This window comes from Rhizobium sp. O111 (genome assembly GCF_055616315.1).
On record NZ_JBSHXL010000005.1, the window covers coordinates 1 to 207,246 of the forward strand.

Genomic DNA, 207,246 nt, shown 5'->3' on the forward strand with positions numbered 1-207,246 from the left:
AACTGAACATAGCCAGCCCAGTCATCCAATGGCTTTGGCCCGCGATTAAAGCCGCTTCAGCGGCCTGGATAAATGTGTCTCCGTGGCAATGGAGATCCGACGTCGAGAGGACGACGGTGTTTGAGCAAGGGAGGAAATCTCGTGAACGGCTATGTGAAATCTATCCTCGGGGCTACGCTTTTGATGGCGTCGACCGCGGGCCCGCTATGGGCGGATGAAGTCAAGTTTATGGACGGCATCACGCCGAAGGCTGGCGACAATCCGCAGACGGAAGCCGGGAAGTACAAGAAGGACTGCGGCTGGGTTATCGGCATGAGCGATTTTGGCGTCAACGCCAACACTTGGACCGTTCAGGTTGCTCACGAATCGGAAGCGGCGGCCGCAGCCAACAAGTGCATCAAGAAGTTCATCCTGCTCGACGCCGGCTTTGACCAGAAGAAGCAGGTTGCCGACATCGAAGACCTGATCGCCCAGAAGGTCGACGCGATCATCGTGCAGCCGGTCACCTCCACCTCCGCAAACGCCTCCATGAAGAAGGCGATTGCCGCCGGCATCCCGGTCATCGTTCATACCGGTCGCGTCGAAACAGAAGACTACACGACCGAGATCCAGGGCGGCGCCGAGCACTTCGGCAAGGTCATGGGCGACTGGCTCGTCAAGACCGTCGGCGATAACGGCAAGATCTGGGTTCTGCGCGGTCTCGCCGGTCATCCGGAAGACACCAACCGCTATAATGGCCTTCTGGAATCCCTCAAGGGCACGAACGTGAAGATCGTCGCCGAAGAGCACGGTGACTGGCAGTACGACAAGGGCAAGAGCGTTTGCGAAACGCTTTACCTGAACAGCCCCGATGTCGATGGCATCTGGTCGTCGGGTGCCGACATGACGCGCGCCTGCGTCGACGTCTTCAAGCAGTTCGGCGCCAAGATCCCGCCGATCTCCGGAGAAGGCAACAACGGCTTCTTCGGCCAGTGGATCCATGACGGCTTCCAGTCGATCTCGGCTGAATATTCGCCGGCCCAGGGCGCCGAAGGCGTGCATGCCGCTGTCGCACTGCTGGAGGGCAAGCAGCTCTACAAGCACTACGACTACAATCCTCCGGGCTGGGACCTGGAGAAGGTCAAGAAGTATTACCGCGACGATCTCTCGGCGAACGTCTGGTGGCCTTCCCAGCTCTCCGAGGACGACCTGAAGAAGTATTATACCAAGAACTAAAATAGCCTCCCAAGGCGCATCCGCCGGTTTCATTCCGGAACCGGCGGATGGTGACCGAGCGGAGCTGCATGGATTGGGAGGAACGAATGGCCAACCTTATAGAAATGTCGAACATTTCAAAGTCGTTTGGCGGAAGTCTGGCACTGGATAGAGTGTCGCTGGAGCTCTTGCCGGGTTCCGTCCATGCCCTGATGGGCGAGAATGGCGCTGGCAAATCGACGCTCATGAAGATCCTCGCGGGCGTTCACCAGCCTGATAGCGGCGAGATCTTCAAGAACGGACACAAGATCGCCTTCCTCAATCCGAAAGAGGCGCTCGACTTCGGCATATCGACGGTCTTCCAGGAGATGACGCTTCTGGCGAACCTGACGATCGCCGAAAACATGTTTCTCGGGCGCGAGCCCGTAACGCGCTTCGGCACCGTCGACTACAAACGGATGAATGCCGAAACCGGAAAGGCGCTGAAAGAGCTGTCGCTCGATCTTGATCCGCGGACGCTGGTTTCGAACCTCACGATTGCCGAACGGCAATTCGTCGAAATCGCCCATGGCATCAAAGCCGATGCCTCGATCTTCATTCTCGACGAGCCGACCGCCGCACTCAACGCCGCTGACGTCGAGATCCTCAACAAGCATATCCGCCGACTGCGCGATGCGGGCAAGGCCCTCGTCTACATCTCGCACCGCATGGATGAAATTTTCCAGATATGCGACACGGTCACGGTTCTGAAAGACGGCAAGCTGATCGGCACGCGCCCGCTTTCGGAAATGACGCCGACATCGCTGATCGCAATGATGGTCGGCCGGGAATTGAAGGACCTTTTCCCGGCAAGGAACGCCTCGGCAGCCTGCGAACCGATGCTCGACATCAAGCACTTCAAGATCGGCGCTTCGTCAAAGCCGTTCTCACTGCATGTTTGCAAGGGTGAGATCGTCGCACTTGCCGGGCTCGAAGGACAGGGTCAGCAAAAACTCCTCCGCTCGCTGGTCGGCAAATTCCAGCCGTTTTCCGGCACGATCACACTGAACGGAAAATCGCTGGCCTTGCCCGTGCCGAACGAGAACGGTGTGCGCAAGCTGCAGCAGATGGGCGTGGGCTTCATTCCTGAGGACCGCAAGGAGGAAGGCTTGTTCCTCAACCTCCCGATCGCGCACAATATCGAGATCGCGCTCCATTCGGCACGAGCAGGATTTTCCCCCGCGAAGAACTATCGCAAGCTCGTTGCCGACACGATCAAGCGGCTCAACGTTCGCACGATCAATGCGTCCGCGCCCGTCGGCGCGCTCTCCGGCGGCAATCAGCAGAAGGTCCTGCTTGGCCGCTATATCGCCGCCAATCTCGACATCCTCCTGATCGAGGAGCCGACGCGCGGTGTCGATATCGGCGCCAAGTCTGAAATCTACAAGCTGCTTCGCGACTTCACGCAGAACGGTGGGGCCGTGCTGGTCCTGTCGAGAGAAACTGTCGAGCTCATCGGCCTTTGCGATCGCATCTATGTCGTCCATGGCGACACGGTCGTTGCCGACATGCCCGCCGCCAAGGCGACCGAGCACGACATCCTCGACGCCGCCTTGAGCGCGTGAACGCCAACAGAGAACCAATCCGATGACCAAGACCCTCACAAGACTATTCAAGGGAAATCAGAGCCGCCAAGGTCTCTGGATCGTTCCCCTGCTGATCACGATCGTTCTCAGCATCGCTCTGATCATTCAGACGGACCAGTTCCTGAACCGGGAAAATCTGTTCAACCTGGTCGCGCAGGCAATGCCGCTCGTCATCACCGCGGTCGGTCAGCTGTTCGTCATCCTCGTCGGCGGCCTCGACCTGTCCGTCGGCTCGCTGATCAGCTTCACGACGGCCATCCTCGCGCTGGACGCTCCGGGCTACATCACGATCCCGGCAGTCTTCCTGCTGGCGGCCCTGCTCGGCCTGACCAACGGCATCGTGATCACTCGTCTCAACGTCCATCCGATCATCGCGACACTGGCGATGCAGTACATCGTCCTCGGCGCTGCGCGCATCTTGCGTCCGGTCTCCGGCGGGACCATTCCGGATGTCGTCATCAGCTCGGTCTCGGGGTCGTTCCTCGGCATCCCCATGCCGATATTCTGGGGCATTTGTGTCGCCCTGGTCGCCTGGAAACTGCTCTACGGCTCGCGGTTCGGCCTGCATCTCTTCGCGATCGGCGGCGGTATTGCCAGCGGCGTCGAAGACGCGACGCGCAACTTCGGTGTTGCCGACAAGCGCAACGTCATCCTCGCCTATGTTGCCTGCTCGTGCTTCGCAGCCCTTGCTGGCGTGTTCCTGGCCGGCCGCATCGTTTCCGGCGATCCAAATGTCGGGCTTCTCTTCGAACTCGACGCGATCACCGCCGTCGCCATTGGCGGCACGCAACTCTCCGGCGGCGTCGGCAGCCTGCAGGGAACGATTATCGGAGCCCTGGTACTGGCGCTCCTCTCCAACGGCATGAACCTGGTCAACGTTTCGCCGTTCATTCAGACGGCGATCAAGGGCGGCATCCTGCTCCTTGTCGTCGGTTTCCAGACACGCAAGAAGATGGGGCTCTAAGATGTCAGCCTTCGCAAAAAATCCCGCAATTCAGCGAATGCTTAAGATTGCGCCCGCCTATTATGTCTTTGCATTGCTGCTGATCGTCCTGTGGGTCTCGCGCCCGCAGATGCTGAACGCAAATGTCATGGGCATCTTCATTCGCCAGGTCGCCCCGCTCGGCGTCCTCGTTCTCGGGCAGTTGCTCGTCATGCGGGTCAAAAGTATCGACCTCGCCGGCGGCGGCGTCATCCTGCTCGTCAACTACTTCATCTCGTCCGGCCAGTTTCCCGGAATGTCGGCGACCGGTTTCGTGCTGCTCGCGCTCTTCACGGGCACCGCGATCGGGCTGTTCAACGGTTTCATGGTGGGCAAGCGCCGCGTCTCGGCTGTTATCGTGACGCTTGCGGTCAGCATCATCCTCGTTGGTGCCGTGCAGTTCCTGTCGAGCGGCAAGCCGCCGGGTAACGTGCCGAGCTACTTCAACGATATCTATAACGTCAAACTCGGCCCGCTGCCCCTCCCGGTCCTGTTCTGGGTGGTGCTGACCACGCTGCTGTCCCTGCTTCTGTCGAGAACGGTGTTCGGCCGTTACGTGACCTCGGTCGGCGCAAACGCGGAAGCAGCGCATTTCTCAGGCGTACCCGTCGAACGCACCGTCGTCGTGGCGCATACGCTGGCAGGCCTGATCGCCGGCATCGCGGCTCTCGTTCAAACGGCTTCGATCGCAGTCGGAAGCGTTCGCGTCGGCCTGGATCTGCCGATCCTTTCTGTTGCCGCAACCATTCTCGGCGGCGTGGTCTTCGGCCGCGGCGAAGGCGGCGTCTGGGGACCGTTCTTTGGTGTCCTTTCGTTCGCGCTCCTCTTTGTCGTGATGACGTCGTTCGGCGTCAGCGACTCCGGGAAGCTCATCGCGCAAGGCCTCATCATTCTCCTTGCGGCCATTTTCTACGGCCTCAAGGCGCGTACCAACTAGTCGTCATCGGAGGAGTAATGACATGGCAGAAAGCCGCTCGATATTGTGTTTTGGGGACTCACTGACATGGGGATGGATTCCGGTACCCGAGTCGTCGCCGACACTCAGATACCCCTTTGAACAACGCTGGACCGGCGCAATGGCCGCAGCACTCGGTGACGGCTATACGATCATCGAGGAAGGCTTAAGCGCCCGCACCACGAGCGTCGAGGATCCGAACGATCCCAGGCTGAACGGCAGCGCCTATCTGCCGATGGCGCTCGCCAGCCACCTGCCGCTCGATCTCGTCATCATCCTGCTCGGCACCAACGACACCAAGTCGTATTTCCGCCGCACGCCTTACGAGATCGCCAACGGCATGGGCAAGCTTGCGGGACAGGTTCTGACTTCGGCCGGCGGCATCGGCACGCCCTATCCTGCCCCGAAGCTTCTGATCGTCTCGCCGCCGCCGCTCGCTCCCATGCCTGACCCATGGTTCGAAGGCATGTTCGGCGGTGGCTACGAAAAGTCCGTCGAACTTTCAAAGCAGTACAAGGCGCTCGCCAACTTCCTGAAGGTCGACTTTCTCGACGCCGGCGAGTTCGTCAAGACCGATGGCTGCGATGGCATCCATTTCTCGGCTGACACGAATATCACGCTCGGCCAGGCAATCGCAGAAAAGGTCAAGGCGATTTTCTCTCAAGAGGCGAAGAAAGCTGTGGCCTAGCAGCGTTCCGTCGCCGGCCGCCAGGCGCCATCCTCCCAGGCGGCTGGCGGTCCTTTTCCGCAAACAAGATTTGAGGCTCCCATGACCGGCTATGTTCTGGCGATCGACCAGGGGACGACGTCCTCCCGAGCCATCGTTTACGGCCCCGATGCCCAGCCGATCGCGATCGATCAAAAAGAGATATCACAGTCGTTTCCGAAGTCGGGTTGGGTCGAGCACGACGCCACCGAAATCTGGGATTCTGTTGTTGAGACCTCCCGTACCGCTCTCGCGCGAGCCGGCATCGAGGCGCGCGACGTTGCGGCGATCGGCATCACCAATCAGCGCGAAACCTGCCTCATCTGGGAGCGGTCGACGGGCAAGCCGATCCATCCGGCGATCGTCTGGCAGGATCGCCGCACCTTCGGCGCATGCGAGGTCCTTCGCGCAGACGGGTTTGGCCCGCTGATACAGGAAAAGACCGGCCTTCTGCTCGATCCCTATTTCTCCGCCACCAAGATCGCCTGGATCCTCGACAATGTCGACGGCGCGCGGCGTGCGGCCGAGAATGGCCAGCTGCTGTGCGGCACGATCGACACTTATCTCACCTGGATGCTCACCGGCGGCGCCGTGCACGCGACGGACGCCACCAACGCGTCGCGCACCTCGCTGTTCGATATTCGTCAGAATCGCTGGGACGACGAATTGCTGGGCGCCTTCAGAGTCCCGCGGGCTCTCTTGCCCGAGGTCAAGGATTGTGCCGACGATTTCGGCCAGACGGTTGCCGCCCATTTCGGCGCTCAAATTCCAATCCGGGCGCTCGCGGGCGACCAGCAGGCGGCTCTGCTTGGTCAGGCCTGCCTGAAGCCCGGAATGCTCAAATCGACCTATGGCACGGGCTGCTTCGTGGTCCTGAACACCGGCGATCAGATCGTCAGATCGTCCAATCGTCTGCTGTCGACCATTGGCTATCGCCTCAATGGCAAAACGACTTATGCACTTGAGGGTTCGATCTTCATGGCGGGTGCCGCGGTTCAATGGCTGCGCGACTCCCTGAAGCTCATCAAGGCGGCCGACGAGACGGGCCGTCTCGCGCATCTGGCCGACGAACAGGAAGACGTTTACCTGGTGCCGGCATTCACCGGGCTCGGCGCGCCGCACTGGAATTCGCAAGCCCGTGGCGCGATTTTCGGCCTAACGAGAGGCACGGGGATCGCCGAGCTTTCGCGGGCGACGCTGGAATCCGTCTGCTACCAGACGCGCGATCTCCTCGAGGCGATGGCCTCCGATTACCCGATGGACGTCAGGGGTGCGACCCTGCGCGTCGATGGCGGCCTGTCGGGCAGCGATTGGGCCATGCAGGCGCTGGCCGATTGCCTCGGAAGCGTCATCGAGCGGTCGCAAAGCCAGGAAGCGACAGCTTACGGAGTTGCGGCACTCGCCGGCGCGCAAGCGGGCGTCTGGCCCGATCTTCAGACCTTTGCCGCGAACTGGAAGGCAAAGCGCAGCTTCACCCCCAACCTCAACACTGACGAGCGGGCGCGACGCTATCGGAAATGGCGCGCCGCCGTTGCAAGCACGCTTTCCTATGCGGCAACGGCGTGACGTTACGGGAGACCGACATGGCAGATAAGATCCACGACCTGTTCGTAATCGGCGGCGGCATCAACGGTTGCGGGATCGCGCGCGACGCGGTCGGTCGCGGCTATTCGGTCGCGTTGGCGGAGATGAACGACTTTGCATCCGGCACATCATCGGGTGCCACCAAGCTCATCCATGGGGGCCTGCGTTATCTCGAACATTACGAGTTCCGGCTGGTGCGTGAATCGCTGATGGAGCGCGAAGTGCTCTGGGCGATGGCGCCGCACATCATCTGGCCGATGCGCTTCGTGCTGCCCTACCAGAAAGGCGGCATCCGCCCCGCGTGGCTGATCCGGCTCGGGCTCTTCCTTTACGACCATCTCGGCGGCCGCAAGCTGCTGCCGCCGACGGCGGTACTCGACATGCGCCGCGACGAGGCGGCCAAACCGCTGAAGGCGCTCTTCTCCAAGGCGTTTGAATATTCCGACGGCTGGGTCGACGATGCCCGCCTCGTGGTGCTCAATGCCCGCGACGCCAGCGACAAGGGCGCGCTGATCATGCCGCGCACCAAGGTTGTCTCGGCGCGGCGCGAGAACGGGCTCTGGACGATCGAGACGGTGGATACGGTCTCCGGGATCGCGGCGGTTCACCGCGCACGCATGCTCGTCAATGCGGCCGGTCCCTGGGTCGACCATGTGATCCGCGGCGCCTTCGGCAAGAATGAGGCGCGCAACGTCCGTCTCGTCCAAGGCAGCCATATCGTGGTCAAGAAGAAGTTCGAGGGGCCGCGGGCCTATTTCTTCCAGAACCCCGACAATCGCATCATCTTTGCCATTCCCTATGAGGACGAGTTCACGCTGATCGGCACCACCGATCGCGACTTCAGCGGCGATCCGAAGGACGTCAGGATCTCGCAGGAGGAGACGGAATACCTCTGCAAGGCGGCGAGCGAATATTTCAAGGAGCCGGTCAGGCAGGACGATATCGTCTGGACCTATGCAGGGATCCGCCCGCTTTTCGACGACGGCGCCACCAAGGCGCAGGAGGCAACCCGCGACTATGTGCTGAAGCTTGACGGCTTCGTCGGCAGCGAGGTCAACAGGGCTCCGCTCCTCAACGTCTTCGGCGGCAAGCTCACCACCTACCGGCGTCTGGCAGAGCACGCGTTGGAGAAGATCGGTGAGGCGATCGGCACCAAGGGGGCTCCCTGGACGGCCAAGAGCCATCTGCCGGGCGGCGACTTTCCGGTTCAAGGCTACGAGGCGGAGGTCACCAAGCTTCACAAGGCCTATCCATTCCTCGCCGCTTCGCATGCGCGCCGGCTTGTCCGCCGCTATGGCACAAGAGCATCCGTCCTTCTCGGCACTGCCGGGAAAATCGAGGATCTCGGCCGGTTGTTCGGGTCCGATCTCTACGAAGCCGAAGTGCTCTACCTGATGGCGCACGAATGGGCGCGCACGACGAATGACATTCTCTGGAGACGCTCGAAGAAGGGACTGCATCTCAGCCACAGCGAAGTGGCCCTTCTCGACCAATTCATTTCTGAGATCATCCAGCGGCAGGTTGCCGCGCAGTGAGATTTTTCGGCGGGCCGTAGCGCATCGATCATGCCGGCCGGCCGCCTGACATTTGAGGAGTTTTGATGTCGGACAAGATTTATCCGGTCACCAAACCGGTGGAGAGCCATGCGCTGATCAATAAGGCCGAGTACCAGGAATGGTACGAGGAGAGTGTCGCTAGCCCCGAGCAGTTCTGGGGCAAACACGGCAAGCGCATCGACTGGTTCAAGCCTTACACCCGCGTAAAGGACACCTCTTTTACCGGGGATGTCTCGATCAAATGGTTCGAGGACGGTGAGACCAATGTCTCCTACAACTGCATCGACCGGCACCTCGCAACAAACGGTGATCAGGTCGCCATCATATGGGAAGGTGACGATCCATCGCTCGACAGGAAGGTCACCTACCGCGAGCTTTACGAGCACGTCTGTCGTATGGCGAACGTCTTGAAGAAGCACGGGGTCAAGAAGGGCGATCGTGTCACTATCTACATGCCGATGGTGCCGGAAGCGGCCTATGCGATGCTCGCCTGCGCCCGCATCGGCGCAATCCATTCCGTGGTGTTTGGCGGCTTCAGTCCCGAGGCGCTGGGTGGCCGCATCGTCGATTGTGAATCGACCTTCGTCATCACCTGCGATGAGGGCCTGCGCGGCGGCAAGCCGGTTCCGTTGAAAGCCAATGTCGACAAGGCGATCGACATCGCCGCGCGCGGTCATGTCATGGTCAAGAACGTGCTCGTCATCCGCCGCACCGGCAGCCCGCTCAGTTGGGCGCCGGGCCGCGACCTCTGGCATCACGAGGAAGCAGCCACTGTTTCGGCCGACTGCCCGCCCGAGCCAATGAACGCCGAGGATCCACTGTTCATCCTCTATACTTCAGGCTCGACCGGCAAACCGAAGGGCGTTCTCCACACCACCGGCGGCTATCTCGTCTACGCCTCGATGACCCACGAATATGTCTTCGATTACCAGCACGGCGATATCTACTGGTGCACTGCCGACGTCGGCTGGGTCACGGGACACTCCTATATCGTCTACGGACCGCTCGCCAACTGCGCAACGACGCTGATGTTCGAGGGGATCCCGACATTCCCCGATGCCGGCCGGTTCTGGGATGTGATCGATAAGCACAAGGTCAACATCTTCTATACCGCCCCGACCGCAATCCGTTCGCTGATGGGCGCCGGCGATGATTTCGTCAAACGATCCAGCCGATCCAGCCTGTGGTTGCTTGGCTCGGTCGGCGAGCCGATCAACCCCGAAGCCTGGGAATGGTACTATCACACGGTCGGCGACGGGCGCTGCCCTGTTGTCGATACCTGGTGGCAGACGGAAACCGGCGGCATCATGATCACGCCGCTGCCGGGTGCGACCGACCTGAAGCCAGGCTCGGCCACTCGGCCCTTCTTCGGCATCAGGCCGGAGCTCGTCGATGCCGAAGGCAAGCTCATCGAAGGGGCCGCCGACGGCAATCTCTGCATCGCCGACAGCTGGCCAGGTCAGGCGCGTTCCGTCTATGGCGATCACAAGCGCTTCATCCAGACCTACTTCTCCACCTACGAGGGCAAGTATTTCACCGGCGACGGCTGTCGCCGTGATGCCGACGGCTATTATTGGATCACAGGTCGCGTCGACGACGTCCTCAATGTCTCCGGCCACCGGCTGGGGACGGCGGAAGTCGAGTCCGCCCTGGTTTCGCATCACCTCGTGTCCGAAGCCGCTGTCGTCGGCTATCCACACAACATCAAGGGCCAGGGCATCTATTGCTATGTCACGCTGATGGCGGGCAGCGAAGGGTCCGAGGAGTTGCGCCAGCAGCTGGTCAAGCATGTCCGCGCGGAAATCGGCCCGATCGCGTCGCCTGATAAGATCCAGTTCGCGCCGGGCCTGCCGAAGACCCGCTCGGGAAAGATCATGCGCCGCATTCTGCGCAAGATCGCCGAGGACGATTTCGGGTCGCTCGGCGACACCTCGACGCTTGCCGATCCCGCTGTCGTCGACGATCTGATCGTCAACCGCCAGAACAGGGCCGAGGCGGCCTAGACCGAAGGAAAGGACTATCCCATGAGACTGATCCTGATGGGCCCGCCCGGGTCCGGCAAGGGGACCCAAGCCAAGCGCATCTGCGAAAAGCTCGGCATCCCGCATCTATCGACCGGCGATATCCTCCGGGCCGAGGTCAAGGCGGGAACGCCCCTCGGTTTGGCGGTCGCGGCCACCATGGCAGCCGGCGGGCTCGTTTCCGACGATACCGTCTCGGCGATCGTCGCCAACCGGATTGCCAGTCCGGAAGCTCAGCGCGGATTCGTACTCGACGGGTTTCCGCGCACGATTTCGCAGGCGGCGTCGTTGGATCAATCGCTCGGGGAGCATTCCCTGACTGCTGTCATCGAGCTCGTCGTCCCGGAGGAAGAACTTTACGACCGCATCTGCCGAAGGGCGGCAGAGTCTGCCGGCGCACAACGCGCCGATGACAATGCGGCGACATTGGAACTGCGCCTCAAGGCGTATCGGGCCGAGACCCTTTCGGTGAGCGAGTTCTACAAGGGTCGGTCGCCCTACTTTCAGGTCGACGGCCTCGCCGTTCCCGAGGAAGTGACCGCCCGGATTCTGGAGATCCTGGAGTCGGCCGCGGCCGAATATTCCTGAGACATTACTAATTCGAGATCAATTTTACCGGATATTCATTCACTCAGAATAATTATTATGGGACCTCGTTATCTTGGGTGGAGAATCATGAGCATTCATTTTGACTTCCTGCTGTTGCGCGGACCGATCCGGACTAAAATCTTTTGTCTGCTGACGCCGATACTGATCGGCATCGCAGGCTTGAGCCTCGTCAACTATCTCTCAGGCAACATGCTGAATACCCAGCTCGCGAGCAGTTCGAGCGGGATGGTCACGCTGTCTGCGATCAAACAAGCCCAGGACGGGATGAACTCCTTCCTGCTCGAGGCGACCGAGGCCAAGCGCGATGCGCTGAAGGCGCTGCTCGCAGACCAGAGCGCTAAGATATCGACGAGCCTGTCCTTCGCTCAAGAGCAGGATGAACGGCAGAGCCTGGTTGCCGCCGGGACGATTGCCGAAGAGGTCTCCAGGACGATCGACGGCCTCTGGGACATGCACAGCGACGAGAGGAAACTGCGGGAAGGGATTTCCAGCGATCTCGCAACCCTGTCGGATGTGCAGTCCAAACTGCAGACCTATCTGAACATTCCCGCCGATCAGGCGGCAGCACAAGCGGCGACCGCCGAAACGCTGAACAAGATCAATTCCATGAACTACGAACTTCGGATCGCCGCTTCCGACTTTCTGGGTGGAATGAACGACGATACCCTCAAGAAGGTGAAGGGCCGTCTCAAGGGCCTGGGCTTCTATCTGGGCAAGGTCAAGGAACAGCATGCCGCCAACGGTCCTATCCAGGAACTGGCCAGCAAAGCCATCGACGTGATCGGCGGGACCTCGGAGAGGTTCGACCAGCTCCTCGTCAAGGTCGGAGAACGTGACGCCGCCTTCAAGGCTGCGAGCGCCAGCATGAATGACGCCTGGAACAAGATCCTTCTATTCGCCGACATCCAGCGCGGCCATGCCTCCGCGGCCCAAGACCAGGCGCAAACCATATCCTTAGTGACGACCGTGATCGCCCTGCTCTTCGGCTGCGTCGCCGGCTATCTGCTGCTCAGAACCATCAAGTCTCCGATCGAAGCGCTCACGGCCTCCATGAAGGCGGTTGCATCAGGCAAGCTCGATGAAAAGATCGGCAGCGTCGAAACGCGCGACGAGATCGGCGAGATGGCAAGGGCGCTTGATGTCTTTCGCCACAACGCGCTCGAAAAGATCCGCGTGGAAAATGAGGCGGAACAGTCGAGGTCACTCGCGCGCCAACAGCGCCAGGAAGACGACCTCCGCAAGACCCGCGATGCGGCTGCCATCAGTAACGCTGTCGAGGCGGTTGCATCCGGCCTGCACAAGCTGGCGAGCGGCGATCTGACCGTGACCATCGGCCGTCCCCTCGATGGTGAGCTCGATCAGCTTCGGCAGGACTTCAATGCCTCGATGCTGCACCTGCAGGCGACGATGCGCCAGATCCGCGACAATGTCGAAATGATCCAGGGCAACGGCAACCAGATGGCCGAGGCGGCCGAGGATCTTGCCAAACGGACTGAGCAGCAGGCTGCTTCGCTCGAAGAAACGGCAGCCGCCGTCGACGAGATCACCGTCACGGTTCGCTCGTCGGCGGAACGTGCCAAGGATGCCGACCAGATCGTCCGCCAGGCCAAGCAGAGCGCCGACGATTCAGCCATCGTCGTCAACAATGCGATCGATGCGATGGGCCGGATCGAAGAAGCCTCCCGCCAGATCGAGCAGATCACCGGCGTCATCGACGAGATCGCCTTCCAGACCAATCTGCTGGCGTTGAATGCCGGCGTCGAGGCGGCACGCGCCGGCGATGCGGGCAAAGGCTTTGCCGTCGTTGCCCAGGAGGTGCGTGAACTGGCGCAGCGCTCCGCCAAGGCGGCCAAGGAGATCAAGGTCCTCATCAACAAGTCGACGGCCGAGGTCAATACCGGCTCGCATCTGGTCCAGGAAACCGGTTCGGTCCTTGCGAAGATCAGCTCGCAGATCGTCACGATCAGTCAGCATGTCGAGACGATCGCCCGCGGCAGCCACGATCAGTCGAGTGCGCTGCAGGGGGTCAACTCGACCGTCAATCAGATGGACCAGATGACACAGCACAATGCGGCTATGGTCGAGGAAACGACGGCCGCGAGCCGCGAACTCGCCTCTCAGGCCGACAGCCTGCTGGCCCTGGTTCAGCAATTCAGGATCGAAGGAAATGCACGAGAATTTGGGTTCTCAAACGCCGAGGAGTTGTCGCACCAAAGACCGGCCAGCCAGAGCGCGGCGTGAGGTCGCCACCGAATTACATTGGCCGGACAGAACTGCGTCTGAAGCGGAGTAACGAAATCGGATCTCACTGGATTTACGAGACAGGTTGAAACATCGACATGACAATCACACCGGACATAGAACTTGGCGCTTATCTCCACGAGACGAAAGTCGATCCTGCCCTGGCAAGCTTGGTTGAAAGCATAGCAGCCTCAGCGATCGTTGTTGCCGATCACCTGAAGGAAGCAGCCTTTCAGAACCATATAGGCAGCTCCGGCACGACGAATGTCCAGGGTGAAGATCAGAAGCTCCTCGATGTCCTGGCCGATCGTGTGTTTCGCGAAACATGCGGCGAGGCGGTCTCGCTTGCTGCCTATGTTTCCGAGGAGGCGGAGGAGGTCACGTGGTTGAAACCTCCAGCCGCTGGCGACCTCATCCTTTACGTCGATCCGCTGGACGGCTCATCGAACCTTGAAGTCAACCTTTCCGTCGGTTCGATCTTTGCGGTGAGTCAGGTCCAGGCGGACGGCGACACCAATGTTCTACGCAAGGGGCGAGAGTATCTCTGCGCCGGCTATGCCATCTATGGCCCCTCGACGCTCTTCGTTATCACATTCGGCCTCGGCGTGGTCGGCTTCACGCTGGATCCGTCTGACGGGCAATTCAAACTGACCAACGCGCGCATGCGCGTGCCGACGGAAACGACCGAGTTTGCCGTGAATTCGTCGCGCCAGCGTTTCTGGGATGAGCCGATCCGACGCTATGTCGACGAATGCCTTGCGGGATCGGCAGGGCCGCGCGGACAGGACTTCAACATGCGCTGGACCGCCTCGATGGTGGCCGACGTCCATCGCATTCTGACCCGCGGAGGGGTGTTTCTCTATCCGGCGGACGAGTCCAATCGCCGCGCCGGCGGCAAGCTGCGCCTGATGTATGAAGCCAATCCCATGGCGTTCCTCGTCGAGGCGGCCGGCGGTGCAGCATCCACCGGAACCGAAGACATCCTTCGCATCCAACCACAGGCTCATCATCAGCGCGTGTCGGTGTTGCTCGGCTCGAGCAACGAAATCCAACGCCTGGTGCAATTTCACCAAATCCATCACTCGCAAGAGGAGATCGGCTCTTAAATGGCTCTCGTCACCCTTCGTCAATTGCTCGACCACGCCGCCGAGAACGGCTACGCCATCCCGGCTTTCAACGTGAACAACATGGAGCAGATGCTCGCCATCATGAAGGCTGCTGATCGTACCGACAGCCCGGTCATCATGCAGGCAAGCCGCGGCGCCCGAGCTTTTGCAGGCGACGCGACGCTGTCGCATCTGATCCGTGCGGCGATCGAGATGTATCCGCATATCCCGGTGTGCATGCATCAGGACCACGGCAATTCGGCGTCGACCTGCATGTCGGCAATTCTTGCCGGCTTCTCCTCGGTGATGATGGACGGTTCCCTCTCTGAAGATGGGCGCACGCCTCTCAGCTTCGAAAATAATGTCGCCGTCACGGCCAAGGTTTCGGAGATGGCGCATCTGGTCGGCGTCTCCGTCGAAGGAGAAATCGGCCATCTCGGCTCGTTGGAAAGCGGCCGCGGCGAAGCAGAAGATGGGCACGGCTTTGACGGCGAGCTCAGCCGCGACATGCTTTTGACCGATCCGGAAGAGGCTGCCGAGTTCGTGCGCTTGACGAAGGTGGATGCGCTCGCCATCGCCATCGGCACGTCTCATGGCGCTTACAAATTCTCCCGGAAGCCGGACGGCGACATCCTTTCCATCAAGCGCCTGAAGGAGATCCACGCCCGCCTGCCCGATACCCATCTCGTCATGCATGGGTCGTCGTCCGTGCCCCAGGAATTGCAGGAACTGATCAACGCGCATGGCGGCGAGGTCAAACCGACCTATGGTGTTCCGGTCGAGGAAATCCAGGAAGGCATCCGCCACGGCGTTCGCAAGGTGAATGTCGACACCGACCTTCGATTGGCGTTCACGGGGGCGATCCGCCGCGTCTTTGCCCTTCATCCCGGGGAGTTCGATCCACGCAAATACCTCGCCCCGGGCATCGAGGCGATGGCAGCGGTCTGCGGCGACCGATACGAGCAGTTCGGCGCCGCCGGACATGCCTCCGCCATCAAGCCCTTGCCGCTTGCCGAGATGGCGAAGCGATATAGCCACTAACCGGGGGCAAGAACTTGAGTAACACTCCCCGCCGGCTCATCGTCGGCAACTGGAAAATGAACGGGCTTACGGCCGATCTCGCCGAGATCGAAAAGGTCGCCTGGAACATCGGCGAGCTGAATGCGGATGTGGCTATATGTCCTCCGGCAACGCTCCTGCAATCCGCCGTGAGGATAATCGCCGGAAGCCGGCTTCTTCTCGGTGCCCAGGATTGCAGCGCTCAGGAAGCTGGCGCCCATACCGGCGACATATCCGCCAGGATGATCGCCGATTCCCGCGCCCGCGTCGTCATACTCGGTCATTCCGAGAGGCGGCAATATCAGGGCGAGACGGACGCGATGGTCAGGCGCAAGGCCGAGATTGCGGTGAGCGCCGGCTTGATGCCAGTAATTTGCGTCGGTGAGACAGAAGCGGAGCATCTCCGCCAGGAGACGCTTACTGTCCTCAAAAACCAGCTGCAGGGTTGCCTGCCCGCCGAAATGAACGAGCTCGCCTTGGTCATAGCTTATGAGCCGGTCTGGTCGATTGGGACCGGTCGGCTGCCCGAACAAAGCGAAATTCTCGCCGCCCATGCCTGCATCCGATCCAGTCTGATCGATGCCTATGGATCGATCGGTGCACAGCTCAGGATCCTCTATGGTGGATCCGTCAAACCTGAGAATTCGGCCGAGATTCTTGCTCTTGAAAATGTCGACGGTGTTCTGGTCGGCGGCGCCAGTCTGCGCGCGGAAAGCTTTCTTCGGATCTGCGAGGCAACCGGGAGGTAGGTCACCAGTCGTTCCGCTGCGGAAGTCAGGGGCAAACCCATCGGGCGGATCGTTCGCCCTGTTGCTCGAGGATGAAAATAAACACCAACGAAAGCAGGTTGGTCATGGAACATTGGATGCTTTCGCCCATCGAAAAGACCTGCCTTCGATGGGTGTCGATGGGAAAGACTGTTGATGAAATCGCCCTGCTCCAAGGCAGAAGCGTCATTGAAATCGAAAGCTATCTCGAGCAAGCGCTTGCTGCACTCGAGGCGAGTTCGATGCAGGAGGCTCTCGAGAAGGCAAGCCTTTCGGAGCCCGACTGATGTTGGCCGCAGGGCGGCGAGCAGCAAACCCACGACCTTTCAACGACAGGGATGGCGATGAAATGACCAATCATGTGAACAATCAGAGCAAGGCCAAAGCGCCGAGCCCGATCGATGTCGAGGTGGGAGCAAGCGTGCGCGGAATGAGCCAAAGCACACTCGCCGAGGCTTTGGGCGTGACGTTCCAGCAAGTCCAGAAATACGAGAAGGGCACGAACCGCGTCGGCGCGAGCCGTTTGCTCAATGTCGCCACTCTGCTCGGTGTGCCGGTGTCGTATTTCTTCGACAGCCAGAGCCGTGATGGAAAACCCGATGGGCTGACAGGCACCGGCGCCGAGATGGAGCTCAGCGCCTTCCTCGATACCGACGAGGGGCGAGACCTCAACGTCGCCTTCGCCAGGATAGCAAGGCCGGCACTGCGCCGTCAGGTCCTATCCCTCGTCAAGGCCATGGCCGCGACGGATGTAAAGGGTTCCCGCGGGAACGCCTAGTTTGGTGCCGCTCCGGTTATGCGGCGAAACTCAACTCCTGGAGATGCCCATTGCAGCATGCTGCACTCCGACATGGCAACATCGCGCAGGCCGGCCCGGTTGGTCAGCTGGATCGCGATCACGTGTCTTGCGTCGGGGACAGCCATTACATCGTCGGCCGGTTCCACGCCTGGAAAGGAAAGTGCCATTCAGCCCTGAAGCTGGCGTTCGATGGCGCGCCAGACGCTTATTTGCTTTACCTGCCCCTATCCACCACGCCTGGGACACGTTCGGGGGCACTGCGCCTTTCGACGGCACAGGCAGTTGGTTTTCTGGAGGATCTCGCTCAGTTCGATGAGCTGACCCCTCATGAACATTCCAGCTATATCGGCCTCTCCTTCGCAAAGTCGGCGATGGTGCAACAGGTCAGTGAACTCTTGGATGGGCCTGTCACGGCAGACCTTCATTTCGACCGCATCGTCGATCTGACCACCGAGAAGGGTCTGCGGCTGGCCGCACTCGGCCATCTCGTATGGAGCTGTCTTAATCTTTCCGACGCGGATCGATTGGCGCCGGCTGCCATCGAGCGGCTGTTTGAGTCGACGATGATCGCACTTCTGGAGGTTGTTCCCAATAGCTACATGCCGCGGCTCGAGCGGCCGGTCTCGCCGGCGGTGCCCCGGCAGGTGAAACGGGCGATCGAGTATATGCATGCCAACCTGTCGCAACCTCTCACTGTTGCGTCGATAGCCAGCGAGACCGGTACGAGCGTCAGAGCATTGCAGGTCGCCTTCCAGCGGTTCAAGGGCACAACGCCTTTGGGCTATCTCAAAACGATCCGCCTCGAAGCAGCGCGCCGAGCGCTGGTCGACGATACCGGCTCGCGGTCGATCGCCGACGCGGCACGCAGTGCAGGGTTCACCCATATGGGGCGGTTTGCGGCCGTCTACTATCAGGCTTTTGGCGAAACGCCGTCGGAAACGATCCGGACGAGATAGATTGCCAGTCAACGGCAATGTCGAAAGCGGAAACCATCTTCGTGTTGCGGAAGTCAGCCGCGAAACTGGCATGGTATGAAATGCGTGCGCGAACCGTTCATCTCCCCCGGAAGCAGCCCAATCCCGCTCTTTTGTGATGGCGTCCTGGCCCGGCGCCGGATCTTCCACGATCAACCCGTTAAGGGTCCGCTAGCAAGCTGCGGCCGCTTCGGCTTCGCCTCGCGGTGATCGCGCCCGTCGCCGGGCCTTTTGAGGAGCCATCGAGCGGGATTGGCCCGCTCCCGCAGGAGCCTCTTATATGTCGCACGATCTTTCCCTCGCTCAGTCCCACGCCTTCCAGCTTTCCCGCGACCTGATGGTCCCGGTCACCGTCTTCGAAGTCGACGGCGAATATGGCGTCCTCCCTTCTGACGAGATCGACGCCGGTGACGCCCTTGAGATCGTCAATGAGTTCTTCCCCTGGCCGGCTCATTGAGCCGGCCGCCAGTGCCTTCGGCGTGCCGCTTGCGCGCGGCAGGCCGCAAGGGAGGCTGCGCCGCGGCCGGGTATTGCATGATCCGACAATTGTCAGCCGCGCCCTTGCGGCCTTTGCTCTTCGCGGCGGGTGGAGCGCGCCTGCGAAGCGACGGGCAAGAAAGGCAATGAGGAAAAGCATGGACAGAAAGGAAATAGAGGCGCTGCGCGACCAGGTGAGCTGCGCGGCTGTTCTTGAGCAGGCGGGCTTCGCCATCGATCTAAAGGAGAGTACCCGGCGGGCGGTGAAGTTCCGCCGGTCGGGCGAAATTATCATCGTCACCCATGACGGTCGCGGATGGTTCGATCCGCTCGGCGATGCGAAAGGCGATGTGTTCGGACTTGTCGAACATCTCGATCATGTTGGCTTTCTCGAAGGCGCCGGAAGGGTCGCCGGCCTTGTTGGTTTTGCGATCACGGAGCCGGAATGGCAGGCGCCGAGGCCTGACCGAGACCTCGATCTTTCTTTACCCGAGCGTTGGCAGGCACGCCGCCGGCCGTGGCCCAGCTCGTCGACATGGGCTTATCTGAACGGTGAGCGCTTCCTTCCTGCCACTCTGCTCCGAGCCACGATCGGGCAAGACCGTCTGCGGGAAGGCCCGCAAGGCAGCATGTGGGCAGCGCACACCGACAATGCCGGAGTTGTGACCGGCTGGGAGGCGCGCGGTCCTGAATATCGGGGATTTGCCTCCGGTGGAACGAAGGTCCTCTTCCGTCTGGGACCGGACCCAGCGTTGCGCCTGGCCGTGACGGAAGCTGCGATCGACGCCATGAGCCTTGCCGCCATCGAGGGGCTGCGCGATGGAACCGTGTATCTCAGTACCGGGGGCGGATGGTCGCCGTCGACGGAGGCGGCGCTTCGGCAGATGGCCTCGCGAGCAGATAGTCTCCTCGTCGCCGCGACAGACGGCAATCCGCAAGGAGAGATGTTTGCCGAGCGCTTGCGGGCGCTCGCGGATACCGTCGGCTGCGACTGGTCGCGGCTCCGCCCGCCCGAGGAGGATTGGAACGAAACCCTGAAAATCAGGGAGAAAGAAAAGAGGGAAAGGAAGGAAGGCGGCGTGCCGCATTCGCGCCGCCCGCGTCAAGGGAAGCTTCGCCCGGGCGAGCCGGCCCTTGACCCGGCCGGTCGCGATGCCGGCGGCCCGGGAGGTGTCATGAAGGACTGAAGAGGATGGCAAGGTCGGAAGGACAGTGCCGCACTTCGGTCCGGAACCATCTCCAAGGAGCCGCAGATGTATCCCTCTCCCGCAATCCGCAAGGTCTTCCACGGCGTTGCCTCACGCCAGCAAATGTTCCGGATGTTCGATCGGCACGCTCAACGTCCGAACCGTTGGGACGGTGACGCCTCGCTCCTCTATTCCGGCGAATGGTTCGAGATCGCCGAGACCGAGCACGACTATATGTTCGAGATCCTGCCACCGCTCTGGATCCGCGGGTCGATGTTCGCCATGCGCGAGTATCTGACGGGTTCGGTGACATCAGTGTTCTTCGCATTGCGCATCGATGGTGTCATCCGACATTTCCACGGCTATTGCGATCTATCGGACAAAGGCGCCGTCGAGCGCATGCGCGTGGCAATCATCGAGCGTGAGAGCCGGCCGGTGCGCGCCATGACGCGCGAGGAACGCCTGGAGCATATCTGGAGCATCACGGCGGACGACTATCGTGGCTATGCCGGCGATCGCTGGGACGAAGCTGCGCGCGGCAAGCGCACGATCATGCTCTACGGCGGCGCAGTGGGCAGCACTCTGAAACTGCTCGACGAGCTGACCGACGACGAGATCGCGGCGAAGCTGCCGGTGCAGCTGCGCCACCTCCCCTCGCCGATTGCCGCATGAGGGAGGCACACTATGCTTTCCTTCCCGCTTACATCCGTCCGCGAGGTCGTCGCCCGCAGTCGTGCCGACGCCGAAGCCAATGGCGGCTTTCGTAACCCCTACTACGGCCTGCGCCCTGGCAAGGACGAGAAGCCCGGCCTCTGGCTCGTCGGCGACCAAGGAGTCTACCTCCTGTCGAACGGCAAGCTGCCCGATGGCGCCAAGCCTTTGGTCGTTTATGCCGAGGAATGCGATCCCCGCACCAATGACGACTGGTTCGCAGTCAAACGCCGGACATTCGGCGGCGATGACGGAGTCGATTTCGTCGATGCGGAACAGCTCGAAGCGATGATGGCGGCCGCGCCGGAGGCGACGCACCTGCGTATCGCATTCCTTCAGGACTCGATGCAGCTCTTCCTGGTCGCGAAGCCCTAGGCAATTCGCGACCAGTCCGGCCCGTTTGGCCACCTATCCCAAACCCTTGAGCTCCCTTTAATCCCCGCAAGTGCTTCCCGCGGGGTGATGACGCTCGCCATTTTCCGAGGAAACCTCCATGAGCAACGATCCCTTCACTCTCGACATGTTCGGCAGCAGCGCGCTGTCATCAGGCCTCGGCCTGGGCGTCACACCGTTCGGCGGCTTCGATACGGTCGCGGCCAACGACGATGACCCGGAACCGACGCCGCCCTCTCCCTCCCCGGCCTTGCCGGCCGCGGCGATAGAACGTCCGGCGCCCCGGCGCCAGGGCAACCGGTGCAACTTCTACCTCGACGATGCGGATCGGGGCTTGGCCGGATCCTGGAAGGATCGCGCTCGCGCCAATGTTGCGGCGATCCTGATCGCGAACAACATCGAGAAGCAGGATCGGCCAGCCAACGCGAAGGAGCAGGCGCAACTCATCCGCTTCACCGGCTTCGGCGCCAGCGAACTGGCGAACGGTATGTTCCGCCGCCCCGGCGAAGTCGATTTCCGGGCCGGGTGGGGCGAGCTCGGTGGCTCGCTCGAAAGTGCCGTTTCAGATGCCGACTACGCGTCGCTCGCCCGCTGCACGCAATATGCCCATTTCACGCCGGAGTTCATCATCCGGGCAATCTGGTCGGGCTTGCAGCGCCTGGGCTGGTGTGGCGGCCGCATGCTCGAGCCGGGTATCGGTACGGGCCTGTTTCCGGCTCTGATGCCGGCGGCCTTTCGCGACAGGACCTTCGTCACCGGCGTCGAACTCGATCCCGTCACGGCCCGGATCGTCAAGCTGCTGCAGCCTAAGGCCCGCATCATCAATGGCGATTTTGCGCGCGCCGATCTGGCGCCGATCTACGATCTCGCCATTGGCAATCCACCCTTCTCCGATCGCACCGTCCGGTCTGACCGGACCTATCGCTCACTCGGTCTCAGGCTGCACGACTACTTCATCACCCGTTCGATCGACCTGCTGAAGCCCGGCGCGCTCGCCGCGTTCGTCACCAGTTCCGGCACGATGGACAAGGCCGACGCGACCGCGCGTGAGTACATCGCCAAAACCGCCGACCTGATTGCCGCGATCCGATTGCCGGAGGGGAGTTTCCGCCGCGATGCTGGCACGGATGTCGTGGTCGACCTTCTGTTCTTCCGCAAGCGCAAGGTCGGCGAACCGACAAGCGATCTGTCATGGCTCGATCTCGAGGAGGTGCGGCCCGAAAGCCAAGACGAGGGCGCAGTTCGCGTGAACCGCTGGTTTGCAGAGCATCCTAATTTCGTCCTCGGCGATCATGCCCTGACCTCCGGACCGTTCGGCGAGACCTATACATGCCAGCCACGCGCTGGCGAGGACCTGCAGGCGGCTCTAAAGAACGTCGTTCGCCTGCTGCCTGAAGGCCGCTATGACGGTGAGCCGACCGCAATCGACGTCGACCTCGAGGACGAGCTCGGCGAGATCATCGATCTTCGCCCCGGTGACGCCAAGGTCCGTGAGGGTAGCTTCTTCATCGATAACAGGCACGGCCTGATGCAGATGGTGGACGGCGCACCCGTGGAGGTCAAAGTCCGCAAGGGGCGCACCGGGGACGGCATCCCGGAAAAGCACGTCGGGATCATCAAGAAGCTGATCCCAATCCGCGACGCGGTGCGTGAGGTGCTGAGGGCCCAGGAGCAGGATCGGCCGTGGCGTGATCTGCAGGTTCGCTTGCGCATCGCCTGGTCGAGCTTCGTGCGTGATTTCGGTCCGATCAACCACACCACCGTCTCGATCAGCGAGGACGAGGAATCCGGCGAGGTGCGCGAAACGCACCGCCGTCCAAACCTGCAGCCTTTCCTCGACGATCCCGATTGCTGGCTGGTCGCCTCGATCGAGGACTACGACCTCGACACCGATACCGCAAAACCGCGCCCGATCTTTTCCGAACGGGTCATCGCGCCGCCTGCGCCGCCCGAAATCACCAGTGCGGCGGATGCGTTGGCCGTGGTGCTCAACGAACGTGGCCGCGTCGATGTCGAGCATATCGCCGAACTGCTGCACAGACATGCCGATGCCGTCGTCGACGAGCTCGGCGATGCGATTTTCCAGGATCCCGCCGATGGCTCCTGGCAGACGTCGGATGCCTACCTCTCCGGTGCGGTCCGCACCAAGCTTGGTGTCGCCGAAGCTGCCGCGGCACTCGATCCAGCCTACGAGCGTAACGTCCGCGCGCTTCAGGCAGTCCAACCCGCCGATCTTCGCCCGTCCGACATCACCGCACGTCTCGGTGCGCCCTGGATTCCGGCCAGCGACGTCGTCGCCTTCGTGAAGGAGATGATGGGTGCCGAGATCAGGATCCACCATATGCCGGAATTGGGCAGCTGGACGGTGGAAGCACGGCAGCTTGGCTACTGCGCCGCCGGCACATCGGAGTGGGGCACCAGCCGCCGTGATGCCGGCGAGTTGCTCGGCGACGCGCTGAACAGCCGTGTTCCCCAGATTTTCGATATCTACAAGGATGCCGGTGGCGAGCGGAGGGTCCTGAACGTCGTCGATACCGAGGCGGCGCGCGACAAGCTGCAGAAAATCAAGGAAGCCTTCCAAAACTGGGTTTGGACCGATCCGGATCGCACCGACCGGCTGGCGCGGGTCTATAACGACCGGTTCAACAACATCGCGCCTCGAAAATTCGACGGATCGCATCTGAAACTTCCCGGCGCCTCTGGCGCCTTTGTTCTTTATGGGCACCAGAAACGCGGCATCTGGCGGATCATCTCCTCCGGATCGACCTATCTCGCCCACGCCGTCGGCGCGGGCAAGACGATGACGATGGCGGCCGCGATCATGGAACAACGACGTCTCGGCCTGATCGCCAAGGCGATGCTGGTCGTCCCTGGTCATTGCCTGGCGCAGGCGGCGCGGGAATTTCTGGCACTCTATCCCAATGCCCGGATCCTCGTCGCCGACGAGACCAACTTCACCAAGGACAAACGGCTTCGCTTTTTGAGCCGGGCAGCGACCGCGACCTGGGATGCGATCATTATCACGCACTCGGCCTTCAGGTTCATCGCCGTGCCGTCCGCCTTCGAACAACAGATGATCCACGATGAGTTGGAGCTCTACGAGGATCTGCTGACCAAGGTGGACAGCGAGGACCGCGTGTCGCGCAAGCGCCTCGAGCGACTGAAGGAAAGCTTGCAGGAACGGCTGGAAGGGCTCGCGACCCGCAAGGACGATCTGCTCACAATCTCCGAGATCGGTGTCGACCAGATCATCGTCGACGAGGCGCAAGAGTTCCGCAAGCTTTCCTTCGCGACCAACATGTCGACGCTGAAGGGTATCGACCCGAACGGCTCGCAGCGCGCCTGGGACCTCTATGTGAAGTCCCGGTTCCTCGAAACGAAGAACCCGGGCCGCGCGCTGGTGCTCGCCTCCGGCACGCCGATCACCAACACACTCGGTGAGATGTTCTCGATCCAGCGCCTGCTCGGCCACGAGGCTCTCGCCGAGCGCGGCTTACACGAATTCGATGCCTGGGCGTCCTGCTTCGGCGATACGACGACCGAGCTGGAGATCCAGCCGTCCGGCAAATACAAGCCGGTCAGCCGCTTCGCGAGCTTCGTCAATGTGCCCGAACTGATCGCCATGTTCCGGGCTTTCGCCGACGTCGTCATGCCGGCGGATCTCCGCGAATACGTCAAGGTGCCTGATATCTCCACCGGCCGACGGCAGATCCTGACCGTCAAGCCGACGCCGGCGTTCAAGGCCTATCAGCAGATCCTCGATGCCCGCATCAAGGCGATCGAGATGCGCGAGGGACCGGCTGAGCCCGGCGACGATATCCTGCTCTCGGTCATTACCGACGGTCGCCATGCGGCGATCGATCTCCGCCTCGTGATACCGGCCAACGACAATGAGGAGGACAACAAGCTCAACCTCCTCGTCCGCAATGCCTTCCGCATCTGGCAAGAGACGAGCGACGATACCTACGTCCGGCCGGACGGCAAACCCTTTGACCTGCCCGGCGCCGCGCAGATGATCTTCAGCGATCTCGGCACGATCAACGTCGAGAAGACCCGCGGCTTTTCCGCCTACCGCTGGATTCGCGACGAGTTTGTGCGGCTGGGCGTTCCCCCGTCCGAAATCGCCTTCATGCAGGACTACAAGAAGACCGAGGCCAAGCAACGGCTCTTCGCCGACGTGCGCGCCGGCCGAATTCGGTTCCTGATCGGATCGTCGGAGACGATGGGAACGGGCGTGAACGCTCAAGCGCGGCTGAAAGCGCTGCATCACCTCGATGTGCCGTGGCTGCCGTCGCACATCGAGCAGCGCGAAGGCCGCATCGTCCGGCAGGGTAATCAGCACGATGTCGTCGACATTTTCGCCTATGCGACCGAGGGCAGCCTCGACGCTTCCATGTGGCAGAACAACGAGCGCAAGGCCCGCTTCATCGCCGCCGCGCTCAGCGGAGATACTTCGATCCGCCGGCTCGAAGACTTCGGTGAAGGGCAGGCGAACCAGTTCGCCATGGCCAAGGCAATCGCCTCCGGCGACGAGCGGCTGATGCAGAAAGCGGGTCTCGAAGCCGATATCGCGCGACTGGAACGGTTGCGCGCCGCCCATGACGATGACCAGTATGCGGTGCGCCGGCAGATGCGCGATGCCGAGCGTGACATCGAGACGTCGACCCGCCGCATCGGCGAGATCGGCCAGGATATCGGTCGGCTCGTTCCGACCGCCGGCGATGCCTTCGCGATGACCGTGCTGGGCAAGCTTCACCATGAGCGCAAGGAAGCCGGTCGCGCGCTGATGAAGGAGGTTCTCACGCTCCTCCAGCTCCAACAGGAGGGCGAGGTTCACCTCGCATCTATCGGCGGTTTCGATCTTGTCTATGAGGGAGAGCGCTTCGGAAAGGGCGACGGCTATCGCTACGCCACCACGCTCCAGCGCACAGGCGCCGCCTACGAGATTGACCTTGCGGTCACAGTGACACCGCTCGGCGCCATCTCCCGCCTCGAGCATGCGCTCGACGGGTTCGAGGAGGAACGCGAGCGTTATCGCCATCGCCTCGATGATGCGCACCGGCGGCTCGTCTCCTATCGCTCGCGCGAAGGCGGCACTTTCGCCTTCGCCGACGAACTTGCCGAAAAGCGCCGACAGCTTCGTGACGTCGAGGACGCTCTTGCCGCCGCGTCAGTTCAGAACGACGCCGCCTCGGCGGAGTCTGCTTGAATGGAATCGCGGTTTTGATGCGACGCAGCATTTGCATAGCTGCATTGCACAATATTTGCTTTCCTTCCGACCGAAATTTGAGCATAGTGCTCACAGCTGATGCACATGGCGGTTTTCCTCCCAGTGCCGCCGCAGCAGCTGTTCCCCTCTGGAGGTTTAAATTACCTTCATACCTATAGGGCCCGAGTTTTCTCGTGGCCCTCTTTTTTTGTCCTGATTTCCGTTCATCGAAGCGACCCCTACGACGGTCATCCTCGTCGCGGTTTTCCCCCGCTCAGGTAATCACCTCGACGCGCTCCATCTTTTCGATCAGCCGCCCGCTCATATCCTCCGGGTCGTTCAGGACGGTCACGAAGTCGGAGAGGCTCGGATTCTTCAAACCGACTTTGTAGATCGCAACCCCGCTTCGACATTCTCGTCCATGGCCTTCAGCCCCTCGAAATGTCGGGAGGCCTCCTGCCAGGCGAGCCCCAAAGTCTCGGTGAACGCAAGGATCTCGTCTGTTCCCGGAACGACCTGATAGGCAAATATCTCTTTTGTATCGTGCATCGAAACCTCCTTGAGCTGCGACAGCCTAAGGCGCGTTTCCGGTTGCTGTGAACTATCAAAAGTGTGAGCGGCAGTTTCCGGAAGGAGGGAGGACAAAAAGAAGGAAGAGGGAAAAGAAACCGGTCGCAGATCGGTCTTCCAGTCGCCGCTTGCGCTCAACCGCCGCCTGCGCATCCCGGCCACTCGTCCCGCGCAGGGCTGTTAGCCCCGCTCGGACATCGCAGCAGGGACGCTCGGCCGCAGTTGCGCCGGGCCGCCCGCCCCGCGGTCCGGGAGGTGTCTTCGAAAGAAACGAAGACAGGAAGGACCGGCAAGCGAGCCGTGTCCCGCATCTCGGAAGAGGAAAATCCCATGCACATCATGAAGGTCGATCCGCGCTCGTTGAAGGACAACCCGGACAATACTCGTCAGTCGAAATCCACCCCGCAGGCTGATGCGCTGCTGCTCGCGACCATCAAAGCCGTCGGCATCATCCAGCCGCCCGTCATCTTTCCGCAAAGCGATGGCGGAAACGGCTACGTCATCGAAGCCGGCCATCGGCGGACCCGCATGGCGATCGCCGCGGGCCTTGAGGAAATCGAGGTTCTCGTGGTCGAAGCCGCTAACGATAATGGCGCCATGCGGTCCATGGTCGAGAACATCGCCAGGGAGCCGCTCAACCCCGTCGACCAGTGGCGCGGCATCGAACGCCTGATCGCACTCGACTGGACCGAGGAAGCGATTGCGGTCGCACTTGCCCTCCCCGTCCGGCAGATTCGCAAGTTGCGGCTGCTCGCCAATGTCTTTCCGGCGATGCTCGACCAAATGGCGCTCGGCGACATGCCGAACGAGCAGCAGCTTCGAACGATCGCGGCGGCACACCTCGATGAGCAGAAGGAAGTCTGGAAGGCGCAGAAGCCGAAGAAGGGCCAGCCTGCCACGTGGTTCCAGATCGCCAACGCGCTGAGCAAGACCCGCATGTACGCAAAGGATGCGAGCTTCGGCGACGATCTCAGGGAAGCCTATGGCATCGAATGGATCGAGGATCTGTTTGCCCCTGCCGATGAGGACAGCCGCTACACCACCAACGTCGAAGCCTATCTCGGCGCCCAGCAGGAGTGGATGACCAACAATCTGCCGAAGAAGGGCGTGATCGCCGAGGTCACGCAATGGGGTGACGTAAAGCTGCCGCAGAAGGCCAGCCGCGTTTATGGCAAGCCAGGCAAGGGCGACCACACCGCAATGTACCTGGATCGGAACGGCAAGGTTCAGACCGTGCATTACCGGATGCCGGAGGAGAAGAAGACGGCGGGCAAGAGAGCGGTCGTTGGAGGTGGTGCCACCGCTGGCGACGATGTGATCGACGCGCCGAAACAGCGTCCGGATGTCACGCAAAAGGGCCACGACATGATCGGTGACCTCAGGACCGACGCGCTGCACGAAGCGCTCGCTCGCGCGCCGATCGAGGACGACACGCTGACGGCGCTCCTCGTGCTCGCCTTCGCCGGCTTGAATGTACGGGTCGACTCCGGGGCAAACGACACCGTCTTCGGCACGAAGCGGTTCGCTCGCCATGCGGTTCGGTTGCTCGACTCTGACGGTAAGCTGTCCTTCGAGATCGACACGTTGCGGGTTGCCGCCCGCTCGATGCTGGTCGATGTGCTCTCTTGCCGCCGCGGCATGTCGAACAGCGGGATCGTGTCACGTATCGCCGGCGAGGCCATCGGCGCCGATGGATATCTCCCGAACATGGGCACCGAAGATTTCCTGCTTTGCCTGTCGCGGGCGGCGCTTGAGGCGTCGTGCAAGGACACCCCGGTTCTGCCGCGCCCGAAGGTCCGCGAGACCCGCGCAGCACTCGTCGAGCACTTCAAGGAAGGGCACTTCGTCCACCCGGCAGCCCTGTTCGCGCCCGATCCGAAGGAACTTGCCGACCTGATCAAGAAAGGCGAGATCGTCGAAGAGGAGGACAGCGTCACCACTGAAGAAACGAGCGATGGTCTTGGCGAACTCGCGGACGACAGCGCCGCCGGCGAGGCCGCCGAACTTGACGCCCCCGATCCGGAGGCCGACGACGGGGCTCCTGACGAGGACGAAACCGCCTACGGCATTGCGGCCGAATAGCCTCCCTTCCCTTCTCATCCGATCGACAACCGCCGCCGGCCATCACCGGCGGCGGCTTCGTTTCCATGAACCGCAGAATTCCAAGGAGATGTCTTATGTCTGCGTCCCTGATCTACGACCTCGCCCCGATCGGCTCCATCGTCGCCTGGTCCGACGGCAGCCCTCGGCCGCCCGAGCGTTTCAAGAAGAAGCTGGCGGCCTGGCAAACCCGCAACAGCAAAGGCCGCCTGATCCGCAAGGAGGGTCCGCGCCAATCCGGAAATTACGCCTCGCCCGGGCATTTCACGCTGCATGAGGCTGATTTCGGCGGAAAGAATACCGTCGTCATGCGCATTCACCGAACCTTCGGTCTCGATTCCGATCTCGCCTTCAAGGTTCTCGAACGCCCCGCACTCGGTTCTATCCGCCTCTTCGATCGCGCCGGTGCGAACGCGGAGCTTGTCCATCTCGCCGGCAATCACGAGGCGGCGGTGGCCTGGCTGAAAGAGCATGGATACCCGAATGCCATCCTCGAAGAGGTGACCGCCGACGAGGTCGCGGCGGCTCATGTCGAAGGGAGGGTTGCCGCATGAGCACGCCCGATCTTCAACACGACAGGGTTCCTACCGCCGACGACTCCGCGGTGAAATTCGGCGTCAGCGCGGACGGCTTTCCGGTCGCCCGGATCGCCGATACCTTCCTGGCAATGGTGCCGGCGCGCGATGGCGCCAGCTTCCTCGCGAGCGCCTGGCGCCTCACTCGCCCGCTGTCAGAGCTGACGCGGGAGGATTTCCACGGTCACGAAGGGCGCCTCGAAGATGAGACAGCGTTCCGCGCGCGCGTGTTCGAGACCGCGCGGCACAGCCATGAACTATCCGCGCTCGGGCGGATCCAGAGCCGCATGGCAGCGACTACGCCATGGGGTCTGTCGCAGCTCGCGACGATCTACGCCGAGGGGATCGTCTCCCATATGACCGCCGGTCATGGCGGGTTTCATCTGTCGGCCGAACGGAATGCCCGCGTCCTTCCGATGCTGCGAAAGTCCTTGCCCTGGTACGAGGAGGACGCAGAATGGGCGATTGTCGCCCTCACCTTCCCAGATCTCTTCACGTCCTACGAGCGCAAATGTGCCGATGAGACGATCCGCAATAGCTGGCCGTCCGCCTGGGAGGCGATCCACGGCCGCGAACTCCAGCCCGGCCAATCCTGGACAAAGGACCGGGAAGCCTTCGAGCGCAAGCATGCCGGCGACTGGATCGTGATCTCCGCGATCTTTTCCAGCCGCCATGCCGACATGACGGAGGTCATCGCCACGCGAGGCGGCCGGCGCGATGGGCGGGTGGAGGAGATGCGCTTTCTCGTGCCCCGCGCCGAGTATGCCGCGCGCGACCGCTTCGGTTTCGTCATCGATCCTGACCGTCATAATCCCTGTGACGGTCCTTCCAGTTTTGTGGGGTGGCAAGGGAGGGATGCGTGATGGCTGCAATGCCAATCCACCATGCGCAACTGGCGCGTATGGAAGAAGCGCGGCGGCAGACGCAGCGCCAGCTCGAACTGATCGATCGCCAGGTCTTGCGCCGGATAACATCGATCCTGCCACAGCTCGCGCGCCGGCAAACCGGATATCGGCGCGGAAAGGCGCCGGATACGGGCTTCTTCCTCGAACGTTATCGCAACAATCTCGCCGCCCTGACAGCGGAGCGTCAGCCGGAAGTTGACGCGCTGACACGAAAGTTGGCTCGGCAGGATGCAGCGATAGCCGCCTTTCGCAAACGGTTCGAACCCGTTGGCGACGCGGCTCAGCCACGAGCGGAGGTCTAGCGACATGGGTACGATCGGAGACCTCGAACGGAGCGCCGGCATTGGGCCATCGTCCGCGGAACGCACCGCGTTCTGGCAGCAGTTCCACCACCTCAACGGAAAGGCGTGCCTCGACGCGGGCGTTGCGGAGCTTAAACGAATGATCGCCGCGAGGGAGGAACAGGCTGACGTTGCCTCGAGTAAGCAGCGCGCTGTTCCGAAGCGCGAAAGACTTCCTCCTTTGAGCGGTGAACAGGAAGCCGCGCTCCAGGCCTATGCCGCAAGACACGGGCGTCGCTGGAAGAGCATCCTGAACAACGTCTGGATGGGTGGCGCGCCCTATGACGATGGCGGGACACTCCGCGGTCTTCGAAACACGCACGGTCCGAGCTGGCTGCAATATTATCGGCTGCCCAAGCCGAAACCCTCGGCCGAGACCATCATCGCGCCAATTGAGCGTGCGGCGAGTTCGGGAAGTGACGACGTATAGCGTCCCGGCAGCCATCTTCCTTTCAGTACCTGGTTGGACCAGACCCCGTGCCGATTTGCCCTTCGGTTTTGCTGCGGTCTGAACCAGCGGCCGTTCGCTTCAAGGCCGCTATCCGCGCCGCCCGGCGGCCGGAGGCGCCGTCCCTCACGGAGCAGGCTTGCGGGCCTCGCAGGGCAGGATGCCCCGCTTGCCCGCAAACCGGCTCCGCTCAGCCTGTCGTCTCCGGACCTTGAAGCGCCCGTCTTCCGCCGGTTCGGGGCGACCGCACCGAAGGGCAAATCGGCACGGGGCCGGAGCCGCTTCGAGGTTGAAAGGAAGAAATCATGGCAAAGCCCGCTACCTCCCCTCGTCAATCCGCTCGCGTCGTGGCTCTGCGCAAAGGCGCAACCGTCGAAATGGTCCGGCTCACATGCCCCGACAGTGCCCAGGCGCTGAAGATCGCCGAGAGCTTCGGAACCGCGATCGTCGACAGCGACGGAATCCGCGATCTCCATGAGCGTCTGATCTCCGAGACGGCCGATGCTCTGAGCGATGGTCTCGGCGAAAAGGCCATGCAGATCCATCTGCAGCGGATCGTCGGCGCCTTCGTCGGCTCGGCGCACGGCGCAGGCCAATTCTATAGCCGCGCCGTCACCGAGGCACGCGATGCCACGGCCAAGGCTGCCAACGACGCCCGCGACGAGGACCTCGACGGCCCTGTCGGCTACGACAGTGCTGCCCAGCGCAGACGCGAGTTTGCCGCCGACATGGGCGTGCAGGCTCATGCGCTTCGGGTGGCCGCGGAGGGCGCCGTTGCAGCCTACAAGCAAATCGTCGGTGAGGCCTGGAAACCCTTCGATCGGCCCGTCGAAAACCCAGGTCACTCTCTTGATCGCAAGGCGGCCGAAGCACAGATGTCGGCCTTCGACTGAGCGCTTTCGGGCGGGGCTCCGGCCCCGCCTTTTTCCATGTCGGGAAGCAAGCGTGCCTACGGCCTTGGAAAAGGTCGCCCGATGATCTACATTATTTTCGAGATTTATCTACATGGAGACGACCCATGCCGATCAACGTCAACAATCCGGAAGCGGACGCGCTGACGCGCAAGTTCGCCGAAATGGCCGGCGTCGGCATTACCGACGCCATCGTCATTGCCATGCGGGAGGCGATCGAGCGTCGCAATCGCGCGGAGACGCCACTGCAGACTGCTGCGCGGCTGCGGGAAAAGCATGGGGTCGCGATGAGCGACGACGTCCGCAAGCCTCTTCCTCCTGAAGCCTTCGACGAAATGTGGGATGACGCCTGATGTTCGTCGATGCCTGCGCCATCATCGCGCTTCTCTCTGATGAGCCGGAAGCGGCGCGCGTCTCCGACGCCGTTGCTTCTGCCAGACATCCCTTCACATCTCCGGTCGCCATTCTCGAAACAGTCCTCGGCCTTGCACGGCCCGACAAGTTCAATCTTCCAGTGCCCGCGGTCGAAACGATCGTGATGGAATTCCTCGAAGCGCGGGAAATCGAGATTCGCGATCTTCCGCCCGCATCCGAGACGACGAGGCTCGCCCTTGTCGCTGCTCACCGCTATCGCAGCGGCCGCCATGGCCTGAACCTCGGCGATTGCCTGCATTATGCCTGTGCCAAATTCCATGGCGTGCCGATCCTCGCCACTGCGGATGAGTTCAGGTCGACCGACCTCGAAACAATTCCTTGAATCTCCTGAAGCAGTGACGCCGAGATCGGCCCGTCGCGAACCCGTCCGGCTTTTGGTCCTGGCGGAGCGAGGCGTTCGGGCAACGGCTTCGCCGTCCTCCACGTCCGTTCCGGCCTTTCGGTGCCCTCACCCCTTTCCGCTCCGCACTTTGGACCGCCGTGACGGGGTCGCGATCGGCGCGACCTCCTTGAATTGGAGGTTTGAAATGAGCAGGAAGGACGAAGGCCAGCGGGCCGACATCTACACGCGGATCACTGACAAGATCATCGAGGATCTGGAGAAAGGAGTTCGCCCATGGATGAAGCCATGGAACGCCGCGAACACGAACGGTCGTATCACCCGGCCGCTTCGCCACAACGGTCAGCCCTATTCCGGCATGAATGTGCTGCTGCTTTGGTCGGAGGGCCTGGCCCGTGGATATTCCTCGCCGATGTGGATGACATTCAAGCAGGCGGTGCGACGTGAAAGTCGCATGAAAGGAGTGACCCCATGGGTCCATGAGTAGTGTTCAACTCTGTCGCCACATTCCCCATGCGACGTCGGTAACGGCGTGGTGTGAAGCGGGAATGAAAGCCCAAGATGGAAATGCAGCCAACGCATTTTGTCGGGCGAGGCGAAGGTCGGAAGGGCGAACGCGAGTGAATTCTCATCGAAACGCGCCGTGAGGTAGTAAGGCCGTAACCGTTGGTTGACACGGCCGAGCTGGGCAAATGCGAACTGGGGTGAGCTTGGCCCCACCGCGAACACCGCGCCCCGGCGTACTGAGAGCGCCCGCCCCGACCGCATCTCCTTCATGTGGAACACGGAAACCCCGATGGGAACCGGTGGCAACGCCGGTAGGCCGACCGCAAGGGAAGCTGAATGCCCAGCGGGAACAGGAAGACCCAAGAAGCGAATGCCGGCAGATCGAAAGATCAAGGGAATCCATAACCTGCCGGATAGAGCAATGCTCAAGCCGAAAGGCTGCTGACGTGGGTTTGGTGAACCGCCCGAAGACGTTGTGATGATTGCTAACCGAGGGAAAAGTTAGGTGCGGAATTCTTCTGCAAACGGAACCAAGGGACAGACCGACTGGAATGCCGTCAACTGGCGGCAAGTCAATCGGCGCGTCCGCAATCTGAGACAGCGCATCTTCCGGGCGTCCCGTGAGAACGACCTTGCCAAGGTGCGTTCTTTACAGAACCTGATGCTTCGGAGTTACTCAAACACGCTGAAAAGCGTGCGACAGGTCACTCAGGAGAACAAGGGAAAATACACTGCTGGCGTAGACGGCATCGTCACGACGACCGTCGAGGCTCGCAACGAGTTGGCCGACAGCCTCATGTCGGTTCAGCCGTGGCGAGCAGCGCCAGCGCGTAGGGTGTATATTCCGAAGGCAGGCGGGAAACTGCGCCCCCTTGGAATCCCAACCATCCGTGACCGAGCTTTGCAGGCGCGGGTGAAAAACGCGCTCGAACCCTTCTGGGAGGCACGCTTCGAGCCTTGCAGCTATGGGTTCAGGCCGGGACGGGGATGCCACGATGCCATAGCGAGAATCTACAATGTCGCCGCACCAGTGCGCCGCCGCCGATGGGTTCTCGATGCTGACATCAAAGGGGCGTTCGATAACATCGACCATGAATTCCTGCTCAACGCCATCGAAGGGTTCCCTGCAAAGGAGCTCATTCGTCAGTGGCTGAAAGCGGGGTACATGGAGCGCGGGGTCTTTCACGACAGCGATAGTGGTACGCCGCAAGGTGGCGTGATCAGTCCTCTGCTCGCCAACATCGCCCTGCACGGCATGGAGGCCGCGGTTGGTGTGAAATACATCACCCGCGGCGACAATGTCGGCAAGCGGTGTTTGATCCGCTACGCAGACGATTTTGTCGTCTTCTGCGATAGCGAAGAAGATGCGTGTCAGGCTCGGGTGGAACTATCCGCCTGGCTGGCAGCGCGGGGCCTTGTCCTCTCAGACGAGAAGACGCGGATAGTGCATCTATCCGATGGGTTCGACTTCCTCGGCTTCAACATCCGCCAATATCGGAGTCCGGAAACCCGATGGGGCTGGAAGCTGTTGATCAAGCCTTCCCGGAAATCGGTGAAATCGCTGAAAGCCAGGATGATACGGGAATGGCGAGGACTGGACGGTCAGAACATAGTCACCGTCCTTACTCGGCTAAACCCGATCATTCGAGGCTGGAGCAATTATTACCGGAGCGTGGTATCGAAACGGCTATTCGCCCAACTCGACAGCTGGATCTTTGGCAAAGAGGTCCGTTGGGCGCGGAAGACACATCCGCAAAAGCCATGGTACTGGGTCACGCGCAAATACTGGGGTAAGTTACACCCCAAGAGAATGGACTACTGGGTCTTCGGCGATGCTGCCGGAGACGGCGGTCGTCTCATCAAGTTTGCGTGGACCCCGATCGTTCGACATATCCTTGTGAAAGGGGGCGCATCGCCAGATGATCCAGCCCTCCGAGACTATTGGGTGCGGCGAAGATCGCGTCAGCATGCCGAGCTTTCCGGTCGGCAACAGGCTCTCGCCAAAGAACAAGGAGGCATGTGCTTCCGCTGCGGTGAGACCCTGCACAACGACGAGGCCCTGTGCGTTCACCACATCACGGCACCTCGCCTTGGTGGGAAACGCACGCTCGATAATCAGCGCCTCATGCACCTCTACTGCCATCTCCAGGCTCTTGCTGCGGAGAGGAGTGTACGGGATCGCAAGCGGTTTGCTTGAGCCGTGTGCGGGGAAACTCGCAAGCACGGTTCTGAGGGGGCGGGGCAGCGGCGACGCTGCCCCGCTACCCGACCTTGAACTGGGATCGGCCGTGCGGAAGGGCGAGACCGGCTCGACCGTCGTGTTCGCGAGCCGCTTCACGAAGTCGGAGACCGACCGCAACGGCAACGATGTCGATCGGGAAATTCCCTTTCTGAAGGCGTACTTCGTCTTCAACGTTGACCAGATCGACGGTCTGCCGGACCACTATTACCATCGGCCGACACCGGTCCTCGATCCGATTGAGCGGATCGAGATTGCCGATCGCTTCTTCCGCGACACTGGCGCCGTCATCCGGCATGGCGGATCGCAGGCATATTATTCGCCGGTGACCGACCACATCCAGATGCCGCCGTTCGAGACCTTCCGGGATGTGGAGTCCTACTACGCGACCCTTGGACATGAGGAAATTCATTGGGTTGGAGCCAAAGATCGTCTTGATCGCGATCTGTCGCGCTACGCGAAGGACCGGACGGAGCGCGCCCGCGAGGAATTGATTGCCGAACTCGGCAGCTGCTTTCTCTGCGCGGACCTCGGGATTGCTCCAGAGCTGGAGCCGCGACCGGATCACGCCTCTTACCTTCAGTCGTGGCTCACCGTTCTCTCAAATGACAAGTGGGCGATCTTTCAGGCGGCAGCGCATGCGCAGCGTGCAGTCAGCTATCTTCACGGTCTGCAGCCGTCCGCGGAAGGTGCCGACAAGGCGGCGGCATAGGCGTGCTTTGAATCAGGGACGGTCGCCAGTACCGACGGCCGTCTCTCTGATTGGCTCTGGTTCGGTTTGCGGATGCTGGTTCAGGGTGAGGTCCAACGTGCCCCAGATCGATGACTTCGTGGCATCGGACTTGGGTTTGCGAGACGGCTTCCTCTCGACGATGAACGGTTTTGTCTGCTGACGCATAAATCCTCCTGGGCGACGAATCGCGCCTGAACGATATCGCGCACGCCACCGAACACAACAGGCTGTCATTCCAAGTTTCATACCGACGGTTTCGACGGCATGCCGTCGCCATTCGCGACAAAAGGATTCCCACCCTCCCCCGCCTGTCCAGGTTGTTTGTAAGGAAAACACTTCGCCACATGGGTTGTTGCGGAATGCTGCGTCGCACAAATATAGGATGCGAGGATATCAACTGGAAGGGGCAGGCTGTGGAAAAATACGTGGGCGCGAAGCTGCATGGCATTCGAGTGACCGACGCAAAGCTGAACTACCACGGCTCGATCACGATCGATGCGGACTTCTGCCGGGAGGTCGGTCTGAAACCGCTGGAATATGTGGAAATCTGGAACAAGATGTCCGGAGCAAGGATCAGCACTTACGTGCTCTACGGTGATCCGGGCTCCAGGTGCTGCATTCTTAACGGTGCGGCCGCTCGCACGTGCCAGCAAGGCGATGAGATTATCATCGCGTCCAGCGTCTTTTGCGAAATCGATGACATCATCAAGCTCAAGCCACGCGTGCTGGTCTTCGGAGAAAACAATGAAATCGTCGACAGGATCACCTACGAGGTCTTTCGCCGTGCAGACAATTCTCTCGACATGGCCGTGAGCTCCGAGCTGCCCGACAACAGCTACGGATTTCCGGCCTCCATTTCCGGATAGCCTGATGCAGTCGGACGGCGTCCCTGGACGTTTGCCGATGTGGATTGCCACGACACCGTTTTCGCCTATTGCCGTTGCCCTTCAGGGGAGCCATTGTCCCGTCCCTTTACCTGACGTTAGCGGCGCTCCATTTGCGGGCTCGATGAGGCATGTCTGACCGGAGAGCGGCGTCGCCTCGATCGTCCTCCCGCAACGGCCATTCGAAACTTTCTTCCCCTGCCGACTTCGTCGCCATTCCTCGCGCGACAACAAAGTTGCTCCCGGCCGCCCTCCATTTCATTTCGGCCCTCTGGGTGCGGTCCGATCGTCCCCGGTCCTTGCGACAGCCATCGAGGCCGCAATGGAGCGGCCCGAAACAGCAAAAGGAACTTGGACAATGGCTACCATCGGCACCTTCACCTCCACCGAAAACGGCTTCTCCGGCTCGATCCGCACCCTCGCCCTCAACGTCAAGGCCCGCATCGCCCGCGTCGAAAACCCCTCCGACAAGGGGCCGCACTTCCGCATCTACGCCGGCAACGTCGAGCTCGGCGCCGCCTGGCAGAAGACCTCCGAGCAGGGCCGCGACTATCTCTCGGTCAAGCTCGACGACCCGAGCTTCCCCGCCCCGATCTACGCAACGCTGGCCGAAGTCGAAGGCGAAGATGGCCTGCAGCTGATCTGGTCACGCCCCAACCGCGACTGAGGTTCTCGAGGCTCCGCCGATCCGGCGGAGCCTCTCCCGCCAAAGTGAGAAGCCGGCACCAGGCATCGAGCCAGGTTCCGGCTTTTTGGTGCCATGCGGAAACGGGGATAGCCGCTCAGATTTCCTGATGGTGCCGGGCCGGGCCGACGGCATCAAGGACGAGCGGTTAACCCCCAAATTTCAGGCCCGGTCCTGCGGCCCGATCCAGAAATTCGGCTCCCCCACTCGCCGCCTCCGGCGGTCGCTATCGCGATCCCTGACCCCGCCATCCCGTCCCGCCCTGCGAGCTCGTCTTTCACGAACTCAAGGAGATGAGATCATGACGATCGAACAGCACATCGAAGAACTGCGGGCCGAGCTGAACAACGCATGCGACGCGGCCGAGCGCCGCCAGATCGAGGGCGAGCTTGAACTTGCACGGGCCGAGCTCGCCGTGCAACTGGCCGAGCAGGTCGGCACCATCAAGGCCGAGCCGCCCTTCTGAGGCGGCTTCTCTTCTCATTTCAGAGCCGAGCTTCGTCGGCGATCACCGTCTCCGATTCCAGCGCTTTCCGCCCGAGGAACAACCGCGCCATCGCATCTCTCCTTTCGACACAGCTGTCATCTACGTCAGGGGATGTTGCAGTCCTCGCGTCACGCCGCAACCTTGCGCCACCAGAATTTTCCCCACCGCATGCGGCTCCTCGCCCAGTCAAAATTCAGGCGGCTCCAGGTTCTCCGCTCGCGCTTCGACCGTTCCGGTGCGGCCCTCCTCCGAGGTCTGCTTTCGATCCCCGCGATATCAGCAATTCGAAAGGAGAACCTACCATGCAACAACTCGCAAAGTTCCTTGCAGCCACCGGCCGCCGGCTCGGTAATCTCGGGAGAGTGATCTGTCACTTCTTCCGCAAGGGAAAGCTCGGGCTGAAGCTCGCGATCAAGATTCCGTTCTTCGTCGAGATCGAGCTCAACTTCGAGACCGACTGGAATAGGCGCGAATGACGCGCCATGGCCGCCCTCGGCGGCCCTTTTCCTTCGTTCCGGCTCGGGCGTCATCGTTGGTCAGCTGAGAGGACGCTGGGCAAAAGTCCTCGGTCGATAGCCGCGAGCTCGCTTCTGCCGCGTCAGGTCGAGGAACAGTCTGACCGCTTCTTCCTCCCGCCCGAAATGGTGCACCATCATTTGTCCAGAGGTCCCGATCCGCCCCCAGCGTCGCGTCAGGCAGGTTTCCCCGAAAAGCGATATGGAAATCTGCATGGCGTAAAAGCGGGCCATGTTCTTCGCCGTGTCGGTTCGCTCGATGTAGAGCTGGTAAGGTTGCGTGACCATGTTCGCAGAGTCGCCGATCCGTGCCCGAGCGTCCAACGACAGTTTTGAATCGTTCGAGGCCAACCGATTCATTGCGGTGATGTTTCTCAAAACCTGAGCGATTGTCTGGGCGAGTCGGCGCAGCCGCACGGCTCTAGTCGCTGTGGCTCCCGGAGCCCAGTCGGTCTCCGCGCATTCGCGTGACGATCCTCTCGCGGATGGCACAGGGCCAACCTCGCGCGATCAGTTGCAGTATCCCGAGCGCTCCGGACATGGCCGTGCAAGTCATCCGAGAGTGGATCCGACGACTTCATTCAAACTTTAATTTAATTTTCATTCTCTCTGAATAATTATTATTGCAATCAGGTTCAACTAGGCAAAGCACCTGCGGATCAGGCACTGCAGCGCAATGAGAGAAAGTCAGAGACATGGCAGAAATTATCGACTTCCCCTTGGAGCGCAGCCTCAGCACCGAACAACGTGCACTGATCGACCAGATGGAAGAAGAAGGCGGCCGCTTTCTCAAGGCGACGGAGAGCCTGCTTGGCGTCCTGCGGCAAGCTGAACGTACGCAGAAGGCAATTCTCGCCTACCAAGCCGAGATCAAAGGCCGGAGCGGAGGAACGGCGCAGGTAGCCAGTCGCGAAGCGGGCGACGGTTCCGCAGCTGGCGACTATCGCGGCAGCACTATCCGATATGCATCCGATGACTGAAGTTTTTCGAGTGGGTGACGATCGTCGCCATCGTGGCCATACGTGAGGGGACAGACCGTGCTTGGGTTCGCAAAACAAAAACAATATGCTCTCCTCTTGGGAGCAGCACTCCTCCTTGGCCACAGCGCAAGAGCGCAAGACATAGACTTGATGAACGGGGTGGTAGCCCGCCCTGGTGACAAGGACACAATACCCGCAGAAAAATTCAAGAAGGCGAGCCCCTGGAAAATCGGGATGAGCCACTTTGGCGTCAACGCCAACACATGGGCTGCCCAAATGGCCGCTGAATCGCAAGCCGCTGCCAAGAGTGATCCGCGCATTTCTCAGTTCGTGCTGCTCGACGCCAATCTCAGCCAGGCCAAGCAGATCGCCGATATCGATGAGCTGATCGCCCAGAAGGTCGATGCCATCATCGTGACACCGGTCTCTCCGACCTCCGCAGATGCTGGTATCGAAAAAGCGGTCAATGCCGGCATTCCCGTCATCGTCCATACGGGCCTTACCAAAACCGACAAATTCACCGTCGATATTCAAGGCGGCGGCGAGAACTTCGGAAAGGTCTCGGGAGAGTTCCTGGTCAAGGAACTCGGAGGCAAGGGCAATATCTGGGTCCTGCGCGGACTGCCGACTCATCCCGAAGACATCAACCGCTACAAGGGCCTGCTCGAAGCCATCAAGGGCACCGATATCAAGATCGTGGCCGAAGATGCCGGTCTCTGGTCGTATGATTACGGCCACAAGGTTTGCGAGACCTTCTATCTCGAAAACCCGAAGGTCGACGGCATCTGGTCATCGGGCGCCGACATGAGCCGCGCCTGCATGGATGTCTTCCAGCAATATGGCGCGAAGGTTCCGCCGATCACCGGTGAGGTGAACAACGGATTTCTCCAGAAATGGATCGACAGCGGGGTTGATGCCATCGCCACCGAATACGGGCCGGAACAAGGGGCCGCAGCTGTTCGCGCTGCCGTCGCGCTGCTCGATGGCAAAGCCATTCACAAACGCTATGTCTATGAGCCCGACGGCTGGGACATCCAGAAGGCAAAGGCGAATTACCGCGCTGACCTGTCGGAGAAGTTCTGGATGCCAAGCAGCCTGACCGACACCGATCTTAAGGCCCTGTACGGCAAGTAAGACAAATGCCTGCCCCGCGTTACCGCGGCTCGATGAACGTCAGAAGTCGATGTCATCACGAAACTATTCGAACCACCCCAGCGAGCGTGGCGTGATCAAAGCGCCCACTGTCGCCCCGAATCCAAGGAGCCGTCTTCGATGACACCAGCAACAGCGAAATCCAACGACCGACGTAATTTCGGGATCGCCGGACGCTTGACGGCGGCATTTGTCGGCATTGCTGCCCTCGCCGCCATCGCCGGCGCCTCCTCGTCCTGGTATTCGATGAAAAGTTCCGGCATCGTCAAGGAACTCGGCGATCGAACCCTCCCAACCGTCACCGAATCCCTCGCCTTCGCGCAAGAAAGCGCCATCCTTCTCGCAGAGGCGCCCAATCTCGTCTATGAGCCGGATCTCGCTTCGCTCGACGCAAGTTCGAAGCGCCTGGAAGCCATCCTCGCCGGTCAAAGCGGTCGACTGACGGCTTTGCGCGACCTTGGCGTGGCGCCGGAACTGCTCGATTCGGTCGAGAAGACGAGCCAAAGCCTCGAACCAAAGCTCAATCAGCTGACAGCCATATCTTCCGACCGGATCAAGGCGAAATTCCGCATGCAGGAGGGCGTGGCTCGCGCTCTGTCCCGTTACAAGTCCCTGGCGTCAATGCTCCGCAACGCGCAGGTCGGAGCGGTGGACAGCAGTATCGAGCGATCGCGTGCCCTGACCGATCTCCAGATGGCGGCCGCCGAGATATCGACACTGATATCGGCGATACCGGATGCGTCAGACACCGAACTGGCCGCAGTCAAGGATCAATATGATGCGACTGGCAAGGAGATTGACAGCATCCTCGCGCGGCTGAAAGCTTCAGGCGGTAGTGCTGCGATGCAACAGCTTGTCACGGCTCTCCAGAATGAGGGTGGAGGTCCTGAAGGCCTGTTTGCGCTTCGATCCGCCCAGGCCAAGGTCAACGGTCAGATCGCAGATATGCTGAATGATCTGACGGTGACCTCCATCATCCTTGGCGTCGACGTCAAATTGATCGCGGCGAAGGAAAAGCAGGCCGCCCGAAATGCTGCGGAATTGTCTCGGGGGATGACCCAGCAGACTGTCGCCGTCAATGCGGCAACGAGCTTTCTGGTGATTGCAGCCGCGCTTGCCGCCCTGTTCTACGTCCGGCGTTTCGTGACGCGGCGGCTGATCAGGCTTGCGACGGTCATGGGCCGTATCGCCTCCGGTGATCATTCCACTCAGGTTCCCATGTCCGGTCGCGACGAGATAACGGACATGGCCGGCGCTGTCGAAGTGTTCCGCGCCAATGCGGTCGCCAATATTCGCCTCGAGCAGGAAGCGGAAGAACAGCGAAACCTGACGGAAGACGATCGTCGCCGTAAGGCTGAAAGCGATCGCCTCCGGGCAGAAGCCATGGCCCAAGCCACCCAAGGTCTCGGCAAAGGGCTCAAGCACCTTTCTGCGGGTGATTTGACGTTCCGTCTCTCCGAGCCCTTCGCGGATGAATTCGAGACGCTGCGCGCCGATTTCAATGGCGCGGCCGGCCAGCTTGCCGAGACGCTGCGCTCCGTCGCCGACGCGGCCAACGCCATCGATAGCGGCAGCCGCGAGGTTAGCATCAGCGCCGATGATCTCTCCAAGCGCACCGAGCAGCAGGCCGCGTCGCTGGAAGAAACGGCGGCGGCGCTCGACCAGATCACCGTGAATGTCGCCAATTCTTCCAAGCGGGCCGACGAAGCCCGCAGGATCGCCGCCCAGGCCAATACCAGTGCCTCCCAATCCGGCCAAGTGGTGGCGAGTGCTGTCGACGCCATGGAGAAGATCGAGCAATCGTCGAAGCAGGTCTCCAACATCATCGGCGTCATCGACGAAATCGCGTTCCAGACCAATCTACTTGCGCTCAATGCCGGCGTCGAAGCGGCCCGTGCCGGCGAGGCCGGCAAAGGCTTCGCGGTTGTTGCACAGGAAGTGCGTGAACTCGCGCAACGCTCCGCCAAGGCCGCCAGAGAGATCAAGGAGCTGATCCGCAACTCCTCCGTCGAGGTGGAGAATGGCGTGAAGCTCGTCAGCGAGACCGGGACTGCCCTGAAAACCATCGAGGGCTACATCGTCACCGTCAACCAGCATATGGACTCGATCGCGACATCGGCCCGGGAACAATCGGTCGGTCTCGCGGAGGTGAATACCGCCGTCAACCAGATGGATCAGGTCACGCAGCAGAATGCGGCCATGGTCGAGGAGAGCAATGCGGCGAGCGCGACCCTTGCCGGTGAAGCAGGACGGCTTCGCGACCTGATCAGCCAGTTCCAGTTTGGCGAAGCCATGCGCCGGCCGGCGTCCCTCACCGAGGCGAGCCCATCCAGCCGGCCGGTCGCATCGCCCGCGCGCCGGATCGTCGGCGCCGTCGCCAAGGCCTTTTCCGGCAACGCCGCCGTCAAGCAGACCTGGGAAGAGTTCTGAGCGGAGCTGAAGGTGCACTGACTGAAGGTCTTTTGGCCATCAGAGCTGGCAAGCGGTCGCGTCCTTTTCAGGACGCGGTCCTATCTCTCTCTGACGTCCTATCTTGCACCCGCCGTTCCGGCGTCAATGACATCGCGGCCCCTCCAATTTTCCCCGCACCGCAAGCGGCACAGAGAAAGTCGGTTCCTCCGCTCGCCGCACGGCGGCCGCGTTCAGCGGTCCCTGACCCCTCACGGACTTCGGTGCGGACACTTTTCGCCAGAAAACGAAAAGGAGACCCTGATGACACAGCATCACATCACACAGCCGGTTAGCGAAGAGCGGAAACTTGCGGATCAGCAGCCGACCGGGCTTGAACATCTGCGCAGCAGTTTCGATGCTGAAGTGCACCTTCCCGCCGATATCTCGCGCGAGTTTCTGTCTGCGGCGCTGCTTTGGGCCATCGACAACAAGGTCGATTTCGGTTTGTTCCACGAGCCCGGAAAGATCATCATCGCGCACTTCGGTGGTGATGAGATCTACCTCCCCTCCCGGTGGTCCGACAAACGATGGCACATCGGCCTTGAGGACAAGGAGCCTTTCGACCCGGGCGATTGAAGCCCAGACCAGAGGCGGCTTACCGCCTCTGGTCTTTGCCTTTCGCTTGAGCCGTTCCTGCCGGATCGACCAGCCGAGCCGGCTATGATCCCAAGCCCCATCTCTCTCTCCTGACAGCGGACGATGATGATGGTTGTCATTTCCCCTGGCACCAGCCATGTCGCGCGCCATCCCATGGCCGGGCAAGGCCTTCCTTGATCAAAACATCGCCCAGAGAATTGCCCGCACGCGATACGGTTCGAAGTTTACGTCCATACTTGTCCTCGTCGCGGAAGCCGGCCGACAGCGAAAACTTTCCGGCGTTGAGCAGCGTTAGTAGTCGCGACTTTGCCGCTTCACCTTTGATCCGTTCAGCTTCGCAGCGGGGCGGGCTGAGTTCGGGCGTATCGATGTCGGCGATGCGGATTTTCTTGCCCTCGAACCAGAAGGTGTCGCCGTCGACGACGCAGTTCGTGCGATGGCTGTCGCCGCAGATCACGAACGACGCCGATTGGCTGTCTTGCGCAGGCGCTTTGACGAAAGCCGCAGCGATGTCGAGATGGCCATTGCGATCAAGATAGAGCCAGCCCGCGGCGCCGATCACCACGGCCCAGACAATCGCGGTCGGAAAGCCTCGGCCGCGATCGTGACCATGACGACGCGGCGTCGATCGCGAGTCATTAATGCCGGGACGGTCGTTGGCGACCTTCCGATTTTTCCTGAACGGGATGACGTTCTTTTGCGCCAAGCTTTTCATTCCTCTTCGGCGGCAGAGGTTACAGCCGGTTTGGTTTCATAGGCGTTTACCGCAGACGCCGAATTCGAACCTTCCTTCTCCCTTCCGCCCATCGAATGAAACCGGTTCTCGCCGACGCAGGCTCTCATATCGTTGCGCCGGAACCAGATGGCGCGCCCGCATCTGAGCGGTGCATTGCCGGCCGTGAACACGATCTGCTCGTCGGCCCGCATGCGCAGAACCTCATGCGGCTGGATAAGCGGTCTGGCGGCAAGCTGCTTCGAGCGTGTTCGCGATGATCCCCTTGCCTGGGAACTGCGGCTGACCTGGTCGATCTCGACCGTGGTCATGCCGCAACGTTTCGAGATGTAGTCGGCGGTCTCGGGATCGTTAATTGCGGCGAACGAGATCCAGCTGGCACTCTCGAACCACTTGCTTGCCGCGTCGCGGCCGCCATAGGTTTCGCGCATCTGGCCGATCGACTGATAGATCATCGTCAGCGTGATTCCGTATTTGCGGCCGGCGTCGCGCGCAGTCTCGAGGATCCGCATGTAACCGAGGCGGGCGACCTCATCGAGAAGAAACAGCGCGCGCCCTTCAAGCTTTCCGTCGCGATTATAGATCGCGTTGAGAAGCGAGCCGATGACGACACGCGCAAGACCGGAATGAGTCTCCAACGTCTTGAGGTCGATGTTGATGAAGACGTCGGTATTTCCCGCGGCGATGTCGCTGGTCGAGAATTTCCGTCCGGACACCAGGGCGGCATAATTCGGATAGGAAAGCCAATGCGTTTCCTTGACCGCATTGGCATAGACGCCGGAGAAGGTTTCCGGCGTCATATTGACGAAGGCAGCGACGTTCTCCTTCACGAAATCCGAACCCGAATTGTCGTAGATGTCCTGCAGGCGCTTGCGCAAGGTCGGTTCCGGCTCCGACAGGTTCATGCGCACCCGGCGAAGCGTCTGGTCCTTCTCGTCCATGTGACCGGACAGGCAGACATCGGCGATGAGCGCGGTGAGCAACTGCAGGGCTGACGCGCGAAAGAAGTCGTCACGGACACCGCGCGCGCCGCCGCTGTCGCTCATGATCCACGATGCGACAGAGGCAATATCCTCTTCCTTCGTTCCGCCGAAACGGCCGACCCAGTCCAGCACGTTGAAGCCCATGTCCGACTTCCTCGGGTCGAGGACGAACACGTCCCTTCCCGCTCCGCCGCGATGCGCGGAGACCATCGGGGCGACCTCGTTCGACGGATCGAGCACGATCAGCGTGCCGCCCCATTTGAGTGCCGTCGGGATGGTCACCGACGTCGTCTTGAAACCACCGGACCCCGCAAAGACGATCCCGTGCGACGAGCCGAATGAGCCATCGAAGCACAGCAACGGCGACTTGCCGCCGGCGCCCCAGGTCTCCGCGCTATCGGCTCGAAATGCCAATGCCGCGACGCTGTCCTTGTCGACCCGATAGCGCTCGCCGATGACGATGCCGCCGGAATCGGAAAACAGCTTCGCCGCCTCTGGCGGCTTCATCCAGTCGGCTTCGCCATGCAGTGCCCTCTTGCCCTGAATGCGCTTTGGCTCGGCCCTTGCGAATGCCGCATTGCCGATGAACGCAACGCGGAGTGCGAAGCAGGCACACATGAACGCTGCGCCTACTCCAATCGACGTTGCCGGATCGAGATAGGCGAAGACCGTCTTGCCGGTTGGCAGCGTCTTCGTGAAAGCGGCAAGGCGTATGGTTTCGCGGGTAGCCGCGATCAGGATCGTTCCACTGCATCCCGCAACGACGCCCCAGCCTGCCTGCTTGATGCTGATCGCGCCGGCACTTGCGAACAAGAACACGATACCGATCGCCGCGCTGGCGACATAGGGCAGCGCGATGCCCGCACGCCCCCATGCCAAGCGTGCGGCCTCGGTCTTCCCGAAGCCGGAAATCCACTGCTCGATCCCCGTCATCCCGATGACGACCAGGATCATCAGCGCCGCCGGCCCGACGACGAGCGCAATCCTATTGATCGTCATTGCCAAAGGCCTCCGCGCCGATTGCCGTGAGCCTGGATCGCTCGCCCTCATCACCCTTGATTCGGCGGGCGACATCGATCAGCGCGCCCAGCAACAGCGCGCGCTTCTCGTAACGCAGCCCGGCCTTGACGATCAGGCCGCCGAGCTCGATCTTTTCCCGCGTTTCCTTCTTGCGGGCGTCGGATGTCATCGTCCTCGCCATACGCTCAAGCCTCGCCAGTGCTGCCCGCGCCCGCACCAGAGGAGTCCGCCGGCGTCGACGTTGCGCCGCTGCTATCGCCGGCACCCTTTTTCCCTCCGTTCGTAGCGCCCTTCCCTCCCCCTTGGCCTCCGCGAAACCGCGTCGCCACTTCCTCGAAAGCGGCCTGCAGCTCCCCTTCCTCAATCTCGATCTCGCCAAGGCCGGCCTTGAGCGCGATCCGGCCGATCCGCTCGGCTTCTCTTGTCTCGGCGACCTTGAGCTGCTCCTGCAACTTGGCGATTTCGTCGCGGATTTTCGAGGCAGGTTTTTTCATGTCCGATCGTCTCCATGGCTGAGAAAGCTTGTCTTTCGAAGCCAGTCTTTCCGAACGGAGTGCGGAACGCACTACTGTGAATCCTACAATCGCCAAGGGCGATTCTTTGGTGAATGATCCCGGCCGTTCCGAAGGAGCGGCTTCCAAGGGCGCAATTATACGTCGCTCACGCGACGCCCTTGCTTGGTCCGGCCTCCCGCTCCCGACGAACCCGTTGATTTCGTTTGCAACCGGGAAAGAACTCCGCCGTGGCCGTCCCCCATTTCTCCGTCAGCGTCGTCGCCCGCGGCTCCGGCCGCAGCGCTGTCCTGTCGGCGGCCTACCGGCACTGCGCGAAAATGGAATACGAGCGGGAAGCGCGAACGATCGATTACACCCGCAAGCTGGGGCTGTTGCACGAAGAGTTTGTGATTCCGGCAGACTCGCCCGAATGGGTGCGCAGCATGATTGCAGATCGCTCAGTCGCGGGAGCATCCGAAGCCTTCTGGAACAAGGTGGAGGCATTCGAGAAGCGATCCGATGCGCAGCTCGCCAAGGATGTCACCATTGCCCTGCCGCTCGAGCTGACATCCGAGCAGAATATCGCTCTCATGCGCGACTTTGTGGAGAGGCACATCACGGCGAAGGGGATGGTCGCCGACTGGGTCTATCACGACGCCCCCGGCAATCCGCATGTCCACCTGATGACGACATTGCGGCCGCTCACCGAAGATGGGTTCGGTTCGAAGAAGGTCGCTGTGCTCGGTCGGGACGGCAAACCGATCCGCAATGATGCAGGCAAGATCGTCTATGACCTGTGGGCCGGTAGCACTGAGGACTTCAACGCTTTCCGCGACGGCTGGTTTGCCTGCCAGAACAAACATCTGGCGCTCGCCGGCCTCGATATTCGCATCGATGGCCGCTCCTTCGAAAAGCAGGGTATCGACCTCGAGCCGACCATTCACCTCGGCGTCGGCGCCAAAGCCATCGAGCGCAAGGCCGAGCAATCCGACGGGAAGCAGGAGACCGCGCCTCCCAAACTCGAACGCATCGAGCTTCAGGAAGCTCGTCGTAGCGAGAATGCACGCCGCATCCAGCGCCGCCCCGAGATCGTGCTTGAGCTGATCACGCGGGAGAAGAGCGTCTTCGACGAACGTGATGTTGCGAAGGTGTTGTATCGCTATATCGACGATGCCCGTCTCTTCCAAAGCCTGATGGTGAGGATTCTGCAGAGCCCGGAAGCGCTCAGGCTCGAGCGCGAGCGAATGAATCTTGCGACCGGGGTCCGAGAGCTGGCGAAATACACGACCCGGGAGATGATCCGGCTTGAAGCCGAGATGGCCAACCGCGCTATCTGGCTTTCCGCTCGCGCCTCCCATGGTGTCCGTGAGGCGGTGCTGCAGGCGACCTTTGCACGCCATTCTCGTCTATCGGATGAGCAGCGGACGGCGATCGAACATGTCGCCGGCGGAGAGAGGATCGCCGCCGTGATTGGTCGTGCCGGCGCCGGCAAGACGACGATGATGAAGGCTGCCCGTGAGGCGTGGGAAGCAGCCGGCTATCGTGTGGTCGGCATAGCACTGGCCGGCAAAGCAGCCGAGGGATTGGAGAAGGAAGCGGGCATCCCATCGCGCACGCTGTCGTCGTGGGAGCTTCGCTGGAACCAGGGTCGCAACCAGCTCGACAACAAGACTGTCATCGTACTCGACGAGGCCGGCATGGTGTCGTCACGGCAGATGGCGCTGTTGGTCGAGACGGTGACCAAGGCCGGCGCCAAACTTGTCCTCGTCGGCGATCCCGAACAACTCCAGCCGATCGAAGCGGGTGCCGCCTTTCGCGCCATTGCCGCTCGCATCGGCTATGCCGAACTCGAAACGATCTACCGTCAGCGCCAGCAATGGATGCGCGATGCCTCGCTCGATCTCGCTCGTGGCAATATCCGCAAGGCTGTCGACGCCTATACCGCTCATGGTCGAATGATTGGCTTGAGACTGAAGGACGAGGCGGTCGAGAGCCTGATCGCAGCGTGGGACCGCGACTACGACCCCTCGAAGACCAGCCTGATCCTCGCGCACCTTCGCCGTGATGTGCGAATGCTCAACGATATGGCGCGCGCCAAGTTGGTCGAACGCGGTGTCGTCGCAGAAGGATTTGCATTCAAGACGGAGGACGGACACCGCAAATTTGCGCCGGGAGATCAGATCGTGTTCCTCAAGAACGAGGGCAGCCTCGGCGTTAAGAACGGCATGCTCGCAAAGGTGCTCAAAGCCGCTCCTGGCCGGGTCGTCGCCGAGGTTGGTGAAGGAGAGCACCGCCGTCAGGTTACTATCGAGCAGCGCTTCTACAACAATCTCGATCACGGTTATGCCACGACGATCCACAAGAGCCAGGGGGCGACCGTCGACCGGGTGAAGGTGCTTGCGTCACTGTCGCTCGACCGGCATCTGACCTACGTCGCGATGACCCGCCATCGTGAAGATCTCGCCGTCTACTACGGCAGTCGCTCCTTCGCGAAATCCGGCGGCCTCATCCCGATCCTATCGCGCCGAAACGCCAAGGAGACGACCCTCGATTACGAGCAGGCGTCGTTCTATCGCCAGGCGCTGCGCTTCGCGGAAGCCCGGGGCCTGCACCTCATGAATGTCGCCCGGGCGGTCGCGCGCGATCGCCTGGAATGGACCATTCGGCAGAAACAGAAGCTGGTCGGCCTCGGCGCCCGTCTTGCCGCAATTGCAACGAAACTCGGTTTCGTCGGCAACTTCAAAAACTCCCCAATCCAGAACCCGATCAAGGAGGCCAAGCCCATGGTGTCAGGCATCACCACCTTCCCTAAATCGTTCGAGCAGGCTGTCGAGGACAAGCTCGCCGCCGACCCCGGCCTCAAGAAACAATGGGAGGACGTCTCGACCCGCTTCCACCTCGTCTACGCGCAGCCGGAGGCTGCCTTCAAGGCAATCAATGTCGACGCGATGGTCAAGGACCAATCGGTCGCGAAGTCCACTCTCGCGAAGGTCGCCGACGCCCCCGAAAGTTTCGGTACGCTAAAGGGCAAGCCCGGTCTTCTTGCCAGCCGTGCCGAGAAGCAGGACCGGGAAAAAGCCATCGCCAATGTCCCGGCACTTGGCCGCAATCTTGAACGCTATCTTCGTGAGCGGGCCGAGGCCGAATTGAAGCATGAGACGGAGGAGCGCGCGGTCCGGCTCAAGGTTTCGGTCGACATCCCTGCGCTCTCGCCAGCGGCCAAGCAGATGCTCGAACGCGTCCGCGATGCCATCGATCGCAACGATCTCCCTGCCGGCCTTGAATATGCGTTGGCCGACAAAATGGTGAAAGCTGAACTCGAAGGTTTCGCGAAGGCTGTGTCCGAGCGTTTCGGAGAACGGACCTTCCTGCCTCTCGCCGCGAAAGACACCAACGGCAAGGCCTTCGAGACCGTTACAGCGGGCATGACGGCTGGCCAGAAGGCTGAGGTCCAGTCTGCGTGGAATTCCATGCGGACGGTCCAGCAGCTTGCCGCTCATGAACGAACGACGGAGGCGCTTAAGCAGGCTGAGACACTGCGCCAGACGAAGAGCCAAGGGCTCTCCCTGAAATGACGGCGGCAGCTAGAGCGCGCCAGGCGATAACCGCGCAACAACGACGAGCGGCCGTGATCCTCTCGGCCACGACGTTGGCCGCTATCGTGCTGGTGGCGACTGCCCTCGCCGGCGGTTATCGCATCAATCTGACCCCGAGCGAGCCACTCGGCCTGTGGCGTATCGTTCCGCTCGGTCGCCCCGTTGCTGTCAGTGACCTAGTGTTCGTTTGCCCACCGGCAACCGCGGAAATGCGGGAGGCGCGAGCGCGCGACTATCTCCGTTCCGGTTCCTGCCCGGGTGGCGTCGCCCCGTTGATCAAGACGGTGATCGCCGTCGCAGGCCAGCATGTCGAAATCGGCGCCAGCGTGATTGTCGATGGGCGGGTGGTTGCCTCTTCCAGCCTCGCGCCACGAGACGGAAAGGGGCGGCCGCTGGCGCCGTTTCCGAGTGGCATCGTTCCGCCAGGACATCTCTTCCTGCATTCGGCGTTCCCGGGCTCCTTCGACTCCCGGTACTTCGGTCCGGTGCCCGCTTCAGGCATTCTCGGCCTAGCGCAGGAGATCCTCACCTATGCGCCGTGAGTTTCTTCGGGCGACGCAGCTGATAGTCGCTTCGATCGCGATCGGCGTGGTGGGCTGGAGCGGCCACGCGTTGCTTCTGCCCGTCGCCCTGGCGTTTCCCGTTCTTTGGTCGATGGCGCAAACGAGGGCGGTCGCGGCCCTTGTCTCGGCCAGCTATTTTCTGGCCGCATCTCGTGGCCTGCCGCAAGGCGTCGCTGCCTTCTATTCGTCTGATATCTGGCCGGGGCTGCTCCTCTGGCTGTGCGCGTCCTCGAGCTTCGTCGCCGTGCATACGGTCCTGTGGACCGGGATCGCCGGCATTCGTCCGTTCCGCTATCTCCTTGCGGCCGTCATCATGGCCGTCCCGCCGTTCGGCATCACGGGCTGGGCGCATCCTGTCACGGCCGCTGGAGTTTTGTTTCCGGGATGGGGATGGTGGGGACTGGGCTGGATGACAGCTGGCCTTGCGGGCCTCGTAACCCGCATATGGCCAGCTGTCGCCATCGCCTTGACCGGCTTTTGGCTATGGTCCGCCGCAATCTGGACCGACCCGAGACTACCGGAAGCCTGGCGCGGCGTCGATCTGGAAATGGGCGCTTCGCTTGGCCGCGACACCGGTCTTCGACGCCAGCATGACCTGATCGCAACGGTGCGCGACGCTGCCGGCGATGGCACCCGCTTTGTGGTGTTGCCAGAAAGTGCGCTCGGCTTCTGGACGCCGACCGTGGAGCGTCTATGGACGGGCGCACTTGCCGATGGCGATGCCACCGTCATCGCCGGCGCCGTGGTAGTCGACGCAGACGGCTACGACAATGTCCTCGTCTCGATCGACGGCAAGGGTCGCCGCATCCTTTATCGCGAACGCATGCCGGTTCCCGGCTCGATGTGGCAGCCATGGCGATCCTGGTTTGGGGAGAGCGGCGGCGCCCGGGCGGATTTCTTCGCGAACCCAATCGTCACTATCGGTGCCGGCCGGGCCGCACCACTGATCTGCTACGAGCAACTGATCGTTTGGCCGGTCCTGCAGTCGATGCTGCACGATCCGGACGCCATCCTCGCCGTCGGAAACGGCTGGTGGACCGAAGGCACGTCGATCATTGCCATACAGCGCGCCGCGACTACCGCCTGGGTAAAACTCTTCGCAAAGCCGCTCGTCATTGCCTTTAACACCTGAAAGGAGACACTATGCTGGACGCCGCCCTGATCAAAGAATGCGCCGACCCTTCCCTAAAACCCGCGATCGTCGAACGGTTCGTGGTATCAGCAGGCTCGGCTGATCCCCTCGCCGTCACCGTCAAATCCGGTGGCCGTTTGATCCTCGTGCCAAAAGCTGCGTCGGCTGACGAGGCGATGGTGATCGTGCGGCAATATGCTGGTCAGGCGGTGGTCCGCGTCGGTCTCACGCAGTTTCCCGCCGGCGTTGGCGTCAAGGAAGCGAGTGATCTCAAACCGGACCTCGTCGATGCCTGCCAGAACCTCCGCAAAGGCACGGCGATGTTCGCCAAGGTGCTCCGGATCGTCGCGAAATGGTATGGCAACCCGACGAGCAAAGATGTCTTCCCGCAGATCTTCGAGGATGCGGTCTACGCATGGAAGACCGGCGAGTTCGAGGGCGTCAGTGTGTTTCAGGCGGAGGATCCGGGAACGGCAGTTGAAGTGCCGCAGCAAAGCGAGGAGAAGATCCCCGACGAGGAAGAGAGCGCCGAACCGAAACCAGGAGAGCAAGAGCCTGAGACGGTGCAGGATGTTGGCCGAGCGGGGATGCGGATCGACCTCTCACACATTGGAGGCCAAAAATAGATTGACTTCGTTTCGCCGGGGGCAGCGAGGCGAGTATTGAGGTTCAAAGCAGAAAATTAGTGTAACTCAAATGCATGATATTAGTGTTTGTCGGAACGCCCCGCACGAACGTGGTGTTCGAGTTGATCAAAGCACCAGCACAGCCATCCACGAAAGAACGGCCGCGCGGAAATACGATTAGAGCAGATTCATGCCCGGCTGCGTCATAACGGGGCCTCAAGGGCAGCAACTAGCAGTCAGCACGCGCGCGTCTACTCATCTCGTCACAAGCACGGCAGGTTCGACGCCCAGTGCCTCTGCGATTTGGCCAAGGACGGTGACGGTCGCCGACATCTCGGCACGCTCGATTGCTCCGACATGGCGGACACTGAGGCCCGTACGGTGGGCCACTTCCTCCTGCGTCAATTGTTTGCCATGACGGATTCGACGCATATTGATCGCCATGACCTCCTTGAGATCCATGACGCGAGCGGAACCTGAATCGGAACTATTATTCCAGGAACTATAGTTCCGATTCGTCACGGCGCGTGATATTGCTCGTCCAGGCCGTCACAAGTTACCTTGGGATATAGGGTATATGAACTTCTGAAAGACAGGCCGTGCAGTTATGGCCTATGCGGTATAATGCTCACCAGGATTTGGCTTTCGAGCGGCAAATGAAGAAATTAAGGGGAAGCGGATGAAGGACGTGAACTTATCCGAGACAAAACACGAAACCAAACCGATGGGATCCTGTTTACGTTCAATGGAAAAATCAGAACTAGAGGCGCTTGCTATATCTGCAATCCGAGAGCACCGCCGGCTTATAGTCGCCGACGAAGCTGTTTATGAGGAATGGACCCGCGCGTCCGCCGACCCCTCGGTTTCGAGCGCCGTGCTCGAAAGCTTGCAGCAAGAGTATGCCGCGCGGCAAAGGAAATCCGAAGCCCAGCAGGAAGAGCTTTCGGAGATCATCGATGTGCTCGGCTACATCCCCGAGGTTCCGCTCGATGGCGATGAATGACCCCTCAAACCAAGCCGTGATCTTTAGCGATCGCGACTAGATGTGGAACGGTCGCCGCGTCAAGTTTCTCGCGCGCTTTATCGAGGTAGTGCTGCACCGTCCTCGCGTTGATCCCCGTCAACATTGCGGTTTCCGGGGCACTTTTGCCCTTTGCTGCCCACATGAGGCACATCGCTTCCCTTGGCGAGAGTAGCCGCTTCGGAGCGATTATCGTCGTCGAAGCGATAATCTTCAGGCGGTAATGGATTGCAAGGACCGTCCGGACGGCTTTCTGGGCGTCCAGCAGTTTGGCTTTCTCGACTTTCTTCTCCGACGAGGCAAAGGTCAGCATCATCGTCGACCCGAAACTCCCTTCGACCGGAATCGTCAGCCCACTGCGAATGCCGTGCTCGATCGCCTGGTCGCGAAACCGTCTCAGCTCCGAGGTGCCACGAGCCGGCCAATCATCGGCCGTCCAGTAGAACATCTCCATGCGACGCTTGGCTTCCGTGATGACGGGGTCGATGCGCGAATATTGGCCGCCAAGATAGATATCCTGCCATTCCTCCGGATAGGAGTTGAATGTGCGGATTTCCAGGCCCTCGGTCTGAAGATACGCAAAACGTTCGAAGCCATGGGAGTTTGCGAAGCTTTTCAGGGCGCCCTTGATCATGCGTTCATCGTGCGCAGCTTCCGTCATATCGATTAAAGAGCGAAGGTCTCCGTCCACGGACTTGTCTCCTCTTGCGCAGCTGCGAGCCTCCCACCCGTCGCGCCTACCACGCGCCGCGAGTTACCTGGTGCCACCGTTCGGCCAGCCGGAGCCATACGGAACATCGGACCGTGGCTGCGAATTCCGTGTCCCCATTCGTTTCCGATGAAAACGCAGTTGCCTTCTGCCGAAGCATATCCACGGCCGTTGCAACTGGTTTTCTACTCACCTCTACCGAGTATTCAAGGCCTCTTCATCTAAAATATGACAATTTGAGAGAAGATTTTGGCGAGCGCTGATTTCTGAGCGCGGATGGATCGCTCCACCCGACGAAACGACGGGCGGAGCAGCGTTCGAGATGGGTTAGCGCCCGCTATAAATGGATGGAAAGATGATATCCTGGTCCGCGAGAACGTTGAACTTATAGCCAGGACGGATGCGAATCGTCGGCTGAACGTTGAGGTTCTTCGAGATTGTCTGTTCTGTGACGCGACCGAAGCTTTCGGCAAAATTCCGCCGTGCTGCATCCGATGCCGTGTCCTGGGTGGCCAATGTTGAACTCTCCGGCATCGACATGTCGATCCCCGTCCCGATGATTGCCACCAGAGCTGCGGAACCGAACGTCCTCCAGAGATGGCGGTCAACCTTGTCCTGGAAGCCGCCATACCCCTCGGCGTCCGTGCCGGCCATGCCGCCGATCTGCAGGGTGGATCCATTGGGAAAAATAAGGTCAGTCCAGACGACGAGAACACGCTCCTGGCCGAATGAGACCTTGGAATCATAGCGACCGAACAGCTTTGCGCCCTGCGGGATAAGGAGGCGATAGCCGCTCGCGCTGTCGTAGACATTCTGGCTGACCTGCGCGGTAATCCGCCCTGGCAGGTCGGAATTGAGGCCGGTGATCAAGGTGGCGGGAATGACCGAGCCGCGCTTCAGTTCGTAGGGTGACATCTGCGGCACGACCTGGTTTGGCAGGTAGCCGAGATCCTTGATGTCCTGATTGAAAAAATCCTCCTTCGACGGCTGTCCGTTCTGATCGACGTTTTGGCCCATCAGGCCGGATTTCATGGCGGCGGCATAAAGGTCCGACGCACTGTTGACGGCTGCATTTGTCGGCTGGCGGCCGCTGTCATTGGTGGAGGTTGCCTTCTCGAAGTCTCCGATGTCTACCTTCAGCGGCGAATCGAGCGCCGTAGCGCGAGCCTGGAGGCGAGCCATCCGCTGGCGCTGCGCTTCCCGGATATACTGCTCGTCCTGCTCCCGCTTCAGGCGAGCCTTCCACTCCTCCTCGGATTCGAGCGAGCGTCTCTCCTGTCGGTCATTCGGCCGGCGTTCAACGGCGGTCTCCTGTTTCTCGACCTTCTGCTCGACGACAGGGGTCGGTTGAAACACTTCCTGCTTCTCCGGCTCGCCGATGATGCCGTCGGTGACACCCCGTTTGAGCTGGTCGCCGAAGCTGGTCGCCGGGGTGTTGGAAGCCCCCTCGATGTCGCCTCGATGGAAGGACAGCCCCCGCAGCGACAGGCCGATCACGACGACGCCAACGAAGAGCGCGACGACGATGATGGCGATGATGATCGGCAGGCGGTTGAGCCGGCGCATGCCATTCTGATCGTCGGACTGGGCTGGCGCGCCAAGTTGGAGCGACTGGACCATATTGCTCTCCGTCAGTTGCGCTGCATGATCGAAAGTGGACTGGTCGGCGTGGCGCCGGCCGCCGTCGGCGTATAGGCGCGGCCAAGAGCGATGGAAGGCGTCGAAACGCGCGCAAAAACCTGCCCGTCGAAGCCCTCGACGGCAAAAGCAAGCTCGACCGGCTTGATGTCTTTGGCGACCTTGCCGTCCGTGACGACCGTATAACCCCAGCCCTTCAGGGCCGCCTCGAGGGCGGTCGCGAATTCCGACTGGTCCTTTTCCATTTTGATGGTCGTCGCAGCGCTGGCCGGACCGATTTGTTCGGCGAGACGACTTGCCATGTCACCGGCGATCGCGCTTGCGGCCGGTCCGGTGACGGCAACCGGGGTTGCATTGGTGGTCATCGCGTCGTCGGCCGTTTGGCAACCGGAGAGTAGTTTGGCCGCGATGAAGAGTGCGAGGAGCTTGCGCATGGTTCAGCCTCCCCGCCGGATGGTGATCTTCTGCTGCCGCCACCCGACCCCTGATACGAGGATCGCCTTGTCGATCGCATAGTCGACGGTCATCATGTTGTTCTTCATCCGGTAGTTGACGATGCGGTTCTGACCGCCGGAGACGACGAAGAGCACCGGCGCATCCTGACCTGAGATCGACTTCGGGAATTGGATGTAGGTCTTGACCCCGTCCGAATAGACCCGCTTCGGTTTCCACGAAGCCCCGCCGCTGATCGAATAGGAGAAGTTCAGCTTATCCGGCGCCGTGCCCGGAATGCCGCCGGTTTCGAGACGGGCATTGATGTCGGCGAGCTTGGTGGAGGTGTCCTCGGGGTACTCGAAACCAACGCGCGCCATGTACTGGCTGGGATGGGACTTGAGCTGGATATGATAGGTTCGCCGTGAGGTGGTGACGACCATCGAGGTGAGAAGACCTGGCTCCGACGGTTTGACAATCAGATGGATGGCCTGCCCGCCTGTCGCCCCCGAGGTGGCCGGCTCCACTTTCCACCGCACCGTATCGCCGACGAGCACGTCGCGAACGATCTCACCGCCCTGAAGCTCGATGTCGCAGACCTGCAGCGGCGAGCAGACGACGGACGGCTGGGTCTCGCCGAACAGAAAAATCACTTTGCCGTCCGGTCCCGTTGTGACCAGGCCCGGTGTGCCGCGCCATTTGCGGGAGATATTCGTACCCTTGACCTCGTTGCTCGTCATGCTTTGCGCCTGCGCGCCCACCACAAAGGCGAGTCCGGCCATGCAGCCGGCGGCTGCGATCAATCCTGTCTTTTGCATTGAGAAATCCCTGCCCTTAAAGCTGTGCCGTCCAGTCGAAATCCCGGACATAGAGGCCGATCGGATTGAGGCGGATCGTCGCCTCATCCTGTGGCGCGGTGAGCGCCACCGTTGCGATGCCGCGGAAGCGGCGTGTGCCGGTTTCCTTGCCCTTGCGGTCTCGCTCGTATTCCGTCCAGTCGATCTGATAGGTCTGGTTCGAGAGCGCCACGATGTTGTTGACCTCGATGGCGACGGTCGAGGACTTCGCTTTCTCGAAAGGTGAATTGCCTCGGAACCAGGCGTTGACCTTCTCCGTCGACGGATCGGAGGTGCGAAGAAGAGCGTATGTGCGGTCGATATATTGCTTCTGCACCACGGCATCCGGCGTGATCGAGCGAAAGCTTGTCACGAAGTTGCCGAGTGTGGCGCGAACCACGCGGACATCGGCATATTCGATCTGCTCCGGGAAGCCTGCCGTGACTGCCGTCCCCAGCTTGTCGACCTCAACGATATAAGGCACGAGCTTGACCTGGGTACTGAGATACATCGCGTAGCTGAAGCCGATGACGGCCATCGTCAGGCCGAGAATGCCGACGATCCGCCATGCGGAAGCAGCCTTCACATATGTGCCGTAGCGCTCGTTCCATTCCTGGCGGGCGGCAAGATACGGATTATCAGGGGCGCGGTTCGCTGCCATTTATTCTTCCCTTGTCTCGATTATGGTTTGTCGTTGCGTTCGGGAGGAGGCGTCGGGCCGCTGTGACCGCTGCGCTGTTCATCGAGCTTGGCGTTGGCTAGTCCGAGGATGGACCCCGCATAAGCACCGGGAGATCCGATTGCCTTTTCCTTCGCGGCCGAGCCTGCGGCTTGTGCCCCGGAACTGAAGCTTGCGCCTATCCCCCGCAGGGCAGCACCAGCGACGGATGAACCGCCAGCTCGTGCGGCTTGGGCCGCCGCAAAACCCGCGCCGGCAGCGCCGGCGGCCAAGAATCCAGCGCCCGCGGCGAAGGACGCCGCTTGCCCGCCGTGGCGGATTGTCTCCATACCGCCGGTGACGGAGGCTCCCTGGACGACACCCTGGATGATGTTCGGCACGTACATGGCGATGATGAAGACCACGACGGAAATACCGGCGATCGCCAGGGTGGTGACAAACTGGTCGGAGGATGCGGTCGGGGCATTGGCCAGACCCAAGAGGACCTGTGACCCAATCTTTGCGATCATCACCAGCGCCATCAGTTTCATGCCAACGCCGAAGGCGTAGACAAGATAGCGAACAGCAAAGTCTTTGGTGAAGGAGGAACCGCCCAGGCCAAGCATGATCATGCCGGCGAGCAGGCCGACATACATCTCAACCATCACCGAAACAAAAATCGCGGCAACCAGCGAAAAGCAGATGACGACGACACCCATTGCCAGCACCGCGGCAATCGCCAGCGCATTGTCCTCGAATACGCCGAACTGCGCCTGTTGCGACATTTGCGAGGCGACGCGAATGCCGGCATCGAACACTTCAGCGGGCGAGGCTGAACCGCCGCCGGCACCAATTTGGAAAAGACTGTCAACCACCGCCCGGGCAAAGGTCGGACCTTGGGTCAGAACGAATGCGAAGAACCCGACGAACATGATCCGGCGCACCAGCTCCGCAAACCAGCTATCCAGCGAGGCTGACTGGATCGCCAGCCAGACGGCGGCAATGCCGATCTCGATCGTTGCGAGGATCCAGAACAGCGATTTCGCCGCATCCATGATGGTGGTCTCCCAGCCCTTCGCGGCAGAGGAGACCTGGTTTTCCAGTTCCGTGAGGACCTGCCCCTCCTGCGCAAATGCGGGAGCAGCATAGGCGAGGAAGAACAGACCAGTTATCAGGAGTGAACGTGTGACAGCGGGCTTCACCATCTCGGCCGTATCTCCTGACCATCCTTGATCGGCGGCAGCTCCTTATTCGAGCCGAAGAACTTCTCCCGGGCTGAGCGCTGCTCCTCGGTAAGCGCAGGTCTTCCGCCGTCGCTGGATTTTACGATCAGCACTGTGGCCGCGGCGGATGCAGCGGCGACAGCAAGCACCAAAGCAATTAGGACGGATCGGCTCACCAGCGTGGCTCCATTCTCTGACCTTCCGGAATGCTCTTGACCTCAGCGTTGAAGAACTTTTCCCGCCGGGCCTGCGCCAGGTCCTTGTCGGTCTGCTCCGTCTGTAGCCAGGTTCCCATCATCGTCATCTGTTGCGAGACGAGACCGCGAAGCTTCTGCATCTGGGCAACCTGCTGAGCGGCGATCTCGTGGCCGACCTGCAACGCTTTCATCTGCCCGTCCGCCGTTTCGGACATCGACCGCAGCGAGGACATCGTATCTTCCTCGCTATCGAACTGGTCGGCCGTTAGGCTCGCAGCCTTCAGCGAGCTGGCGATCGTGTCGCGGTTGGTCGTCGACCAGGACTGATAAGTCGAGGAGAACGTCGCGTTATCCGGCAGGTTGGTTTTGAGGTCGGCGTAGCTCTGAAAGCGCTGCTGAAGAACGTCGTCGGCGTTGCCCATGGAGAATGAGATACTCTGACCCTGGTCGACAATACTGCGGAGCTGATTGAGATCGCTTTCGACCTGCCCCCAGACATGGTCAGGCAGCTGCGCGGTGTTTTGCAGCATGTTTTGGTAGATCTTAAGCTGGTTCTGGATCTGCTCCGCAAGCTGGCTGATCTGCGTCAGCTGATTGTCGACCTGGAGGCCCGAGCTCTTGAGAAGGTCCACCAATTGCGCATTGTTGGCGAGCTGCGTCCACTCCGTCGCAGCACCGGTGGCGGTCCCCGCCCGTGCTGAAGGTACGGCTCCGATCGTCAGGGCCGCGGCCGCCAGGCAGGCTAACCATCTATTCGAACTTGAGTAGCGATGCGGCATCGTGAACTCCTCTCGTTTCAAGCCAGCGGATTGGCCACTCGCGGCCATGTCCGGATTTCAGTGCGCGGATGCGCTTGAGGTCGTCCTTGCCCGACGCGCCGACAAAGCTCAGCGCAACCGGCCCCAGCGACATGTCGAAGAGCCGCCGGCCTTCCGGCGTGGCGACGTAGTATTCGCGTTTGGGGACTGCGTTCGAGACGATCTCAATCTGGCGCTCGTTGAAACCGATACGCTCGTAAAATTCACGTGTTCCTGGCTCTCTGGCGGCGCCATTCGGAAGGCAAATCTTGGTTGGGCAAGACTCCTTCAGCACATCGATAATCCCGGACCGTTCGGCATCCGAGATCGATTGGGTCGCAAGGACAACGGCGCAGTTCGCCTTGCGCAAGACCTTGAGCCATTCCCTGATCTTGCTGCGGAAAACTGGGTGGCCAAGCATCAGCCACGCCTCATCGAGCACGATCAGGCTCGGCGATCCATCCAGACGCTTCTCAATCCGCCGGAACAAGTAGGTCAGCACCGGCACGAGATTGCGCTCGCCCATGTTCATCAGCTGCTCGATTTCGAAGGTCTGGAAGGCCCCGAGTGTCAGGCCGTCCTCCTCCGCATCGAGGAGCTGGCCCATCGGCCCGTCAACGGTGTAGTGATGCAGCGCATCCTTGATCTCGCGCAGCTGCACGCCGCTGACGAAATCCGAGAGTGAGCGACCGGATGCGCTCGCCATCAGTCCGACCTGCCGAGAAATGGCGTTACGATGATCGGGGGTGATTGTGACGCCCTGCAGACCGACCAGCATCTCGATCCACTCGGTCGCCCAGGCCCGGTTGGCATCACTTTCGAGATCAGAAAGCGGGCAGAAGGCCAAGGCCCTCCCCTCTTCCGCATTGTCGCCGCCGATCTCATAGTGATCACCACCGGCAGCGAGCGTCAGGGGAAGAAGTGAACTGCCTTTGTCAAAGGCGAAGATCTGCGCATTTTCGTACCGGCGAAACTGTGCGGCGATCAGAGCAAGCAGCGTCGACTTACCAGAACCTGTCGGACCGAAGATCAACGTGTGGCCGACATCATCGACATGCAGGTTCAGACGGAACGCTGTCGAGCCGGTCGCAACCTGCATCAAGGGAGGGGAATTCGGTGGGTAAAAGGGGCATGGCGCGATCGGGTTTCCGGCCCAGACCGAATTCAGCGGAATCAAGTCGGCGAGATTGCTGGTGTTGATCAGTGGCTCACGGATGTTGCAGTACCAGTTGCCCGGCAGGCTGCCGAGATAGGCATCGGTGGCGTTCAGCGTTTCGATCCGCGCCCCAAACCCTTCCGCCTGGATCAGCCGCCGGATCGCTTCGGCCTTCTCCTGCAGGGCTTCGCGATCGTTGTCGAATAGCACGACGACCGGTGTGTAATATCCATAGGCAACCAGCTGCGATGAGGCCTGCGCGATGGCGTCCTCGGTCTCGGCGACCATGGTCATCGCGTCTTGGTCGACGGATCGACTTTGTGTCTGAAATATCTGGTCGAAGAACGGCCGGACCTTCTGCTGCCATTTCCTGCGTGTGCGTTCGAGCTTCTGTCGGGCCTCCTCGGCATCAAGGAAGATGAAACGTGATGACCACCGATAGGTGAGCGGCATCAGGTCAAGACTATTCAGAATGCCCGGCCAGCTTTCAGCCGGCAGACCGTCGATCGCGACGACGCCGAGAAAGCGATTTTCGACCTTCGGCGTCAGTCCGTGTTCAAGCTCCGCCGTGGCGATCCAGTCGAGATACATCGGAACATCGGGAAGCCTGATTGGATGGTTCTCGCCGGTAATGCAGAAGCGGGCGAACTGAAGCAGTTCGTCATATCGGGCAATTCGCTCCCCTCCCCTTCCGACCGTTTCTCGGGTTTCCATTCGCCGGATCGAAAGTGTGTTGGCAAAATACTGCTCAAGCTCTCGCACCGCGTTCTTGAACACGAAGAGCACCGTGTCCGCGTAGGATTTCTTCCGGCTCTCCTCGTCCGAATAGATGTACTTGCTGAGAGCTGTTTTCTTGGACTCGAGCGGCCGGTAAGTCAGGATCAGCGCATGCTTGCTCTCGAAATGCCCCTGCTCGCGCGCGAAATGCGCCCGGCGCTCCCCGTCGATTGCGCGGGTTACCGGATCGGGGAAATGGCAACGGTCTTCTGTGGGATAGTCGACCGTCGGAATGCGAATGGCGTCGACCTGGATCATCCAGCCGCTTCCAAGCCGCGACAGAACGGCGTTGATCTGCCTCGACAGGTCGTTGCGTTCGAGGTCAGTCGCACTTTCGGAATCTGGTCCCGCGAAATACCAGCCGGCCATCAGGCTTCCGTCCTTCAAGAGGAGGACACCATTGTCGACCAGGCCGGCATAGGGAACGAGATCAGCAAAGGAAGGGCCGGTCGCCCGGAAGCGTTTGAGAGCTACCATGGCCGCCTCCTCAATACCGGCGCCAAGGCGATGTCGTCGCCTTGTAGGTGGGCTTGTAGGAAATGTGCCTGATATAGACTTGCCGCATGAACGGGTCGGACTTCGCCATCATTCTGAGGAGCCCGACGATCACGACCCAGACGGCGATTCCGAAGAGCGCCGAATAAACCGTCAGCACCACGAAGATCAGGATGACGGCGGCGAGACCGGTCAGCAACACAAGCTCCCTGTCGGCGCCCATCAGCAGGTTTGGACGCGACAGTGCACGGTGGATGCGGTTGCGCTGCAGGCCGGATGGGGAATTAGCCATGAGTTCCCTCCCCGCCTCCGGCCGATCCAATCGTGGTGAGCTGTTCGCTCGTCAGTCCTATCGAGGCGCCGGTTGCGCCAAACAGGCCGACGATGTTGGTGGCGCCGAGGAGGATGCCGGCGACGAGAACGACGTATACAAGTCGCCGCGCGAAATCATTCAGTTCGCCGCCGAAGATGAGCATGCCGCCGGCGATGGCGACTGCTGCAAGCGCGATCGCACCCGCGACCGGGCCGGTGATCGACTCCTGGATCTGCTGCAGCGGCCCTTCCCACGGGAGACTGCCGCCGGAGCTGGCAAGGGTCGGCGCGACCGAGGCGAGAACGATGGGCGCCGCCAAGAGCGCGACGGCGATGAATGATTTCCTATGCGACATGGCGCGCTTCCTGTTCTTCTGTGAGCTGATCGGATTCGACCTCGTATTGACCGTTGACGAACCGCTCGACCTGGATGACGTCGCGAACGCGCCGTCCGCGCGGCGTCCGCTCAATGGAGATCACGAGATCGACGGCTTCCCCGATCACCTCTTGCATCGGCTGCTGGCTTGCCTCGGCCGTCAGCTGTTCAAGACGGCGCAGCGCCGACATGGCGGTGTTCGAGTGGATGGTCGCCACGCCGCCCGGATGACCGGTGTTCCAAGCCTTGAGCAGGGTCAGGGCAGCGCCGTCGCGGACCTCGCCCACAACTATCCGATCAGGACGCAGGCGCATCGTGCTCTTTAGAAGCCGTGCCATGTCGATCGTATCGCTGGTATGGAGCAGAACTGCGTTCTCGGCAGTGCATTGAATTTCGGCGGTGTCTTCCAGAATGACGAGCCGATCTTCTGGCGCGCTTTTCACGATCTCGTCGATCACAGCATTCGCAAGCGTCGTCTTGCCCGAGCCCGTTCCCCCGGAAATGATGATGTTGAGCCTCGCGGAAATCGCGCTGCGGATCGTCGCGGCCTGGTATTCGGTCATCACTCCGGTCCGGACGTAATCTTCGAGCGGGATGAGGCGCGATGCCCTGCGCCGGATCGTGAAAGCAGGCCTGGCGACCACGGGAGGCAACAGTCCCTCGAAGCGGTGACCGCCGATCGGCAGCTCTCCGGAGATGATCGGCTGTTCGGTATCGACCTCCGACTGCAGTGCATGCGCGACAGTACCGATCACCATTTCGGCCGCGGCCGGGGACATTTCGCCGGCGGGCGCAACGCCATGTCCGAGGCGTTCGATAAACAGCTTTCCATCCGGATTGAGCATGATCTCGACGACTGTTGCATCGTCCAGCGCCACGCAGAGCTGGTCACCGAGTGCTTCCTGAAGTTTACGCACAAGCCGAGGGTGAGAGCGAAGCTGGTTCACGGATTTCTCCTACGCTGCCTTGCTGAGGGAGGTGAATTCAGAGCGATAGTTGGCGGGACGGAGCTTTTGAAATGTACTGGCGTCGGCGAGTAGGATTCCCGCGACCGCCATCGTCACCCCGAACTTCCTGGGCTCGCCCAAGCGCTGAAGGGGCCACCCGACGCGCGCGAGGATCCGCTCGAAACGCAGGTCAGTGACGGTGACGATTTCGGTGAAACCGTTCGACATGCACCATTCGATGATGCCGGCGAACATGGTCAGCGTCGCCTCATGGACGGATCCGTCTCCCCTGCCCTCGCCGAGCGCCGTATCGACGCAAAAACGGGAGCTCTCGATCATCGCGGAATGGGCGTTCAACCGGCCATTCGGAAGGAGTGAGTGAAAGACGTCGGCCACCATTGTGGGGCCAGGCGCCGGAAGCAGCCGCGCGCATCCTGCTACCTGGCGACTGTCGGAAATTGCGAGGATGTAAGTCGGTATCAGAGTGTCGAAAGCATCCAATTCCACGCCGTCGATAACTTCGACATCCCAGCCTAGCCGGTCGGCGAAGACCCGCGCGCGTAGCTCGTGATGGCGGTGGATAAGCTCAGCTTCCTGAATATTTTTCGGTGTTGAGATCGCGAGAACCTGCATGAATTTCTCCGTCGTCGTTGTTCGGCGGAGAACTCAGCACGGTTTGGACACGGTGAGTAGTTGTAGGATTCTACAAGGTAAGATCCAGCTGAGTCGCGGTGGTGAGTCTGCTTTAGCTGGACGACAATGCGGATTCCGTGTCGTCTCCTTTGGGTTACGATTGTAGGATTCACAGTAAGACAAATCATGAACATAGCTGACGGTCTGGTATGCTAACAGGTTGTATTAGATAATAAATCCGGATTTTGTGTGTTAGGTGGATCTGCGGTCGTTAACCTTCTGTTAACGCTATTTCCCTTGCGGCATTGCCAGAATCATGCGTTATCTTGAGACGGCAATAACGCGTCTGACGCTAATAAACCGTCTGAAACCTGAGGCCCAAGTGAACGTGATCGACCGGCACATTAATCGAGCATCAACTTCCGCACACATCACCCAGCGCGCGGAAGCGTTGTCTGCGAGACTCAGGGCGGTTGGTGAGCGCGCGTTTCCCCCTACCGCACAAAAGTCGCTTCGATCTTTCACTTCCGGCGAGGTCGCCGAAATTGTCGGCGTGTCAGACGGCTATCTTCGCCAGCTTTCGCTCGATGGACTCGGCCCTTCGCCAGATTTGGGAAGCGCCGGTCGCCGCTCTTACACTTTGGAGCAAATCAATCAACTCCGTGAGTATCTTGCCGGAGCTCGACCTAAGGAAGCAAGTAGATTTTGGCCACGTCGGCGCAGTGGCGAAAAACTTCAGGTGATCACGGTCGCAAATTTCAAAGGCGGCTCCGCGAAGACAACAACTGCTGTTTATCTCGCACAAGGACTTGCGTTGCAGGGCTACCGTGTCTTGGCGGTTGATCTTGATCCTCAGGCTTCCCTCTCCGCAATGTTCGGTTATCAGCCAGAGTTCGACGTTGCCGAAAACACGACCCTTTATGGTGCGATCCGCTACGACGACCAGAGGGTGACGATGAAGGACGTTATCCGGCGCACCTACTTTACCGGGATAAGCATTGTCCCGGGTAATCTCGAACTGATGGAGTTTGAACATCAGACCCCTCGATTCATGCTGCAGAATCGAGGGCGTCCGGAGGATCTATTTTTCAGACGTGTCGCAGGCGCAATCAATCAGGTCGAACAGGACTTCGACGTCGTTGTCGTCGATTGCCCCCCACAACTGGGCTTTTTGACCATGGGCGCCCTTAACGCAGCGAGTGGCATGATTGTGACTGTCCATCCCCAAATGGTCGATGTCGCATCCATGAGCCAGTTCCTCTTGATGACGTCCGATCTCGTGTCGGTAATTGAAGAAGCCGGCGGACGGCTCGACTACGACTTTCTACGGTTTCTTATTACGAGGCATGATCCGCGCGACGTCCCCGAGCAGGAAATCGTGGCGCTGCTTCGTGACGTCTTCGGAATCGACGTCATGGCGGCATCCGCATGGAAGTCGACGGCAATCGCCAATGCCGGTCTTACCAAGCAGTCGCTCTATGAACTCTCGCGCGGCGCGGTAGGACGGACGACGTATGATCGAGCAATGGAATCCATCAATGCCGTGAATCTGGAAATTATCGACCAGATAAACAAGGTCTGGGGTCGATGATGGCGGCTCAATCGCTGATAAATCAAAACCTTAGTGTGTTGTCAGCTGACTACACGGTCTTACTAGAACTGTTGTTTGGATAGGGTCGGAACGATGAGCAAACGTACACAATCCATTCGCTCAATGTTTGCCGGGGGCAACGATCAGACCGCTTCTAATGACGCACAGCAGCCTGTGCAGCGAGTTGCCTCGGGTGCGGTCCGGTCGTTGAAAGACACGTTCTCAGAGGTGGAAAGACATTACGAAGAGCTCAAGCAGCAAGTTGCTGACGGAGCTGTTCCAGTCGAAATAGACCCAGAATTGGTCGACCCCTCGCCCTTCGCGGACCGGTTTGAGGACCAAGACATGGCTGTCTTGGAGGTCCTTAAGACTTCGATCAAAGATCATGGACAAGAAATTCCGATCCTTGTTCGACCGCATCCAGCTGAGATCGGACGATATCAGGTTGCCTACGGCCACCGCAGACTACGTGCGACTGCCGAACTCGGCTTGAAAGTCAAAGCCTATGTCCGCGAACTGGATGACGATCGTCTTGTCGTCGCGCAGGGCATTGAGAATTCCGCTCGTGAAGACCTGACTTTCATCGAACGGGCGGCGTTTGCACTCAAACTGGACGAGGGTGGTTTTCAACGGTCGCTAATACAAATGGCTTTGTCTGTTGACCGACACGAAGCTCAAAAGCTGGTAACAGTTGCTCGGGCAGTTCCGCAGTGGTTGATTGATTCCATTGGCCGTGCGCCGAAGATCGGTCGACCGAGGTGGCAGGAGCTCGCAGAACTTTTGAAAGTCCCGGGCGCAGAGAAGAAGGCCCGCAAAGCCACCCAGGACAAATCCTTCTCACATAGGGATTCTGACAATCGTTTCCTGGTCGTCCTAAGAGCGTCCAAGATAGATGATGTGACGGCGCCGTCTGTAGCCCCCACCCGCTTGGTCGCAAAATCTGCTGACGGGCTTCAAATCGCGACGCTCGCCATCGGCGGCAAGCAGTGCAAAATCGAAATGAACCGAGATAGAGACGAGACTTTTGCAAAGTTTGTTATGGAGCAGCTTCCTGCGCTCTACGCGAACTTCAGAAAGGAAAATCCGTCATCTGAAGGATAAATAAGGATAGGAACAGCAAAAGAAAGGCCCCCAAACGTCGCCGTCGTGGAAGCCTCTCTCAATGGTCTAAGCAGCCTGAGAATCGCATTTCCATGAATCGCAGTCAAGAGTCTTTGGCACCGTTTTTGGTGAGCAGATTTCTTTTGCCTATTGAAGGGTGAAAGACATGCAGAGTGGAAATGTGACGACGCCGTTTGGGCGGCGGCCGATGACGCTTGCCTTAGTGGCGGCACAGTTCAAATCCGCCGACATCAGGCAGGGTAAATCGGCCGACAAGTGGAAGATCTATCGCGATGCTTGTGACGCGCGATCATTGTTGGGTTTGCGCGATCGGGCACTTGCAGTGCTCAACGCGCTTCTATCATTCTACCCTGAGGCTGAACTCAAGGAGGAAGCGAATCTTATCGTGTTTCCGTCCAATGCCCAACTCGCGGCACGGGCAAACGGTATCGCCGGCACGACGCTACGCGAGAACTTGGCCCTCTTGGTCGATGCAGGTCTCATCCAACGGAATGATAGCCCGAACGGGAAACGCTATGCGCGCAAGAGCTCAGATGGGTCCATCGAGACAGCCTTTGGCTTCAGTCTTGCGCCGCTTCTGGCCCGATCAGAAGAACTTGCGGTTATGGCCCAGCAGGTCGCAGAGGGTAATCGCAAGCTCAAAATCGTCAAAGAGCGCATCACAATTGCCCGACGGGATGTCCGGAAATTGATCTCTGCGGCAATGGAAGATCACGTTCCCGGGGATTGGGCCAAGGTCGAGGAGCTTTATGTTGAAGCCATGGCACGGCTGCGGCGGGCAAAAGGGGCGGACGAATTAATCGGAATTCTCGACGAAGTCGAGATGCTGAAGGAAGAAGTAGTCAATCTATTGGAACGGCACGTCAATCTTGGAAAATCCGACGCCAATGATGACGGATTCCGTCAGCACATACAGAATTCAAATACCGAATCCAGCAATGAACTTGAACCTTGCTCTGAAAACGAGCAGGGCGCGAAGCAGAGTAAAAACGTTGAACTAAGAGCCGAATCGATAAAATCATTCCCGCTTGGTATGGTCCTTCGGGCATGCCCGGAGATTTCCATGTATGGTCCGGGCGGAGCAATCGGCAGCTGGCGGGACCTTATGATGGCCGCCGTGGTCGTGCGATCAATGCTGGGGGTAAGCCCGTCGGCCTACCAGGACGCCTGCGAAGTAATAGGGGCTGAAAACGCGGCCGCAATGATGGCTGCAATCCTGGAGCGGGCGGGGCACATCACATCGGCCGGTGGATATCTTCGCGATTTGACGTCGAGGGCGAAACGCGGCGAGTTTTCTCTCGGACCAATGTTGATGGCGTTGCTGCGGGCCAATGGCGGCGAACAAAGGCGGGCTTAATCGCGGTTCCAAATTATATCCCTTGAAAAACATTAGTGCCCTTTGAACCGCCGCTTTGTTTTGTTGTCAGCTGACCACAAGCTAAATTGTTGTTTTTGCTACTTGGTTGCAATAATAGCATTCTAAGGTGCGATTTTACTTCGCAGATCCATTCAGAATGGCGGCCCGTTCAGGTGCGTGAGCGAATGCGAGACCTTATATCCATGCGGACGCTCCGCGACCACATATTTGGATGCGTTGCACAGTGGGGAGTCATATGTTGGCGAAGCTTGGATGCGATCGCCGAAAGCAGCCTTCTGCATGCAGCCATCCCAGCCAGTACCTTATGGCGTTTTTCCCGGAGACCGGTGTTGCCAGGCGGTGGGCCTTTTGCTTGCGCAGCTTTGATGCCTGGTTTCGTTCGCACGGAGATCGGTACGCGCTCAACTTGTGCTGTGGCGGCTAGTACCTAGAGAGAAAGACGCTCCGCTGCGTCGATATCCCGATCGGACCTCGCAGCGAATGAAATAGAACCTCTTCAAGTCGATCCTTCGATCACTCGGAAGATGGCTGACGGAGTGGCGAGTTCTCGCTTAGACCAATATTGATGGCTTTGATGCGTTCTCATGTCCAGCAGCGTCGTGTTGGCTAGCAAAACCACCGAACCCGGGCACTACAGGATTCGAACACATGAGAACTGGTTTCTAGATTGGAGAAGCCCGACGACTATGTGTTCAGATCGATTGTATTATCACGGGTCGTGCCATCTGATTCATGGAATTAGTCCGTACAGGTGGCAAGAACAATTGACTCTTGGATCGCGCTGGCAAACAAAGCAGCGATGTACAGAGGATGAATAATTGCTGACCAAGAAATCCAGACCCAGGATGGCGCCGTAGCGGCAGAAGCTGAGCCCGCTGCTCCGAAAAAGACTTCAAAAAGGAAATAACACGAAGGCTGAAAAAATTCGTGCGAATGCGTCGAAACTGGCGAAGCAGAAGGTCCGCGGCCTTACCGGGGAGGAAAAGCTGGAAAAGATTGGTCAGATTGAAGCTACGGTCGCTGGCGGCGCAACCTTGAAGATGCCGTGAAAAGCGCTGGTATTTCGGATCAGACTCATTATCAGTGGAAGAAGGCTTTGGCTCAACCGGCGCCACCCGTTTCCGCAGCATCTCTTTCGGTGGATGACGAACTCGCCGAATTCATCCAGCTCGAGGAAGAAAATCGGCGCCTCAGAAAGCTGCTCTCAGAGAAGCTGCGCGCCGAAAACGCTGATCTGCGCAAGAGACATGGTATGAGTTAGCGGTCTTTCGGTGTCCATCCCTCGATCACCTTGACGTGCAATCCTCGGGATTGGCCGGTTTCAAAAATTCCCGTGCATCCTGATCATTCTGCGCCCTCACTCATTCCATTTCTTAGGAACATGCGAACACCACGATCCAATTTCATCGTCGAATATAAGACGAACAGGCGCCAGACACTTCGCCGAACCTCAATCTGGGGCGATCTGGATTTGCAGGCTGTTGCCCGCGCGGTAGAGGCTGACGATGTGATGCCAAAGCTTGATCTGCCTCAAGCAGCATCAGTTCAGGAGGACGTTGTCGCGGTGAAGTTCGAGGTGGTAGACTACTCGGATGTTCCGATTGACGGCGAAGTCCCTCCGGATAGTCCTGCCGCAACGTCGTCGTCGAAAGAGTTTTCCATCGAGTCTGAAGCTGTGGAAGACGATGCGTCCGACCCCACGCGCTCGGTGCATCAGCAGCGTAGCCCGGGTTCAGGATGGACTCCGAAGTCTGGAGCGAAAGCACGGAGTAAGAAGACGCCGTCAGCGAGCCCCGCAAGTGCACCAATTCTCAATCTTCGCCGCGATCCCCCGCTGCTGTGCGGCTTGGATGAAGAGCTCGCCGCTCTCGAGGCTGAAAACCGCCATCTGAGAAGCCTCATGGTCGTGAAGCTCCGGAAGGAGAACGAAAGGCTGAAGTTCATGCTTCGGCGATTTGGTCAAAGTCGCTAAGTTTGATTACTAGCACGAACGAGTATGCGCATCGGTCGGCGACCGCTGAACCCGCAGTAGCAGGCGTCTAAGGCGGGAATCTCGTAAATTCGGTGGTTGATGGTGTCGTTTGGCATTTAATCGTAAGAACGCGGCCGTTCCGGCAGGTGGTGGCATTTAATTTGAGATTTTCGGTGCGATTTTCGGCGTCTGGCACCTTCCGATTTGGCAATAACCGTTTGTGACGGTTTAGCATTTTCTGAGGACGATTGGCCGACGGCATTCATCTTTTCCATGGCGACGAATCTCACCTTAAGTGCCAATCGAAGCCTGAATCTCAAAATTAACTGCTCAATCTCAATTTAAGTGCCACGCTATCTTGTTGAAATTATCGCATGCGGAGTCTTGCGATTAAATGCAAAACGACACAAGACTCCCATTATGTTGTCGTCCATTCGGGCGCCTCCCCGGCCATCTTTCCTACGCTGCGACCGCTCTGTCGACACGATCGCCTTGACTTGGTCTTGGCCACTGTGCTCGTAAGCAATGACGACGTGGCGAGCCCTGGACACGACTTAGCCGTTGTAACGCTCGATGAGGTCCCCGGTGGACGGCCCGAACATTCTATCGAATGTCCTGCTGCTGTCGATAGGCCATTCACTGCAGCCAAGGTCGGAACACGTTGAAAGGTGGGGGGGATCGTACTACTATATAGTTGGAACGAAAGGCGATCAGCTTCGATGCAGATAGTGTGGACATTTACAGCGCGGTCATACCTCGACCAACTCGCATCGGAAGAGAAAGCAAAGGTGGTCAACGCTGTTGAACGTCTGTCGCGCGGCGGACGATCCTCAGCTCTGGAGCAAACAAAGCTATTGCTCGGGACGAAAGATCTCTTTTCCCTTAGGGTGGGAGCCGAGTTGCGAGTCCTCGTTCGCTTCGAGGGCGAAAATCTAAAAATTGAGGACGTCGTTAGGCGTAGCCAGCTCGATGGATTGCGGAGAGTTGAGAGGTTGGCACAGGCCCACTCTGTATGAAATCCTTTGTTTCCTTAAATCTTGATACTTCGATCTTACGACAAAACCTGGACGAACTTGACGAGCTCCTTAAATCCGAGAGCCATCTCAAGGAACGGGATCAGATAGCGCCATTTTTTAAAGAGCGCCCGCATCTCTGCGCTGCTATTGGCTACGGAAACAATGCTGTCGAACTACCCAACTGCTGGGCAAGCGAACTCGACTTGTTTGGCGATTTCGTGTGCGACGCGGCTTCTGGCGATACTGAGGCGAATGCATTCACATTGATCGAGGTCGAGGACGCGCGAGAATACAGCATCTTTACAAAGCTCGAAGCCGGAAAATCAATGAAACACTGGTCCAACCGATTTGAGCACGGCTCGTCGCAGTTGGTTGATTGGGCGTGGCGGCTGTCGGAAGAAAAAAACTCTTCCGCATTCAGACGGATTTTCGGTACGAATAGCCCGACAATTCACCTGCTTCTGATTGTAGGGCGTGATGCGGATCTCGTGCCAGATGATCTTGATCGACTTCGCTGGCGTGCTAACAATGTTGCCTTTGGTGGTTATCGGATGTCGTGCTTCACCTTTGACGGAATACTAGCCTCAATCCGTCGTCGTCTTCTTCTGGCAAGCCAGCCGTCAGAGGTAACCTGAAACGTTTGCGAGATCCGGCTGAAGGCGCCAAGCCCGCGATCTTACAACGGCCCCGGCGTAACAATGAAAACGGTCATCATCTAAATTACAGAAGTGCTCACAAGCCCGAGCTAAGTTAGGCTGCTTCTCCTGAGTAGTGCCGTTTGAGATAGACTTCCATCCCCAACTGAATTTGCGCGAACCAAGGTCCTGACAGACTCATAACAAGCGCGCCGCGCGTCCACACCGTCTGGTGGCATTGCTGGATGCCTGTTGAATCGAGCGATGACGTGACTGCTCCATCGCCTCGGGTAGGGGAATGCCTCGGTTCGCCGCCTCGGCCAGATACCTGACCGCAACCCATGGGCCGAAAACTCCCCGCTCTCCAACCCGGCCATCTCCACCCTCTGCTTGATAACGGCGTTGACCGACTGCGGATCGAGCGCCCGCCGCGAAATTGTCCCCCAGCGCCCGCCCCCCCCCCCGAAACACGCTGCCCTTGTCGATCTTCCCCCGCCGCCAGCCAGGCATTCAACGCCTCGACAGGCCGGCCGGTGAGATAGACGACTCGTCCTCCTCGCCTGACGTCGTTTTGGTACGGCCAAGATGAATGGCGAGAGAGGGGAGGGGAGTGCCGCCTTCGGTCTCGATCGGAGCTTCCACGGTCAGTTGTTCCAGGCGAAGGCCTGCGATCTCGCTGCGCCGGCGGCCGCCGGAGGCAAAGGCGACCATCAGGATCGCCCGGTCGCGGAGATCACGCGGGCTTTCGGTCGCGCACGTCACCAACAGCTTGGCCAGCACGTCGCCGGTGACCGCCTTTGCGCTTTTGCGGCGGCGTTGCCGCAGGACGGCGCGCACATCCAGACGAACGGCGGATTCGAGGGCAGGGGAGCCGAAGGCGTCGGTAAGCCCGCGCCATCTGGTCAGTGTCGACCAGTTCGCCAGCCGACGGAGCACGGTCGCCGGCGCATGTGGGCCGGCGGACTTGAGGAATCCCTGGTGCCGGAGGTTTTCGGCCACGTCTGCCGGGATGCCGTGATCTGAATCGGCAGTACGTTTCTCCGGATCCCACAGGTGATGGGTGACGAATTTCAGGAGCAGCGCTTCGGGCGCCGGCCAGGGTAGAGATTTTCCGGAGGCCGCCAGACCCCAGGCTTCGAAATAGGCGAGATCGGAGGTCAGCGCCCGGAGCGTATTGTCGCCCATGCGCTGTGTGGCTTTTAGCTAACAATTTCAATTGAAGCGGAAAGCTAAAAATCCGACACGCAATTTGCCCCAACGAGTTCATAGTGAGCAGGGGAGGGGCCTCAAAGCCCTGTGGCTTTGGTGAGATTGACGCGAAAGCGGTCACGCCGGCGCTGGTATTTCCGCGTCATTTCCGCACTGGCATGGCCGAGCTGCTTCTGGACATAGCGCTCGTCGACCTCCGCGGAGGAGGCCAGACCGGCGCGCAGCGAGTGACCGGAGAATTTTGCCGCGCGTTCGGCCTCGTTGAGGTCGCCCCTGACGCCGGCGGCCAGTGCCGCCTTTTTGACGAGACGGGCGACCTCGCGATCGTTCAGCCGGTCCGGTCCGACATCCTTGCCCTGGCCGCGGACGCGGCGGAACAGCGGACCCTTGGCAATCCGGGCGAACTTGATCCAGGTTTCGATAGCGAGAACCGGACAGGTCGCATCGGACGAGCCGCGGCCGACTTCCACCTCCCGCCATCCGGTCTTGCCGCGCAGGGTGACGAGCAGGCCCTTCTCGAGGATCTCGATCCAGCCGCGCGCGTCCTCGCTCTGGTCGCGGCCGATATCGAGCCCAACGATCTCGGAACGGCGCAGACCGCCGGCAAAGCCGATCAGCAGCATGGCGCGATCGCGCAGGCCGCGCAGGGTTCCCCTGTCGAGCGTTTCCAGCATGCCGATCAGGTCTTCGGGCAGGAGGGCTTCCTTCTGCCGCGGCGGGGCGGCGTGCGTGTTGCAAATGCCAGCCATTACGGTGGCGATATGACGGTCCTTGCGGTCGAGCGGCGTGCCGCGCTGGGCGTAGCTCCAGGTCAGCGCCGAAAGGCGGCGCTCGATCGTCGTGACGGAGCTGGGCTTGCGATCGGCCGCAGCAGTGCCGGACGCGAGCGCCGTAATGTACAGGCCGACGGTGTGCGGATCGGGCGGTAGGGGCGCGAGACCCTGGCGGCGGCACCAAGCGGAAAAGTGCTTCCAGTCGGAGGCGTAGGCCTTGCGGGTGTTGGCGGCGCTCGCCGCCTCGACATAGGTACGGGCGCGTTCGGCGAGCTGCTCGAGGTGCGCCGGCAAGGTCCGCGCCTCCGGAAGAGGGGAGGGGAGGCCAGCGCTGGCCGTCGAGATGCCGACCGCCATCTGCGGCGCGGCAATAGCGTCGCGAGCGGTCGTGCTCTCAGACGGAGAGGAGGTCTCTGTGGCGTGATTTTCGTCGTTTTGCTCGATGATATGGGCCATTCTTTATATAAAGAGCAAAACGTCCGATAATGCAAGATTATCGGACGTTATATATCCGCGACAAGCGGTGCGGTTTAGGCGGATAATGCTGGACTAAACCGCTCACCTAATCTACACTCCGTCGCATGGATTCGTTCGACCCCTCCGCTCCAACCGCCCCCGCCTGGTCGCCCCGCATGCCGGGATGGGCACTGCCGCGTGGTCGCGACATCACTGAATCCGACGCCGCCTTCGCCGCCGGTATCGCCCTGAAATCGCTCGATGATCTGATCCGCGCCGATCCGCCGTGGCTCGGCTGCTGGCGCGATCGCCTTGCTCTCAAATCAGCTGCCGTCGCCGCCAGAATGCTTGGCCGCAATGAAGAGGAAACCGCCATTCGCGACGCGATTTTGCTCACCGCGCCCGGCAACGATCCCGGGCCGGCCGGAAAGCTGTTTCTTGCCATACGAATGCTGACGCGCCAATCCGGGACGATTGCCACGCCATTCGTTAAGGAGCTCTGCGCGCTGCTGGGGATTGGCTGGGAGGATGCTCTTGTCTCCGTCCCGGATTTTGTCGATACGGCGATCCAGTCCGGGCGCGCGGCACCCCTCGCAGTTGCCGAGCTTGTATCGGCGATTACGACCATTCGCCCGGACACCGAGGTGCTGTCGCTTGGGCTCGCCGAGATCGTTCTGGCGCTAATGCTGAACTGGCCGAAACCCGTACCGCTGCTAATCCCCGAGCGGTTTGGCGAGGCGTTCCGCACCATCGGCGGCCGTGGTCGCGTCCGGTCTGGCGAAGCGGCTTATCCGAGGGCGATCTGCCTGGCTTTGATGGATGGTGTGGCGGCGGCGCTGCGATCTGCCGTGGAGATCGATCGAAGGGCAGCGCGGTTGCTGGCTGTGGCACCAAAGCTCCGTACCAGGGGCGCCGAGCCGGTGATCCGGCGTTTGCTGTCCGACGACGCTATTCTGGCGTCGGTCCCAGGAAGCGAGCTGTCGCGCTGGGCAGCGAACCGGCTGTTCGATCGGCTCGAGAGTTTTGAAGCGGTGCGCGAGCTGTCCGGCCGCTCCTCCTTCCGCATCTTTGGATTATGATGATGAGGGGAGCGAGCGCGACAAAAACCACACTGCGTCGGGCAAAAGACCGACAGCAAGATGTCCTGTATGATCGCGAGCTCGAGGACTTACCGCAAGAACTTCGTTGGCGGGAATGGATGCTGCGGATTGAGGCGGTGATCTTTGCCTCGGCTGAGCCGGTCAGCCGCGAGACGCTGGCGCGTGTGGTGGGAAAGGATTGTAGCATTGATCTGTTGATCGACGATCTCGTCGAGGAGTTGCGGGATCGGCCTTACGAGCTGGTGTCGGTCGCCGGCGGCTGGCAGCATCGCACCCGGCCGCGGTTTGCCGAGACGATTCGCGCGTCTTCGGCCCCGACAAGGGGAGGGGCGGCGGCACTCTCCGAGTTCGAGGCGATGGTGCTGATGGCGGTGGGATATTTACAGCCGATTACCCGCGGCGAGCTGTCAAAGATCTTTGGGAAGGAGGTCAGCCGTGACGTCGTTGGTAATCTGCGCGGGGCGGGTTTTATCGGCTCCGGGCCACGCAGTCCGACGCCAGGCGCGCCCTATACTTACATAACGACCTCACACTTTCTTTCGGTCTTTGGTATGGAGACGTTGCGTGACCTTCCCAATATCGAAGCGCTCGAGGACGCCGGCTTGCTGAGCAGACGTGCCGTTCAAGATGATGTCGCCTTCGATCCAACTGAAGGGGAGGCAATGTTCATTGAATGAATGAGGGCAGCGTACTTCTGCATTTGCGACCCGGACGAAGGCGCTGTGACGGGAGCAAACTGCAGAATTTCGTCTTGGACAACCGTGCTGTCTTCCAATGGTCCGTCCGAGAGACCTTCTAAGGCGAAGTCCGAATGGGAAACAGGTCCCCGCCGTAGTGGTGAAGCCTGGTGTGATGGCGACGGCATAGCCATCGGACGTTCAATGGCTCGTCGTATTGATCGTGATGAGCATCGACGTCTTCATCACCACAGACCTCACACGTGTTCTTTCTCAGCTCGCCCGCCTTCACGGCACGCTGCACCAAGAGGTGAGCCTCATATTTTGCAGGATTAGCACGCCGCCAATTCGCTTGGCGGGTATCTGTCTTTAGCATCTATCTAGTCTTCCCGATCAGTTCAGGGTGTAGCGCTTCCAGGGTATCGCCTGCATTGGCACCCGCGACAGAAAATTAACAAGATCACGTCGGCCACGATATGTCGGTACGCCCCTGCTGTTTTGTGCCATGAGAACAATCGGCACGCCCGGGAATGCTGGCTGGAAGCTATATGCAACGTCGTCGGCCTGATGGCCGCTGTTCAAAACGTGCGGCTTGACGATGACTATGGCGAAGGTGACGCCCTGCTCGCGAACTAATGCGCCTTCAAACTGCATTTCTTCTCTCCTTTGATGAAGAGGCCGCCTCACTCCAGGCGGCCTCAGGTTTTAGCCACGCGGCGGGAACGGGTCGCGACCGTAGGAATCCTTGTCCCGGATTTGTCCGTTGGGACGGTGGATGACGACTTCGCTCTGCTGGTTGATCGCAATTTTGCGAGCAGCGGCAGCCGCGTCGGCCTGCGTTCCATGGGTGGAGGTCACTCGCTGATTTCCAGCGCCCCGCACGGCCCATTCGCCGTTATGGGGAACCACATGCTGATTCTTCCTTGTCATTGCATCAGAATCTTTTTTCTTGAGTGCCGTAAGAGTTTACATTAAGGAAAATTTAATTGTCAATATGGCTATTGTGGTTTACGAATGGATGACGAATTTTTACGCATGGAGTGATCATGACCATTGAGATGAAAAATGTGCTGGAGTTGGCCGACGCGGCACTTTCCGCTGACTACACGCGCGTACGCAGAGCTGCGAATGCGCTTGCGCGAGATCTCGACAAGAATGGTGAGACTTCCATTGCCAAGGAGCTGAAGGCCCTGGTGCGCAAGAGGGGGGTGCCTTTGAAGGCGTCTGGCTACGTGGAATCGCTGCCCGTGGACTCGAAATCCCGCTTGCCGCTTGTCGAGGAGCAGACCTGGCCCGATACGCCTATTTTTCTCAACGAAGGCGGGTGGCATGTGTTCAGCGATTTCATCGCGGATGCTCGGCGCATTGATGACTTGAGCGCCAAAGGATTGGCCTCACGTCTTGGGCTTCTGCTCTCTGGCCCGCCAGGAACAGGCAAGTCTCTCCTTGCCGGCCATATCGCTGCGCAACTGTCTCGTCCGCTATATGTCGTCCGGCTCGACTCGGTCATCTCCTCTTTGCTCGGGGACACCGCCAAAAATATCCGCTCGGTGTTTGATTTCGTGCCGGCGCGAAACGCCGTTCTTTTTCTCGATGAGATGGATGCAGTCGCAAAGCTGCGTGACGATCGTCACGAGTTGGGCGAGCTCAAACGCGTTGTCAATACCGTCATTCAAGCGTTGGACGGGCTAGACCCGAGCTCGATCGTGGTTGCTGCAACCAATCATGCGCATCTTCTTGATCCTGCAATATGGAGGCGGTTTCCTTATAAAATTGAACTCGGTCTTCCGGATGAAAGCGTTCGCGCTGACCTTTGGCGCCATTTTCTCTTCGAGGACAAAGATGAGGAGAGGCGCGCCGAGCTATTCGCCGTCGTGTCCGAAGGGTTGTCGGGGGCCGATATCGAAACGATGAGTCTGTCGGCGCGGCGTCATGCCGTTCATGAGTCGCGTGATATTGATTTTGGAGCCGTCGTTGTGGCTCTGCTGGAGCCGCGGTCAGGCCGTACTGTCCCTGTACAGCGGCAGCCATTGGATGCGGAGCAGAAACGCCAGGTTGCAATAGCCCTCAAGGAGAAGTACGCCATTGGGGGCGCGGATACCGCCCGCATTCTCGGAGTGTCGCGGCAAGCCATTTACGCTTACCTGAAGCAACAGGAAGGGGAGGTGTAGTATGGTGGAGCCTAGAGACCAACCTCTTCTCTATCCCGTTCTGAGCCTTCAGATGGATCCGGCGCTGCGGAGTCCGACGGGGCGTGGCAAAGGCATCGACAGCATCGTCAAGGAGCGGCTCGGCCGGCAGCAGGACGTGCTCGCGAGCGAAACACGCGACATTTATGAACACCGTACAGAGTTGCCCACATACTCGGGTTTGACGCACCTAGTCGTTCGGATGTTCAGTGAGGATTCCCTTGCTCCAACGCACACCCCCGATGACTTGTTCTCGCAGCGTCATGGATGCAGGCTAGTTGCTCCTCTTCCTGGCGGCTATTTGATCGAGGCTGAAGTCAAAGAATTGCCTCGCCTCCTTCGCGCAATCGAACATCCAATCGGCTATGCGGTGCAAGCCGACATATCCCGTGTTTCGTCTCTCGGACAATTTGATGCGAAAAGTCGTCTGCGCGGTCGATCGTTCAATGAGCTCTGGAATTCCGCACCGGAAGATGATGACGGACGCTTGTTCGTTGTTTGGCTTGCGCCGTTCCGCGATCGAGATGCCAAGGCCGAAGTCCTCGAGCGTATCCAGCGCTTTGCCAATGAGAGGCTGGTCATGCCGACATTTACCAGCGTGCGGCTCACGCTCGGAACATCTGAGGAATCGGAAGAACCGCGTTCTCTCACGACACCACGACAATCCAGCATTGCAAGGGCAATGCGAGATTATCGAAACACCGGCGTCGGACGCGCTGCAGTTCGAATTCCGAATAAAGAAGGGTTGAGACAGCTCATTGCGTCAGGCGCTTCTTATCGCATTGATCCTGTGCGGCCGATCAGAGTGGCAGCACCTGGCGAAGGAGCGGAGCCTCCTGCACCAGTAATCGATGAGAATGCTCCAATCGTTGCCGTCGTCGATGGCGGTCTGCATGCGCGAAGCTACACCGCAGCTGAAGCTTTCAGGGCGACACCTTTCGTCACGAACGCCCAAGCCGACAAGCCTCACGGAAATAGCGTTAGCTCCCTCGTTATCCATGGGCACGCCTGGAACAAAAATCGCTCGCTGCCTCAACTAAACTGCCGTATCGGAACTGTTCAGGCCGTCCCCCATCGGAACGCCAATCGGCGCTTTGATGAGCGGGAGTTGGTCGACTATCTGGCGGAGGTTGCGCGTCTTTATCCAGAAGCGCGCGTCTGGAACATCTCTGCCAATCAGGACGGCGCCGGTTTGGATCCCACCGAGGTCAGCGTTCTCGGCCATGAAATCAGCCTTCTCGCGAGATCGGCGGGCTTCCTCCCCGTCATCTCTGTCGGAAATGTCACCCCAGATAACAATTCAAGACCTAATCCCCCAGCAGATTGCGAGGCGGCGATTGTCGTGGGGGGCCGTCAGGCGCTTGCTGACGGTACGCCGGGTGACAGTTGCCCCGCATGCCTGCCAGGTCCCGGTCCTGACGGGATGATGAAACCGGACCTGTCGTGGTTTTCGAATCTCAGGATGCTGGGTGGGGTCGTGGATACGGGAAGCAGTTACGCAACGCCGTTGGTATCGTCTTTGGCAGCCCACACCTTCGATAGCTTACGGGAACCAACGCCGGATCTGGTTAAGGCTCTCCTCATCAATTCAGCCGAGCGAAGTGAGCACGATCCCAACCTCGGTTGGGGAACCCCGTATCAAGGGCACCTCCCTTGGACCTGCGCGCCCGGCAGTGTCACGCTTGCGTGGCGGGCACAACTCGAGCCAGGAACCGCATACTACTGGAACGATATTCCCATCCCTCCCGAGCTGGTGCGTGACGGAAAATTGTTCGGACGCGCCAGCTTGACCGCTGTTTTGCGGCCTCTCGTGTCGCCGTTTGGCGGCGCTAACTACTTCGCTTCCCGCTTGGAGACATCTCTGGCGTATCAGTCGGGAGCGGATAGGTGGCCGTCGCTACTTGGCTCAATGAAAGAGTCGACGCTTCCGGAAAACGACGCTCGCGATGAACTTCGCAAATGGCAGCCTATCAGACGGCACTGCAGAGACTTTTCAAAAGGGAGCGGACTTGGCTTTTCCGGACCATACCTGCGGCTTTACGCCCGCGTGTTCATGCGTGACCTCTACCAATTTGGGTGGACGCATCACAGCCAAGCGGGCGCGCAAGAAGTTGCGTTCGTGCTCACCCTTTCAAGCGCGGACGGAGAGAAGTCGATTTATGATTCAACAGCTCGTGCGCTCGGAAACTTCGTTGAAAGCGCCGTCTTGAACCAAGACATCGAGGTCTCGAATGAGATCTAGCTGGTCGGTGTCCTCCGGATTTGCGATTGGGCCCTTGCAAGCGAGGCAGATGCGTGAGGCGTAGCCGCATTTCCATCGGTTTTTCCGAGAAGGAATTTGCCGAAGCGTTGGCACCCAGGGTCGCTACCGTGGGCACGAGGCCGGTGGATGCCGTTGAACAACTGCTCACACAAATTCTCGTCGAAAATCTTCGGCAGCAAACAGCTTTGGCGCTCCGGAAGATCCCCTCGGTGAAGCTTCACTCGATGTATTTCAAGGAGCGCTGTGCATCCTTAGCGCGGCTTGCGGACATCGGGTACGACACCTGGTATGCCGAACTGGCCTTTTCCACAACCAGAGAGAACATGGTTGACGGCGTTGAGATTGACACACAGGGTTTGCACCTAAGTCCCATAAATTGTGGCCCTGCAGGGCTGATCACACACCGACTTTGGTCGAAGCAGCTAAAAACGCAAACCAATCACATCCTGCGTTTGAACCACGTGACGATTCCGCCCAGCACGTTTCTTGAAACCAAGAAAATGATGGAGGCGATTTGCCTTGAGCAGCCGCTGGTCGCGAACCCTCGACCTGGTCCGCGTACGCAAGGCTATGAGTTTGGGATCGAGGGCTTTGAGTTTGTTGCATTCGATCATTTAGTTACCGGGAAGCGTTGTTTCTGTTCATGCGCTCGCCTAGCTCATGAAAAGATGATGTCAGAGGCTATAAGGATTGCATCTCATTCAGGCGCATGGACCCATCAGGTTGTTCGATTGTTGTCGGATGCGACCTACATCGACGAAATATGCCACCTGTGTATCGCCCGTCGCTCGGGACCGGAGGCTGCTGCCAGCTTCTACGGTGATGATATTGGGGAATTTATCACGCCGTATATCGATCAGCTGATGTTGATGTCTGGAATGGACAAGTCCACTGCGCGTTCCGAAGTCCAGTACACTCTTGGTGTTCGCCGATGGATGAGGGAGGCAGAAATGTACAGTCTGGTGAAAAAGCTATTTCCCGACCAAGTTATCCTGAGGGAGGCGTCGCCCCCATGGCTGGGGCGCCAACGATTTGACGTGTATCTGCCCGCCATCGGCCTTGCTCTGGAACACCATGGTGAGCAGCACTACAGAGCCATTACTGCATTTGGAGGAGAAGTGGCGCTAAAACGTAACATGGAACGCGACGCCTTAAAGAGAAGTCTCTGTGAACAAAATGCCGTCCAACTTGTCGAGATTCGATTTGATGAGCAAATGACACTACCGCTTCTTCGCCGAAAGCTGCGGCGTTTCATTATGGCCTAAATGTATCAATGACGGCCGCCTTCACGGCGATAATGTGAGATATTGATTTCAGTCGCAGCCTGGGGTGTAAAATGTTCTACGAACGCGGATGTAACAGAATATCTCGATTATCATCTTGCTTCGGAACTGGAGACCGATTTCGCGATTATGTTGATCGGCCCTTGGGGAGCTGTAACGATGCCAGTCACGAGAGTTGAGCGAATTGTCGGCGGCCTGGTCATCGGACGTGTCGAACGCGGCTCCGACGGCTACTACGCCTGTCATCATTTCGGATCAAACGTGGATCCCTTACCCCTTAATACCTTGGACGATGTTGCGGACTTCCTTCGAGCTCATCCTCGCGGCGGCGTGCGAATGTATCCAGGTCGGAAGAAGATTTCTCGCAACATCTATATCGATGGAATTTTCCTTCGGTGACAGGTGCGCGACCGCCGTTGTCCTGATAGTTTTGGAGGTCGCTACTCCCGATGCTGACGCATTGAATGTATCAGGCTTTCATGCATTACGGATCTCCTAGGAACGGTGGGCATTATGCGAAGAGACGAGGTTGGGGAGGACCTAGTGTCTCTCGCCTTTGACTTTCTCTATTTTTTTGCGCGTTTCGAATATGCGCTCAAGGCCAACGGTTACCTAAAGAAAACAGAGCCAGGTCAGCCCGCGGAGGCTGGGTGGAGACAATTTCGAGAGCGCTGGGAAGGAGATTATAAAAGCAGCGAAGCCGCTGTGGCGTTGATCGCGGCTAACCCGAAAAAGCAGATCATTGGCGACGATGGAATGCTGGCGTTTAGAGCTGTGGGTTTTCCCGCCAGTACTTGTGAGCTTGGGCAGGTTATCGGCTATTGCCAGACCGTCCGTAACAACCTCTTTCATGGTGGGAAGAGCAGTACCGACGGCTTCGATAGCCCGGAGCGTACGAAATGCTGCTTTCCATCGTTCTCGTCGTGCTCGAGGAACTGGCCAGCGCTTTCGATCTTGGTGCTGACTATACCGGCTACTACTAAAACGCTCATCGATGAAGAGTAGACGCAGGCGCTTGATAGGCAGAGGCGTGAACGTGGAATGTCGTTCAAGAACGCAGCAGGCGTGATTTTTTACTAGCCAACCTTGATGTGCATCAAAATGTGCATATATTGTGCATAAGATTGAGCGGAGATTAGGCATGGCGCAGGCTCAGACAGTACATTCATACACAGTTGTTTCCGGCTTTGTTGATAGCCTTCAGGAACCGCGGACGCCCTATATTTCGCCGTCTCGCTTGTCAAAGGCGCTCGGCGTCAAAGTCGCAAACCTTGCAGAATTGACCGGTGTCCATCGCAATACCCTGCGCAATCCCTCCTCCGAACGCTTGCAGGGCAGGATGCGGGAAATGATCAAGGCGATCTCTGCGGCCGCCGAGCTGACTGGTGATCTTGCGAAGGCAATCTACTGGTATCGAAATGAACCGATTGCCGATTATGGCCATCGCACGGCCGCGGAGCTTGTTGCCGATGGTGAGATAGAGGCTGTTCTTGCCTATATTCGGGACCTGGAGAATGGAGCGCGCGGGTGAAGATTACCCGCATCGGCCCGAACGCAGTCTTTCATCGGTATCTAACACCTAAATGGGCGTTTCTTCCAACCAGCGGCGCCGGGGCCGCTATTGACGGCGGTCGCTTCAATCGACCCGGCGTCGAGGCTCTCTATCTTTCCGAGGCCCCCCAAACCGCGCTCGAAGAATATCGACAGGGCGCGAGCATCACACCGCCGGCGACGCTTGCAGCGTACAAGATCACGCTCAGCGAAGTAGCCGATCTGTCGCAAGGTTTCGATCCGCTTCTTTGGGATGCAGCTTGGTCTCAATGGGATTGTGCATGGCGAAAAATCGCTCGCATCGACAAAAAGGTCCCTCCCTCCTGGAAGTTGGCAGACAAAGTCATTTCATCCGGCCTTCGGGGGCTGCTCTTTCCGTCACTAAGGCACGCTGGCGGAACTAATCTTGTAATTTTTTCTGCCAATCTCATCCCAGATGATGACGTGCATGTTCACGATCCAGACAATCGTTTGCCGCGCGATCAATTGTCCTGGCCGCACTAGCAGCAATAGATGCCGGCCGGCTTCGGGGGAGGGGAATGAAGCGCATTAGTATCAAAAGTGTTCAGCCTGGAGATATTCTCCTCACAGCTCGACCGGGAAAGATAAGCAAATCGATCCGCTTCAGCACGGGGGGCATCGTTTCACACGCGATGATCTGCGTGCAGCATGGTTCGTTTATCGATTCCACCGCGGACGGGGTACAGGCGCGCAACCTGCAGCGGGAGTTGTTCGAGGATGACGAGCAGGTTTTCCATTTCCGCCTGAAGGAAGCTCTCCCCCGCGAGGTACTTTCAAATGTAATCGATTTCGCGCGGGCCGAGATCGGTGCGCGTTATTCTGTGCCGGAGGCCATGCGGTCGGTCGCTGCTGTCCGAAAGCCGAGATCGAAGCGGCAATATTGCTCTCGTTTAGTGGCCCGCGTCTACAGAAACGCGGGCATCAATCTTGTGCCGGACGCAGACTATTGCTCGCCGGAGGATTTACGACGTAGTCGCTTGCTGGTGGAAATCCCGATAGAGACCGAAGCCGTGTCCGAGGAAGAATGGCGTTGGCTCGAAACCAATCGTAACCCGATCCGAGATACACATCAGGCCCACAAAGCCATTCTTGACGTCGCTCGTACGTTCGTTCCGGACTTGGAGAGCCTAAACGAACTCCATGCTTTACTCGTGGTTCGCCCTGAGGCTGATCCGGAGATTGCAGAGGTTCTGCGCGAGAGCGGCTACCTTGATCTGTGGCGCGGTGAAATAGCGGCTCACCCTTGGCGCTACGACCAGAGCCTAATCGCAACGATGTCCGCGCCCGAGCAGATGGCCGACATACGTGAATACTGCATAGGTACAGTGAGCGAGGCTTACAGCGGAGGCGTGCGGTTTTCCATTAACCTCATACAGTTGCAGATGCTAGAGACCCAGCACGGCGGTCAATCCCTCCGGCTGTTGGTGGACCTGTACGAAACTCTTGTGCTTAACGATCAGATCCGCAGGGAGGTCGCGTGTGCGTGGCTGTTGAAGCACTATCCTGACGACCTGAAGAAACAGTTGGAGCAGATCGAGCCGCACAGCGCCTATTGGTATTCGGTCGTTGATCGCGTCGAACCGAAGCTGGCCGCGTTGTCGCGCATGGTCGTCACGGCGGAAGGAAGTTCGGAAGTCTGCTCGTCATGCGGCGACCGGCCAGCCATGTCCTACCGTCTTGCGAATGGCGCTCAGACGATGCCGGGCGTACCCTCCCTGCGCCTGTGCAGCGACTGCATCGAGATACGGCGCGGTATGGGCAACATCCTGATGCCGTTCCTGCATTGACTTGGAAAGAGAATGGGACCGCAAACGAAGGCTGTGATAAAAGAGGATGCGCTGCTTTGGGTGAGTTAGGCCGTTCAGGAAACAGTGTTCTGGACCCAGCGCAACTGCGTCGGATCGAAGCCGTGCATCGCGGCTACTTATTCCAGCACCTCTATGCAGTTCAATGTTTGTTGTCAGCCGCAACCATCGCTGCGCGGGAGATCGCTGTCGAAAGCGACGAAGATGTAGAAATCCAACTCGATGGCATCCGTATCTATGTGCAGGTGAAACATCGGAAAGATGCCCTTGCGTGGGATGATATCGAGGGCGCGATGTCACGTTTTGCGGACCTTGCCGCTGATTCGACGTTAGCCTAAGACCTATCGACCGGCTATAGCCGAAGAAAAATAGCGGGATATATGCGCCGACTCGCCGGCTGTGTTGATGAAGGCTAGCTCGCGCGATCGTGGCCGTACATGCGGAGCCTTTTAACTAGCATCGTTGAGAAGGTGGCGCGTTTGTGATCCTTAATCCCGCCTGCCGTGTTCATGAGCAGATCCGTCAACAGCGCATTCGTTTTTCTGCAATGCACTTGAAGAAGCCGATTGCCGTGATATGGCGCCGTGTCCAGTAAGATTGCCAATCTCTGCGCCGGCGGGAGGGGCCTATTCCCTCGACCATCAGCGACATTTAGATCGCGACAAGTAGCGTCACCTCGCAAAGTTGGAGAAAAAGAGGGTGGCTGTATTTGATCCGCTGGGCTGGCAGGGGCGCTAGCGTTGGCGCTCGTTCATGCAGCCAACCTGCATTTCAAGTGTTGCAAAAGTAATAGATTAGCAGTGGAGACGCCCTTTTCATCTGAGTAAGGTTAGCGTGATTGAAGAAAAATGGAGCTTCTCATGCCGTCCAGCAGCCAACGAACACCTCCCCGAGAATCTGAGTCTGCTCGGGTGAAGAGTGATCCTGCGTCACCAAACCGAAACCTACCTTCCGATGTACTTGCAAAAGTTGCTACCTACGTTCCAACCCAGGATGTGGTCGAAACCGCACGAGATCTCGGAAATCTAGAGCGAACTGGCTCCGCAGGTCGCGAAGCTTTACGTCGAGGCCCTATCGGAATTTATCACGCTCGCGTGAAAAGGATTGGTACATCGGCAAAAGCAGTCTTCGATACAATCATCCCTGGGGAGCAATTGCCTGATTGGCAGGTGAACCGGCCATCTGAAACGGCAAGAACGCGGGCGGTAGGACCACTTCTGAAGTTTCAATCTGAGGCTGGAAAAGCACGATTCACAACCAACATCCTGAACCTCCCTCAGCCTGATCAGTGCGACGCAATTCTGAGCGTGATAAAGCATCTGGACGATCTTGGGGAAGTCAATAAGACGCGCTTAATCGAACGTTCGATCGAAATCTTGCAGCTTGATCCCCCTCTTACTTGGAACCAGGGTCAGAAATGCCCCGCCGCAGACGTATTGGTCCAGGGCGAGAAGCACTTAAACGACGACCAAAAAACTCGGGTACAACACGAGAGGAACAATCGCCCGGAGCTGCTGCGCCTGTTCCGCCGGGCTGTCGCAGACTTTGAGATTGAAAAAAACATGGCGGCGCATCCCCGCAGGTATCAAGACGCGAAAGAACCGGAGGTGAAACCTATCGACGAGGTGATTGACATAATCGAAAGATATAGTCGATCGGTCGTGACGAGAGGGCCAAATGCTATCGGCCTTCTGACGGCACACGAGAGTTTCGTCAAGAACGTCGGTGATGCCTACACCCGTACGCGCGCCGAATTCGATTCATCCTCCCGCGATCGGGACAGATCGGCATTGTCACGGTAACTCTCGGCAGCCGTTCCGTGTTGGCGTGAGTGGAGGGATTACAAGGTGACTTGTCCCCGCTGTGCTCCAGGTTTCATTCGTGTTTGGTGCAGTCAATCGGCATCGGCCTCGTTGCAAGCTGTGCTGGTCCGAGGAATGAGGATTGATTGGCACCCGGAACGGCTTTTCCAAGGGGAAAACGCCAGCCGCAATCCGCAGTAGGGGCTTTCATCGTGAGATTGACATAGGACAAGGCTCGACCGGAGATGTAGAACAGGAGCGCGTGGGCGTGCTGCCCGACGCTCGGGTCGTGCGTCCCAATAGCCAGCCTTGGATTGCTATCGGAGCCGGAAAATCCAACACTTTGTTTGTGTACTTTTCTACCACAGCACTGAATGGTGTGCCGTCCTGCAGCTTCAACACGGCACGATGTTCGAGAAGAAACGGTGGCAGGACCAGTGGTCCTCTCCGGTTCGCAGTTAATTCATTTCCCATGTCCCAGCCTTCTGGTAGAGGAGACCAAAGCAGATTGGAAGATAGGTTGGTGCGGGTGAAGTTAAGAGACTGAACGGCCCTGCCGAACGCTATATCACTGGTGCTCAACGCGTTATTCATTTCCATTGTCAGTCTCGCCGGAACATACCAGTTGTCGGCTTCTGATAGTACGCGATTTCCGCAAACCAGGCGAACGCGGCGATAAGCGATAGGCTCCTCTGATCCCACGGCAAGAAGTTCTCGGATACTGCTATCGGCGGGCGTGTCTTGTACGCGCACGCGCTGGGCAACGATCTTGGAGTCTTCCGGGGCGAGTTTGTGCGCGGCACACCAGCGATCGAGCGTCAAGGTGGCGCTAGGATTTCCCAGGAGATTTGCATTCAAGGTCTGGAGAACTGCGAGCGCCTCGATCCGAGCGGTTGGTGTGTCCGGCCATGGAGAGGCGGTGGAAGATTCTTGTGCCAAGGTATTCGCGGCCAGCACGAGCGCTATAGTCGATGCGATTGCTGTTACCTGCACAGACTTTAAGCAAAAATTCGACATACTGAATTACTCCCTGGATGTGCGTGGGCGAGTTGAATGTTGATCTTGGGGAGGACTGGAAGCATCGCTGTTCGCGGAGTGGCCAGCGGGGCAGTTTGTTCCGGCTTTCGTGTCTGCTCATGCATCTTCCGCCGGCCGCCCAATCGTTCTGATTGTCCACCGTTGAGTTCAGCTCGTTTGGTGTACTGGAACTTCTAGCGTTCCTTCGAGGTTGGTTAAATGTCAATCGTGTTACAAATGTAAAGCATTGCCTTCGGACGCGTTGCCGTTGGATGTCATACCGAAAAAACTACGTTGGCTTCTCATTACTTCAGGAAATTCGAGTGCACTTTGTTTCGGATTAAGACGTAGATGTATGTACCAAACGGCTTTCCCCCGGTCAGTCGCCCACTCCCACCGCATTGACATGGCAATTTCTGCAGTCGGTTATTGTATCACGACAAGCCATACCGCTTTGAGGCGCCAAGGCGTCGTTGGAAGTCGTCATCTCTCGACATTGGCAATGGGGTGCGGGTAGCTTTGGAACATTTGATCTGAATCCGCGTCAGGCGCGGCGCATTCGTAAACGAGAACCGATTCAAGCGTCGCCGCCTTGAACTCCTTCGGCGAGTGGCCGCCATCAGTTCTCATCATCGTCTTTTGCTTTCGAAGTGAAAGCTTCATATTGCTGTAGTGGATAAAAAAATTCACATCCGTAGGCAAAGTCCAAGAGCAACTGTTGAAAAAATGATCTTTGTAGCGCAACGGTTGGTCCCTCGATCTCTGAAGCGGTTGGCAATCTTGTCGATTGCGTGCCGTCGACACCAGCCGGCTCCAGATCCGAGCGGCTGTTTGCAGTACCTGGTTTTTCGTTCAGGCTCATGGTTCAGTCTCCTTGTACAGCTTTCACCCCCTATGCAATCTGAATGTGCTAAAATGATTTGCCGTGGGAGAAGGTCAGTTTCAGCTGTAATCCAACGGGGCTGGATGAATGCGGCTCGCTCTGCATTAGAGGCAGATATTGGTCCGAACCTGCTCGCAAAGTCGGGACAATCCCTTGTTTGCCAAACACTGTCGAGAGTGGTCCTCGCCGGTCGCCGTCAGGGGCCGCGTCTAAACGATAATCTGCGATCCCAGTTCAACAACCCGGTTGGCAGGAAGGTGAAAATAGTCTGATGGGAGTGAGGCCGCATTCGCAAGGAGGATGTAGAACCGGTCCTGCCAGTAGGGCATGCCTGAATTGGCGTCCGGCACCAGCTTGCGCCGGCCGAGATAGAATGAGGTCGACATGATGTCGAACTTCAGTCCGGCCTTGCGCAGCGTCGCGAGCGCCTGTGAGACGTTCTGCGATTCCATGAAGCCGAACAGCAGTTCGACGCGCGAGAAACGCTCGGAAATCTGCTCGACCTTGTAACGGTCCTGACTCGGCACACGCGGCTTGTTGACCGTGCGGATCGTCAGGATGACGTTGCGGTCGTGCAGCACGTGATTGTGCTTGAGATTGTGCAGCAGGGCGGCGGGTGCGGATTCCGGATCGCTGGTCAGGAAGATCGCCGTGCCGGGAACCTGGGCCGGCGAATGTTCGCTCTTGCGCTCGATCGAGCTGACGAAGGAGGCGAGCGGAATATCGGTGTGGCGGGTCTTTTCCATCAGGATCGCAGTGCCGCGGCGCCAGGTCCACATGATGACGGTAAAGGCCGTGGCGATCAGGATCGGGATATAGCCGCCGTCGTGGATCTTCAAAAGATTGGCGCCGAGGAAGATCAATTCGAGTATGACCAGCGGCGCCAGCGCGATCACCGCAACCGGCAGCGACCAGTTCCAACGGGCGCGAACGAATTCGAAGGCCATGATCGAGGTGACGACCATGGCGCCGGTGACGGAGATGCCATAGGCGGTCGCCAGCGCGTCCGAGGTTTTGAAACTCAGGACCAGGAAGATGACGCCGATGAACAGCACGGCATTGACCGAGGGCACGAAAATCTGCCCGGTATTGGTTTCCGAGGTGAAGAGGATTTCCCTGCGCGGCAGGAAGCCAAGGTTGATGCCCTGGCGCACCATCGAGAAAGCGCCTGTTATAACAGCCTGGCTGGCGATGATCGTCGCCGCGGTCGCCAGGATGACAACCGGCAGCAGCGCCCATTGCGGATACATCAGGTAGAAGGGATCCGACATCGTCTCCGGCTTGCCGAGCACGAGTGCGCCCTGCCCGAGATAGTTCAGCGTCAGCGACGGGAAGACCAGCAGGAACCAGGCCCACTGGATCGGGCGACGGCCGAAATGGCCGAGATCGGCATAAAGCGCCTCCGCACCCGTCACCGTCAGGAAGACGGCGCCGAGCACGACGACGCCGTAGAAGCCCTCATGCAGCAGGAAGCTGACGGCATAGTAAGGATTGAAGGCGGCAAGAATGCCGAAATCGTCCGAGATATGCGAAATGCCGGCGGCGGCCATGACGAGGAACCAGACGGCGGTGATCGGGCCGAAGAATTTGGCGACGGCGCCGGTGCCGCGCGATTGCACGACGAAGAGCAGCGCCAGGATCACCACCGAGATCGGCACGATATATTCCGAGAGCCTGGGCGTGACGAGCTTCAGGCCTTCGACCGCCGACAGCACCGACAGCGCCGGCGTGATCATCGCGTCGCCGAGGAAAAGCGCAGCCCCCAAGAGGCCGAGCAGCATCAGGATGGCGGTATGGCCGTTGGCGGTCTTCATCAAAAGAGCAAGCAGCGACAGCGTGCCGCCCTCGCCTTCGTTGTCGGCGCGCAGCAGGAAGAGCACATATTTGATGGTGACGATGATCGTCAGCGCCCAGATCATCAGCGAGATCAGGCTGATGACCTCGAAACGGGTGAGCCCGTCATGGGCCACCGGCTTCAACGCCTCGCGAAAGGCGTAGAGCGGGCTGGTCCCGATATCGCCGTAAACGACGCCGATGGAACCCAGCGTCAGATAGAACAGCTTTTTCGGCGTCATCTGGGATTCGGTCGGATGGCTTTCTGCGGACATGATTTCAACAGGCTCTTCGGAGCCCCAGCCTCCTTTTCCCGCATCGTTTAAAACGCAACAAAGGCTTTCGCAACGGCGTTGGAAAATTGACCGGTCGAAGAATTCTTTGATGATGCAGGCGTTTCTTTGAGGCCTTATCTCATGATCTCAACAGAGCTGAAACGTCGGATCGAGCTTCATCTGTAACGCTCACAAAGTTGCAAATCCGTTCGGCAAACTGATGCGCTGATCGAGGACCACTCGGGCTCTTAAAGCGACGAGTTTCGCAGGGGCGGCTTTCAGAATTGCCGATCGCAGACGCGGCGGCATACCAAGCCGCTTTGAACGACTTCAAATCGCGCGCTTCGCTGAGGACGTCAAATTTGATTTCATTTGTAACAGGGGACCACGCGTCGATTGAAATCCGAAGCGCGTTCAACATAAAAACATCGGGAAGACTTCCTTTTGAAACGTTTGGGTCAGCCTGTCATGTTCGTGCGTTCCGATGCTCTCTCCCGTATAAAGCCTTCTGCCACTATCGTTGTCTCGCAGAAGTTTCGCGAGCTTAAAGCTGAGGGCAGGGACGTGGTCCGCCTCAATATAGGAGAGCCGGATTTCGATACGCCCGACAATATCAAGACGGCCGCCATCGACGCGATCAACCGCGGCGAAACGAAGTACACGCCGGTGTCCGGTATCCCCGAGCTGCGCAAGGCGATCGCCTCCAAGTTCAAGCGCGAAAACGGTCTGGAATATTCCTGGGAGCAGACGATCGTTGGCACCGGCGGCAAGCAGATCCTGTTCAACGCCTTCATGGCGACGCTGAACCCGGGCGATGAAGTCGTCATCCCGGCGCCTTACTGGGTGTCTTATCCCGAGATGGTGGCGCTTTGCGGCGGCACGCCGGTTTTCGTTTCGGCCACCCAGGAGCATGACTTCAAGCTTCAGCCGGCGGATCTCGAAAAGGCGATCACGCCGAAGACCAAGTGGTTCATCTTCAACTCGCCGTCCAACCCGACGGGTGCGGCCTATACGCATGCGGAGCTGAAGGCGCTGACCAACGTGCTGATGCAGCATCCCCATGTCTGGGTGCTGACCGACGACATGTACGAGCACCTGACCTATAGCGACTTCAAGTTCGTCACGCCCGTTGAAGTCGAGCCCAGCCTCTACGACCGGACGCTGACGATGAACGGCGTCTCCAAGGCCTATGCAATGACCGGCTGGCGTCGGCTATGCCGCCGGCCCGCTCCAGCTCATCAAGGCCATGGACATGATCCAGGGGCAGCAGACCTCGGGTGCGACGTCGATCGCCCAGTGGGCGGCTGTCGAAGCGCTGAACGGCACCCAGGACTTCATCCCGGCGAACAAGAAGATCTTCGAAGGCCGCCGCGACCTCGTCGTCTCCATGCTGAACCAGGCCAAGGGCATCGTCTGCCCGGTGCCGGAAGGCGCCTTCTACGTCTATCCGTCCTGCGCCGGCCTGATCGGCAAGACGGCGCCGTCGGGCAAGGTCATCGAGACGGACGAGGATTTCGTTTCCGAGCTTCTGGAATCGGAAGGCGTTGACGTCGTTCACGGCTCGGCCTTCGGCCTCGGCGCGAACTTCCGCATCTCCTATGCGACGTCGGAAGCGCTTATCGAGGAAGCCTGCCGCCGCATTCAGCAGTTTTGCTCGAATTGCTCGTAAGAGCGTATCCTCCAGAGGTTATTTTATGAATGGTAGAGTTTCTCAAAAAGTGTCGGAAGAGTCCGGGCCAATGATATCGGCGTCGATCGACCCAGACAACGTTAGTATCGCGGACTTAGATCGGTTCGGCCACGCTATTTTTAAAGAATGGCGGCCGAAGCGGCCCTTCCTCCGCAGGCAGGACGGCGTATACCTCGTACTTAGGGCGGACGATGTATTGGGCTTAAGTAGTGACCCTCGGACCCGTCAGATAGAGACGGAACTGATGCTCAATCGGGGGGTCAACGAAGGAGCGGTCTTCGACTTCGTTCGCTACAGCATGCTTTTTTCAAACAAGGAAACCCACAGCAGGCGTCGCTCTCCTTTTACTCGGACTTTCGCATTCCGGATGATTGAAAATCTACGTCCGCAAATAAGGCAATTGACGGAGATCCTTTTTCGAGATTTGAAGGAGCTTGGTTCCTTCAATTTCGTGGGGGAATATGCTTCAAAGCTCCCAGCCGTTACGATAGCCAGCCTGTTAGGCCTCCCGCCAAGCGACATTCCCTATTTTACTCAACTCGTCTATCGCGTTGCTCGCTGCCTGAGCCCTTCATGGCGGGATGCCGACTTTCCGGACATCGAAAAATCAGCGGTCGAGTTTAAGAACTACGTGCAAGCGGTAATTGACGATCGCCGAACGGATCCGCGTGATGACTTCCTCTCATCCTACATAAACGCAACGCGAGAAGCGGAGGATCTCTCGCCCGTCGAAGGCCTAACCCAGCTGATGCTTATCATCTTGGCTGGAACTGACACGACCAAAACCGGCCTCACTGCACTGACCGGACAGCTTTTGCAACATCGACAGGCATGGGACGCACTGTTGAACGATGGTACTCTCGTGGCCGCCGCCGTCGAGGAGGGACTGCGCTTTGAGCCTCCAGTCGGATCCTATCCCCGTTCAACACTGGCAGATATTGATCTTGACGGGTTCATACTACCCAAAAATAGTCTTCTCGCACTTTGCACCATGTCCGCGCTAAGAGACGAGAAACACTATGTCCACCCTCAACTTTTCGATATTCATCGCAAGCAGATGCGCTGGCATATGGTATTTGGCACCGGTGAACATCGATGCCTTGGGGAAGCGTTGGCTCGTTTGGAATTGCAAGAAGGACTTGCTACGGTGCTTAGACATGCTCCCAATCTCTCGATTGAAGGTGAATGGCAGGCGGTACAGGGTCATGGAGGTGTGCGCCGAATTGCGGAGATGAGAGTTGGCTTCAATCGAGAAAATTGAAGCGAGTTGCTTTCTCTCGTTGGCTGATGGGAAGAAAGCGCATAGGAGTCGCCGCCAAATTCTTGTCGGACCAGCTTGGTTTGTTCGGTCGGTGTTTTTCACCGTGGATGCGGAGTAATGAGAAACTGGGTCAGACCACTGGGCTCCGTTGATTCCGCGAAATCTGCTTAGTTGGATTGGCTGTCAGAAGGAGAGGTGACCGCATGATTTGGGATCATTTATCACCTTCCCGAAGGGTTCTGCTTGATATCAAATCGTGGTCTGTATTGGTACTGGTAATTGCCTCGATATCTTTTGCGGTTCTGGCCATAGGATCTTGGCAAGACAACGAAAGCAACGAAGCGATCCTGACAGAGCTGCAATCGATCGACGTGGATTGCGCGATGCTGCAGCGGAATGTGTTGCGTGCTCACGCCGGCCTTCTTCGGAATTACCATCCTCTTATCGTCCCTCTGGGGCGACTGCGCACGAGCGTCGCAGATTTACAGCAGCTTTTTAGGCGGGCGGGCCTCGACGGGGCCGGTGAATTTTCTGAATTGCTGGCGCGGGTGAAGAGCTCAGTAGATGCGACCGACGCAGCCGTTGCAGCGTTCGGTACGCAAAATGTAATGTTCCAGGATTCGTTGGCGACCTTTAACCAGTCGATAGCTTCGCTTCCGAGGTCTTTGGATACGAGGGATTTGAACTCGCTAGAAGTCGCTGAGTTGGGCTATCTGATGCTCCAGTTTTCGTCTCAGCCAAATTTCGAGTTTGCACGGGAAATCAACCAACGTCTCGACCGGCTTCAGGTTTCGGCGAACGGGGATAAGGCAGGCGTCAAGGAGATCGTTCGCAGTGGGAGGATTATCCTGACTCTACTGCCGCGATTGAAAGACACCGTTGGAGTGATCCAAACTTCTGAAACCATCGACAACACGAAGAAGTTGCAGCGAGCATACCTTGAAGCTTATAGCTTGGCCAGCGCGGGTGAACAGCGGGTACGGGTCTTCCTCGGCGCAGTTTCGGTTTTCTTTTGCTTTTGCATAATTTCCCTAGTCCATAGGTTACATCTGCGAACCAAGGTGTTGACGAGACGACTGGACTTCGAAGAAGTGATCAAAAAGATTGGGCTTTGCTTCGAAGATGCTTCAGAAGCAAAACCGTCGTTGGAATCCTCAACGAATGCCGCGTTGGGAATTATCCAATTATTCTTTGAAGCTCATCAATGCGCGCTGGGACTGGTCAACATCAATGAGAATGACGTTGGCGTCACCTTTTTTGGAAGCACTCCTGCGCCAGAGTGGAACGAACAACGGGTGCGCGAAATTGTTTCCACGGTAGGGGCCGAGGACGGCGGGCGGATTTTCCGAGCCTATCCTCAACGAAAAGCGAGCTGCTTCGGTGAGGACTCTCCATTTCTGTGGGTGCTGCTTGCGTTCAAGGTATCCGATCGAATAGTCGCTGTCTTTGGCCTGGGATTTGATCGAGAGCATCTACAGACGCCGACCGCACGTGAAATGCAGCTGATGGAACTAGCGGCTGCATGTGTTAGCCACTATGCGGTCATTCGGCGCAAGCAGTCCCAGCGAGATATTCTGGAACGTCGTTTGAAACATGCGGAACGGCTTGAAGCAGTTGGTACGCTTGCCGGCGGCATTGCGCATGAATTTAACAACATTTTGGGTGCAGTTCTGGGTTACGCGGAAATGGCACACAACGTTCTGCGCCGTCGTACTCATGCTCGAGACTACATCGATCACATCATTTCTGAAGGCAATCGAGCGCGGTTGATTGTCAACCAGATCCTTGCCCTTAGTCGAAAGCGGGATCGAACAACAAAACCATTCGATCTTTCGGAGTTAGTGACCGTGATCGCGCCGTCGTTACGTGTTGCGTTGCCTCCGGGCGTCGAGCTCGATTTCAAATATCAGAGCGCTCCAATGGTTATCGAAGGAAACTCACTTGAGGTCGAGCAAATACTGATGAATTTGTGCAAAAACTCTGCTGAAGCATGCCGAGAGTTAGGGCGTGTGGAGGTCAGCGTTAGGAGGTCTGTCGTACGGAAACACAAGGTTCTTACAAACGGTACTATTCCCACCGGCGAGTATATCCTTCTTTCAGTTGAGGATAACGGCGCAGGCATAACAGAGGCGGTATTATCGCACATTTTCGAGCCTTTTTTTACTACCCGCGCCCGCAGCGGTGGCACGGGCCTGGGATTATCCACGGTTCACGGTCACGTTAGCGCGATGGCTGGTTACATCGACGTGGTATCAACTGTCGGCAGAGGTACGCGCTTCGACGTCTACTTGCCACCTTCGTCGAAGCAGCCGGTAAATTCAGAGAGTTTTTTTGACCCTGGAAGAATCCCGCTTGGGAACGGCGAGATTGTCGCGGTGGTCGAACCCGACTTAGCCACGCTGGAAATGTACGAGGAAAAGATCGCGGCGCTGGGCTATGAGCCAGTCGGCTTTAACACGTTGGATGGTTTAATCGACTGGGTGTTGGAAGGAAAAGAACCTGATCTTGTTCTAATTGATCAACCGTCTTTGCTGGATGGAGACGGTGCAGGGTCCTTAATCTCAAAGCTGGCAAAAGCGCCCATCATCATTATTGGCGAAAACCAGAAAAATGTTCCCCTTTCTGCGGATCGCGAGGGATCTGCCCGTTTTTTGGAAAAGCCGATTTCAGCAAAGACTCTCGCCTATGTCGTTCGTGCGAATATCAGAACTGAACGAATGGTCGGCTCGAATAGCAGCGGAATCGTGATTGCGTCATAAACCGATACGCCCTCTGAACAGAAGCCGGCCGCACAACGCGATTGCTTATTAATTTAATCCCCAGTCGCGGAATCAGCCGGTCAGTCCCGACATCCGCAACAACGCAACTCCGGTTGCGGCTGCAATCACCGCCAGTGATATACAGGCAAAAAACCGGTAAACCTGCTCTTTTGATGTTAAGAGGAGATGGATCGAAGCGATCATCAGAAGGAAAATCGTCGCAAGTGCGCCATACGCCCAATACTCGTTCGAATAAAGCCATGTTCCCAAAGCCAACAGACCGCAAACAAAAAAAACGAGTTCGAGCTTTTGCAAGACAACACCTCAAAAAGATCTCGTTGTGATCCTAGGACATCGGTCTCGCAGGTCAATACTGCGATCGCGTTTCATGCAACGGACTTGATGTATCTGCCGCGCGGCACTAGGAGACGTGAGGAACGGCCCCCTGTCTAGGGTGCAGTCGGTGCCGATCTCCGCTTCGGGGGCGCTTTGCGAAATCTCCTGCGGCTGCACCATCCTCCGCGCCAGCCTGCGAAAATTTTCGAAAACCGCCGCTATGGTGAATTCGCTCTCATGGCCTAGGGATCACCGCTTGGGCCGCCGATTCCCTCGATTCAAGAAATCAAACGGCTTCGCTTCGATGCTTCAAATGAAACCGAGAGGTAAGATAATAAAATCAGAAAGTAACAGACACCTCCCATAGTCGCGACTGTTAGCGATCGAGTCATTTCATGCTGACCAAGATCATTGCGATACAGTGGGGAATAAACAATGCGGAAGACGGCAGGATCTTTCGGGATCATTTTTCTGATGGTCCAGCCAAGCAAAGCTGCGCCGCTCTCGTTCGCTGAATTTAACCAACTCGCTCGCGAATGCGCACCTTCAGTCGCTCCATCGACGCTTGGAGCGATTGCGAAGGTTGAAAGTCAGTTTGATCCGCTCGTGCTGCATGACAATACCACCGGCGAAACTTTACATGGCAAGAATCCGGCGGATGCTACGCAAAGCGTAAACAATCGCGTCGCAGCAGGGCATTCAGTCGATGTAGGCCTAATGCAAGTGAACTCGAAAAATTTCGCGAACTTGGGCTTGACTGCCGGCAATGCAATCAACCCTTGCGTGTCCCTGTCGGCGGCGGCGGACCTGCTCGTACGGCATTATAGTGGCGGCGACACGGTAGAGTCAGAACAACTTGCCATCCGGCGAGCAATTTCGGCTTACAATACCGGCAACCCGACACGCGGCTTCGCGAACGGCTATGTGCGGAGGGTCGAAGTGGCGGCTCAGCTACTCGTCCCCCCGCTGGCTCAGTCGGGGAAAAAAGGCGACCGTGATGAGCGGAGTCCAGAAGAACCCTGGAACGTCTGGGGTTCATACGACCGCTCCCACTCAGCAGTCGGTTCGTCCGCGCCGCCAGAGGCGCAGCAGCCGAATGAGCGCAAATCCCCCGAACAAGATCAAGTTTTCGAACCGAATGATGGAGATGCACCATAATGGCATGGCTTGAAGGATACCGCGCACCGTCGAAATTCCGTGGCCTCTGGCACAGAGCTGTGCGCCTGCTGGCTCCGCACGTGCCGAGCGTCACCGGCGCGATCGGCTGGAGCTTGTTTTTCTGCGAGCCAGCTGCCGCGCAGGCCGCTGGGGGCACTGACCCCGCCACCATGGTCAACAATATCTGCACGTTTATTCTCGGTCCGTTTGGTCAATCGCTCGCCGTTCTTGGTATCGTAGCCATCGGGGTATCGTGGATGTTCGGCCGAGCTTCCCTTGGTCTGGTAGCAGGTGTTGTTGGCGGGATCGTTATCATGTTTGGAGCCAGCTTTCTCGGCCAAACACTGACAGGGGGCGGGGGATGAATGCCGATCTTGAAGAAGCCACACTCTACTTGGCGGCAACGAGACCTGCATTGTTCTTTGGGGTACCGCTGACGCTTGCTGGAGTTTTCATGATGTTGGCGGGGTTTCTCATCGTTGTTGTGCAGAACCCCCTCTATGAAATTGTTCTCTTGCCGCTGTGGCTTGGAGCGCGGCTCATCGTAGAGCGGGACTATAACGCGGCAAGCGTGGTCTTGCTGTTTCTCCAGACGGCAGGGAGAAGCGTTGACGGCCATGCGTGGGGCGGCGCGAGCGTCAGTCCCAACCCCATCAGAGTGGCGTCGCGAGGAAGAGGAATGACGTAATGTTCGGAGCAAGCGGACGGACCGAGAGATCTGGGGAAATCTACCTGCCTTACGTAGGGCACCTCAGCGACCATGTCGTTCTTCTAGAGGACGGTTCCATCTTGACCATGGCGCATATCAGTGGCCTTCCCTTCGAACTGGAGGAAGTAGAGGTCCGAAATGCGCGCTGCCGTGCCTTTAACACGCTCTTTCGCAATATTGCCGATGATAACGTCTCAGTATATGCCCATCTCGTCCGTCACAACGATGTGCCAGTACCGCCGGTACGCCATTTTCGCAGCACCTTCGCGTCAAGCCTAAGCGAAACGTTCGAGCGGCGTGTTCTGTCTGGTAAACTGTTTCGAAACGACCACTTCCTCACGCTCATTGTCTCTCCTCGCACCGCTCTCGGTAAAGTGGGAAGCAGATTCACCAGGCGCTATGGGAAGAACCCAGGCGATCTTGCGCATCAGATCCGACATCTGGAGGATCTTTGGAACGTTGTCGCTGGCGCGCTTGATGGGTATGGACTTCGTCGACTTGGCATCCGAGAAAAAAATCAGGTGCTTTTCACGGAAATTGGTGAAGCCCTTCGCCTGATAATGACTTGTCGTTTTTTACCGGTGCCGGTCGTTAGCGGATCCCTCGGCGCCTCAGTTTATACCGACCGGGTCATCTGCGGCAAGCGTGCCCTCGAGATTAGAGCGCCGAAAGATCGTTACGTTGGATCTATCTTTTCATTCCGCGAGTACCCGGCAAAGACGCGGCCCGGAATGCTTAACACACTCCTGTCATCAAGTTTTCCGCTCGTTTTGAGCCAGAGTTTCTCTTTCCTCACACGTGCACAGGCTCACGCCAAGCTCAGCCTCAAATCGAACCAGATGACTAGCTCCGGTGACAAGGCGGTCACCCAGATCGGTGAACTCGCCCAAGCAGAAGATTCATTGGCCAGTAGCGAATTCGTCATGGGTTCGCATCATCTCAGCCTTTGTGTCTATGGCGATGATCTCGATACCCTTGCCGACTATGGTGCGCGAGCCCGCACGAGCTTGTCGGACGCGGGCGCGGTTATCGTGCAGGAAAGCATTGGAATGGAGGCTGCATACTGGTCTCAGCTTCCAGGAAACCACAGATGGCGTACCCGTCCCGGAGCGATCACTTCACGCAACTTTGCCGGCTTGGTTTCATTCGAGAACTTCCCTATCGGAAGGAAGTCGGGCCATTGGGGAGGTGCGGTTGCTCGTTTCCGTACAAACGGCGGGACGCCCTTCGATTATATTCCGCACGAAAACGACGTGGGCATGACCGCGATCTTCGGGCCGATTGGCAGGGGAAAAACGACACTTATGACCTTCATCCTGGCGATGCTTGAGCAGAGCGTGGTTGACCGCAGCGGGACGATCGTTTTTTTCGATAAGGATCGTGGCGGTGAACTGCTTGTGCGCGCCACCGGGGGCACGTACCTCACGTTACGACGAGGTGTCCCAAGCGGCCTTGCACCTTTGCGCGGCCTAGAGGATACGGCAGCGGCGCGGGACTTTCTCCGCGAGTGGATCGTGGCGCTGATTGAAAGCGACGGCAGGGGGGGAATTTCGCCGGAGGAAAATCGCCGCTTAGAGCGCGGTATCCAACGGCAACTTTCGTTTGAGCCTAACATGAGATCCCTTGCGGGCTTAAGGGAGTTCTTATTGCACGGGCCCTCCGAAGGTGCGGGAGCTAGATTGCAGCGGTGGTGCCGAGGCAACGCTCTTGGCTGGGCGTTTGACGGCGAATCGGACGAAGTGAAGTTAGATCCTTCGATTACGGGCTTCGATATGACCCATCTCCTCGAATATGAGGAGGTATGCGCGCCGGCCGCAGCATACCTTTTGCATCGAATAGGAGCGATGGTAGATGGCCGACGCTTCGTCATGAGCTGCGATGAGTTTCGTTCCTACCTGCTTAATCAGAAATTCGCAGCAGTCGTCGACAAGTTCCTGCTGACCGTCCGGAAGAACAACGGAATGTTAGTTCTTGCGACGCAGCAACCCGAGCACGTACTTGATTCACCATTGGGCGCAAGCCTCGTAGCACAATGTATGACCAAAATCTTCTACCCATCACCCACTGCAGACCGCTCTGCTTACATAGACGGGTTGAAGTGCACCGAGCGAGAATTTCAGGCTATTCGCGAGGAGATGGCGATTGGCAGCCGCAAATTTCTGCTGAAGCGCGAGAGCGGAAGTGTTGTGTGCGAATTCGATCTGCGCGACATGCCGGAATACGTCGCCGTACTATCCGGGCGTGCCAATACGGTGCGTTTTGCCCAGCAGTTGCGCGAGACGCATGGAGAGGAACCCTCTGCCTGGCTGGAAAAATTCATGACGCGCTACCATGAGGCACAGGATTGATCTGGAGTTCGAAGTCATGAATATTACGAAGCTCGTAATAAACGCACTTTTCATATGCCTTGTTCTGTCGGGGACTGCCAAGGCGCAGTTTGTTGTCAGCGACCCTGCAACGGAGGCCGAAACGCTGACGACAGCGATCAATACTGCGGCGAACCTCGAGCAATTGATCACGATGGTGACAATGTTGACCTCGCCCTTTGGCGTCACCGGCATGTTATCAGCGATCGACCAGAAAAACCAATATCCCTCTGCCGGCCAACTCGACAAGGAAATGTTTTCGCCGCAGATGCCTGCTTCGACAACTGCGCGTGCAATTACCTTAGATGCCGATCGCGCAGTCGTGGGCGACGACGCTGAAGGAAATCTTTTGCGACAGCAGATTGCAGGCGCCGCAAATGCTGCCGGTGTCGCGGCTGACAATCTGGATGCAATGGACAAGCGCCTTGCGGCAAATTCTGAGACATCGGGCCAGCTCTCCCGCTCACGCAATATCATGCAGGCCACCGTCACCAACGGTTTGCTTCTCAAACAGATCCATGACGCAATTATTCAAAACATTCAGGCGACCAGCCTGTTGACGATGACCACCGCACAGGCGGGGCTGCACGAGGCGGAGGAGGCGGCGACCCAACGAAAGGAACATCAGGCAACTGCGCTTATATTTGGCGCCGCTCAACTGCACTGATCCGCTACTGTTCATTCAGGGCCCTCTTTCTCCGTAGAAAATCGAAGCTAAATCCAGGTAAGGGCAATGAATTTTAGCATTCCTGCGCCTTTTACGGCGATACATACGATATTCGACCTCGCCTTCACCGTCGGGCTGGACACGTTGCTTGGGGACATTCAACGGGCAGTCAGCGCTCCTCTCGTGGCCTGCGTGACGCTATGGATCATTGTCCAGGGCATCCTCGTAATGCGTGGGGAAATGGACGCACGGGGCGGAATCACCCGGGTAATCATGGTATCGGTAGTTGTTGCTCTTATCGTTGAGCAGGCGGAATATCATGATTACGTTGTCTCGGTTTTCGAGGATACGATTCCGAATTTCATTCAACAGTTCGGTATCAGTGGGCTTCCTTTGCAGACGATTCCTGCTCAGCTCGACACGATGTTTTCACTCACGCAAGTAGCCTTTCAGAAGATTGCTTCTGAAATTGGGCCGATGAACGATCAAGACATCCTCGCCTTTCAAGGCGCACAATGGATTTTCTATGGAACGCTTTGGACTGCGTTTGGAATCTACGATGCCGTCGGAATCCTCACCAAGGTGCTATTGGCGATCGGTCCATTGATGCTCGTTGGCTATCTCTTCGATCGCACTAGAGACATGGCCGCGAAATGGATCGGCCAGCTCGTCACTTATGGCATACTTCTGCTTCTTCTAAACATAGTGGCAACTATCGTGGTTCTGACGGAAGCGACGGCACTCGTGCTAATGCTCGGGGTTATCACTTCTGCTGGCACAACGGCGGCCAAGATAATAGGCCTCTATGAACTCGACATGTTCTTTCTGACCGGCGACGCCTTGATCGTCGCTCTTCCGGCAATCGCCGGGAATATTGGAGGGAGCTATTGGAGCGGTGCGACGCAAACGGCCGGTAGCTTAAATCGCCATTTCGCCCGGACAATCCGCCGTTAGTCCCAGCTTCACAAATGGAGGATTTCCTTGAAGTACTTTCTATTGTTTTTGATCATCGGCTTGGCGTCTTGTCAGACAAGCGATCAGTTGGCGACTTGTAAGGGGCCTATTTTTCCGCTGAACGTCGGGCGATGGCAGCCTGCTCAGTCGGACCTTCAGCCTACCAACGCAGGAGAGGCTAATGAACGGCTCTGAATACGCGCTGTTAGTAGAGCGGGAAGCATTGGCGGACCACTATAAGGAAGTAGAAGCATTTCAGTCTGCACGTGCTAGATCAGCTCGGCGAATCTCTAGAGCCTTGGCTGCTTTGGCTGTCATTGCAGTCGCAGGAAACGTGGCGCAGGCCTTCGCTATCGCCGTCATGCTTCCGCTGAACAAACTTGTTCCAGTATATCTGCGGGTGCGCCCAGACGGTACAGTTGACAGTGAGGTATCTATTTCGCGGTTGCCGGCGACGCAGGAGCAAGCGGTCGTGAATGCGTCTCTATGGGAGTATGTTCGTCTGCGGGAGAGCTACTCGGCGGATACAGCCCAATACGCCTATGATCTGGTCTCGAGCTTCAGTGCCCCAACGGTGCGTCAAGATTATCAGCAGTTCTTCAATTACCCCAGTCCTAGCTCCCCCCAAACCATCATTGGTAAGCGCGGAAAGCTGGAAGCCGAGCACATCGGCTCAAACGAACTTATGACTGGCGTCCAGCAGATCCGCTACAAACGCACTCTCATCATGGAAGGGCAAGCTCCAATAGTAACCACCTGGACCGCAACGGTACATTATGAAACGGTAACTAACTTGCCCGGCCGATTGAGGCTGACAAATCCAGGCGGCTTAATCGTTACCTCCTATCAAACTTCGGAAGATACCGTTTCGAACACGACGCGGAGCCAGCAATGATCAAGAATTTGTTTCTGGGCCTGGTTTGTATCCTCTTTGTAACCAGCGGCGCGAACGCGGAAGACACGCCAGCGGCAGGCAAACTGGATCCACGTATGCGCTATCTCGCCTACAATCCCGATGAGGTTGTGCACCTTTCAACCGCTGTTGGAGCCACATTGGTCGTAACATTTGGGTCCAATGAAGCGGTGACAGCCGTCGCCGTTTCCAACAGCAAAGATCTCGCTGCGCTCCCACGCGGCAATTATCTGTTTTTCAAGGCCAGCAAAGTGCTGCAGCCGCAGCCTGTGATCGTCCTTACCGCAAGCGACGCAGGAATGCGGCGCTATGTTTTCAGCCTCGCGACCAGAACGATGTCTCGGCTCGATAAAGAGCAGCCTGACCTCTACTACAGCGTACAGTTCACTTATCCTGCCGACGTTGCCGCTGCTCGCCGAAAAGAAGCGGAGCAGAGAGATCTTGCGGATCGGATGCGGGCGCAAGCACAATATCAGCGTCGAGCCGAGGACTTGCTCGAGCGTCCGCCAGCAGGTGGCAGCACAGATGCGAAAAATTGGAGCTATGTCGCGCAAGGAGACCGCTCGCTATTACCGCTCGAGGTTTTCGACAACGGGTATTCCACGACATTTCGCTTTCCCGGAAACGTGCGTGTACCTTCAATCTACGTGATTAACCCAGATGGCAAGGAAGCCACGGCCAACTATTCAGTTAAGGGAGATTACGTTGAAGTAGCATCAGTTTCCAGGGAATGGCGTCTGCGGGACGGCCATACAGTACTTTGCATCTGGAATAAGGCATATGACGCCGTCGGACGGAAGCCGGGCACTGGCACAGTCAGACCCGATGTAGTGCGCGTGCTGAAGGAGACGAGGTGATGGAGGACGTGAATGCCCAATCCAGAGAAGGTATCGACGCGCCCGGATCCCTCGTCACCGATCCTCATGGCCGGCGCCTCTCGGGGTCGCAAAAGCTCCTTGTTGCGGGTTTAGTCCTGGTACTGTCGTTGAGCCTCATTTGGCTCGGGGCGCGTTCAAAGAAAAGGACCGAGCCGTCTCCACCAAACACAATGATCGATGCCAACACGAAGCCCTTTCGGCCGGCCCCGATTGATATTCCCGCCAAACCGGCAATGACACCGCCAGCTGCGGAAGCAACGGTTTTGCCGTCGGATCAACATCAGCGAGAACACAACGAACTGAGGCCCGAAGAAACACCGATCTTTGCCTACAGCGGAGGTGATCAGAATGGTGTCAAATCCGCCCCACACGCTGATATTCAGAACGGTGGCCAAGACAATAGAAACGCCAACTCCCTAGCCGCGTCGGAGGATTCTGCTGAGAACGATCTCTCTGTGCGCTTGAAACCGACAGTGTTGCAGCCTAGCCTCGCTATACTTTTGCCGCACCCAGATTTCACTGTTACGCAAGGAACGATCATTCCCTGCATACTGCAAACCGCCATTGATACAAATCTGGCAGGGTATGTGAAATGTGTACTTCCTCAAGACATACGCGGAGCAACCGGAAATGTTGTGCTTCTGGATCGCGGAACGACAGTTGTCGGCGAAATCCAGCGTGGACTGCAGCAGGGAGACGCCCGCGTTTTCGTTCTCTGGAATCGCGCGGAGACGCCCTCACACGCCGTCGTCTCTCTTTCCTCCCCGGGGGCCGACGAACTCGGCCGTTCCGGACTGCCGGGTACGGTCGACAATCATTTCTGGAAACGCTTTAGCGGGGCCATGCTCCTGAGTGTCGTCCAGGGCGCAGTCCAGGCGGCAAGTAGCTACGCAGGGAATTCGACCGGCGGGACCAGCTTCAATAGTTTCCAAAACAATGGCGAACAAGCGGCCGATACGGCCCTAAGGGCGGCCATAAACATTCCCCCAACCTTGAAAAAAAATCAGGGTGACACGGTCTCGATCTTCGTCGCGCGGGATTTGGATTTCTCAGGAATCTACCAGCTTCATATGACTGGTGGATCGGTGAAACGTCGGCATCTGCGCTAATGCACAGATAGCCAAAGCTGCGAGATGCATCCAATGGAAGTAAATCCGCAATTGCGCGCCCTTCTTAACCCAGTCTTGCAATGGCTCGATGACCCGAGGACTGAAGAAGTTGCCATAAACGGACCGGGAGAAGCCTTTGTACGCCAAAGTGGCGTCTTCACGAGGTTCGCCGCACCGTTCTCTTATGATGATCTCGAAGACATCGCCATTCTAGCAGGGGCATTGCGAAAACAAGATGTCGGCCCCCGCAACCCTCTTTGCGCTACCGAGCTCCCAGGTGGCGAGCGGATGCAAATCTGCTTGCCGCCAACGGTACCCTCTGGCACCGTGAGCTTGACAATTCGACGACCGAGCAATCGTGTCTCTGAATTGGGGGAAGTCTCGGCTCGCTACGATGTTCGTCGATGGAATCAGTGGCAAATCCGGACGCAGCGACGAGATCAACTAGACGAAGCGATTCTGCGCGACTACGACAATGGCGATCTGGAATCATTTTTACGTGCATGTGTTATCGGTAAGCGGACGATGTTGCTTTGTGGGCCGACCGGAAGCGGCAAGACCACGATGAGCAAGACCTTGATCAGTGCTATTCCGCGGGAAGAAAGGCTGATAACCATTGAAGATACGCTCGAACTCGTCATTCCACATGAGAACCACGTCAGACTGCTCTACTCCAAGAGTGGGGCAGGGCTAGGTGCAGTGACTGCGGAACAGCTGCTCCAGGCAAGCCTTCGGATGCGGCCTGACCGAATATTGCTCGGTGAGATGCGCGACGACGCGGCGTGGGCGTACCTGAGTGAGGTGGTCTCAGGCCACCCCGGATCGATTTCAACCATACATGGGGCGAATCCCGTCCAAGGCTTCAAAAAGCTGTTCTCACTTGTGAAGAGCAGTGTGCAGGGGGCATGCTTGGAAGATCGCACACTGATTGACATGTTGGCAACGGCAATCGATGTCATTGTTCCCTTCCGTGCTTACGGCGATGTTTACGAAGTGGGCGAAGTATGGCTCGCCGCCGATGCCCGCCGACGCGGTGAGACGATAGGGGATCTTCTAAACCAGCAATAGAGCCGCACGGAGGTCTGCTCGCGCAGATTTTAAAGCGTTACAAGTGTAGCGCGCTGCAGCAACTCCTGTCATCAATCTGAAACCTTCCGTTAGCATTTTTGTCATGCACGGCTTGGCCGAAATTTTGCCGAACTACCCTCATAGTGAGAGAAAATGATCAGGTTGAGGCTGAGACGTACATCCTCTGCTTGCACGAATCTATCGATTCTGCAGAATCCCATACGGAGGCGAACTGGTGAAACATGTTCTTGTCATCGATGACGATGCCGCGATGCGCCATCTTATTACCGAGTATTTAACGATTCATGCCTTAAGGGTCACCGCGGTATCAGATAGCCAGCAATTCAACCGGGTACTTGCATCAGAGACGGTCGATGTCGTCGTCGTGGATCTCAATTTAGGGCGTGAAGACGGACTTGAGATCGTTCGCAGTCTCGCCACAAAATCCGATGTTCCAATTATAATCATCAGCGGTGATCGCCTTGAGGAGGCGGATAAAGTGGTGGCGCTCGAGCTGGGAGCAACGGATTTTATCGCGAAACCTTTCGGAACGCGCGAGTTCCTAGCACGCATCCGTGTCGCATTACGCGTGCGACCGAATGTCATGCGAACCAAAGACCGGCGTTCATTTTGTTTCGCCGGCTGGACACTTAGTCTCAGACAGCGGCGATTGGTATCCGCACAAAATGGCGAGGTGAAGCTTACGGCAGGGGAATTCAATCTGCTCGTCGCTTTCCTGGAAAAGCCACGCGACGTGCTTTCCCGAGAACAGCTCCTCATCGCGAGCCGAGTGCGTGAGGAGGAAGTATATGACAGAAGCATTGATGTTCTCATTTTGAGGCTCCGCCGAAAGCTTGAGCAGGATGCAGCGAGCCCAAACTTGATCAAAACTGCCAGGGGTGCCGGCTATTTCTTCGACGCTGATGTGGATGTTTCCTATGGAGGTCTGATGGCGGCCTGAAGCAGCGACGCATATGCCTTTTTCGATCTGATCCTAGGACGCGGACTCGTTAATTGAAGCGATCCAGATTCTCGTCGCGGCAAGTTTGAGCCCGGCAAGGTAGTTGTCAGCACGTCTGTCGTATCGTGTTGCCAGACCACGCATCTGTTTGATGGTTGAAGAAACGCTCGATCAGATTGCGCTGGCGATAGACCCAACGGCTGAAACTGAAGGTCTGTTTTCGGTTGGCCTTGGCGGGGATGTTTGCCCAGCATTTGCGTTGCTTGGCGAAGTTACGGATCGCGTCGGTGTCATAGGCCTTGTCGGCAAGCAGTGTCGTTCCGGGCCGAATGTCACTCAGCAGCTTTTCGGCCATAGGAGCATCGGCGGCCTGACCGGCGGTCAATGCCAGTCGAACCGGCAAACCATCAGCATCGACGAGCGCGTGGATCTTTGTCGTCAGGCCGCCACGCGAACGTCCCATGCAAGGATCGGCAGATCCCCCTTTTTTTCGTTTGCACCATGCTGGTGAACGCGGACGCAGGAAGAATCGATCATGACGATCTCTCCGGCATAATGCCTTGAAACAGCGCCGGGAAGGCGATCCCAGACGCCTGCCTTGCGCCAGTGTGGATTCCGATGATTTACCGGACGGCATTCCGATCAAAAACCGGACACGATTCCGAGAATTAACCGGACGCGATTCCGATTTGATACCGGACAGCTTTTCAACGTAGGCAGTGTCCCTGGGTCAGCAACCTTGGCATGTATTTCCTTTCGAACGTGAGGAGATGGCATGTCGAAGAGACGAAGGCTGACCATGAGACAAATCCGACATTTACTTCGACTGCGATCGGACGGTGTGAGCGTTCGCGACATTGCCGATCTGCTCGGTATCGCCCGCAGCACTGTACAGGACGGGATCGGGCGAGCTGCGACGGCAGGGCTGTCCTGGCCTTTGCCTGCCGATCTGACTGACGACGTCTTGGAAGGCAAACTTTTCGCCAGGCAAGGCACCAAGCAAGGGGTGCGGCGACTACCAGAGCCGGATTGGAGCGTCATTGCGATCGAGCTGAAGAAGCCCGGCGTGACCCTGACGATCCTGTGGGAGGAGTATCGGGCCGTCTATCCGGATGGCTACGGCTTCAGTCGGTTCTGCGACCTGTTCCGCGGCTTTGAACGGCGTCTGACGCCCACGATGCGGCAGGTCCACATTGCTGGCGACAAGGTGTTTGTCGATTATTCCGGCAAGAAGCTGCCTATCGTCGATCGTAAGACCGGCGAGATCCGCGAGGCGGAGATCTTTGTCGGCGTGCTTGGCGCATCGAGTTATGCCTTTGCAGAAGCCACCTGGACCCAGACCCTGCCGGACTGGATCGGCTCGCACGTTCGCATGTTCGCCTTCTTTGGTGGCGTGCCGCGCCTTATCGTTCCGGATAATTTGAAGTCCGGCGTCAACAAGGCGAGCTTCTACGATCCAGAGATCAACCAGAGCTTCGGCAGGATGGCGGCCCATTACGGCGTCGGCGTGCTTCCGGCGCGACCGAAGCGGCCGAAAGACAAGCCAAAAGTCGAGGCCGGCGTACGTTTCGCTCAGAGCTGCATCCTCGGCCGGCTGCGCAATCATACCTTTTTCTCACTGGAGGAAGCTAACGCCGCCATCCGGGATGCCGTCGAGCGGATCAACACGCACGTCATGAAGCGGTTGGGCCAAACCCGCCAGGAGATATTCGAGACCATGGAACGCCCAGCACTCGCGGCTCTCCCGGCAGAGGACTACGAGTACGCCGAATGGAAGCTGGCGCGGGTCTTGACCGACTACCACGTCGAGTTCGAGCGCTATTTCTACTCCGTACCTCATACGCTCATCCGCCAGCAGGTTGATGTCCGGGCCACGAGCCGTACGATCGAGGTCTTTTTCAAGGGCAAGAGGATTGCGACCCACCAACGCCGGTACGGCGGTTCTCGCTACGGAACCAATCCTGACCATATGCCTAGCTCGCACCGGCGCTATGCCGAATGGTCACCTGCAAGGTTCCAGCGCTGGGGTGCTTCCATTGGGCCTCAGACCGAGGGGCTGATCATAGCTATACTGGCCAGCCGTCCTCATCCCGAACAAGGCTTTCGAACCTGCCTTGGCGTGCTGAAGCTCTACCAGGCCATTCCTACGATGCAGGCCGAAGCAGTGTCCGCCCGTGCCGTCGAGATCGGCGGACTGACTTGCAAGAGCATCAGCGCGCTCATCAGCACCTATAAGGCACCACGATATTCCGCCGAACCTGCCGCTGTCGGCGAGCACGCCAATCTTCGCGGCAAAGCCTACTTTCATTAAGGAGACAATCAAGAATGCTGACCAATCCCACTTTAGACACGCTGCGGCAACTCGGCCTTTCCGGGATGGCTTCCGCCTTCCAGGAACTGGAGATTCAACCGGAGGCGAGAAGCCTCGAGCACGGCGAATGGCTCGCGATCCTGCTCGAACGGGAACAGACCTCGCGTCGCCAGAAGCGCTTCGAAGCCAGAGCCCGTGCCGCCAGGCTGCGCCATGACGCCCAGATCGAGAATACCGATTTCCGCGCAGCCCGTGGTCTCGATCGCAACCTCTTTCTCAAGCTTTCCAACTGCGACTGGATCAGACAGCGGCACTCCTTGCTACTGATCGGGCCGGCCGGCGTCGGCAAAAGTTGGTTGGCTTGCGCCCTCGGCCACAAGGCGTGCCGAGAAGATCTTGCCGTCGCCTATCACCGTGTACCACGGCTCTTTGGCGCGCTCGCCCTGGCACGAGGCGACGGTCGTTACGCAAAGATGCTCAAGAGCCTGGCCAAAACCGATCTTCTCATCCTGGACGATTGGGGGCCGGAGAAGCTCAGCGACGAGCAACGACGCGATCTTCTTGAGATTGTCGAGGATCGCTACGAGAAGCGCTCGACCATTGTTACCAGCCAAATCCCCGTGGACCACTGGTACGATATGATTGGAAATCCCACGATCGCAGACGCTGTTTTGGATCGCCTCGTTCACAACGCCTATCGCATCGAACTTTCTGGCGAAAGCCTCCGCAAACATCGAACACTGCATGCCGATGACACAACTCAGGCTTGACCATTCCAATATTCGCCGACAATGATCAACTCAGACCCAGGGACGCTCGGCGCATCCGGCTTCGCTTCACAGACGCGTCCGGTATAATGCTGGAATGAGCGTCCGGTTAAAGATCGGAATTCCTGTCCGGTTTCATTGGAATACGCACGCCAGCGAGAGAAGCGATTGTAGAGCGTCGTGCGCGGACCATAGCGCTCCGGTACATCACGCCAGGATGAACCTGTCCGGAAACGCCATAGGATACCATTGATCACCCGGCGGTCATCCACGCGCTCAACTCCACGGCTGTTGGTCGGCAGCAAAGGGGCGATAACCGCCCATTCCTCGTCGGTCAGTTCGTGACGGCGCATAACAATCTCCTTTCCAGGAAATTGAATCACACAACGTCATCAACATGAACCCCGTTATGGGGACACAGCCTAGAGTGAGCTGGCTGTGTTGTAGCTGGGTAGGGGCTGCCTCATTGCCTGCTGTCGAATACAATACCGCCGTCAAGTGACCGGCCTCATCATATTAGCGTTCTTTTCTTATCTTCTCTTCGGCAAAGAAAGATGCAAGTGCGGCCGTAGCCAGTTTGTGGCCAAAAGCCCTGGCGGTCTCCAATCTCAATGGATCAAAGTGATTGCGTGCGACTTCTAACAGCGATACCGGGAACATGCGAGAAGTCAGGACAACGATAGGTTTTTCGACTACTTTTGAGATCGGGTAGCTTTGAGGCCCCGTGCTAAATGATCCGTCCGCCAACATGTTCTCAAAATCGGCGAGCGCACGGCGCAAGATCATCTGCAGCGCCTTGGTAGCGCTGTACTGCAGAATCAAGTTGTCATATATCTTCGATACCTCAGGAGCGGGGGGGCGTGCCGAAAGAAAGACCTGGACTTTTTCCGGCGGCGCAGTCGAACTCAAGGCGTCCGCCGTTAGCATTGATTGCCGATCGAAGTTGTCACGACGTTTGGCGGCGATAGGAGGCGCTGGTCGTTTTTCCTTTCCGGCTCTTTCAGGTAATTGCGAAGGCGCCAAGTTTTGCGAGGAAAGAGCTGGGATTGGGTGAACGATCGGTCGCGCGGCAGCAAGCCGTCTTGCTTCACCGACAGACAAAGCAGGTTTGCGGATCCCCATCTTCAATTCCCCAAGGTATCGCCAATCAATTCTGAAATTGTTACGAGTTCCTCCATCGCAATTCTGAGGTTCCGCTCAAGGAGGCGCATCGTCGGATCATTTGTCGTGTTCAGCAATGTGAGATGCAACATGCCACGCTCTTTCATTGCAGCGAACGCGTCTCGTTCATGCATTGGAGATTGTACGACAGGCAGATTCACCAGCATGTCTGACATCGCGCGTTGTGACGTGGTTAATCGGCCAACCGGGACTCGCTGGCGTAACACGGCGGTCGGAATCACTAAGTTCTCGCTCAGCAGCAGCTCGACAACATAACGATATGTCGAAAGTGCCTCATCGATATCCAGCGGCGTTAACATTGTCGGGATCAGAAGCAGGTTTGAGCTAGCGATGATTGTGTTATTGAGCTCGCTCGAACCACCATGCGTATCGGCCAGCGCATAATCAAATTCCTGAAGCTCGGCGTCCTCATAAGCCGCTTCAAGAAGCGACATTTCTTCTGCAGCGTACACCTCGCAGGATGTATCCCAGGTGTTGCTACGCATCGCGTTTTCTTTCCATCGCGTTAACGGCCGGTTCTCGTCCGCATCGAAGAGAGCCACTCTTTTGCCGTCTCTTGCAAACGCAGCGCAAAGGCCCATGAGCGCCGTGGTTTTGCCGGCGCCTCCTTTAAATGAGCAAAATGTCAGAAGTTTCATAAGTTTATCCTGGCGACGTTGTGAACGAAAGTGCGTCTGTATCATTGTTTGTATGTGTGACTGTCTGTATAGCGAAATTATCAGGAGTATATTTCAATTGCATTGAAGGATAGTTGCAAATGTAACTATATAGATCCGAATATGAACAGTATATTCTTGAATTTATTCTGTTGGCGGCTAGGCTCCCTCAGTCTCAACTGGAGAATTTCACTCCGGAACAAATCCAGATCATTCCGTTTTCTATGGAGCAAGCCATGTCGCAAAGCGAAAAATCCACTTCAAGTGACATTGTCGACCGGCGTGAAGGCCCGAAGATTGAAGGTTTCAAGGTCGTTAGCACTCGTTTGCGATCGTCGGAATATGAGAGCTTCTCTCGCCAAGCCCGTCTGCTGGGGCTCTCCGACAGCATGGCCATAAGAGTTGCGGTTCGCCGCATTGCCGGCTTTCTCGAAATCGATGCAGAGACTCGTCAGATGATGGAAGCCATTCTTCATTCAATAGGAGCACTCTCAAACAACATTGCCGCGCTGCTGTGTGCCTATGCTGAAAATCCGACAACGGATTTGGGCGCTCTGCAAGCTGAACGAAACGCTTTCGGTAAATCGTTCGCTGATCTCGACGGTTTGCTCCGTTCCATTTTGTCCGTATCACGGCGACGGATCGACGGTTGCTCCATGCTGGCGGACGCCTTGCAGCATTAACGTAGCACTTGGGGGAATCTGTTGGATGCCCGATCGGTCTCAAGTCATCATCCGCATTGTGCCGGGAGGTGGGACGAAGACCCTCCAACAGATTATCAACCAGTTGGAGTATCTATCTCGGAAGGGCAAGTTGGAGCTGCAGCGTTCGGCCCGACATCTCGATACTTTCGTACCACCGGATGAAATCCGCGAACTCGCCCTAAGCTGGGTTCAAGAAACCGGGACTTATCACGAAAGTCGGCCAGACGAGGAAAGGCAACAGGAGTTGACGACCCACATTATTGTAAGCTTCCCTGCCGGTACAAGTCAGGTAGCAGCTTATGCAGCGAGCCGGGAGTGGGCAGCCGAGATGTTTGGGTCAGGCGCAGGGGGAGGCCGATACAACTATCTTACAGCCTTTCACATCGATCGCGATCACCCACATCTGCATGTGGTCGTTAATCGTCGCGAACTTTTGGGGCACGGCTGGCTGAAAATATCCCGGCGCCACCCCCAACTGAATTATGACGCCTTGCGCATTACAATGGCCGAGATTTCACTTCGTCATGGCGTCGTCCTCGAGGCGACGAGCCGAGCTGAGCGCGGCATCTCGGAGCGGCCGATGACTTTTGCCCAGTATCGACGCCTGGAGCGGCAGCAGGCCAATCAAATTCGTTTCGAGGATATTGATTTCGAAGAATTCTCGCCTGGGGGAAACGACGGAGAACCGGATCAATCTTTTAATTCTTCGTACGGTTCGCTGCCTCAAAACGTGTCAGAAAACTTGCGACGAAACGGCGGTCTGCAATCGGTGTCTGAAGTACGTTCCCGGGCACTGATCGGATCGAACGGCAACGGTGTCACGCCCGATCGTGTATCATCTGGAAACGATTCCCGTTCTCAATCCGGCAGCGATAAAGCCTTTGTGGACGATGGCAACTTGAGGAACGGCCCTCTCACCATCGCCGGAGACGGCCAGGATCTTGAAGGCCGTTCTGGCATGCATCGTTTGGCAACCGAACCCGTCACGCACACAACAAGCGAAGATGATGTTCGGCAACGGCCTCATCGAAAACGGCCTCGCGGTGATGAGGAAGAGCAGAGCGGCGCAAAACTGACCAGGGTAGACGGAATTCGGACGGGAGTGACAATCAGCGCCGTACCGGTTGCCCAGGACGATCCGATTACATCGCCGATCCAGCCCCCTGGATCAAATCCGTTGGATGACCCGGGGCAGACCAACATCGCTACGGACGCATTGCCTCCGACAGCCGATCGCCGGCAGCAGGGAGAGCCAAATTCTAAGCGTCCTCGTGATGATGACGCCGAGCCGAGCATTCGTAAGCGGTCAAGGGACGGGCGCAGCCAAGGGGATGAGGGAAACAGAAGGTAGAAAAGGATCGATCATGGCAGATGAAGAATTTCGTCGAGACTTCAGCCGCTCCGCTACGTTGAACTCGAATAACGAAGGCGCTACAGGCGCACCAATCCCGGATACATCGGTGTCGACTGCCTTCCGACAAAACCGCAGAGAACACTTAACGACCAGTTCCTTACGGCCATTAATTACTGGTGGGGCCGGCGACCTTCCAGGCACTTCCCCCGAAAATCAACGGCCGACAACCCATGCCCCGAATACAGCAGAAATACTCCCGGTGAGATCAGCCGAAGCTCCGGCTGGCCAATCAGCGGTCTTTCCGAGGAGCAAGGGGTATTTTCGTACGGCCATGCAATACCTGCGGGAGATTGAAATGCAGTCCACTGCCAGGGCGGACCACGAGGCGACGTCGTCGTCACGTTTTGGCAAGGGGGAAAGAAAGCAGCTGCGCGAACACGAGCAAACCGGTGATCAAAGTGAATCAATGGCGAAGCGGAGTACCAGCTCGGGAATGCAGGTGGGAACTATTGCCGCGTCTTTGGCTATGAAAGATAGCTCGACCGCGACGCCGGCTTCGCAAGGGCCGCACCGGTCTGGGATGGAGCTGGATAATATCGAAGGGACTGGAGAGAGCCGTACGCAATCTCAGCACGAAATTGCGACACAACCTATTGCCACAAGCGCTTTTGGTTCAGGTCATGATGTGATCATTCCTGGAGAGGGCCAGCCTGAAGAAACATTCGACGGCGCACCATATTGGATGGTAGAAAGCGGGGATAGCGAGACCAATAGCCTTCCGTCGATCCAACAAGGCTTATCTTGGCCAGGGTTAGATGACCTTGATTTGCTCGCCGACAGCAGTTCACCGCTCAGTACTCAGGTTGTTCCTCCTGACGTAGCCGCTACGAATTTAAGCACTGAGGCAGGGTCCGCCAGCGTCGAAAGCACCCAAATCCTCGCCGACAGTGCCTATTCCGACGACGCGACCGAAACCGGTGGCCAAACAGCTTCAGGATCGATCCATGAAGGTTCAGTTCGTTCGCTTGGCTCACCGGAGGAACGCTTCGACGCCTTTCCCGAGTTGACCGACGAGGACTTGGCGCAGATTGACGCATTCTCGCGAGCCCGCTCTCCTTCGAGGCGAGATGCTGCGCACGCTATTCATGCGGTCAGCTTGGATGATGCCTTCTCACGCAAGGATCTTGCCGCGGGCCACGACGGCCGGCTTACGAATCCTGCGTTCCGTCAGGAGGCTTCTCTGCAGGAATCGAGCCCATCAGAAACGAAGTCCGACGACTTCCCGGAATTAACCGACGAGGACCTGGCACGGATCGACGCACTCTCCGAAGCCCGCTCAACTTCGAGGCTGGATGTTGCACGCACTATTCATGCGGTCAGGTTGGAGGCCTCTCGGCAGGACCCGAGCCCATCAGAAATGAAGTCCGACGACTTCCCCGAATTGACCAAAGAGGACTTAGCCCGGATCGACGCACTCTCTGGACCCCGCCCGACTACGGGGCGGGAAGGTGCGAACACTATTCAGCCAGTCAGGTTGGACGATGCTTTCTCAGCCGAAGATTATACCGTGGGCCGCGGCGGCCGGCATACGAATCCTGCGTTCCATGAGGAAGCTTCTCGGCAGGACCCGAGCCCATCAGAGATGAAGTTCGATGGCTTGCCGGAGTTGACCGACGAGGATCTGGTAAGGATTGACGCAATCTCTGAACCGCGCTCGAAGAGATCTCGCTCCGAGCAGGTTGTCGGGGGAAAATCTCATAGGCTCAAACTGAACGAGGCTATCGAGGAGGCGGGCTCGCCCACTACCGTTTCGGGAACAAGCGCCGCCAGGGCGGCACCTATCACGCTCGAAAGCGGAGTACCTAGGTTGCCGCAGGCTACCCATACGGAACTTCCTGGCTCGGACGTTGCGGGTCCACTGCGGATCGGGAAGGCGTCGTGTGCCGATATACGGCGAGATGTTTCGGATAAAGGGAAACGAAAAGTCTCGTCAGATTATCAGATTCAGCAAGGTCCTGGCGCGTCCTATGCTTACCAGCCGCGACGCATGCCGACGGAAGCGATTTTCGATGCTGAACGGCTTGGTGACGAAGTGCTCATCGGGAATGAGCCAGTTCCGCGGTGGCCTTACCCCTGGGAGCACGTTGTTCGTTTTGAAACAGGCAAGCAGCTCTTCGAAAGATTGCAGAAGTGGCCGACTGCGGAGGAGTTGGAAAACAGTGTGATCCTCGTCAAAGCGGATAGCGCGCAACGATCCTATATGCCCCGAAATCAGCTGCTCTTGCATCTCGGATCCGAAAAGTATTACGAACGAATGAAAGCGCTCGGTCTATCCGATAATACCTTCAGCGGATTGAAGTCCGATAGCAAATATTTTTATGATACACCTGCTGGACCACGGGTAAGTGAACATGATTATGAGTTCCCGCGGCAGGCAGGCGTGCATAATCCAGAGGTGATGGTTCAGCATCATAGCGGAACCTTCTTCGCGTTTTGGCCAAAACTTCTCAGGCTGGAAAAGCTTGCGACAGTAACGAATACGTATGGCGCGGAAAATGTTTGGCTCAAATCGCCAGCCAATGCTTACATGACGCCGGAAACCTATAATTCCAAGGTTGCGAACGGCGCCGAAAACCTTTTCATCGAGTTCCTACGTCCCGCTCCTGTCCACGACCACCTGCGGGAACCTGGAACTTCAAACGCAAAAACTGTTGACGGACGAAACGAAGATCGCGCGCAACAGGCCGACCGGTTAGCAGATCAGTCGATGGGCCGGAACGGGGACGGCCGTGACGCGCAGGGTGGTAAGAGAACCTTGGAACCGCGCGTGCGCGAAAGGTATGGGCTGTAGATCCAGCTGCCCGTAAAGCAAACAGCCGTCCAATAGGATAAACGGAGCGTGGTCACGTGATGAATTCAGGCAAGTACACGCCAATAGGCCTGGCTGCGAGCATAGCATGTTCATTGGCCGTGGGGTTTTGTGCGGCCAGTCTCTATGTCACATTTCGCCATGGCTTTACGGGCGAAACGATGATGACTTTCAACGTTTTTGCGTTCCTGTACGAGACACCGCCTTATTTGGGATACGCAAGTCCTACGTTCTATCGCGGACTAGCCATCATCGTTGCGACGTCAACGCTCGTGTTGCTATGCCAACTACTGTTATCGATGCGCGAGCGCGAACATCACGGCACTGCTCGCTGGGCCGGCTCCGGCGAGATGCGGCACGCCAGGTACCTCCGGCGCTACAGTCACGTCACGGGTCCCATCTTCGGCAAGACATGTGGACCACGTTGGTTTGGCAGCTACCTAAGTAACGGAGAACAACCTCACAGCCTTGTTGTCGCGCCAACTCGCGCTGGTAAGGGTGTCGGCGTCGTTATCCCGACGTTGCTAACCTTCAAGGGCTCAGTAATTGCCTTGGATGTGAAAGGCGAGCTATTTGAACTCACATCGAGGGCGCGTAAATCAAGTGGCGACGCGGTTTTCAAGTTCTCGCCCTTAGATCCAGAGCGGCGAACGCATTGTTACAATCCCGTGCTGGATATTGCCGCGTTGCCGCCCGAACGGCGCTTTACAGAAACGCGCCGCCTCGCTGCGAATCTCATCACAGCCAAAGGCAAGGGAGCCGAAGGTTTCATCGACGGGGCACGGGATCTTTTCGTAGCAGGCATATTGAGTTGCATTGAGCGCGGCACACCAACGATCGGTGCCGTTTACGATCTGTTTGCTCAGCCGGGTGAAAAGTACAAACTATTTGCGCAACTCGCGGAGGAAACACAAAACAAAGAGGCTCAGCGTATCTTCGACAATATGGCGGGGAATGACACCAAAATCCTGACATCCTACACATCGGTGCTCGGCGACGGCGGACTCAATCTTTGGGCCGATCCACTCGTTAAAGCGGCTACAAGCACCTCGGATTTTTCCGTCTACGATCTGCGGCGGAAGAGGACTTGTATTTATCTTTGTGTCAGCCCGAACGATCTCGAAGTCATAGCGCCCTTGATGCGTCTTCTCTTCCAGCAGGTTGTATCAATCCTGCAGCGATCGCTGCCACTTGGAGATGAACGGCACGAAGTTCTGTTTCTCCTCGATGAGTTCAAGCACTTGGGCAAGCTGGAAGCTGTGGAGACGGCAATTACGACGATCGCCGGCTACAAGGGCCGCTTCATGTTTATTATTCAGAGTCTTTCGGCTTTGACAGGAACTTATGATGAAGCTGGTAAGCAAAATTTTCTCAGCAATACGGGTGTGCAGGTATTCATGGCGACTGCTGATGACGAGACGCCCAACTACATTTCCAAAGCTATCGGCGACTACACATTCCAGGCTCGCTCAACGTCGTACAGCCAAGCGCGCATGTTTGATCATAACATCCAAATCTCCGACCAAGGAGCACCGCTTTTGCGCGCCGAACAAGTCCGCCTACTCGACGACGATTATGAAATAGTCCTTATCAAAGGCCAACCTCCCCTCAAACTGAGAAAAGTGCGATATTATTCGGATTTCATATTGAAGCGAATTTTCGAAAGCCAACACGGTTCCCTTCCCGAGCCCGCATCTTTGATGTTGCCGGGAGACACAAACCTCGTTGAAGGCAAGCTCGACCAGGGAACAGCCGATACAACTTCGCAAAAACCGGTGCAGATTGAAGAGAACGACCATGGGGAAGTCGTTTCCCCCCAAAACAGAACTGTGGCTGATGGAGTAATGCCAATAGAAGTTCGCCCCCGTTCAAACGAAGTTGATGACGAGCGGGAATACCAAGGCGCGGACGCCGCAACCTCTGAGAAGCTTCCGGAAATTGCTCCGGCTCTTTTGGCGCAGCGCGAACTCCTCGACCAGATCATTTCGCTCCAGCTACGAGGTAGAACAGCCTCCGGCACTTGAAGCTCGATGTGATACCGCTTCGGATCGAGTCTTGTTAGCGCCGTCAGATGTCCCGTTTCGGGAATGCATTACCAACGTTGAAGGTTGCCAATTGATGAGACATCGCCATGAAACCGTCGGGAAGCTCAAAAACTGGATACGCCGGGTCGGCTAGATCCTCGCCCCAGGTTCGCGCAGGGGTTACGCCTGTCCTTCATCCCAAAGAGCCTTGGAACCGTTTTGCTTGCTCCCCATCTGACGGCCAAATGGATCACCGGGAAAATTTATCTGCGCAATTCGCTTACGATGGAATGAGACTGGGCGCAGCCGAGCGGTCCGCGTACGAGACATGGGATAGAGCGGACCGGCCGAGTTGGAAAGACCTGATACTGAGCGCTCGCCTGAACGCGATTGACAGTTTCGCTTGGAATGTCGATGTCGGAGAAAGTACCTCTTCAACTTTTGTTTATGATGGTGTTCCTCTGGCGGAAGGGGAACGGCATGCCTACGAGGAATGGGTGGAGCCGGGACAGCCCAGTTGGCAACAACTCGTTGTGAACGCGCGTATTGAAGAGCTAAACACCTCTGCTGCAATTCCGAATGAGTGTAGTCCCCTTCAAGAGGAATTCCGATCGGAGGCGCCTAAGCGTAAGCGGACAAGCTCCATTGGTCAAAAGAACGGTTTCCCTGAACCATTCGAATTTGATGGGATGAGACTCGGCTCGCCTGAGCGCGAAGCATATGAGAATTGGAGTAAACCGCAACCGCCATCCTGGAAAGACCTGATAGTTGACGCCCGTCTTGACGCAATCGACACCTCCACCTGGCTCAACGAATCAAATGACACCTCGGTCTTCGAGTACGAAGGCGTCCCGCTTGGGGAGGGGGAACGCCTAGCATATGAAAAATGGCTCGAGCCCGCGCAACCAGGATGGGAAGACCTGGTTGTGGACGCACGCGTTGCGGAATTGCACCAGTCTGCTCCGACGTGGTGCGAACACCAACCAGGCAACGACGTTTCTTCCAACGAGTCCGGGCGCATCTCGGGCGTCCCAATTAACGCCGAGCAGGTGTCGCGTGCGTTCTTCGTGTACGATGGAGTGGCGCTCGGAGCAGCCGAGCGCGCTGCGCATGATCGTTGGAGCAGGCCGGACCGGCCCACCTGGGAAGATCTTATCATAGTCGCGCGCCAAGCTGCTATCGAAGGCGGTGCCGTTTCGAATGGGATGATCGGGAAGACATCTTCCTCAGTCTTTTTATACGAGGGAATGTTGCTTGGGGATGCGGAGCGTCAGGCGTACGGACGGTGGAGGCAGCTAGCCCAGCCGCGGTGGCAAAATCTGGTGGTGAACGCGCGCCTGGCAGAGCTCGACCCGGCGGCCTGGATTCCCGATGAACATGATCCGTCTGAGGATGGCGGGGCGACTGGTCTTCTGTCGCAAGCAAGCACGACCAATAAGTCCCGCCTCAGTTTAGGTGATCAACCGGAAGCGCGCTCGCCTAGTCTCGCACGTGAGCCAGCACAACAGCCGACTCACGTGCAAAACCTGACGTGCGCACAATTGGAAGCAAGACGTGCTCTATATTTCGGGCCCTCTGGGAGGGATGCAGACCAAACCGCCAGCATCGCCGACAGTAATCGCCTCGACGAGGTAAGCAAAGTTAAACGGCTGGGTGCCAAGAGCCGTCGAGGCGCTAAAGCAACGGCCTATGACGTAATTTCAAGTGCGGAAAGACTGTCGTCTCACGAGGGTTGTTTGACGGTTCAGTCCACTCAGCCAGAAAAAGCCGCTTGCTCGAGAAGCGACAATATCGGCACTTATGGAAGTCGAAAAAACGAACGAGCTCGGCTTGCGACCGAGACCGGGAAATACGAGTCGGAGCATATTTTCGGGTTCAAGGTTGTCCACGATACCCTGCGCTCGACCAAAGAGGGCCGGCGGCTGGAAAGGCCTATGCCCGCCTATCTCGAATGCAAGGAACTTCATCGACAACATGTTGGTACGGGAAGGGGGCGGACCCGACTGGTGGGGCGCGGCTGGCCAGATGACGCAAGTTACCGCTCGGATCAAAGGGCAACTCTATCGGACCCTGTTGCGTCCACGGAAGGTGCAACGGCGTCAAACGGGTATCAATTAAACCAGCTAGGCTACGCACACCAGCTCGCTAACGACGGGCTGCAGAGCGAAACGCCAGATGGGGTTATCATGCCGCTTCAGGTCGCGACTACTAGCTACAACTATACGGTAAGCCGCGATCCGGTACTTTCTCCGCCCAGTAAAGAGCAAGCTCCGGAATTGTTGCACCTTGGGCCACGTGGCCAGACAGAAGCTGTACTCGCTCGCGAAACAGCATTGACAGGAAGATGGCCAACACGCGAGCGTGAGCAGCAAGTCTATCGAGAGTTTTTAGCCCTTTATGACGTCAAGAAGGACCTGGAGGCCAAGACACTTGGGTTGCGGAAGAAAAAAGCTGCGCTTGTTTCCGCGTTGAACCGGACTGCCGCCTCAATAGGCACTTCACCCTTGAAAGCCCAATCGTCGAGCGCAGAAGTTGAAAAAGCAACTCACGAGTTTGATGAACGACGGGTTTATGATCCGCGCGATCGCGGTCGGGACAAAGCATTACAACGGTGACAAAGCTGGAGATGACCATCGTTAGCGGACTTTGTATCGATGCTTAAAAATGATGGTTCAGCATTTGAACCGCAGGCTGTACTGCTACTCTTTGAAATCCCCCGCAAAAAACGCGCCGTAGTGCAATCGATCGCCAGGGCCTGAATTTCAGTTGAAACACGATGTCCATTCAACGCCTTAAGCGCAGGTGTTAGACTTCGCATATCCTTGATCCGCGTTGGAGTGTGAGTTATGCTCGAAGACGGCCAGAAAATGCAGGAACGCGAGCTTTCGGTCCTCGGTGGTGATAAGACCGAAAGTGCAGCCACCTTACCGAATGACATTTTGGTGGAAGTTGCCAAACATCTGCCGACCGACGATCCAGTCGAAACGGCAGCCAACCTCACAAGCTTTAAACTTGCGAGCCCGTCGGTTCGGGCATCGGTCGATCAGAGCGATGTCGGAACGTTCCACCGAAGCGTAAATCGACTGGGTGCCTCAAGCAAGGCATTGTATGACCTGGCTGTACCCCGGAACGGCTTTGCCGAGTATCCGAACTATCCGGAACCGGACCCTGCTGGCGAGTTTGCGCTGGCGAGCCAGCGCATCAGGACAATTGGTCCAACTTTGAAGTTCCAATCGCCCGCCAGGAAAACAGCGATCGTCAATCACATTCTCAATATGTCGGAAGGCGGTGAGCAGGCGGAGGCGATTATGTCGATGACGTCCCATTTGAGTGACCTCGAGAGGGCCGACAAGAGACGCCTTATCGACAGAGCAATTGAATACTTCAAGGTAGACGGGCCTATCAACTACGACAGTCGCCATTATGCAGCCTACGCGATTGCAGCGGCGCACAACCAGTTGGAACTCGAACACAAGTCACAAATCTTCGATGCAATGGCGAAGAGACCCCAGCTTGCGAGACTCTACGCCGACGAACGCATCCATGCGCAGGAGCATTTGGGGCTTGCGTCGACATCCGAAGGTCCGCACGAGCGGAGCAATAAACAACTGGCCACGGACATTCTTCAGATCGAACAAAAAATCCGCACTGAGCTCCTTCCCGAAACTCTCAGTGCTCACGACCAGATGGTAAAAGCGGAAGGAATCGCTGGATCGATTGAGAAGGCTTACCGCGATGCTCGCGCGAACTTAACCCGGGCACCGCGAGGGAGGTCAAATTCTGATCTCAGCCGGTAGAACTTGGTCTGAATATTCGATTATTTCTCCGACGAAAGCACTTGGTTGACGAGCGAATTTTTAAACGAGCATCGATAAAGCGTGCACAGGGAAGGCCCACCTAATGGTCAGTATAAATAAAAAAGCCCCGCAGAAATCTTCTACAGCGACCACGCGCAATTCTGATGAACGCCTGGTTGATCAGTTAGGGCAGGCGTACCTTGTGGAACGCGAGGCGCAGGAAAGGCGCGCGCGACTTGAAGCGCCGCCGGCGTTGAAAAAATATGCCTCGAAACTGCAACTCCTCAATAAGCTCGATGCAGATTTCCGTGGTGTGATCGCCCACAAGCCGTTTCGCAGCGAGCAACTGCGGGTCGATAGCAATGGAGAATTGACCCATAGTCGGGGTCTCATAAAAAAGAAGAAGAAGGTTTTCATTCGAGATCAAACAACTGGCTCCCTTCGGCTTATTCACTACGAGAGGTCTGACTGGAATAGTGTCCGTCGCTATGACTACGACCAGAACGGCGTGTTGAGCGAGAAACATATCAAAAGCAAAGCCGGTGCCTTCGAAGAAAAATGGGAGCGGGACGAAAACGGTGAACTGATGCGCACCCGATACATCGATCGGCGCAGACTTACTGGACGGGCGTTGCATCCCATTTCCGAGGAAATCGGACGTCCTTATGAGAGTGGCCTGGAGAAGAGGCTTTATCGCGTTTTAACGCGTCGGGAGGGCTCCCAACAAAAGACTTTCGAACGCGATGACAAGGGTAATCTGGAGCTCATTGCAAGCAAACGGATGGGCTATTCGATGTCTTCACAAAAGGCACCGGATCGACAAACATCTAGAACAAGTATCCGCAAGCTTGGCGGAGCTTTCAGTGAATCATATAGATCCCGGCTGGATAAGGACGGCCACGAGTTAGGTCGGGATGTCTCCGCACATCGAAGCCTCCTCAACAAGCGTTCAGCCGTCTACGATGACGCTACAGGGGAGCTAAAGAGCAGCAAGCACACGTTTGGGAAGATATACAAAGCGGAAGCGACATACCTGAACGCCGAAATCAAAGAGGTCTCCAAAAAAATCCTCGGAGTTACGGTCGGTAAAGAATTGAAGACATTAAGTGGACGCGAACTCGAGGCTCAAGTATTACGTGCCGCGGAACGTGCCCTCCATAAACAGGCCTGGCAGCACCCTTCAGCTAACCCCTCGCGGTCGCAGCGGGAAAATACCAACAGTCATCTTGGAAACGAACTTGATGGGCCGCTCGAATCGGATATGACCGTCGTCCATCAAGCCGGATCCGGGTTCGTCGGCGACGATCGCCACGTTCATGATGGCGGTGGATCCAGGTTGAATGAATTGCACGAATCGCGATCGTCGAATGATAGGGAAAAGCTTAGTTCGCCGAGAGCCGAAATTTGCGACCGCTCGATGAATCGGGATCGCACCGGCTCAGGTACTTTGTCGCGATGATAGCTAAACTAGGGGGGCACACACCGAGTTGTCAAGTCGCCCCCCGGCAAATGAGCTCATCCCTGCTGCCATATTCCCAAACTACCAACGTTTCGCGTCAAAATGATCACTGAGAAATCCGTGCCATCCCCGAAAATAACTGCCACGAGTGTCTCATCGAAGCCCACCTGCCGTGTCGTGCGGCCCGGCAGCACCTATGCCGGAAAACAGGGTCTCAATTATTTCGAAGGGATTGCGGCCGAGACAGTGGGCTCGACGGGGATCTGCATGCATCTTTTAACCATACCGCCGGGCGCCCGCGCCAAGGCGCATTTGCACGCCTCGCATGAGACAGCGATCTATGCGATTTCCGGAGAGACGCATTGCTGGTTCGGCGACCAGCTGGAAGAACACGTCATCGTTCGCGAAGATGAGATGTTCTATATTCCGGCTGGCGTTCCGCATCTTCCCGCCAATCTCAGCGACCGGCCGGCGACAGCGGTCATCGCCCGCACCGACCCGAAGGAGCAGGAAAGCGTCGTCCTGTTGCCGGATTTGGAGGGGTATGTGCCGCGTTGAACGCCACCCGGCGGACCCAACCTGGTGCAATGCTACGAGTCAGTTTACTGTAGGGTAAGCATCCGGTGAAGGCCGCAGGTTAGGCTGCTTTAGCTTTCAATCCGTGCGGCTGCCAATTCCACGGAAGCAATTGCTCGAGCTTACTGATTGGCGTGTCGGCGATGCGGGCCAGGAGGTCAGCAAGCCAAGCCTGCGGATCGACGTCGTTGAGCTTGGCACTTTATGCCGACCGGCGAACTATGCCTATTAATCAAGTTTTTTCCAACGTTTCCGGCAGCATAGCGGTCGCCCAGTCGGCATAGCTTAGGGTCTCTCCGTCGCAATTGACGCGAAGGAGAGGACACATGAACACAACTGACTATTTGAATCGCAGCGCCCTATATCGGAAGCTGCTCCACGGTCCGTATCGGGAGTTTGCGCGTGTTTACGCCGCCAGCATGTCGAAAGAAGGCTTGGGTCGGCAATGCACGTGGCGCTCGCTGAGCCTGTTTCGAGACCTGATGGACTGGCATGTTGGCAATGGATATGCCCCGCAGGATTTGAGCGAAGCTTATGTCGATCGTTTTCTTGAGCATCGCTTCAAACACTGGAGTCCCGATACGGGCGACCGATCGGCACTCCGACGCGTGCTTTCAGCGTTACGGGAAGAGGGCTTAATACCAGGTGCGCTTCCGGTTGAGCGCACTGAGCACGAGCAGATCGTCGATGTATTCGGGGCATATCTCTCGAATGAGAGAGGGCTCGCCGCCTCGACGGTGGGGAGCTACAAGCTTCTGTCACTTCGATTTCTGCGGGAGGTCTGTCCTGCCGGCGCGAATGGGTTTGCAGCGCTCACCCCGGAGATTGTCATCGGGTATGTCGAACGACATGCGCTCGATGGCTCCGCCGACAGCGGCAAGGCAATGTGCGGAGTCGTGCGTGCCTTACTGCGCTACTTGCATTTGAAGGGCTTCATTTCGACGGCGTTGGCCGATTGCGTGCCATCCATCCGCCGCTGGCGACTTGCCGGCCTTCCAACCTTCCTGCCGCCAGAGAAGGTCCAGAAGGTTCTCGATGCCTGTGACCGGACGACGGCAATGGGACATCGGGACTATGCGGTTCTGATGATCTTGGCCAAGCTCGGTTTGCGCGCTAGCGAAGTTGCTACCCTCAATCTCGATGATATCGACTGGCAGTCGGGCACGATTCTCGTACACGGAAAGGGACGGCGGCAAGCGACTATGCCGCTGCGTCACGACGTCGGAACAGCTATCGTGGCTTATATCCGGCATGGGCGTCCCGCTTCGGCGTGTCGGCGAGTTTTCTTGCGAACACTTGCGCCGCACGTGGGCTTTGCCTCCGGCTGCGCCATCACGATGATCGCGAAGCAGGCACTCGAGCGGGCAGGCATTGATGGCTATGCCCATCACGGCGCCCATCTTTTCCGCCACAGCCTCGCGACCGACCTTTTACGGTCGGGTGCCAGCTTTGCCGAGATCGGCCAACTGCTCCGTCATCGAAGCATCGACAGCACAAGGATCTATGCCAAGCTCGATGTTGACAAGCTGCGTGGACTGAGCCTGCCCTGGCCGGGAGGTGTCCAATGAGCCGGCTTCGCACTGCCCTCAACCGCTATGTCGGCATGCGCCAAGGGCTGGGATACAAATATGATGGGCCGGCACGACGGTTGTCGGCATTCGTCACCTTCATGGAAGCCCGCGGCGCCGAGACCATCACGTCGGACCTGGCAATGCAGTGGGTGACGTCGATGGGCCGACAGCCGAGTTGGTCCATCCGCCTGGCTGATGTGCGCTGCTTTGCCCAGCACCTCAGTCATTTCGATCTTCTGACGGAAGTGCCACCGAGCGACGCAGTGCCGCCGGCACGGCGGACAAAGCCCTACATCTATAGCGACATTGAGATTCAGGCGCTGCTGGCGGCAGCACTGTCGCTGCCGCCAGCCAACGCCCTTCGACGCTGGACGTATCACTGCCTGTTCGGACTGATAGCGGTCGCCGGACTGCGCCATTCTGAAGCGCTCGGCCTGCTCCGGGCCGACGTCGATCTCGAGCAGGGCGTCCTCACTATCCGAGAGACAAAGTTCGGCAAGTCACGGCTGGTGCCGCTGCATGCCACGACAATCGCTGTCCTTACAAACTATGCTGCCCGACGCGATGCACACCTTGGCACGCCGCGCAGTCCCTATTTCTTCGTCGCCGAACAGGGCGGCAGATTGCTGCATCAATACGTGCACCGGGTGTTCTGGCGACTATCCCGGCAAATTGGTTTACGGCAGGAGGGGGATCGCGGTGGCCCGCGGGTTCACGATCTTCGTCACCGTTTCGCCGTCCAAACCCTGATCAACTGGCATCGCGCTGGCGAAGATGTGGAACGCGAGCTGCCGGTACTCTCGACCTTCCTCGGCCATGCCAATGTTCGCGACACCTACTGGTATCTGTCCGCCGCGCCGGAGCTGATGAATCATGCCGTTCGGCGATTGGATAAGCGGTGGGAGGTTCGGTCATGAGACGAACGAACGACTTAGCCGTGCTGATCGAGCGGTGGTTCACAGATCGGCTCATGAAGCATCGAGGTGTAAGTTCCAACACCATTGCCTCCTATCGAGACACGTTCAGGCTCCTGTTTGCGTTCGCGCAGGCGCGCCTTGGGAGGTCCCCATCTCAATTGACACTGCGGGATTTGGACGCTCCGTTCATCGGCGCATTCCTGGAAGTCCTCGAGACGCAGAGAGCCGCCTCGGTGAGGACCCGGAATCTCCGCCTCACAGCCATTCGATCTTTCTTCCGATATGCGGCGTTCGAGGAGCCGGCACATAGCGCCCACATCCAGCGCGTGCTCGCGATCCCCAGCAAGCGATGCGACAAGCGGCAGCTTCAGTTCCTAACCAGGCCCGAGATTGAATCGATCCTGGACTGCACGGATCGAAGCACGTGGCTGGGACGCCGCGATTACACTCTGCTATTGCTGGCCGCGCAAACGGGGCTGCGGGTTTCGGAAGTCATCGACCTCGACCGAGACTCGGTAATGCTCGGCCGCGGTGCGCATGTGCAATGCGTCGGTAAGGGCCGCAAAGAGCGAAGTACGCCGCTCACAAAGGTTGCACAGGAAGCCCTCCGGCGTTGGCTCAAGGAACCAGGGAAGCGAGGCGCAACGGCTCTCTTTCCGAATATGCACGGTGGCAGGCTCAGCGCCGACGGCGTGCAGGCACTGCTGAACAAATATGTCGCCAAAGCGCGCGAGCACTGCGTCTCCCTCCGCTCGAAGCGGGTGTCGCCCCACGTCTTGCGGCACAGCGCTGCCATGGAGCTACTACAGGCGGGCGTCGACTGCTCGGTCATTGCCCTGTGGCTGGGCCATGAGGCGATGGAAACGACGCTGACCTATCTTCATGCACATCTTGAACTGAAGGAATCGACACTCGCAAAGCTGAAGCCGTACGAACGCGCCAAGGCCGAGCGATTTCGACCAAACGACCGGCTTCTGGAATTCCTGAACGCCCTCTGAGCATGAGAACTATGCCGAGTGCCAACGACGGGTCTTCGACCAAAACGGCAAGAGAAGCGCGTTTCAACTGGTAAGTTGGAAGAGGTGCTCGGCATAGTTCGCCGGTCGGCATAAACCGCCTTATGCCGCGCGCGGCATAATGCTGTCATGATCAGTGTCGCCATGAAGGCGGCGCGATCGGCACCTCGATCCGATCCGGCGAAGAGCCATGACTTCCTCCCGAGAGCAAAGCCTCTCAGCGCTCGTTCGGCCGCGTTGTTCGTGAGACAAATCCTGCCCTCGTCGAGGAAAGACGTGAAGCCGTTCCAGCGCTTCAGCATGTAGTCGATCGGCTCGGCGACTGGAGAACTGCGCGACAGTTTTGCCCGTTCGGTTTGAAGCCAGCAGTGCAGTTCGCCGACAAGCGGCAGGCTGTCCTTGCGACGGCGCTCCAGGCGTTCCGCTGCGGCAAGCCCGTTGATCTGCCGCTCGATGTCGAACAGGGCATCGATCCGTTTGACGGCCTCCAACGCCATAGGCGAGATCGGTGCGGCGCGGCTGCCGCGTTTGGCATTCGTGGCGATGTCGGCCAGCACGAAGAACTTGCGCCTCGCGTGCGACCAGCAGAGCGCCTGCGTCAGCGGCCCCGGATCGCGGTCTACCTTGAACAGCGGATTGTAGCCGCCAATATGTTCTGCCGAACATATCGGGGGCTATGTTGCGGCCGTCCATATGTGGCCCTGCTGACCTATACCCTTTGTCAACTGAGTATTTGGGCCCGATTTGACGCAACATAAATCGCAAGTTTGGCAGCCGGACCTTTTCTCGTTTGGAGGTTCGACATGGATCACCCTTCCTTTTCCGACCAAGCCGCTGATGCCCTATTTACCGAAGTGCCATTTGCTGACGAGCGGAACCGCTATTTGCATCACTGCGCCACACTCGGAGCGAGACCCGAAGTTCTCAGGGTCAAACGCAACGAACTCCTGTGGATCGCGCGACATCTCGGTCCAGAGGCTGCGGCCGGCGTCGGCATGGCGGAGTTGTTGCCGATCGCGCAGGCTCGGCAGAATGTTCACGGTGCGGCTACCGCTGCACGTCGGGTCGTCGATATCGGGCGCCCCTGGCTGAAGTTCCTTGGCTGGTGGCGTGAGCCCACTGTCATATTGTCGTACCAGGCGCAACTCGACCGGTATGTTGGCTGGATGCGCGACGAACGCGGATTGACACCGTCGACGGTGGAACAATGGGGGCGCATAGCCGGCAGATTCTTGCTGTGGTGCGAACAGTCGAGCCACCGGCTCAAGGATTTGAAGGCAGAAGACATCGACAACTATATAGCGACCCAAGGGGCCGGACGCTGGGGTCGTGTCTCGATTGCATACATCGTCTCAGCCTTGCGCGGATTTCTTCGATATGCGGCAAAAGAGGCTTGGTGCTCAGACCGCCTGGTGTCGTCAATATCGCGGCCTCGGCTCTATCGACAAGAATCTCTGCCATATGCCCCAGACTGGTCGGACGTCCAAAAGATGTTGGCTGATGTCGATACCGACCGGCCCCGCGATATCCGAGACCGCGCGATCCTAATGTTGCTGGCGGTATATGGTATGCGGCGCGGCGAAGTAGCCGCGCTGCGGCTCGACCAAATCGACTGGGCGGGGCGAACGCTTCGGCTTTTCCGCTTAAAGCGCCGACAAGCCCAGATCTATCCGCTGGTGCCCTCCGTTGCGGAAGCATTGGCACGCTACGTGGACAGAGTCCGCCCGCCGTCGTCGTGCCGAGAGGTTTTCCTCCGGATGCAGGCGCCTCGACATCCCTTAGGGGCCTCCAGCATTTATAGCGTCGCCAATCGGCGATTTGTTGCGCTCAACTTTATGGACCGCCTCTTAAGGGCGGTGGAGCGTCGTGACCGGAAGAAGTTGACCGACGTGCAAGCCGTCAGCGGTTGCGCAAACGACGATGATATCCGTCTCCAGCGCAGTGTCTTGGCCCAATGCCTGATTTTATACAGCCGAGTTCAATAAGCGAAGTGGCGCACACTGTCATCAGAACTTTCCTGCCAACCGCCCGAGGTCTCCAAACGAACAAAACCGCCTTACAACGGGCCTTGCTTCAAGATATTACCGAAACGTGCTCCCTCATGAAAAGGTCGCGAATAGGTTGCGGCTATCATCGCTCTTGATCATGGCGCACCTCATAAGCGACCCAAGGCAAAGCACGATGTCGCCTTATGTGGGGTGGCAGGATATATTGTGGTGTAAACGAGCTAAGTACAAGAGCTTTGAAGCGATTTTTGAGCACGTTTTTGCTATATTACCAGATGGTGTCCGGGTATGTTTAAAAGTGATTAATACAGCCTATCTAATTACAATTTTTATTTAAGATATTAAAATAATAATAATATCCGCGCCTTTAAATAATAAAGGTGAAAATTTTATCGCCAATCGTCGTCGTGCAACAATACGTGAGCCTGCACTTATTTTCCAAATTATATAAATAGGAAATACAAGCAGATTGGAGCAATTAGAAAGGGCGCCAATAATATTCACTACTAACATTTTATAAAAAGAACAAATACATCTGTCGACTATGCCGTACGAGTTGGTCGGGCAAAGCGGAGACTCGCCACAAGTTGAAGTCGTGAGAGGCGATGGGCACATCGTCAGAGCTGAGTGCGGCATCGAGCTCGGAAAGATTGCGCCTGCCTATCTCTCCGAGAGCAGCGAGCAACGACGTTTCAGTGCATTCCTGTACTCGCTTTCCGAGATTGTACATGCCTCTGTGTTCGATGACTTGAAGAGGCAGAGTCTCTTCAAGACGTTCAAGGAGGTTCGGTACCGAGTGCCGGGCGAGACCTCATCCGCCGTGACACCATTTGGGAGATCCCATTCGAGCTTCCACTCGGGCCAACATGTGCCTTTCACGGGGAACGGTTTGCGCTGGCAAAGGATATCGTTTTCCATCGGTTTCGGAAGGCTGCCAGATAAATATGAGCTTTTCTAAAAAGGATTCTTGTAATAATTAATCCTTATCCGGCGGGAGTCTTAAGTACTTAATGATGTTGAAAGAATTTATATTAAAAATATTCTATTCTGAATTATTGATTAATTAAATAAAGTATATAAAATATAAATAATTTTCGGTGAAAAAGATTCCATAGTTATTTATTCAATAATGCAGTGGCTCATGGAGATATTATATTATTTCTGGCGTTGTGTATTGAAATAGTCGCCGGAGTGGCGGATCATAGACACTAAAATAGAAAAAACTAAGTAACAACTGAAGCAATTATGACTTCTTTCCCTTCCTACGGTGACTATGGATGTAATAGAACAGCGGCAGATCGGAGCGATCACTTGCTCAGATCGGGCAACAACACGCCGAGATCGCCAAGAATTGCAGAGAGAGCATCCTCATTCGGTATGGCGAAGACGTTGGTTCCAGTGGGCTTCGTCTCACGGGTACCGACCCAGAACGCGATACCATTCTCCTTGTTGCCAACAGCGGTCAGCATATCTTTATCGTTTTCGCCGTTGCCGCACGCTATATGTAGGCCGATCTCACGAGGGAGTAGATTGACATAAGCAAAATAGCCTTTGCGCTTGCCTGGCGTTTCCTCGGGCATAACGCAATGACCCTCGGGTACTGCGGTCGCCCGGAAAGTGCGTCCCCAGGAATGATCTACACGCGGAAGAAGCGATGAAAGCAGATCTCCGGCCGATTGGTAACGTGGATGAGAGTCCCACATCTGACAGCCATAGAAATGCTCCATCGGAATGTTGCGGATTTCTGGGTTGCCGCCAAATTCGCTCTCCATAACCGCATGAATGCGGCTCCAGTTGGGCAGGGGAACGGATTCAAAACGTTGACCTTTGAAGATTGTGACCGTTCCGTCATTCCCTTGAAAATCAATACCTGGAATGTCTTTGAAGGGCGAAGCAGCGATTTCGCCGCAGTGGCGAGCGGACGTCAGCAGTAGGTAATGTCCCTTCCGGGCGATCTTGGTCAAATTGTCGATGATATCGATGGCAGGATTAATTTCCCAGCACTGACGGTTTCGATCTTGCTTAAAGGCGGTGCCATCACCATCGAAGGCGAGCAGAACCCGGAGAGAGGGATCCGTAAGACCGCGTGCTACCCGTTCCGCGATATCCGGAATGACCTCAACAAGAGACATATTCAAAGCTGGTGTAAATACGATCTGAATGAAGCCTTAAATGTAACGCAGCGCGGCAAGCATTAGTTGACTTTTTGGTGAGAGAAATAACTCTTAGCAGGGATTAGTTGGCCAGCCATTATCAATGTGGGGCCAGGCTGACAATGTTTGCGTGCAAGGCCGGATTATGTCGATGTAGACCTGCAGACCCGTTGACTTCCTATAAACACCGCCAATCATCCACCTCTCCCTTTCCAAGGTCTTGCCTTTTTTGCCTTGCTACCATGCCAGCCAGCGACGCGATGTGCGCTGCCGCGGTCGCCTTCCCGGAGGGTAACTGGAAGAGAGAACTCGCTGCGCTGCAGATTTTGCATGATCCTGTAGATGTGATTACGGCCGCTGTCGCCAGAGGTCTTAGCGGCATATGTAATGTCGTTGCTGCAATGGATGCCGAAAAAGTGACAGGCCTCGGCGACGTCATTCGGCGGATGCCTGCTCTAAATCACCGAATTGCCGTCGCCGCCGGTGAAACTCCAGTGCGAGACCTCGGAATAGGGTACCAGTGCGCAATCTGCCACCCCGACATAGCAAGTGCTATGTTAGCCACTTCCGACGGGATCAGCCATGCTGTCCGTGAAAAGATCGAGAAAGAAGTTGCTCAGGATATTGGAGAAGGTGCCATCGTATACATCTTCATTCAGCCGAGGATGAGTTCCAGCAACTCTCCGGTTTCTGTCCATTTCACCCTCCAGTTTGCGAGTTCTGGAGCTCTCGTCGAAGCCAGAATGATAGAGAGTTACAATTTTATGAAAGGCGATGGCACAGTGACTGCAGAGAAATTGAAAAGTCATTGGAAGCAGCACGGTATTCGCAGACCAAGTCCACGTCCGCCCAGGTCCAAATTTGAACTTCTTTTCGCTCCGGTCCCCGACAACAGTAAACTTGCCGCCGCCGATTTCACCCATCTCGGCTTGGTCGAGCGGGATAGAGAATTGCTTGGCAGTACGGTCTTCGGAATTGCCGCCAATAAACCTGGGACGGTAGTTTATCAGTGTGACAAGGTTCTGTGTCTGGAAGTGGATGTCGAGTCACACCGCGCGTTGGAGGTGCTTCACCGCCTTGGGGAGCAGGTATATAGGGCTGGTTGGGGCACGAGTTTCGGTCTTCACACAGGCCCTTCATCTTGTCTTAATCTTTCCGCTGCTGCACTCGCCACCTTTTTCAAACGGACTGATCTTTGTTCCGTCCCGCTGAGTGATGTTTTTTGTCTCTTCTGCGACCATGCCAGCCGTTGCTACGCCGCCAAAGAAGACGGACTTCCACTCACCGCCTTCTCCCTCGAAAATGAAAGTCAGTTTGAACTCGTCGACCCCCAGGTTGTCAGAAAATACGTTCTCGGTCTTTTCGACGCCCCGACAATGGTTGAGCCCCGCGATATCAGCAGAGCGAGCTTCTGCAGCCAATATATAACTTTCCGGGAACCACATCCCTGTAAGGAGTTCAATGAAATTGGTGTTCTGATCCTCGATGCTGCTGCTAAAATGCTCGAAAGTTATGCCGAATTCCTGGAAGACGATGGAAGCGATGATAATGAAATTGCGAGCGTTAAAGATGTATTTGGCTTAATTGATAGGACATTATGAGCACGATACAAAACAGAAGCAGTAACGGAAGTTTCCAATGTGTTTGATATTTGTGTTGCCATTGTATGTTGAATTCCTTTTGTCAATCTTATTGCATGTTCGAAATTGCATAAATTTGGGCCGTAATTTTCCGACTTTTTTGAATTTTCGTTCATCTCTTTAATTGTTGATGTTGTCTAGGGAGACAGCTTTATTGAATTTCAATGACATGTCGCCATTTACGTGTACATCAGAATAAAAAGATAATTCCGGCAAATAGTTTCAATTTATATATATTACATCCAGATTTACATTAACAAAGCATGCCTTCTATAAACAAAAGGAAATTCTATATTCTCTCAATACTCCATATCTACATGATGGATCTTCCCTATAACCGCCCCCGTTTCCCCCCGTTTGCTATCACCGGTCTACCTAGTGCGGCCAAACTGAAACGAGCAATTTCTCGGGCCTTTGTCTGCTATGACCAGTTTTGCGATGAACTCCTACAATATCAGCAAAGGTGGACGGATTGGGTGTTCGACCACGGATTTGCAGAAGCCATAGAAGACATGGCTCTGGTGTTCCAGATTGAACCTTGCCTTCATGGTCCCCGAACAGGCACACTGGAAGTGCTGAGATCTTGTCGCACGAAGGTCTTCATTTATACGTCGTACCGCAGGTTGCGCCACTTTGTTGAGAACCAGTGCATTGCTCAACCTGGCGACGCCGTCCTTGCTTGCATGATCCCGCCCTACGTGAGTGACCTCTCACTGCAGGAAATGTCTCGAGCCCACAATAGTTTTTGTCCAGGCAGTCACACGAGCATTGCAGACGTGCAGTGCTTTATTGCCATCCAACTCAGCAGCCTATTTGTTGAGGAGGGTACATGTGATGTGCATGGGCGAAATGGATTAAAAACAACCTGCCGCTTCTTTCGTCGTCCCGCTGAGTGCTTCAGCCGTTACGACATAGTTGCAATAGGGTCTGTGCTCTTTCACAACGCATTGCATCAGCCAGCGAACTACAATGAGGATCTTTCTTGCTTCGATCTGCGGTACGACTATCAGGTTTTCCTCCATGAGCGCGATGCCAATGATGGTGTGGGGCATTATCCGGAAGGCACACCACTACCTAGTGTCGCCATCGTAGGTGGTGGGCTCTCTGGCCTTGTTGCTGCTGCAGAACTACTTGACGCTGGCGTCAGGGAAATAGCCCTTTTTACCCCAGTAGATGAGGTTCGGAGTTTGGGTGTATCGCCGATGTCAAACGGCGACGCTCGCCAGGTCTTGACGTCATTCGGTGTCATGCCCATCTCCGGCAACCAAGTTTGTCTGTCATACTATCTGGATAAGTTTAGAATTCCGTCCAGCCTTCGTTTTCCTTGTGCCGGCAACGATCACACAGCACTCTACTTCCGGAAAAAACGTTACGAATGGCCGGCTGGACAAGCTCCACCAGGTGAATTCCAGCGGATATCTGCAGGGTGGGAGAAACTACTATACCACGGGTGTGAACGGAACGGCAGGAGGCTGATCGCTCCGATGGATATCTTTTCCATGCTGAGAGGTCGGCGTTATGAAGAAGCCTCGGAAGCAAGGCGGGCTTGGCTCAGGGAGTTTGATAATTTCACTTTCCATGCCGCTCTGGTCGAGATCTTCAGCTGCGGTGTCGAGAGTCCTGGTGGGGCGGCATGGCAAACAACTGATTTTGCTGCTTTCGGGATGATGAGATTGGGCGGCGGCCGAGTTTCTTCCTGTTACACCCTACTGTTTTCGACAGTCCTGGACTGGATAATCAATGGGTACGAGGAGGACCAGTATATCTCTGTTGGAGGGGTTCATCTTTTGCAGGCTCTGATGCGCATTGAGATATTCAAGAGAAAAGTAGGATTCCATTTTGACCCCCTGCGTGGACTAGCCAAGGAGGGCGGGAAAGTGAAGGTATGCATGAAAGATGGCCGTTCGCGCGTTTTTGACCAGGTCATCATTGGCGGGCGAGGTGGGCCCGATGCAACTAATATCACTCCGGTTAGCCATGTGACCTGTGTCGGCTATGATATCGAAGCCCCCGCTGGAAACTCGTCTGCTACTGTTAACGCAGCACTTTTCATGATCACAAAGCAAAAATTCTGGCTTGATGACGATATCCCAGCTTTGATCTGGACGGATGGGCTCGTCCGTGAGCTCTGTTGTATTGACATCGAATCGCCATCGGGAGAGGGGCTTGTTATTTTTCATTATGAAATGAACGACTATCTATCCCGCCCGTTCCAGTCCGATGAGAAGAAGAGAAGGTGCTTGGATTTAGTCAGAGAACTTGCTGCTGTCTTTCCTGAATTGGCTTGTCATTTGGTTCCAGTCAACGAAGATTACGAAGAATATGTCTTCGACGGCCACTTGAAGGATGGTTTCAGGGCCTCTTTATGGAGGGAAAATTCTCTTAAAAAATGTCAGTACAGCCAAGATCCGCATATGTATGATTCTCCGTTAATGGAGCATGGGGCAGTTTGCCAGATTGACAGTAAGGACTGCGTAAACGGAGCTTTGTTCGAAGAGCAGGTTAAGACGGGCATCATAACGGCCTGCACCGTCATTCGCAGCACCGGCGGGACACTATCTTCACTCCATCCCCTGGATTGGAATAAAATATATTTTCCTGCTTAAGTATATTAATGTATTAGTGCGTATTAATCCCGTAAGCCTGTAAGCTGCAGTAGCGGCGCTCAACTTAGCTTTCCATGAATAATAATGTTTTTCCTTTATTTTTGATTGAATCCTGCTTAAAAAATATTCTTTGAGTGGGCTTAAAATGACATTAATCAGATTCCAAAAATTTCCATCTGTGACCATTAGCGCCTTGATCGATGACATTAAAGTCTTCACATCTCCAGAGAAATGCCTTCGTGATTGCTTGTCTCCACGTGCTTTCGCATCTTGACAGCTAATAGCGGGCCCCTTGACACACTAGCCGGCCACGCAATTCGAGATATTCCCACTAACCCCAATGAGGTCACTGCATTCGTCATTGGCAGCCGCCCCACTTGCATTCGCCACTGTGCCGTTTGGGGTCCACTAGCCGCTAATTAGGACTGCATATATTTTGGACGAGCTAAGGGGTCACTATCACCTTCGGTTTGAATTTCCTTTTCACAAGACTTTAATGTTGCCAATTGAGCAGGCTGAAAGAAAATCCGCAATCAACGGAGAAAGGTTAACAGCCAAACAAAAAAAGAATGCTTCATCATTGCATAGGGTCTACAACGACCATTACTTTCGGCGGTGGGCCTTCTACTATTTTTTTCTTAGTCTTCGGCCAGCCATTTGTTAACTTCCTATATAAATCGCTTCACCAGAAGAATGAATTATTTAGATCATGCTGTAATGCTTCAATGCTGTAAGTTCTAAATGTTTGTTTCGTTTTGCAAGAAATCTATTTTGCTAACAGCACTTCTTTTATTCTCAGGATGGAACTAGCCGGAATAAACGTTGTCGGAATGGCCCAGACCTTTGGAGAGGCCTCGCTCGTTGTCTCCGACCTATTTCGGCGGGCTAAGGTCAAGAAGAAGAAGGCCAAACGTGTGTCGCCGGGCGATTTCCTCCCTGACCAAATTGCAGAGCTTGATGATCTGAGCGTCACTCCTCTGGCTATAACTTCTCCTGGGCCTCCCGTGATGGTCAATGATCACGGAATTGCCACGAGGGGACGCTTTGTCGCTGGACCGGAATATTCAGACCTACGGGGTTAATACGCAGTTCTAAACAAACCTACGGGATTAATACGCACGTGGCTCTATAATTTCGATTCATCTCGCCGCCGGAGATGATGTCGGCTATTTTCTCGTTGGTACAATAAGTTGCGAGCCACCGTGCGATTGTTTTTAATTTTCTATATAGTACTTTAACGTCTCTCTATGGCGATTTGTAATGTTTGGAATATTATTGTCTGTTAAGGCGCCTTTGTAACAATATCAATGTAAAAGCATTATCAGTATTGTGTGAGATCTCTATAAATATCGAAATGATTTGCCTATTTTCTGAAAATTGGCGGCAGAAATAATGCTGTAATAATTTATTTCAACACAAGTAAAATACATCGTGGCGTACGCTACACAACTCCTAACAGGAGCATAGGGGCTACGCCGGAAAACATAGAAATCCTACCAAACTTATAGTTAAAGGTGGCCTGCAGGGGACCTCAAGTCGCCGAGGTTTCTTTCTTCAGATTTACTATAGCAGGCTTCATATCACCCTCTTCACGTTTCTGGTTGGGTCCCGAGAGCCGCAGGGTGAGGTCTGGCTCCGGTGACGGTACCGCCGGTCGTGGCATCACGCCAGCATTTTTGGTGAACTGTGTGATGCCGCAAGCAATGACGTCATAGGAGCGGTTTCCAGTGCCTTGCCGCACGAAGAAGGTGCAGGCTACCTCCCTGCCGTACACATTTGTCACTTTTAACTCCAGCAGGTGAATGAACAAGGTACTTGCAAAAATGGCGATAAAACCTTCCAGATCAGGTTCTTCCACGCGGCGGTGCGGCCAAGCAATGTTGTGAGCACGGACCATCTCCTGGAGGGCGAGGTCGCTACGATAGGGTTGCATCGTGGTCGCCAGCACGGCCTCTAATCCAAACGTGATGGATTTTTCCTCCAGTACTTTCTGCATCTTCTCGCGAGATAGATAGACAAATACATGTCGGTCGTTTTCTCTGGCCAAATCCGGTTGATCGACAAGCATGGGGGGATGATAACATACTTTGTTTTTTAGAAGATGGGCCAGTTGTTTAAGTATGACCACCGGCGGACGGTTTTCCTCCAAATCAAGCACGCCTTGGGCCCACCTTTTCTGGAAATCCATGAGAGTTTTGCTATAGACTTGGCTATAGATTAAAAATGCAAATTGGATCTCATTGAACAAGTTAAGCTGGTTCCAGGCTTTTGTGAGATCTCGTGGTTGAAAGCGTTGAAGGAATAGTAATCGAGGAGGCATTGTGATGTGAGGTTGGGGATAACTGTGGAATAACGGCAAGTTCAGTGCCATTTAAAGTACGCCGCCGGCAAGTGGCATCAATCAGCCACAGTTTCCGGTCGGGAAAGCCAGAGGCAATCTGGCAATAATCACCATCGCATCAAAATCGATGCTCGGACATGGCGGCCTTAAAACCTGGATCAAGCGAAAAATAATGCCTGCTTGATTGGTCACGAGGTCATAGTAGTGGGCTAGCATTTTTGTCTTTTTTGTTTGGCTTTAGTGAAAGTGTATCTAAAAGATACCTGAAATGGGGAGGGGTGGGGTAGAGCTTAAAGTTTGCCGAATATTGGGTTTCGTGAAAGCTGCACGGGCAACTTGTTGATGGTTGCACTCTCGATGCTATTTATAATTAAGATGTAATTATTGCCGCTACGTGTAGTTATTGCCGATAATATCATAAATTCTATTGATGTATGTGGTATATTTTGAAATTGCATATGTCTGCTCATACAAATAATTTATTTCAATTACGCAATTACTCTTATGCCAATAAAATGTGGATTATATAGCAAGTGTAATCTTAAATACAATTTGGACCTATACGACTTAATATTGCCACGCCAGGCAACCAGTCCATTCGGATCTTGCTATAAGTGCCATACTGATACAAGTTTTAGATTTGAAGCCCATCAATCGTTTTAGAGCCCAAAAATCAAAATGGGCCGAAATAGCATTTATCTAAAAGAAGGAATCGTGGCTAGTTAAGTGCTTTGAATGAGATCCCATGGAAAAGCGACACCTGTGTGGTGCAGACAGGCCTAACGTGGTGCACAGGTTGAAAAAGTAGTGCCTTTTCGCAGCATAAATAAAGGTAGGCGCGTGCGACCATAATTAAAGGAAAAAGAAAGATGCTATTGACGATGTGACACCATTATTGGACAGCAGAACCTATTCCCACTCGTGCTTTTGCAAAGATGCAAAACCCTTAAAGGCCATTTTAAGTACAGACACGTGCCGGTCTATAATTATTTTACAAATGTGAGACGTGGAACATCGATAGTCGTATAATTTATGAATATTGGGTTTTGCAGCTATACCTAACTGATATTCAACTCATATAAGCAAAAGCATCTATAAAGGGAATGGTGCTTCCAGTTCTGGGTGCACGCCACTATTGTTTCCTACTTTGCTAACATGGCGGAATTTGACCTATGTGCTCTCTTTTCCAGTCTTAAGGTAGGCGACGTATCGTCCAGCGATGAGCTAAAGAAACACATCCAGAGCGCCTCAAAGGAGCGGACCCCCCTGACGGAGCCGGGTGAGGGCCAGTCGATGGATGTTGACGAAGAGGGCGGTCGCCAAGACCCTGGGATACTGTACCTCTACGTCGATTGCCCGACGATGATGCGATGCTTTTATGGAGGGTCTTTGCCCTACAATTCCACGCACGGCGCGCTCATCACCAATCTTCCACCATACCAGAAAGATGTAAGTCTCGGTGAGGTGTGCAGGGGGCTTAGGCAGGCATCAGGATTCTTTGGATACGAGGATGTTATCCGGAGCGCCTACTTCGCCGCACTTTCTGTCCCCGGGTACTTCGTCAAGCTGGATGGGCAGATGGAACTAACTTCAACAAAGGGAAAGTCTCTGACCTTCGACCTTTATGCCAGCAACCAGCTCAGGCTCGAACCTGGTGCGTTGGTGAGGCATGGCGAATGCAAATTTGGAATGGAGTGATGGCAGTAGCTGTTCTGACGGTGCCCAGAGGCTGGAGGTGGTACCTGTTTCACGCTAGAAATATAAATGTAATAAACTCATGGATCTGGTTGATGTAACCTGCGCCATGGATGCACTTGTTCTTTTTTGGTTCCGATGGATGGGTTGTTTGCTTGAAATGAAACCTGCCTGTTCGAAATTTGGTTATCACTTTTTCCATTTATGTTTTTAATTATTTGTGTATTAAAGAAAATAGTTCACATAGCCGCAATATATGACCGAAGCTGGCCCGCAATGCCGCAATAGATGATTAATTTGTCAAACTTAGCTATCAATATCTCGATAGAAGTGCCCACATGTTTAAACTAGGCAAACTCGTTCTCCTTGAAAACTGATAATAAAGACAAGAAAATTAGCCCACTCTAAAAAGTCACATAGCAAATTCAACATAAAGAAACCAGAAGTCAGAGGAAAGACTTTTAATCCTTGATTATTTGAACGAAATAGCCGCAATACGCCAAAGTGTCGCCTTCATGATTGTTCAATAATTTCTGTAGCAAATGGAAAACGTTTTACAAACAATGTGGCCTTGGAGTAATAATCGGAAGAAAAGTTCATAAGTCAGATAATTTGCGTTGCTGACACTAGTGACCAAGCACCTTTAAATACCTCTGCTTCCCATGCATTTTTCCAAGTTAACCTAAAGTGGCAGTTGAATGGCTCGTTATTTCGGTGGTAGCTCTCAACGGCTTCATGTCGATGATTTTCGTTTGATCAAGGAGCCCACTCGACTGAAGGCTCAGCTTGTTAATGTGGTGGAAACCTACAAGGCTGCACAAACAGAGACGTTAAAGTACTATATACCATCTGCAACTGAGCGTGTGGCTCATATGGAGGCAGTCCATGTCAACAATGCAGAAATGGGGCTGCATCCGGCCGGGTTCAAGTATCCTCTGTCCTTCGTCTTTACCTCCCTGGCCGTGGCTAAAGCCTGCAAGGAGAACAAGCATCTCGTGTGCGAGGAGCATTTGGAGGGAGATCTGATATCGTGCGTCGTTCCTCCCTATCAGACAAATGTCTCACTCGCTGCTTTAAGGGAGATCCACAATTCCATTTCGGGAGGAGGGTACCGGAATCCAACAGACATGGATTATTTTGTGGCGATCTTGCCAGATGAAAATTTCGACTATCAGAGCTGTGAAATTGTCACCAAAAATGGCGGCGAAGGCCTTTGCAAGATTTATAGCAGACAACTGGAGGGGCCCTTAGCTTATGAGGCCATACTGGCAATTGGCAAGGTCCTGTTGGAATAGGCAGTGCACCGCTGATCCAACGGGAGTTTCGATTATATTTCGTATTATCTTACATGACTTAAGATCATGCATGTTTCGCTTGTTCTCCCGTGTGTCGGTTACGTTATTGTGTTAAAATAACGGGATGATGATATCAAGTGCTATTGTAAAATATGTTATATTTTGAATATCTATAATATAAGCGCTGTGTGCGCTCGATGGGTAGTTAAATGATCATGATATATATTTTTGGGTAATCAATCGCATTGCAGTGCCGTGTGCTTATTGAAGTAATATAGTGTTAAAATTATTTATTTAATATCTGATAACATATCAAAGGGTACAACGTGATAACAAAGACGGTGGATACAGCGTTTATTGGGATATCCGCTGGCCAGTTATACGTAAATAATACAGACAGAGTTTGAGAGAGCACGCAGATTGTAGCCAAGTTGAGTGACTTGCCGGTAGCACCGAAGCTAAGCTCAGGTGTTCCAAATTGACTGGCGTCGAGGTGACGAGCACGACGACCTTGCCGGACAATGCGGTCGCAGGGGGCTCAAGGCGGGTGGCTTGTAACGGACCTTGTGCTTCTTGTTGTAGCTTTCGTTGAGCATAACCATTGGGAAGGTTGCTGAACAACGGTAGCGCACCTTTTTCAAGCGAGGGTGGCAGAAGAACATATTTGCCCGTCGGCAGACGGCGGTGAGCATGACAGCTGCTAAGGGAGTTACTGGAATCGCGTGAGCGGTGAGCATGCCGTCCTGACTATCGGCGCCCAATCAACAGGACATCCTCAACATGTTTTCCAATTCCTTGAAACCTATCTTTATAGCATTGATCTCCAACCGATCTCGATTGAGGCCAAATTTAATATTCAAAAGAGAGTTTAGTGGAAATGGAATATAATCCCGTGGCGGAAGAAGAGCCTTCAAAAATGGCAGTCCACTAGGACAGTCAATAATATCCAAAAAGCATTGAAATTGGGTTGGGCACGAGAGGCTGACGCGGATGCCACTCGATTGCTAATGGAGTGGTTCCTTTTCTAGCATATCGAATCCATCGCTTCACTATATCCTTACCTGATTGGCTGAGCTGCGAGACCACCAATAACTTCCACTAATATCGAAAGTGTGGCTGCTTTGATTATGATGCTTTGTGAGAGGTTCTCTCCCCAATAAAGTCAAGTTGACAGATTCGGATACGCCCGGTTGAGATTTTATTTCATTTTTTATCTATTTCGCATCTCGAAAAGTTCACAGAAATCAACAAGGAGGAGGCCAGGTGTTTAAATAGGTTCCAGCTGCTCTAAAGTGATCAGAAGAGAATTTACAGCTGGAGGCACAAAGCACTAATCCTGCTAAAGCATGAGCATGGCAGATGAGTTGGAGCGTCAATTGGAAGGCATTTCTCTCGTTACAGTCCTGGGTCCGGATGTGAGGGCCGAGCTTGAGGCGGCGCTACGGGACTACCGCGATGATCTCGACTTCTGGAAAAGCAACGGTTACGCGGTGGCGGATCTCGATCAATCTGTGACGGTCGACAAGCTTCTTTTTATGTATATGGATGAACCAATAGCAGACTTGTGTGTAAAGAATCGCATCCTCGTTTGCAACAGCAATTCAGTCGCGAAAATTACTTCGCTTCCACCATACCTGCCTGGGGTTACAAGGGCCGAGGCGTTTGAGAAACTTAACTCCATTGTTTGTGGAGGTCCTGCATCTGGATCTCTTCAATCTGCTTGTTGCGACTATTTCGTGGCGTTCCTCCCCAGCAATTGTTTTGAGAAGACCGGTGAGATATCGGTGCGCACAGTGGACGGCGAGTGTGGCCCCTTCGATGTCTTTACCCGGCAGCGTCAGCCAGAGGATCAGAGCGATATGTTTTTTAAGTATGAAGAGATTGTATGTGCTGGAAAGAGTCTATTTTTTTGAAACTAGTGTGTTTTATCTGTGTAACATGTTATGGAGTCTGATCGTATGATGTAATAGCTAAATTTGGTATTAATAATGATTGATCGTTATATAAGAATTGTTATTAACATAATTAAGTTTAGAGTAAAGCAAGAGGGAAATAAATTAAAACACTTTATTCAGTTACAAACAATTATGAAAATACAAACATAATACAAACATAATACAAACGTCGCAGGAGAAAGATGACACCGTAGGATATTTATGAGCCAAGGATAGACTTGCCAGAAGGCGAGATCGTCCTCATAGCTTAGTCGCCTTGGGCGGGCCCTAACTGGTGGGCTCCATCTTGAGAAAAAACAGCTCCTTAGTCAGGAAGGTGGCTTCCAGAACAGCGCGACCAACCTTATAGATATCGTCGGCATACTCCGGCAGGATCTCACCGAGAACCGGTGTCGCAATATCTTCGGTGACTTCACCATACTGGACGATGACCTTGTTGCCGGTGCCCTGGGAATAGCGGATACGGCCGACCGGAGCATCGCACTGCCGTTCCTTGACGTTAACCTTTGCGGTGCTCACGACAGGCGCCCACGCGTACATGGATTCACCGCTGACAACGGCATGGTCCTGAACAACCGTGAAGGGCAGAGCTTGAATAAGGTCGTTGCAGAGTTCGGGGTTTTCCTTCGTCGCGAGATAGGCAATGACGCTGATGCCCAGCGGCTCCCAGGTAAGCCGTACCTTTTGACCGTCGCGGATCTGAACACGCCGAGAGGGATCGGCCAGGGCCGCGATGGAACCTTCCGGGGTCTCGTAAGTGAGATGTTTTCCGATGCTCCAAGGGAAGTAATGGAATGACCAGGCGGCCAAACGGTTGAGGTAACCCAGGAACGCCTTGACGGCCTCAACCGCCTCGTCGCGGCTACCAGCCGTCGGAAGATATTTGGTGATCGCTTCGGCAAAAGCGCCCATTTCCTGCAAGCCGCTGTAGCGCAGATAGTTGCTGTATGCGTAGTCAAAGCGGTGCACGAGTGCGCAGCACTGCTCGAGGGTAAATCGCTCATCCTGGAACGTCAGCAGCAACGGATACCACGTGTACATCGACTGGTCGCGCAGCATGCCGTTCACGAAGTCGAGGTTCGTGAAGTATTGGTTGTTTGTCCCGACCGCGAAGGTGCCGGTCCGGATATCATGAAGCTCCTTCGGCTCGATATGGAGGATTGCCTTTGTTGAAAGCGTGATCTCTGCAACGAGCTGTCGGAGGTCGGGAGCGACTTGCCTGCAGGCCATGTGTTATGAACAAGAAGGTGGAAGCAAATAGATGATGTTAGGAAAGGGTGGGATTGCAGGGTGGGCAGGCACGATACTTATAGTGGAAAAAGGTATGGAGCAATTTCGCCGAAATCTGGGTGGGCCTTCTAAATATTGGGCGGGCCGCCCACGTAACTATAATTGCAGGGGCCCACCAGGTTAATTGCGTGGCCGCGTTGATTGGGTGATATTATTACCTAACATGAGATTGTTATTTGACAGGATATATCCCCTTGTCTAGTTCGTCAGTTCGTCAGTTCGTCAGTTCGTCAGTTCGTCAGTTCGTCAGTTCGTCAGTTCGTCAGTTCGTCAGTTCGTCAGTTCGTCAGTTCGTCAGTTCGTCAGTTCGTCAGTTCATTAACATTGCTCCGCGCTTGCCTGATTTGAGAGGTTGTCTCTGCACGGGTCTGCAGCGACATATGGCTACGAGGACCTACCTTGCCGATGAGCCGTATCCATCCGGCGTAGGCCGCGGGGTTTATGATCTCGGCTCGTCTGCCATGATGCGTTCGATCCTTTCGGGATCACATTGCTCATCGACGCGGAATTGCCGGACACCGCCCTCGCAGGTGCGGATACCGGCGAGGAATTCCTTTAAGCTCTCGATGCCCCGGTCGGTGAAGGTCGTGACGCCCTCTTGGCTGCCGTCATGGGCATGGATCATCTCGCCGTAATCGATATTGTCTGAGTTGCTGGCGATTTCCTGGAGGAGTTCGAGGTTCTCGCCGATCAGCGAAGCAACATAATCGATCGTGTAGACATGCGTCGGGCGCGCTGACCTTGCCCCGTTGTGAGCCGCTAAGCGCATTGTCCTCACCACCAGCTCATGTGCTGTAACGCGCGAAGCTGTCGCAGGCTGTACCCTCTATAAGTTAAGGTACAACTCTGCCGTTGGATGAATTAGCCTCCTGAAACGCTTCCTTTACGTGGCTGATCAAAGCACGTTCAGTCTCGTTAAGCGGCGTGGAGGTGGAGAATATTGCCCATAGTCGCCGCGGCGGGACTAAATGGTCGAGAGAGAACGTGTCCACGATCCCTGCCTCGATCTCCTTGATCATCACCGACGCTGGCAAGATCGTGCCAAGAGGTGAACGACGCAAAACCGAGACGATCAGAGGTACCGAACCCAACCGCATTACCGGCTCGAGCTGCACAGTAGACTTCGCAAGTGCCGTCAGAAGAGTTTGATGCATTGTGAGCTGTGAAGGTGCCAGAAGGAGCGGGATGCTCCTCAGCTCGTCTGCCGAAACTCTCTCGGCCTGAGGCGCAAAATTCAGCTTCCTATTGACGATCAGGACGACGTCTTCGCTGCGGCCAATTAGTAGAGAGCCTACTTGCGGATCGATCCTACCAACGACAGCAATATTGAAACGGCCGGTTAGAACGCCATGATGCAGTACATGTCGAGGGCCCTCCACAACCTCGATTTGGCAGTTCGGAAATTCATTGTGAAATGCGCTAAGCGCCACGGCCATGCATTCGGACGTCAAGGAATCTGCGCTCCAACTCACCGGTAACGCAATCCGAATTGATTGTTCAAAGGCCGCAGCTATGTGGCTTCGTTCGCCCAGAGTGTCGTTGAAAGCCCTCTCAACGCCGACAAACAGCGAATGCAGCCTTTCAGCATCATCGGTCGGTTCAGAACCGGTCTTCTTCCGGTCGATAAGCCTTGTCCCGAGCGCATATTCGATCTGTTCAAGCTGGGCCGGTATCATCGGAGCAGTCCGTCCGGCGACGCGGGCAGCGCTCGCCATGCTGCCGGTCTGCACCACACGATTCACGGTAGAAATCTGCTTCAGGCTAACCTTGGGATGGAAATTCGTGGCTTCGGACCAGCCCGAAGGGGCCTCGACGCCTTTGCGGACATCATTTAGCAGATTTAACAGAAGTTCATGGTCGTTAGAGAGCTCTGCGGTCACGCAGCACGACGGACTGCGAATTACCGGAACCGCAGTGATGCCCTGGATGCGAAGACGCTGGGGTACAGTCAGTTGGGGCAGAAGTAGATCCGACTTGCGGATGTCGTCGATGAGCCCTCGGAGATCCTGCAGACTTCGATCGGTGGTGGAAATCCGTGATGTCGCGATACCGCTGGAGCGGTCGAATTTCGTGTCGCTTTGCAGTGTACCCGGCAGATCGGGAATTTCGGTTTTTGGAGCAATGTCACCACGCTCGGGTCGCTCCCCAACCGTATGGGTCAGCCTCGTCCAATGGTCTGGAGCAACGACAACAGAAGGTCCGGATACCCCAGTACCGATGGTATGTTGGATCTTGAGCTGCCCGAGTGGCACCGCGTCTGACAGAAGATGGCTGGGACCGTTCTGCATTCCGAAGGCGCCAGTACCCGTGAAGATCAAGTCTACATAAGGGTGGTCGGGTTTGGAATGGAAGCGGCGGATCGCCGTGATTACAGCGTAGGAAATTGCTGTCCAGGTATAGTCAACGTCTAATTTGAGGATGACGGGCGCCGAAGGCGCCGCGCTGCCGCCAAGTTTGGCATGACTCAAATATTCCTCGGCAAGGAGGAGACGAACACTGCGATTGTACAGCCAGACCGCCGAGCGTAGCGGAAAGGAGTTACGCCCTTTGCGACCAAAAAGCGTCACTCCAATCTGGGCTTCGAGCGTGCTGAGCTTGGCACTCAATGCCGATGGTGTGAGACCAAGCTTCGCGGCCGCATGCGCCATCGTTGGACTGTCGCAACTGACAACGAAAGCTGCCAGATGCGGAAAGTCGATCTTGGGCATACTAACCTCGGATGAATGTGCGCATCAGAACCTTGCGCGAGCTCTGGAGACCCTATGCTGAAAAGATATCGGACAACCGGGTTGCCTTGTCCAGATCACGGATCGCCCAAACATGCTTTCCGAAATCGGCCACCCTCGACTGCCTTGCGCGGGAAATGCCTCCCGCCAGTTTCCTGGTGATTTCCTCCCATCCGGCTGGATCGTCGGGCGCCCCTCGCGGCACACGCCGCCGCTCGGCCAGTCGCTTTCCGTCCAGGAAGACCACTTCGATGTCGGGGTTGTCCGAATCCTCACTCCGCGCGAACATCGCCACCTTGACCAATAGCTCGGAAACGTCCTCATGTGCGATGGCGTTCGTTTCAAAATCGTTCAGCGTTAACTCGCCTTGGAGCAGGGCGGTCGCCACCGTATAGTTCATGCTGAACTTCGCCTCGATTCCCGTTCTCGGCTTCGGAAAGCGCAGATAGCGGATGCACTCGTCGCGGACGAAACAGTTGATCCGTTCGATCGCTTTGATGTCGAAACCAGACAGCGCTCGGATCGTCAATGCGCCATCAATTGCAAGATGGGTGCAGCTGCAGCAAGGATAAAGCTTTACTGCAAGGCCGGGGGTAACAAGTTCCCAAGGGTTGCCGAGAGCTGGCAACGTTGCTGCTGATCCGCCTGTGAATGCATCCAGGAAACCGGATGGTGCCTCAAGGATGCCAGATCCGGCCGTGAAGTCGCTTTCTGCCAGCTTTGCAGCAAGGAAGCCAGCTTGAGCGGCCCGGCCGCAATGCAAACTCTTCGTCATCGTTCCGGTGTTGCCAAGGATGCCCCCGGCAAAGGAGCACGCGATCGCGAGTGCGTGCTCCGTTTGGCGCGCGTCGAGGCCACGCAAGTTGGCCGCAGCGCCGGCAGCTGCGAGAGTCCCGAGCGTCGACATCGTATGCCACCCTTGGCGCGTATGTGCGCTGCCCACTGCGATGCCAAGCTTGCAGGCGATCTCGATCCCGACTGCATAGGACCGCAGGAATGCCCGGCCGCTCGCTTGCGTTTCGAAGGCCGTCGGCAGCAGCGCACTGACGATCGGGGCACTCGGATGGCCATTCATCGAGAACTCGCTCGTATCATCAAAGTCGTCTGCATGCGCGCAGGTGCCGGTCAGAAGAGCCGCCAGTGCAGGATCGCTCCAGCAACCTAGACCAGGGACGGGAATGCCCTCCCGATCGTTCCCTGGTGCGCATACTGCAACGAGAATTTCTACAGGCCGAGACGCCGTGCCAGCATATATGCAAGCGAGTGTGTCGGCCACATGGATCTTTGCGCGCTCGGACACAGACTGAGGCACTTCCCGCACATGGGCGATGAAGTCGGAAAGCTCGGCTGTTATGGACATGACAATGTTCGGACTTGTGCGCCTTGGAAATGAAGAAAACAGGCCATGTCTTGGGCACCTAGCGGAGACGCCGGCCGTAATTCGCCAACTGTTTAGGAGATTCGCTCCAGGAATTCGGCCGTGCGAGCGTTTTGGGGGCGACCAAAAATCTGCTCTGGTGGCCCCTGTTCAATGATGGAGCCCTTATCCATCACAACGACTCGGTCGGCCACCTCTCGTGCGAAACCCATTTCGTGAGTGACGACGATCATGGTCATGCCCTTGCCGGCGAGTTCTTTCATGACAGAGAGAACTTCGCCGACCATTTCCGGATCAAGTGCGCTGGTCGGCTCGTCAAAAAGAACAATCTCGGGCTTCATCGCGAGAACGCGAGCAATTGCTACACGCTGCTGCTGGCCACCCGAGAGTTGCGCGGGATACTGATCTCGCTTATCGGCCAATCCGACGCGCTCCAGCAGGGCAATTCCTTCCTGGATCGCCTCTTGCCTCGGGCGCTTTAGAACATGAACGGGAGCCTCGATGATGTTCTGCAGAGCGGTCAGATGCGGAAATAGATTGAAGCGCTGGAAAACCATGCCAACATTCCTGCGGATTGCGGCCTTTTCCTTCTCGCTGAGTGGGACCTTTTTACCGCCTGCGAGCTTGTTGCTCACAAGTGCGCCATTCAGGTAGATCTCACCGCTCTGGATTTGCTCCAGATGATTGATACAACGGATAAGCGTCGTTTTGCCGGAGCCGGACGGACCGATGACGACAACGGTCTCCTTAGGTTGGACCGTCATTGAAACATTCTTGAACACGCTCAGGGTACCGAACGACTTGCTTACGCCGCGGAGTTCCACGGCAGGTGCCACGCTGGCTTTGGATTGATCGGCCATTTCAGGTTTCCATCTGTAACAGGTTGGGGGCGTTCGACTCGGGCTCGCGCGCAGCAGTGCGAGGACTCCAGGACAGCCGGTTCTCGATCCATTGTTGAAGGACGGTCCACACCCCGGTCAGCACGAGATAGTAGACGGAGATCGCCGCATAAACTTCGAAGGTCTTGAAGTTTTGCGATCGCAGGCTGTCGGCGACGTGTACGAGTTCTGGAACGGCGATGACGCTCAGGAACGCAGTGGTCTTGAACATCATGTTGCATTGGTTTCCGAGCGAGGGGAGGATGATGCGAAGCGCCTGGGGGAGGATGATCCGGCGCATCGCCAACGACGGCAACATGCCCAATGCCTGTGCGGCCTCGCTTTGTCCTTTCTCGACCGATCGGATGCCGGCCCGCGTGATCTCGCTCATATATGCTGCTTCGTGCAAGCTGAATGCGAATATGCCAGCGACAATCGCTCCGCTGATGGAAAACGCCGGCGTCGTGATTGTCGACGGGAAGATGTCAACACCGATCAGGTAGGGCAGCCCAAAATAGATTAGAAACAACTGCACGAGGATAGGAGTTCCTCGGAAGAACCAGACGTAAAGCCAGTTGAAACCTCTAAGCGCGCCATACAGGCTCAGTCCGAATAGTGCCAGGAACAGTCCCGCAATGATCCCGACCGCCATTGATGTGAGAGTGACGGAGACGGTGAGCCAGACAGCATATATAAGCTGCGGTGGTGGCGAGAAAACCAGCTCGAGGAAATAGTGCAGGTCAAAGTTCATGATTGAGCTCCCGGAGCAACTTCGCCGCCTTCATGAGACCGAGTGGCGTTCGAGCGACTACGCTCGCCGAATTGGGTGCGGACCAGGTCATATCGAAACGAAGCCCTTTGAATAACGCTTCTCCAATGCTTCTTGGAGAAAGCTCCAAGCGGTTGTGAGCGCGAGGTAGTAGATCGATACGCCGAGATAGACCTCGAAGGTTTTGTAGGTCACTGAATTCACTGCGTCGGTGATAAACAGCATCTCTGGAACCGCGATCAGGTACAGCAACGATGTCGCCTTGAACATGCCGTTCATCTGATTGCCAAGTGGAGGCAACATGATGCGAATTGCCTGTGGCAGAATGATCCGCTGCATGAGAAGCCCCGGCGTCATGCCGACGGCCCTGCCGGCATCCCACTGGCCATGGTCGACCGAAGCGATAGCGCCGCGAGAAATTTCGCTGAAGTATGCCGCCTCATGGAGCGCGAAGGCGGTCACCCCCGCGACAATCGCCCCGCTGATCGAAATGAAGCCGAACAGATGCACGTCCTGCGGAAAAAGATCGACATTCGTCAGATAGGGGAGGCCGAAATAGATCAGAATGACCTGCACAAGGAGCGGTGTGCCGCGAAACACGAAGATGTAGGCGCTGTTGAACCAGCGGAGCACGCGCCATCGTGATAGTCCGAACAGGGACAAGACAAGCCCCAACACCACACCGATGACCATGGACGCGAACGCGACCAGAACCGTCGTGAGCAGACCGCGCAGAAGGGCGGGCCGGGGATTGAAGACAAAATCCAGGAAAAAGGCGATATCGAACTGCATGTCGATAATGTCCCCGTTTCTTATTGTGTTCGAGTTCCGTTGCCGAGGACCTTACCTCTTGCGCGGAGGGCTGCCGCCGAAGCGGCAGGCCAGGAGTGTACACCTACTCGAACCTATCGAGCGTTGGGCATCTGCGGAAAATCATGGGCACTGCTTGTCGTTGCGGCAAAGCTCGACATGGCCGTCCATGCCCCAGGTCTTGGCGGCCTGCTCGACATAGCCGCTTTCGTAGAGAGAGACATAAGCCTTGCGTACGGCTTCTTGCAGCGCAGGGTCGTCCTTGCGAAGCACAATACCGATGGTGAGGGGGTCGATCGGTAGACCGCCGATCTCATATTTATCGCCGGTGAGCTTCTTGAAGTAGGAGAGTGTCATCGCGTCGCTCACGAAAGCGTCCACACGTTTCAGATCGAGCTGCCGGAACGTGACCGTATTCTGCGGATAGGACTGGATCTCGATCGGTGGCTTGCCTTCGGCGCTGACCTTGGTGTTGGCTTCCTTCAGTAGGCGTTCGTTGGTGCTCGAGACCAGAACCGCGACGCGGTGTCCTGAAAGATCCTCGTAAGTCTTGATATTGAGGGGGTTTCCTTTCGGGACAAGGAGGCCCATCCGCTCGCGCACGTACTCCACGAAATTGTATTTTGCGACGCGAGCTAGACTTTTCGAATTGTTCGACATGACTGCATCGCATTTACCCGTGTCCAAAGCAGCGAAGATACTGGCGAACGGATAGTGGACGACTTCGGTTTTGATACCCATCGCCGGGCCAATCGCCGACATTACGTCAACATTGAAGCCTTTCGGCGTGACGCCGTCTTCATCCAGGAAGCCGCCGGGGGGATTGCCGAGTTCGGTGCACATGACAATCTTGCCGGCCTTCGCCAGTTTTTCGGTTGGCTCGACGCTCTTCGTGATTCCCGAAGCCGCCTGGCTGTTTTCATATGCTTTGCCTTCGGATGGCTCCGCCGCCTTTGCTGCCGGTGCGATACAGACTCCGGCAAGAAGTAGATTCACGATCAATGCGTAAGAACGAATTCTCATTGTATTCCCCTTTCTTCTTCACGATGTTAGATCGTTTTCACTACGCGGGACGCATCTCCTGTGATCGAGAATTACGTCCAGGTGTTTTGGTTTCGGCAATGGGCGATGGTCGCTGGCTATTCTCCGCTGTTGTTGTCATGGACGCACCGCTAAGCTGTCATTGCTGCAAAAGCCGGTTTTCCTCCGCGAGTGCATTCGGGATTAAATCGAGCGTCGCTCTTTTGCTTTCCTTGATGAAGCGCGAAACCGTATTGCGTACGAGGGTTGCTCTGACCGAAGCGTCATAATCAAAAGAACGGACGGCCAGGGCAGCCCGGACGTCGATGGGCCAGATGGCGTCGAACGCCTGTCGCGTTTCACAATGCGAGAATCGGTTGTTGCCCTTGATCATGGCCGACCTGGCTGCCTCAGTGGCCTTCATATCGATCGTGAAGTCATCGCGAATTACCACCCCGTAGGCCGCGCGAGCTTTTTCAGCTGAGACGACGCCCCGCTTTACGTCCGCGAGCACAAGCTCGGGATCTCTCTCTGACGCTGGCCCAAACCCGCCCCCCGCCGGAGTGATCAGGCGGACGACGTCACCCCGCTTGAAGTGGAGAACGTCAATCTTGCCGATCTCACGTTCATCCTTCGTGTCGGGGTTGACGATGACGCGCGCGAGGGATCCGGCTTCGCCGCCCATGATACCCCATGGAGTGAATTTGAGCCGATCCATGCCGCGCACCGTCATGACGGCCTCAACGTCGGTGTTCTCCAGATCCAGGACCACCGAGGCGCCGCTGCGCCAACGACCCGGTGCCTGGCTGTCGATGACAAGGCCGTATCGTTGAACGCGCATGATAGTTTCGACTTCGATAGTCTCCGCCGGCACGGTCAAAAGTGAGCCCGACCGGTTGTCGACGCCATCGATACCGTCGTGTCCTATTTTACCGCCACCGCCGCCGCAAATTGGATTGATCACGCTCACACGCTTGCCGCCATGAAGACGGTCGCGTCCGGTGACCACGATGATCCCCGACATACCCGGGCCAGCTGCGGCCAGTCCTCCGGGGATTGCGGCGTTCAAGCAACCAAGCACAACGTCGTAGACGCGGGTCGACGCGGTGACGCGTGATCCGCCGGCGGCTGGGAAGTTCGCATTGATGATCGTTCCGCGGGGAGCGATGATCTTGACCGGCCGCAGAAGGCCACGGTTCCGGGGAGCGTCTGGCGCCTTTGTCAGGATATAGTAGATTAGCGATTGCAGGGTATAGGGATGTGTGGTCGAGCCAGTGACATAGTTGAAGGCTGCGAGGACCTGAGGATCCGTTCCGGTAAAATCAAACAGTAAATCGCTGCCGGTGACCGTCATCTTCGCATGGATATTGATGAATTCACCGGCCTTCATACCCTCAATGTAGTCGGCGAACTCGTAAATTCCGTCGGGAATTTCGGCGATAACCTCCCGGGCCCTCGCTTCTGATAGGGCGAGCGTTGCATCCATCCCGTCGATGACTTCCTGCGTCGAATACCGATCACAGAGTTGGCCGAGACGCACATCCATGCTCTTCATAGCAGAGAACATTGCTTGGATATCGCCCCACAGCTCCGATGAGATGCGGCTGTTATCGAGCAAAATGTTTCTGACGGCCTCGTTGAGAACTCCCTCGCGATACAGAAGCACGGGGCGGAGCCTCAGCCCCTCCTGAAATGTTTCCGTAAGTGTCGGCGCTATGCTTCCGGGAACCGCGCCGCCGATGTCTGAGGCATGCACGAAGGCCCATGCCAGCGCTATGAGCCGGCCGTCGCGGAAGATCGGATGCACCAGCGACACATCCATCATATGGGTGACCATGCCGTCGCTTGAGAATGGATCATTGGTTATGATGCAGTCTCCAGGCTTCAGGGAGGAAATTGGGATATCACCGAGACCGCCCTTGACCGACAGTCCGATGAAGGCGCTGACACCGGTATTTACGGGGTAGGCGAATGCTTCACCCTCAGCATTTGCCAATGCGCACTGGAAATCCTGAACGAGCTTCACGAAGGTTGTGTGAGCCGTACGCTGAAGGGTCGAGGATGCTTCTTCGACGATCGCGTTGAACCGGTTCGCCATGATTGCAGTTTGTACGGGATCCATTTTTACTGCCTCCGCGTCAGTGCGAGTGCGCCGGTTGCGAGGGCGCTCGCGTGAAATGCTGCTGGTACGAGGACGGTAGAATCGTCCTCCTCGATGACGCACGGCCCCTTGACCGTGCTGCCGACAGTCAGGTCCTTGCGCCGATAGGTGCTGGCGGAAGGATGGAGCTTTCCGGCAATGCGGATGTCGCGCTGCCCAACGGGCGCAATTTCAGCACGAGGCCCAAGTGGAGCGTGCTCGTCTGGAGGCATAGGCAGACTGCCCCGGACACGCACGCGCAGTTCAACGAACTCCACTGGCGCAGCCGTGTCGCAATGGCTGTAAAGCCGCAGATGCTCATCATGGAAACGATTGGCAATAGACGTAAGATCGGGAAATCTGCCATGACTGACAGGCACTGCGACCGCGACTTGGAATGACTGTCCCCTATATCTCAGCTCGGCCCAGAACTCGTGTTCCACCGAAACCAGTCGGGATCCGTCGATCTGGTTCGATAACCAGACCAGGGTCTCATCCTTGAGCTTTTCGAATTCCGCCGCCACGAGTTCGTCGGTGACGGTCGAACCCTGGATCACCGCAATGACATCGTGTGTAAGTGAAGTCACGACCCCGCCCCGAGCGCAGAAGACCGAGGGAGCGGGCGGCACGATGATCGAATTGATGCCGACCTCATCGGCCAGAAGCGGACCATGTAGCGCACCATTGCCGCCGAATAGCACGAGGGTGACGTTTTGCGGGTCGAGGCCATGGGCGGCAAGATAGGGCAGAATGCGGCTTACCATATTGGAGGTAGTCACCGACAAGCACGCGTCAGCCGCTTCGGCAGTCGAGACGCCGAGCTGCTGCGCCACGGAGGAGTAAGCAGAAGCGGCGCGATCGACATCGAGGCGCATCGCGCCCCCGAGGAAATTCTCGGCGTTCAGATAACCGCACAGGAGGTAGGCATCCGTAACCGTCGGCATGTCGCCGCCGCGGGCAAATGCAGCCGGTCCAGGAAAAGCGCCGGCACTCTCCGGACCGACTCGCAATGCAGGACCATTCAACCGCACCAGAGAACCGCCGCCGGCGCCGATCGCTTCAATTTCGGTAACGGGCAGGGTGATCGGGAAATCGCCGACCGCGCCTTGTGCCGTTACCGTTGGTTGGCCCTGGCGGACCAAAGAGACGTCCGTACTTGTGCCGCCCATGTCGAAGGTCAGCATATATTCATGCTTATTGGTGCTGGCGATGGTTTGGGCGGCGGTGATGCCGGAAGCAGGACCGGACAATAGGGTATGCACCGGAAAGTTCATGGCGTCGGCGAGGCCAAGCGCGCCGCCGTTTGACCGTGTCACGTAGAGGCGCGCCGAAGTCAGGCGCGAGTTCACATACTGCTCAATGTCGTGGAGATAGGACTTTACACGCGGCTTGACGTAGACGTTCAGGGTTGCGTTGACCGCACGCTCGTATTCGCCCATGCGAGGCCAGATGTCGCTCGATATGCAGACATCGATTTCAGGTGCCGCCGCCGTGATGATGTCGCGGACCTTTCGCTCATGTGTAGGATCGCGGAAGCTGTGCAGGAGGACTACTGCTATGGAGGACACACCTTCGGCGCGAACCGCGGCTACGGCCTTCCTGACTGCGCCTTCGTCTACCACGGTCAACACCTCGGCATCCGCGCTCAATCGTTCGGGAACCTCGAAGACCAGGTTTCTGGGCACCAGCGGCAGGGCGCGCGATGAAAAGAGATCGATCGGGTTCTTCAGACGCAGTCGCTGCAGCTCAAGGATGTCCCTGAAGCCTTCCGTTACGAATAGCGCTACCGGTTCAGCCGAGCGTTCGATCACAGTGTTCGTGCTGACCGTCGTTCCGTGCATGACGATGACTTCGTCGCCATCCTCAACCTCAAGCGCCTCCAGTAGCGGCTCGAAACCGTTTTGGAAACCCTGTGCGAAATTCGGTGGAGTAGAGGGCACCTTCAGGCGCTTGATCCCTTTTCCGGAATCCGCTCGCCATCCTACGAAGTCGGTGAAGGTGCCACCAATATCCACGCCAATCCTAACCAGTGCCATCGAATATTTCCCATTTCCTCACTTGTCTGAAGGCAAAACGATACCTGCATGGCCCGTGGGGCCACGTCGGCAAGTCATCTGCATTCAGCGTTTGATGAGCTATCTTGAGACAGAGCATCAGAGTTGCGTAGTGCAGTTTTATTAAATTGGGTGCATAGTTTTTTTGAAGTGGATGCCGCCTCGGATTCTTGGCGGCACTTCTTGTCACAAAAAACAGCGCCACAGGGCGCTGCTTGTTCCTTATCGTTCGAAGTCGCCGCTTATGGACCGACGGGAAGCGTATTCGGTTTGAAGCGGACGACGAACCGGTGACGGTCGCCAGGGTAGATCAGGCGCACGAATGTGATTAAGTCGCCCTCCAGCCAAGTCCGGCGCGCAATCGAAATGCAGGCCGTGCGCTCGACCACCTGTAGCCTCCTCGCCAGGATCGTATCAGCCGACACGGCGCGGATTGAATGCTCGCCTTCAGTAAAAGGGATGTTCTGAAGCAGCCAGCTTCCAGGCGGTTCGTCTTTGAACTGTTGGCGTTCGGCCTGTGGAACGGCGTCAAGATTGATCTGCCGCGTTTCCATTGTGAACGGAAGATTGTCGGCATAGTGCATAACTTCGAGGGTTAGGAGCCGTGTGCCAACCGGGACTCCTACATGCCGCGCATCGAGCGCGTCGGTGGCCTTTCGGATGCTGCGATCGGTAATCTCGAACGTATAGGTCCTGTCGATTGCCAGCACTTCTGCGCGGATATCCTGAATATGCATCAGCGGCTCTTCAATACGCGGCGGCGCGACGAAGGAGCCGGAGCGGCGCTTTCTCGAAATCATGCCCGAGGCTGCAAGGCTCGACAGGGCCTTGTTCACCGTCATGCGGGAACAATTGTAAATATCAACCAACTCGCGCTCAGGCGGGATGCGGAAGCCGGAGCCCCACTCGCCAGTGGCTATCTTGTTTTCGATGTCACGCTGAATCTCCAGATAACGCGACGACGCCTGTTTGTCTGTCGCGACTTCATCCATTGCTGGTCGATTCATTGTTAAGGAAGCGAGCATCAGTCACCAGTCGTACCTCTTTCACCTGTATTACAAACCTTTTATTGGTCTATAACATATGGTGCTTTGGCCGTATACCAACCGTGCTCATCGCAACAGCTCAATAAACTTTCTGAACGTCGGGAAGGGAACGCAGGGAGCCGCCCCTTCCCGGCTTATTCAGTCGAATATTAGAGCAACGGCAAAACATCCTTCGAAACGGGCGTTGCCAGGCGGCCGGTCGCAACGAGCTCCGTCGCGCGCTTGAGGTCTTCGGCCATGTATCGGTCGTCTTCGAGTTTCGGCACGGCGGTGCGAATAACCTTGCGAACTGCATCGAGCTCCGAACTGGAGGTGAGTGGCGTTCTCAAGTCAATACCCTGGGCTGCGCTCAGCGCCTCGATGCCCACAATCGAAAAGAGATTGTCGGTCATCTGCAGGAGACGCCGCGCGCCATGGCAGGCCATCGACACGTGGTCTTCCTGGTTAGCCGAGGTAGGGGTCGAGTCGACAGATGCCGGATGCGACATCTGCTTGTTCTCTGACATCAGCGCGGCCGAGGTTACCTCCGCGATCATGAAACCCGAGTTGAGGCCCGGCTTCGGCGTAAGAAACGCCGGCAGGCCATAGCTCAGGACCGGATCGACAAGCAGCGCAATGCGGCGCTGAGCGATCGCGCCGATCTCGCAGACGGCGATTGCAATCTGGTCCGCCGCAAATGCTACTGGCTCGGCGTGGAAGTTGCCACCGGATACGATCGTGCCGTCGGACAGGACGAGCGGGTTGTCCGTCGCGGCATTGGCTTCGATCATCAACGTGGCGGCGGCTTGACGTAGCAGATCGAGGCAGGCGCCGGCGACCTGAGGCTGGCAGCGAAGGCAATACGGATCTTGTACCCGCTCATCCCCCTCTTCATGGCTAGCGCGGATTTCGGAACCCGCCAACAGCCTGCTCAGCGCGCTGGCCACGTCGATCTGGCCCTGGTGGCCGCGCAGGGTGTGGATTTCTGGATGGAACGGCGCAGTGGAACCCATTGCGGCGTCCGTCGATAGCGCGCCGGAAATGAGGGATGAAATGAGAGCTCGGTGGGCGCGAAAGAGGCCGGCCAATGCCAGCGCCGTCGAGGTTTGGGTGCCATTGATCATGGCAAGACCTTCTTTGGCCTTCAAGACGATAGGGGTGAGGCCCGCCTTTGCCAATGCCTCTTTGGCTGGCATGACCTCACCGTCGAACTTCGCCTGACCTTCGCCGATCAGCGCCGCAGTCATATGGGCGAGCGGAGCAAGGTCACCGGAGGCTCCGACCGAACCTTTCTCCGGAATAATAGGGAGAACATTCTTTTCGAGCATCGCGGAGAGAACGTTTATGACCTGTGGTCGCACACCTGATGCACCCCTGCCGAGCGAGATCAACTTCAGCGTCATGATGAGGCGAACGATACCGTCCGGGAGTGGCGCTCCAACCCCACAGCAATGTGACAGGATCAGATTGCGCTGGAGGGTTTCAACGTCGTCGGCGGGAATGCGCACACTCGCCAGTTTGCCGAAACCGGTATTGATGCCGTAGTGAGCGATATCTCCCCCAGCGATCTCGGCGACCTTGTCGGCGGATATCTGCACTCTCTTCAGCGCCGCGGCATCGATCACGGGTGCGAGCGTGCCATCATAAACGGCAGCCAGGGTTTCCAATGAGACTTTTCCGGGAACGAGCGCGTGGGCCATGTTTAGAACCTTTTAGGGGGACAGGAGATCCAGAGGCATACATAATAGCCATGCGTCCTCTATTTTGTATATACCAATACGAAAATGGACCAAATGTAAAGCGCCGCGCAGCAAAAATACGAACAGCGGCTCTAAAGAGGTGCCGCTCTAATGCCGTCGTGGTGGCAACGGATTGATTATGTTCACTGAACCGGATTGAAACGACCGTGAAACTCTTGCCCGTTGACGGCTCGCCCGTAGAACATTCCTAGATACCACGGGAAGTAATGGTAGGACCACGCGCATAGGCGATTGCCATACATAATGAAGGTGCGGAGCAGTGTTTTGAGTTCTTCCTTGTCGTCCGTCTGCTTCATCGCCATACGAAGTTTGTTCGAGAAATCCAGCAGCGTGTTAAGACCGGAATAGCCGAGATACTCCGAATACGCGGGATCGAATGCTTCAACGGCGGCCACAAAGTCGTCGTGCGAGAGCGTATCGATAAGTTTGAGGAGCGGGTAGGCGGTGTACATGATATAGTCGCGGAGCATGCCGTTGGCGAAGTCCCAGGCAGTGAAAAACTGACCGTAGGTCCCGGTATCGCCGATCTGTCCCGTTCGGATCTTACGCAGATCCTCCGGCTCTACCGTCTGGATGCGCTTGGCTTCGGCGTAGAACTCGGCTGCGACGCCCTTGAGGTTTCCGAAGCGGCCCTGTCCATTGAAGGCTTCCGCGGGATCGTGTGGCCTTACCTCTACGAAGATCCTCTCCTTCGCGAAGAACAGATTGTTCCAGATGGCTTTGCCGACGATGGGAAGCAGATGGTGGTATTCCGGACGTACCTGTCCCAGCACCGGCTGCGCCAGGGGCTCAAGGCCCTTGCCATACTGAATGGAAAACTTATTGCCGGTCGCCTGGGAGTATCTCAGATCCCCAACGGCACAATCGACGATCCGCCGACGCAGCCGCACCGGCGCGGTGCTGATCGTCGGCGTCCAAGCATATAAGGACTCGCCGGAAACGACGGGATGAGCCTGCATCACCTTGAATGGCAGGTCCTGCCAAAATTCCTCGCACAATTCAGGGTTATCATCATCCGCCAATTCAGCCACGACCGTGATCTGAAGTTCCGGCCACGCGATATCGATCAATCTTCCCATTTTCAGCGCGCTCCGAAGAAAAATTCGAGCCAGTGAGACCGCGCCCCGAATAGGTATATACCATAGAGGTTGCTCGGCTGGTCGCAACGACGAAATCGCCTTAATCGGCGCTGAGCGAAAGAAAATTCCCATACAAAAAGGCGTATTTGTCTATTTTTGTGCAATTTTGGAATGATGTTAGAGGAATATTTCAGTTTCCGGATCGAGGCGCGGTCGTTTTCTGGCCCGTCAAGCCGTTAGTTTTTGGGCTAAACGTATATTTTCCTAAGCGGTATGCCGGACGAAAATATTAAATGGTCTATACAAAACGGAGTTTATGGCTATGCTAATCCGAGTGGAGGTCACCTGCCACGCACAAGATCAACCATAGGATTCTGAGAAATGTCGTTTAACAGCTTGAGTGACGTCGTTAAGGCGGTGAAGGAAAAGACGGCTGCTTATGAAAGCACCGAGCCGAAGGAGCTTCATGATATCCGGACCGGCACCTTCGCGGTCGGGACAAACAACCAATACTTCACGAACCTCGACTTCGTGAACGGCATGCTGCGCGACCAGTCGATGTACACGTGGTATCCGTTGCTGCTGACGTTCCAGGATGAGCGATTTACCCTCGAGCAGTGCTGCGCACTCGTGCACCGCTTTGACTACGCATACAGCAACTATCTGCGCTACAGCGGCTTGCAGGAAATGGGCGCTTTTGCCGAAGCGATCACCAAATATCTTCCGACGGCTGGTAGCCGCGACGAGGCGGTTGAGGCCGTCAAGGCGTTCCTGGGTTACCTCAACCGTTTGGCCGCCTGGTCATTCCATTACTTCCCTTGGAGCATCGGAAAACATCTCACTTACGAGACCCCGGAAGGTTCCATCGCGGCCCTGGCCGATCCCTCTCGGCGTGTTCAGATCCGCGACGGTCAAAAGGTACGGCTTACCTGGGAGCCGCTGGGCATCAGCGTCATTGCCTATCTCGCGACGAAGGAAAACCCCGAACTCTGCAACGACCTTATTCAAGCTCTGCCCTTCACGGTTGTTCAGGACCATGCCGTTGTCAGCGGTGAATCCATGTACGCGTGGGCGCCTGTCGTGAGCACCGCAAAGGTTAACGTCAAGGAACGGCAGTGCGATGCTCCGGTCGGCCGTATCCGCTATTCCCAGGGCACCGGCAACAAGGTCATCGTCCAGTATGGTGAAGTCACCGAAGATATTGCGACACCGGTTCTCGGTGAGATCCTGCCGGAGTATGCCGACGATATCTATAAGGTTGGTCGCGCTGTTCTGGAAAGCAACTTTGGCGACAAGAAGCTGATCATGCTCACGATCGAACTCGCATAACAAGCGTTCAGCCGGGGCGGTTTCTAACGCGAGCCGCCTCCCTTTGGCGACAAAAAATTGACTTGATTGGCTAAGCCTTTCTGTTAATATGTATAGACCAAACCGCAGGAAACATGCGGTAACAGGAGAACGGCGAAATGGCATTCTGGTTTGAATTCGACAAAATCAGTGACCTTCCGAACAATGCGGGACACAGCGTCCTGGATGACGGAAGTTCGTTCTGTTTCAGCCATGTAACCGACTTGACGACGCGTTTCTTTAGGGGCGGATTGGCGTGGCTATCTGGCATGCAACTGCCAAACATATCGCCCCGATGACGCTGAGCCTTAGCTCCTCCGAGGACAGATCCCAGCGGAAAAGAAGCGGCATTTGTATATGAGATGATGAGCCTCAAGCAACGGAGGCAAATCTCAAACCTGAAGTCAACTCAATGTTTGCGGTAGGGCACGGTGTCCGACGCAGAACGGTTTGTCTCGCGTTGCTGCGAGCCAAACCCCAACCAAGGGGAACTAACCATGAAATGGCAATTTGGGAAAGCCATCGTCGGTGGCGCAATGTTGGTCGCAGCTTGCGCGCTGAGTTCAGGAGCTCAGGCGCAACAAAAGGAGCTGATCGTCAGCGGTTTTGGCGGTGCCTATGACGAAGCAATGGCTGCGAGCGTGAAATCCTTCGAACAGGAAAACGACGTCAAGGTCACCATTGTTGCCGGGTCCGGCGCGAACAACATAGCCCGTGTCCGCAACAAGGAAGTCGACGTTATCGTTTCTGATCCGGTTTTCGCGCTTCGCATGGAAGCCGAGAAGGCGTTTGCGCCGCTCGATCCGAAGCTGGTTACCAACCTGAAGGACATTCACCCGAATGCGATCTACTCCGACGCGGTCGTCGCAGCGAATTTCGGCGCATATGTGCTCGCTTACAATCCTGCGGAGGTGAAGCCGCCGCAATCGTGGCATGATCTCGCGAAGCCGGAATACAAGGGCCGCATCGCGCTGCGCGGATTCCGGCCTGAAAATATCGATCTAATCACTCTCTTTGCGAAAGAGGCCGGCGGCGACGAGCGTCATCCCGACGCCGGCTTCGCCGAAATGGCCAAGATCGCTCAGAACATCGACGTCTGGGTGGACTCGCACGCCAACCATCTCGAACTGTATCGCAACGACCAGATCTCCATGAGCATGTGGACCGATGGCCGCATCGGCTGGGCGCGTGACACTGAAGGCGTAAAAATCCAGGGCGTCATTCCGAAGGAAGGATTTTTCCCGCTCGCCTCGACGCTTAGCGTCGTTGCCGGACGTCCGAACACCGAGTTGGCCGAGAAGCTGGTCAACCACTTACTGAGCCCCGCCTCGGGACTCAATATGGCCACTCGCCTTGGTTATTTCCCGACGAACCGCGAAGCTAAGCTGCCGCAGGAAGTCCAGGCAAAGATCATGATCACGCCAGACAACGTCAAGGATCTGAAAAGCGCCGACTGGAAGTACATCGTTTCGGTCTATGATCAATGGCAGCAGCGCTGGGAACGGGAAATTCAACGATAATGACCCAAAGTTTCGACATTGAACTGTCGCACTGCCGCAAGACGTACGGCGACATCAACGTTCTGGACGACGTCTCCCTTCAGGTCAAGAACGGTGAGTTCATCACCGTTCTCGGCCCAAGTGGTTGCGGCAAGACAACGACATTGCGTGTGATCGGGGGCTTCATCATTCCCGACAGCGGGCGTGTTTCGATCAGAGGCAGGGAGGTTACCAACCTGCCTCCCTACAAACGCAACATCGGCGTGGTCTTCCAAAACTACGCCCTGTGGCCCCACATGACTGTGGCAGAAATCCTCTCGTTCGGTCTTCGCATACGCAAGCTGCCCCGGGAAGAGATCGCGCGTCGTGTAGACCGTGCCCTCAGCATGGTGCAATTGACCGGCTTGAAGGATCGATATCCTCGTGAACTCAGTGGCGGGCAGCAGCAACGCGTCGCCATGGCACGAGCGCTTGCGATCGATCCTGAGGTGATCATTCTTGATGAGCCGCTGTCCAATCTGGATCGGCGCTTGCGGGAAGAACTCCGTATTGAATTGAAGCGACTGCAGCGGTCTCTTGGGGTGACGATGCTATTCGTCACGCACGATCAGGAGGAGGCGCTCTCCATGTCCGACCAAGTGGTGGTCATGCAATCCGGAAGGATTCAGCAAATCGCCGACCCGAGGACAGTCTATGAGCGCCCGGCGAACCGTTTTGTTGCCGGCTTTCTTGGTAGCGCAAATTTCCTGCCCGGAGAACTGGTGCAGAATTCCAAGGAGAGCAGGGCCGAAATCAAGCTCAGCAATGGCGCCGTCGTGACTGCGCATGCGCCGTCGGCCAGGGCGGTCGGAGAGAAGGTCACCGTTATTGTTCGGCCCGAGTGGCTGGTACTTGAACGGCAGGGCAGCAATCCGCCTGCAAATCAGCTCGAGGGCACGGTCGGCGATGTGATCTATGAAGGCTCTGCAATTCGATATGGGATCAAACTCACTCACGAACCTGAGGCGCCCGTTTTCCTGCAGGAACGGTCTAACGCCGATGTTTTGAAACCCGGAGACAAGGTCAGGATCAATGTCACTAACGCCGTCGTTGCCGCAGAGTGATGAACGCAGAGGACTTTGGGAGCGTGTGGTTGCGTGGTCTACCCAAGCGCCGCTGTTCCTGCCGTTCGCCTTCGTCATCTTGTTCTTTTTCGTTCCCATGTGCTGGCTCGTTGCGACGAGCATGTCCTCCCATGAGGTTGGCAGCGCGCCTGTATTTACAGGCACGCTAGAGCACTACGCGAGGTTCTGGACGGACCCCTTCTATCTCGAAACAGCGCTCTGGACGACCGTTAAGCTGTCGGTTTTGTCCACGGTGCTTGCTCTGATTATCGGGTATGTGCTGGCCTACTACATTGCCGAGCTCCCTGCTGACCGCAGAGGGTTTCTCACCAGCATGGTGGTTGTGTCCCTCTCTGTGAACATCGTTATCCGGATCTTTGGATTGAATGTTCTTCTAATGAGCGGCGGACTTATTGATAGCGCCCTGACCTTCATGGGGATGCCGAAGGTCCGCATCATGTATACCGAGCTTGGGGTTTTGATAGGGTTGGTTCAGATCGCCATCCCGTATGTCGTTTTGCCTCTTATCGGTGTCATAGCCGCGATCGACCCGGCCCTCAAAGAGGCGGCGGCAAGCGTGGGCGCCAACAAGTACAAGACCTTTTGGGCCGTAACCTTCCCGCTGTCGCTGCCCGGAGTCGTGGCGGGCACACTGATTGCGTTCACTTTGAACGCCGCAGCTTTTGCGATTCCGTCCCTCATGGGCGGCGGTCGGGTCAAAATGATGGGCATGATGGCCTACGAACAAGCCACCGTGCAGGGGAACTTCCCCTTCGCAGCGGCGATCGGCATAAGCCTGACGATTCTGAGCATCCTGATTACTGCAATCTATTTGTTTGCCATCAATCAAACATTCCGCACGGCGAGGAGAGCAGCATGAGCGCTACCACAACTGTCTCGACGGGGAAGGGCGTTTCGGCCAGGAAGGTGTGGTTGCCACTCCCCACAGGATTAGGTATTGCCGCTTTCTGCGCGTTCGTCACCGTCGTGGCGCCACTGTTTGTGGTCGCCGGCGCAGCTTTGAACGCGGAAGCCATGTTCTTTCCGCCCAAGCAATTGACGTTGCATTGGATGATTGCGGCTCTCACGGACAGAAGCTTCGTGAATGGCGCCCTCATCAGCTTTGCCGTCGCAGCAGTAGCAGCCACGGTCTCAACGATCTTCGCACTTCCGGTCGCGCTCCAATTGCGGAAAGCACCGCCCACGGTGGCGAAGGTCCTGACTTTGTCGTTCATGGGGCCGTTGCTCGTACCCTCGGTGATCTTTGCTCTGTCGTTGTATTCGGTGATGATCTACGCTTTCGGGGTGACGAACCTATTTGCGCTCGTCATCGGCCACGTGATGATCACCATGCCATACCCGGTACGAACGATCACAGCCGTTACCGAGAACCTCGACCCCGCGCTGGAGGATGCTGCAAGCAGTGTCGGCGCAAATCCGTGGCGTACGTTTGTGTCAGTAACGTTGCCGTTGATCAAACCTGGTGTGATCGCTGGCTTTCTCTTTGCTTTCATAACCTCGTGGAATGACTTCTCCATCTCGGTCTTCCTCACGCCGCGCGAACTGCAGCCACTGCCGATCAAAATCTATGAGTATCTCCTCTACCAATACAGGCCATTGATAGCCGCAGTTGCCACCTGGTCGGTGATTGGTTCGGCCATCGTCGTTCTCATAATCGACCGTCTGGTGGGGCTGAACGTCTTTACCGGTCGTCGCGGCTAGTACAGTAGATATGATCACATCTGAAATTTAATTTTAAGAAGGGGCGCTCGGCGCCCCTTTTTGCATGCCAGTTTATTCCCCGACGCCTCGAAATTACGCCAACGCAAAACAGGCGACCTTGCAAGGACAAGACCGCCAACTCGCCTCCGCGTGTCGATCAGCGGCGAACCAACTTCTGCATTGTGGTGAGGAAGCGTCGATTGATCTTGTCTCGGGCGACGTGGCGACCGGCTACCACTTGTCTGCGGCCTTGAACCCAAACGTTGTCGATCGCAACCCCATCTGCAAAGATCCAATGATCCAGGATCTCGTCATCTTCGAGATAGGGAACTTCTGTGAGATTGAGTGAAAGCATGTCGGCAGAATTGTGTACCTCAATGCCACTCTCCGCGTTCAGCGCCATGGCGCCGCCGCGGACGGCAGAGACGATAAGATTGCGACCCGTTGAGCCGCCCGGCGCTGCCAGGACGTTACGTGCTTGGAGTCGCAGTCGTTGTGAATATTCAAGTTGCCGCAGCTCTCCGTTCAGGGAAATGAGAACGTTCGAGTCGGAACCAATGCCGACACGGCCTCCTTGTTCGCAGAAAATTTGGCCTGGAAAAATACCGTCGCCAAGATTGGCCTCGGTAATCGGGCAAAGCCCAGCGATAGCGCCAGTCCGCGCCATTCTTGCCGTTTCGATTTCGGTCATATGAGTTGCGTGAATTAGGCACCAGCGCTGGTCCACAGGTGCATTGTCCAACAACCATTCAACAGGACGAGCAGAGGACCAGGCAATACAATCCGAAACTTCCTTCATCTGCTCGGCGATATGGATATGGATTGGCCCTCCGCCAGACATTGAGGTGACCGCAAGCAGTTCCTGCGGTATGACGGCTCTCAGGCTGTGTGGTGCGACACCAAGCTCGGCGCCGTCGATTTTCGCGACTAGAGATCGGCACGCAACCATTAGTCGTTCGAAGCTGTCGAGCGAATTGATAAATCGTCGTTGCCCCTCCACCGGTTCGAGTCCGCCGAAATCCGAGTGGGCGTAAAAGACAGGTAGCAGGGTCAAGTTTATTCCGGTGGCACTCGCGGCCGCTGCGACTCGTTCCGCCATTTCCGCAATGTTGGAGTAATGGTTTCCATCCGGGCTATGATGCAGGTAGTGAAACTCGCCGACACGGCTGAAACCTGCTTCAAGCATTTCCATGTAGAGCTGGGACGCAACAGCCTCGACATCGTCGGGGCTCATCGTCAAGGCGAACCGGTACATTACATTTCGCCAGCTCCAGAAGCTGTCATCTGACGGCCCGCGGGTCTCGGCCAGACCTGCCATTGCGCGCTGAAAGGCGTGGCTATGGAGATTGCCCATCGCAGGCAGAATGATTTGATGGTGTTCGTCGGATGGTGCAGGATCAGCATCGGTCGATACCGACGCGATGGTTCCGCTCTCGACCAACACCCTGACATTGTCGTGCCAGCCGCTCGGAAGAAGGGCCTTCCGTGCGAAAAGTGCTGAACTGTTCAATTCCTTCATAGCTTCCCTCTGATTTTTTGCGAAACGCAGGCAACTTTGGTGCTTGCAATTCCGTGTATTGGTATATACAAAATATCAGTAATGAAAGACAAATATAGAGCAACGGGGATCGAGATGTCAGTGGCAACGCCCGCATCCGATGAGGAAATCGTCGTTTGGAGGAACGCGCATCTGGCGACTGTCGCGGGAGATCGAGACGGCCTGGGTGTCGTAGAGGGTGGCGCGATAGTGGTCAGAGGTGACCGCATCGCATACGTCGGAACCGACGCAAATCTCCCGGCGTTGGCGAGAGGCGCGGTTCAAGTCGATTTGGAGGGCCGGTGGGTGACGCCGGCATTGATCGACTGCCATACGCACTTGGTATTCGGTGGCGACCGCGCACACGAATTCGAAATGCGACTCGCCGGTGCGTCGTGTGAGGAGATCGCACTGGCCGGTGGGGGAATTGCTTCTTCTGTAAACGCCACGAACAAATTTTCCGAGGATGAACTCGTTTTGCAAGATCTGCCTCGACTTGACGCCCTCATGGAAGAGAGACTGTCGACGGTCGAGATAAAGTCTGGCTACGGCCTCAACGTCGAAGCTGAATTGAAAATGCTGCGTGTGGCAAGGGGATTGGAGACGCTGAGACCGGTGCGCGTCGTGACCACTTATCTCGCCGCCCATGCGATCCCGTCAAGTTACAGAGGCAGGAATGGCGACTACATCAAGGATGTCGTCATCCCTGGACTCGAGCGGGGCAGGAGGGAAGGTCTCATCGATGCGGTGGATGGTTTTTGTGAAAATATCGCATTTTCGCCAGCGGAGATATCCAAGGTATTCGACAAGGCGACTGCGATAGGCCTTCCGGTAAAGTTGCACGCGGAGCAGCTATCCGATCTTGGAGGAGCAAAGCTAGCCGCGTCCTATCGAGCGCTCTCGGCAGATCATCTTGAGTGCCTCGATGAAGAAGGTGCCCAAGCGCTCGCTATGGCTGGTACGGTGGCTGTTCTTCTGCCAGGAGCATTCTATACACTCCGAGAAAAGCAGCTGCCGCCAGTGCAAGCGCTTCGCAATGCCGGCACGCCTATCGCTATCGCAACAGACTGCAATCCGGGCACTTCACCACGGACCTCGTTGCTGCTGACTATGAATATGGCAGCCACGTTGTTCGGCTTGACGGTCGACGAGTGCGTCGCTGGCGCGACAAGAGAGGCTGCACGTGCCCTTGGTCTCTTGCATGAAACTGGAACCCTCGAGGTCGGAAGGTCCGCTGATTTCGCGATCTGGAATATCGGACGGCCAGCTGAGCTGGTCTAGCGGATGGGCTTCAATCCCCTGCATGCGCGAATATTTAAGGGACGAGGACTGCGGCCGTGACTTTAAGTCATGTCCCTGGCGTTTCGAACCTGGCTGGTTCTTTCACCTCCATTCGCTAGTCGTAGAAGAGAAGAAATCATGAGTGTTTTTGAAGTTCGCCACGGCACCTCTCCGGTTATTCTAGCAATGCCCCATACCGGTACCGATGTTCCGAGCGAGATCTGGGAGCGGTTGAACGACAATGGCCGGCAGCTGATCGATACCGATTGGTATATACATAATCTGTACGATGGTCTTTTAGAGAAAGCCACAGTCGTTCGAGCGATGTTTCATCGCTACGTCATTGATGCCAACCGGGATCCGGAAGGGGCGAGTTTGTACCCTGGGCAGAACACCACTGGCCTTATCCCCAAAACGGACTTTGATGGTGAAGCCATCTGGAAATCCGGTGCGGAACCGACAGACGACGATATCGCTCAACGAGTCGCTACTTTCCACTCACCCTACCATACCGCCCTCCAATCAGAGATCGAGCGGGTGAAGGCAATTCACGGCTTGGCCATTGTCTATGACTGTCACTCAATCCGCTCGCACATTCCCTTCCTGTTCGAGGGAACGTTGCCCGACTTCAATATCGGGACCAATGACGGGCAGTCGTGTCATCCCGCAGTCGCGGCGGCCGTCGTTAACGTCGTTCGCAATGCTGATGGCTACACACGCACGTTGAACGGTCGGTTCAAGGGAGGGTGGACCACAAGGCATTACGGCACGCTCGAAAGCGGCGTCCACGCGATCCAAATGGAACTGGCGCAATCGACTCATCTTTCGGCAGAGGAACCGCCATTTTCCTATGACACCGCAAAAGCCGAGCGCATCCGCGCCCGTCTCAGGGACATTCTGACCAACCTCGAGCGCGCCGCATCCGAACTCAAGAAGTGAATATTGGGAGCCACTGACCATGACCAATCCTCGACACAATATCCGCGAAGTTCGCGCGCCACGCGGCTCGGAGCTCAACACCAAGAGCTGGATGACCGAAGCGCCGCTGCGCATGCTGATGAACAACCTCGATCCTGATGTGGCTGAAAACCCCCACGAGCTGGTGGTTTATGGCGGCATCGGCCGGGCGGCACGCACCTGGAACGACTTCGAAACGATTGCGGCGACGCTGAAGACGCTCAATGCGGATGAGACCCTGCTCGTTCAGTCGGGCAAGCCGGTCGGTGTCTTCCGGACCCACAAGGATGCGCCGCGCGTCCTGATCGCCAACTCGAACCTCGTGCCGCACTGGGCAACCTGGGACCATTTCAACGAGCTGGATAAGAAGGGCCTTGCCATGTACGGCCAGATGACGGCCGGCTCGTGGATCTATATCGGCACGCAGGGCATCGTGCAGGGCACCTACGAAACCTTCGTCGAGGCCGGCCGCCAGCATTACGGCGGCAATCTCAAAGGCAAATGGATCCTGACCGGCGGTCTCGGCGGCATGGGCGGCGCCCAGCCGCTCGCCGCCGTCATGGCAGGTGCCTGCTGCCTGGCCGTCGAAAGCGATGAGACCCGCATCGATTTCCGTCTTCGCACCCGCTATGTCGACGAGAAGGCAAGGACGCTCGACGAGGCCCTCGAGATGATCCAGCGCTGGACCAAAGCCGGCGAGGCAAAATCCGTCGGCCTGCTGGGCAATGCCGCGGAAATTTTCCCCGAGCTCGTGCGGCGTATGGAGGCCGGTGGTCCACGCCCCGACATCGTCACCGATCAGACCTCGGCCCATGATCCGCTCAACGGTTATCTGCCAATCGGCTGGACCGTTGCCCAGCACAAGGCCAAGCGCGAAAGCGACCCGAAGACCGTCGAGGCTGCCGCCCGCGCCTCGATGAAAGTCCATGTCGAAGCCATGGTTGCCTTCTGGGATGCCGGGGTGCCGACGCTCGACTACGGCAACAACATCCGCCAGGTCGCAAAGGAGGAAGGTCTTGAGAACGCCTTCGCCTTCCCGGGTTTCGTTCCGGCCTATATCCGCCCGCTCTTCTGCCGCGGCATCGGTCCGTTCCGCTGGGCCGCCCTTTCCGGCGATCCGGAGGACATCTACAAGACCGACGCCAAGGTCAAGGACCTGCTGCCCGACAACAGGCACCTGCACAACTGGCTTGACATGGCCCGCGAACGCATCGCCTTCCAGGGCCTGCCGGCTCGCATCTGCTGGGTCGGCCTCGCCGACCGTCATCGCCTGGCGCTGGCCTTCAATGAGATGGTCAAGAACGGCGAGCTTTCGGCACCCGTGGTCATCGGTCGCGACCATCTCGACTCCGGATCGGTCGCCTCGCCCAACCGCGAGACCGAAGCGATGAAGGACGGCTCTGACGCCGTCTCCGACTGGCCGCTGCTCAACGCACTGCTCAACACCGCATCGGGGGCTACCTGGGTGTCGCTACACCATGGCGGCGGCGTTGGCATGGGCTTTAGCCAGCATTCGGGCGTTGTCATCTGCGCCGACGGCTCCGACGATGCCGCCAAGCGGCTGGAGCGCGTTCTCTGGAACGACCCGGCGACCGGAGTCATGCGCCACGCCGATGCGGGCTACGAGATCGCCATCGACTGCGCCAAGGACAAAGGCCTGCGTCTGCCGGGCATTCTCGGGAACTGAAGCAAATGCGCGTTCTGCGTTCCGCGCAGTACAAGCGCACGATGTGGAAGAACGGCAAGGGAGAGACGGTGGAGATCGCCGTCTCCCCTCCGGATGCGTCGGTCGACGATTTCGACTGGCGCATCAGCACCGCGACGGTCGCTCTCGATGGGCCTTTCTCGACATTCGATGAAGTCGATCGGACGTTGAGCGTGCTGACGGGGGAGGGGATAGAACTCGCGATTGCCGGGGAGCCCGCCACCGTCTGCTCTCAGAATAGTCCGCCTTTTACCTTTCGAGCGGACGTCCCGACCACCGCTCGACTGGTGGATGGCCCTATCAGCGACCTCAATGTCATGAGCCGGAGGGGACGCTTCGGTCATCGCGTTGCGAGGTGCAGGCTTGATGGCGAATTGGAGGTCGGATCGGATGTCGCGGTGGTGTTCGTCATCGTGATGTCCGGCTGCGCGCTAAAGAATTCCGGGGAGCGACTGGAAAGCCTCGATGCCCTTCACCTGGATCGCGCCGAAAAAGTCGTTCTTCGGGCAAACGGCCCGACGACGGCGTTCGTCGTCGAGTTGCTGCCACTTTGAACGGGAAAATGAACACCCTGAGGATACCAAGTTGAACAGGCAAAATATCGAGAACAGGCAAGCCGAGGCGGTCAACCTGGTTGAGAACTACGGGCCGATTGGCATTCGTTCTGTCGCTGCCGCATGTGCAGCGAGGCCTCCTCAAAAAGAACTGGATGAGTCGTCGTCAATCGAGTTTCCAGCGGTGCGCGCCCGCTGGCTCGGTGACGGGGATGATTGAGTTTGAAGGTCGGCGATGTGGTCATGGAGTTTGTGTTGCCCGGTCCATTAGAACTAGCATGCCTTCGGTGGCTGTCTCGCGGCAAAACGCTCGCCGAAATCGCTCTGCTTCAAGGCAAAACCGTCTCTGAAATTGCGCATCATGTCGAACGCGCGCTTGCCGCGCTTAACGCAAAATCGGCACAGGAAGCACTCGCAAAAGCTCACCTTTCGAACGGCAACTGATCTGAAACAGAGGCTCGTTCGGTTGGCCTGCATCAGGAGTGTTTTCCCCTCGTAGGGCGAAACTACATGTCGACGGATTTCAATGCTGAGCTCCATGCCCGGCCGTCTATCTACTTCACCGGTCCGGCCTTCGTTGAGCATGTTGCGGTCATGCGCTCCGGTCCGATTACGCAGGATGGTGCGCGCGGCATATCCACCGACCCGTGTCACAGTGAGAATTTGCGCACGCAGGTGGAACATCATACGGAATTCGTCACCGTACGCGCGTGTCGAAAATCAGCGAGGAGGCGGCGTCCTGGCCCACTTCCAGTCTCAGCCTTTCCGAAATCGCGGCTTTAGTGGACATAAGCTCGCCGCAGCTTATCTGTCGGATCGGCATCCTGATACTGGGTACTGCCCCAAAGGAACTCGGGCCTGTGCTGTCGAGTCTCGGGTTTCGCGATACCGCAGCGTCGTCGATCGGCGGCGGTGCGGCGCAGGTGTGTTCGGATTTCCGCGTTCAGCCGGACCAAACGAGCCGCGTCCTTCTCTTCAACAAGGACCTGAACGCCTACAGAAAGGTGCGGTGGAAAATGCCAACAAGCGCATTCGCCGCTTCATGCCAGGTGATACCGATCTTGCAGCCGTCTCTCAGCGCGACCTGACCCACCTTGCCCGCCATCTCAAGGATCAACCGCGAAAATGCCTCGGATAAAAAACCCCAGCAGAAGTGTTCATGGCACATTTGCAGGAAGAGGGGTGATCCCCTACCCTAGACGCCGGCATGATGCACTTGGGTTAGCTTTTCCAAAACAATCCGTGATTTTGCATCTGGTTAAACTGGTCCAGGATGTTTAGTGACACCTGGCCCGGCCGTATACGAGCCTTCATCCGTGAGACATATCAACCACGACGTCCAAAGCTGGAAATATTAAAGGTCACCGGTGCTGAACCGCGGTATCGGAAAACGCTTGGGCGATGAGGAAAAGCGAGCGAACTCCGATTGTTTTATCCAGTGACCAAATCGGCGCGCTGGTACGAGGAAAGCATCGTTTGAACGATACGCATGCCATCGGACTTCAGGTCAAACCTCGAATCATCCTCCAGCCAGGTCTGAAACGTTCCTCGCATTGCAAACCAAAAGGTATATGCCGCAGTGTCGGAGGTCCAAGGAGCTAGTAATTCCTTTCTCGTCTCTGCGGATCCGAAAACGCTCCCTAACGTAGCCCGCACTTCCTGCTGAAACTTGCGGTCTTCATTATGGAAGGCCACTGTATCGGAGACTTTCTTATCATAGATCTGGAAAATCCGCCTGCAGTTTTCATTGTCAGCAAAGTGGTTAATGGCTGATGTGGCAAACTCGGCGACTGCCTTTAATGGCTCCTCAACCATCCCTGCGTCGTGAAGGCTGCCGAGCTTTCTTGCCTGCCAGCATAACTCATCGCGCAAGGCCAGTAGAATGTGCATTTTTTGTCCGAAATGCCACTGGATGGCGCCGGTTGTTACGGCCGCTTCGGCGGCAATTTCCTGCAAGGAGGCTTCATCGTATCCTTTTTCGATAAACACAGCCTCGGCAGAGCGTAAAATCCGCCTCCGGGTAGCTGCAGCCTCATCCGACGTCCTTCTCATGCATCGCCCCCCTGTGGCCTATCGCATCAGTCCTCTTGATGAACGTTTTTCAGCCCGACATTCCGCGAGAAACAAGAAATATGAAATCGGCTACGGTTTGCCACAGCAATTTCGTTACAAAATAAACAGAGCCAACACAGGGGGGACCAGCGCTCGTAGTGCCATCTCGCTTTTTGGACAACACGTTTCAGGTAACCTGCAAAGCGCGCAGTTAGCGTCGGAGTAGCCTAAAATCGCTCTCTTCTGAACGTAACTTTCAAGTGGCACTATCTTTTGCCATGGCAGAAATGAGCACCTCGGCGTCCTCTTCGACGAGGAGGATGTTGCGATGACTTGCTGTCAAGAATGCTTCGCCAACAATATGATCAAGAAAGGAATCTAGCCTTTTGTAAAAGCCCGCTACGTCCAGCAGTGCACAGGGCTTATTGTGGTAACCCAACTGAGCCCATGTCCATACTTCGAACAGCTCTTCGAGGGTTCCCAATCCTCCTGGTAAAGCGATAAAACCATCCGGCAGCGTCGTCATCAGCGCTTTGCGCTCGTGCATGGTCTCGACAACGCGTAGATCAGCAAGATCGGTGTGTGCGATCTCCTTCTCGGCCAGCGCGCGGGGAATGACGCCGATAACCTCTCCGCCATCGCTTCGGGCCGCGTCCGCAATAGCACCCATTAAACCAATCGAAGCGCCGCCGTACACCAATCCGATGCCCGATCTCGCCAGAGCTTTGCCAAGTTGGTTTGCTGCGCTCACATAGGCCGGATTTTGGCCGTTGCTTGAACCCGCAAAGACGCAATATCTCAAACGCTCCTCCAATTGAGAAAACGAACTTCTTGAAGGCCAGCTATTTCCCGAATTGAGAAACTCCCTACGAGCTCCACGCCCGGGAGCGGCTTAGCTAAGAAACCTTAAGTTGAACGTCAATCTTCGTTCTGGCAGCTTTTGGTAGCCGCCGCTCCTCCGCTACGGGCCATTGCGATGGGTTCGCACCAAGTGGTGCGAGCAGGTCGACTTGTGCACGACACCATGGTGACACCAACAAGCGCTCAGCCTGTACGCTTTCGAAAAACCATTGCCAATGCACCCATTCCCACGCTGACACCTCATTCAAATCGGGGTTGACGCCGGAGGTTTTGCAATGTGCAGCGAATACGGGGCACAACTCGTTTTCGGTGATCCCATTCGTCATTGAAGCGCGATAGGAAAATTCCGGCAGCACAAGACGAATGTCGTCTGCACGTATCCGCAATTCCTCGTGACCCCGGCGCTCGATAGCCTCGGTCAACGGTTCGCCAGGTTGCGGGTGTCCACAGCAACTGTTGGAAAGAACACCGGGCCAGGTGATCTTATCAGATGCCCGGCGCGTCACTAGCAGCTTGTTGTCACCGTTGAAAATGTAGACCGAAAAGGCCAAATGCAGTGGGGTATCGGAATGATGAATCTCGGATTTTGGAGCAGTGCCGGTGGCCTCCCCGAGTTCGTTGCACAATATGACCATTCAGGCGATTGATTGGCCGGTAGGGTCATCACAAATCTCTTCGTTTCGCGACGTTAACTTCCGACACTCAGTTAGCGTTTGATGCCACCCGAGGAGTGAGGCGAACGTTTCCGCCCTCCTGCCAATCAGGGAAGTCGCGCTCCTGCCACTGCGCATGATCAAAATATTCGTCGGCGATGGCCGAGATCAGCGCCTGCTGTCGCGTCAAATCGAGACGCAACAAATCGCGAATCCCGATATCATGTTCCTTGGCGAACCGGATTGCGCAGCGATACCCGTCGATGTCCTCCAGTATCGGCCGGAGCGCCTCCTGCTTCCAGAGATCCGTCAGTTCCTGCAGCAGAGATCGGCGCTCGTCCTTGACAGCAAACATTTCCGTCACCCGGCGTCTTGCTCGCGGCAGGAAAACATCTGGAGCCGCAAGACGAAGTCGCCTTACATGCCATCTAAAATCGGCTTCCCAATAAGTGTCCGTGGCCATACAGTTCAGAAGGGAAATCGAACCGCCTTCGAGGATGAGACCAGGAGAGGTCCGGCGATTCTCTACTTCTGAGATGAGCTGACGATGAGCCGCCTCTGCATCGATCACACCCTCAGCGAGTGGGCGCGAATCCAGGTAGATTCGCTCGGTGGATTGCAGTTCCGATTCCAAAGGACGTCCACTGCCGGTAGCGATTTGGGGGCAGCATTGTACCCGATCGAGCGCTATTACCGGCCAACCCGTTTCTCGGGCCACTTGTACTGCCAAGTCGGTTTTTCCGCTACAGGTGGGTCCATAGATAAGATAGATAAGCATGTGCATCTCGCTTCTTTCAAAACCAGCGGGGGTGACGCGACACGGTCTCATGATCAAGACGCTTCATTCGGCATTGGCTGCGCCGCGCGCATTGCAAAAAGAACAAACGTCGAAGTAAAAGTGCTAACGCTTTCGACGTATGATAGTATTGGTTCGTAGAATAACTTTATCAAACCGCATTCAGAATTTGCAATATGAGGGAAAACATTAAATTTGTGCTTTAATAATTTATGAGTACTGATATTTATGTCGAAATTCAAATTCCCGCCTTTGACAGTTTGGTTTCATTTGACATCAATTCGCGTGCTACGGCTCCTGGCGGCAGAGCCGCGCTTGATGAATAGGTACACGTGTGCTTTTTCCGGAATGACGGCAGCGCGGTTGTGATTGGCCAGGAGCTGGCGAATGAGCATGGAACCAGCACCGGCCTGAGTTCAGTTTAGCGTCAAGTTCAGGATTGACGGGGAGAGCTAAAAGCACATTGGCGGGCGATAGTCCGCTTTGAGGCGGCGCCAGGCAAACAGATGCAAATCGGCCGTCTGCGCGACGAACGGCCTACTGCTTTCGATGTTGACGGGATCGTTATAGCACTTTCTTTTAGAACTCCTGCTTTGCCGCCTTCGGCATAAGGGAGTTCGGATATTGACGAGTGCTTCGGCGACGACAGCAGCATCCCTGCCTGGTCGCTTTCCGTTTCGTGTCGCCGAGCGTGCGGATCGCGCGATGACATCGCCAGTGACGGCATGACCTCAAAGAACAGGCTGCCAAAGCCTAGTTTAGCCGGGCAACTCAGCAAAATACCGCCATGGTCGAGGAAAACAATGCCCCGAACCCGACGCTTGCCGGGGAAGTAGCTCGGCCTCGCAAGCTGATCAGCCGTTTCCACTTCGGCAGGCCATACGTCGGCCGGTCTCTGATGGAATTGGTCACCGAACCGGCACATCGCATCGCCGTCCGCCGGATCCCAGCAATCCTCGCCAATGCTTTCTCCGGCAACGGAACCTCAAGCAGATCTGGAAAGAGTTCCGAAAAGGTGATCGACGTTCTCGCGACAGAGAACGGATACAGGGACAGCGAGTGGAAGAGGGTGCGCGTTACGCACCCTCTTTTACTTAGAGTCCACGTCCATCCCCGCGGACGCGGATGCGCTCGTCAAAATCCCGTGTCAGCCGATCCACGTCATTTGCCGCCTTCGGCGAAGTCTGTTTTGGTGCTGCATTACTCTCTTGGACACTCTGCCTCAGACTACCTGTAGTTTCGTGCCCTTCTTTCGAGACTACATCAAGTTCTTGGGGCTTCTCGCGATTGGTTTTTATCCGATCGGGCAACCGAATGATCGAGGTCTCGCCAACGATAGTAGCTTGAACCTGGGGTATTTCGGGCGCTTCGGTGCGCTCAATCGGCTTGACCTCGCCACGTGCCGCGACAACTTCCTGGCGTTTTGCAATCCGATCGATGGCGGCTGTGTAGTCCGGCAAGGCTGGGAATTTGTCCTGGTAGAGCTCGCTGCCCGGCTTTCCCAGTTGCCTGGCCAAGATGTCCCTGTCGGCGGTGTCCTTGAGCGAAGTGAAAAGCTGCGTCCGCTCGTCGGCCTTGCTCAGCAAAGCGCTATTGGCGTTGATGCCATGGGCAGCGTCGTTCAAGAGATAGATTTGGTCAACACGTTTGCCGTCATCATGTCGCGTAAGTTCATAGGCGGAGCCGATGACCGTCATCGGGCCTTCGATTTTGTAGCCCTTGACGCCCCTGTCACCCGGCTCGCCGGTGCTGGCCTCGAAGGTCTTGCTCTGACTGCTGCCATCGGGTTTGAAGGTAACGGATTTGCCTTCGATCTTTTCGATCCGGCCGGCTTCACCGGCAATGAGATTCCTGTAGCTGCTGGTGACGCTGAGCCTGTCGCCGACCCTGAAACGGATATCCTTGTTGTTGAACGCCTTGAAGCTGACAGGGTCGCCACTCAGGCGACCGGATGCAAGGCCCTGTTTTTCGATCTCCTTGGCCAGCGCATCTACATCAACGCGCCGATTGGCATAGAGCATGCGGACCTTTTCGGGATCTGCCTTGATATCCCTTTCGTAAGCATCCGCCATTGCTTTCAGCGCCGACCCGGCGTCCGCTTTCTCGACAAGGGAGCCGGTTGCGGCGAGCGTTTCCACGAGCTTCTTGTGATCGCCAGCCTGCAGGGCTTCCACCACAGATTTTTGACTGTCAGGCGTCCAATGTCCCGCCTCGTAGGGCGTTTGGTTCACCGGCTCCATTTGAACAGTAGGACTTTCCTCGCCACGTCCGGCCCTAAGTTCCTCGCGTTTCGCGATCCGGTCGATCGCGGCTGCGTAGTCCGGCGAGACTGGGAATTTGTCCTGATAGAGCTCGCTGCCAGGCTTGCTGAGTTGGCTGGCCAAGATGTGTCTGTCAGCCGTGTCGCTTTGCACGGTGAAAACCTGGGTTCGTTCGTCGGCCTTGCTCAACAGGGCGCTCGCGGCATTTGAGCCGAAAATGGCACTGTGCAAGACATAAACCTGATCGACGCGCCTGCCATCGTCGTGATTTCTGATTTCGTAGGCGGAGCCGATGATTGTCGTGGGCCCCTCAATCTTATAGCCCTTGACACCCCTGTCACCCGGCTCGCCGGTGCTGGCCTCGAAGGTCTTGCTCTGACTGCTGCCATCGGGTTTGAAGGTAACGGATTTGCCTTCGATCTTTTCGATCCGGCCGGCTTCACCGGCAATGAGATTCCTATAGCTGCTAGTGACGCTGAGCCTGTCACCGACCCTGAAACGGATATCCTTGTTGTTAAACGCCTTGAAGCTGACAGGGTCGCCACTCAGGCGACCGGATGCAAGGCCCTGCTTTTCGATCTCTTCGGCAAGCAAATCTACATGATCACGTTTGTTGGCGTAGAGAGCGCGGACTTTCTCGGGGTCCGCACTAATGTCTCTTTCATAAGTCTGCGCTATCGCTTTCAACGTTGATACGAGATTTGTGTTCTCAACAAGGGAGCCGGTTGCGGCTAGCGTTTCCACAAGCTTCTTGTGGTCGCCTGCCTGCAAGGCCTCGACGATTCTTTTCTGGTTATTGACTGCCGCATCGGCAGCGTCGGGCGGCGTTTGGGGCGCCAGGTCTATCGGGGCGGAAGTTTTCTCCTCGCCACGTGCCGCGACAACTTCCTGGCGTTTTGCAATCCGATCGATGGCGGCTGTGTAGTCCGGCAAGGCTGGGAATTTGTCCTGGTAGAGCTCGCTGCCCGGCTTTCCCAGTTGCCTGGCCAAGATGTCCCTGTCGGCGGTGTCCTTGAGCGAAGTGAAAAGCTGCGTCCGCTCGTCGGCCTTGCTCAGCAAAGCGCTATTGGCGTTGATGCCATGGGCAGCGTCGTTCAAGAGATAGATTTGGTCAACACGTTTGCCGTCATCATGTCGCGTAAGTTCATAGGCGGAGCCGATGACCGTCATCGGGCCTTCGATTTTGTAGCCCTTGACGCCCCTGTCACCCGGCTCGCCGGTGCTGGCCTCGAAGGTCTTGCTCTGACTGCTGCCATCGGGTTTGAAGGTAACGGATTTGCCTTCGATCTTTTCGATCCGGCCGGCTTCACCGGCAATGAGATTCCTGTAGCTGCTGGTGACGCTGAGCCTGTCGCCGACCCTGAAACGGATATCCTTGTTGTTGAACGCCTTGAAGCTGACAGGGTCGCCACTCAGGCGACCGGATGCAAGGCCCTGTTTTTCGATCTCCTTGGCCAGCGCATCTACATCAACGCGCCGATTGGCATAGAGCATGCGGACCTTTTCGGGATCTGCCTTGATATCCCTTTCGTAAGCATCCGCCATTGCTTTCAGCGCCGACCCGGCGTCCGCCTTCTCGACAAGGGAGCCGGTTGCGGCGAGCGTTTCCACGAGCTTCTTGTGATCGCCAGCCTGCAGGGCTTCCACAATGGAAGTCTGCGAAAAATGACGCTCGCTGCCTGCAGAGTCAGCGCCTTGCATTTTCTGGTCATTCGAAGCCATATTTTTTTCTCCTGAGTCTTTGGTCGATCGTTTCTCTGAGACGTTTGAGGGGGCGTTCGTTGACGACAATTCCCAATTTGATCCCGGATCATCTTCCCGGTGCGGTATTGGACCCACTCGGCCATCAGTACCGATGATATGATCGACGTCCGCATACGTCGGTTGAACTGTGTTGGTGACCGAGGTTGCCAGTTTCAATCGTTCGAACAGGGAAGTGATATCTTCAACTTCCTCGGCAGAACTAACTGAGTGACGGGCCATTTTTTTGCGAGAATCGATTTCTTCCTTTGCCGCCGCTCGTTTCCGTTTCTCGATCGCTATCCCCAGGTTTGTTACCGTTGCGATCGTGACTTGGTGGCTTTCGTGGGCTGAGGTGTTAGCCGTCGATTCCGACCCGCAGAATTCCGGTTGCATTTGCTCTTCAGTCGTGATGACAGAAGACTGGAAAACTTCGAAGTCAATGGCGCTCGGGTAAAGGTCCGCGCTTTCCGGCATTTCCACATCCGATGTGGATGGTTCGTGCAGCTGGTTCTCCCCGAAGGAGCTTTCTTGTCTGCCTTGGAAGGAAAGCGGCGTCGTTGGAGAGATTTCCATCTGGTCGAGCGGCCTTAGCAAGTGCGCGTTCGAAACCGACGAGCGCTCTTGGAAGGCAGCAGGTTCGAGCGCTGGGAATTGAATGGAATTATTTGGCGCGCTTTGCTGAGTGAGCTTTGCACTGAGAGCCTCAACATTGTTTGCCACGAGGGGAGAAGCAATGACGTCGAGACGACTGCGATGCCTCGTCAGGCCGACATAGGTCAGCTTATCTGAAAGAGCACCATCACAGAGGAGAATGGCGTGATCAACTGTGGCCCCCTGACTCTTATAAATTGTAGCAGCATAGCCGTAGGTAAAACCCTTAAACTCGCTATCGGTCCAAGTGACGGTTCGTCCAGATCCGTCTAACCTTGCAGTAATGCGAACCCCAGCAGATGTGCCATTCTCAGCTCGGGAAGCTTCTGTGCTATTAAGTCCGACTACAGTTGCAAAAGTACCATTGCGGATGTCCGCTTGCAGACGGTTTTCGCTGAATATAATCCTGTCTCCCAAGACGAGATTAATCCTTTGCTGAACGCGTCTCGACGAACCCTCATCTATTCCAGATTCCGAACTTCCACTATCTATTACGCTTGACCACACACTCATTTGCTGGTCTTGCAATCCGGATTTGTCAACAAACCTCTGATGAAGAGCGATATTGGCGCGATTAACGCTCCTGTTGGAGTGTGCCATCACAAGACGATCATACACCGGATATCGGTCGCAAACTCTATTCATCTCCTCCAGCATGCGGTCAGTGATCTGGTCTGACGCCCTGACGTTTGAGCCGCTAGGAGGAGCATATACGAAATGGACGAGGCCCATTTGTTCGAGCGCTGTGAGATAGTGCCCGACGGCGCTCTTGGCATCGCGTCGTATGTCACGTCCGAGCTTTTCTGTTTCTATTCGCGACCGCGCGTCGAGCTGTCGAAGCGGCTGGACGAGTTCATAGCAGCCGGCTTGCTCCATAATAATCGGAAGCAGATCACCAGGTCCAACAGGGGGCAGTTGCCGATCGTCTCCCACACATATCAGTTTCGGCCTTTCGGTTGGGTGATAGGAAGTGGCATTTGCAACTGTCTCGATTAGTTGCGCGATCTCCTGCGTCTTGGCCATCGACATTTCGTCGATCACGACGATGGTATTTTTTCCGATGGTGCGGTCTTTCGCCTTGAAAGTCGTCGCGACGTCGCGAAGACCTTTCTCACGAAGCTCCTGGGCCGCCCGGTTGGTGGGTACGAAGGCAATCAACTTTATTTTCTCGGTCGGGAGCGCTTCCTCGTTGAACCTGTCCACCGCTTCGTTCAGGGCTCCAAGTACACTTGTTTTTGCGGAACCCGCTACGCCCACCATAGTGGAAGCTCGATTTCGCCTAGACAGATAATGTAATGCTCCTCTGAGCTCCGGTGTGAAAATGCCTCTATCGGCGACCATATCAACAATGGTTCCCGGAACGCCGAAGCTTTCTTCTGCGGAAAGATTGGTGACATGACGTACAGTATTCTGTTCCGCAGCTCTCAGCTCTGTAGAGGTGTAGAGAGGTTGGCCATCTGGAGAATCAAGCCGGGTCAGTTTGTCGCTTGCGACGACCTGTTGGAATAGCAGGTCGATTTCTTGTACCGGCCGTTTGTAGTGCGTGAGTGCCCGAGCCGCCGAAATCTTAAGTTGGTCTTGTCCGAAGCACGCATTGCGATTTGCGGCGTGGTTTACGACCCATTCCACAATATTGCTCTCGTCCAGCAGGTTACTGAACTGGCGAAGATCTGTCTGGAAGCGCGTAGGGACAGACGTGTCAACAGCAGCCATTCCGGGATCGGACATTACAATGTCGTCGGTTGGCATGCTTGCCACTCCTATTCCCCTCGCTTTCCAATCGTGTGTGATCAGCCAGCCAGGATGGAAAGTTCGGTAACGGTGCTGATTTCAAAACTCAATGAGCATCCGGTGCGGTCTCAAAGCCATTGAGGGGACATGGTGTTCATCAAAACCTAGAAGTCAGTTAGATGGCCCGCGTGGCTCCAAGTATATCTGAGGAAGAATTGAATTCCTTAAGCTCAGATGAGCAATCTTTCTATGGTGGATCGATTGCGAGGACTATAACTTGATATCAGGAACGCTTCTACACATGAAAAATTCAAAATCGCTACAAATGAAACTTTGGAAATGTTTACCTTTAAGGGTTACGGTTTGCAGTTTGTAATCATTAACGTTGGGTCGCTGGTTCGATCGAGCCTGTTCGTTGAAACGCGACTTTCATGCCTTTAGGCGAAGCGCGACAACAGTCCGCCGACGTCTGCGTGCTGAACCGTATGCTTCGAGATCTTCTCACCGCCACCTACCGACAATGATGTGACCAACCATGTCGCTCGGCTTAACTCAAGGAACACGAATATTGCACCTCTGTGCGGATTTCGGTCTTATTGTCGTAATGACTCTGGGAAGCTTCATGATCGTCTCCTGGAGCTTGATTGCACCCCGTGCGACCACACTCTCGCAGAGCGCTGGGCGCAGTTCACGCCTGCGGAAGTCCAGAGTGGCGTCAAGCTGGCGAGCGAAACCGGTCAGGTGCTGAAGACCATCGAAGGCTATATCGTCACGGTAAATCATGACGCGGACTCGAGCGCGACGTCGGCACGCGAACAGTCGGTCCGCCTTGCCGAGGTCAATACGGCAGTCAACCTGATAGACCAAATCATCAGCAGAATGCAGCGATGGCAAAGCGAGCAACGCGGCGAGCGCCTCGCGCGCGGGGTGAGGCCGCACGGCTTTGCGATCTCGTCGGCCGGTCGGACCTCTCGCCCGGTTTGCCTCCCCAGCACCGCGGATGGCGTCGGGTGTGACCAAGGCCATTGCCGACAAAGCTGCCGTCAAGCAGGTGGCTAGGCAAGAGTTCCGAGTTGCCCTCCCCGATCCGAACGGTGAACCTTTCGCACTCGGGGTGATTCCAAGAGGCTCGCCCACCGAACGAGAGGGGAGCGTCAGGACAGCCCTCGGTGATCGCGCCTCAGGCTTCATTCTTGCCCAGGGTTCGAAGAGATTTTTGCCGAACTCTCGGCACCCTCCTTAAGCGCCACACCGCTCAACTGCAAGCGCAGCGCCTCCCGGACGATCCAGGCGATCTTATCCGCGGCAATCTCGTAGCCGAGCCCGTCGGCGTGAATATTCGAAATGCAGTTACGCTCGCTGTCGCGCCGTCCTGCCTGGGGGCGGAAGGTGATGTAGGCACCCAGACTGTCAGGCACGCTTAACCCCGGTCTCTCGCCGATCAGGACGATTGCAACCTCCGCACCGAACGCCGCCGCCGCCTCGTCGCCGAATGCTACCCGCGCCTGTTCGCCCAAAATCACCGGGGCGACACTGAAGCCGCCAAGACGCTTCATGCATGCCTTGAAAAGCGGAACGGCATGACGCTCGACCGCCGAGGCGGAAAGCCCGTCCGCGATGACGAACGCGATGTCATGGCTATCCCCTGGCATTGGAAGATCGGCTGCAAGCGGCTGGCGACCCAGATCCGGGCGCGACAAGTAGATGGTACGATCCGTGGCGCAGGACCTGATCCGGATCGTTGATACCGGTGCAAGCTGCTTGGCGAGGGCGACAAAATCCACTTGACCGTGCACGGCGTCCCTGGCCTTCGCATGGGCCAGCTGGAAATCCAGAATTGCCGAGGTCGGCAACGCGTCGCCCGCTCTACCGAGTCCAATCCGGGCGCGTGTCGAATGGCGGAAGCGCTCAAACGGGTCTCGACCCCAACTCATGCGGACACCCCGTAGCTCAAGAGATTGCGAGAGAATTGGCCCGAGGCGCTGGCGGGCGCCAGCCGGCCCGAGTGATCAAGCATGCCCATGCGATTGAGCCAAGCCTCAAATTCGGGCGCCGGCGGACGATTGAACTGATGCCTGAGGCCGACAATATCGTGATAAGACAGGCTCTGGTAGTTAAGCATGACGTCATCAGCGCCGGGCACGGCAATCATGAAACTGACGCCCGCGACAGTCAATAGCACCATCAGATTGTCCATGTCGTCCTGGTCTGCCTCGGCATGGTTGGTATAGCAGACATCGACCCCCATCGGCACACCGAGCAGTTTTCCGCAGAAATGATCCTCTAGCCCGGCGCGAATGATCTGTTTGGCGTCGAACAGATATTCCGGTCCGATGAAACCGACCACGGTGTTGACGAGCAGCGGGCGGAGTTCACGTGCGACTGCGTAAGCCCGCACCTCGACCGTCTGTTCATCCACGCCGTGATGTGCATCTGCCGAAAGAGCGCTGCCCTGACCGGTCTCCAGATACATCACGTTGTTTCCGACGCTGCCGCGCTTCATCGACAGCGCGGCGTCATTGCCTTCCCTGAGAACGGCGAGATCGACGCCGAAACCATTGTTGGCAGCCTCAGTGCCGGCAATCGACTGGAACACAAGATCGAGCGGCGCCCCGGCCTCGATCGCCTTGATGGAAGTGGTGACATGAGTCAGCACGCAGGATTGGGTGGGAATCTCGAACCGCTCGCGCAGCCGGTCGAAAAGGACCATCAACCTGGTGCAGGCATCGAGGTTGTCGGTGGCGGGATTTATGCCGATCACCGCATCGCCGATTCCGTAGAGAAGGCCGTCGAGTGTCGAACCGGCGACGCCTTCTGGATCGTCGGTCGGGTGGTTGGGCTGGAGCCGGCTCGACAGCCTGCCCGGCAGGCCGATGGTGGAGCGGAAGGCAGTGACCACGTTACATTTACCGGCAACGGTGATCAGATCGTGATTGCGCATGATCTTGGAGACCGCCGCGACCATTTCCGGCGTGAGGCCCGTCGCAAGTGCTGCCAGCCTTTCGGTTGTCGCGTCGTAGGAGAGAAGCCAATTGCGAAACTCGCCGACCGTCATATGTGAAACTGGCGCGAAGGCAATTGGGTCGTGGCGATCGATGATCAACCGGCTGACCTCGTCGACTTCGTAGGGGATCAACAGATCCTCCAGGAATGTCTTGAGCGGCATGTCGGCAAGCAGGCAGCGGGCAGCGACCCGCCGCTCGTTGCTTGACGCTGCAACCCCCGCAAGCACATCGCCTGACTTGAGTGGCGAGGCACAGGCCATGACCGATTTCAGGTCGGCGAAGACATGGCGCTCGCGTCCAAGTATGATCGAATACATTTTATCTCCGCTCGTGGGTATCAGGCAGCCCATTTCTTGCGCAAGGGCGAAGCTACCTTCAAGATTGTAAGTCCAGCCCGAACTGGGCAGTGCGGGCGCCATGCCTCCTGAAAGCTATGCACGATCCATGCCACTCCTGGCTTGGGCGCGCGCGGTCCATTCATCGAAGGGCTTGTGCTCCTAAGGTGCCTCCGGACGATGCAAGCCGTGACCGAAGCATTTCGGATCCGCCATGGATCATGAGGCGTTCGGAACTCGATTGCCCGAGGCGGCTTCAACTGACCGTTTGCCCGGCCTTCACTGTCGAGGCTGCCTTTCCAATGAGCCTGGAGAGATAGCTGCCAACCGCAGCTTGGTCATCCGCGGCCACCAGGAGGTCATTTCTCACCTCTATCATGACATTTGGAATACCGTTCGCGATGCCGTGCTCGACGAGCGTGTGCGTGACCCCATCGGCTGGACCGTATGGCTGGTTGCGCATGACGACATACTTGCGATCGGCCCCTTCGAATTCCGCGAGAATTGCATCTGCGAGCGTCGTGTCGCTGTCGTGCAATATCCCGATCTCGACCTCGCGCTTCTTGCCGAAATAGACGGGGGTGAAACTATGGACTGTGACGAGCATCGTCCCGCGCCCCTGGGCCTTGCGAGAGGCGAGAATTTCGGACAGTCCATCACGAAAGGGTAGATAAATCTCGTTGATCCGCGTCAGGCGATCTGCTTCCGGCATGCTCTGATTTCCCGGAACGTCATAGATCTCGCTTTTGCCAACAATTGCAGACACTGCCTCCGGCGGGCGATTGCAGTCGTAAACGAGCCGCGAAAAGCGCTGGTAATAGAGGACCGCATCGAGAGATGACGAAAGATATCGTGCGAGTTCCAGGGCGCCCGGATCCCAGGCGATATGACTTGAACGCGCAGACGCATCAAGGCCGAGGTCGCCGAGTGAAGGCGGGATCAGGTGTGAAGCATGCTCGCATACGATTACAAACTTGCCGAGCGCGGCCTTGTTTTCGATCGCGATTGCAGACTCGCCAGGGGCGAGCAACGACAATTTACCCATAACAGTCTCCGTTGATATCCACACAATAACAACGAAAACAATAAAAGCAACATGATATCAACATTGCATAAAGTAGCCCTCTGTCGCGGTGGAGGTTTCGCCACGTCACGGCCCCTCGTTCGCTACGCCGATTTCTAACTGTTGCCGAAAACATGGGCAAAATGCCTGCAAAATATGCCTTTTTGTAAGGCAGATCCTCAGAGCATTTTATCCAATTCCCATCCTGTGTCGACGCTTGTGCTGTCAGCCGCGATCACTCTCATGGCGATTTTCTTAGCTACGGAAATTGAAAAACCCTCATCGGGTGTGTTGACAAACGCAAAATATCCACATAAATCCACATTCCAAGGAGATCGCAATCGTGGATTTTTCAGTTCTTTCGCTCAGCTCAGCAATTGTTTCCGGCAAGCTCACATCCGAAGCGCTCGTTCAGGAATGCCTGGCGCGCATTGCGCGGCTGAACCCCATCGTCAATGCCTTCAGCCAGGTGTTTGAAGAACAGGCCCTCAAAGAAGCGAGGGCCTGCGATCGCGAGGCAGCCGAAGGTCGGTTCCGTGGTCCTCTTCATGGTATCCCGATGGGCGTGAAGGACCTCTTCTTCGTGGAAGGGCAGCTATGCCAGCGCGGATCTCGTGCCTATAAGGATTTCGCTCCCAAGATGACGGCGCCGATCGTCCAGAGGATGATTGACGCCGGATCTATCATCATCGGCAAGACGACAACTACCGAAATGGGGTGGTCCGGTTCCGGCTTTTCCGAATTCTATGGCCCGACGCGCAATCCATGGGACCCCAAGCTCACAAGTGGTGGTTCGAGCTCGGGTTCGGGTGCTGCGCTCGCGGCCCGAATGGTTCCCTTCACATTGGGGTCCGATGGTGGCGGTTCCGTGCGCATCCCGGCAGCTTTCTGCGGTGTGTTTGCCATGAAGGGCTCGCTGGGGCGCGTTCCGGCTTGGCCCTGGAGCGCGACGGAGATGCTGTCCCACGCCGGTCCGATGAGCGTCACGGCAAAGGATAGCGCTTTCTTGTTCAATATTGCCAAGGGGCCCGATCCGCGAGACCATCAGGCGCTGCCGGACGACGGAGCAGATTACACTGAAACGCGATCGACAAAGTCCCTCCGGATTGGTTTTGCACCAAGCCTCTTCGGGTTCAAAGTCGCGCCGGAAATCGACCGGGTCGTGCGCGAAGCGGTCGATGCGCTCACCAAGGCGCTCACTATCGATGTTCGTTCGGTTTCCCCGGACTGGGAAGATCCGATCCGTATCTTCGAGACACTCTGGGTTGCCGGCCGGGGCGTCGCCTATGGGTCCCAGTCGGATCTTTCCGATTTTGGCAGCGGTTTCCGTGCGCTCGTCGAAGCGTCGGCACGCTACGATCTTAAGGATTATCTCTCGGCTGCGAAAGCGCGCGCGGAATTTGCTGGTCGCGTGCACGCACTCTTTGAGGACGTCGACCTGCTCCTCTTGCCAACCATCCCGGTCGAGCCGTTTGCGGCGGATCGGGAGGCGCCCGAAGGGTTCCAATCGCCCTCGGAAGTCCTCGCGTGGACGGGCTGGACGCCCTTTACATATCCCTTCAATCTTTCCGGCAACCCGGCAGCCTCGTTGCCTTGCGGCCTGACCGTCAACGGGTTGCCCGTTGGCCTGCAGGTCGTCGGCCGTCGCCACGCCGATGCGCTTGTCATGGCATTCTGCCAGCAGGCCGAGGACCATCTTTTCAAAAACAACAATCCTCCACTTGTCGTTGCTGGCGACAAGATGGGGTGGGGAACGCCCAGCAAATCAACTGTGGAGATGTCGTCATGGAGTTCAATAGAAGATCGCTCTTAAAGAGTTCGGCGCTTGCGGGCATCGCACTTGGCATGCCTATCCTCAATACTAAGTTCCTGGTCAACCCGGCCAATGCCGCGGAAAACAAGGTCCTTAAATTTCTCTCGGCCGAAACTCTGACCGGCAACTGGGATCCGTCTTCTCACACGACGCTGGCGCAGATCAACCTTGAGAGCTTTGTGTTCGGTTATCTAACCCGCGCACCGATGACGCCGGAAAAGCCTGACGAGCTCGTCATGGAACTGGCGACCGAGATGAAGCTGATCGACGAGCACACGCTCGAATTCAAGCTGCGCGAAGGCGTCACCTTCCACGACGGCAAGCCGTTCAGGGCCGAAGACGTCAAGGCGACATTCGAGTATGCAAGTCGCCCCGACCGACCGGCCGCCTGGTATCCCGGTCCCTGTGAAGTCGAAGTCGTCAGCGATTACGTCGCGCGCGTCAAGACCGACAAGGCCGGCTACCCCGCAAGCCTTTTCTGGTTCCTGTCCTCCTTCCTGCCGATCATGTCGGCAAAGGACGTCGCCGACCCGAAGACGCTCTCTGCCCGGCCGAACGGCACCGGTGGTTTCAAGTTCGTCAAGCAGGACGGCAACACGACCGTTCTCGAGGCCTTCGACAATTTCTACCTCGGCAAGCCGACGATTCCCGGACTGCATTTCAGCTTCGTCGGCGATGCGACGACCCGGACACTGGCGCTTCTGAATGGCGAGGCCGACCTTATCGAACGCCTTGAAGCCGAACAGGTCGAAACGATCGAAAAGACCGGCGGCTTCCAGCTTCACAAGGCGATCTCGGTCGAGAACAAGTATCTTTGGTTCCGTTGCTCGAAGCCGCCCTTCAACGACTGGAGACTGCGTCGCGCCGTGTGCCACGCGATCGACCGGTCGGTGATCGACGATATTCTCGGCGTTTCCGGTCACGCGTCGAACTGCTACGTGTCTCCGGTCAAGTTCGGCTATGTCGATATCCCGAACTATCCGAAGTTCGATCCGGACCAGTGCCAGAAGCTTTTGGCGGAAGCCGGCTTCCCGAAGGGCGAAGGTCTGCCCGAACTCGAATACATCACGTCGGTCGGCTTCTACCCGAAGACCAAGGAATATGCCGAGGCCATCACGGCGATGCTTCAGGAACAGGGCTTCCCCGTCAAGCTCAACGTCATGGAAGTCGCGGCCTGGGGTGACGCGCTCTACGATCGTCCCGGCGGCGGGCCCGGTCATATGATCGACTGCGGCTGGTCGACGGGTTCGCCGGAACCCGATCTGGTGCTGAGGACCCATTTCCACTCGACGACGCACCGCATCTGCGGCATCCAGGATCCGGAAATCGATGCTGCCCTCGACAAAGAGCGCAACGCCTCAAAGCCCGAGGAACGCAAGAAGGTCATTCAGACCGAGCTGATGCCGTTGCTGGCGGAGAAGACGCCATCATTTTCTCTCTTCACGTCCGTTTTCATCCACGGCATGCGTGATGGCCTGAGTGGTCTCTACATCTACCCGAATGGTATGATGGACGCCAACAAGGCGACATTGGCCTGATCCAGCGCTGCGGCCACTGCCTGGCAGTGGCCGCCTTGGCCCCGACAGACTAGGGTAAGTACATGTTCCTTCTATCATTCCTGATGAGACGGCTTCTGCAGGGGGGCCTGATCATCCTTCTCGTCATATTCATCATCTTCACGCTGTTGCGTGTGGTGCCGGGTGACCCCGCGCGCCTTATCGTCGGCGGCATGGCCCCTGATGCGGTCGTGGCGATGAAGGCAAAGGAACTTGGTCTCGATCGGGCCATCCCGCTGCAATTCGTCTCCTATCTTGGCCATTTGGCGACCGGCGATCTTGGCACGTCGTTCGTCAGGCCGAAGAGCGGGGCGAGCCTGGCCGGCTCGGCCTATAACGACCCGACACGCGAAGAGCGGGCGAAGGTCCTAGATCTCATTCTCGATACACTCCCGATGACCCTGCAGCTCGCAGCCGTCGCACTGGTCATCGCGTTGCTCGTTGCTGTTCCGCTCGGCCTTGCCGGCGGGCTCTATCAGGGTCGCTGGCCCGACAAACTCGCGCTCGCATTGGGGTCGATCTTCGTCTCGACCCCGAACTTCTGGCTGGGCATCGTGCTGACGCTCTTTCTGTCGGTGAAGCTCAGGCTTCTGCCCGCGATCGGCTACAACGGCTTCGAATACACCATTCTGCCCGCGATCGTGCTCGCGGTGGAGATTGCGCCGTTCATCCTGCGTACGTTGACCGTTTCTGTCGCTCAGGTGTTGCGCGAAGACTTCATTCAGCTTGCTGCTGTTAGAGGCCTGAGCCGCGGGCGCACGATCTTCTCGCATGTGCTGGGCAATTCCGCGGTCCCGTTGATCAACTTGCTGGGTGTGCAACTCGGCATGCTTCTGGGCGGCGTCCTCGTGGTCGAGTTCATCTTCGACTATCCGGGCCTTGGGCTCCTGACGATCAATGCCGTTCAACAGCGCGACTTTCCGCTCATCCAGGGCGTCGCGATCTTCATTTCCGTGATGTTCGTGGTGATCAACATCCTGGTCGATCTTATCGCGATGACCATCGATCCGAGACTGGAATACTGAGATGACCGATATCGTAGAATTGAGCGCCACCGAGCGCACCGTCGTCAAGCGCGGCACCACACCGACCAGACGCATGTTGCAAATTGCCGTGGGGCGCCTCGACTTTCGCATTGGCCTCATCGGCTTCGGATTGCTGCTTGGACTTGCGATTCTCCTGCCATTTGTCAGTTCGGTTGATCCGCTCAAGATGGCCTACAGCCACAAGTTTATTCCGCCATTCCCTTCCGAGGGCTGGCAATGGCCTTATGTGCTCGGTACCGATCAACTCGGCCGTGACGTTCTGATGCGCTGTCTCGTCGGACTGTGTTATTCGCTGTTCATCGGCGTGACGACCGTGGTTCTGATGTTCATCGTCGGCTGCAGTCTCGGTCTTCTTGCCGGTTTTCGTGGTGGTTGGCTCGATACGGTCATCATGCGGCTGACCGATGCTCAGCTGTCAATTCCGATGATCATTCTTGCCATCACCATTCTCGGCGTGTCACGCCCGACCGTGCCTGCGATCATCCTCGTGCTTGGCCTCTCCGGCTGGCCGCTCTATGCCCGCGTCGCGAGATCCGTGGCGCTCGGCGAACGCAATCGCGGCTATGTTCTCGGTGAGAGGGTTCTCGGTGCCTCGGACCTTCGCATCATGCTGTTGTTTGTGGCGCCTGTCGTTCTGCCTCCGATCGCCTTCGTCGCTGTGCTCGATATCGCCCGCATGATGATCTTCGAGTCGATCCTCGGCTTTCTCGGTCTCGGGGTTCAGCCGCCGACACCGACATTCGGCAACGTGATCGCGGATTCACGAAAGTATCTGCTGAACGCATGGTGGATCGCGACGATGCCCGGTCTGTTCCTGCTGATATCGCTGACCTGCCTCAATCTGATGGGTTCGGCGTTGGAGCGCGCGCGCAATGCGGTTCTGAGAGGGGATGCGTAAATGAGTGATCCAATCCTAGCTGTCTCCAATCTCTCGGTCGATCTCCTGCGGGATGGCGGCAAACGGCGCATCGTCGACAATGTGGACTTTGCGCTCCAGCCAGGCGAAGTTCTCGGCCTCGTCGGCGAAGCCGGATCGGGCAAGTCGGTGCTGGCGCGTGCCATGGTGAACGCCATTCAAGCACCGCTGGAAATCTCTTCCGGTCAGGTGATTTTTGAAGGAAAGGACGTCCTCTCCCTCGATGCGCGGGGTCTTCGGTCGATCAGAGGAAACCGCATTGGCTTCATCGGTGCAAACCCCATGGGTTCGCTTGATCCGAGGCTGCCGATCGGCCATCAGATCGTCGAGAAGCTTCGATCTGTCCGGCCTGATATCGGTAAGGCGGAAGCGAAGGAAAAAGTTCTCGATCTCCTTGGCCGGGTGCATATTCCCTCACCGCGCTCTCGCTTCCACGAGGCGCCCTTCCAATTCTCCGGCGGTATGATGCAGCGCGTGATGATTGTCGATGCGCTCGTTTCCGAGCCATCGCTTGTTATCGCCGACAATATTACGCAGCCGCTCGATGTAACGGTCGCAGCCCAGATTATCCGGCTTATCGACAGCCTCAGGCAAAGCCTCGACACGGCGTTCCTGTTTATCTCTTCGTCGTTACCGGTGGTGTCACAGATTGCCGAGCGAACGCTCGTCATGCAAGGCGGCCGCATCGTCGAACGGGGCAAGACTGCCGATATTGCTGCCAACCCGCAGCAAGCCTATACGCGCGCCCTCCTCTCGCGCATTCCATCGATCTGGAAGAACGTGTCGGCGCCGGAAGCAAAAGACGGTGAGGCTGTCCTGACCGTCGAAAATGCAACCCGAACCTATAGCGTGCGCCGGCGCGATGCGTTCAATGCCTTCAACGAAGTCAAGGCGGTTCGGGACGTGTCCTTTACCGTCAAGGCGGGTGAAAATTTTGGCATCGTCGGGGAAAGCGGTTGCGGCAAATCCACGCTTACGCGCCTGCTTGCCTGGCTCGAACAGCCAAATGCCGGTCGCATTGCGTTCCTCGGGAAGAACCTCTCGAGTCTCTCTGCTCGTTCGTTGACGGAGATGCGCAAATCGTTCCAGCTTCTGCTGCAGGACCCCTATGGATCGCTGCCGGCGGGCATGTCGATCATACGCATGATCGAGGAGCCGCTTCTGATCCACGGCGTCGGCCGGCGTGATGCCGAGCAGCGCGCGCAGGAGGCCATGCGCGAAGTCGGCCTTCATGCGGACCTCGCCGAACGATTGCCTGTGGGGCTTAGCGCCGGGCAGCGCCAGCGCATCAACATTGCTCGAGCCCTGGTGCTGAAGCCGCGCCTCTTGATCCTTGACGAGACCTTGTCGGCGCTCGACCAGGTCGAGCAGGCCGAGCTCCTCGATCTCTTCAAACGGCTCCAGGCGGCACACGGGTTTTCCTACATTTTCATATCTCACGACCTGGCGCTGGTCCGTCGTATCTGTCACCGCGTGGCGGTCATGTATCTAGGGCGCATCGTCGAACTGGCTGACAACACGACGCTTTTTGAACATCCGCACCACCCGTATACGCGGGCGCTGCTGAGCGCCATGCCGACGCTGGAGGAAAACCGTTTCCCGGGCGCGCAATATCTGCTCGATGGCGAGCCCCCGAGCCCCATTCATCTTCCGGTCGGCTGCTCGTTCCGTTCGCGCTGCCCGCGCGCGCAGAGCGACTGCGAAAAGACCGATCCGATGCTTGTGGGTTCTGATGGCGGGAATTACGCAGCCTGCCTGCATCGGCATGAGGACGAGGCGGTCCATGTCCAGTGAGATCCGCAAGGAGATCATCCTGGAGCGTCTCGGCCGTGATCAGCGCGTCAGCGTTGTCGAGCTTTCAGCAGAGTTCGGCGTTTCGGGCGAAACCATTCGCCGCGATCTGAAGAACCTCGAAGCAGAAGGTGCTGTGCGCCGCGTGCATGGCGGCGCAATTCCAGCCGGCCGCACAGCCGACACGCCGATTACCGAGCGCATCAAGCTCAACTCGACTGAGAAGGATGCGGTTGCCGGCGTGGCGCGCAACCTGATCAATGACGACTGTGTGATCTTCCTCGATACCGGCACGACGACGCTTGCGCTCGCGCGCCGGCTGATCGGCTTCAAGAAGCTTCGGCTCTACACGAATTCCCTGATGATTGCACAAGCCGCCTGCCAGCATTTCGGCGTCAGCGTGCACGTGACGCCTGGAAATCTGCGACCGGTCGAGCAGGACCTGGTCGGCTATGACACGCTATCCTACATCCAGCAGTTCCACTTCGACATGGTCTTCATGGGTGCCGCGGCAGTCAATGTCGAATATGGCTTCATGGACTATGAAGAAGACGAGGCGCGAATCCGTCAGATCCTCATAAAGCGGTCCTCGCGAAGCGTCATGCTGGCCGATCATTCGAAGTTTGGAAGGGTCGGCAATGTGATCACCGCTCCCTTCGGGCAAATCGGTGCGCTTGTGACCGACCGGCGTCCGCCGGAAGACATCCTCGGCGCCGTTCGGGCAGAAGAACTGGAGATCATCCATGCTTGACGCGGCGACGACACGGCGGACGGATTTCGATGCGATCTTCGACCGAATTTCTGCCATCGGTGCTCATCCCGGAGCGGGAGTGACGCGCCTCGCGGCGAGCGCCGAGGACGGCATGGCGCGAGGTGTTTTTGCCGTGTGGATGGAACAGGCAGCCGTCCAGATCGCGAATGATGCGATCGGCAATCAGTTTGCCTGCTTCGATTGGGCCGGTCAGGATGCGCCCTGGATTTTTGCGGGCTCGCATCTGGACACCCAACCCCGAGGCGGTCGTTTCGACGGCACCTTGGGTGTCCTGACTGCCGGACAGGCCGCGCTCGCTATTCACGCCGAGGTGCAACGCGGACTGTGCAAACCGCGCTACAACCTCGCGGTGGTCAACTGGACGAATGAGGAAGGCGCCCGCTACCAGCCGAGCCTGACCGGCAGCACGGTCTTCTCCGGCGCATTGGCGCTTGGCGATGCATTGGAACTACGCGACGGAGACGGCGTATCCCTCAAGCGCGCGCTCGAGGCCATAGGCGTCAGCGGCAGTTCGGGAATTGTTCCCCCTCCCCCGAAAGCCTATGTCGAGCTGCATGTCGAGCAGGGACGGAAACTTCTCGAAGCGGGCCGAAAGATCGGCGTCGTCGAAGGAACCTGGGCGGCGCGCAAGAAGACCGTCCGCTGGATCGGCCGGGCAGCGCATACGGGTCCGACGCCGATGGCCGATCGCCGAGATGCGCTTCTCGCCGCAGCAAGAGGAATTGCCGCCTTCGAAGCAGTCGTCGCGGCCAGCCATCCCCTCCTCCACCGCTCCGCTGCGCGCCTCGTGGTCGAGCCCAACTCGCCGAACGTTGTCGTCGACCGGGCGACTGTGTGGTTCGAGCTCAGGGGGCCTGACGTGGCCGAACTCGACATGGCAGGTGAGCTCGCCCTTGCCGCGCTCGAAAAGGCGGCAGCCGAAACCGGCACGCAGCTGGAAATCGTCGCCGATACTTTGCGCGATCCCGCCAGCATGGACAGGCGGTTAATGGCACTCGTCGATCGCACGGCACGTTCTTGCGGTTTCGAGCCATTGACCATGCGTTCGGTTGCAGGCCACGATGCTGTCGCCTTGCAAAACAGTGGTATCCCGTCGGCGCTGATCTTCATTCCGAGCGTCGATGGCATCGCCCATCATCCCGACGAACTGACCGAGCCACAGGACGTGCAGGCGGGGCTGGCGGTGCTGACCGCCACGCTTCGCAACATCATTGAGGGAGAGTTCCATGCAGGATGATGCTGCAGTTCAGGCTGCGCTCGACGCGGTCGGCCTTTCCGGCGCCACCCTCTCAGCTCCGATTGGCGGAGTGGTGTCGCCCATTCACCGCGGCGTCGAAAATCTCTGCTTTTTCGCAAGCAAGGCGGATCAGCCGCGGGTTTTCGTCAAACGTCTCCACGATGACATGTCTCGGTTTGTTGCCCTGAACCATGTGGCGGAGGCCAGCCGCAAGGCAGGCGAACTGGGCATTGCCCCGCGGCTCATCCATGCCGCTCCCGAGGGCGGCGTCCTGGTATTCGAAGCGCTTGGCGAGGAATGGGCGTGGGGGCATGCCGATGTCCTTCGCCGCCCGCGGGTTCTCGAAAATCTTCTGACGGCAAAACGCAGCTTCCATCAGGCTGAGAGGCTTGGCGAAACGCGCAGCGTTTTCGAGCTCGTTGCCGCCTACCGGCAGCTTGCCGAAGGAGCGGATGTGATCTTGCCAGCACCGGTATTCACCGTCTCTGCTGCCGTCGAGCGCATTGCCGGCGCCATCGGCGCCGCAGGTGTCGATACGGTCCCGTGCCACGCGGACGGCATCTCGTCGAACGTCATGGTCGGACCGGACGACGGAGTTCGGCTGGTCGATTTCGAGTGGGCGCGCCAGGCGGACCCCGCGTACGATATCGGAACCGTGCTGGCCGAACTCCTCCCATTCGATGGCGAGGCGCTGCTGGCCATTGAAATCGCAACCGGAAAGCCGGATGCGAGCGTGCTCGCGCGGGCACGCCTTTATGGAGCGGCCGACGATCTCATGTGGGCGCTTTGGGGCTTCATCAATGCCGCACGCTCGCCGCGCAAGCATGTTGAATTCTTCAAATACGCCGAATGGCGGCTTCTGAGAGCCCGCACGGTCATCGAAGGACCACGCTTTGAAACATGGCTGAAACAGGTCTGATGGAGAGAGCGATGAGACTGAGATTGGGTGAAGGCGCATCGCAGGCCGAGCAGGCGATCGAGCAGGCCATCATAGCCGTGGCGGACTGGCGAGGCCTCGAGGTTTCCTACGAACCAGTACCCGGGGGCATCAGCAATCCCAACTGGCGGGTTTACGTCGAAGGTGCGCCGCACAGCTTCTTCGTGAAGATACCCGGCGCTGGGACCGAAATGTTCATCGACCGGAGAACTGCCAACGAAGCCGGCCGCAGGGCGCACGAGGCGGGCGTCGGCGCCCGGATCATCGAGTTCTTCCCCGAAACGGGGGTCGAGGTGAGTGAATTCGTCGAGGGGCTCAGAACATCGACAAACGCCGATTTTCTTGATCCTGTCATCCGCCTCAACGGTCTTCGTGCGCTGAAGGCCTTCAACGACACCGCACCGCTTTCGCAGCGAAAGACCACCTTCGACATGATCGACGAACATTTCCAGCAGGTCCTGGAGCTTGGCGGCGATTTCCCGAGCGACTTCGGCTGGATGAATGCGCGCTATCGCGAGGCGCGAGCTGCGCTCGAGGCATCGGGTCTCGATCTCGCGCCCTGCATGAACGACACACTGGCCGGCAATTTCCTCCTTCATTCCGATCGCCGGGTCATGCTTGTCGATTTCGAATACGCCTCCACCAATGATCGGGCGGCGGAACTCGCGCTTTGGTTCTGCGAGATGTGCTTCTCGCCGGAGACCGAAAAGGAACTGATCGAGGAATATTATGGCCGGGCGGATCCGGGCGTTCTGGCGCGGATCGCTTTGTTCAAGGCTCTCGTCGACCTCAAATGGTCGACCTGGGCGATGGTGCAGAACGAAGTCTCGCGTCTTGACTTCGACTTCTTCAAATATGGGTTCTGGAAACATATGCGCGCGCGTTTCGCAATGAGCAATTCGCTGTGGCCGCAATGGCTGAAGGCGGTCTGACACATGCAAAGCACTGAAGAGGTGATCTCTCCCGATTTTCTTCGCCGCCTCGCGGCAGTTGCCGCCCGCGAGACATTGCCCCGGTTCCGGTTGCCGGGAGCCGTCGTCAACAAGATTGCCGGCGGGTTCGATCCGGTCACCGAAGCCGACCGCGAAACGGAGAAAGCGCTTCGAGCGCTTATCCGTTCGGAATATCCCGATCACGGCATCCTGGGCGAAGAGTTCGGCAATGAAGGCGCGGATGCGGGCCTGGTCTGGGTCATCGATCCGATCGACGGAACCAGGTCGTTCATATCAGGTATCCCGCTCTGGGGCACGCTTGTCGGGCTGACCAGGGATGGTGATGCGGTGGCCGGCATGATGGCGCAGCCTTTTATCGGGGAATTGTTTTATGCGACGGGCAACGGCGCATACTACGAGGGCCAGCACGGACAAACGCGGCTCGCAACCAGCGCGACGAAGAACCTTGCCGACGCGACGCTCTTCACAACGACGCCGGCGATCTTCGAAGCCGACCGGAGAGCAAGCTACGACCGGCTCGAAAAACAAGTGCGGCTCGCGCGTTACGGGACCGATTGCTATGCCTATTGCATGCTTGCGGCAGGGCAGATCGACTGCGTCGTGGAAGCGGGCCTCTATCCCTACGACATCGTTGCCCTCATTCCGATCATCGAGCAGGCCGGCGGCGTCGTGACGGACTGGGACGGGGGACCGGCAGAAAATGGCGGCGGTATCGTGGCGGCGGCAAATTCCTCCCTGCATGCGCAAATCATGGCTTTCCTGCACGGGGATTGACCACGGGGCTTCCTCAGACGGCGGACACCGGTCTGACGCTTTCGGTATGGTCAACCGTGGATGATTTCGAGGTCGCCCCTTTTGGCGGCCGCCAATATATTTGCCGGGGGACGTTGATCGGTGACCAATGTGTTAACGCTGGAAAATGCGGCGGTAATGACATTGCCCGTCTTGCCGCACTTGGAATGATCGGCCAGCATGATGCTTCTGGCCGTCTGCTTCAGCAGAGCCTGGCGAATTCGCGCTTCATCCTCTTCATAGTCCATGAAGCCATACTCCGCCGCGATTGCCGCCGCACCCATAAAGACCATGTCAAAGTGGAATTGCTGGATGTAGGACAGCGTATCATAGCCGACCAGATCCTGCTCAATCGGGCGGAGATTTCCCGGCGTCATTTGGACCCGGACGCCGAAATGCTGGCAGGCGGCTTGCGCGATCATCAGGGAATTGGTGTAGAGCCGCAGCTTCTTGAAGCCAGTCAGGTGGCGCGCAAGGGACAGGGTGGTGGTGCCTGTGTCGAGGAAAATGGCGCAGTCGTCGGTTATGAGGTTGCGCGCCATCTGCGCGACCGCGTCCTTTTCGAGCGCATTGAATCTGATGCGGTCGGTAATCGGCACATCCGCGGTTCGGCCGGCCGGTATAGCGCCTCCGTGAACGCGCCGAACGGCTCCCTCGGCCTCCAGATCCTTCAGGTCGCGCCGAATGGTTTCACCCGAAACACCGAACTCTGTCGAAAGCTCCAGAACGCTGACGCGTTGATCACGATCGAGTCGTTCGAGAATGACTTCTTTGCGAACTTCACTCGACATTGACAGCTTCGTCCTCGGGTCGGTGCGGGGGTCGACAGCAACGCTGATGCTGACAATCCCTTAAAGCGGCAGATCTATCTCGCAAGCCTTCGGAAAAGGTTGCGAGATGCTTGTAAGGATGACGGTGAACCGGGAAGTCGACGACGTTGTCCTTGGATTTGTGTATTTATGTGGTGTTTGCGGATCTTTCAAACAAATTACGCGATCTTCCACCGCGCAATGACCATCCCGCCCGCGCGAGAATCGCTGCCTATGTGATCAGCAACGCGCTTGCCTTCCATACAAAATGAACCCTTCGATCGAAATCCTGGTCCGGAGTGAATGCGATTCTGTCCCTGCTCCATGTGGGAATGTTGGAATATTGAGGGCATATCACCGGAGAATTGAGCTAAAATCCACAAAAGCAACATCTGAAAACCTCAAGGTTCTTGAGGGCGTGCCTAAGCAACATATTGAAAATAGAAAGAAAGTTATGACCCGTAACGGATTTTTCAGAACTGTCGTCGATGATGATTAGCAACTGTTTGACTCGAAATGGATTCAAAATGCAGATTTTCCACAATGCTTTGCAATTGTCCCACCGCATGCGATCCATTAAGGCCAAGTTTGCCGTGGTGATCATAGGGACAGCGATCGTCTCTTGCGCGTCTGTCGGAGCATTGAGCTACCAGATCGGAAAGAACGGTTTGATCGAGGCGAGCAAGATCCGCCTTGAAGCGATTGCAGCCAATCAATCGAAGGCGCTCCGGGCCTATGATGAACGGGTCGAGCAGACGCTGACCGAGATCGCGCAGAGCCAGTCGCTCGGAGAGATGACGGAGCAGGCCGGAAAGGCCATCGCAATGTCTGATGCCAAGATAAGGGAGGCGTTCCAGGACATGTCGAAGAGCCCCGCACAAAGAGCGGCTTTCGACGGATCGACCGTCAAGATGCTCTATGCCGTCAAGCATAGCTCGGTGCATGGGCCACTCTTCAGCGCCTGGAAGAATGCCGATCTCAGCGATATCTTCGTCATCGATAACAATGGCCAGGTGGTCTATACGGTCACCAAGGGACCCGAGTTCATGGCGGCCGTCCAGGATTCGCAGAATGCCGCCCTGAAGTCCCTGTTTGCCTCATCCATCGCCGGACCGGCCGACCAAGTGTATCGGACGGGGTTCGTTTCGTTCAAAAGCGAGGAAAGCGATGTTTCGGCTTTTCTTGCCAAACCCCTTGCCAACGTTGTCTGGGGCTCTGTCGTCAAGCGCGGCACCGTCGTGATCCGTATCGCGCCGGCAAAGCTTTTGGCGCTCATTTCGCCCGAGGGCTTGGGACGGAGCGTCGACGAGGCGTTTCTGATTGCCGCCGACGGCACCTTGAGAGCAGGCAACGTCGCAGCGGAAAATGGAGTGCCGCCGGAGCTGCTCAAGGCCGCGAACGAGCAGAAGAATGGCTCCGTCTTCGCTGATGGGGCCCATGGTTCAAATTTTTACTCCTACGTCCCTGTCACCCTCTTTGGTCAGCCGCACCTTCTCGTCATCGGCCAGAGCAAGGCTAATGTCGTCTCCTCGGCAAACGAGCTTGCAAAGTGGGCCGCGCTGACCGCTCTCGCCGTCCTTTTCGGAATGGGTATCGTCGGGTACATCTTCTCCTCCCGTCTTACGAAGCCGCTCGCGGACATCACAGGCCTGATGAACCGCCTGAACAATGGCGATCAGGCAATCGAGATCCGGTCCGTCTCGCGTTCTGACGAAATCGGCATCATGGCGCGGGCGCTCGAATCCTTCCGCCAGGGGGCAGTCGACAAGGTGCGAATGGAGGAGGAGGCGATCCAGCGTAACCGTCAGATCGAAGAGGAAAGGCAACTCCGCGAGACGGACAGGGAAAAAAGCGCGGCCGAGCTGGAACATGCGGTCTCGGCACTCGCCGCCGGCCTGAAGAACCTGGCCGACGGGCGGCTCGATCATCGCATTGCGACTCCTTTCGCGCCCTCCCTCGACCAACTGCGGAAGGATTTCAACGGCTCGATGATGCGGCTGCAGGCGACGATGCGCCAGATCCGCGACAATGTCGAAATGATCCAGGGCAATGGCAACCAGATGGCCGAGGCGGCCGAGGATCTTGCCAAACGGACTGAGCAGCAGGCTGCTTCGCTCGAAGAAACGGCAGCCGCCGTCGACGAGATCACCGTCACGGTTCGCTCGTCGGCGGAACGTGCCAAGGATGCCGACCAGATCGTCCGCCAGGCCAAGCAGAGCGCCGACGATTCAGCCATCGTCGTCAACAATGCGATCGATGCGATGGGCCGGATCGAAGAAGCCTCCCGCCAGATCGAGCAGATCACCGGCGTCATCGACGAGATCGCCTTCCAGACCAATCTGCTGGCGTTGAATGCCGGCGTCGAGGCGGCACGCGCCGGCGATGCGGGCAAAGGCTTTGCCGTCGTTGCCCAGGAGGTGCGTGAACTGGCGCAGCGCTCCGCCAAGGCGGCCAAGGAGATCAAGGTCCTCATCAACAAGTCGACGGCCGAGGTCAATACCGGCTCGCATCTGGTCCAGGAAACCGGTTCGGTCCTTGCGAAGATCAGCTCGCAGATCGTCACGATCAGTCAGCATGTCGAGACGATCGCCCGCGGCAGCCACGATCAGTCGAGTGCGCTGCAGGGGGTCAACTCGACCGTCAATCAGATGGACCAGATGACACAGCACAATGCGGCGATGGTCGAGGAGACGACGGCCGCGAGCCGCGAACTCGCCTCCCAGGCTGACGGCCTGTTGGCGCTGGTCCAGCACTTTCAAATCGGAGGCGAAGATGAAGCGGCGTTGGCCCACAGTCGGGCGGCGTGATTTGCCGCAGTTGACATCGATTGACGCGGCGTCCCGTTCTTTCAAGGCCTCTTCTACGGCCGGTCCCGCGCATGTCGGGCTGGGATGGTGGCGGTGAACCCAGCCGCCACCACGGTCTTCAACTTTCCACCATGAAACGGGAGATGAATGGCAGGCTTGCAGCACCGACGGCCTTCGGCGTGTTCAATATGCCGCTCGGCATCACGGTCACTTCGGGAACCAGCTTTTGCAGCGAGACGCAGATGTTCCGATAGACGACATTCGGCACGAATGAAGAAACGATCACCGCTTCGAGCTCGACAAATTGCGCGAGCGACTTGACGATGCCCTGCATCTTTTCCGCCAGTTTGCCTTCCCATTCGAGAACCAGACTGTTCTCCGGCCATGGTGCGAGCGGCTGCCACAGGTGATCCGTTGGCGCGCCCACGGCGGTCAATACGGATTCCAAAGATGCCACGCCGACATCGAAACTGACCACCGAATTGCCGTGGTGGATCTGGTGGTTCAAGACCAGGCGGCTGTGGAGGTTCGCGCCGATATAAAAGTAGAGATAATCGGAAAACGGCTTGGCGACACCGAACATGCTTTCGCCGCTGGCCGCAGCCGTAATGTCGTTCTGCACGAACACCGAGTAGCCGGTAAGCTCCTCGACTTCCTTCTGGAGCGAGTCGAAGTAGGCCTTTTCCTCACGCCCCTCCGAAGCGCTCGACGGAAGCGCAAGGCCAATGCCGGCTAGACGCTTTTGAGCATTCTTGGGGACGATGTTCACCGCCTGACGAATGGTCTCGATGAACATTGTCTGGTTGCTGTCGCGTTCGGGCTGCGGATTAGGCAATTGCATATGATAGCGAACGGCGCCGGCAAAATCGATCAGAACGACGTCGGTACGCTTCAGGCCGACACTGATGCCGATCGAAAAGGCCCCTTCCGGATTGAGGGCAACCGGAACGGTCGGAGGCCCGACCCGTCCCTTCTGGGCTTCCCCCTTCGCAACCAGTCCTTCCTGCTCCAGCGACCTGACCAGCACCGAAATAGTCTGGGCTGAAAGGCCCGTCCGTTCGCCGATCTCCAATCGGGTGATCTCGCTGTTCTGAAGCAACAGCGACAGCAGCAGGCGCTCATTGTAACTGCGCACGCTGACCGCATTCAGGCCGGTTGCCCGATCGGCAATACGCAAGGGATTGGGTGGTGCAAAACGCATATCAGGCATCAATGCAATCCTCTTGGAGTAAGGCATAAAGATGTACTGGCATCCATTCGTAACGTCGCTGCGGCAATATCATCATCTCCAACCGATCGCCTCGACTTCCCTGGCGAGCGCCGTTCCCAAGGCTTCATGCGCTTCCCGATTGATGTGAAAGCCATCGCGCGGATCGCAAGCCGCGACGGTGGCGGCGTCAAAAAAATGTACTTCGAGCGAATCGGCAATGATTTCGAATTCGAGGGCGAGACGCCGGGATTTCTCCTGGGCGCCGAAAAATATGGGTTCCCATTCCTTGATATCGTCCAGCATCGGCGGTGGAGCAACCACCATGATTTCGGGGGGCTTGCCGGCCGGACCGGGCGCCAGCTCCCGGATATCGTAGACCAGGCAGCCAATCCCCATCGCCACTTCGGAGGGAGGCTGGTGGAAACGGGCTTTCAGGTCGTTCGTCCCGAGCATGATGATGACGAGATCGAGGATTGCGTGGCTCATGAGGCATGGCCGGAGGTAGGTTCGGCCATTCTTCATCGGGCCTTCGATCGGATCGTCTCGAACCGTCGTACGGCCGCTCAAGCCCTCCTCGACCACATACCACTTGCTTCCAAGCTCCCGTCTCAAAACGCCTGGCCAGCGCTCGTCCGGCCCATATCGATCGAGCGGCGAGCCGCCCGGAATCTGGCCATGCGTATTCGAGTCGCCGTAACATAAGACTGACCGCATTTCCTCCCCACCTTTATGGCAAATCATAAAGACGCATGAACATTCAACGGCGATTATGGCCTTTGTCGATCCATGGTGCAAGTTTATTGATATTCATTCAGTCTGAATAATTATTGACAGCCGTTTATCCGTGTGGCATTTCTATGAATGGGAGAGCAAGATTTTCCAGG

At 57.3% G+C, this 207,246-nt stretch carries 173 protein-coding genes and 11 pseudogenes; 119 read left to right on the forward strand and 65 right to left on the reverse strand.

The window, feature by feature from the left end; all coding sequences use genetic code 11:
• Positions 1-183: 183 nt before the first annotated feature.
• The 21 genes and pseudogenes from ACVTFQ_RS32945 to ACVTFQ_RS33045 all read left to right on the forward strand — a co-directional run bounded on the left by ACVTFQ_RS32945 (position 184) and on the right by ACVTFQ_RS33045 (position 26,155).
• On the forward strand, positions 184-1,215 hold the full coding sequence (locus tag ACVTFQ_RS32945; RefSeq protein ID WP_161991478.1) for an ABC transporter substrate-binding protein: 1,032 nt from the start codon (positions 184-186) through the stop codon (positions 1,213-1,215).
• An 86-nt stretch (positions 1,216-1,301) separates the two neighbouring features.
• Positions 1,302-2,798 (forward strand): sugar ABC transporter ATP-binding protein, encoded by a 1,497-nt coding sequence (locus tag ACVTFQ_RS32950; RefSeq protein ID WP_077768141.1) that lies wholly within the window; start codon positions 1,302-1,304, stop codon positions 2,796-2,798.
• Between the two features lie 22 nt (positions 2,799-2,820).
• Positions 2,821-3,783, forward strand: a complete 963-nt coding sequence (locus tag ACVTFQ_RS32955) for an ABC transporter permease (protein ID WP_012475959.1) — start codon at positions 2,821-2,823, stop codon at positions 3,781-3,783.
• A gap of 1 nt (position 3,784) precedes the next feature.
• Positions 3,785-4,738: an ABC transporter permease gene (locus ACVTFQ_RS32960; RefSeq protein WP_012475960.1), complete on the forward strand. Its 954-nt coding sequence runs from the start codon at positions 3,785-3,787 to the stop codon at positions 4,736-4,738.
• Between the two features lie 22 nt (positions 4,739-4,760).
• Positions 4,761-5,444, forward strand: coding sequence for an SGNH/GDSL hydrolase family protein (locus tag ACVTFQ_RS32965; protein WP_012475961.1), 684 nt, complete (start codon positions 4,761-4,763; stop codon positions 5,442-5,444).
• Between the two features lie 81 nt (positions 5,445-5,525).
• Positions 5,526-7,028, forward strand: a complete 1,503-nt coding sequence (gene glpK / locus ACVTFQ_RS32970; protein ID WP_012475962.1) for a glycerol kinase GlpK — start codon at positions 5,526-5,528, stop codon at positions 7,026-7,028.
• A gap of 17 nt (positions 7,029-7,045) precedes the next feature.
• The gene (gene glpD, locus ACVTFQ_RS32975) at positions 7,046-8,581 is read left to right on the forward strand and encodes a glycerol-3-phosphate dehydrogenase (RefSeq protein ID WP_077768140.1); all 1,536 of its coding nucleotides are present in this window, start codon (positions 7,046-7,048) and stop codon (positions 8,579-8,581) included.
• A 65-nt stretch (positions 8,582-8,646) separates the two neighbouring features.
• On the forward strand, positions 8,647-10,605 hold the full coding sequence (gene acs / locus ACVTFQ_RS32980) for an acetate--CoA ligase (protein WP_077768139.1): 1,959 nt from the start codon (positions 8,647-8,649) through the stop codon (positions 10,603-10,605).
• 21 nt (positions 10,606-10,626) lie between these two features.
• Positions 10,627-11,211: an adenylate kinase gene (locus tag ACVTFQ_RS32985; RefSeq protein ID WP_012475965.1), complete on the forward strand. Its 585-nt coding sequence runs from the start codon at positions 10,627-10,629 to the stop codon at positions 11,209-11,211.
• A gap of 885 nt (positions 11,212-12,096) precedes the next feature.
• Positions 12,097-13,473 (forward strand): annotated as a pseudogene (locus tag ACVTFQ_RS32990) (methyl-accepting chemotaxis protein); the annotation flags it as partial.
• 98 nt (positions 13,474-13,571) lie between these two features.
• Positions 13,572-14,579, forward strand: coding sequence for a class 1 fructose-bisphosphatase (locus tag ACVTFQ_RS32995; RefSeq protein WP_012475967.1), 1,008 nt, complete (start codon positions 13,572-13,574; stop codon positions 14,577-14,579).
• Entirely contained in the window at positions 14,580-15,620 is a 1,041-nt protein-coding gene (fba, locus tag ACVTFQ_RS33000; protein WP_012475968.1) for a class II fructose-bisphosphate aldolase, read from the forward strand. It begins immediately after the preceding gene.
• A 14-nt stretch (positions 15,621-15,634) separates the two neighbouring features.
• The gene (gene tpiA, locus ACVTFQ_RS33005; RefSeq protein WP_077768138.1) at positions 15,635-16,387 is read left to right on the forward strand and encodes a triose-phosphate isomerase; all 753 of its coding nucleotides are present in this window, start codon (positions 15,635-15,637) and stop codon (positions 16,385-16,387) included.
• Positions 16,388-16,503: 116 nt separating this feature from the next.
• Positions 16,504-16,692 carry a helix-turn-helix domain-containing protein gene (locus ACVTFQ_RS33010; protein WP_236771892.1) on the forward strand — a complete coding sequence of 63 codons (189 nt, stop codon included), beginning with the start codon at positions 16,504-16,506 and terminating at the stop codon, positions 16,690-16,692.
• Between the two features lie 62 nt (positions 16,693-16,754).
• A complete protein-coding gene (locus ACVTFQ_RS33015; protein WP_077768182.1) occupies positions 16,755-17,183 on the forward strand; it encodes a helix-turn-helix domain-containing protein in 429 nt (142 codons plus the stop codon).
• 50 nt (positions 17,184-17,233) lie between these two features.
• Positions 17,234-18,160, forward strand: coding sequence for a helix-turn-helix transcriptional regulator (locus ACVTFQ_RS33020; protein WP_077768136.1), 927 nt, complete (start codon positions 17,234-17,236; stop codon positions 18,158-18,160).
• A 298-nt stretch (positions 18,161-18,458) separates the two neighbouring features.
• Entirely contained in the window at positions 18,459-18,635 is a 177-nt protein-coding gene (locus tag ACVTFQ_RS33025; protein ID WP_162854299.1) for a hypothetical protein, read from the forward strand.
• 178 nt (positions 18,636-18,813) lie between these two features.
• Positions 18,814-19,842, forward strand: coding sequence for a DUF3991 and toprim domain-containing protein (locus ACVTFQ_RS33030; RefSeq protein WP_077768135.1), 1,029 nt, complete (start codon positions 18,814-18,816; stop codon positions 19,840-19,842).
• Positions 19,843-19,908: 66 nt separating this feature from the next.
• On the forward strand, positions 19,909-20,514 hold the full coding sequence (locus ACVTFQ_RS33035; protein WP_012475973.1) for a DUF1419 domain-containing protein: 606 nt from the start codon (positions 19,909-19,911) through the stop codon (positions 20,512-20,514).
• 12 nt (positions 20,515-20,526) lie between these two features.
• Positions 20,527-20,928: a DUF3085 domain-containing protein gene (locus ACVTFQ_RS33040; protein WP_012475974.1), complete on the forward strand. Its 402-nt coding sequence runs from the start codon at positions 20,527-20,529 to the stop codon at positions 20,926-20,928.
• Positions 20,929-21,046: 118 nt separating this feature from the next.
• The gene (locus tag ACVTFQ_RS33045) at positions 21,047-26,155 is read left to right on the forward strand and encodes a DEAD/DEAH box helicase family protein (RefSeq protein ID WP_012475975.1); all 5,109 of its coding nucleotides are present in this window, start codon (positions 21,047-21,049) and stop codon (positions 26,153-26,155) included.
• Positions 26,156-26,530: 375 nt separating this feature from the next.
• Here ACVTFQ_RS33045 and ACVTFQ_RS33050 read toward each other — a convergent pair whose 3' ends face one another.
• A complete protein-coding gene (locus tag ACVTFQ_RS33050) occupies positions 26,531-26,704 on the reverse strand; it encodes a hypothetical protein (protein WP_236771566.1) in 174 nt (57 codons plus the stop codon).
• A gap of 351 nt (positions 26,705-27,055) precedes the next feature.
• Between ACVTFQ_RS33050 and ACVTFQ_RS33055 the strand changes: the two genes are divergently transcribed.
• The 11 genes and pseudogenes from ACVTFQ_RS33055 (at position 27,056) to ACVTFQ_RS33105 (ending at position 36,238) form a co-directional block, all read left to right on the forward strand.
• Positions 27,056-28,807 (forward strand): ParB/RepB/Spo0J family partition protein, encoded by a 1,752-nt coding sequence (locus ACVTFQ_RS33055; protein ID WP_012475976.1) that lies wholly within the window; start codon positions 27,056-27,058, stop codon positions 28,805-28,807.
• 95 nt (positions 28,808-28,902) lie between these two features.
• Positions 28,903-29,379, forward strand: a complete 477-nt coding sequence (locus ACVTFQ_RS33060) for a Nif11-like leader peptide family natural product precursor (RefSeq protein WP_077768134.1) — start codon at positions 28,903-28,905, stop codon at positions 29,377-29,379.
• Positions 29,376-30,263 (forward strand): DUF7007 domain-containing protein, encoded by an 888-nt coding sequence (locus ACVTFQ_RS33065; protein ID WP_012475978.1) that lies wholly within the window; start codon positions 29,376-29,378, stop codon positions 30,261-30,263. The genes ACVTFQ_RS33060 and ACVTFQ_RS33065 overlap by 4 nt, the downstream gene beginning before the upstream one ends.
• Positions 30,263-30,607, forward strand: a complete 345-nt coding sequence (locus ACVTFQ_RS33070) for a hypothetical protein (RefSeq protein ID WP_012475979.1) — start codon at positions 30,263-30,265, stop codon at positions 30,605-30,607. The genes ACVTFQ_RS33065 and ACVTFQ_RS33070 overlap by 1 nt, the downstream gene beginning before the upstream one ends.
• Positions 30,608-30,611: 4 nt before the next feature.
• Positions 30,612-31,076 carry a hypothetical protein gene (locus ACVTFQ_RS33075; RefSeq protein ID WP_012475980.1) on the forward strand — a complete coding sequence of 155 codons (465 nt, stop codon included), beginning with the start codon at positions 30,612-30,614 and terminating at the stop codon, positions 31,074-31,076.
• Positions 31,077-31,399: 323 nt separating this feature from the next.
• A complete protein-coding gene (locus tag ACVTFQ_RS33080; protein WP_012475981.1) occupies positions 31,400-31,987 on the forward strand; it encodes a hypothetical protein in 588 nt (195 codons plus the stop codon).
• 125 nt (positions 31,988-32,112) lie between these two features.
• Positions 32,113-32,358: a type II toxin-antitoxin system VapB family antitoxin gene (locus tag ACVTFQ_RS33085; protein WP_077768133.1), complete on the forward strand. Its 246-nt coding sequence runs from the start codon at positions 32,113-32,115 to the stop codon at positions 32,356-32,358.
• Positions 32,358-32,762 (forward strand): type II toxin-antitoxin system VapC family toxin, encoded by a 405-nt coding sequence (locus ACVTFQ_RS33090; protein ID WP_077768132.1) that lies wholly within the window; start codon positions 32,358-32,360, stop codon positions 32,760-32,762. Before ACVTFQ_RS33085 ends, ACVTFQ_RS33090 begins: the two co-directional genes overlap by 1 nt.
• A gap of 205 nt (positions 32,763-32,967) precedes the next feature.
• Positions 32,968-33,219, forward strand: a pseudogene (locus tag ACVTFQ_RS33095) (ArdC-like ssDNA-binding domain-containing protein); the annotation flags it as partial.
• Positions 33,220-33,792: 573 nt separating this feature from the next.
• A complete protein-coding gene (ltrA, locus tag ACVTFQ_RS33100) occupies positions 33,793-35,484 on the forward strand; it encodes a group II intron reverse transcriptase/maturase (RefSeq protein WP_113177758.1) in 1,692 nt (563 codons plus the stop codon).
• Complete coding sequence (locus ACVTFQ_RS33105; RefSeq protein WP_470424656.1) at positions 35,381-36,238, forward strand: ArdC family protein; 858 nt, start codon at positions 35,381-35,383, stop codon at positions 36,236-36,238. The genes ltrA and ACVTFQ_RS33105 overlap by 104 nt, the downstream gene beginning before the upstream one ends.
• Positions 36,239-36,250: 12 nt before the next feature.
• On the opposite strand, the gene ACVTFQ_RS33110 is transcribed toward ACVTFQ_RS33105, so the two are convergent.
• Positions 36,251-36,424, reverse strand: coding sequence for a hypothetical protein (locus ACVTFQ_RS33110; RefSeq protein ID WP_162854300.1), 174 nt, complete (start codon positions 36,422-36,424; stop codon positions 36,251-36,253).
• 248 nt (positions 36,425-36,672) lie between these two features.
• Between ACVTFQ_RS33110 and panD the strand changes: the two genes are divergently transcribed.
• The 4 genes from panD to ACVTFQ_RS33130 all read left to right on the forward strand — a co-directional run bounded on the left by panD (position 36,673) and on the right by ACVTFQ_RS33130 (position 38,791).
• Positions 36,673-37,125 (forward strand): aspartate 1-decarboxylase, encoded by a 453-nt coding sequence (gene panD, locus ACVTFQ_RS33115; protein ID WP_077768181.1) that lies wholly within the window; start codon positions 36,673-36,675, stop codon positions 37,123-37,125.
• 376 nt (positions 37,126-37,501) lie between these two features.
• On the forward strand, positions 37,502-37,810 hold the full coding sequence (locus ACVTFQ_RS33120; protein ID WP_015084482.1) for a DUF736 domain-containing protein: 309 nt from the start codon (positions 37,502-37,504) through the stop codon (positions 37,808-37,810).
• A 319-nt stretch (positions 37,811-38,129) separates the two neighbouring features.
• A complete protein-coding gene (locus tag ACVTFQ_RS33125; protein ID WP_162854301.1) occupies positions 38,130-38,294 on the forward strand; it encodes a hypothetical protein in 165 nt (54 codons plus the stop codon).
• A gap of 323 nt (positions 38,295-38,617) precedes the next feature.
• Positions 38,618-38,791, forward strand: coding sequence for a hypothetical protein (locus ACVTFQ_RS33130; protein WP_162854302.1), 174 nt, complete (start codon positions 38,618-38,620; stop codon positions 38,789-38,791).
• A 60-nt stretch (positions 38,792-38,851) separates the two neighbouring features.
• Here the strand turns inward: ACVTFQ_RS33130 and ACVTFQ_RS33135 are convergent, their stop codons facing one another.
• Positions 38,852-39,190: a WGR domain-containing protein gene (locus ACVTFQ_RS33135; protein ID WP_077768130.1), complete on the reverse strand. Its 339-nt coding sequence runs from the start codon at positions 39,188-39,190 to the stop codon at positions 38,852-38,854.
• Positions 39,191-39,525: 335 nt separating this feature from the next.
• Between ACVTFQ_RS33135 and ACVTFQ_RS33140 the strand changes: the two genes are divergently transcribed.
• The 4 genes from ACVTFQ_RS33140 to ACVTFQ_RS33155 all read left to right on the forward strand — a co-directional run bounded on the left by ACVTFQ_RS33140 (position 39,526) and on the right by ACVTFQ_RS33155 (position 43,989).
• A complete protein-coding gene (locus ACVTFQ_RS33140; RefSeq protein ID WP_077768129.1) occupies positions 39,526-39,810 on the forward strand; it encodes a hypothetical protein in 285 nt (94 codons plus the stop codon).
• 234 nt (positions 39,811-40,044) lie between these two features.
• Entirely contained in the window at positions 40,045-40,944 is a 900-nt protein-coding gene (locus ACVTFQ_RS33145) for a substrate-binding domain-containing protein (protein ID WP_235675766.1), read from the forward strand.
• A 138-nt stretch (positions 40,945-41,082) separates the two neighbouring features.
• A complete protein-coding gene (locus ACVTFQ_RS33150) occupies positions 41,083-43,392 on the forward strand; it encodes a methyl-accepting chemotaxis protein (RefSeq protein WP_012475985.1) in 2,310 nt (769 codons plus the stop codon).
• Between the two features lie 282 nt (positions 43,393-43,674).
• The gene (locus tag ACVTFQ_RS33155; RefSeq protein WP_077768127.1) at positions 43,675-43,989 is read left to right on the forward strand and encodes a hypothetical protein; all 315 of its coding nucleotides are present in this window, start codon (positions 43,675-43,677) and stop codon (positions 43,987-43,989) included.
• Positions 43,990-44,125: 136 nt separating this feature from the next.
• On the opposite strand, the gene ACVTFQ_RS33160 is transcribed toward ACVTFQ_RS33155, so the two are convergent.
• The 4 genes from ACVTFQ_RS33160 to traC form a co-directional block, all read right to left on the reverse strand.
• On the reverse strand, positions 44,126-44,521 hold the full coding sequence (locus tag ACVTFQ_RS33160) for a thermonuclease family protein (RefSeq protein WP_234888144.1): 396 nt from the start codon (positions 44,519-44,521) through the stop codon (positions 44,126-44,128).
• Between the two features lie 200 nt (positions 44,522-44,721).
• Positions 44,722-46,725 (reverse strand): Ti-type conjugative transfer system protein TraG, encoded by a 2,004-nt coding sequence (gene traG / locus ACVTFQ_RS33165; protein ID WP_012475987.1) that lies wholly within the window; start codon positions 46,723-46,725, stop codon positions 44,722-44,724.
• Positions 46,712-46,927 (reverse strand): type IV conjugative transfer system coupling protein TraD, encoded by a 216-nt coding sequence (gene traD, locus ACVTFQ_RS33170; protein WP_012475988.1) that lies wholly within the window; start codon positions 46,925-46,927, stop codon positions 46,712-46,714. Before traD ends, traG begins: the two co-directional genes overlap by 14 nt.
• A gap of 4 nt (positions 46,928-46,931) precedes the next feature.
• Positions 46,932-47,240: a conjugal transfer protein TraC gene (traC, locus tag ACVTFQ_RS33175; RefSeq protein WP_012475989.1), complete on the reverse strand. Its 309-nt coding sequence runs from the start codon at positions 47,238-47,240 to the stop codon at positions 46,932-46,934.
• 248 nt (positions 47,241-47,488) lie between these two features.
• Between traC and traA the strand changes: the two genes are divergently transcribed.
• Genes traA through ACVTFQ_RS33195 form a run of 4 tightly spaced genes read left to right on the forward strand, consistent with a single transcriptional unit; the run spans position 47,489 to position 53,157 of the window.
• The gene (gene traA / locus ACVTFQ_RS33180) at positions 47,489-50,815 is read left to right on the forward strand and encodes a Ti-type conjugative transfer relaxase TraA (RefSeq protein ID WP_012475990.1); all 3,327 of its coding nucleotides are present in this window, start codon (positions 47,489-47,491) and stop codon (positions 50,813-50,815) included.
• Positions 50,812-51,378, forward strand: coding sequence for a conjugative transfer signal peptidase TraF (traF, locus tag ACVTFQ_RS33185; RefSeq protein WP_012475991.1), 567 nt, complete (start codon positions 50,812-50,814; stop codon positions 51,376-51,378). The genes traA and traF overlap by 4 nt, the downstream gene beginning before the upstream one ends.
• Positions 51,368-52,531: a conjugal transfer protein TraB gene (locus ACVTFQ_RS33190; protein ID WP_012475992.1), complete on the forward strand. Its 1,164-nt coding sequence runs from the start codon at positions 51,368-51,370 to the stop codon at positions 52,529-52,531. Before traF ends, ACVTFQ_RS33190 begins: the two co-directional genes overlap by 11 nt.
• Before the next feature lie 11 nt (positions 52,532-52,542).
• Complete coding sequence (locus tag ACVTFQ_RS33195) at positions 52,543-53,157, forward strand: TraH family protein (protein ID WP_012475993.1); 615 nt, start codon at positions 52,543-52,545, stop codon at positions 53,155-53,157.
• Between the two features lie 255 nt (positions 53,158-53,412).
• Here the strand turns inward: ACVTFQ_RS33195 and ACVTFQ_RS33200 are convergent, their stop codons facing one another.
• Positions 53,413-53,619, reverse strand: coding sequence for a helix-turn-helix domain-containing protein (locus ACVTFQ_RS33200; RefSeq protein ID WP_077768126.1), 207 nt, complete (start codon positions 53,617-53,619; stop codon positions 53,413-53,415).
• A gap of 217 nt (positions 53,620-53,836) precedes the next feature.
• Here ACVTFQ_RS33200 and ACVTFQ_RS33205 point away from each other — a divergent pair, with 217 nt between their 5' ends.
• Positions 53,837-54,160, forward strand: a complete 324-nt coding sequence (locus ACVTFQ_RS33205) for a transcriptional repressor TraM (protein ID WP_012475995.1) — start codon at positions 53,837-53,839, stop codon at positions 54,158-54,160.
• 4 nt (positions 54,161-54,164) lie between these two features.
• Here ACVTFQ_RS33205 and ACVTFQ_RS33210 read toward each other — a convergent pair whose 3' ends face one another.
• The 13 genes from ACVTFQ_RS33210 to traI form a co-directional block, all read right to left on the reverse strand.
• Positions 54,165-54,869 carry an autoinducer binding domain-containing protein gene (locus ACVTFQ_RS33210; RefSeq protein ID WP_077768125.1) on the reverse strand — a complete coding sequence of 235 codons (705 nt, stop codon included), beginning with the start codon at positions 54,867-54,869 and terminating at the stop codon, positions 54,165-54,167.
• Between the two features lie 345 nt (positions 54,870-55,214).
• On the reverse strand, positions 55,215-56,507 hold the full coding sequence (gene trbI / locus ACVTFQ_RS33215; RefSeq protein WP_012475997.1) for an IncP-type conjugal transfer protein TrbI: 1,293 nt from the start codon (positions 56,505-56,507) through the stop codon (positions 55,215-55,217).
• An 11-nt stretch (positions 56,508-56,518) separates the two neighbouring features.
• Positions 56,519-56,959 (reverse strand): conjugal transfer protein TrbH, encoded by a 441-nt coding sequence (gene trbH / locus ACVTFQ_RS33220; RefSeq protein WP_012475998.1) that lies wholly within the window; start codon positions 56,957-56,959, stop codon positions 56,519-56,521.
• A gap of 3 nt (positions 56,960-56,962) precedes the next feature.
• The gene (gene trbG, locus ACVTFQ_RS33225; protein WP_012475999.1) at positions 56,963-57,775 is read right to left on the reverse strand and encodes a P-type conjugative transfer protein TrbG; all 813 of its coding nucleotides are present in this window, start codon (positions 57,773-57,775) and stop codon (positions 56,963-56,965) included.
• A 16-nt stretch (positions 57,776-57,791) separates the two neighbouring features.
• The gene (locus ACVTFQ_RS33230; RefSeq protein ID WP_012476000.1) at positions 57,792-58,454 is read right to left on the reverse strand and encodes a conjugal transfer protein TrbF; all 663 of its coding nucleotides are present in this window, start codon (positions 58,452-58,454) and stop codon (positions 57,792-57,794) included.
• Between the two features lie 20 nt (positions 58,455-58,474).
• Entirely contained in the window at positions 58,475-59,656 is a 1,182-nt protein-coding gene (trbL, locus tag ACVTFQ_RS33235; RefSeq protein WP_012476001.1) for a P-type conjugative transfer protein TrbL, read from the reverse strand.
• The gene (trbK, locus tag ACVTFQ_RS33240) at positions 59,650-59,850 is read right to left on the reverse strand and encodes an entry exclusion protein TrbK (protein ID WP_012476002.1); all 201 of its coding nucleotides are present in this window, start codon (positions 59,848-59,850) and stop codon (positions 59,650-59,652) included. The genes trbL and trbK overlap by 7 nt, the downstream gene beginning before the upstream one ends.
• The gene (gene trbJ, locus ACVTFQ_RS33245; RefSeq protein ID WP_077768124.1) at positions 59,847-60,650 is read right to left on the reverse strand and encodes a P-type conjugative transfer protein TrbJ; all 804 of its coding nucleotides are present in this window, start codon (positions 60,648-60,650) and stop codon (positions 59,847-59,849) included. Before trbJ ends, trbK begins: the two co-directional genes overlap by 4 nt.
• Positions 60,622-63,078 carry a conjugal transfer protein TrbE gene (locus tag ACVTFQ_RS33250; protein WP_012476004.1) on the reverse strand — a complete coding sequence of 819 codons (2,457 nt, stop codon included), beginning with the start codon at positions 63,076-63,078 and terminating at the stop codon, positions 60,622-60,624. Before ACVTFQ_RS33250 ends, trbJ begins: the two co-directional genes overlap by 29 nt.
• A 10-nt stretch (positions 63,079-63,088) precedes the next feature.
• Positions 63,089-63,388, reverse strand: coding sequence for a conjugal transfer protein TrbD (locus ACVTFQ_RS33255; protein WP_012476005.1), 300 nt, complete (start codon positions 63,386-63,388; stop codon positions 63,089-63,091).
• A complete protein-coding gene (locus tag ACVTFQ_RS33260; RefSeq protein WP_012476006.1) occupies positions 63,381-63,764 on the reverse strand; it encodes a TrbC/VirB2 family protein in 384 nt (127 codons plus the stop codon). Before ACVTFQ_RS33260 ends, ACVTFQ_RS33255 begins: the two co-directional genes overlap by 8 nt.
• A complete protein-coding gene (gene trbB / locus ACVTFQ_RS33265; RefSeq protein WP_077768123.1) occupies positions 63,754-64,731 on the reverse strand; it encodes a P-type conjugative transfer ATPase TrbB in 978 nt (325 codons plus the stop codon). Before trbB ends, ACVTFQ_RS33260 begins: the two co-directional genes overlap by 11 nt.
• A gap of 9 nt (positions 64,732-64,740) precedes the next feature.
• Positions 64,741-65,364: an acyl-homoserine-lactone synthase gene (gene traI, locus ACVTFQ_RS33270; protein ID WP_012476008.1), complete on the reverse strand. Its 624-nt coding sequence runs from the start codon at positions 65,362-65,364 to the stop codon at positions 64,741-64,743.
• 382 nt (positions 65,365-65,746) lie between these two features.
• Here traI and repA point away from each other — a divergent pair, with 382 nt between their 5' ends.
• From repA to ACVTFQ_RS33300, 6 genes are all read left to right on the forward strand, one after another.
• Positions 65,747-66,955, forward strand: a complete 1,209-nt coding sequence (gene repA / locus ACVTFQ_RS33275) for a plasmid partitioning protein RepA (RefSeq protein ID WP_234888145.1) — start codon at positions 65,747-65,749, stop codon at positions 66,953-66,955.
• 93 nt (positions 66,956-67,048) lie between these two features.
• Positions 67,049-68,056 carry a plasmid partitioning protein RepB gene (repB, locus tag ACVTFQ_RS33280; protein ID WP_012476010.1) on the forward strand — a complete coding sequence of 336 codons (1,008 nt, stop codon included), beginning with the start codon at positions 67,049-67,051 and terminating at the stop codon, positions 68,054-68,056.
• 166 nt (positions 68,057-68,222) lie between these two features.
• Positions 68,223-69,434: a plasmid replication protein RepC gene (gene repC, locus ACVTFQ_RS33285; protein WP_012476011.1), complete on the forward strand. Its 1,212-nt coding sequence runs from the start codon at positions 68,223-68,225 to the stop codon at positions 69,432-69,434.
• A 1,066-nt stretch (positions 69,435-70,500) separates the two neighbouring features.
• The gene (locus ACVTFQ_RS33290; protein ID WP_116979320.1) at positions 70,501-70,716 is read left to right on the forward strand and encodes a hypothetical protein; all 216 of its coding nucleotides are present in this window, start codon (positions 70,501-70,503) and stop codon (positions 70,714-70,716) included.
• A gap of 210 nt (positions 70,717-70,926) precedes the next feature.
• On the forward strand, positions 70,927-71,427 hold the full coding sequence (locus tag ACVTFQ_RS33295) for a hypothetical protein (protein WP_077768122.1): 501 nt from the start codon (positions 70,927-70,929) through the stop codon (positions 71,425-71,427).
• A gap of 1,012 nt (positions 71,428-72,439) precedes the next feature.
• Positions 72,440-73,078 carry a Shedu anti-phage system protein SduA domain-containing protein gene (locus ACVTFQ_RS33300; RefSeq protein ID WP_077768120.1) on the forward strand — a complete coding sequence of 213 codons (639 nt, stop codon included), beginning with the start codon at positions 72,440-72,442 and terminating at the stop codon, positions 73,076-73,078.
• Positions 73,079-73,276: 198 nt separating this feature from the next.
• Here ACVTFQ_RS33300 and ACVTFQ_RS33305 read toward each other — a convergent pair.
• Both ACVTFQ_RS33305 and ACVTFQ_RS33310 read right to left on the reverse strand, forming a co-directional pair.
• Positions 73,277-74,263 (reverse strand): annotated as a pseudogene (locus ACVTFQ_RS33305) (tyrosine-type recombinase/integrase).
• Positions 74,264-74,364: 101 nt separating this feature from the next.
• The gene (locus ACVTFQ_RS33310) at positions 74,365-75,516 is read right to left on the reverse strand and encodes a site-specific integrase (RefSeq protein ID WP_012476015.1); all 1,152 of its coding nucleotides are present in this window, start codon (positions 75,514-75,516) and stop codon (positions 74,365-74,367) included.
• A 125-nt stretch (positions 75,517-75,641) separates the two neighbouring features.
• Between ACVTFQ_RS33310 and ACVTFQ_RS33315 the strand changes: the two genes are divergently transcribed.
• A complete protein-coding gene (locus ACVTFQ_RS33315; RefSeq protein ID WP_012476016.1) occupies positions 75,642-76,595 on the forward strand; it encodes a DUF1403 family protein in 954 nt (317 codons plus the stop codon).
• 2 nt (positions 76,596-76,597) lie between these two features.
• Positions 76,598-77,293, forward strand: a complete 696-nt coding sequence (gene scpB / locus ACVTFQ_RS33320) for an SMC-Scp complex subunit ScpB (RefSeq protein WP_077768119.1) — start codon at positions 76,598-76,600, stop codon at positions 77,291-77,293.
• 118 nt (positions 77,294-77,411) lie between these two features.
• Here the strand turns inward: scpB and ACVTFQ_RS33325 are convergent, their stop codons facing one another.
• From ACVTFQ_RS33325 to ACVTFQ_RS33335, 3 genes are read right to left on the reverse strand one after another with little or no spacing between them, the layout of a single operon-like run.
• A complete protein-coding gene (locus ACVTFQ_RS33325) occupies positions 77,412-77,669 on the reverse strand; it encodes a hypothetical protein (RefSeq protein WP_077768118.1) in 258 nt (85 codons plus the stop codon).
• Between the two features lie 17 nt (positions 77,670-77,686).
• The gene (locus tag ACVTFQ_RS33330; RefSeq protein ID WP_162854303.1) at positions 77,687-77,947 is read right to left on the reverse strand and encodes a hypothetical protein; all 261 of its coding nucleotides are present in this window, start codon (positions 77,945-77,947) and stop codon (positions 77,687-77,689) included.
• Between the two features lie 51 nt (positions 77,948-77,998).
• Complete coding sequence (locus ACVTFQ_RS33335) at positions 77,999-78,223, reverse strand: DUF2188 domain-containing protein (protein ID WP_077768116.1); 225 nt, start codon at positions 78,221-78,223, stop codon at positions 77,999-78,001.
• A gap of 116 nt (positions 78,224-78,339) precedes the next feature.
• Here ACVTFQ_RS33335 and ACVTFQ_RS33340 point away from each other — a divergent pair, with 116 nt between their 5' ends.
• The 10 genes from ACVTFQ_RS33340 to ACVTFQ_RS33385 all read left to right on the forward strand — a co-directional run bounded on the left by ACVTFQ_RS33340 (position 78,340) and on the right by ACVTFQ_RS33385 (position 88,207).
• Entirely contained in the window at positions 78,340-79,464 is a 1,125-nt protein-coding gene (locus tag ACVTFQ_RS33340; RefSeq protein ID WP_010900329.1) for an AAA family ATPase, read from the forward strand.
• Position 79,465: 1 nt separating this feature from the next.
• Positions 79,466-81,724, forward strand: a complete 2,259-nt coding sequence (locus ACVTFQ_RS33345) for a S8 family peptidase (RefSeq protein WP_202048396.1) — start codon at positions 79,466-79,468, stop codon at positions 81,722-81,724.
• A 53-nt stretch (positions 81,725-81,777) separates the two neighbouring features.
• Complete coding sequence (locus ACVTFQ_RS33350) at positions 81,778-83,010, forward strand: hypothetical protein (RefSeq protein ID WP_077768115.1); 1,233 nt, start codon at positions 81,778-81,780, stop codon at positions 83,008-83,010.
• A gap of 42 nt (positions 83,011-83,052) precedes the next feature.
• Complete coding sequence (locus ACVTFQ_RS33355; protein ID WP_142843416.1) at positions 83,053-83,427, forward strand: hypothetical protein; 375 nt, start codon at positions 83,053-83,055, stop codon at positions 83,425-83,427.
• A gap of 144 nt (positions 83,428-83,571) precedes the next feature.
• Positions 83,572-84,033 (forward strand): hypothetical protein, encoded by a 462-nt coding sequence (locus ACVTFQ_RS33360; protein ID WP_142843417.1) that lies wholly within the window; start codon positions 83,572-83,574, stop codon positions 84,031-84,033.
• A 136-nt stretch (positions 84,034-84,169) separates the two neighbouring features.
• Complete coding sequence (locus tag ACVTFQ_RS33365; protein WP_010900332.1) at positions 84,170-84,559, forward strand: hypothetical protein; 390 nt, start codon at positions 84,170-84,172, stop codon at positions 84,557-84,559.
• Complete coding sequence (locus tag ACVTFQ_RS33370; RefSeq protein WP_077768113.1) at positions 84,556-85,083, forward strand: RES family NAD+ phosphorylase; 528 nt, start codon at positions 84,556-84,558, stop codon at positions 85,081-85,083. Before ACVTFQ_RS33365 ends, ACVTFQ_RS33370 begins: the two co-directional genes overlap by 4 nt.
• Positions 85,084-85,118: 35 nt before the next feature.
• Complete coding sequence (locus tag ACVTFQ_RS33375; RefSeq protein WP_012476023.1) at positions 85,119-86,387, forward strand: YiiX/YebB-like N1pC/P60 family cysteine hydrolase; 1,269 nt, start codon at positions 85,119-85,121, stop codon at positions 86,385-86,387.
• 56 nt (positions 86,388-86,443) lie between these two features.
• On the forward strand, positions 86,444-86,743 hold the full coding sequence (locus ACVTFQ_RS33380; RefSeq protein ID WP_077768112.1) for a hypothetical protein: 300 nt from the start codon (positions 86,444-86,446) through the stop codon (positions 86,741-86,743).
• A 522-nt stretch (positions 86,744-87,265) separates the two neighbouring features.
• Entirely contained in the window at positions 87,266-88,207 is a 942-nt protein-coding gene (locus ACVTFQ_RS33385; protein WP_077768177.1) for a hypothetical protein, read from the forward strand.
• Positions 88,208-88,414: 207 nt separating this feature from the next.
• On the opposite strand, the gene ACVTFQ_RS33390 is transcribed toward ACVTFQ_RS33385, so the two are convergent.
• The 3 genes from ACVTFQ_RS33390 to ACVTFQ_RS33400 all read right to left on the reverse strand — a co-directional run bounded on the left by ACVTFQ_RS33390 (position 88,415) and on the right by ACVTFQ_RS33400 (position 92,215).
• Positions 88,415-89,224 carry a hypothetical protein gene (locus ACVTFQ_RS33390; RefSeq protein ID WP_010900336.1) on the reverse strand — a complete coding sequence of 270 codons (810 nt, stop codon included), beginning with the start codon at positions 89,222-89,224 and terminating at the stop codon, positions 88,415-88,417.
• 619 nt (positions 89,225-89,843) lie between these two features.
• Positions 89,844-90,086, reverse strand: a complete 243-nt coding sequence (locus tag ACVTFQ_RS33395; RefSeq protein WP_142843418.1) for a hypothetical protein — start codon at positions 90,084-90,086, stop codon at positions 89,844-89,846.
• Positions 90,087-90,316: 230 nt separating this feature from the next.
• The gene (locus ACVTFQ_RS33400; protein WP_012476026.1) at positions 90,317-92,215 is read right to left on the reverse strand and encodes a potassium transporter Kup; all 1,899 of its coding nucleotides are present in this window, start codon (positions 92,213-92,215) and stop codon (positions 90,317-90,319) included.
• Between the two features lie 468 nt (positions 92,216-92,683).
• Between ACVTFQ_RS33400 and ACVTFQ_RS33405 the strand changes: the two are divergent.
• From ACVTFQ_RS33405 to ACVTFQ_RS33415, 3 genes and pseudogenes are all read left to right on the forward strand, one after another.
• Positions 92,684-93,884: pseudogene (locus ACVTFQ_RS33405) on the forward strand (pyridoxal phosphate-dependent aminotransferase).
• A 25-nt stretch (positions 93,885-93,909) separates the two neighbouring features.
• Positions 93,910-95,166 (forward strand): cytochrome P450, encoded by a 1,257-nt coding sequence (locus ACVTFQ_RS33410; RefSeq protein ID WP_234886495.1) that lies wholly within the window; start codon positions 93,910-93,912, stop codon positions 95,164-95,166.
• Positions 95,167-95,369: 203 nt separating this feature from the next.
• A complete protein-coding gene (locus ACVTFQ_RS33415) occupies positions 95,370-97,925 on the forward strand; it encodes a two-component system VirA-like sensor kinase (protein ID WP_010900341.1) in 2,556 nt (851 codons plus the stop codon).
• Between the two features lie 72 nt (positions 97,926-97,997).
• Here ACVTFQ_RS33415 and ACVTFQ_RS33420 read toward each other — a convergent pair whose 3' ends face one another.
• Positions 97,998-98,240: a hypothetical protein gene (locus ACVTFQ_RS33420; protein WP_077768110.1), complete on the reverse strand. Its 243-nt coding sequence runs from the start codon at positions 98,238-98,240 to the stop codon at positions 97,998-98,000.
• A 456-nt stretch (positions 98,241-98,696) separates the two neighbouring features.
• Here ACVTFQ_RS33420 and ACVTFQ_RS33425 point away from each other — a divergent pair, with 456 nt between their 5' ends.
• From ACVTFQ_RS33425 to virG, 12 genes are all read left to right on the forward strand, one after another.
• Positions 98,697-99,419 carry a type IV secretion system lytic transglycosylase VirB1 gene (locus tag ACVTFQ_RS33425; RefSeq protein WP_010900342.1) on the forward strand — a complete coding sequence of 241 codons (723 nt, stop codon included), beginning with the start codon at positions 98,697-98,699 and terminating at the stop codon, positions 99,417-99,419.
• Complete coding sequence (virB2, locus tag ACVTFQ_RS33430) at positions 99,419-99,784, forward strand: pilin major subunit VirB2 (protein WP_010900343.1); 366 nt, start codon at positions 99,419-99,421, stop codon at positions 99,782-99,784. The genes ACVTFQ_RS33425 and virB2 overlap by 1 nt, the downstream gene beginning before the upstream one ends.
• Positions 99,781-100,107: a type IV secretion system protein VirB3 gene (locus ACVTFQ_RS33435; RefSeq protein WP_010900344.1), complete on the forward strand. Its 327-nt coding sequence runs from the start codon at positions 99,781-99,783 to the stop codon at positions 100,105-100,107. Before virB2 ends, ACVTFQ_RS33435 begins: the two co-directional genes overlap by 4 nt.
• The gene (gene virB4 / locus ACVTFQ_RS33440) at positions 100,107-102,476 is read left to right on the forward strand and encodes a type IV secretion/conjugal transfer ATPase VirB4 (RefSeq protein ID WP_077768109.1); all 2,370 of its coding nucleotides are present in this window, start codon (positions 100,107-100,109) and stop codon (positions 102,474-102,476) included. Before ACVTFQ_RS33435 ends, virB4 begins: the two co-directional genes overlap by 1 nt.
• Before the next feature lie 16 nt (positions 102,477-102,492).
• Complete coding sequence (virB5, locus tag ACVTFQ_RS33445; protein ID WP_012476031.1) at positions 102,493-103,161, forward strand: pilin minor subunit VirB5; 669 nt, start codon at positions 102,493-102,495, stop codon at positions 103,159-103,161.
• Between the two features lie 66 nt (positions 103,162-103,227).
• Positions 103,228-104,115, forward strand: coding sequence for a type IV secretion system protein (locus ACVTFQ_RS33450; RefSeq protein ID WP_010900347.1), 888 nt, complete (start codon positions 103,228-103,230; stop codon positions 104,113-104,115).
• Positions 104,116-104,202: 87 nt separating this feature from the next.
• On the forward strand, positions 104,203-104,310 hold the full coding sequence (locus ACVTFQ_RS33455) for a type IV secretion system lipoprotein VirB7 (RefSeq protein ID WP_371338341.1): 108 nt from the start codon (positions 104,203-104,205) through the stop codon (positions 104,308-104,310).
• On the forward strand, positions 104,297-105,010 hold the full coding sequence (locus ACVTFQ_RS33460) for a type IV secretion system protein VirB8 (RefSeq protein ID WP_470424654.1): 714 nt from the start codon (positions 104,297-104,299) through the stop codon (positions 105,008-105,010). The genes ACVTFQ_RS33455 and ACVTFQ_RS33460 overlap by 14 nt, the downstream gene beginning before the upstream one ends.
• Positions 105,007-105,885, forward strand: coding sequence for a P-type conjugative transfer protein VirB9 (gene virB9, locus ACVTFQ_RS33465; protein WP_012476033.1), 879 nt, complete (start codon positions 105,007-105,009; stop codon positions 105,883-105,885). The genes ACVTFQ_RS33460 and virB9 overlap by 4 nt, the downstream gene beginning before the upstream one ends.
• Positions 105,885-107,015 carry a type IV secretion system protein VirB10 gene (virB10, locus tag ACVTFQ_RS33470; RefSeq protein ID WP_012476034.1) on the forward strand — a complete coding sequence of 377 codons (1,131 nt, stop codon included), beginning with the start codon at positions 105,885-105,887 and terminating at the stop codon, positions 107,013-107,015. Before virB9 ends, virB10 begins: the two co-directional genes overlap by 1 nt.
• A 33-nt stretch (positions 107,016-107,048) precedes the next feature.
• On the forward strand, positions 107,049-108,083 hold the full coding sequence (gene virB11 / locus ACVTFQ_RS33475) for a P-type DNA transfer ATPase VirB11 (RefSeq protein ID WP_012476035.1): 1,035 nt from the start codon (positions 107,049-107,051) through the stop codon (positions 108,081-108,083).
• Between the two features lie 235 nt (positions 108,084-108,318).
• Positions 108,319-109,044 (forward strand): two-component system response regulator VirG, encoded by a 726-nt coding sequence (virG, locus tag ACVTFQ_RS33480; protein ID WP_012476036.1) that lies wholly within the window; start codon positions 108,319-108,321, stop codon positions 109,042-109,044.
• A gap of 33 nt (positions 109,045-109,077) precedes the next feature.
• Here virG and ACVTFQ_RS33485 read toward each other — a convergent pair.
• Positions 109,078-109,665: pseudogene (locus ACVTFQ_RS33485) on the reverse strand (IS5 family transposase); the annotation flags it as partial.
• A gap of 178 nt (positions 109,666-109,843) precedes the next feature.
• On the opposite strand from ACVTFQ_RS33485, the gene istA reads away from it, so the two are divergent.
• Both istA and istB read left to right on the forward strand, forming a co-directional pair.
• Positions 109,844-111,355: an IS21 family transposase gene (gene istA / locus ACVTFQ_RS33490; RefSeq protein WP_112980621.1), complete on the forward strand. Its 1,512-nt coding sequence runs from the start codon at positions 109,844-109,846 to the stop codon at positions 111,353-111,355.
• Positions 111,356-111,369: 14 nt separating this feature from the next.
• Positions 111,370-112,125 (forward strand): IS21-like element helper ATPase IstB, encoded by a 756-nt coding sequence (gene istB / locus ACVTFQ_RS33495; RefSeq protein ID WP_111560489.1) that lies wholly within the window; start codon positions 111,370-111,372, stop codon positions 112,123-112,125.
• A gap of 146 nt (positions 112,126-112,271) precedes the next feature.
• Here istB and ACVTFQ_RS33500 read toward each other — a convergent pair.
• The 3 genes and pseudogenes from ACVTFQ_RS33500 to ACVTFQ_RS33510 form a co-directional block, all read right to left on the reverse strand.
• Positions 112,272-112,475 (reverse strand): annotated as a pseudogene (locus ACVTFQ_RS33500) (transposase); the annotation flags it as partial.
• A 163-nt stretch (positions 112,476-112,638) separates the two neighbouring features.
• Positions 112,639-113,244 (reverse strand): conjugal transfer protein VirC2, encoded by a 606-nt coding sequence (locus tag ACVTFQ_RS33505; RefSeq protein WP_010900354.1) that lies wholly within the window; start codon positions 113,242-113,244, stop codon positions 112,639-112,641.
• Between the two features lie 2 nt (positions 113,245-113,246).
• Positions 113,247-113,942: a conjugal transfer ATPase VirC1 gene (locus tag ACVTFQ_RS33510; protein ID WP_012476039.1), complete on the reverse strand. Its 696-nt coding sequence runs from the start codon at positions 113,940-113,942 to the stop codon at positions 113,247-113,249.
• A 254-nt stretch (positions 113,943-114,196) separates the two neighbouring features.
• Here ACVTFQ_RS33510 and virD1 point away from each other — a divergent pair, with 254 nt between their 5' ends.
• The 8 genes from virD1 to ACVTFQ_RS33550 all read left to right on the forward strand — a co-directional run bounded on the left by virD1 (position 114,197) and on the right by ACVTFQ_RS33550 (position 126,725).
• Positions 114,197-114,643, forward strand: coding sequence for a T-DNA border endonuclease subunit VirD1 (gene virD1 / locus ACVTFQ_RS33515; RefSeq protein WP_012476040.1), 447 nt, complete (start codon positions 114,197-114,199; stop codon positions 114,641-114,643).
• 25 nt (positions 114,644-114,668) lie between these two features.
• A complete protein-coding gene (locus ACVTFQ_RS33520) occupies positions 114,669-116,015 on the forward strand; it encodes a T-DNA border endonuclease VirD2 (RefSeq protein ID WP_012476041.1) in 1,347 nt (448 codons plus the stop codon).
• A 358-nt stretch (positions 116,016-116,373) separates the two neighbouring features.
• On the forward strand, positions 116,374-118,869 hold the full coding sequence (locus tag ACVTFQ_RS33525; protein ID WP_173992072.1) for a virA/G regulated protein: 2,496 nt from the start codon (positions 116,374-116,376) through the stop codon (positions 118,867-118,869).
• 59 nt (positions 118,870-118,928) lie between these two features.
• Positions 118,929-120,911, forward strand: a complete 1,983-nt coding sequence (gene virD4 / locus ACVTFQ_RS33530) for a type IV secretion system ATPase VirD4 (protein WP_012476043.1) — start codon at positions 118,929-118,931, stop codon at positions 120,909-120,911.
• 245 nt (positions 120,912-121,156) lie between these two features.
• Positions 121,157-123,526 (forward strand): virA/G regulated protein, encoded by a 2,370-nt coding sequence (locus ACVTFQ_RS33535; RefSeq protein WP_236771576.1) that lies wholly within the window; start codon positions 121,157-121,159, stop codon positions 123,524-123,526.
• A 231-nt stretch (positions 123,527-123,757) separates the two neighbouring features.
• Positions 123,758-124,708 carry a hypothetical protein gene (locus ACVTFQ_RS33540; protein ID WP_077768107.1) on the forward strand — a complete coding sequence of 317 codons (951 nt, stop codon included), beginning with the start codon at positions 123,758-123,760 and terminating at the stop codon, positions 124,706-124,708.
• Between the two features lie 103 nt (positions 124,709-124,811).
• A complete protein-coding gene (locus ACVTFQ_RS33545) occupies positions 124,812-126,167 on the forward strand; it encodes a hypothetical protein (RefSeq protein WP_012476046.1) in 1,356 nt (451 codons plus the stop codon).
• Positions 126,168-126,269: 102 nt separating this feature from the next.
• Positions 126,270-126,725: a cupin domain-containing protein gene (locus ACVTFQ_RS33550; protein WP_012476047.1), complete on the forward strand. Its 456-nt coding sequence runs from the start codon at positions 126,270-126,272 to the stop codon at positions 126,723-126,725.
• A gap of 79 nt (positions 126,726-126,804) precedes the next feature.
• Here ACVTFQ_RS33550 and ACVTFQ_RS33555 read toward each other — a convergent pair.
• Positions 126,805-126,945: pseudogene (locus tag ACVTFQ_RS33555) on the reverse strand (transposase domain-containing protein); the annotation flags it as partial.
• Positions 126,946-127,069: 124 nt separating this feature from the next.
• Between ACVTFQ_RS33555 and ACVTFQ_RS33560 the strand changes: the two are divergent.
• Genes ACVTFQ_RS33560 through ACVTFQ_RS33570 form a run of 3 tightly spaced genes read left to right on the forward strand, consistent with a single transcriptional unit; the run spans position 127,070 to position 130,229 of the window.
• Positions 127,070-128,311 carry a site-specific integrase gene (locus ACVTFQ_RS33560; RefSeq protein WP_012476048.1) on the forward strand — a complete coding sequence of 414 codons (1,242 nt, stop codon included), beginning with the start codon at positions 127,070-127,072 and terminating at the stop codon, positions 128,309-128,311.
• A complete protein-coding gene (locus ACVTFQ_RS33565) occupies positions 128,308-129,231 on the forward strand; it encodes a tyrosine-type recombinase/integrase (RefSeq protein WP_077768106.1) in 924 nt (307 codons plus the stop codon). The genes ACVTFQ_RS33560 and ACVTFQ_RS33565 overlap by 4 nt, the downstream gene beginning before the upstream one ends.
• Positions 129,228-130,229 (forward strand): tyrosine-type recombinase/integrase, encoded by a 1,002-nt coding sequence (locus ACVTFQ_RS33570; protein WP_077768105.1) that lies wholly within the window; start codon positions 129,228-129,230, stop codon positions 130,227-130,229. Before ACVTFQ_RS33565 ends, ACVTFQ_RS33570 begins: the two co-directional genes overlap by 4 nt.
• Before the next feature lie 140 nt (positions 130,230-130,369).
• Here ACVTFQ_RS33570 and ACVTFQ_RS33575 read toward each other — a convergent pair.
• Positions 130,370-130,906: pseudogene (locus tag ACVTFQ_RS33575) on the reverse strand (IS66 family transposase); the annotation flags it as partial.
• Between the two features lie 144 nt (positions 130,907-131,050).
• On the opposite strand from ACVTFQ_RS33575, the gene ACVTFQ_RS33580 reads away from it, so the two are divergent.
• Positions 131,051-132,232, forward strand: a complete 1,182-nt coding sequence (locus ACVTFQ_RS33580) for a tyrosine-type recombinase/integrase (RefSeq protein ID WP_077768104.1) — start codon at positions 131,051-131,053, stop codon at positions 132,230-132,232.
• A gap of 1,328 nt (positions 132,233-133,560) precedes the next feature.
• Here ACVTFQ_RS33580 and ACVTFQ_RS33585 read toward each other — a convergent pair.
• Complete coding sequence (locus tag ACVTFQ_RS33585; protein ID WP_010900201.1) at positions 133,561-134,385, reverse strand: hypothetical protein; 825 nt, start codon at positions 134,383-134,385, stop codon at positions 133,561-133,563.
• A 263-nt stretch (positions 134,386-134,648) separates the two neighbouring features.
• Between ACVTFQ_RS33585 and ACVTFQ_RS33590 the strand changes: the two genes are divergently transcribed.
• Positions 134,649-136,007 (forward strand): hypothetical protein, encoded by a 1,359-nt coding sequence (locus ACVTFQ_RS33590; protein ID WP_077768103.1) that lies wholly within the window; start codon positions 134,649-134,651, stop codon positions 136,005-136,007.
• A 302-nt stretch (positions 136,008-136,309) separates the two neighbouring features.
• A complete protein-coding gene (locus ACVTFQ_RS33595) occupies positions 136,310-138,652 on the forward strand; it encodes an FAD-dependent oxidoreductase (RefSeq protein ID WP_116979321.1) in 2,343 nt (780 codons plus the stop codon).
• A gap of 1,531 nt (positions 138,653-140,183) precedes the next feature.
• On the opposite strand, the gene ACVTFQ_RS33600 is transcribed toward ACVTFQ_RS33595, so the two are convergent.
• Positions 140,184-141,023 carry a RolB family protein gene (locus ACVTFQ_RS33600; protein WP_077768174.1) on the reverse strand — a complete coding sequence of 280 codons (840 nt, stop codon included), beginning with the start codon at positions 141,021-141,023 and terminating at the stop codon, positions 140,184-140,186.
• A 1,263-nt stretch (positions 141,024-142,286) separates the two neighbouring features.
• Here ACVTFQ_RS33600 and ACVTFQ_RS33605 point away from each other — a divergent pair.
• From ACVTFQ_RS33605 to ACVTFQ_RS33615, 3 genes are all read left to right on the forward strand, one after another.
• Positions 142,287-142,691, forward strand: a complete 405-nt coding sequence (locus ACVTFQ_RS33605; protein WP_161596388.1) for a RolB family protein — start codon at positions 142,287-142,289, stop codon at positions 142,689-142,691.
• 695 nt (positions 142,692-143,386) lie between these two features.
• Positions 143,387-143,983 (forward strand): RolB family protein, encoded by a 597-nt coding sequence (locus tag ACVTFQ_RS33610; RefSeq protein WP_077768172.1) that lies wholly within the window; start codon positions 143,387-143,389, stop codon positions 143,981-143,983.
• Between the two features lie 1,352 nt (positions 143,984-145,335).
• Entirely contained in the window at positions 145,336-145,896 is a 561-nt protein-coding gene (locus tag ACVTFQ_RS33615; protein ID WP_161596389.1) for a RolB family protein, read from the forward strand.
• 309 nt (positions 145,897-146,205) lie between these two features.
• Here the strand turns inward: ACVTFQ_RS33615 and ACVTFQ_RS33620 are convergent, their stop codons facing one another.
• The 13 genes from ACVTFQ_RS33620 to ACVTFQ_RS33680 all read right to left on the reverse strand — a co-directional run bounded on the left by ACVTFQ_RS33620 (position 146,206) and on the right by ACVTFQ_RS33680 (position 162,867).
• The gene (locus tag ACVTFQ_RS33620; RefSeq protein ID WP_032489816.1) at positions 146,206-147,168 is read right to left on the reverse strand and encodes a cucumopine synthase-related protein; all 963 of its coding nucleotides are present in this window, start codon (positions 147,166-147,168) and stop codon (positions 146,206-146,208) included.
• Between the two features lie 499 nt (positions 147,169-147,667).
• A complete protein-coding gene (locus tag ACVTFQ_RS33625; protein ID WP_077768168.1) occupies positions 147,668-147,997 on the reverse strand; it encodes a hypothetical protein in 330 nt (109 codons plus the stop codon).
• Between the two features lie 64 nt (positions 147,998-148,061).
• Positions 148,062-149,936, reverse strand: a complete 1,875-nt coding sequence (locus ACVTFQ_RS33630; protein ID WP_077768167.1) for a LysR family transcriptional regulator — start codon at positions 149,934-149,936, stop codon at positions 148,062-148,064.
• 52 nt (positions 149,937-149,988) lie between these two features.
• Entirely contained in the window at positions 149,989-151,314 is a 1,326-nt protein-coding gene (locus ACVTFQ_RS33635; protein ID WP_077768166.1) for an MmgE/PrpD family protein, read from the reverse strand.
• Between the two features lie 92 nt (positions 151,315-151,406).
• Entirely contained in the window at positions 151,407-152,192 is a 786-nt protein-coding gene (locus tag ACVTFQ_RS33640; protein WP_077768165.1) for an amino acid ABC transporter ATP-binding protein, read from the reverse strand.
• Position 152,193: 1 nt separating this feature from the next.
• A complete protein-coding gene (locus ACVTFQ_RS33645; RefSeq protein WP_012475919.1) occupies positions 152,194-152,961 on the reverse strand; it encodes an amino acid ABC transporter permease in 768 nt (255 codons plus the stop codon).
• 87 nt (positions 152,962-153,048) lie between these two features.
• Positions 153,049-153,771 (reverse strand): amino acid ABC transporter permease, encoded by a 723-nt coding sequence (locus ACVTFQ_RS33650; protein ID WP_012475920.1) that lies wholly within the window; start codon positions 153,769-153,771, stop codon positions 153,049-153,051.
• 141 nt (positions 153,772-153,912) lie between these two features.
• Complete coding sequence (locus tag ACVTFQ_RS33655) at positions 153,913-154,812, reverse strand: ABC transporter substrate-binding protein (RefSeq protein ID WP_012475921.1); 900 nt, start codon at positions 154,810-154,812, stop codon at positions 153,913-153,915.
• Between the two features lie 157 nt (positions 154,813-154,969).
• On the reverse strand, positions 154,970-156,931 hold the full coding sequence (locus tag ACVTFQ_RS33660; protein ID WP_077768164.1) for a hydantoinase B/oxoprolinase family protein: 1,962 nt from the start codon (positions 156,929-156,931) through the stop codon (positions 154,970-154,972).
• A 2-nt stretch (positions 156,932-156,933) separates the two neighbouring features.
• Positions 156,934-158,985 (reverse strand): hydantoinase/oxoprolinase family protein, encoded by a 2,052-nt coding sequence (locus ACVTFQ_RS33665; RefSeq protein ID WP_012475923.1) that lies wholly within the window; start codon positions 158,983-158,985, stop codon positions 156,934-156,936.
• A gap of 260 nt (positions 158,986-159,245) precedes the next feature.
• Positions 159,246-159,995 (reverse strand): histidine utilization repressor, encoded by a 750-nt coding sequence (gene hutC / locus ACVTFQ_RS33670; RefSeq protein WP_161596396.1) that lies wholly within the window; start codon positions 159,993-159,995, stop codon positions 159,246-159,248.
• 203 nt (positions 159,996-160,198) lie between these two features.
• Positions 160,199-161,728 (reverse strand): histidine ammonia-lyase, encoded by a 1,530-nt coding sequence (gene hutH / locus ACVTFQ_RS33675; protein ID WP_012475925.1) that lies wholly within the window; start codon positions 161,726-161,728, stop codon positions 160,199-160,201.
• 182 nt (positions 161,729-161,910) lie between these two features.
• Positions 161,911-162,867 (reverse strand): cucumopine synthase-related protein, encoded by a 957-nt coding sequence (locus tag ACVTFQ_RS33680; protein ID WP_077768163.1) that lies wholly within the window; start codon positions 162,865-162,867, stop codon positions 161,911-161,913.
• 381 nt (positions 162,868-163,248) lie between these two features.
• On the opposite strand from ACVTFQ_RS33680, the gene ACVTFQ_RS33685 reads away from it, so the two are divergent.
• From ACVTFQ_RS33685 to ACVTFQ_RS33705, 5 genes are all read left to right on the forward strand, one after another.
• Complete coding sequence (locus ACVTFQ_RS33685; protein WP_470424655.1) at positions 163,249-164,196, forward strand: cucumopine synthase-related protein; 948 nt, start codon at positions 163,249-163,251, stop codon at positions 164,194-164,196.
• Between the two features lie 449 nt (positions 164,197-164,645).
• Positions 164,646-165,734, forward strand: coding sequence for an ABC transporter substrate-binding protein (locus ACVTFQ_RS33690; protein ID WP_012475928.1), 1,089 nt, complete (start codon positions 164,646-164,648; stop codon positions 165,732-165,734).
• Positions 165,734-166,816 (forward strand): ABC transporter ATP-binding protein, encoded by a 1,083-nt coding sequence (locus tag ACVTFQ_RS33695; RefSeq protein WP_077768160.1) that lies wholly within the window; start codon positions 165,734-165,736, stop codon positions 166,814-166,816. Before ACVTFQ_RS33690 ends, ACVTFQ_RS33695 begins: the two co-directional genes overlap by 1 nt.
• A complete protein-coding gene (locus tag ACVTFQ_RS33700; protein WP_012475930.1) occupies positions 166,785-167,696 on the forward strand; it encodes an ABC transporter permease in 912 nt (303 codons plus the stop codon). The genes ACVTFQ_RS33695 and ACVTFQ_RS33700 overlap by 32 nt, the downstream gene beginning before the upstream one ends.
• Positions 167,693-168,538, forward strand: a complete 846-nt coding sequence (locus ACVTFQ_RS33705; RefSeq protein WP_012475931.1) for an ABC transporter permease — start codon at positions 167,693-167,695, stop codon at positions 168,536-168,538. Before ACVTFQ_RS33700 ends, ACVTFQ_RS33705 begins: the two co-directional genes overlap by 4 nt.
• 157 nt (positions 168,539-168,695) lie before the next feature.
• Here ACVTFQ_RS33705 and ACVTFQ_RS33710 read toward each other — a convergent pair whose 3' ends face one another.
• Positions 168,696-170,057 (reverse strand): formimidoylglutamate deiminase, encoded by a 1,362-nt coding sequence (locus tag ACVTFQ_RS33710; RefSeq protein ID WP_012475932.1) that lies wholly within the window; start codon positions 170,055-170,057, stop codon positions 168,696-168,698.
• A gap of 114 nt (positions 170,058-170,171) precedes the next feature.
• Here ACVTFQ_RS33710 and hutI point away from each other — a divergent pair, with 114 nt between their 5' ends.
• From hutI to ACVTFQ_RS33735, 5 genes are all read left to right on the forward strand, one after another.
• On the forward strand, positions 170,172-171,356 hold the full coding sequence (gene hutI / locus ACVTFQ_RS33715) for an imidazolonepropionase (RefSeq protein WP_234888143.1): 1,185 nt from the start codon (positions 170,172-170,174) through the stop codon (positions 171,354-171,356).
• Positions 171,357-171,494: 138 nt separating this feature from the next.
• Complete coding sequence (gene hutG / locus ACVTFQ_RS33720) at positions 171,495-172,295, forward strand: N-formylglutamate deformylase (protein WP_077768158.1); 801 nt, start codon at positions 171,495-171,497, stop codon at positions 172,293-172,295.
• A gap of 19 nt (positions 172,296-172,314) precedes the next feature.
• Positions 172,315-174,000 carry a urocanate hydratase gene (gene hutU, locus ACVTFQ_RS33725; protein WP_012475935.1) on the forward strand — a complete coding sequence of 562 codons (1,686 nt, stop codon included), beginning with the start codon at positions 172,315-172,317 and terminating at the stop codon, positions 173,998-174,000.
• Between the two features lie 5 nt (positions 174,001-174,005).
• A complete protein-coding gene (locus ACVTFQ_RS33730) occupies positions 174,006-174,572 on the forward strand; it encodes a HutD/Ves family protein (RefSeq protein WP_012475936.1) in 567 nt (188 codons plus the stop codon).
• 31 nt (positions 174,573-174,603) lie between these two features.
• A complete protein-coding gene (locus ACVTFQ_RS33735; protein ID WP_077768157.1) occupies positions 174,604-174,792 on the forward strand; it encodes a hypothetical protein in 189 nt (62 codons plus the stop codon).
• A 53-nt stretch (positions 174,793-174,845) separates the two neighbouring features.
• On the opposite strand, the gene ACVTFQ_RS33740 is transcribed toward ACVTFQ_RS33735, so the two are convergent.
• Positions 174,846-175,259 (reverse strand): hypothetical protein, encoded by a 414-nt coding sequence (locus tag ACVTFQ_RS33740; protein WP_161596397.1) that lies wholly within the window; start codon positions 175,257-175,259, stop codon positions 174,846-174,848.
• A gap of 310 nt (positions 175,260-175,569) precedes the next feature.
• On the opposite strand from ACVTFQ_RS33740, the pseudogene ACVTFQ_RS33745 reads away from it, so the two are divergent.
• Positions 175,570-175,710: pseudogene (locus tag ACVTFQ_RS33745) on the forward strand (IS30 family transposase); the annotation flags it as partial.
• Between the two features lie 293 nt (positions 175,711-176,003).
• On the opposite strand, the gene ACVTFQ_RS33750 reads toward ACVTFQ_RS33745, so the two are convergent.
• From ACVTFQ_RS33750 to ACVTFQ_RS33790, 9 genes and pseudogenes are all read right to left on the reverse strand, one after another.
• The gene (locus ACVTFQ_RS33750; protein WP_077768155.1) at positions 176,004-176,624 is read right to left on the reverse strand and encodes a TetR/AcrR family transcriptional regulator; all 621 of its coding nucleotides are present in this window, start codon (positions 176,622-176,624) and stop codon (positions 176,004-176,006) included.
• Positions 176,625-176,880: 256 nt separating this feature from the next.
• Positions 176,881-177,426: an LOG family protein gene (locus ACVTFQ_RS33755; protein ID WP_077768185.1), complete on the reverse strand. Its 546-nt coding sequence runs from the start codon at positions 177,424-177,426 to the stop codon at positions 176,881-176,883.
• Positions 177,427-177,520: 94 nt separating this feature from the next.
• Entirely contained in the window at positions 177,521-178,111 is a 591-nt protein-coding gene (gene idi / locus ACVTFQ_RS33760; protein ID WP_309546945.1) for an isopentenyl-diphosphate Delta-isomerase, read from the reverse strand.
• Positions 178,112-178,187: 76 nt separating this feature from the next.
• Entirely contained in the window at positions 178,188-178,916 is a 729-nt protein-coding gene (locus ACVTFQ_RS33765) for an isopentenyl transferase family protein (protein ID WP_077768184.1), read from the reverse strand.
• Between the two features lie 1,112 nt (positions 178,917-180,028).
• Positions 180,029-185,338 (reverse strand): ATP-dependent DNA helicase, encoded by a 5,310-nt coding sequence (locus ACVTFQ_RS33770; RefSeq protein ID WP_116979322.1) that lies wholly within the window; start codon positions 185,336-185,338, stop codon positions 180,029-180,031.
• A gap of 422 nt (positions 185,339-185,760) precedes the next feature.
• Positions 185,761-185,889: pseudogene (locus ACVTFQ_RS33775) on the reverse strand (IS110 family transposase); the annotation flags it as partial.
• 618 nt (positions 185,890-186,507) lie between these two features.
• Positions 186,508-187,254, reverse strand: coding sequence for an ethanolamine ammonia-lyase subunit EutC (eutC, locus tag ACVTFQ_RS33780; protein WP_012475942.1), 747 nt, complete (start codon positions 187,252-187,254; stop codon positions 186,508-186,510).
• Positions 187,251-188,675: an ethanolamine ammonia-lyase subunit EutB gene (locus ACVTFQ_RS33785; RefSeq protein WP_077768183.1), complete on the reverse strand. Its 1,425-nt coding sequence runs from the start codon at positions 188,673-188,675 to the stop codon at positions 187,251-187,253. Before ACVTFQ_RS33785 ends, eutC begins: the two co-directional genes overlap by 4 nt.
• Positions 188,676-188,916: 241 nt before the next feature.
• Positions 188,917-189,705, reverse strand: coding sequence for an N-formylglutamate amidohydrolase (locus tag ACVTFQ_RS33790; protein WP_012475944.1), 789 nt, complete (start codon positions 189,703-189,705; stop codon positions 188,917-188,919).
• Between the two features lie 361 nt (positions 189,706-190,066).
• On the opposite strand from ACVTFQ_RS33790, the gene ACVTFQ_RS33795 reads away from it, so the two are divergent.
• The 10 genes from ACVTFQ_RS33795 to hisN all read left to right on the forward strand — a co-directional run bounded on the left by ACVTFQ_RS33795 (position 190,067) and on the right by hisN (position 201,518).
• The gene (locus tag ACVTFQ_RS33795; protein WP_202048391.1) at positions 190,067-191,536 is read left to right on the forward strand and encodes an amidase; all 1,470 of its coding nucleotides are present in this window, start codon (positions 190,067-190,069) and stop codon (positions 191,534-191,536) included.
• Positions 191,509-193,074 carry an ABC transporter substrate-binding protein gene (locus ACVTFQ_RS33800; RefSeq protein ID WP_012475946.1) on the forward strand — a complete coding sequence of 522 codons (1,566 nt, stop codon included), beginning with the start codon at positions 191,509-191,511 and terminating at the stop codon, positions 193,072-193,074. The genes ACVTFQ_RS33795 and ACVTFQ_RS33800 overlap by 28 nt, the downstream gene beginning before the upstream one ends.
• 62 nt (positions 193,075-193,136) lie before the next feature.
• The gene (locus ACVTFQ_RS33805; protein WP_077768150.1) at positions 193,137-194,117 is read left to right on the forward strand and encodes an ABC transporter permease; all 981 of its coding nucleotides are present in this window, start codon (positions 193,137-193,139) and stop codon (positions 194,115-194,117) included.
• Between the two features lies 1 nt (position 194,118).
• Positions 194,119-195,036, forward strand: a complete 918-nt coding sequence (locus ACVTFQ_RS33810; RefSeq protein WP_012475948.1) for an ABC transporter permease — start codon at positions 194,119-194,121, stop codon at positions 195,034-195,036.
• Positions 195,037-196,848 carry a dipeptide ABC transporter ATP-binding protein gene (locus tag ACVTFQ_RS33815; protein ID WP_077768149.1) on the forward strand — a complete coding sequence of 604 codons (1,812 nt, stop codon included), beginning with the start codon at positions 195,037-195,039 and terminating at the stop codon, positions 196,846-196,848.
• Positions 196,838-197,596, forward strand: a complete 759-nt coding sequence (locus ACVTFQ_RS33820) for a DeoR/GlpR family DNA-binding transcription regulator (protein ID WP_161596387.1) — start codon at positions 196,838-196,840, stop codon at positions 197,594-197,596. The genes ACVTFQ_RS33815 and ACVTFQ_RS33820 overlap by 11 nt, the downstream gene beginning before the upstream one ends.
• Positions 197,589-198,854 (forward strand): Zn-dependent hydrolase, encoded by a 1,266-nt coding sequence (locus ACVTFQ_RS33825; RefSeq protein ID WP_012475950.1) that lies wholly within the window; start codon positions 197,589-197,591, stop codon positions 198,852-198,854. The genes ACVTFQ_RS33820 and ACVTFQ_RS33825 overlap by 8 nt, the downstream gene beginning before the upstream one ends.
• On the forward strand, positions 198,844-199,773 hold the full coding sequence (locus ACVTFQ_RS33830) for a phosphotransferase (RefSeq protein WP_012475951.1): 930 nt from the start codon (positions 198,844-198,846) through the stop codon (positions 199,771-199,773). The genes ACVTFQ_RS33825 and ACVTFQ_RS33830 overlap by 11 nt, the downstream gene beginning before the upstream one ends.
• Before the next feature lie 11 nt (positions 199,774-199,784).
• Complete coding sequence (locus ACVTFQ_RS33835; protein ID WP_077768147.1) at positions 199,785-200,723, forward strand: choline/ethanolamine kinase family protein; 939 nt, start codon at positions 199,785-199,787, stop codon at positions 200,721-200,723.
• A gap of 3 nt (positions 200,724-200,726) precedes the next feature.
• Complete coding sequence (gene hisN, locus ACVTFQ_RS33840) at positions 200,727-201,518, forward strand: histidinol-phosphatase (RefSeq protein WP_012475953.1); 792 nt, start codon at positions 200,727-200,729, stop codon at positions 201,516-201,518.
• Positions 201,519-201,568: 50 nt separating this feature from the next.
• Here hisN and ACVTFQ_RS33845 read toward each other — a convergent pair whose 3' ends face one another.
• The gene (locus tag ACVTFQ_RS33845; RefSeq protein ID WP_077768146.1) at positions 201,569-202,327 is read right to left on the reverse strand and encodes a DeoR/GlpR family DNA-binding transcription regulator; all 759 of its coding nucleotides are present in this window, start codon (positions 202,325-202,327) and stop codon (positions 201,569-201,571) included.
• A 1,586-nt stretch (positions 202,328-203,913) separates the two neighbouring features.
• Between ACVTFQ_RS33845 and ACVTFQ_RS33850 the strand changes: the two are divergent.
• Positions 203,914-205,152, forward strand: a pseudogene (locus tag ACVTFQ_RS33850) (methyl-accepting chemotaxis protein); the annotation flags it as partial.
• A 118-nt stretch (positions 205,153-205,270) separates the two neighbouring features.
• Here the strand turns inward: ACVTFQ_RS33850 and ACVTFQ_RS33855 are convergent.
• Both ACVTFQ_RS33855 and ACVTFQ_RS33860 read right to left on the reverse strand, forming a co-directional pair.
• Positions 205,271-206,362, reverse strand: a complete 1,092-nt coding sequence (locus ACVTFQ_RS33855; RefSeq protein ID WP_234888140.1) for an ROK family transcriptional regulator — start codon at positions 206,360-206,362, stop codon at positions 205,271-205,273.
• Positions 206,363-206,434: 72 nt separating this feature from the next.
• Positions 206,435-207,076, reverse strand: a complete 642-nt coding sequence (locus ACVTFQ_RS33860; protein WP_077768143.1) for an SGNH/GDSL hydrolase family protein — start codon at positions 207,074-207,076, stop codon at positions 206,435-206,437.
• Between the last annotated feature and the right edge of the window lie 170 nt (positions 207,077-207,246).

Excerpts from the sequence above, each read along its gene's own strand:
- ACVTFQ_RS32945 (WP_161991478.1), top strand. The coding sequence starts at position 184 with ATGGCGTCGACCGCGGGCCCGCTATGGGCGGATGAAGTCAAGTTTATG.
- ACVTFQ_RS32950 (WP_077768141.1), top strand. The coding sequence starts at position 1,302 with ATGGCCAACCTTATAGAAATGTCGAACATTTCAAAGTCGTTTGGCGGA.
- ACVTFQ_RS32955 (WP_012475959.1), top strand. The coding sequence starts at position 2,821 with ATGACCAAGACCCTCACAAGACTATTCAAGGGAAATCAGAGCCGCCAA.
- ACVTFQ_RS32960 (WP_012475960.1), top strand. The coding sequence starts at position 3,785 with ATGTCAGCCTTCGCAAAAAATCCCGCAATTCAGCGAATGCTTAAGATT.
- ACVTFQ_RS32965 (WP_012475961.1), top strand. The coding sequence starts at position 4,761 with ATGGCAGAAAGCCGCTCGATATTGTGTTTTGGGGACTCACTGACATGG.
- glpK (WP_012475962.1), top strand. The coding sequence starts at position 5,526 with ATGACCGGCTATGTTCTGGCGATCGACCAGGGGACGACGTCCTCCCGA.
- glpD (WP_077768140.1), top strand. The coding sequence starts at position 7,046 with ATGGCAGATAAGATCCACGACCTGTTCGTAATCGGCGGCGGCATCAAC.
- acs (WP_077768139.1), top strand. The coding sequence starts at position 8,647 with ATGTCGGACAAGATTTATCCGGTCACCAAACCGGTGGAGAGCCATGCG.
- ACVTFQ_RS32985 (WP_012475965.1), top strand. The coding sequence starts at position 10,627 with ATGAGACTGATCCTGATGGGCCCGCCCGGGTCCGGCAAGGGGACCCAA.
- ACVTFQ_RS32995 (WP_012475967.1), top strand. The coding sequence starts at position 13,572 with ATGACAATCACACCGGACATAGAACTTGGCGCTTATCTCCACGAGACG.
- fba (WP_012475968.1), top strand. The coding sequence starts at position 14,580 with ATGGCTCTCGTCACCCTTCGTCAATTGCTCGACCACGCCGCCGAGAAC.
- ACVTFQ_RS33010 (WP_236771892.1), top strand. The coding sequence starts at position 16,504 with ATGCTTTCGCCCATCGAAAAGACCTGCCTTCGATGGGTGTCGATGGGA.
- ACVTFQ_RS33015 (WP_077768182.1), top strand. The coding sequence starts at position 16,755 with ATGACCAATCATGTGAACAATCAGAGCAAGGCCAAAGCGCCGAGCCCG.
- ACVTFQ_RS33025 (WP_162854299.1), top strand. The coding sequence starts at position 18,459 with ATGTCGCACGATCTTTCCCTCGCTCAGTCCCACGCCTTCCAGCTTTCC.
- ACVTFQ_RS33030 (WP_077768135.1), top strand. The coding sequence starts at position 18,814 with ATGGACAGAAAGGAAATAGAGGCGCTGCGCGACCAGGTGAGCTGCGCG.
- ACVTFQ_RS33035 (WP_012475973.1), top strand. The coding sequence starts at position 19,909 with ATGTATCCCTCTCCCGCAATCCGCAAGGTCTTCCACGGCGTTGCCTCA.
- ACVTFQ_RS33040 (WP_012475974.1), top strand. The coding sequence starts at position 20,527 with ATGCTTTCCTTCCCGCTTACATCCGTCCGCGAGGTCGTCGCCCGCAGT.
- ACVTFQ_RS33045 (WP_012475975.1), top strand. The coding sequence starts at position 21,047 with ATGAGCAACGATCCCTTCACTCTCGACATGTTCGGCAGCAGCGCGCTG.
- ACVTFQ_RS33050 (WP_236771566.1), bottom strand. The coding sequence starts at position 26,704 with ATGCACGATACAAAAGAGATATTTGCCTATCAGGTCGTTCCGGGAACA.
- ACVTFQ_RS33055 (WP_012475976.1), top strand. The coding sequence starts at position 27,056 with ATGCACATCATGAAGGTCGATCCGCGCTCGTTGAAGGACAACCCGGAC.
- ACVTFQ_RS33060 (WP_077768134.1), top strand. The coding sequence starts at position 28,903 with ATGTCTGCGTCCCTGATCTACGACCTCGCCCCGATCGGCTCCATCGTC.
- ACVTFQ_RS33065 (WP_012475978.1), top strand. The coding sequence starts at position 29,376 with ATGAGCACGCCCGATCTTCAACACGACAGGGTTCCTACCGCCGACGAC.
- ACVTFQ_RS33070 (WP_012475979.1), top strand. The coding sequence starts at position 30,263 with ATGGCTGCAATGCCAATCCACCATGCGCAACTGGCGCGTATGGAAGAA.
- ACVTFQ_RS33075 (WP_012475980.1), top strand. The coding sequence starts at position 30,612 with ATGGGTACGATCGGAGACCTCGAACGGAGCGCCGGCATTGGGCCATCG.
- ACVTFQ_RS33080 (WP_012475981.1), top strand. The coding sequence starts at position 31,400 with ATGGCAAAGCCCGCTACCTCCCCTCGTCAATCCGCTCGCGTCGTGGCT.
- ACVTFQ_RS33085 (WP_077768133.1), top strand. The coding sequence starts at position 32,113 with ATGCCGATCAACGTCAACAATCCGGAAGCGGACGCGCTGACGCGCAAG.
- ACVTFQ_RS33090 (WP_077768132.1), top strand. The coding sequence starts at position 32,358 with ATGTTCGTCGATGCCTGCGCCATCATCGCGCTTCTCTCTGATGAGCCG.
- ACVTFQ_RS33110 (WP_162854300.1), bottom strand. The coding sequence starts at position 36,424 with ATGCGTCAGCAGACAAAACCGTTCATCGTCGAGAGGAAGCCGTCTCGC.
- ACVTFQ_RS33120 (WP_015084482.1), top strand. The coding sequence starts at position 37,502 with ATGGCTACCATCGGCACCTTCACCTCCACCGAAAACGGCTTCTCCGGC.
- ACVTFQ_RS33125 (WP_162854301.1), top strand. The coding sequence starts at position 38,130 with ATGACGATCGAACAGCACATCGAAGAACTGCGGGCCGAGCTGAACAAC.
- ACVTFQ_RS33130 (WP_162854302.1), top strand. The coding sequence starts at position 38,618 with ATGCAACAACTCGCAAAGTTCCTTGCAGCCACCGGCCGCCGGCTCGGT.
- ACVTFQ_RS33135 (WP_077768130.1), bottom strand. The coding sequence starts at position 39,190 with ATGAATCGGTTGGCCTCGAACGATTCAAAACTGTCGTTGGACGCTCGG.
- ACVTFQ_RS33140 (WP_077768129.1), top strand. The coding sequence starts at position 39,526 with ATGGCAGAAATTATCGACTTCCCCTTGGAGCGCAGCCTCAGCACCGAA.
- ACVTFQ_RS33145 (WP_235675766.1), top strand. The coding sequence starts at position 40,045 with ATGAGCCACTTTGGCGTCAACGCCAACACATGGGCTGCCCAAATGGCC.
- ACVTFQ_RS33150 (WP_012475985.1), top strand. The coding sequence starts at position 41,083 with ATGACACCAGCAACAGCGAAATCCAACGACCGACGTAATTTCGGGATC.
- ACVTFQ_RS33155 (WP_077768127.1), top strand. The coding sequence starts at position 43,675 with ATGACACAGCATCACATCACACAGCCGGTTAGCGAAGAGCGGAAACTT.
- traG (WP_012475987.1), bottom strand. The coding sequence starts at position 46,725 with ATGACGATCAATAGGATTGCGCTCGTCGTCGGGCCGGCGGCGCTGATG.
- traD (WP_012475988.1), bottom strand. The coding sequence starts at position 46,927 with ATGGCGAGGACGATGACATCCGACGCCCGCAAGAAGGAAACGCGGGAA.
- traC (WP_012475989.1), bottom strand. The coding sequence starts at position 47,240 with ATGAAAAAACCTGCCTCGAAAATCCGCGACGAAATCGCCAAGTTGCAG.
- traF (WP_012475991.1), top strand. The coding sequence starts at position 50,812 with ATGACGGCGGCAGCTAGAGCGCGCCAGGCGATAACCGCGCAACAACGA.
- ACVTFQ_RS33190 (WP_012475992.1), top strand. The coding sequence starts at position 51,368 with ATGCGCCGTGAGTTTCTTCGGGCGACGCAGCTGATAGTCGCTTCGATC.
- ACVTFQ_RS33195 (WP_012475993.1), top strand. The coding sequence starts at position 52,543 with ATGCTGGACGCCGCCCTGATCAAAGAATGCGCCGACCCTTCCCTAAAA.
- ACVTFQ_RS33200 (WP_077768126.1), bottom strand. The coding sequence starts at position 53,619 with ATGGATCTCAAGGAGGTCATGGCGATCAATATGCGTCGAATCCGTCAT.
- ACVTFQ_RS33205 (WP_012475995.1), top strand. The coding sequence starts at position 53,837 with ATGAAGGACGTGAACTTATCCGAGACAAAACACGAAACCAAACCGATG.
- trbI (WP_012475997.1), bottom strand. The coding sequence starts at position 56,507 with ATGGTCCAGTCGCTCCAACTTGGCGCGCCAGCCCAGTCCGACGATCAG.
- trbH (WP_012475998.1), bottom strand. The coding sequence starts at position 56,959 with ATGCGCAAGCTCCTCGCACTCTTCATCGCGGCCAAACTACTCTCCGGT.
- trbG (WP_012475999.1), bottom strand. The coding sequence starts at position 57,775 with ATGCAAAAGACAGGATTGATCGCAGCCGCCGGCTGCATGGCCGGACTC.
- ACVTFQ_RS33230 (WP_012476000.1), bottom strand. The coding sequence starts at position 58,454 with ATGGCAGCGAACCGCGCCCCTGATAATCCGTATCTTGCCGCCCGCCAG.
- trbL (WP_012476001.1), bottom strand. The coding sequence starts at position 59,656 with ATGGTGAAGCCCGCTGTCACACGTTCACTCCTGATAACTGGTCTGTTC.
- trbJ (WP_077768124.1), bottom strand. The coding sequence starts at position 60,650 with ATGCCGCATCGCTACTCAAGTTCGAATAGATGGTTAGCCTGCCTGGCG.
- ACVTFQ_RS33250 (WP_012476004.1), bottom strand. The coding sequence starts at position 63,078 with ATGGTAGCTCTCAAACGCTTCCGGGCGACCGGCCCTTCCTTTGCTGAT.
- ACVTFQ_RS33255 (WP_012476005.1), bottom strand. The coding sequence starts at position 63,388 with ATGGCTAATTCCCCATCCGGCCTGCAGCGCAACCGCATCCACCGTGCA.
- ACVTFQ_RS33260 (WP_012476006.1), bottom strand. The coding sequence starts at position 63,764 with ATGTCGCATAGGAAATCATTCATCGCCGTCGCGCTCTTGGCGGCGCCC.
- traI (WP_012476008.1), bottom strand. The coding sequence starts at position 65,364 with ATGCAGGTTCTCGCGATCTCAACACCGAAAAATATTCAGGAAGCTGAG.
- repB (WP_012476010.1), top strand. The coding sequence starts at position 67,049 with ATGAGCAAACGTACACAATCCATTCGCTCAATGTTTGCCGGGGGCAAC.
- repC (WP_012476011.1), top strand. The coding sequence starts at position 68,223 with ATGCAGAGTGGAAATGTGACGACGCCGTTTGGGCGGCGGCCGATGACG.
- ACVTFQ_RS33300 (WP_077768120.1), top strand. The coding sequence starts at position 72,440 with ATGAAATCCTTTGTTTCCTTAAATCTTGATACTTCGATCTTACGACAA.
- ACVTFQ_RS33310 (WP_012476015.1), bottom strand. The coding sequence starts at position 75,516 with ATGGCCCATATCATCGAGCAAAACGACGAAAATCACGCCACAGAGACC.
- ACVTFQ_RS33315 (WP_012476016.1), top strand. The coding sequence starts at position 75,642 with ATGGATTCGTTCGACCCCTCCGCTCCAACCGCCCCCGCCTGGTCGCCC.
- scpB (WP_077768119.1), top strand. The coding sequence starts at position 76,598 with ATGAGGGGAGCGAGCGCGACAAAAACCACACTGCGTCGGGCAAAAGAC.
- ACVTFQ_RS33325 (WP_077768118.1), bottom strand. The coding sequence starts at position 77,669 with ATGCTAAAGACAGATACCCGCCAAGCGAATTGGCGGCGTGCTAATCCT.
- ACVTFQ_RS33330 (WP_162854303.1), bottom strand. The coding sequence starts at position 77,947 with ATGCAGTTTGAAGGCGCATTAGTTCGCGAGCAGGGCGTCACCTTCGCC.
- ACVTFQ_RS33335 (WP_077768116.1), bottom strand. The coding sequence starts at position 78,223 with ATGACAAGGAAGAATCAGCATGTGGTTCCCCATAACGGCGAATGGGCC.
- ACVTFQ_RS33340 (WP_010900329.1), top strand. The coding sequence starts at position 78,340 with ATGACCATTGAGATGAAAAATGTGCTGGAGTTGGCCGACGCGGCACTT.
- ACVTFQ_RS33345 (WP_202048396.1), top strand. The coding sequence starts at position 79,466 with ATGGTGGAGCCTAGAGACCAACCTCTTCTCTATCCCGTTCTGAGCCTT.
- ACVTFQ_RS33365 (WP_010900332.1), top strand. The coding sequence starts at position 84,170 with ATGGCGCAGGCTCAGACAGTACATTCATACACAGTTGTTTCCGGCTTT.
- ACVTFQ_RS33375 (WP_012476023.1), top strand. The coding sequence starts at position 85,119 with ATGAAGCGCATTAGTATCAAAAGTGTTCAGCCTGGAGATATTCTCCTC.
- ACVTFQ_RS33385 (WP_077768177.1), top strand. The coding sequence starts at position 87,266 with ATGCCGTCCAGCAGCCAACGAACACCTCCCCGAGAATCTGAGTCTGCT.
- ACVTFQ_RS33390 (WP_010900336.1), bottom strand. The coding sequence starts at position 89,224 with ATGTCGAATTTTTGCTTAAAGTCTGTGCAGGTAACAGCAATCGCATCG.
- ACVTFQ_RS33395 (WP_142843418.1), bottom strand. The coding sequence starts at position 90,086 with ATGAGCCTGAACGAAAAACCAGGTACTGCAAACAGCCGCTCGGATCTG.
- ACVTFQ_RS33400 (WP_012476026.1), bottom strand. The coding sequence starts at position 92,215 with ATGTCCGCAGAAAGCCATCCGACCGAATCCCAGATGACGCCGAAAAAG.
- ACVTFQ_RS33410 (WP_234886495.1), top strand. The coding sequence starts at position 93,910 with ATGAATGGTAGAGTTTCTCAAAAAGTGTCGGAAGAGTCCGGGCCAATG.
- ACVTFQ_RS33415 (WP_010900341.1), top strand. The coding sequence starts at position 95,370 with ATGATTTGGGATCATTTATCACCTTCCCGAAGGGTTCTGCTTGATATC.
- ACVTFQ_RS33425 (WP_010900342.1), top strand. The coding sequence starts at position 98,697 with ATGCGGAAGACGGCAGGATCTTTCGGGATCATTTTTCTGATGGTCCAG.
- virB2 (WP_010900343.1), top strand. The coding sequence starts at position 99,419 with ATGGCATGGCTTGAAGGATACCGCGCACCGTCGAAATTCCGTGGCCTC.
- ACVTFQ_RS33435 (WP_010900344.1), top strand. The coding sequence starts at position 99,781 with ATGAATGCCGATCTTGAAGAAGCCACACTCTACTTGGCGGCAACGAGA.
- virB4 (WP_077768109.1), top strand. The coding sequence starts at position 100,107 with ATGTTCGGAGCAAGCGGACGGACCGAGAGATCTGGGGAAATCTACCTG.
- virB5 (WP_012476031.1), top strand. The coding sequence starts at position 102,493 with ATGAATATTACGAAGCTCGTAATAAACGCACTTTTCATATGCCTTGTT.
- ACVTFQ_RS33450 (WP_010900347.1), top strand. The coding sequence starts at position 103,228 with ATGAATTTTAGCATTCCTGCGCCTTTTACGGCGATACATACGATATTC.
- ACVTFQ_RS33460 (WP_470424654.1), top strand. The coding sequence starts at position 104,297 with ATGAACGGCTCTGAATACGCGCTGTTAGTAGAGCGGGAAGCATTGGCG.
- virB9 (WP_012476033.1), top strand. The coding sequence starts at position 105,007 with ATGATCAAGAATTTGTTTCTGGGCCTGGTTTGTATCCTCTTTGTAACC.
- virB10 (WP_012476034.1), top strand. The coding sequence starts at position 105,885 with ATGGAGGACGTGAATGCCCAATCCAGAGAAGGTATCGACGCGCCCGGA.
- virB11 (WP_012476035.1), top strand. The coding sequence starts at position 107,049 with ATGGAAGTAAATCCGCAATTGCGCGCCCTTCTTAACCCAGTCTTGCAA.
- istA (WP_112980621.1), top strand. The coding sequence starts at position 109,844 with ATGAGACAAATCCGACATTTACTTCGACTGCGATCGGACGGTGTGAGC.
- istB (WP_111560489.1), top strand. The coding sequence starts at position 111,370 with ATGCTGACCAATCCCACTTTAGACACGCTGCGGCAACTCGGCCTTTCC.
- ACVTFQ_RS33505 (WP_010900354.1), bottom strand. The coding sequence starts at position 113,244 with ATGGGGATCCGCAAACCTGCTTTGTCTGTCGGTGAAGCAAGACGGCTT.
- ACVTFQ_RS33510 (WP_012476039.1), bottom strand. The coding sequence starts at position 113,942 with ATGAAACTTCTGACATTTTGCTCATTTAAAGGAGGCGCCGGCAAAACC.
- virD1 (WP_012476040.1), top strand. The coding sequence starts at position 114,197 with ATGTCGCAAAGCGAAAAATCCACTTCAAGTGACATTGTCGACCGGCGT.
- ACVTFQ_RS33520 (WP_012476041.1), top strand. The coding sequence starts at position 114,669 with ATGCCCGATCGGTCTCAAGTCATCATCCGCATTGTGCCGGGAGGTGGG.
- ACVTFQ_RS33525 (WP_173992072.1), top strand. The coding sequence starts at position 116,374 with ATGCAGTCCACTGCCAGGGCGGACCACGAGGCGACGTCGTCGTCACGT.
- virD4 (WP_012476043.1), top strand. The coding sequence starts at position 118,929 with ATGAATTCAGGCAAGTACACGCCAATAGGCCTGGCTGCGAGCATAGCA.
- ACVTFQ_RS33535 (WP_236771576.1), top strand. The coding sequence starts at position 121,157 with ATGGATCACCGGGAAAATTTATCTGCGCAATTCGCTTACGATGGAATG.
- ACVTFQ_RS33540 (WP_077768107.1), top strand. The coding sequence starts at position 123,758 with ATGCTCGAAGACGGCCAGAAAATGCAGGAACGCGAGCTTTCGGTCCTC.
- ACVTFQ_RS33545 (WP_012476046.1), top strand. The coding sequence starts at position 124,812 with ATGGTCAGTATAAATAAAAAAGCCCCGCAGAAATCTTCTACAGCGACC.
- ACVTFQ_RS33550 (WP_012476047.1), top strand. The coding sequence starts at position 126,270 with ATGATCACTGAGAAATCCGTGCCATCCCCGAAAATAACTGCCACGAGT.
- ACVTFQ_RS33560 (WP_012476048.1), top strand. The coding sequence starts at position 127,070 with ATGAACACAACTGACTATTTGAATCGCAGCGCCCTATATCGGAAGCTG.
- ACVTFQ_RS33565 (WP_077768106.1), top strand. The coding sequence starts at position 128,308 with ATGAGCCGGCTTCGCACTGCCCTCAACCGCTATGTCGGCATGCGCCAA.
- ACVTFQ_RS33570 (WP_077768105.1), top strand. The coding sequence starts at position 129,228 with ATGAGACGAACGAACGACTTAGCCGTGCTGATCGAGCGGTGGTTCACA.
- ACVTFQ_RS33580 (WP_077768104.1), top strand. The coding sequence starts at position 131,051 with ATGGATCACCCTTCCTTTTCCGACCAAGCCGCTGATGCCCTATTTACC.
- ACVTFQ_RS33585 (WP_010900201.1), bottom strand. The coding sequence starts at position 134,385 with ATGTCTCTTGTTGAGGTCATTCCGGATATCGCGGAACGGGTAGCACGC.
- ACVTFQ_RS33590 (WP_077768103.1), top strand. The coding sequence starts at position 134,649 with ATGCCAGCCAGCGACGCGATGTGCGCTGCCGCGGTCGCCTTCCCGGAG.
- ACVTFQ_RS33595 (WP_116979321.1), top strand. The coding sequence starts at position 136,310 with ATGCCTTCTATAAACAAAAGGAAATTCTATATTCTCTCAATACTCCAT.
- ACVTFQ_RS33600 (WP_077768174.1), bottom strand. The coding sequence starts at position 141,023 with ATGGCACTGAACTTGCCGTTATTCCACAGTTATCCCCAACCTCACATC.
- ACVTFQ_RS33605 (WP_161596388.1), top strand. The coding sequence starts at position 142,287 with ATGGATGTTGACGAAGAGGGCGGTCGCCAAGACCCTGGGATACTGTAC.
- ACVTFQ_RS33610 (WP_077768172.1), top strand. The coding sequence starts at position 143,387 with ATGGCTCGTTATTTCGGTGGTAGCTCTCAACGGCTTCATGTCGATGAT.
- ACVTFQ_RS33615 (WP_161596389.1), top strand. The coding sequence starts at position 145,336 with ATGGCAGATGAGTTGGAGCGTCAATTGGAAGGCATTTCTCTCGTTACA.
- ACVTFQ_RS33620 (WP_032489816.1), bottom strand. The coding sequence starts at position 147,168 with ATGGCCTGCAGGCAAGTCGCTCCCGACCTCCGACAGCTCGTTGCAGAG.
- ACVTFQ_RS33625 (WP_077768168.1), bottom strand. The coding sequence starts at position 147,997 with ATGCGCTTAGCGGCTCACAACGGGGCAAGGTCAGCGCGCCCGACGCAT.
- ACVTFQ_RS33630 (WP_077768167.1), bottom strand. The coding sequence starts at position 149,936 with ATGCCCAAGATCGACTTTCCGCATCTGGCAGCTTTCGTTGTCAGTTGC.
- ACVTFQ_RS33635 (WP_077768166.1), bottom strand. The coding sequence starts at position 151,314 with ATGTCCATAACAGCCGAGCTTTCCGACTTCATCGCCCATGTGCGGGAA.
- ACVTFQ_RS33640 (WP_077768165.1), bottom strand. The coding sequence starts at position 152,192 with ATGGCCGATCAATCCAAAGCCAGCGTGGCACCTGCCGTGGAACTCCGC.
- ACVTFQ_RS33645 (WP_012475919.1), bottom strand. The coding sequence starts at position 152,961 with ATGAACTTTGACCTGCACTATTTCCTCGAGCTGGTTTTCTCGCCACCA.
- ACVTFQ_RS33650 (WP_012475920.1), bottom strand. The coding sequence starts at position 153,771 with ATGCAGTTCGATATCGCCTTTTTCCTGGATTTTGTCTTCAATCCCCGG.
- ACVTFQ_RS33655 (WP_012475921.1), bottom strand. The coding sequence starts at position 154,812 with ATGAGAATTCGTTCTTACGCATTGATCGTGAATCTACTTCTTGCCGGA.
- ACVTFQ_RS33660 (WP_077768164.1), bottom strand. The coding sequence starts at position 156,931 with ATGGATCCCGTACAAACTGCAATCATGGCGAACCGGTTCAACGCGATC.
- ACVTFQ_RS33665 (WP_012475923.1), bottom strand. The coding sequence starts at position 158,985 with ATGGCACTGGTTAGGATTGGCGTGGATATTGGTGGCACCTTCACCGAC.
- hutC (WP_161596396.1), bottom strand. The coding sequence starts at position 159,995 with ATGGATGAAGTCGCGACAGACAAACAGGCGTCGTCGCGTTATCTGGAG.
- hutH (WP_012475925.1), bottom strand. The coding sequence starts at position 161,728 with ATGGCCCACGCGCTCGTTCCCGGAAAAGTCTCATTGGAAACCCTGGCT.
- ACVTFQ_RS33680 (WP_077768163.1), bottom strand. The coding sequence starts at position 162,867 with ATGGGAAGATTGATCGATATCGCGTGGCCGGAACTTCAGATCACGGTC.
- ACVTFQ_RS33685 (WP_470424655.1), top strand. The coding sequence starts at position 163,249 with ATGTCGTTTAACAGCTTGAGTGACGTCGTTAAGGCGGTGAAGGAAAAG.
- ACVTFQ_RS33695 (WP_077768160.1), top strand. The coding sequence starts at position 165,734 with ATGACCCAAAGTTTCGACATTGAACTGTCGCACTGCCGCAAGACGTAC.
- ACVTFQ_RS33700 (WP_012475930.1), top strand. The coding sequence starts at position 166,785 with ATGTCACTAACGCCGTCGTTGCCGCAGAGTGATGAACGCAGAGGACTT.
- ACVTFQ_RS33705 (WP_012475931.1), top strand. The coding sequence starts at position 167,693 with ATGAGCGCTACCACAACTGTCTCGACGGGGAAGGGCGTTTCGGCCAGG.
- ACVTFQ_RS33710 (WP_012475932.1), bottom strand. The coding sequence starts at position 170,057 with ATGAAGGAATTGAACAGTTCAGCACTTTTCGCACGGAAGGCCCTTCTT.
- hutI (WP_234888143.1), top strand. The coding sequence starts at position 170,172 with ATGTCAGTGGCAACGCCCGCATCCGATGAGGAAATCGTCGTTTGGAGG.
- hutG (WP_077768158.1), top strand. The coding sequence starts at position 171,495 with ATGAGTGTTTTTGAAGTTCGCCACGGCACCTCTCCGGTTATTCTAGCA.
- hutU (WP_012475935.1), top strand. The coding sequence starts at position 172,315 with ATGACCAATCCTCGACACAATATCCGCGAAGTTCGCGCGCCACGCGGC.
- ACVTFQ_RS33730 (WP_012475936.1), top strand. The coding sequence starts at position 174,006 with ATGCGCGTTCTGCGTTCCGCGCAGTACAAGCGCACGATGTGGAAGAAC.
- ACVTFQ_RS33740 (WP_161596397.1), bottom strand. The coding sequence starts at position 175,259 with ATGATGTTCCACCTGCGTGCGCAAATTCTCACTGTGACACGGGTCGGT.
- ACVTFQ_RS33750 (WP_077768155.1), bottom strand. The coding sequence starts at position 176,624 with ATGAGAAGGACGTCGGATGAGGCTGCAGCTACCCGGAGGCGGATTTTA.
- ACVTFQ_RS33765 (WP_077768184.1), bottom strand. The coding sequence starts at position 178,916 with ATGCTTATCTATCTTATCTATGGACCCACCTGTAGCGGAAAAACCGAC.
- ACVTFQ_RS33770 (WP_116979322.1), bottom strand. The coding sequence starts at position 185,338 with ATGCCAACCGACGACATTGTAATGTCCGATCCCGGAATGGCTGCTGTT.
- eutC (WP_012475942.1), bottom strand. The coding sequence starts at position 187,254 with ATGAGTTGGGGTCGAGACCCGTTTGAGCGCTTCCGCCATTCGACACGC.
- ACVTFQ_RS33785 (WP_077768183.1), bottom strand. The coding sequence starts at position 188,675 with ATGGGCTGCCTGATACCCACGAGCGGAGATAAAATGTATTCGATCATA.
- ACVTFQ_RS33790 (WP_012475944.1), bottom strand. The coding sequence starts at position 189,705 with ATGGGTAAATTGTCGTTGCTCGCCCCTGGCGAGTCTGCAATCGCGATC.
- ACVTFQ_RS33800 (WP_012475946.1), top strand. The coding sequence starts at position 191,509 with ATGGAGTTCAATAGAAGATCGCTCTTAAAGAGTTCGGCGCTTGCGGGC.
- ACVTFQ_RS33805 (WP_077768150.1), top strand. The coding sequence starts at position 193,137 with ATGTTCCTTCTATCATTCCTGATGAGACGGCTTCTGCAGGGGGGCCTG.
- ACVTFQ_RS33810 (WP_012475948.1), top strand. The coding sequence starts at position 194,119 with ATGACCGATATCGTAGAATTGAGCGCCACCGAGCGCACCGTCGTCAAG.
- ACVTFQ_RS33815 (WP_077768149.1), top strand. The coding sequence starts at position 195,037 with ATGAGTGATCCAATCCTAGCTGTCTCCAATCTCTCGGTCGATCTCCTG.
- ACVTFQ_RS33820 (WP_161596387.1), top strand. The coding sequence starts at position 196,838 with ATGTCCAGTGAGATCCGCAAGGAGATCATCCTGGAGCGTCTCGGCCGT.
- ACVTFQ_RS33825 (WP_012475950.1), top strand. The coding sequence starts at position 197,589 with ATGCTTGACGCGGCGACGACACGGCGGACGGATTTCGATGCGATCTTC.
- ACVTFQ_RS33830 (WP_012475951.1), top strand. The coding sequence starts at position 198,844 with ATGCAGGATGATGCTGCAGTTCAGGCTGCGCTCGACGCGGTCGGCCTT.
- ACVTFQ_RS33835 (WP_077768147.1), top strand. The coding sequence starts at position 199,785 with ATGAGACTGAGATTGGGTGAAGGCGCATCGCAGGCCGAGCAGGCGATC.
- hisN (WP_012475953.1), top strand. The coding sequence starts at position 200,727 with ATGCAAAGCACTGAAGAGGTGATCTCTCCCGATTTTCTTCGCCGCCTC.
- ACVTFQ_RS33845 (WP_077768146.1), bottom strand. The coding sequence starts at position 202,327 with ATGTCGAGTGAAGTTCGCAAAGAAGTCATTCTCGAACGACTCGATCGT.
- ACVTFQ_RS33855 (WP_234888140.1), bottom strand. The coding sequence starts at position 206,362 with ATGCCTGATATGCGTTTTGCACCACCCAATCCCTTGCGTATTGCCGAT.
- ACVTFQ_RS33860 (WP_077768143.1), bottom strand. The coding sequence starts at position 207,076 with ATGCGGTCAGTCTTATGTTACGGCGACTCGAATACGCATGGCCAGATT.